At 45.1% G+C, this 230,686-nt stretch carries 193 protein-coding genes, 1 pseudogene, 3 riboswitches and 1 other annotated feature (1 of these 198 only partly in view); of the genes and pseudogenes, 36 read left to right on the top strand and 158 right to left on the bottom strand.

Annotated elements, in window-relative coordinates:
- Nucleotides 1–102 precede the first annotated feature (102 nt).
- The 9 genes from ASD40_RS19760 to ASD40_RS38725 form a co-directional block, all read right to left on the bottom strand.
- Nucleotides 103–4,509, bottom strand: a complete 4,407-nt coding sequence (locus ASD40_RS19760) for a lamin tail domain-containing protein (RefSeq protein ID WP_057304863.1) — start codon at nucleotides 4,507–4,509, stop codon at nucleotides 103–105.
- Between the two features lie 42 nt (nucleotides 4,510–4,551).
- Nucleotides 4,552–5,367 (bottom strand): HAD-IIA family hydrolase, encoded by an 816-nt coding sequence (locus ASD40_RS19755; RefSeq protein ID WP_057304862.1) that lies wholly within the window; start codon nucleotides 5,365–5,367, stop codon nucleotides 4,552–4,554.
- A 123-nt stretch (nucleotides 5,368–5,490) separates the two neighbouring features.
- Nucleotides 5,491–6,240 (bottom strand): MBL fold metallo-hydrolase, encoded by a 750-nt coding sequence (locus tag ASD40_RS19750; RefSeq protein WP_057304861.1) that lies wholly within the window; start codon nucleotides 6,238–6,240, stop codon nucleotides 5,491–5,493.
- Nucleotides 6,241–6,418: 178 nt separating this feature from the next.
- Nucleotides 6,419–6,976: a glycerol-3-phosphate responsive antiterminator gene (locus tag ASD40_RS19745; RefSeq protein WP_057304860.1), complete on the bottom strand. Its 558-nt coding sequence runs from the start codon at nucleotides 6,974–6,976 to the stop codon at nucleotides 6,419–6,421.
- Between the two features lie 212 nt (nucleotides 6,977–7,188).
- Nucleotides 7,189–8,175, bottom strand: a complete 987-nt coding sequence (gene nrdF / locus ASD40_RS19740) for a class 1b ribonucleoside-diphosphate reductase subunit beta (protein ID WP_057304859.1) — start codon at nucleotides 8,173–8,175, stop codon at nucleotides 7,189–7,191.
- A 22-nt stretch (nucleotides 8,176–8,197) separates the two neighbouring features.
- On the bottom strand, nucleotides 8,198–10,282 hold the full coding sequence (nrdE, locus tag ASD40_RS19735) for a class 1b ribonucleoside-diphosphate reductase subunit alpha (protein WP_057304858.1): 2,085 nt from the start codon (nucleotides 10,280–10,282) through the stop codon (nucleotides 8,198–8,200).
- The gene (gene nrdI / locus ASD40_RS19730) at nucleotides 10,269–10,628 is read right to left on the bottom strand and encodes a class Ib ribonucleoside-diphosphate reductase assembly flavoprotein NrdI (RefSeq protein ID WP_047677314.1); all 360 of its coding nucleotides are present in this window, start codon (nucleotides 10,626–10,628) and stop codon (nucleotides 10,269–10,271) included. The genes nrdE and nrdI overlap by 14 nt, the downstream gene beginning before the upstream one ends.
- A gap of 591 nt (nucleotides 10,629–11,219) precedes the next feature.
- Entirely contained in the window at nucleotides 11,220–12,308 is a 1,089-nt protein-coding gene (gene serC / locus ASD40_RS19725) for a 3-phosphoserine/phosphohydroxythreonine transaminase (RefSeq protein ID WP_057304857.1), read from the bottom strand.
- A gap of 171 nt (nucleotides 12,309–12,479) precedes the next feature.
- Entirely contained in the window at nucleotides 12,480–12,707 is a 228-nt protein-coding gene (locus tag ASD40_RS38725) for a hypothetical protein (protein ID WP_235549314.1), read from the bottom strand.
- On the opposite strand from ASD40_RS38725, the gene thpR reads away from it, so the two are divergent.
- Together thpR and ASD40_RS19710 are read left to right on the top strand one after the other, a co-directional pair.
- Nucleotides 12,685–13,260: an RNA 2',3'-cyclic phosphodiesterase gene (thpR, locus tag ASD40_RS38720; RefSeq protein ID WP_057304855.1), complete on the top strand. Its 576-nt coding sequence runs from the start codon at nucleotides 12,685–12,687 to the stop codon at nucleotides 13,258–13,260. The two genes, ASD40_RS38725 and thpR, sit on opposite strands and share 23 nt — an antisense overlap.
- Nucleotides 13,261–13,375: 115 nt before the next feature.
- The gene (locus tag ASD40_RS19710; protein WP_057304854.1) at nucleotides 13,376–14,230 is read left to right on the top strand and encodes a DUF421 domain-containing protein; all 855 of its coding nucleotides are present in this window, start codon (nucleotides 13,376–13,378) and stop codon (nucleotides 14,228–14,230) included.
- 17 nt (nucleotides 14,231–14,247) lie between these two features.
- Here ASD40_RS19710 and ASD40_RS19705 read toward each other — a convergent pair whose 3' ends face one another.
- From ASD40_RS19705 to liaF, 16 genes are all read right to left on the bottom strand, one after another.
- Nucleotides 14,248–14,868, bottom strand: coding sequence for an NUDIX hydrolase (locus ASD40_RS19705; protein WP_057304853.1), 621 nt, complete (start codon nucleotides 14,866–14,868; stop codon nucleotides 14,248–14,250).
- Nucleotides 14,865–15,386, bottom strand: coding sequence for a mismatch-specific DNA-glycosylase (locus ASD40_RS19700; protein ID WP_057305110.1), 522 nt, complete (start codon nucleotides 15,384–15,386; stop codon nucleotides 14,865–14,867). Before ASD40_RS19700 ends, ASD40_RS19705 begins: the two co-directional genes overlap by 4 nt.
- Before the next feature lie 107 nt (nucleotides 15,387–15,493).
- The gene (locus ASD40_RS19695; protein WP_057304852.1) at nucleotides 15,494–16,723 is read right to left on the bottom strand and encodes a DUF1501 domain-containing protein; all 1,230 of its coding nucleotides are present in this window, start codon (nucleotides 16,721–16,723) and stop codon (nucleotides 15,494–15,496) included.
- Between the two features lie 15 nt (nucleotides 16,724–16,738).
- Entirely contained in the window at nucleotides 16,739–18,058 is a 1,320-nt protein-coding gene (locus ASD40_RS19690; protein ID WP_057304851.1) for a DUF1800 domain-containing protein, read from the bottom strand.
- 110 nt (nucleotides 18,059–18,168) lie between these two features.
- Nucleotides 18,169–18,720, bottom strand: coding sequence for an NADPH-dependent FMN reductase (locus tag ASD40_RS19685; RefSeq protein WP_057304850.1), 552 nt, complete (start codon nucleotides 18,718–18,720; stop codon nucleotides 18,169–18,171).
- Between the two features lie 181 nt (nucleotides 18,721–18,901).
- Nucleotides 18,902–20,326, bottom strand: a complete 1,425-nt coding sequence (glnA, locus tag ASD40_RS19680) for a type I glutamate--ammonia ligase (RefSeq protein WP_057304849.1) — start codon at nucleotides 20,324–20,326, stop codon at nucleotides 18,902–18,904.
- A 239-nt stretch (nucleotides 20,327–20,565) separates the two neighbouring features.
- A complete protein-coding gene (gene aroF, locus ASD40_RS19675; RefSeq protein ID WP_057304848.1) occupies nucleotides 20,566–21,609 on the bottom strand; it encodes a 3-deoxy-7-phosphoheptulonate synthase in 1,044 nt (347 codons plus the stop codon).
- A 129-nt stretch (nucleotides 21,610–21,738) separates the two neighbouring features.
- Nucleotides 21,739–22,260, bottom strand: a complete 522-nt coding sequence (locus tag ASD40_RS19670) for a DUF2062 domain-containing protein (protein ID WP_321166603.1) — start codon at nucleotides 22,258–22,260, stop codon at nucleotides 21,739–21,741.
- Between the two features lie 60 nt (nucleotides 22,261–22,320).
- On the bottom strand, nucleotides 22,321–23,277 hold the full coding sequence (locus tag ASD40_RS19665; protein WP_057304846.1) for a 4-hydroxy-3-methylbut-2-enyl diphosphate reductase: 957 nt from the start codon (nucleotides 23,275–23,277) through the stop codon (nucleotides 22,321–22,323).
- A 47-nt stretch (nucleotides 23,278–23,324) separates the two neighbouring features.
- Nucleotides 23,325–24,797 (bottom strand): sensor histidine kinase, encoded by a 1,473-nt coding sequence (locus ASD40_RS19660; protein WP_057304845.1) that lies wholly within the window; start codon nucleotides 24,795–24,797, stop codon nucleotides 23,325–23,327.
- A 1-nt stretch (nucleotide 24,798) separates the two neighbouring features.
- Nucleotides 24,799–25,488 (bottom strand): response regulator transcription factor, encoded by a 690-nt coding sequence (locus ASD40_RS19655; protein ID WP_057304844.1) that lies wholly within the window; start codon nucleotides 25,486–25,488, stop codon nucleotides 24,799–24,801.
- A 145-nt stretch (nucleotides 25,489–25,633) separates the two neighbouring features.
- Nucleotides 25,634–27,238, bottom strand: a complete 1,605-nt coding sequence (locus tag ASD40_RS19650) for a S1C family serine protease (RefSeq protein ID WP_057304843.1) — start codon at nucleotides 27,236–27,238, stop codon at nucleotides 25,634–25,636.
- A gap of 142 nt (nucleotides 27,239–27,380) precedes the next feature.
- Entirely contained in the window at nucleotides 27,381–27,794 is a 414-nt protein-coding gene (locus ASD40_RS19645; protein WP_057304842.1) for a YugN family protein, read from the bottom strand.
- An 87-nt stretch (nucleotides 27,795–27,881) separates the two neighbouring features.
- Nucleotides 27,882–28,532: a response regulator transcription factor gene (locus ASD40_RS19640; protein ID WP_057304841.1), complete on the bottom strand. Its 651-nt coding sequence runs from the start codon at nucleotides 28,530–28,532 to the stop codon at nucleotides 27,882–27,884.
- Nucleotides 28,522–29,589: a HAMP domain-containing sensor histidine kinase gene (locus tag ASD40_RS19635; RefSeq protein ID WP_057304840.1), complete on the bottom strand. Its 1,068-nt coding sequence runs from the start codon at nucleotides 29,587–29,589 to the stop codon at nucleotides 28,522–28,524. The genes ASD40_RS19640 and ASD40_RS19635 overlap by 11 nt, the downstream gene beginning before the upstream one ends.
- Before the next feature lie 9 nt (nucleotides 29,590–29,598).
- The gene (gene liaF, locus ASD40_RS19630) at nucleotides 29,599–30,714 is read right to left on the bottom strand and encodes a cell wall-active antibiotics response protein LiaF (RefSeq protein ID WP_057304839.1); all 1,116 of its coding nucleotides are present in this window, start codon (nucleotides 30,712–30,714) and stop codon (nucleotides 29,599–29,601) included.
- Nucleotides 30,715–30,982: 268 nt separating this feature from the next.
- Here liaF and ASD40_RS19625 point away from each other — a divergent pair, with 268 nt between their 5' ends.
- The gene (locus ASD40_RS19625) at nucleotides 30,983–32,272 is read left to right on the top strand and encodes an ammonium transporter (protein WP_057304838.1); all 1,290 of its coding nucleotides are present in this window, start codon (nucleotides 30,983–30,985) and stop codon (nucleotides 32,270–32,272) included.
- 43 nt (nucleotides 32,273–32,315) lie between these two features.
- Here ASD40_RS19625 and ASD40_RS19620 read toward each other — a convergent pair whose 3' ends face one another.
- The 10 genes from ASD40_RS19620 to metA all read right to left on the bottom strand — a co-directional run bounded on the left by ASD40_RS19620 (nucleotide 32,316) and on the right by metA (nucleotide 43,942).
- The gene (locus tag ASD40_RS19620) at nucleotides 32,316–32,693 is read right to left on the bottom strand and encodes a hypothetical protein (RefSeq protein ID WP_057305109.1); all 378 of its coding nucleotides are present in this window, start codon (nucleotides 32,691–32,693) and stop codon (nucleotides 32,316–32,318) included.
- 78 nt (nucleotides 32,694–32,771) lie between these two features.
- Nucleotides 32,772–34,295 carry a methyl-accepting chemotaxis protein gene (locus ASD40_RS19615; protein WP_057304837.1) on the bottom strand — a complete coding sequence of 508 codons (1,524 nt, stop codon included), beginning with the start codon at nucleotides 34,293–34,295 and terminating at the stop codon, nucleotides 32,772–32,774.
- A gap of 156 nt (nucleotides 34,296–34,451) precedes the next feature.
- Entirely contained in the window at nucleotides 34,452–34,580 is a 129-nt protein-coding gene (locus tag ASD40_RS39125; RefSeq protein WP_268795912.1) for a hypothetical protein, read from the bottom strand.
- An 86-nt stretch (nucleotides 34,581–34,666) separates the two neighbouring features.
- Nucleotides 34,667–35,320 (bottom strand): 3D domain-containing protein, encoded by a 654-nt coding sequence (locus ASD40_RS39245; RefSeq protein WP_057304836.1) that lies wholly within the window; start codon nucleotides 35,318–35,320, stop codon nucleotides 34,667–34,669.
- A gap of 188 nt (nucleotides 35,321–35,508) precedes the next feature.
- Nucleotides 35,509–37,443 (bottom strand): threonine--tRNA ligase, encoded by a 1,935-nt coding sequence (gene thrS, locus ASD40_RS19605; RefSeq protein WP_057304835.1) that lies wholly within the window; start codon nucleotides 37,441–37,443, stop codon nucleotides 35,509–35,511.
- 460 nt (nucleotides 37,444–37,903) lie between these two features.
- Entirely contained in the window at nucleotides 37,904–38,845 is a 942-nt protein-coding gene (ytxC, locus tag ASD40_RS19600) for a putative sporulation protein YtxC (RefSeq protein ID WP_057304834.1), read from the bottom strand.
- A 504-nt stretch (nucleotides 38,846–39,349) separates the two neighbouring features.
- Nucleotides 39,350–40,486: a cyclic dehypoxanthinyl futalosine synthase gene (gene mqnC, locus ASD40_RS19595; RefSeq protein WP_057304833.1), complete on the bottom strand. Its 1,137-nt coding sequence runs from the start codon at nucleotides 40,484–40,486 to the stop codon at nucleotides 39,350–39,352.
- A gap of 137 nt (nucleotides 40,487–40,623) precedes the next feature.
- Nucleotides 40,624–41,796 carry a trans-sulfuration enzyme family protein gene (locus ASD40_RS19590; protein ID WP_057304832.1) on the bottom strand — a complete coding sequence of 391 codons (1,173 nt, stop codon included), beginning with the start codon at nucleotides 41,794–41,796 and terminating at the stop codon, nucleotides 40,624–40,626.
- On the bottom strand, nucleotides 41,793–42,962 hold the full coding sequence (locus tag ASD40_RS19585; protein WP_057305108.1) for an aminotransferase class I/II-fold pyridoxal phosphate-dependent enzyme: 1,170 nt from the start codon (nucleotides 42,960–42,962) through the stop codon (nucleotides 41,793–41,795). The genes ASD40_RS19590 and ASD40_RS19585 overlap by 4 nt, the downstream gene beginning before the upstream one ends.
- Before the next feature lie 35 nt (nucleotides 42,963–42,997).
- Entirely contained in the window at nucleotides 42,998–43,942 is a 945-nt protein-coding gene (gene metA / locus ASD40_RS19580; RefSeq protein ID WP_057304831.1) for a homoserine O-acetyltransferase MetA, read from the bottom strand.
- Between the two features lie 111 nt (nucleotides 43,943–44,053).
- A riboswitch (SAM riboswitch) is annotated at nucleotides 44,054–44,182 on the bottom strand.
- A 245-nt stretch (nucleotides 44,183–44,427) separates the two neighbouring features.
- Here metA and ASD40_RS19575 point away from each other — a divergent pair.
- Both ASD40_RS19575 and corA read left to right on the top strand, forming a co-directional pair.
- Nucleotides 44,428–44,655, top strand: coding sequence for a hypothetical protein (locus ASD40_RS19575; protein WP_057304830.1), 228 nt, complete (start codon nucleotides 44,428–44,430; stop codon nucleotides 44,653–44,655).
- A gap of 302 nt (nucleotides 44,656–44,957) precedes the next feature.
- Complete coding sequence (corA, locus tag ASD40_RS19570) at nucleotides 44,958–45,893, top strand: magnesium/cobalt transporter CorA (RefSeq protein ID WP_057304829.1); 936 nt, start codon at nucleotides 44,958–44,960, stop codon at nucleotides 45,891–45,893.
- Nucleotides 45,894–45,968: 75 nt separating this feature from the next.
- Here corA and tyrS read toward each other — a convergent pair whose 3' ends face one another.
- Both tyrS and ASD40_RS19560 read right to left on the bottom strand, forming a co-directional pair.
- Nucleotides 45,969–47,228, bottom strand: coding sequence for a tyrosine--tRNA ligase (gene tyrS, locus ASD40_RS19565; protein ID WP_442952680.1), 1,260 nt, complete (start codon nucleotides 47,226–47,228; stop codon nucleotides 45,969–45,971).
- Nucleotides 47,229–47,280: 52 nt separating this feature from the next.
- Nucleotides 47,281–47,549, bottom strand: a binding site (T-box leader).
- Between the two features lie 52 nt (nucleotides 47,550–47,601).
- Nucleotides 47,602–48,615: an HRDC domain-containing protein gene (locus tag ASD40_RS19560; protein WP_057304828.1), complete on the bottom strand. Its 1,014-nt coding sequence runs from the start codon at nucleotides 48,613–48,615 to the stop codon at nucleotides 47,602–47,604.
- A gap of 200 nt (nucleotides 48,616–48,815) precedes the next feature.
- Here ASD40_RS19560 and ASD40_RS19555 point away from each other — a divergent pair, with 200 nt between their 5' ends.
- The gene (locus ASD40_RS19555) at nucleotides 48,816–49,109 is read left to right on the top strand and encodes a DUF3055 domain-containing protein (RefSeq protein ID WP_029194108.1); all 294 of its coding nucleotides are present in this window, start codon (nucleotides 48,816–48,818) and stop codon (nucleotides 49,107–49,109) included.
- 56 nt (nucleotides 49,110–49,165) lie between these two features.
- A complete protein-coding gene (locus ASD40_RS19550) occupies nucleotides 49,166–49,474 on the top strand; it encodes a hypothetical protein (protein WP_235549312.1) in 309 nt (102 codons plus the stop codon).
- 209 nt (nucleotides 49,475–49,683) lie between these two features.
- On the opposite strand, the gene ASD40_RS38710 is transcribed toward ASD40_RS19550, so the two are convergent.
- The 5 genes from ASD40_RS38710 to ASD40_RS19525 form a co-directional block, all read right to left on the bottom strand.
- Nucleotides 49,684–56,064, bottom strand: a complete 6,381-nt coding sequence (locus ASD40_RS38710; RefSeq protein ID WP_082562300.1) for an S-layer homology domain-containing protein — start codon at nucleotides 56,062–56,064, stop codon at nucleotides 49,684–49,686.
- Between the two features lie 24 nt (nucleotides 56,065–56,088).
- On the bottom strand, nucleotides 56,089–57,648 hold the full coding sequence (locus ASD40_RS19540; protein ID WP_057304827.1) for an extracellular solute-binding protein: 1,560 nt from the start codon (nucleotides 57,646–57,648) through the stop codon (nucleotides 56,089–56,091).
- A gap of 12 nt (nucleotides 57,649–57,660) precedes the next feature.
- Nucleotides 57,661–58,722, bottom strand: a complete 1,062-nt coding sequence (locus ASD40_RS19535; protein WP_057304826.1) for an SGNH/GDSL hydrolase family protein — start codon at nucleotides 58,720–58,722, stop codon at nucleotides 57,661–57,663.
- A gap of 186 nt (nucleotides 58,723–58,908) precedes the next feature.
- Nucleotides 58,909–60,309 carry an extracellular solute-binding protein gene (locus ASD40_RS19530; protein WP_057304825.1) on the bottom strand — a complete coding sequence of 467 codons (1,401 nt, stop codon included), beginning with the start codon at nucleotides 60,307–60,309 and terminating at the stop codon, nucleotides 58,909–58,911.
- A 166-nt stretch (nucleotides 60,310–60,475) separates the two neighbouring features.
- Nucleotides 60,476–61,960, bottom strand: coding sequence for a tagaturonate epimerase family protein (locus ASD40_RS19525; RefSeq protein WP_057304824.1), 1,485 nt, complete (start codon nucleotides 61,958–61,960; stop codon nucleotides 60,476–60,478).
- 176 nt (nucleotides 61,961–62,136) lie between these two features.
- On the opposite strand from ASD40_RS19525, the gene ASD40_RS19520 reads away from it, so the two are divergent.
- Both ASD40_RS19520 and ASD40_RS19515 read left to right on the top strand, forming a co-directional pair.
- Nucleotides 62,137–62,988, top strand: coding sequence for an AraC family transcriptional regulator (locus ASD40_RS19520; protein WP_057304823.1), 852 nt, complete (start codon nucleotides 62,137–62,139; stop codon nucleotides 62,986–62,988).
- A 102-nt stretch (nucleotides 62,989–63,090) separates the two neighbouring features.
- The gene (locus tag ASD40_RS19515; RefSeq protein WP_057304822.1) at nucleotides 63,091–64,065 is read left to right on the top strand and encodes an aldo/keto reductase family protein; all 975 of its coding nucleotides are present in this window, start codon (nucleotides 63,091–63,093) and stop codon (nucleotides 64,063–64,065) included.
- Between the two features lie 49 nt (nucleotides 64,066–64,114).
- Here ASD40_RS19515 and ASD40_RS19510 read toward each other — a convergent pair whose 3' ends face one another.
- From ASD40_RS19510 to ASD40_RS19350, 33 genes are all read right to left on the bottom strand, one after another.
- The gene (locus tag ASD40_RS19510) at nucleotides 64,115–64,948 is read right to left on the bottom strand and encodes a 5'-3' exonuclease (RefSeq protein WP_414858793.1); all 834 of its coding nucleotides are present in this window, start codon (nucleotides 64,946–64,948) and stop codon (nucleotides 64,115–64,117) included.
- Nucleotides 64,949–65,125: 177 nt separating this feature from the next.
- The gene (gene ssuE / locus ASD40_RS19505) at nucleotides 65,126–65,668 is read right to left on the bottom strand and encodes an NADPH-dependent FMN reductase (RefSeq protein WP_057304820.1); all 543 of its coding nucleotides are present in this window, start codon (nucleotides 65,666–65,668) and stop codon (nucleotides 65,126–65,128) included.
- Between the two features lie 161 nt (nucleotides 65,669–65,829).
- The gene (locus ASD40_RS19500) at nucleotides 65,830–68,994 is read right to left on the bottom strand and encodes a glycosyltransferase family 39 protein (RefSeq protein ID WP_057304819.1); all 3,165 of its coding nucleotides are present in this window, start codon (nucleotides 68,992–68,994) and stop codon (nucleotides 65,830–65,832) included.
- 83 nt (nucleotides 68,995–69,077) lie between these two features.
- Nucleotides 69,078–69,305 carry a DUF7667 family protein gene (locus ASD40_RS19495; protein WP_029194101.1) on the bottom strand — a complete coding sequence of 76 codons (228 nt, stop codon included), beginning with the start codon at nucleotides 69,303–69,305 and terminating at the stop codon, nucleotides 69,078–69,080.
- 79 nt (nucleotides 69,306–69,384) lie between these two features.
- Nucleotides 69,385–69,735, bottom strand: a complete 351-nt coding sequence (locus ASD40_RS19490) for a spore coat protein (RefSeq protein WP_057304818.1) — start codon at nucleotides 69,733–69,735, stop codon at nucleotides 69,385–69,387.
- Nucleotides 69,736–69,748: 13 nt separating this feature from the next.
- Nucleotides 69,749–70,027 (bottom strand): hypothetical protein, encoded by a 279-nt coding sequence (locus tag ASD40_RS19485; protein ID WP_057304817.1) that lies wholly within the window; start codon nucleotides 70,025–70,027, stop codon nucleotides 69,749–69,751.
- Between the two features lie 1,022 nt (nucleotides 70,028–71,049).
- On the bottom strand, nucleotides 71,050–72,234 hold the full coding sequence (locus tag ASD40_RS19480) for a DNA sulfur modification protein DndB (protein ID WP_057304816.1): 1,185 nt from the start codon (nucleotides 72,232–72,234) through the stop codon (nucleotides 71,050–71,052).
- Nucleotides 72,234–73,388 carry a DNA sulfur modification protein DndB gene (locus ASD40_RS19475; protein WP_057304815.1) on the bottom strand — a complete coding sequence of 385 codons (1,155 nt, stop codon included), beginning with the start codon at nucleotides 73,386–73,388 and terminating at the stop codon, nucleotides 72,234–72,236. The genes ASD40_RS19480 and ASD40_RS19475 overlap by 1 nt, the downstream gene beginning before the upstream one ends.
- 91 nt (nucleotides 73,389–73,479) lie before the next feature.
- Complete coding sequence (locus ASD40_RS19470) at nucleotides 73,480–74,655, bottom strand: aminotransferase class I/II-fold pyridoxal phosphate-dependent enzyme (protein WP_057304814.1); 1,176 nt, start codon at nucleotides 74,653–74,655, stop codon at nucleotides 73,480–73,482.
- Between the two features lie 67 nt (nucleotides 74,656–74,722).
- Nucleotides 74,723–75,820 (bottom strand): site-2 protease family protein, encoded by a 1,098-nt coding sequence (locus tag ASD40_RS19465; RefSeq protein ID WP_057304813.1) that lies wholly within the window; start codon nucleotides 75,818–75,820, stop codon nucleotides 74,723–74,725.
- 7 nt (nucleotides 75,821–75,827) lie between these two features.
- The gene (locus tag ASD40_RS19460) at nucleotides 75,828–76,193 is read right to left on the bottom strand and encodes an arsenate reductase family protein (RefSeq protein WP_057304812.1); all 366 of its coding nucleotides are present in this window, start codon (nucleotides 76,191–76,193) and stop codon (nucleotides 75,828–75,830) included.
- A gap of 127 nt (nucleotides 76,194–76,320) precedes the next feature.
- Entirely contained in the window at nucleotides 76,321–77,262 is a 942-nt protein-coding gene (locus ASD40_RS19455; protein WP_057304811.1) for an RluA family pseudouridine synthase, read from the bottom strand.
- Entirely contained in the window at nucleotides 77,259–77,828 is a 570-nt protein-coding gene (locus tag ASD40_RS19450; RefSeq protein WP_057304810.1) for a cob(I)yrinic acid a,c-diamide adenosyltransferase, read from the bottom strand. Before ASD40_RS19450 ends, ASD40_RS19455 begins: the two co-directional genes overlap by 4 nt.
- A 2-nt stretch (nucleotides 77,829–77,830) precedes the next feature.
- Nucleotides 77,831–79,435 (bottom strand): cobyric acid synthase, encoded by a 1,605-nt coding sequence (locus tag ASD40_RS19445; RefSeq protein ID WP_057304809.1) that lies wholly within the window; start codon nucleotides 79,433–79,435, stop codon nucleotides 77,831–77,833.
- 4 nt (nucleotides 79,436–79,439) lie between these two features.
- Nucleotides 79,440–80,534, bottom strand: coding sequence for a threonine-phosphate decarboxylase CobD (gene cobD / locus ASD40_RS19440; RefSeq protein WP_057304808.1), 1,095 nt, complete (start codon nucleotides 80,532–80,534; stop codon nucleotides 79,440–79,442).
- 523 nt (nucleotides 80,535–81,057) lie between these two features.
- The gene (gene cobS, locus ASD40_RS19435; RefSeq protein WP_057304807.1) at nucleotides 81,058–81,909 is read right to left on the bottom strand and encodes an adenosylcobinamide-GDP ribazoletransferase; all 852 of its coding nucleotides are present in this window, start codon (nucleotides 81,907–81,909) and stop codon (nucleotides 81,058–81,060) included.
- The gene (gene cbiB, locus ASD40_RS19430) at nucleotides 81,882–82,871 is read right to left on the bottom strand and encodes an adenosylcobinamide-phosphate synthase CbiB (protein ID WP_057304806.1); all 990 of its coding nucleotides are present in this window, start codon (nucleotides 82,869–82,871) and stop codon (nucleotides 81,882–81,884) included. Before cbiB ends, cobS begins: the two co-directional genes overlap by 28 nt.
- A 31-nt stretch (nucleotides 82,872–82,902) precedes the next feature.
- Entirely contained in the window at nucleotides 82,903–83,463 is a 561-nt protein-coding gene (gene cobU / locus ASD40_RS19425; RefSeq protein WP_057304805.1) for a bifunctional adenosylcobinamide kinase/adenosylcobinamide-phosphate guanylyltransferase, read from the bottom strand.
- A gap of 67 nt (nucleotides 83,464–83,530) precedes the next feature.
- Nucleotides 83,531–84,604 carry a nicotinate-nucleotide--dimethylbenzimidazole phosphoribosyltransferase gene (cobT, locus tag ASD40_RS19420; RefSeq protein WP_057304804.1) on the bottom strand — a complete coding sequence of 358 codons (1,074 nt, stop codon included), beginning with the start codon at nucleotides 84,602–84,604 and terminating at the stop codon, nucleotides 83,531–83,533.
- Nucleotides 84,605–84,627: 23 nt separating this feature from the next.
- Entirely contained in the window at nucleotides 84,628–85,404 is a 777-nt protein-coding gene (locus tag ASD40_RS19415) for an ABC transporter ATP-binding protein (protein ID WP_057304803.1), read from the bottom strand.
- A gap of 5 nt (nucleotides 85,405–85,409) precedes the next feature.
- On the bottom strand, nucleotides 85,410–86,447 hold the full coding sequence (locus ASD40_RS19410; RefSeq protein WP_057304802.1) for a FecCD family ABC transporter permease: 1,038 nt from the start codon (nucleotides 86,445–86,447) through the stop codon (nucleotides 85,410–85,412).
- A gap of 1 nt (nucleotide 86,448) precedes the next feature.
- Nucleotides 86,449–87,462, bottom strand: coding sequence for an ABC transporter substrate-binding protein (locus tag ASD40_RS19405; RefSeq protein ID WP_057305105.1), 1,014 nt, complete (start codon nucleotides 87,460–87,462; stop codon nucleotides 86,449–86,451).
- A 152-nt stretch (nucleotides 87,463–87,614) separates the two neighbouring features.
- Nucleotides 87,615–87,767: riboswitch (cobalamin riboswitch) on the bottom strand.
- Between the two features lie 32 nt (nucleotides 87,768–87,799).
- Nucleotides 87,800–88,327 carry a hypothetical protein gene (locus ASD40_RS19400; RefSeq protein WP_057304801.1) on the bottom strand — a complete coding sequence of 176 codons (528 nt, stop codon included), beginning with the start codon at nucleotides 88,325–88,327 and terminating at the stop codon, nucleotides 87,800–87,802.
- A 61-nt stretch (nucleotides 88,328–88,388) separates the two neighbouring features.
- Nucleotides 88,389–88,655 (bottom strand): aspartyl-phosphate phosphatase Spo0E family protein, encoded by a 267-nt coding sequence (locus ASD40_RS19395; protein WP_057304800.1) that lies wholly within the window; start codon nucleotides 88,653–88,655, stop codon nucleotides 88,389–88,391.
- 68 nt (nucleotides 88,656–88,723) lie between these two features.
- Nucleotides 88,724–89,929, bottom strand: a complete 1,206-nt coding sequence (locus ASD40_RS19390; RefSeq protein ID WP_057304799.1) for an aminotransferase class I/II-fold pyridoxal phosphate-dependent enzyme — start codon at nucleotides 89,927–89,929, stop codon at nucleotides 88,724–88,726.
- A 15-nt stretch (nucleotides 89,930–89,944) separates the two neighbouring features.
- Nucleotides 89,945–90,436: an Lrp/AsnC family transcriptional regulator gene (locus ASD40_RS19385; protein WP_057304798.1), complete on the bottom strand. Its 492-nt coding sequence runs from the start codon at nucleotides 90,434–90,436 to the stop codon at nucleotides 89,945–89,947.
- A 182-nt stretch (nucleotides 90,437–90,618) separates the two neighbouring features.
- On the bottom strand, nucleotides 90,619–90,915 hold the full coding sequence (locus ASD40_RS19380; protein WP_156390115.1) for a hypothetical protein: 297 nt from the start codon (nucleotides 90,913–90,915) through the stop codon (nucleotides 90,619–90,621).
- A gap of 168 nt (nucleotides 90,916–91,083) precedes the next feature.
- Nucleotides 91,084–91,995: a cysteine synthase A gene (gene cysK, locus ASD40_RS19375; protein WP_057305104.1), complete on the bottom strand. Its 912-nt coding sequence runs from the start codon at nucleotides 91,993–91,995 to the stop codon at nucleotides 91,084–91,086.
- An 83-nt stretch (nucleotides 91,996–92,078) separates the two neighbouring features.
- On the bottom strand, nucleotides 92,079–93,392 hold the full coding sequence (locus ASD40_RS19370) for an MFS transporter (RefSeq protein ID WP_057304796.1): 1,314 nt from the start codon (nucleotides 93,390–93,392) through the stop codon (nucleotides 92,079–92,081).
- A 118-nt stretch (nucleotides 93,393–93,510) separates the two neighbouring features.
- On the bottom strand, nucleotides 93,511–94,011 hold the full coding sequence (locus tag ASD40_RS19365; protein WP_057304795.1) for a hypothetical protein: 501 nt from the start codon (nucleotides 94,009–94,011) through the stop codon (nucleotides 93,511–93,513).
- A 138-nt stretch (nucleotides 94,012–94,149) separates the two neighbouring features.
- Nucleotides 94,150–94,569: a DUF350 domain-containing protein gene (locus tag ASD40_RS19360; RefSeq protein WP_057304794.1), complete on the bottom strand. Its 420-nt coding sequence runs from the start codon at nucleotides 94,567–94,569 to the stop codon at nucleotides 94,150–94,152.
- Between the two features lie 79 nt (nucleotides 94,570–94,648).
- Nucleotides 94,649–95,329 (bottom strand): PspA/IM30 family protein, encoded by a 681-nt coding sequence (locus tag ASD40_RS19355; RefSeq protein ID WP_057304793.1) that lies wholly within the window; start codon nucleotides 95,327–95,329, stop codon nucleotides 94,649–94,651.
- Between the two features lie 143 nt (nucleotides 95,330–95,472).
- Nucleotides 95,473–97,833, bottom strand: coding sequence for an endonuclease MutS2 (locus ASD40_RS19350; protein ID WP_057304792.1), 2,361 nt, complete (start codon nucleotides 97,831–97,833; stop codon nucleotides 95,473–95,475).
- A 246-nt stretch (nucleotides 97,834–98,079) separates the two neighbouring features.
- Here ASD40_RS19350 and ASD40_RS19345 point away from each other — a divergent pair, with 246 nt between their 5' ends.
- Nucleotides 98,080–98,448: a phage holin family protein gene (locus tag ASD40_RS19345; protein ID WP_057304791.1), complete on the top strand. Its 369-nt coding sequence runs from the start codon at nucleotides 98,080–98,082 to the stop codon at nucleotides 98,446–98,448.
- Between the two features lie 182 nt (nucleotides 98,449–98,630).
- Nucleotides 98,631–99,017 (top strand): cupredoxin domain-containing protein, encoded by a 387-nt coding sequence (locus ASD40_RS19340; RefSeq protein WP_057304790.1) that lies wholly within the window; start codon nucleotides 98,631–98,633, stop codon nucleotides 99,015–99,017.
- A gap of 167 nt (nucleotides 99,018–99,184) precedes the next feature.
- Here the strand turns inward: ASD40_RS19340 and ASD40_RS19335 are convergent, their stop codons facing one another.
- Both ASD40_RS19335 and ASD40_RS39425 read right to left on the bottom strand, forming a co-directional pair.
- On the bottom strand, nucleotides 99,185–99,625 hold the full coding sequence (locus ASD40_RS19335) for a hypothetical protein (RefSeq protein WP_057304789.1): 441 nt from the start codon (nucleotides 99,623–99,625) through the stop codon (nucleotides 99,185–99,187).
- Nucleotides 99,604–99,789 carry a transposase gene (locus tag ASD40_RS39425; protein ID WP_082562299.1) on the bottom strand — a complete coding sequence of 62 codons (186 nt, stop codon included), beginning with the start codon at nucleotides 99,787–99,789 and terminating at the stop codon, nucleotides 99,604–99,606. Before ASD40_RS39425 ends, ASD40_RS19335 begins: the two co-directional genes overlap by 22 nt.
- A gap of 521 nt (nucleotides 99,790–100,310) precedes the next feature.
- Here ASD40_RS39425 and ASD40_RS19330 point away from each other — a divergent pair.
- On the top strand, nucleotides 100,311–100,604 hold the full coding sequence (locus ASD40_RS19330) for a hypothetical protein (protein ID WP_156390113.1): 294 nt from the start codon (nucleotides 100,311–100,313) through the stop codon (nucleotides 100,602–100,604).
- A 98-nt stretch (nucleotides 100,605–100,702) separates the two neighbouring features.
- On the opposite strand, the gene ASD40_RS19325 is transcribed toward ASD40_RS19330, so the two are convergent.
- The 4 genes from ASD40_RS19325 to pheS form a co-directional block, all read right to left on the bottom strand.
- A complete protein-coding gene (locus ASD40_RS19325) occupies nucleotides 100,703–101,257 on the bottom strand; it encodes a CvpA family protein (RefSeq protein ID WP_235549311.1) in 555 nt (184 codons plus the stop codon).
- Nucleotides 101,258–101,263: 6 nt separating this feature from the next.
- Complete coding sequence (locus tag ASD40_RS37310) at nucleotides 101,264–102,889, bottom strand: cell division protein ZapA (RefSeq protein WP_057304787.1); 1,626 nt, start codon at nucleotides 102,887–102,889, stop codon at nucleotides 101,264–101,266.
- A 94-nt stretch (nucleotides 102,890–102,983) separates the two neighbouring features.
- Nucleotides 102,984–105,437: a phenylalanine--tRNA ligase subunit beta gene (gene pheT, locus ASD40_RS19315; protein WP_057304786.1), complete on the bottom strand. Its 2,454-nt coding sequence runs from the start codon at nucleotides 105,435–105,437 to the stop codon at nucleotides 102,984–102,986.
- A 25-nt stretch (nucleotides 105,438–105,462) separates the two neighbouring features.
- The gene (pheS, locus tag ASD40_RS19310) at nucleotides 105,463–106,497 is read right to left on the bottom strand and encodes a phenylalanine--tRNA ligase subunit alpha (RefSeq protein WP_057304785.1); all 1,035 of its coding nucleotides are present in this window, start codon (nucleotides 106,495–106,497) and stop codon (nucleotides 105,463–105,465) included.
- A gap of 522 nt (nucleotides 106,498–107,019) precedes the next feature.
- Here pheS and ASD40_RS19305 point away from each other — a divergent pair.
- From ASD40_RS19305 to glsA, 4 genes are all read left to right on the top strand, one after another.
- A complete protein-coding gene (locus ASD40_RS19305; protein ID WP_057304784.1) occupies nucleotides 107,020–107,448 on the top strand; it encodes a MarR family winged helix-turn-helix transcriptional regulator in 429 nt (142 codons plus the stop codon).
- Between the two features lie 63 nt (nucleotides 107,449–107,511).
- Entirely contained in the window at nucleotides 107,512–109,128 is a 1,617-nt protein-coding gene (locus tag ASD40_RS19300; RefSeq protein WP_082562331.1) for an MDR family MFS transporter, read from the top strand.
- Nucleotides 109,129–109,237: 109 nt separating this feature from the next.
- Nucleotides 109,238–110,158, top strand: a complete 921-nt coding sequence (locus ASD40_RS19295; protein WP_057304783.1) for an aldo/keto reductase — start codon at nucleotides 109,238–109,240, stop codon at nucleotides 110,156–110,158.
- A gap of 26 nt (nucleotides 110,159–110,184) precedes the next feature.
- Entirely contained in the window at nucleotides 110,185–111,138 is a 954-nt protein-coding gene (gene glsA, locus ASD40_RS19290; RefSeq protein ID WP_057304782.1) for a glutaminase A, read from the top strand.
- 257 nt (nucleotides 111,139–111,395) lie between these two features.
- Here the strand turns inward: glsA and ASD40_RS19285 are convergent, their stop codons facing one another.
- The 11 genes from ASD40_RS19285 to ASD40_RS19240 all read right to left on the bottom strand — a co-directional run bounded on the left by ASD40_RS19285 (nucleotide 111,396) and on the right by ASD40_RS19240 (nucleotide 122,761).
- Nucleotides 111,396–111,644, bottom strand: a complete 249-nt coding sequence (locus ASD40_RS19285; RefSeq protein WP_057304781.1) for a hypothetical protein — start codon at nucleotides 111,642–111,644, stop codon at nucleotides 111,396–111,398.
- Nucleotides 111,645–111,661: 17 nt separating this feature from the next.
- Nucleotides 111,662–112,693, bottom strand: coding sequence for an RICIN domain-containing protein (locus ASD40_RS19280; protein ID WP_057304780.1), 1,032 nt, complete (start codon nucleotides 112,691–112,693; stop codon nucleotides 111,662–111,664).
- On the bottom strand, nucleotides 112,648–112,884 hold the full coding sequence (locus tag ASD40_RS37305; RefSeq protein ID WP_156390111.1) for a hypothetical protein: 237 nt from the start codon (nucleotides 112,882–112,884) through the stop codon (nucleotides 112,648–112,650). The genes ASD40_RS19280 and ASD40_RS37305 overlap by 46 nt, the downstream gene beginning before the upstream one ends.
- 31 nt (nucleotides 112,885–112,915) lie before the next feature.
- A complete protein-coding gene (locus tag ASD40_RS19275; RefSeq protein WP_156390109.1) occupies nucleotides 112,916–114,478 on the bottom strand; it encodes a glycoside hydrolase family 76 protein in 1,563 nt (520 codons plus the stop codon).
- A gap of 96 nt (nucleotides 114,479–114,574) precedes the next feature.
- Complete coding sequence (locus tag ASD40_RS19270) at nucleotides 114,575–115,606, bottom strand: glycoside hydrolase family 76 protein (RefSeq protein ID WP_057304778.1); 1,032 nt, start codon at nucleotides 115,604–115,606, stop codon at nucleotides 114,575–114,577.
- A gap of 67 nt (nucleotides 115,607–115,673) precedes the next feature.
- A complete protein-coding gene (locus ASD40_RS19265; protein WP_235549310.1) occupies nucleotides 115,674–116,852 on the bottom strand; it encodes a glycoside hydrolase family 76 protein in 1,179 nt (392 codons plus the stop codon).
- Between the two features lie 30 nt (nucleotides 116,853–116,882).
- Nucleotides 116,883–117,752: a carbohydrate ABC transporter permease gene (locus tag ASD40_RS19260; RefSeq protein ID WP_057304777.1), complete on the bottom strand. Its 870-nt coding sequence runs from the start codon at nucleotides 117,750–117,752 to the stop codon at nucleotides 116,883–116,885.
- Nucleotides 117,753–117,764: 12 nt separating this feature from the next.
- Nucleotides 117,765–118,610 (bottom strand): carbohydrate ABC transporter permease, encoded by an 846-nt coding sequence (locus ASD40_RS19255; protein WP_082562328.1) that lies wholly within the window; start codon nucleotides 118,608–118,610, stop codon nucleotides 117,765–117,767.
- Between the two features lie 92 nt (nucleotides 118,611–118,702).
- On the bottom strand, nucleotides 118,703–120,031 hold the full coding sequence (locus ASD40_RS19250) for an ABC transporter substrate-binding protein (protein ID WP_057304775.1): 1,329 nt from the start codon (nucleotides 120,029–120,031) through the stop codon (nucleotides 118,703–118,705).
- Nucleotides 120,032–120,106: 75 nt separating this feature from the next.
- Entirely contained in the window at nucleotides 120,107–121,441 is a 1,335-nt protein-coding gene (locus ASD40_RS19245; RefSeq protein ID WP_057304774.1) for a glycoside hydrolase family 125 protein, read from the bottom strand.
- Between the two features lie 189 nt (nucleotides 121,442–121,630).
- On the bottom strand, nucleotides 121,631–122,761 hold the full coding sequence (locus tag ASD40_RS19240) for a GntR family transcriptional regulator (RefSeq protein WP_057304773.1): 1,131 nt from the start codon (nucleotides 122,759–122,761) through the stop codon (nucleotides 121,631–121,633).
- Between the two features lie 279 nt (nucleotides 122,762–123,040).
- On the opposite strand from ASD40_RS19240, the gene ASD40_RS19235 reads away from it, so the two are divergent.
- Complete coding sequence (locus ASD40_RS19235; RefSeq protein ID WP_057304772.1) at nucleotides 123,041–123,784, top strand: SDR family oxidoreductase; 744 nt, start codon at nucleotides 123,041–123,043, stop codon at nucleotides 123,782–123,784.
- A gap of 53 nt (nucleotides 123,785–123,837) precedes the next feature.
- Here the strand turns inward: ASD40_RS19235 and ASD40_RS19230 are convergent, their stop codons facing one another.
- From ASD40_RS19230 to nikR, 4 genes are read right to left on the bottom strand one after another with little or no spacing between them, the layout of a single operon-like run.
- Nucleotides 123,838–124,023 (bottom strand): hypothetical protein, encoded by a 186-nt coding sequence (locus ASD40_RS19230; RefSeq protein WP_057304771.1) that lies wholly within the window; start codon nucleotides 124,021–124,023, stop codon nucleotides 123,838–123,840.
- 33 nt (nucleotides 124,024–124,056) lie between these two features.
- On the bottom strand, nucleotides 124,057–125,709 hold the full coding sequence (locus ASD40_RS19225; protein ID WP_057304770.1) for a copper resistance CopC/CopD family protein: 1,653 nt from the start codon (nucleotides 125,707–125,709) through the stop codon (nucleotides 124,057–124,059).
- A gap of 11 nt (nucleotides 125,710–125,720) precedes the next feature.
- On the bottom strand, nucleotides 125,721–126,125 hold the full coding sequence (locus ASD40_RS19220) for a DUF2203 domain-containing protein (RefSeq protein ID WP_057304769.1): 405 nt from the start codon (nucleotides 126,123–126,125) through the stop codon (nucleotides 125,721–125,723).
- A 51-nt stretch (nucleotides 126,126–126,176) separates the two neighbouring features.
- Nucleotides 126,177–126,632 carry a nickel-responsive transcriptional regulator NikR gene (gene nikR, locus ASD40_RS19215; RefSeq protein ID WP_057304768.1) on the bottom strand — a complete coding sequence of 152 codons (456 nt, stop codon included), beginning with the start codon at nucleotides 126,630–126,632 and terminating at the stop codon, nucleotides 126,177–126,179.
- A gap of 160 nt (nucleotides 126,633–126,792) precedes the next feature.
- Here nikR and ASD40_RS19210 point away from each other — a divergent pair, with 160 nt between their 5' ends.
- Entirely contained in the window at nucleotides 126,793–127,674 is an 882-nt protein-coding gene (locus ASD40_RS19210) for a PhzF family phenazine biosynthesis protein (RefSeq protein ID WP_156390126.1), read from the top strand.
- Nucleotides 127,675–127,773: 99 nt separating this feature from the next.
- Here the strand turns inward: ASD40_RS19210 and ASD40_RS19205 are convergent, their stop codons facing one another.
- The 10 genes from ASD40_RS19205 to ASD40_RS19160 form a co-directional block, all read right to left on the bottom strand.
- Nucleotides 127,774–128,112 (bottom strand): DoxX family protein, encoded by a 339-nt coding sequence (locus ASD40_RS19205; RefSeq protein ID WP_063860368.1) that lies wholly within the window; start codon nucleotides 128,110–128,112, stop codon nucleotides 127,774–127,776.
- 174 nt (nucleotides 128,113–128,286) lie between these two features.
- Complete coding sequence (locus ASD40_RS19200; protein WP_057304766.1) at nucleotides 128,287–128,745, bottom strand: MarR family winged helix-turn-helix transcriptional regulator; 459 nt, start codon at nucleotides 128,743–128,745, stop codon at nucleotides 128,287–128,289.
- Nucleotides 128,746–128,900: 155 nt separating this feature from the next.
- On the bottom strand, nucleotides 128,901–130,529 hold the full coding sequence (locus ASD40_RS19195) for a PAS domain-containing sensor histidine kinase (RefSeq protein ID WP_057304765.1): 1,629 nt from the start codon (nucleotides 130,527–130,529) through the stop codon (nucleotides 128,901–128,903).
- 220 nt (nucleotides 130,530–130,749) lie between these two features.
- Complete coding sequence (locus ASD40_RS19190; protein ID WP_057304764.1) at nucleotides 130,750–132,150, bottom strand: M56 family metallopeptidase; 1,401 nt, start codon at nucleotides 132,148–132,150, stop codon at nucleotides 130,750–130,752.
- A 62-nt stretch (nucleotides 132,151–132,212) separates the two neighbouring features.
- Nucleotides 132,213–132,545, bottom strand: a complete 333-nt coding sequence (locus ASD40_RS19185) for a BlaI/MecI/CopY family transcriptional regulator (protein WP_063870815.1) — start codon at nucleotides 132,543–132,545, stop codon at nucleotides 132,213–132,215.
- 198 nt (nucleotides 132,546–132,743) lie between these two features.
- Nucleotides 132,744–134,501: a diguanylate cyclase gene (locus ASD40_RS19180; RefSeq protein WP_057304762.1), complete on the bottom strand. Its 1,758-nt coding sequence runs from the start codon at nucleotides 134,499–134,501 to the stop codon at nucleotides 132,744–132,746.
- A gap of 57 nt (nucleotides 134,502–134,558) precedes the next feature.
- Nucleotides 134,559–134,933 (bottom strand): response regulator, encoded by a 375-nt coding sequence (locus ASD40_RS19175; protein ID WP_057304761.1) that lies wholly within the window; start codon nucleotides 134,931–134,933, stop codon nucleotides 134,559–134,561.
- Nucleotides 134,934–135,021: 88 nt separating this feature from the next.
- Nucleotides 135,022–135,402, bottom strand: coding sequence for a gamma-glutamylcyclotransferase family protein (locus ASD40_RS19170; protein ID WP_057304760.1), 381 nt, complete (start codon nucleotides 135,400–135,402; stop codon nucleotides 135,022–135,024).
- A gap of 203 nt (nucleotides 135,403–135,605) precedes the next feature.
- Nucleotides 135,606–136,166: an SRPBCC family protein gene (locus ASD40_RS19165; protein WP_200957437.1), complete on the bottom strand. Its 561-nt coding sequence runs from the start codon at nucleotides 136,164–136,166 to the stop codon at nucleotides 135,606–135,608.
- A gap of 35 nt (nucleotides 136,167–136,201) precedes the next feature.
- Complete coding sequence (locus ASD40_RS19160) at nucleotides 136,202–137,176, bottom strand: SDR family NAD(P)-dependent oxidoreductase (protein WP_200957436.1); 975 nt, start codon at nucleotides 137,174–137,176, stop codon at nucleotides 136,202–136,204.
- 294 nt (nucleotides 137,177–137,470) lie between these two features.
- Here ASD40_RS19160 and ASD40_RS19155 point away from each other — a divergent pair, with 294 nt between their 5' ends.
- Nucleotides 137,471–137,824, top strand: coding sequence for a hypothetical protein (locus ASD40_RS19155; RefSeq protein WP_057304758.1), 354 nt, complete (start codon nucleotides 137,471–137,473; stop codon nucleotides 137,822–137,824).
- Nucleotides 137,825–137,898: 74 nt separating this feature from the next.
- Here the strand turns inward: ASD40_RS19155 and ASD40_RS19150 are convergent, their stop codons facing one another.
- The 9 genes from ASD40_RS19150 to ASD40_RS19110 form a co-directional block, all read right to left on the bottom strand.
- The gene (locus ASD40_RS19150; protein WP_057304757.1) at nucleotides 137,899–138,729 is read right to left on the bottom strand and encodes a sugar phosphate isomerase/epimerase family protein; all 831 of its coding nucleotides are present in this window, start codon (nucleotides 138,727–138,729) and stop codon (nucleotides 137,899–137,901) included.
- Nucleotides 138,730–138,774: 45 nt separating this feature from the next.
- Nucleotides 138,775–139,752: a Gfo/Idh/MocA family protein gene (locus ASD40_RS19145; protein WP_057304756.1), complete on the bottom strand. Its 978-nt coding sequence runs from the start codon at nucleotides 139,750–139,752 to the stop codon at nucleotides 138,775–138,777.
- A gap of 102 nt (nucleotides 139,753–139,854) precedes the next feature.
- Entirely contained in the window at nucleotides 139,855–140,685 is an 831-nt protein-coding gene (locus ASD40_RS19140) for an AraC family transcriptional regulator (protein ID WP_057304755.1), read from the bottom strand.
- Nucleotides 140,686–140,744: 59 nt separating this feature from the next.
- Nucleotides 140,745–140,960 carry a hypothetical protein gene (locus ASD40_RS19135; protein ID WP_156390107.1) on the bottom strand — a complete coding sequence of 72 codons (216 nt, stop codon included), beginning with the start codon at nucleotides 140,958–140,960 and terminating at the stop codon, nucleotides 140,745–140,747.
- Between the two features lie 561 nt (nucleotides 140,961–141,521).
- The gene (locus tag ASD40_RS19130; RefSeq protein ID WP_047681764.1) at nucleotides 141,522–141,809 is read right to left on the bottom strand and encodes a CD3324 family protein; all 288 of its coding nucleotides are present in this window, start codon (nucleotides 141,807–141,809) and stop codon (nucleotides 141,522–141,524) included.
- Between the two features lie 911 nt (nucleotides 141,810–142,720).
- Nucleotides 142,721–143,482 carry a LamB/YcsF family protein gene (locus ASD40_RS19125; RefSeq protein ID WP_057305098.1) on the bottom strand — a complete coding sequence of 254 codons (762 nt, stop codon included), beginning with the start codon at nucleotides 143,480–143,482 and terminating at the stop codon, nucleotides 142,721–142,723.
- Nucleotides 143,483–143,852: 370 nt separating this feature from the next.
- The gene (locus tag ASD40_RS19120; protein WP_057304753.1) at nucleotides 143,853–144,836 is read right to left on the bottom strand and encodes a biotin-dependent carboxyltransferase family protein; all 984 of its coding nucleotides are present in this window, start codon (nucleotides 144,834–144,836) and stop codon (nucleotides 143,853–143,855) included.
- The gene (pxpB, locus tag ASD40_RS19115) at nucleotides 144,826–145,614 is read right to left on the bottom strand and encodes a 5-oxoprolinase subunit PxpB (RefSeq protein ID WP_057305097.1); all 789 of its coding nucleotides are present in this window, start codon (nucleotides 145,612–145,614) and stop codon (nucleotides 144,826–144,828) included. Before pxpB ends, ASD40_RS19120 begins: the two co-directional genes overlap by 11 nt.
- Nucleotides 145,611–146,411: an alpha/beta hydrolase gene (locus ASD40_RS19110; protein ID WP_057304752.1), complete on the bottom strand. Its 801-nt coding sequence runs from the start codon at nucleotides 146,409–146,411 to the stop codon at nucleotides 145,611–145,613. Before ASD40_RS19110 ends, pxpB begins: the two co-directional genes overlap by 4 nt.
- 103 nt (nucleotides 146,412–146,514) lie before the next feature.
- Here ASD40_RS19110 and ASD40_RS19105 point away from each other — a divergent pair, with 103 nt between their 5' ends.
- On the top strand, nucleotides 146,515–146,835 hold the full coding sequence (locus ASD40_RS19105) for a heavy metal-binding domain-containing protein (RefSeq protein WP_029194039.1): 321 nt from the start codon (nucleotides 146,515–146,517) through the stop codon (nucleotides 146,833–146,835).
- Nucleotides 146,832–147,077 carry a hypothetical protein gene (locus ASD40_RS19100; protein WP_057304751.1) on the top strand — a complete coding sequence of 82 codons (246 nt, stop codon included), beginning with the start codon at nucleotides 146,832–146,834 and terminating at the stop codon, nucleotides 147,075–147,077. Before ASD40_RS19105 ends, ASD40_RS19100 begins: the two co-directional genes overlap by 4 nt.
- An 81-nt stretch (nucleotides 147,078–147,158) precedes the next feature.
- Here the strand turns inward: ASD40_RS19100 and ASD40_RS19095 are convergent, their stop codons facing one another.
- Entirely contained in the window at nucleotides 147,159–148,754 is a 1,596-nt protein-coding gene (locus ASD40_RS19095; protein ID WP_268795909.1) for a bifunctional metallophosphatase/5'-nucleotidase, read from the bottom strand.
- A 148-nt stretch (nucleotides 148,755–148,902) separates the two neighbouring features.
- Here ASD40_RS19095 and ASD40_RS19090 point away from each other — a divergent pair, with 148 nt between their 5' ends.
- Nucleotides 148,903–149,871 carry a phosphate/phosphite/phosphonate ABC transporter substrate-binding protein gene (locus ASD40_RS19090; protein ID WP_057304750.1) on the top strand — a complete coding sequence of 323 codons (969 nt, stop codon included), beginning with the start codon at nucleotides 148,903–148,905 and terminating at the stop codon, nucleotides 149,869–149,871.
- 191 nt (nucleotides 149,872–150,062) lie between these two features.
- Entirely contained in the window at nucleotides 150,063–150,311 is a 249-nt protein-coding gene (locus ASD40_RS19085) for a hypothetical protein (protein WP_057304749.1), read from the top strand.
- Nucleotides 150,312–150,865: 554 nt separating this feature from the next.
- On the opposite strand, the gene phnE is transcribed toward ASD40_RS19085, so the two are convergent.
- The 3 genes from phnE to ASD40_RS19070 form a co-directional block, all read right to left on the bottom strand.
- Complete coding sequence (gene phnE, locus ASD40_RS39420; protein WP_082562297.1) at nucleotides 150,866–152,440, bottom strand: phosphonate ABC transporter, permease protein PhnE; 1,575 nt, start codon at nucleotides 152,438–152,440, stop codon at nucleotides 150,866–150,868.
- The gene (gene phnC / locus ASD40_RS19075) at nucleotides 152,437–153,210 is read right to left on the bottom strand and encodes a phosphonate ABC transporter ATP-binding protein (RefSeq protein ID WP_057304748.1); all 774 of its coding nucleotides are present in this window, start codon (nucleotides 153,208–153,210) and stop codon (nucleotides 152,437–152,439) included. The genes phnE and phnC overlap by 4 nt, the downstream gene beginning before the upstream one ends.
- A gap of 173 nt (nucleotides 153,211–153,383) precedes the next feature.
- Complete coding sequence (locus ASD40_RS19070; protein WP_057304747.1) at nucleotides 153,384–154,409, bottom strand: HoxN/HupN/NixA family nickel/cobalt transporter; 1,026 nt, start codon at nucleotides 154,407–154,409, stop codon at nucleotides 153,384–153,386.
- Between the two features lie 168 nt (nucleotides 154,410–154,577).
- Here ASD40_RS19070 and ASD40_RS19065 point away from each other — a divergent pair, with 168 nt between their 5' ends.
- The 3 genes from ASD40_RS19065 to ASD40_RS19055 all read left to right on the top strand — a co-directional run bounded on the left by ASD40_RS19065 (nucleotide 154,578) and on the right by ASD40_RS19055 (nucleotide 156,784).
- Nucleotides 154,578–155,390 carry a sensor histidine kinase gene (locus tag ASD40_RS19065; RefSeq protein WP_057304746.1) on the top strand — a complete coding sequence of 271 codons (813 nt, stop codon included), beginning with the start codon at nucleotides 154,578–154,580 and terminating at the stop codon, nucleotides 155,388–155,390.
- On the top strand, nucleotides 155,390–156,061 hold the full coding sequence (locus ASD40_RS19060) for a response regulator (protein WP_057304745.1): 672 nt from the start codon (nucleotides 155,390–155,392) through the stop codon (nucleotides 156,059–156,061). The genes ASD40_RS19065 and ASD40_RS19060 overlap by 1 nt, the downstream gene beginning before the upstream one ends.
- 96 nt (nucleotides 156,062–156,157) lie before the next feature.
- Nucleotides 156,158–156,784: a YcnI family copper-binding membrane protein gene (locus tag ASD40_RS19055; protein WP_057304744.1), complete on the top strand. Its 627-nt coding sequence runs from the start codon at nucleotides 156,158–156,160 to the stop codon at nucleotides 156,782–156,784.
- A gap of 60 nt (nucleotides 156,785–156,844) precedes the next feature.
- Here ASD40_RS19055 and ASD40_RS19050 read toward each other — a convergent pair whose 3' ends face one another.
- Together ASD40_RS19050 and ASD40_RS19045 are read right to left on the bottom strand one after the other, a co-directional pair.
- Nucleotides 156,845–157,333: a dihydrofolate reductase gene (locus tag ASD40_RS19050; protein WP_057304743.1), complete on the bottom strand. Its 489-nt coding sequence runs from the start codon at nucleotides 157,331–157,333 to the stop codon at nucleotides 156,845–156,847.
- A gap of 28 nt (nucleotides 157,334–157,361) precedes the next feature.
- Complete coding sequence (locus tag ASD40_RS19045; protein ID WP_057304742.1) at nucleotides 157,362–158,306, bottom strand: thymidylate synthase; 945 nt, start codon at nucleotides 158,304–158,306, stop codon at nucleotides 157,362–157,364.
- 245 nt (nucleotides 158,307–158,551) lie between these two features.
- Nucleotides 158,552–158,595: riboswitch (PreQ1 riboswitch) on the top strand.
- Nucleotides 158,596–158,606: 11 nt separating this feature from the next.
- Between ASD40_RS19045 and queF the strand changes: the two genes are divergently transcribed.
- The gene (queF, locus tag ASD40_RS19040) at nucleotides 158,607–159,107 is read left to right on the top strand and encodes a preQ(1) synthase (RefSeq protein WP_057304741.1); all 501 of its coding nucleotides are present in this window, start codon (nucleotides 158,607–158,609) and stop codon (nucleotides 159,105–159,107) included.
- A 70-nt stretch (nucleotides 159,108–159,177) separates the two neighbouring features.
- On the opposite strand, the gene ASD40_RS19035 is transcribed toward queF, so the two are convergent.
- From ASD40_RS19035 to ASD40_RS19005, 7 genes are all read right to left on the bottom strand, one after another.
- Nucleotides 159,178–159,864, bottom strand: coding sequence for a DUF421 domain-containing protein (locus ASD40_RS19035; RefSeq protein WP_200957435.1), 687 nt, complete (start codon nucleotides 159,862–159,864; stop codon nucleotides 159,178–159,180).
- Between the two features lie 37 nt (nucleotides 159,865–159,901).
- Nucleotides 159,902–161,146 (bottom strand): ATP-binding protein, encoded by a 1,245-nt coding sequence (locus ASD40_RS19030; RefSeq protein ID WP_057304740.1) that lies wholly within the window; start codon nucleotides 161,144–161,146, stop codon nucleotides 159,902–159,904.
- A 144-nt stretch (nucleotides 161,147–161,290) separates the two neighbouring features.
- Nucleotides 161,291–161,998, bottom strand: a complete 708-nt coding sequence (locus tag ASD40_RS19025) for a DNA alkylation repair protein (protein WP_057304739.1) — start codon at nucleotides 161,996–161,998, stop codon at nucleotides 161,291–161,293.
- A gap of 124 nt (nucleotides 161,999–162,122) precedes the next feature.
- Nucleotides 162,123–165,521 carry a cadherin-like beta sandwich domain-containing protein gene (locus ASD40_RS19020; RefSeq protein WP_057304738.1) on the bottom strand — a complete coding sequence of 1,133 codons (3,399 nt, stop codon included), beginning with the start codon at nucleotides 165,519–165,521 and terminating at the stop codon, nucleotides 162,123–162,125.
- A 430-nt stretch (nucleotides 165,522–165,951) separates the two neighbouring features.
- Nucleotides 165,952–166,197, bottom strand: a complete 246-nt coding sequence (locus ASD40_RS19015) for a hypothetical protein (RefSeq protein WP_057304737.1) — start codon at nucleotides 166,195–166,197, stop codon at nucleotides 165,952–165,954.
- Nucleotides 166,198–166,244: 47 nt separating this feature from the next.
- Complete coding sequence (locus tag ASD40_RS19010; RefSeq protein ID WP_057304736.1) at nucleotides 166,245–168,296, bottom strand: molybdopterin oxidoreductase family protein; 2,052 nt, start codon at nucleotides 168,294–168,296, stop codon at nucleotides 166,245–166,247.
- A gap of 74 nt (nucleotides 168,297–168,370) precedes the next feature.
- Complete coding sequence (locus ASD40_RS19005) at nucleotides 168,371–169,558, bottom strand: helix-turn-helix domain-containing protein (protein ID WP_057304735.1); 1,188 nt, start codon at nucleotides 169,556–169,558, stop codon at nucleotides 168,371–168,373.
- Between the two features lie 218 nt (nucleotides 169,559–169,776).
- Here ASD40_RS19005 and ASD40_RS19000 point away from each other — a divergent pair, with 218 nt between their 5' ends.
- From ASD40_RS19000 to ASD40_RS18980, 5 genes are read left to right on the top strand one after another with little or no spacing between them, the layout of a single operon-like run.
- Complete coding sequence (locus ASD40_RS19000; RefSeq protein ID WP_057304734.1) at nucleotides 169,777–170,817, top strand: ABC transporter substrate-binding protein; 1,041 nt, start codon at nucleotides 169,777–169,779, stop codon at nucleotides 170,815–170,817.
- Between the two features lie 50 nt (nucleotides 170,818–170,867).
- On the top strand, nucleotides 170,868–171,746 hold the full coding sequence (locus tag ASD40_RS18995) for an ABC transporter ATP-binding protein (protein ID WP_057304733.1): 879 nt from the start codon (nucleotides 170,868–170,870) through the stop codon (nucleotides 171,744–171,746).
- Entirely contained in the window at nucleotides 171,739–172,575 is an 837-nt protein-coding gene (locus ASD40_RS18990) for an ABC transporter permease (protein ID WP_057304732.1), read from the top strand. Before ASD40_RS18995 ends, ASD40_RS18990 begins: the two co-directional genes overlap by 8 nt.
- 25 nt (nucleotides 172,576–172,600) lie before the next feature.
- Complete coding sequence (locus ASD40_RS18985) at nucleotides 172,601–173,944, top strand: LLM class flavin-dependent oxidoreductase (protein ID WP_057304731.1); 1,344 nt, start codon at nucleotides 172,601–172,603, stop codon at nucleotides 173,942–173,944.
- Nucleotides 173,945–173,970: 26 nt separating this feature from the next.
- Nucleotides 173,971–174,903 (top strand): TauD/TfdA dioxygenase family protein, encoded by a 933-nt coding sequence (locus ASD40_RS18980; RefSeq protein WP_057304730.1) that lies wholly within the window; start codon nucleotides 173,971–173,973, stop codon nucleotides 174,901–174,903.
- A gap of 55 nt (nucleotides 174,904–174,958) precedes the next feature.
- Here the strand turns inward: ASD40_RS18980 and ASD40_RS18975 are convergent, their stop codons facing one another.
- The 5 genes from ASD40_RS18975 to ASD40_RS18955 all read right to left on the bottom strand — a co-directional run bounded on the left by ASD40_RS18975 (nucleotide 174,959) and on the right by ASD40_RS18955 (nucleotide 180,987).
- The gene (locus ASD40_RS18975; protein WP_235549309.1) at nucleotides 174,959–175,744 is read right to left on the bottom strand and encodes an NlpC/P60 family protein; all 786 of its coding nucleotides are present in this window, start codon (nucleotides 175,742–175,744) and stop codon (nucleotides 174,959–174,961) included.
- 792 nt (nucleotides 175,745–176,536) lie between these two features.
- Nucleotides 176,537–177,424, bottom strand: a complete 888-nt coding sequence (sdaAA, locus tag ASD40_RS18970; RefSeq protein WP_057304729.1) for an L-serine ammonia-lyase, iron-sulfur-dependent, subunit alpha — start codon at nucleotides 177,422–177,424, stop codon at nucleotides 176,537–176,539.
- Nucleotides 177,425–178,102 (bottom strand): L-serine ammonia-lyase, iron-sulfur-dependent subunit beta, encoded by a 678-nt coding sequence (gene sdaAB / locus ASD40_RS18965; RefSeq protein WP_057304728.1) that lies wholly within the window; start codon nucleotides 178,100–178,102, stop codon nucleotides 177,425–177,427.
- A gap of 110 nt (nucleotides 178,103–178,212) precedes the next feature.
- The gene (locus tag ASD40_RS18960; protein WP_057304727.1) at nucleotides 178,213–179,955 is read right to left on the bottom strand and encodes a protein kinase domain-containing protein; all 1,743 of its coding nucleotides are present in this window, start codon (nucleotides 179,953–179,955) and stop codon (nucleotides 178,213–178,215) included.
- A 141-nt stretch (nucleotides 179,956–180,096) separates the two neighbouring features.
- Entirely contained in the window at nucleotides 180,097–180,987 is an 891-nt protein-coding gene (locus ASD40_RS18955; RefSeq protein ID WP_057304726.1) for a helix-turn-helix domain-containing protein, read from the bottom strand.
- 140 nt (nucleotides 180,988–181,127) lie between these two features.
- Between ASD40_RS18955 and ASD40_RS18950 the strand changes: the two genes are divergently transcribed.
- Nucleotides 181,128–182,138 (top strand): Gfo/Idh/MocA family protein, encoded by a 1,011-nt coding sequence (locus ASD40_RS18950; protein ID WP_057304725.1) that lies wholly within the window; start codon nucleotides 181,128–181,130, stop codon nucleotides 182,136–182,138.
- Nucleotides 182,135–183,121: a Gfo/Idh/MocA family protein gene (locus ASD40_RS18945; RefSeq protein WP_057304724.1), complete on the top strand. Its 987-nt coding sequence runs from the start codon at nucleotides 182,135–182,137 to the stop codon at nucleotides 183,119–183,121. Before ASD40_RS18950 ends, ASD40_RS18945 begins: the two co-directional genes overlap by 4 nt.
- Before the next feature lie 164 nt (nucleotides 183,122–183,285).
- On the opposite strand, the gene ASD40_RS18940 is transcribed toward ASD40_RS18945, so the two are convergent.
- The 19 genes from ASD40_RS18940 to ASD40_RS18850 form a co-directional block, all read right to left on the bottom strand.
- Nucleotides 183,286–188,892: a golvesin C-terminal-like domain-containing protein gene (locus ASD40_RS18940; protein WP_057304723.1), complete on the bottom strand. Its 5,607-nt coding sequence runs from the start codon at nucleotides 188,890–188,892 to the stop codon at nucleotides 183,286–183,288.
- Between the two features lie 273 nt (nucleotides 188,893–189,165).
- Complete coding sequence (locus tag ASD40_RS18935) at nucleotides 189,166–190,377, bottom strand: GDSL-type esterase/lipase family protein (protein WP_057304722.1); 1,212 nt, start codon at nucleotides 190,375–190,377, stop codon at nucleotides 189,166–189,168.
- Between the two features lie 17 nt (nucleotides 190,378–190,394).
- The gene (locus ASD40_RS18930; protein ID WP_235549308.1) at nucleotides 190,395–192,611 is read right to left on the bottom strand and encodes an FAD-dependent oxidoreductase; all 2,217 of its coding nucleotides are present in this window, start codon (nucleotides 192,609–192,611) and stop codon (nucleotides 190,395–190,397) included.
- Nucleotides 192,612–192,710: 99 nt separating this feature from the next.
- Entirely contained in the window at nucleotides 192,711–194,336 is a 1,626-nt protein-coding gene (locus ASD40_RS18925; protein ID WP_235549307.1) for a response regulator transcription factor, read from the bottom strand.
- Nucleotides 194,333–196,072: a sensor histidine kinase gene (locus ASD40_RS18920; RefSeq protein ID WP_057304720.1), complete on the bottom strand. Its 1,740-nt coding sequence runs from the start codon at nucleotides 196,070–196,072 to the stop codon at nucleotides 194,333–194,335. Before ASD40_RS18920 ends, ASD40_RS18925 begins: the two co-directional genes overlap by 4 nt.
- An 89-nt stretch (nucleotides 196,073–196,161) precedes the next feature.
- Entirely contained in the window at nucleotides 196,162–197,748 is a 1,587-nt protein-coding gene (locus tag ASD40_RS18915) for an extracellular solute-binding protein (RefSeq protein WP_057304719.1), read from the bottom strand.
- Between the two features lie 71 nt (nucleotides 197,749–197,819).
- Entirely contained in the window at nucleotides 197,820–198,689 is an 870-nt protein-coding gene (locus ASD40_RS18910) for a carbohydrate ABC transporter permease (protein ID WP_057304718.1), read from the bottom strand.
- A gap of 13 nt (nucleotides 198,690–198,702) precedes the next feature.
- Nucleotides 198,703–199,650, bottom strand: coding sequence for an ABC transporter permease (locus ASD40_RS18905; RefSeq protein ID WP_057304717.1), 948 nt, complete (start codon nucleotides 199,648–199,650; stop codon nucleotides 198,703–198,705).
- A 221-nt stretch (nucleotides 199,651–199,871) separates the two neighbouring features.
- Nucleotides 199,872–205,571: an S-layer homology domain-containing protein gene (locus tag ASD40_RS18900; protein ID WP_057304716.1), complete on the bottom strand. Its 5,700-nt coding sequence runs from the start codon at nucleotides 205,569–205,571 to the stop codon at nucleotides 199,872–199,874.
- Nucleotides 205,552–206,250, bottom strand: a complete 699-nt coding sequence (locus tag ASD40_RS37905; protein WP_057304715.1) for a hypothetical protein — start codon at nucleotides 206,248–206,250, stop codon at nucleotides 205,552–205,554. The genes ASD40_RS18900 and ASD40_RS37905 overlap by 20 nt, the downstream gene beginning before the upstream one ends.
- 64 nt (nucleotides 206,251–206,314) lie before the next feature.
- A complete protein-coding gene (locus tag ASD40_RS18890; protein WP_057304714.1) occupies nucleotides 206,315–211,408 on the bottom strand; it encodes an Ig-like domain repeat protein in 5,094 nt (1,697 codons plus the stop codon).
- Nucleotides 211,409–211,624: 216 nt separating this feature from the next.
- Nucleotides 211,625–212,959 carry a redoxin domain-containing protein gene (locus ASD40_RS36150; protein ID WP_156390105.1) on the bottom strand — a complete coding sequence of 445 codons (1,335 nt, stop codon included), beginning with the start codon at nucleotides 212,957–212,959 and terminating at the stop codon, nucleotides 211,625–211,627.
- A gap of 249 nt (nucleotides 212,960–213,208) precedes the next feature.
- Nucleotides 213,209–216,259 (bottom strand): glycosyl hydrolase, encoded by a 3,051-nt coding sequence (locus tag ASD40_RS18880; RefSeq protein ID WP_057304713.1) that lies wholly within the window; start codon nucleotides 216,257–216,259, stop codon nucleotides 213,209–213,211.
- Between the two features lie 12 nt (nucleotides 216,260–216,271).
- Nucleotides 216,272–217,273, bottom strand: a complete 1,002-nt coding sequence (locus ASD40_RS18875; protein ID WP_082562294.1) for a glycoside hydrolase family 130 protein — start codon at nucleotides 217,271–217,273, stop codon at nucleotides 216,272–216,274.
- A 49-nt stretch (nucleotides 217,274–217,322) separates the two neighbouring features.
- The gene (locus ASD40_RS18870) at nucleotides 217,323–218,213 is read right to left on the bottom strand and encodes a carbohydrate ABC transporter permease (RefSeq protein ID WP_082562293.1); all 891 of its coding nucleotides are present in this window, start codon (nucleotides 218,211–218,213) and stop codon (nucleotides 217,323–217,325) included.
- Nucleotides 218,214–218,230: 17 nt separating this feature from the next.
- On the bottom strand, nucleotides 218,231–219,127 hold the full coding sequence (locus tag ASD40_RS18865) for a carbohydrate ABC transporter permease (protein ID WP_057304711.1): 897 nt from the start codon (nucleotides 219,125–219,127) through the stop codon (nucleotides 218,231–218,233).
- A gap of 77 nt (nucleotides 219,128–219,204) precedes the next feature.
- Nucleotides 219,205–220,596, bottom strand: a complete 1,392-nt coding sequence (locus ASD40_RS18860) for an ABC transporter substrate-binding protein (protein ID WP_057304710.1) — start codon at nucleotides 220,594–220,596, stop codon at nucleotides 219,205–219,207.
- Between the two features lie 428 nt (nucleotides 220,597–221,024).
- Nucleotides 221,025–222,656 (bottom strand): response regulator, encoded by a 1,632-nt coding sequence (locus tag ASD40_RS18855; protein ID WP_063870809.1) that lies wholly within the window; start codon nucleotides 222,654–222,656, stop codon nucleotides 221,025–221,027.
- A complete protein-coding gene (locus tag ASD40_RS18850) occupies nucleotides 222,634–224,460 on the bottom strand; it encodes a sensor histidine kinase (RefSeq protein WP_057304708.1) in 1,827 nt (608 codons plus the stop codon). The genes ASD40_RS18855 and ASD40_RS18850 overlap by 23 nt, the downstream gene beginning before the upstream one ends.
- Before the next feature lie 234 nt (nucleotides 224,461–224,694).
- Here ASD40_RS18850 and ASD40_RS18845 point away from each other — a divergent pair.
- Nucleotides 224,695–225,125: pseudogene (locus ASD40_RS18845) on the top strand (VOC family protein).
- A 55-nt stretch (nucleotides 225,126–225,180) separates the two neighbouring features.
- Here ASD40_RS18845 and ASD40_RS18840 read toward each other — a convergent pair.
- The 3 genes from ASD40_RS18840 to ASD40_RS18835 all read right to left on the bottom strand — a co-directional run bounded on the left by ASD40_RS18840 (nucleotide 225,181) and on the right by ASD40_RS18835 (nucleotide 226,403).
- Nucleotides 225,181–225,681, bottom strand: coding sequence for a DinB family protein (locus ASD40_RS18840; RefSeq protein ID WP_057304707.1), 501 nt, complete (start codon nucleotides 225,679–225,681; stop codon nucleotides 225,181–225,183).
- Nucleotides 225,682–225,836: 155 nt separating this feature from the next.
- A complete protein-coding gene (locus tag ASD40_RS37290) occupies nucleotides 225,837–226,046 on the bottom strand; it encodes a hypothetical protein (protein WP_156390104.1) in 210 nt (69 codons plus the stop codon).
- Between the two features lie 129 nt (nucleotides 226,047–226,175).
- On the bottom strand, nucleotides 226,176–226,403 hold the full coding sequence (locus tag ASD40_RS18835) for a spore germination protein (protein ID WP_056835022.1): 228 nt from the start codon (nucleotides 226,401–226,403) through the stop codon (nucleotides 226,176–226,178).
- 304 nt (nucleotides 226,404–226,707) lie between these two features.
- Between ASD40_RS18835 and ASD40_RS18830 the strand changes: the two genes are divergently transcribed.
- Nucleotides 226,708–228,606, top strand: coding sequence for a carboxypeptidase-like regulatory domain-containing protein (locus tag ASD40_RS18830; RefSeq protein WP_057304706.1), 1,899 nt, complete (start codon nucleotides 226,708–226,710; stop codon nucleotides 228,604–228,606).
- 102 nt (nucleotides 228,607–228,708) lie between these two features.
- On the opposite strand, the gene ASD40_RS18825 is transcribed toward ASD40_RS18830, so the two are convergent.
- From ASD40_RS18825 to ASD40_RS18815, 3 genes are all read right to left on the bottom strand, one after another.
- Nucleotides 228,709–229,236 carry a TetR/AcrR family transcriptional regulator gene (locus ASD40_RS18825; RefSeq protein ID WP_057304705.1) on the bottom strand — a complete coding sequence of 176 codons (528 nt, stop codon included), beginning with the start codon at nucleotides 229,234–229,236 and terminating at the stop codon, nucleotides 228,709–228,711.
- Nucleotides 229,237–229,503: 267 nt separating this feature from the next.
- Nucleotides 229,504–229,860: a YmaF family protein gene (locus tag ASD40_RS18820; protein ID WP_057304704.1), complete on the bottom strand. Its 357-nt coding sequence runs from the start codon at nucleotides 229,858–229,860 to the stop codon at nucleotides 229,504–229,506.
- Between the two features lie 402 nt (nucleotides 229,861–230,262).
- On the bottom strand, nucleotides 230,263–230,686 hold the 3' portion of the coding sequence (locus ASD40_RS18815; RefSeq protein ID WP_057304703.1) for a sulfite oxidase-like oxidoreductase. 170 nt of this gene lie beyond the right edge of the window; the window shows 424 of its 594 coding nt (coding positions 171–594); its start codon lies off the right edge, out of view; the stop codon is at nucleotides 230,263–230,265.

The following is a 230,686-nucleotide window of genomic DNA, read 5'->3' as shown; positions in this document are numbered from 1 at the left end:
TAAAATATAAAAACCCCCTTAGAAAAAATGCGCAAACAAACCGCATCTCTTCCAAAGAGGTTCTCCTTCATCTCTACCGCTTGGAATTAATTCGTCTTTTGCTCAACGGGACTGGTGTTTCCTTCCCCCGGCCTCTTCTGGGCTAACAATTACTTTCAATTCAAACGTTTTTCCCTCGAATACGATCGAAATCATTTCCATACCCGGTTTAATGGCCCGGACTAACCCCAATCGGCTTACCTCGAGAGCCCCGGAACTACCTTTGAGCGTGTAAGCAGCCAATGAAGTTATATCACTTTCCGACCCGTCCGCATAAACAGCTTTGACCGCAAGCTGGAACTCCGTACCTTCGGTCATCCGTCCGCTCGAAGGAAAATCTGCGCGAATTGAGTCCGGAGAGGTTACCCGAACGGAAGCCTTGAGCACACTCTCGCCGGCCGTACCGGTAATCGTTACTGTACCCGGTTTTATGGCGCGAATATAGCCTTCCGCTGTGACCTCGATAATTGAAGGCTCGCTGCTCGTCCATATATAGCTGCCTGTTACGTTCTCTGCATTGCGTTTACCTCGGTCTGCAAGTACGATCGCCTGCGCTTGAGCGCCGATCTTCATTTCCTGGGGAATACCTGCTAATGTCCGATTGTCATATGCGCGCAGCTGATCAAGATTCAGCTTAAGCAATCGATCCATCGAATAGGACGACATGAACCGCATATGGTTCGCACCCGATTCGAAGTTCACATACAGATTGTCAGCACCATCCTCATTGCGGATGAACATATTCTCCGCACCGGTTGGAACATTGATCGAACCCGTTTTATTCACGCTGTCCAACAACCATAACGGAACTGTAACGCCGCCGATGGACGTTTCCGCATATTTCGTGGACAGGTCAGAAACGTTCGGCATTGCATAGCGAACAATCGAGTTGTAAGGCCGCCCCTGATTATAAGTGAGCAGCACTTCTCCCTTGTTAAACGCAACGCCCTGGATTTTATCACCGATACTTATCACATATTTAGGCACAAATTTGTCCATGCTCTCTTCTCGAAAGCTGGGTGTATCCGATGGAAGTCTGTCGTTTAAATCGAGCTCATAACCAACGATCCACGACAAGTGAGACTCCCCGTTTCGGTTTTGGATCTGATGCGACGGACTTGTCGTATAAGAAGGCGGGTTGCTGTATTCTCCAACCCACAGTATCCCATCCTCATACGACGCGAATGAGGCATTCGTCACAACGCCGAACGAATCCGCAAATTGTGCGAAGCCTTGGTCCGGCGTATCGATCAGCGTCTGAATCGGCATCCGGTACATCTTCTTGCCGGATGATAGCCATATGTTATCCCGGCTTACCGCAACACCGCCCGCATGCCCGGTGTAAATGGAACCGTCGGGATTTTTGAGGTTAACATATTTCTCCAAAGTGCCTGTCTTTGCATCGACGAGCGCTAAAGTGCTGGGATCCCCCGTATAGTGATACGCAGCCATCAGTATCCATTCATGCTGGTTATCTGCAAAATATGACATCCCCTGAGGAACGTGACCTTGTAGAAGACCCGGTATGATCGGACCCTTCCCCCCGACATCCCATGCCGCCATGTACCGAGATTCAGTAAGTGCATTCGCAGGGCTCGGCTCTCGTTCTACCTGAGTCATTAACGGGTAGGTTGGCTTAGCCGTAGCCGATACGCGCGCGGATTCGTTGCCGGTGTTATCTATCGCGCTCAACTCGAACGTCACCGCAACCTGACCCGGAAGTGCCGGTATCGTGTACGACGTTACCGATGTCGGCAATGTCACCTCAAGCTGTCCACCCATGTACAACTGATACCCTGCCAAGTCCGATTCCGCATTTGGCTCCCAGCTGACGGTCACTTCACCTCGGTTTGGCTCCGCTTGAAACCCTGTAGGTGCTACAGGTGCAATTTGGTCATGCGTCGACTCACGAGGAATTTGCGTAGAGTTAACTACACCAGGCGTCCCGGTTTGCTGAATGCCGACGGTCCGCATGTCAGTGCCGCCGAACATCGGATACGCATAGGTAATCCCTTTTTTCTCGAGAAATTGACCGGCTGTATACGTTGCCGAAACGAGAACAGTACCGTCCGGCTCGACGATATCGATGATACCGCCATTGTTGGATAACCCGCCTGCGCCGTCGCCATACACGAAAGCCGAATGTGGAACATATTTTGCTTCTTGGAAGCCGTAATAGAAAAAGTTAAATCCGTCCGGCTTTAAATAGCTGAGCCCATTCGGACGCACCCAAAATTGAATGCTTTTTTTCGGCTCGATGGGGGTCGGCTGATCGAACGTCCAAGACCAGCTTTTCGCAGCATCATCTGGCTGCGTAAACCGCACTGTTTTCCCGTTCAGATCGAACGGCTGCAAATGCGGATTGTACAGCTCGATGAACTCATACGCATCGTAGACATCGCGCGATTCGAGCGGCTCTGTGTTCCATGTGTCGGGAACAATTTCCGTTATCATTACCCCCGGCATTGTATCAGCCGTCGGTGTTGCAACGATCGGAGCGGTCAAATCGGATTCTCTGCCAGCCGTATCGATCGTGCTCACCTGCAAGGAAACCGCCGTCCCGTTTTCCAGTCCCTCAATAATCGCCTTATTCTCCGGCATGAGCAGCTTATTTAGCACCACGCCATTCACATATACGTTCACATAGGCAACATCTGGCTCGAGCTTATCGCTCCAGGTCATCTTCACTCCACCGACACCAGCCGCTACCTGTATGTCAGTAGGGGCAGCTGGTCGCACCATATCAGCTGGATCGGCTACCTTTTGCACCGGATACAGAAAACCCGGATTGGCCTGCATGGAAAATCTGTCGGCCGAGACAACCCCATTGCCGCGATCCGGAATGAAGTTGGCACTGATGCTTTCGCCGATATCTTCAACCTTGTAGGTCGTATCAGTAAGCACGATATTGTCGGGATCTAGAAATTGTACACGGCGCGACGCCGAATTCGACATGCCGCCGTTTACGACTACGATCATCTGATCCTCCACAATCGAGCTGCCGTAAGCCAGATTGAATTCGGGCAGTCCAACCTGCTGTACGTTGGTGTTTTTGAACCAAATAAGGAATGTCCCTTGCGGCGCGATCATTTTGTTTTCCGTGATGAGATAATCAAAAACGGTTGCACCTGCTATGTATTTTAAAATAAATCCTTTGACGTTAATGGGCGTAGAGGTAGAATTGTACAGCTCAATAAACTCGAACGCATCTGTCCCACCTGTTTTGTAGTCGATATTTTTCGTGTTTGGCGCCATTTCCGTAACTACAAACGAGGGGGCGGCCTGCGGTTTTTGTGCAACCACTGCAGGCTGCGCAGACATTAACCCTGACTGATTGACGGTATAGACAGCGAACGTGACGCTTTGGCCATTCGTTAAACCTGTTGCCACATAGGAGGAGCCTATCACCAAATCCGGCAGCTGCACGCCGTTCTTATAAATACGGTAACCAGCAACATCCCCCTCAGTAGAAGCATCCCAGCTCAAACGAATCGCCTTATCACGAGGAAGCGCTTGTAAGCCAGTCGCAACAGCAGGAATAACTGGAATGCCCGCCTTTCCGCGTACCGGGAGCGAAGCTGGGGATACGCCTCCGTCAGCATAGACGGACGATAACGTAAACGTATAATCGGATCCATTAGTCAGTCCGGTATACGTATAGGTCACATCAGTAACCGACGCCATTGAAAGACCGTTTCGGGAATGAATCCGGTAGCCGATCACATTCGAATCGCTGCTCGGCGTCCACGACAGCGTCAAGCTGCCGTCTCCCCCAGCTGCGATCACGTCACTCGGCGCCACTCCTGGCACTTCATCGGAGGCGATACGTCCCGGCGTTGCTATCTTATTTCCGCCGTTATACACCATAGCAATCCCAGAGGAAGGCTGCTTAAATGAAATGCCTTTGTTTTCGAACGTATCGTCGTTATCAGAATTCACGAAATATGTGGCGACAACGATTTCCGAACCGAGCAGGTCGACTAGGGAAATGCTTATATTTTTCTGTGAAGAGCTTCCGTTGTACAAGCCAGAAACGTTTTGCAGAACATGTATACGGTCATTCGGCAGTTCGGACTCAGCGATACCATAATTGCTTCTGAACTGGTCACGTGTCAATTGTGGTGTGTTTCCACTGATCACACTATTTTGAGTCCAAATCAGCACCGTTTCACGAGGGGGAATTCGTACGTTACTACCAAGTGTTCCTTCCCATTTAAAAACACCGTCAATTTTCCCCTGAAGCTTGTAACCCGTCAAGTCAATCAGTTCATCTGAAGCGTTGTAAAGCTCGACGTATTCGTAGCCATCATTTGAATTTACATTTACCGTGTCCGGAACCAGCTCCGTAATAAATACGGCCGAAACAGCAGATGCCGATACAGCCGGGATATCGATCCCGGTCACGACCGAAGCGGCGAACAGTGACAGAGCAACCGAGCAAACGACTATTTGTTTGAACTTACGATTCATAGCTCTCCTCCTCTTATTAACCCATGATCTCGCCGTCTCATTTCAATCCAATTCTAATGTACTTGCAGTCTCTTCGATAACCTCCTCTAACAAGAGGTCATATACAGAATTAAGAATATAATCCGGTTGACAGTCTGATTTGGAAATATCCTCCTTTTGTGTAATTCCCGTCAAAACCAATGCCGTATGCAAACCCGCTAGTTTACCCATCAAAATATCCGTTTCAAGCCGATCACCTGTCATTAGACATTGATCTGCGTTTAGCTTCAAACTTTCCAATGCCGCTTTGGCCATATAAATGGACGGTTTACCGGTAATAAGTTCAATTTTCTTTCCTGTTGCTCCTTCAATAGCTCCGATCATCCCCCCGCAATCCGGAACATCACCTCCCTCCGTCGGACAAGTTCTATCCGGATTTGTGGCAAGGACCATAGCTCCTTTCTTAATCGCTTGATAGGCAAAATCCAGATGAGAGTAGTGAAACTCACGATCCCATGAGGTGATGATTACATCTGTTTCTTCAGGTGATTCTGCGAATGTAAACCCCGCCTGCTTGAATTCTTCTTTGATCAATGGTTCCCCGATCACGTATATTTTACAGTCTTCGTATTTTTCTTTTAAAAACCGAATGGTAACCAGCGTCGGACTCAAGATTTGGTCAATCCCGACTTTTATGCCCAAACCGTTTAGTTTGGTGACGTATTTGTCTCGGGATTCAATCGTTTTATTCGTTAAAAACAAGATTTTTTTATGTCTCGATTGAAGGGATTCGATCACCTCAGCTGCGCCGTCAATCAAGCGCCCCCCCAAATAAATAGTACCGTCCAAATCAAATATATATCCTGCAAAATCTTTCATCTGTTCCCACTCCTATATCTATAAATTCAAAAAAAATCCCAAACCTTAAGACAGACTTCACCTTCCGGCTAAAGTCAGTCTGATAGGTTTGGGATTCTACTCGTCTCTTTCCCTTACACATCATCATAGATTAATTTTCATGAAATCAAAGCCAATGATTATTTTATCCTTAATAGCTATAACCTGACTGTCGAGAACGCGATCATAAGGCTCTGTATCGGTTAAATGAACGGCTACCACCTGATCAATACGTTCCAATGGATAGTAATTAATTATTTCCTGTAAGCTCGTATGGTTAACCCGTGGACGTTCGGCAGTTGTCGCTTCATGAATCATTATGTCAATCTGCTTTTGTTCTTTGATCCAGCTATTGGGCTCCGTGTCTGCCGAATAAACCAAAACCTTGTCTTTATATTGGATTTTTAATCCAACGGTCGGACCTAGATGCAGACTTGGAAAGGTCGTTATCATTAACTCCTCTTCTTTTATCAACAGTGATTCCGTTCTCCACGCATACTTATGGATCTGAACTTCAAATAACACAGGCCATTGATGAATATCAATCACTTCTAGCCATTTCTTTAGTTGGACCTCATTCTCAGAGGAACAATAAATGATCAGGGGCTTCGTTCGACCTGCTAGCCACATTCCCCATAGTAGGGATGGTAATCCGTACACATGATCGATATGAAAATGGGTGAAAATGATCTCCTTCACTTGATGGACGCTAATTCCCAATTTAGCAAGCTTGCTCAAAGGACTTCCCCCAACGTCTACCATCGTGCAATCTTCCCTGTTTTGGATGAGGAAATAGGTGTTATCCCTATCCATCCCGCCAACAGCGCAGGCTGTCCCTAGTAAGGTAATTTCCATTTTGTGCAATTGTCCCCCTAAAAAGATAAAGAACCCGCAACTACACATGAACTCACTTTCCCATTAGAAAGTGAATTACAGTGTAATCAGGGGTTCTCATTAGTCTCTACCCAAGATACAAAATAATCTAATATTGCTACTATATAATAAAAATAATGAAAGCGCAATCAATTAATCGCTATTGCCATAACTCAGATTTCCCGGTAGAGACTGCCAACGCCCCAGCGTGCAAAGCCTCGTCTATTTCCCTCTGATTGTCAACCAGTCCCCCGGCAATAATGGGGTAGGGAGTCATTGAAGTTAGCCCCTCGATAATGTGGGGCATAATGCCAGGCATGACCTCAATCGCATCCGGCTGGCTTTGCTCCGCCGCTTTGATCCCTCTTAGCACGGCGCTGTGATCAATTAGGAAAATACGTTGAATGGCCATCAAATTCATGTCTTTCGCAATCCGAATGAGGTTACCTTTTGTAGAAATAATACCGGTAGGCTTTACATTTTTCGCTAAATAAGATATTCCGGTCCGATCAGCCACTATTCCTTCTATGAATTCTACATGAATAAAGACTTGCTTACCTGCGCCCTTTATCTTATCCACCAATTCCTGAACATTGAAGATGGAGCCTATTAGCAGAAAAATAATATTGGCCTGACTCTTTATAGCAAGCTCTAGTTCTTCTTCTTTTTGTACGGTGGCAATGGTTTGATGCTCTACAAGATCGATTATTGGATACATATAAACTCTCCTTTCAAACAGATAAACAAAAACCCTGACCACAATGAAACATACCCCTCCAGTTGAAGGATATGATCACGGGAAAGGGTTTCTCTCTATATTCGAACCTGACCGTATTCAATGGATATGATTTAGTTTGTATTATAAAATCGGTATCGACTTTTGTCAACACAATCTCACTCCGTTAAATCCGCAGCTAACCATGTTAATATTCAATCCCCAAAAAGGAAATCATCATCCGTCAACGCTTCAACGTGAATCGTGCGGACATAACCATTCCCTTTTTTCGAGAAAAAGTCATGCTGCTTCGTCTTCGTGCTCAGACCGTTAAGAACAATCGGATTAATATCCTCTTCTTCGAAAATGGGGTCTACGCCCAGATTCATGAACGCTTTATTCGCGTTGTAGCGTAAGAAAGCTTTCACTTCTTCTGCCAAGCCCAAAGTCCCATAGAGACTTTCTGTATAGCTTTCCTCATTGGCATGAAGCTCCTTAAGCAAGGCACACAATGTTGCATACGCCTCATCCTGCTCAGCAGGACTTAACTCCGCATAAACCTCTTGTGCCAACACACCGATATACAGGCCATGAATGCTCTCATCGCGTAAAATCAAATCGATGATTTCGCCGCTGCTCGTCATTTTACCTTGTCCAGCCAAGTAAAGCGGATAATAGAAGCCGCTATAGAACAAGTAGCTCTCCAGCAGGACAGATGCTGCCATAGCCAAATACAGCTCTTTAGGAGTTCCAATGTTTTCGTAGAAATGGGAAATCTTGTTTGCCTTGAACTGCAAGTAAGGATTGCGTTCCACCCAAAGGAACAGCTCATTGATTTCCTCCGTTGTAGACAACGTGGTGAAAATACTGCTGTAAGACTTCGCATGAATCTGCTCCATCATCCCCATGAAGCTCAGCACAGCTTTGCGCTGGAGTCCATCGACATGCTCAAGAATCTTCGGCATGCCAACGCCGCCTTGCATGGTATCGAGCAGCGTAAGGCCGCCGAGTACTTTCATGTATAGCTCACGTTCTGCACCGCTTAACGTGATCCATGACATTTTATCATCAGATAATGGGATTTCCTCATCTGTCCAGAACTGCATAATATTTTGATTCCAGAAAGTGATCGTAAAATCATCATCGGGACGATTCCAGTTCACAGCTTTCTTGGCATTATTTAGGGTAGTGGCCGTACTCATTTATATTCAATCCCCTTCCAAATTACACCGAGCAGCTGACGCATTCCTCAACGGATAGCTGATTTGTTCGCGTGTAGTAGAGCGATTTAAGTCCTTTGTGTGCCGCATAGAGGTATAGTTTAGCAAGTTGTCTCGTCGAAACATCGCTATTTACATGTAAAATGGTTGAAATCCCTTGATCCACATGTGTTTGAATCTCAGCAATAAGATCAAGAATCTTAAACTGATCCATTTGATAAGCAGATTTATAGTAAAAGAAATTATCACGTGCCATAAAAGGCATCGGATAGTACGTTGTTGAGTTCGCGTAAGTTCGAGTCTCGATAGGTTCAACAATCGGCATGACACTCGAAGTTGCATTTTGAATATAAGAAATACTTTGTGTTGGAGCAACGGCCAATCGGTAAGCATGATAAAGACCATTGGTTTTTACATCTTCTTTTAGCTTAGCCCAATCGCTTGGTGATGGAATCGGCATTCCCTCAAACAAGGACTTCACTTTATCCGTAAGCGGACTGTAATCCGTCTCCGTATACCGGCTGAAGTAGGCACCATTCGCATATTCGGATTGCTCAAAACCTTCAAAGGTTTGCCCTGAAGATTTAGCAATTTCCATACTTTTCTCAATGGAATAATAGTTCATAGCCATGAAGAACGTGCGGACGAAATCTTTGGCTTCATCACTCTCATAGCTAATTTTGTTCTTAGACAAGTAGCCATGAAGATTCATGACACCAAGACCAACGGAGTGCAGCTCACGGTTCGCTTTGGCAACCCCCGGCGCATTGCAGATCGTCGTCATATCACTAACAGAAGTCAATGCAATCATGCCCTCGTGAACAGTTTCGCGCAGCTTCTTACGATCCATTACATTTGCAATGTTCATGGAAGCAAGGTTACAGCTGATATCTCTAAGAATGAGATCATCTTGGCCGTAATCGTTGATTTCCGAAGTTTCTTGCAGTTGGAAAATCTCTGTACAGAGATTAGACATTTTAATCGTACCGATACCTTTCAGGGCATGATCCCTGTTAGCATTCGTACGGTTCATCATATATGGATAACCGGATTCCAGTTGGGTAGTCGCAATTTTAACTAGCATGTCACGCGCACTCATGACAACCTTTTTCTTCACCTTCGGGTTAGCCAGCAGTTCGTCGTACATTTCATCGAGATCGATATCATCCAAATGCTTTCCATAAGCTTGCAGTACCGTGTAAGGAGCAAATACATGCAACGGCTGGTTCTCTTCAGCCAACTTGTAAAACCTATTCGGTACAATGAGACCGATGGACAGTGTCTTCAGGCGCGATTTCTCATCCGCATTAATTTTCTTACTATCTAGGAACTCCATAACGTCCCAGCCGAAAATGTTGTAGTAAGCAGCTCCTGAACCCTTACGCTGACCCATTTGATCTGCATAGGAGAACGCATCCTCCATAAGCTTAAGTACCGGCATAATACCTTTTGCTGCGTTTTCCACACCTTTAATCGTTTCACCGCGTCCACGAAGCTTGGACAAGTTAACGGCTACACCGCCGCCAATTTTGGAAAGCTGCATGCAAGTAGCAAGCACGTAGTTAATCGAGTTAAGTGAGTCGTCCATCTCCAATAGGAAGCAGGATACCATTTCGCCTCGGCGGCTCTTACCTGCATTAAGGAATGTCGGTGTCGCTGGTTGCAAGCGTTGTTCCATCATCGAGACAGCAAGAACACGCGCTGTTTCCACGTTCCCACGTCCCAAGTACAAAGCAACAATAGCAACGCGATCCGGGAAATGTTCCAAATATAAGGACTTGTCATCACTGCGTAAAGCGTAATCCGTATAAAATTTCGAAGCTGCCATGTAGGAGGCGAACTCGAATTGATTATCGTGGGCCACTTGATAAACATCGTTAACTTCATCTTGCGTATATTTCTCATATACGTTCTCGTAATAGTTATGATCGATCATATAACGTACTTTAGAAGAAGTATCGGGGAAAGTCAGGCTTTTACTGTGGACTTCCTTCATAAAAACTTCAACAGCTTCTTTATCCTTCTCTAGTTGGAAAAAGCCATCCGCTCCGCGTTGCATTAATAAATTATTCAGCTCAATGTGCCGCAATTGCATGTACCCCCTGAACAAATCGTTCTACGTCATTTTTGGTGCCGGATAACTCAAACTTGGTTAACACAGGCACATCGTACTGCTGTGAGATCGTATCTGCGCTTTTGGCAAATCCGTCTCCCCAGTTGCGGTTACCACTCGCTGCTACTCCGATAAGACGAGAGGCATTGCTTTCTAGGAAAGAAGCTACCTTAGGAGGCACTTGACCAAAACCGGTTGTATAGGTAACGAGCACGAAGGGCTCGTCCATCTTCATCGCTTCCTCAATTTGAATCGCTGGCATTTTGAGCTTAGCAATAAATCGGCGAACATTTCCCGTCTTCGAATCGTAAGCAATCAGCATGGGCTTCCTTCTCCTAACACTCTCTTATTCTCTATCTAGTACCGCTTATGTAAGTAACCCTATATGTAGTAAACAAATGAATCATTCCGTGAAATCCAAGCTGGAATCCGTCATTGTCCTTTCGACAAAATATGCGAATTTCAGAATCTCTTAACCAAGGAAAAAGGCGGTAATCACGGGGTTTATAACGGAATTTGATTCTATTTTTTCACAAATTCTAGCAGTTGTGTGTTTCGCTTTTTTCACGATATCTAGTTGATAGATTCAAATTTATATCAATATATTGTGTTTGTCAACGAGTAAAAAGGATCATTTTGACTATCAAAATACGTAAACCTAGACAGGACGTGGCTCGGAAGGCTTTGAAAATATTTTTTCAATTTCGACTTGAAATTTTCGAAATTGTCGAAAGCAAGATTAGGGCTTTAAGCTCACTAGATATAGATCCATCCCGTCCCAAATACAGGCTCACCAAACCGCCCCAGAGTCCGTCTAAGGTCGTTCATAGCGATGATGCAACATTCCTATCCTGAAACAAAAAAAGCTATTCACACGCACACGAGGGTGCCGTGAATAGCTTAATCTTATTTCTTAACCGTTACGTTTTTGGAAATCACTCATGAACTCAGCAAGCGCTTTGCAGGATGCATAAGGAACAGCATTATACGTAGATGCTCTCAAACCGCCTACACTGCGATGACCCTTCAACCCAACAAATCCGTTCTGCTCGGTTTCCTTGATGAACTTCTTCTCCAACTCTTCATCCTGCAAACGGAACGTGATATTCATTGCGGAACGACTGCCCGCATCAACAGGACCGCGATAGAAACCACCGCTTTGGTCGATTGCGCTATAAATTAAACCTGATTTCTCAAGGTTGTTTTTCTGGATGACAGCTAGTCCACCTTGTTCCTGAATCCATTTCAATACTAGGTTCATCATATAAATGGAATAAACCGGTGGTGTATTGTATAGGGAATTGTTTTTGCTATGAATTTCGTAGCGAAGCATAGTTGGAATCTTTTTAGGCAGATCCTGTAATAAATCTTCCTTTACAATAACCACAGTTACACCAGAAGGACCTAGGTTCTTTTGCGCTCCTGCATAAATCATGCCGAATTTCGAAACATCAACAGGACGGCTCAAGATATCACTGGACATGTCCCCAATTAACGGCACATTTCCTGTATCCGGGAAGCTTTGGAACTGAGCGCCTTCAATTGTTTCATTCGAAGTCAGATGCAGATAAGAGGAATCCGGATGAATATTGATTTCACTCAAGTCGGGAATTTTCATAAATTTCTGTTCTTTCGAGCTTGCCGCGATGGCAACTTCTCCGAACAAGCTTGCTTCCTGAATAGCTTTCTCCGCCCATGCACCTGTAAGCACATAGCTGCCAACTTTACCTGGCTTTAGAAAATTAAGCGGAATCATAGCGAATTGTGTACTCGCACCACCTTGCAGAAACTGCACTTGGTACCCATCAGGGATGCTAAAAATTTGTTTCAACAATTGCTGAGTTTCATTATGTACTTGCTCGAACTCCGCGCTGCGGTGAGATATTTCCATAATGGACATGCCGATGCCTTTAAATTCGACAAGCTCTTCTTGTGCTTTCTGCAGTACCTCGAGAGGTAATGCCGCAGGCCCCGCGTTAAAGTTATAAGCCCTATTTCCCATGAATGACCACACCTTTGCTTTTTTGTATTATCGCTATGATAGCAATATTCTCTTCATGCATCAAGTAAAACCTCAGTTGGCAATGCTAGGAGAAGTACGAAGAAGAAAACAGATTTGGATACTAAAGGAGCCTAATTTACTTATGACATTGCTTGATAAAATAGGAGAAAGTTATACAAACACTGCGAATTCTGAAAACTCCAACACCTCAAGTTCCACGAATGCTACAAGTTCCACGAATGCTACAAGTTCAACGAATGCCTCAAGTTCCATAAACAACTCAAGTTCCACGAACAAACCAAGTTCAACGAACGCCACAAGTTCAACAAATACACAAAGTTCCACAAACGCACAAAGAGCCACAAACGCCTCCGAGATGTATCGGCTGTTTGTAGGCATTAAGCTCCCGCAAGACGTCCAGCGGGAGCTCGACATATGGAAAGACAGCATCCAAAAGGTGCTGCCTTTCCAAAAGTGGACACATCCGCAGGATGTCCACGTCACGTTAAGCTTCCTCGGCGACGCATCCGCCGAGACAGCCGAAGCGCTAGCGGCCGACCTGCGCCAGCTTGCTGCAGCTGCGCTGCCGCTGACCCTGCACGCCGAGGGACTCGGCGTGTTCGGACCTCCGGCGGCGCCGTCGATCCTCTGGGCGGGCCTCGCCGGCGACCTAGACGCGCTGGCTGCGCTGCAGCGCGAGGTCGCGGGCGTCTGCGCCCGCCACGGCTTCCCGGCCGAGGCTCGCGCCTATCGGCCGCACCTTACACTAGCCCGCCGCTTCCGCGCAGCGGCGGGGCCTTTCAAGCGCTCCGCCCTAGCAGCGGTAGGAGCGCCTGCCGGCGGCTGGCCCGTGTGGCAGGTAGAGGACATCGTCCTCTACCGCAGCCACTTGGGCCGCCAACCGTCGTACGAGCCGCTAGCCGTGTTCCCATTTGAGGAACAATCTACTTAATACATTCCACATAATTTCCGCACTGGGATTTATATCTTGTTTTTGTATAACTTTCAAGAAATCTACAAACAATTGAACCGATTGGATTAGATTTAATAAAAGAGGAGGAACCGGTGTGTCCGATTGGATTGAAATTTTTTTACGTACCTTATTGGCGGTTGTCGTGCTTTTCATAATGACAAAGTTGTTGGGTAAAAGACAAGTATCTCAACTTTCCTTGTTCGAATACATAACGGGAATTACAATTGGTAATCTCGCGGCTTACATCTCATTAGAGGATAATTGGTATTTAGGTTTGGTATCCTTAATCGCTTGGGTCGCATGTTCTTTAGGAATTGAATTTATGCAGTTAAAAAGTAAAAAAATGCGGGATTTTATTGATGGTAAAGGAACCGTGCTCATTCGAGACGGTAAAATTTTGGAAGATAATTTAAAGAAAGAACGCCTCACCACCGATGAACTTATGGAGCAATTAAGAAAGAGATCGGCATTTAAAATGGCTGATGTTGAATTTGCGATCATGGAACCAAGCGGTGATATAAATGTCCTACTAGCTCGAAAAAACCAACCTTTGACTGCCAAACATTTGGGCATCAAAGTTGCGCCCGAAGAGGAACCCCAAGCGGTTATCATGGATGGTGAAATCTTGGATGAATCATTAGCCACCATCGGTTTTAGCCGGGGATGGCTGAAAACCGAATTAGATAAATTGGGTGTGACGATTGAAAATGTATTTCTAGGTCAAGTCGATTCTTACGGACAATTATATGTGGATCTATTTGACGACAAGATCATGGTACCTGTGCCACAGGAGAAGGCATCCCTCTTTGCTACATTAAAAAAGTGCGAAAGCGACCTGATGCTGTTTGGGCTTACTACGAATAATAAAGATGCCAAAGAGATGTACGAACAATGCTCGAAGCAAATGGAGGAAATCATCGCACAATTGAAACCCGTACTTAAGCGGTAAAGTCTTTACGCGCTTGGCTAATCGAGCAGCGTCTGCGCTGTATGGTCGCGGGCTAGCTCGAACATCCGCATCAGCTGCTCAGCGGTGTTTCGCTCCACCGAAAGCGGCGGCAGCTCGCTCTCGCCGAAGAACTGGGCGCCGGTCGTTTCCAGACCGGCTTCAAGCGCTTCCCCGCCTACAAGCTCGCACAAGATGAACATCTTGTACACGTGGTTAGCCGAGGGTGGGTGCGCGTGGCGCTTCTTGTCGAAGACCGCCAGCAATCGCACCGGCTTGACCTCATAGCCGGCCTCCTCGCGGGTCTCTTTGACGGCGACCTCCGATGGTGTCAGGCCGATGTCCGCCCAGCCTCCAGGCAAAGCCCAAGCACCGTCCGCTCTTTCCTTCACAAGCAGCAGCTTGTTCTCTCTCAAGACGACGGCCCGAATATCCACTTTCGGCGTCTGATACCCCGTGTCGCTCGCGAATAAAGCCGTCACCGTATCGATCGGTGTCTCTGAGAAATAACTCATCATCTCCACGCTGATCTTGCGCAGCGCCTCGTACCGCTCCAAATCATAGCCATTCTCTCCGTAGGTTAGCCCTGCTTGACTAATAGCCTGAATCTCTTTAGCCCACTCCAACCATGGAATATTCATCCGTTCCCCAACTCCGTTTCGATATATTTCTTGATGCCGCTATAAATATCAACCATCTCCTCCAGCTTCATCCGAACAAGCCCGCTAGAAGAGGGACATACATAGTCGATCATACCTTCAACCACCGGATCCTGTTGACTCCGCCAACTCATCCCCCTGCGGCCGCTATACTGTTCATATACCCCTTTACCTACAAAACAGGCAACACGTGGTCGAATGGCCTGAATCTTTTGTTTCAAAATAAGTCGACCTTCTCGGTATTCCTCAGGCGTAATTTCTGCAGCCGTTAACGAAGGGCGAGCCACGATATTCGTAAATCCATACCCGAGTTTCAGCAAATCCCCATCCTCTTGAGGTACATACAACCGAGGTGTTAATCCCGCTTGGAATAGGATCCGATAAAAGCGATTATTCGGATTCGCATAATGATGACCCGTCTCTCCGGATCGTATACTAGGGTTATACCCCACAAAAAGTATCCTTAAATGCTCCTGCAGATGATCCGAAATAGGCTCTATGCTCAACGTTATGACACCTCCACCGGCACGACGATTTTTTTGTCTTTTCAATAGGTTACCATGAACGACCAAAAACCAAAAGCCGAGGCACAGGACCCCGGCTTTCATTATAAAAACTTTAAAGACTCATAGGACTTGCCTAGCACAGCGGTCGTATCACCTTTTAACCATTTATCAATAAGCGTGCTGTAAACGGACCGGAAATCGACCTCATACTTCAAATCGCCATTGTCCAAATTACTCAGGCTCGGGTACGCGCCATAAAGGCCGCCATTCACCTTGCCTCCAATCACAAACATCGGAGCTGCCGTTCCATGATCTGTTCCGCCGCTACCGTTCTCTTTCACCCTTCGCCCAAACTCCGAAAACATCATCACCACAACACGGTCCTGCAAGCCTTGCGCCTCCAAGTCTTTATAGAACGCTGTCAGACCCTCGTCGACTTGAGTCAGCACTTTGGCATGCTGTACTTTCTCATTCGCATGATCATCGAAACCGCCAATCTGTACATGGAATATTCTTGTGCCCGATTTGCCGGCCAGCAGCTTGGATACTAATTGGAGATCCCTTGCAAAATTAGTTTTCGGGTACTCCACTTTATTCGCATAGGTAGCCGTTAAAGCTTGAATCGCTTCAACACTCTTGAAGGCATCATAGCCGCGCCCAGATACGACACGAAGCTGTTCCCTCTGATTCTGTTCACCATACATCTCCAAGAATGCTTTGGTGATCCGATTTTTGTCCATCATCGCAGTTTTCGGATCAATCAGATGATACGTTTCTAGAGATTGGATCACGGGAAAGCTCATTTTCTCCGAAGCAAAAGCCTTGCCGCCTGCGCCAATCTGTATAGCTTTGAGCGGATTGCTGCTATCCCGCAAAGAAGACTCTGCATAGCGTGCAAGCCAACCGCTCCGACTCATCTTCGCTGGCTCGGCCGTCTGCCAAATTTCCATAGAGCGGAAATGAGAGTGATCGGGTCCTGGATATCCAACTCCTTGTGCGACTGCCATTTTCCCAAGTTTATAAAGTGCAGCGAGACCAATTAAACTCGGATGCAAGCCTACTTGATTATCTAACGGAAGAACATCCTTCTGCTGGTAAGCCAGCGTTGGCCGCGCATCATAGTATATCCCTTGCCCATAAGGAATTAGCGTATTAATGCCATCATTCCCGCCACTTAACTGAACAACAATAAGCACAGGTTCATCCACACCATCATCAAAACCGCCTGCAAAAATCGATTTTCCCGTTTCCGTAAATAAAGCCCCGCCTAGGCCTAAAGTCGCAAACATGGCTGTTCCTTTTAACAGAAAATCCCTTCTCGATAATTTCACTTTTCTCACCCCCTGCTATTTCATTTGAGCTTCTGGGCTAATCAGTACTAATTGAAGCAAGCCTCTCAAACCTGCATTTTTTTGCTTTGTATGTATAAGGGTATCATTTGCGTATGCGCTTAACCCCTGTAAAGTCTTATCCGATAAATCAGTGATTCCTATACGCTGACTCCACAATTTCACCCATTCTTCCGGACGGTCCTGTTGTTCAGGTGTATACTCTGCCGAGGAGAGCACCTTGCCGTTAAGCTGCTTGGCGATGGACTCGGCAAACTGGTACCTTGATAATAGGGAGTTTGTGTTCAGCCATGAGGCTCCTCCTCTCCAACCCGCAACATCTGGCGGAGAATATAGCTCCTGTCCCATCTTCCTCATTGCTTGTGCATGCCCCTTAGAAACAGTTAGCTTACAGCATTTGAGAATACCTGCAACATAGTCTGCCGGTGTTTTGATGAGAGATAACCGCAATTTCTCCTCATAAAATTCGTCGGATAGGAATAGTTCTTGCAGCACTTCCCCCACAGTAGCCTTAACAGATATAAGTTCGGCAACTTTTTGAATCCAACTTTCGGAAGGACTGTCCGTAGCAAAATATTTGAGCAGCTTTGTAGCAAGAAAGATCGGCAGCGTTTTTTGATGAAAAATAATATCAATTACATCATCCGAATCCAACTTTCCTGTTTCTTCAAGCAGCGTTTTCGAATCATTGTCGTGTTGTTTGGGATTAAAATCTACTTTATTACCCTTCTTATCATAGGTCCATCCCGTGAAAGCGCGCGCTGCTTCCTTCACATCCGTCTCTGTATAGTGACCGATACCTAGCGTGAATAGCTCCATGGCTTCGCGGGCATAATTCTCATTCGGTTTACCTTTTTTATTCCGATTCACATCCAGCCAGATCATCATGGCAGGATCTTTGCCAATTGCGAGTACGAGCTCTTTGAAATTTCCTAAAGCATGTTTGCGAAATAGTGTATTTTGCTGAACCATTAGTGTGACATCGTTAACCTTATAATTCGCCGTTGCAAAATGGCCATGCCAGAACAACGTCATCTTCTCAATGAGCGGAGCACTAGAATATACCATTCGATATAACCAGTACATTTGTTGATCGGCTAATTGCAGCGGATCTAATGATTTCTTACCATCAGCGGTTAATTGATCAAATGGGGTTAGTGATGGCGCTTGATCGATCAAGGCTTCTCCTGCAATAAGCCGTCGCACCGTTTCCTCACGTCCAAGTGCAATACATGCAGTAACTTCTTCCCCAGTGGAACCAAATCCGGCTCGATGTAATAAATGAACGACTTCCTTGTTAGTCCATGGTGCTCCCATGATCTCCCCCCTCGCCCTATTTTCCAAACTGTACCACAGAAATGTGTCAAAAGTGTGTGGAAATAAAAACAAACCAAGACAACTGTCCTTGGTTTGTTTTATTCGGATTACTATACTTTTGCAGCTAACTGTTTGGTTAAATCGAGGAATGAACCAACAACACGACGAACACGTTTTTCAACATCTGGATGGATATCTTGATAGGTTACACCCGTTTGGAAGCTCTTCCGCTGATCGCCTCCAATAGATAGCCAATCTGGACAGTTAATGCCATGCAGATTACGTACAATGGTTTGCATCTGCGTCAGAGAGCTTACAGCAACTGCCCCGCCTGCTGAACTAACAGATAAGACGACCTTGTTATTGAAATGATCTTGTCCTAAATGATCAAGCGCATTTTTCAAAACGCCGGAAATTCCACTATGATATTCCGGTGTTGCCAGTACGATCCCATCTGCTTCAAGCATGGCTTCTTTTAATTTTTCTAGAGCTTCATGTCCCTCGTTTGCATCATCTGGTGTATAGAAAGGGAGCGGTGTTCGATACAAGTCAATCAACGTCACCTCGTGGCCCTCTAAGGTCGCTAGATGCTTGATATATTCAGCAAGTCTTGTACTTGTCGCTGATCTCTGATTACTTCCTGCTATCATAGTAATTTTCATAATGATCTTCCTTCCACATCTGATTCATGCATTCATTATACCTCAATTTCCATCAAATAACAGTACTAATTATAATGATTATCAAAAGAGTTTTAGTATCGATAAATGAAAAAGCTGCTTCCTCCATAGAAAACTATGAAAGAAGCAGCTCGTATGTTATTCATGTATAAGTGCTAAGGAATTAGCAATCGAAGTACAGGTTGTACTCGTGCGGGTGAATACGGATTGCTACAGCTTTCGCTTCGCCACGTTTCAATTCGATATAGTTATCGATGAAATCTTGTGTGAACACGCCGCCTTCGATCAAGAAGTCGGAATCAGCTGCAAGAGCATCCAAAGCTTCATCTAATGTACCAGGAACGCTGCGGATCTCAGCTTTCTCAGCATCGGACATTTCATAGATGTTAGTATCGAAAGGACCGTATCCAAGAGCGCGCGGATCGATTTTCTTTTTGATACCGTCAAGACCTGCCATCAGCATTGCTGCGAAAGCGAGGTATGGGTTAGCCGTGCTATCCGGTGTGCGGAATTCAATACGACAACCTTTAGGTGTCACAGCTGCGATTGGAATACGAACTGCTGCGGAACGGTTACCTTTGGAGAATACAAGGTTAACCGGCGCTTCGTAACCAGGAACCAGACGTTTGAAAGAGTTTGTACTTGGGTTTGTCAAAGCGATCAATGCTGGTGCGTGGTAAAGAATACCACCGATATAGTTGATTGCCATTTCACTCAGGTTTGCATATGCTCCTTTTTCATAGAACAAAGGCTCGCCTTCATTGAAGATGGACATGTGTACGTGCATACCGCTACCATTGTCACCAAACAGTGGTTTAGGCATGAAAGTAGCAACTTTACCATATTCTCTAGCCGTGTTAGCAACGATATATTTGTATTTGAGCAGGTTATCTGCTGTTTTAGTCAATGTGTCAAAACGGAAGTTAATTTCAGCTTGACCAGCTGTAGCCACTTCGTGATGGTGACGCTCAATGCGAAGACCTGCATCAGCAAGCTTGTTGCACATTTCGGAACGAATGTCTTGTTGGGAATCCATTGGAGCTACCGGAACGTAACCGCCTTTAACTGGAACTTTATAACCAAGGTTTCCGCCTTCTTCTTTACGGCCTGTGTTCCAGCCTGCTTCTTCGGAGTCAACTTCGAAGTAAGACTTATTCATGCCATTTTCGAAACGAACATCATCAAAAATGAAGAATTCGGACTCAGGTGCGAAGAATGCTGTTGTACCTACACCAGTTGTTTGCAGATACTCTTCTGCTTTTTGAGCGATGCTGCGTGGATCGCGATCATAACGCTCGCCTTCAGGTGTGTGGATGTTGCTCATGATAATCAAAGTTGGATGAGCTGTGAAAGGATCTACGTATGCAGTCTCTGTATCTGGCATCATTACCATGTCAGATTGTTCAATACCACGGAATCCTGGGATGGATGAACCGTCAAAAGCTACTCCGTTTACGAATGTTTCTTCATCTACTTCAGTAGCAGGCAAAGAAATATGCTGTGCTTTACCGGAAAGACCTACGAAACGAAAATCTACCCACTCGATGTTTTTTTCCTTGATAAGGTTCAACACGTTTTGAACTGACATTTAAAAAACCCTCCCATTTCCGTACATTCAACGTACTTTACATGATTAATGTTCAACTTTTGCTTGTTATCTTGCACATATTATATAGCGATTAAGCTTACACAGTCAATACTTATGTCAGGTATTTTTTATCGATGTGTAAGCTATGCTCACACAATTTCACATATTTGTCCCATATCCAGAAATAGGAAAACTGGCTTCCTCTCTCGAGGAAACCAGTCATCTTAGAACTATTCCCATTACGCCAAGATAACTTCTTTATGTGTATCAAACTTTTTACCAAGCAGCGGAGCAAGTTTCTCAAGATCAACAAGCAAATTAGCGAATTGATCAGGGAACAAGGATTGAACACCATCACCAGTCATTGAATTGTCTGGATCTGTATGCATTTCGATGATCAAACCATCTGCTCCTGCCGCTACGGATGCCTTTGTCATAGGAACAACAAGCTCTCTACGGCCAGTACCGTGACTCGGATCAGAGATTACCGGAAGATGGCTCAATTGTTTAAGAACCGGAATTGCCGATAAATCCAGTGTATTCCGCGTGTACGTTTCGAATGTTCGGATTCCGCGTTCACAAAGCATAACATTCGGGTTACCGCCAGCAAGAATGTATTCAGCAGCATTCAAGAATTCATCATATGTTGAGCTAAAACCACGTTTGAGTAATACTGGCGTTTGAATGGTTCCCAGCTTGCGGAGCAAGTCAAAGTTTTGCATATTGCGTGTACCTACTTGCAGGATATCCGCGTATTGTGCACATACATCAACATACTCAGGTGTCATAACTTCTGTAATTGTAAGAAGACCATGCTTCTTACCCGCTTCAGCCATCATGATTAAGCCTTCAACGCCAACACCTTGGAAGCTGTAAGGACCTGTTCTTGGTTTAAATGCGCCACCGCGGAGAACTTGACCTCCCGCTGCTTTCACTAAACGTGCAATCTCATCGATTTGCTCTGGTGTTTCCACGGCACAAGGGCCACCCATAACAACAAGCTGCTCCCCACCGATTTCAACACCTTTAATTTTGATAACCGTGTCAGCCGGATGAAAGTCACGACTTGCTAATTTATAAGATTTGGAAATTTTCACGACTTGCTCAACTCCTGACATTTGACGCAGCTGTTCTGCTAATTTAGGATCAGCTTGACCGATAATTCCGATTACTGTGCGATCCTCACCTTTGGAGACGTGTGCTTGAACACCTTGCTTTTCTATGAATTGTACAATTTCCTGAATACGCTCATCTGACGTTTTGTTGGATGTAATGGCGATCATCTTCAACACGCTCCTTATTATATGGGTTGGAACACTTGTATACTTCAACGCTTGTTCGCTTCTACGCTTTTAACCGCTAAAGTAAATATACAACGCTCGACGAGTTTTCGTCAAGCGTTAAATTATTTGCTATTCTTTTGTATTCGAAGGGGCTAGTTGATCTTTACGGATTCTACGTTTTTCTTTGCGACGATTCGTATGGTATTTAAGTAAGAGCACCACTGGGAAGTAGGCAATAACCCCAAGTATCAACCCAACCACCATACCGCCTACAATTAAATCCAAACCACCTCTAATAATATTAGAAAGCATGTGCGGTAAATGATGTATCAGATAAATCTTAAAGTGTTTCGGTACCAACCAATCCCCCACTTGCTTATTGAGTATCGAGAATGGAATATAAATCACTTTTCCAAACACAAAACCAATTAACGCTCCAGGTAAATTAGCTCTTAATAAATAAACCAACGGAAAGATAAGAACGAATGCAAAACCAGCTGTAGGTAACGTAAACATCTCTACAAACAATCCAATGGAAAACCCGCGTGCTACTTTGGAAGGACCGCCTTTGGCACGTAATAGAAGTAAATATTTATATTTAAACCAGCGCTTCGTGCTTTTCCAATCGTAGCGAGCCTTCACTTTCATCATTTTCACCTTCTGAGTGCTTTGCATGCTGGTCTCAATCCCGCCCTGTGGAATAAATAAGGATCACTCACTACTAGCTGCTTTGGATTTAACAGCCGGAATGAGCTTCTTCATATTAATAGTACGTGTAATTCCCCAACTGGTTTCATCTTTCGCATCATAGCCTTCCAAGTAGGAAATGACCTCTTTGGTTATAGGTGTAGGTGTTGAAGCACCAGATGTAACACCGACCTTGCGTACATTGGTTAACCACGTGCGATTAAGCTCCGTGATATCCGATATTCTATACGCTCTAACTCCTGCAATTTCCTCTGAAACTTGCGCTAAGCGGTTCGAATTATTACTTTTCGGATCTCCAACTACGATAACTAAATCGACTTCCTTCGCTTGTTCAGCAACCGCTTCTTGTCTAACCTGCGTGGCTAGACAGATCTCATTATGAATCTCAGCTTTTGGGAATAGTTCAAGTAAACGATTCATAATATGCTTAATGTCCCATTGGCTCATTGTTGTTTGGTTCGTAATAATAATACGTTCGGCTTTAATGTTTAGTTGGTCAGCTTCTTCAAGCTTCTCGATGAGGTGCACTTGATCCGGAGCTACACCTACTGCGCCTTCCGGCTCAGGATGAGCTTTCTTCCCGATATAGATAACTTCATAGCCGTCGGCAACTTTTTCTCGAATTAAATCGTGTGTCTTCGTTACATCTGGGCAGGTTGCATCCACAACGGTTAAGCCCTTGTCTCGGGCTCGGCGCCTTACCTCAGGTGATACCCCGTGAGCAGTGAAAATGACCGTCCCTGTTTCGATTTGTTCTAATATTTCAAGCCGGTTCTCGCCATCTAATGTGATGACACCTTCTTCTTTGAAGAAATCAGTGACATGCGCATTATGAACAATCATGCCTAATATATAAATAGGTCTGGGAAGATTTAAGTTTTTAGCAGTTTGCATAGCAAGTGCCATAGCATCTACAACGCCATAACAATAGCCTCTGGGTGATATTCGGACTACTTCCATTTCTTCCACCTGCCTAAGAAAACATTATTTTCTTTCATTATAGCTGATTATACGGAGAGAGGAAAGTTTGCTGGGAGCCAAATCATAAAGGTACTTCCCTCGTCTTTGCGCGTTGTCACTTCAATAGACCCGCCGTGTTCATCAATAATCCATTTGGCGATCGATAAACCAAGTCCAGTTCCTGACGTCAGTCCCCTGGATAAATCTGCGCGATAAAATCGGTCGAAAATATGAGGAATATCCTCTTTATCCATGCCAATTCCCGTATCGGTAATCCGAATACCAATAAAACTATCCGTTCGCGACGCCTCGAACCGCACGGTTCCAGCAGGTGTATACTTGAATGCATTTTCGATGAAAATAAACAACAATTGCTGCAAATAATCCCGGTTCCCTTGCACGACCGCATGTTCTAGTGCATCTAGATCACCCACTTGCCAATCAGCAGTATGCTCTAGCAATTGAGCCCGCCTTACCACTTCTTGAACGAGCGGCATGATCTCAACTGGCTTCTTCTCCATAAGAACGCCGGCATCTGCTCTCGCCAGAGCCAGAAGATCATTGACTAGTCTGCTCATTCGCTGTGCTTCACCTGCAATATCATGCATGGCCTCAAGTGACATCTGCATTTGATCAGGCGTAGCAAGTTCTGTACTCCCCGAAGTTTGCTTCCACATCTTTTCTAACAAGTCGACATTTCCTCGAATCGTTGTAAGCGGTGTTCTCAGCTCATGAGAAGCGTCCGATACGAACCGGCGCTGAGCGCGGTACGCTTCATCTAATTCCAGATAGGTGATCTCAATGCGAGAGAGCATCCCATTGATCGTCTCCGTCAAGCGCCCAATCTCATCAAGTGGACCGTCATAGTGGATACGCTTCTCCAGATCATCGCTGCTTCCTATTTGATTCGCGGCGTCAATGACGCGTTCGATCGGCTTGAGCGCTTTGCGCGCCAAGAACCAACCAAGTGAAGCTGCCACAATAATCGTGAGTAATGCCCAAATCATCAGCGTATACCCAAGGGTAACGGACGTTTTTTCATAACTGCTAATCGGTACAGCCGCTTGAAGAACCCCGATGAGCTGGTTCTGATCATCTGACCTGATCGCTTGATTATAAATGAGGAAATCTTGCCCTAGTACTTTTGTCTTTTCGAAAAAACCATCCTCAGAGCTTAATTTATCAATCGTATTCTTGGCTAAAGGCAAAGAAACATCATAGATTTGTAAGTTAGCCGAGCGATTAAATTTTTTGAGTGCAACATTATATAATTGCAGAAACGTATTCGTAGAGTAGAAATCTCTGCTTTCTAGTTCCAAATCAACGACGAGTCCCTTCTGCGAAAGGGCAAAGCTCTTCTGAATACGCAACGAAGTGTTCTGTGCTTCCCTTTTCACATCTTGGCGAATTTGATCGTATAGGAAGTAATTCAAGAAAAAATAAAGGACAATGCCAAAGAGCAGCATGGTTAGTGCCAATATACCTGAATACCAAAGCGTTAGCCGCAAGCGAAGAGACATATTAAGTTTCCCCTCTCAATACGTAGCCTGCCCCCCGAACCGTTTGAATCAATCGTTTATGGCCAAATTCTTCGGTCTTTTGGCGCAGCAGCGCGATATAAACCTCCAGAACATTGGATTCACCGCTATAATCGTAGCCCCATATTTTTTCCATAATAATATCCCGTGAAAGGACACGCTTCGGATTCTGCATAAACAAGTGAAGTAAATCAAACTCCTTGGTTGTTAACTCAATCAGTTTCTCACCGCGGAACACCTCACGTGTATCCAAATCCAAAATTGTATCCTCATAACTCAATCTATTCGTTTGCTGCTCTGGACGCTCTGTTCTCCTCCTAAGAAGTACACGCACTCTTGCGAGCAGCTCTTCAAGCGCAAACGGCTTGACCAAATAATCGTCTGCCCCAAGATCCAAGCCTTTCACGCGATCGCTGACTTCATCTTTTGCTGTAAGCATAAGAATCGGTACCTCGCTGCCGCTTTCACGCACTCGACGAACGACCTCCCAGCCATCAATATGCGGCATCATGACGTCCAAGATCACCAGATGTGGTTCCGATGTTAACATTTGCTTGAGGCCATCCGCACCATTGGTCGCTGTGACGACGGAATATCCTTCAAAAGCCAAACCTCGTCTCAACATAGATGTAATTTTCTCATCATCATCAATAACCATTATGTTCTCTCTCATCGACTGGACCACCCTTCTTTCAACCATTGTAACAAATTCCGCTATCCAAGCAAAAAGAAGCAGAGCCTGCAAGCTTGCGGCCGCGGGACTCCACTTCCTTTTATTCCGAACTAACCTTCATTTATCTCTCTAATTTTTCTTTTTATTATTGGGCAGGTGTCTCGGCTAGCGCATTTTTATCCCCAACTGTAATAGGTACTTCCATACGCTTGCCGTCTCGAATAAGTCCCAAAGTGACCTTGTCGCCAACTTTCGCTGCCTGAACTTTGGTAATCAATTCCTGCGAATTTTTCACCTTGGCTCCGTTAACATCTACAATGACATCGTATTGACGCAGACCAGCTTGGAAAGCAGGACTTTTACGTTGAACGCTGCCAACTAATGCCCCGTCTGTGTTCGAAAGCTTCAATTCACTTACCCAGTCTTTACCAATATCTTGTAGGCCTACACCTAAGTAAGGAACCGGTTCTTTAGGAATTTTAACATTGTTTTTAAGATTTTCAAGAACGGAAGAAATTGTGCTAGTAGGAATGGCGAAACCAATTCCTTGCGCTTGAGAACTAACGGCCGTATTAATACCAATAACTTCACCATTCAAGTTCAGTAAAGGTCCTCCGGAGTTACCTGGGTTAATGGATGCGTCCGTTTGCAATAAGTGCTTATACTCGCGAGTTCCTTTCGCATCTGGAATGCTGATAGGACGCTCCTTCGCACTAAGCACACCTACAGTAACCGTATGGTCGAAGCCGTATGGATTACCGATGGCTACAACCCAATCCCCAACATTCACATCTTCAGCTTTACCAAGTGGGAGGATTGGAAACTCTTTATCGCCCTCGATTTTGAGTACAGCCAAATCCAAATCGTAGCTGTTACCTAATAATTTAGCTTTAAATGGCTTATCATAACCTTCTACCGTAACTTGAATTTCATCAGCGCCGTCCACAACGTGCTCATTGGTTAAAATATATCCGGTTTTTTCGAAAATAAACCCTGTTCCCATACCTGCCGGCTGCAGTTCGCCATTGCCCGAATTATTCTGATTATTGTTAGGCGTTGTATTACCGCCGCCGTTATCCCCAAAGAATTGACGGAAGAACGGATCATCAAAGAGGGAATTACCGCCACGGCTTGATTGCTTTGGTTTCACGAGAGATTCAACCTTAACAATTGCAGGCCCAGCATTCTGTGCAATAGCTGAAATGTTCCCTGGACGAACAACATCCAGCCCAACATTTTTCACTTCGCCTCCATTACTGCTCCCGCTCTTCGTCGCAGCTGCTGTGGAGCTGCCCGAAGCTAAAGGCTGATTGCCAGTAAACAAATTCATTTTATCAGCGCTGAACATAAGTGCACCTACGACCAAAGCGCCTGCCATGAAAGCTGCGAAAACGCTTTTCACAGATGAACGCTTTCTTGCGTTTGGATCCCAAGGACCTGAGCCTTGTGGAACGCCTGCTTCAGGTCCAAAACTGAAAGGACGCAAGTTCTTAGGCGGAGTAACTTCAACACTGGAGGTTCCCTCAGTTCCAGAAGAAGAAGTTGTAAGCGAATGCCCTTCGTTTTCTTCGTTAAAAGCCGACTTGTAAGGGCCATACGAATAATAGTAGGAAGGTCTTGCTTTGTTAGGATCTTGTGGATCTTGCGGGTCTTGATGATTAGAATCATTTCGATTAACGCGATCATTGTTACTGCTATTGTCGTTCTGCGGCTTAAAGAAGTCGCTATAGTCTTTCTTATTGTCTTCCATAGTTCTTACCTCCATTTGATTAATAAAGTTATAAGTGCATGTTCTTGAAGGGTTATGTCTTGCTCTCTGTAGTTCTATCATGCACCTACAACCTTAAACGAATATTAAAAAACAATAAAATGGAGGTAAAAAAAGGGCTAACTCATTGTATCCAAGCTTGTTCCACTTTATGGAGCAATCCAGCTGCTTCTTTCACCCATTTATCTTCGATTTTGGCATCGGGATCAAGCGGGGTTTGGAATTGATCGATCAATGCGCCATAGGTTTCAGCTTCCGCATCCTGGCTAAGTCCTTCATTATAAACATGCTTCAGTACGAAAGGAGTTCCCACTTCGACGATCGCATCCGTCGATTCGGCGTCGCCATCAATCCTTCCTGTCACAACTTGAAAAGGAATACGCAGCCAAACTAGATGATCTTCATCTAAGTAGTGGTCAAAATAGCCATGATCGTAATCCCAATTACCGCCCAGAGCAAAATCGAATTCATGCAGGTGCTCACGGACACTGTCGAAAGATTCTTGAACCTGCTCCAATGATGATGATATTGTTTTCATTCAGACACTCCTTAAGCGCTCATATTATTTTACTTACGCATAGAATGTGTCAAAATCTTGATTTTATGTGTGTTACGTTCCTTATTATCAAACCAAACCTTTGCGGTGAGCGAAGATAGCAAGCTGAGTCCGATCCTCTAATTCACACTTCATTAGAAGGTTGCTGACGTGTGTTTTGACCGTTTTGATACTAATAAAAAGCTCTTCTGAAATATCTTTATTACTTTTTCCCTCTGCAATCAAAAGTAATACTTCCCTCTCGCGCGAAGTCAATCCTTCTTCCTCGGGTGTACTATTACGCTGCCTAATCCCTCTTGTAAGCGCCAAGGACACTTCTGAGTTCATAACCGGCATACCGCGGTAAGCGCTTAGAATCGCATGAATCAATTGGTCGGAGGAAACCGTCTTCAGCATATAACTGATGGCACCCGATTCGACAGCTTCAAGAACCTTCGCTTCCTCCAAGAAGCTGGTCAGCATAATAACCTTAACCTGTGGAAATTTCCCGCAAATCAACTTGGTGGCGCCTATACCATCCAGAACCGGCATGGTTAGATCCATCAAAATGACATCCGGCAAATGATGAGAGAGTTCTTGATTTAACTTATCGAACGCATCCTGGCCATTGCTTGCTTCCCCTACAACTTCCAAACCGGGTTCTAGTGAGATGTAGGTTCGAAGCCCCACCCGAACCATGTCGTGATCATCAACGATCATCACTTTAATATTACTGCTCATTTATTTCCCCACCTCTTTCCTTCATTAGAAAGCTCGACTGTCCCGTAAAACGCGGAATGCGTACTCTAACTCGAGTTCCAGATCCTAACTTGCTGTCTATCTCCACTTCCCCACCAAGCTTTTGCGCTCGTTCTCTCATTGTTGATAAACCATGTGAAGCCGATGGAATGTCTCTACGTTCAAAGCCTTGACCGTCATCCTGCAGCTGAAGTACATACTGATGCTCTCTTTCATATATAGCTAGGCGAACTTGCTTGGCAGAAGCATGCTTAACTACGTTCGCAAGACCTTCTTGTATAATGAGGAAAAATTGATGTTCAATCGCTTCAGATATCGTTTCATGCAGAGAAACATCAAGCATGCCCTGCAGTTCATGGTTTCGGCAATATTCCGGAAACCATTTCTCTAGGGCTTCTTGTAAGCTCATATCTCCCAATTCGATGGGTCTTAATTGCGAAATGAGTCCGCGCATTTGCTTCTGGGCATGGTGAGACATTTGAATAAGCTGATTCATAACGCCCGGCGCCGCATCCGGGTTTCTCTCCAAAATTTTGGGTAATGAGGATGCTGACATATGAATGGCGAATAGCTCTTGACTAACCGTATCGTGCAAATCTCGCGCCAGTCGGCGTCTCTCCTCAAGCACAGCATTTTCGGTGAGCTCCTGATCCCGAATCGCCTCGGCCTCACCCAATTTTTGCAGCAGCTGAATGCGCTCTTCAACGGCAGAGGCCATGTTATTAAAAGCATCATACAAATACAAGAATGGTTCTACGGGTTCCATTTCAATCCGGCTGGAGAAATTCCCCTTGGACAATTCGAGCATGGCCACATGCAGCTCATCCACTTTACGCTGCCATCTTTTGGTCGCAACATAACCCACCGTTAGACAGACCAAGAGAATGGCTATGACGAACCACATTCGGAACTGCCAAGAAACAAGCTCCTCCTTATAATATTCAAGCACAATATATATGCTAGATACCGTAAGTAAACTCGAGATAAGAAAGTAATTCAGCAGCTGCCACTTCATATTGAACATTCGCAATTTGTACATGCTCCATCCTTAACCTATCTTTTTGATTGTAATGTCACCAATAAACATGCTCGTGGTTACAATTATTTTCCGGTCAGCCTCTTCATAGTGCGAGGTCTGCGTTCTCACGCTGCGCAGAAACCCACTCTCACGCCGATCAAGCACTTTCATATCCCCGATAAAAGAACTTGCCATTACGCGAACCTCAACATCAATATCATTAGGTATGAATATTTTCACATCCCCAATAAATGCTGAAACATGAATGGTTGTCTCTCCCAAAGGAATGGCTGCGCGAGTAAGATCTATGACAGAATCACCAATGAAATGTGAGATCTGAATCGGCTTCAGTTCCCAAGCTTCTTGTCCCAGATGCACATCTCCGATAAAACCATGCCGATGAAGCACATCACCAGAGTTGAAGTTACGTACGAAATCATCGTACTTGTGCCCATGATGGTTAAAAGCATGCGTTTGCGGCTGTTGCAGCGGCTGAGGTTGTCTACTTGGATTTGGTTCCCCCGGCGCGTCTGGCACATCCCACATATGCTTATCATGAAACTCGCCATGAATATCCTTAAGTACGGCTTTTTCTTCGTCGCTGAGCTCATGCTTTACTTCATTAAAAGTAGATTTACTATCGCGCTCCTTTTCATTTGTACGCGATGGCGCTCCATCACTCCATTTAGGTTGATCCCATGGATTTCTATGTTTTTGATGCTGCAATCTTCTAGCCTCACGTCTTGCCTGTCTAACTTGATCCTTCGCCTCTTTAATAGAAGGCCAATCCGGTGACTCTTTCTTGCTAGGTTTAAAAATCACATTTAATCCAAATAGGATTAAGGCAATAGGTCCCAAAATCTGAAACATCTCTCCTACCGATCGATCAGTCAGCTTTAAATTCTTCAGAAGAAAGATCGTTCCCATACAGCACACGAGTAAACTCCATATTGAGCCTCCCCAATGATACCTACGCTGCCAAACAAATCCAACGAGACCGTAGAAAATAAGAATGACAGGCCAATAAGTGGAAAACATATAAGCAAGATCAATATCAATAAACCCTAATTGGTTAAGTAAGTAAAGGACACCTGCCGTTACGAGGACAAGCCCCCAAATTATTCTTTGAAACATATGCGGATTCATACTTCTTCCTCCATTTGTGTACAACGTCGTTAAGATACCTCTAGTTTATAAGATACTGCCATGAATGAAAAGAGACGAGAGATTGAAGGTTTCCTCGGTCTAGAGACTGAGTTTTCGCAGAAATAAATGAATAACTGACATCAACTATTTCAAAAACGAACAATAGCCGTCATATGTTATGTATTCTTACGCATTTCGTTGACATGCTTATCATCAGAACCGTATAATTGGTGCAAACAATTCCTCAAACATAAGGAGAGATCAGATTATGGATGCAATCCAACAGCTTTCTAGCGGCCTAGATACCATATGGGTGGTTCTGACAGCTGCCATGATTCTATTGATGGAAGGCGGCTTCGCTTTATTGGAGGCTGGTTTCGTCAGACAAAAAAATGCGGTAAGTATCATCATGAAAGTATTTGTTGATATCTCTTTCGGAGCACTTATTTTTTACTTATTCGGCTTCGCTCTTATGTACGGGAAAGATGTTTCCGGACTATTTGGAACTACCGGCTTCTTCATGGGAGGAGATTTAACACATATCGTTTTAAATATCTCACATGAAACTTATTGGCTATTCCAGTGCGCTTTTGTTATCGCTGTGATCTCGATCGTATCTGGGGCAGTAGCCGAACGCATCAACTTCCGTGCTTACATTCTATACACCATCGCAATGACTGGTTTAATTTACCCGATTGCTGGCCACTGGGTCTGGGCCGTCAATGGATGGCTCGGCAAATTAGGCATGGTTGATTTCGCAGGTTCAGCTGTCATTCACGCACTTGGCGGCTTCTCTGCTCTTGCCGCAGCTATGATCATTGGTCCGCGGATTGGCAAATTTTCCGCTAGCGGCACGGCTAACATTGTACCGCCGTCTAATTTGCCGCTTGCCTCAGTAGGCGCATTTATCCTTTGGTTCGGTTGGTTCGGCTTTAACTCTGGAAGCACACTAAGTGCCACCAACACTTCGATCGGCCACATTGCAGTAACCACCATGCTGGCGGCAGCAGCGGGCAGCGCAACGTGCATCCTATTCACCATGATGCGTTACCGTAAAGCCGATCCCCCTATGGTTATCAACGGCGCTCTTGCAGGGCTCGTTGGTATTACCGCAGGCTGTGCTTTCGTTAGTGATGCTGCGGCCATTTTGATCGGAGCTATTTGCGGAATCGCCATGGTTTATGCAACAGAAATGCTAGAAGCTAGACGGATTGATGATCCAGTCGGTGCCTTTCCAGTTCATGGTATCAGCGGCAGCATCGGGACTCTCGCTGTAGGATTATTCGCGCAGCCTAACGCCATCCGGGAAGGTACCGCTGGTTTATTCTATGGCGGCGGCTTCAGCCTACTAGGTGTTCAAGCTTTAGGGCTTGTTACCGTCTGTATATGGGGATTCGTTATTACATGGGGTTGTATGAAGCTAATTCAACTTATCGTTCCGCTTCGAGTTAGTAGGGATGAGGAATTAGTCGGATTAGACGTCGGTATCCACGGTGTTCCGGCTTACAGCCAAGAGGATGGATTTCTGGACTTAGAACAACTAAAGAAAGGTCAATGACAACAATAAAAAACCTTCCTAATGGAAGGTTTTTTTGTTTGTATTAAGAAAGCAGCTCTTCAATCTCATCCGGTACTGAGATCACATCGCCTGGTTTGGATTCATTCATAATTTGTCTCGCATGGGCAATTTCAGCTCTAAGCTTCCTAACTTGCTCCATGGGTTTCTTCACATAGTGGATATATTCGACTGCAAGATGATGATCAGGTTTCTTACCAGAAAACATGCGGCGAAATGATGACATGGTCTGATAAGCGCGCTCTTCTTTCATTCTTTTGATTTCGTAGCGCTCTACTACCTGCTCAATATCCAGGACCTGCTGTTCCTTGCGGACAATGTAAGCTTCCAAGAAAGGAAGTACCTCTGCAGCTTTCCTTGGTGTTTTTTGAGGTTTTCCGTCCAATCGCAAAGCATTCAGCATGACCACTCACCTATCTCCCCGTGTCAAGATTTATAACAGTAATCTTATTTTACACCAAAACAGTCGATTTGAGAACCTTTATTTCAATATTAAATCGATTCCTACAACACCAACAGGGGTTCCCGTGTCATCTATTATTGCTTTTGACATTGTGATACATGGTTTTTTGGTAATAGCTGACACGTATTCCGGAGAAACGAACAGTTCTCCCCCCATTGCACGCTTCCACCACTCTCGGCCCTTTGCATTAACTAGCCCTGCCTCAGGCATCGAATAGATGAAGGTTCCATCCGCGCGGTTAGACCAGATGGCTTCAATTCCGGCCGTTTTCTGCAAAATAGTGCCTAAATGGGAAGCATGCTTAGTATCATGCAATGAAGTTATGTCAGGTATTAGCACAAGTGAGCTAAGCACTTGCTTCATTTCTTGGATATTTACATGAATCGTACCTTCTTTATTTTGCATACCTACTGCTTGTATCGCCTGTATCAGTTCCTTAGAGGAACGATCTAGATTTTGGTTGATATGCTGCAGCATCGAAACTTCATGGCGCTGCTTTTTCATTTGATCCAAGGTAATCTCCACACTAGACATCGTCTCATTCATCAAATCAACAACTTGACCCAGGGATGTTCTTGTACCTGAGACAAGCGAGGACTGAGTTTGAGTGGAGCTTGTTGTACTCGATACAAGACTATTCACATTCAGAATCAACGCAAAGATCGTATCGATCTTGTCTTTTATTATTTTCATCTCAGCTATCCCATGAGCGACGGATGCTTTCTCTTCAGCAACTGCTGTCACGACTTGTGAAACACCGCTCTCGATAGATGCCAATAGTTCGGAAGACTTCGTAACCGCTTCGTGACTTTGTGTGGCCAACTTCTTAATTTCCTGTGCGACCACAGAAAAACCTCGTCCATGCTCACCCGCTCTGGCCGCTTCAATGGATGCATTAAGCGCGAGCAGCGAGGTTTGAGAAACTACTTCTGCAATAAATGTATTGATCTCTTCAATTTTTGAAGTATGTCCTGTCAAATCTTGAATCTTCTTCTGCATGGTATCATTATTAATATGTAGATCATTCATAACTTCATCCGTGGCATTCAGTGACCGACATACATCAACTACCGTATCTTTGGTTTGCTCACTCTCTTGATGCATATGTAAGGACGAATCTAGAATTTGATCTGCTGCAGCCGCTACCTGCTGAATCGCAGCGAATGCTTCCTGCAGCTGTCCAACGGCTTGATTACTTCGAATCTTCAGATCCTCTTCCCCTTGAATTGAAGCATCGGCTATATGCAAAAGATGTCCGATCGACCGATTCACTTCTTCAACAGCAGCTGCTAATCTATCCGCTACAACCTGAGATTCTTGTATAAACGTTCGGAATTGCTCTTGTTGGCCCTTATTATCGAGGCTATTGGATGACCTTGATGATCTGGAACTAAGCCAAGAAACTATACCTATAAACAAAAAAACAGCCAAACTTACAGCCGTAAACCATCGAGAGGAAGTAAATAACTCGATTACACTTACTGTAATACCAATGAGAATAAGAGCATATAACCAAGCTTTGTGTTTCATTTCTGCGCGCATAAGCAATGGAACTCCTCCCAAAAGGAACCTAATGTTAGTTTTTGTTACATTATATCGAAAATAGGAGATGTTGAAAAGAAATAAAAAACAGAAATAAAAAACAGAGACCTTTTCAGATCTCTGTTCTTCCAACACTTTAAGCTTATTGATATTTCATTATTTGTTTTGGTTTTGAGTATTCGTTTGTTGCTGTTTGTTGGTTGCTGATGTTTCCGCAGCAAATTCTACGTCTTGAGCTACATTCGAACTCAAATTTCTATTCTTGTTATTCTTGTTCTTAGCCATGTTCAATCACCTCCTGTAAGATTAGGATTTCCCAAACAGGAGATTTTATGATGGAAATGTCCGGCTTATTGAAAAGCTAATTTTCGTTATAGCGATTTGGTAGGTGCGATGATCTCATCCTTTAGTTGATTCCAGATGAGTTCAGTCACTTTCCCATGTCCTTCTTTGACAATAAATACTTTAACCGTCTTCTTGCCCCATTCTTTATAAACCTGATCCTTTGTGTCGAAATACAGATCAATTTTCTTACCTTTAATTGCGCTGCCTGTATCTGCAACAACACCATAGCCATAACCGGGAATAAACAAGACAGTTCCAAGCGGAAAAACGTTCGTGTCTGCTGCGATCGTTGATAAAGATTTATCATCCCGCTTTACCTTAATACCTGAATACGTGATCCCGTACTCAGGATGATCCGGATTTTTCCCTGTTGATTCCTTCCCTGCAAAATAACCGGTGGCTATCACTTCGACTGCCTTGAGCTTGGACAAATCTGAGTCTAACTTTGGAACATAACGATAATTGATTTGTTGCAGGTTTTCTTGCGCAACCGGCAGTGAAGCAGGTGCCGTTTTAGCCGGAATAACCTTTTGCTGCTGATCTTGTATATGGGTGACGGAGTTTGCCGTCGTGTAGCTTTGGTCACTTTTGCCCGTCGTCTCTTGTCCGAAAAGTGCCATCAGAACAACGATGATCGACGCACTAAACCATTTAGACTGAGTCAAAAAATTGGTTAACATTACTATTTTTTAATACCTCCCCTACTATTGCAGGTTGTCCAATACCTACCACCTTTAAACCTCCGGTTGCAGACTCACTGTTTAAGGTGTCCTATTCACGCTCCCCTATACATACCCAATTAACTGAATTTGAAAACAAAAAAAGCAGAGAAGAATATCTTCTCTGCTTTTTTTATAGGTTATGAGTCTTAAAGCTTCTTGCTTATTTCCTCATTAATCATGCCAATCACCTGTTCAATCGGATGGGTTCCTAGATCCCCTTGACCACGTTTACGAATCGATAAGCTCTCGCTCTTCACTTCGTTTTCACCGACGACTAGCATATAAGGAATCTTCTCCAGCTGCGCTTCTCTAATCTTATATCCCAGCTTCTCATTACGATTATCTGCCTCAACTCGAATACCAGCTTCTCGTAGACGTTCAGTCACGAGATTCGAGAATTCTTCGAATGCCGGAGATACCGGAATGACTTTGGCTTGGATGGGCATTAACCAAGTTGGCAGCGCACCAGCGAAATTCTCAAGCAAGAAGGCTGTCATACGCTCCATAGTACTAATAATCCCTCTGTGAATAACGACTGGGCGATGCTTTTGACCATCTTCACCTGTGTATTCAAGCTGGAAGCGCTCAGGGAGCAAGAAATCAATTTGCGCTGTTGAAAGTGTTTCTTCTTTCTTGAGCGCTGTTTTGATTTGAACGTCTAGTTTAGGACCATAGAAGGCAGCTTCACCTTCAGCCTCGTAGAAATCAAGTCCTAGCTCTTCAACAACCTCACGCAGCATGCGTTGGGAAGTTTCCCACATTTGATCATCTTGGAAATACTTTTCTGTATCCTTAGGATCCCGATAGGAAAGACGGAAACGGTACTCTGTAATTCCGAAATCCGCATAAACCTGACGAATCAAGTTCACAACGCGGGAGAACTCTTCTTTAATTTGATCCAAACGGCAGAAGATATGAGCATCATTCAGTGTCATGGCACGAACACGGTGTAGACCTGTTAAAGCACCTGACATTTCATAACGGTGCATAGTTCCAAGCTCAGCAATCCGAATCGGCAGATCGCGGTAGCTGCGCATATCGCTTTTATAAACCATCATGTGATGTGGACAGTTCATTGGACGTAGGACAAGCTCCTCGTTGTCCATCACCATTTTCGGGAACATATCCTCGCTGTAATGATCCCAGTGGCCAGATGTTTTGTACAACTCAACATTAGCGAGAACTGGCGTATAAACGTGTTGGTAACCCAAACGTTCTTCCAGGTCGACAATATAACGTTCCATTGTACGTCTCAATTTAGCACCGTTTGGCAACCAAAGCGGTAACCCTTGCCCAACCTCACGTGAAAAAGCAAACATTTTAAGCTCTCTGCCCAGCTTACGGTGATCACGTTTCTTAGCCTCTTCCAAAAGATGCAAATGCTCATCCAGCTGCGCTTTTTTAGGGAAAGCAGTGCCGTAAATACGCTGCAGCATTTTGTTTTTCGCATCTCCACGCCAGTAAGCACCAGCAACGCTCAATAATTTGAACGCTTTGATTCGGCCAGTTGATGGCAGATGCGGTCCGCGGCATAAATCAAAGAATTCACCTTGGTCATAGATCGTGAGTACCGAGTCTTCCGGCAGATCACGAATCAATTCCAACTTAAACGGATCTTCCATTTCAGTGAAAATGCGAATCGCTTCCTCACGGGAAACAACGCGGCGAGTAATCGCCAGGTTCTCACCGGAAATACGTTCCATTTCCTTCTCGATTTTCACCAAATCTTCGGGATTAAGCGGTGTGTCCAAATCGATATCATAGTAAAATCCGTCTTCAATGACAGGTCCAATCCCTAATTTAACCGCTTTTTCACCATAAATACGTTTAATCGCCTGAGCCATCAAATGCGCTGTGCTGTGACGATACATCTCTAATCCCGCTTCGCTGTCGAGCGTTAGAATTTCTACGTCTGCATCATTTTCCAAAGAGAACGACAGATCCACAGATTTCCCGTTAACTTTGCCGCCAATCGCATTTTTCTTCAGTCCGGATGAAATGGATTCCGCCACTTGCTCAATGGTCGTTCCAACTGCGTACTCTCTAACCGCGCCATCTGGTAATTTCACTTGTACAACCATTTTTGTTCCTCCTAATATAGGGATCTTTGGGCGTAGCTCAAAGTCTCTCCGCTTTGGGATCTTTGGGCGTAGCCCAAAGTCTCTCCGCTTTGGGATCTTTGAGCGTAGCTCAAAGTCTCTCCGCTTTTGTTTCATTTTTTGAACGCAAAAAAGCACACTGCATCCCAAAAGGGACGAGTGCGCTCAGCTCGTGGTTCCACCCTAGTTCGATTCGCTGCATGCCCACAGGGGTAAGGCGAATCCTCATCAGCATTCGGTAACGGGAATGACTCCGGTATTGTATACTAACGATCCTGCAAGTCAGGTCGAATTCCACAATACGGCTACAAAGGGGTAAACGATCTGAATAGCTGAAGGAGATTGCAGCCTAGTCTCCTCTCTCTGAGCAGTTCTTGCAGAAAGTTCATGTCTTTGATATTAACGCCTTCGATCACTATTATAATTGCCTCTTCGGTCAAGGTCAAGGGGACAGTTGATCTTGTTTCTTGGCTTCGCCCAAGAAGATGTCACAAGTTCGACAATAGGAGCAAACCGTTGTTCGATCTTCAAATATTTGTCTAATCGTCTTGATGATCGTTAATTCGGGATCTCGTGTATGGATGTAGATATTTGCCGGAGATACCGTAATGAGTGTGCTAACAATCATGTCCTCGAAATTAATATCTTTTTCAAGTACTTCCAGCTTAAAGGTTGTATCGAATTCATTCGCGTCTATGAGTTCAAGCTGATCATTCAGGATGACAAACTCATGCCCGCCTTTATGTATAAGATGAGCAACTGGGATCTTGGCTTCCTGAATATAAACGAAGTACTGCAACAGAGAAATAAATTCTTGATACTGGCGATCCATCATGAATTCATCAATGGCATACTCAGCTATCTCTCGCAGCTCCTCCGTATAATCCTGTAAGCGAAATTTAAGGAAGCCATCTAAGCTTAACCGAGGAGTTTCCTCCAGAGTTTGCACGAGCTGCTCCGATAACATTTGTTTGCGGCGTTGTCTTGCTGAGCTGCCATTCAAAATAGGCAATTCCTCAATGACCGCCTCCGCACACATGGATTGCTTGCAGTACCCTTCAATGGCTTCCAAATCATCTATGGCTTCATATTTAAATTCTTTAACAATCAAATCACGCAAGATAAGCGATTCCTTCTCTGCGATGATATGATCAGCCAAAACGACAGCCAGTCCTTCTCTTAGTTCTTTGTGAACAGAAGATATTTCTCTTTCATTCATCCTCACTTCTATTCGAATGTACGCATGTGTTTCATGTAGATCAAATGGGGCAGTTACTCCACTTTCAGCGATATGTAAAAGCTGCAGCTCACGTTCTATCTGAGCGCTTAGCGAACGTACATAGGCCTCATCGGCATTCATTACAACAATGGCAAACAGTTCCATAGGCTAACTCCCTTCATCAATACGTCCTCCTCCTAAGAGTATATGGTCGATAGGAATCAGATATACAACGAACAATTTGCCATTTCCAATCATCTATTTTTCGTCAAATCTTGAGTGAATATATTACAATCTCGCAAGTAAAAAAAAAAAAAAAACGCATCCAAGTTGGAGGCATTTTTTTGTATTTATTAGCTAGTTTTGCATTACGACATCTTAATCGCCTTCTGCCATTATCCTAAGTATGATTCAAAAATACTCTTTACAAGCAAGAACGGAAGTGCACCAATTGAGACAAAAGCATAAAAAAATCCTTGAAGAAAATTTTTGAATAGTTTCACAAGAATCACTCCTATCATTTTTGTCTAAATTGTGAACTACCTCGATTATACTCCTTTTTCAGAAACAAACATGAAAATAACATTAATTTTTTCATAACTTGTCCAAGTAAATGCATGTGCATTTAAAACGAAAAGAGAGCAGCCGCAGCTGCTCTCCAAATTATTATTAGTTTTGCATCACGAAATCTTTATCAATAACAAGCGACTCATCATCAAACACACGCAATGTTTGGTATTTCGTATTCCGTTGAGCTGGAATTTTACCTGCTTCGCGAATGATTCGCAGCGTGGAGTTAACGTTGACCTTGTGGGTTGTACCCGCCGCGGAGACTACGTTCTCCTCAATCATCGTACTTCCAAAGTCGTTGCAGCCGTAGCTCAGCGTTTGTTTGCCCACTTCAGGTCCCATCGTCACCCATGACGATTGGAAGTTAGGAATGTTGTCGAGCATAATTCGGCTAATCGCCAACGTCTTCAAATACTCCTCAGGCGTTACTTTCTCTGCCTTCATATTCGTATTATCCGGTTGGAATGTCCACGGAATAAAAGCTAGGAAGCCTGGTGTATTGAGCTTCTGGAACAGAACATCATCTTGCGCATCCCGGATGCGCAGCATATGAAGCGCGCGCTCTTCCATAGATTCGCCAAAACCAATAACCATAGTACCCGTTGTATGCATACCAATTTTGTGAGCGGTTTGCATAACGTCCATCCAATCACGCCATGACCCTTTTAGCTTACTAATTTTGCGTCTAGTGCGATCATCCAGAATTTCTGCTCCGCCACCCGGCAAAGAATCGAGTCCTGCTTCGTGCAATTGACGAACGACTTCCTCTAAAGATAAACCATCTGAAACATCTTTCATTTTCATAATTTCAGCTGGCGAGAAAGAATGCATCGTAATATCAAAACGCTTCTTAATTTCTCGAAGGATATTCGTGTAATAGCTGAATGGAAGATTCGGATTCGTGCCGCCCTGCATGAGGATTTCGGTTCCATCTACATCCAGAGTCTCTTGGATCTTCTGGAAAATGGTTTCATCCGGCAATACGTAACCTTCTGATGAACCGGGTGGACGGTAAAATGCGCAAAATCTGCAATAAACATCACAAATATTCGTATAATTAATATTCCGCCCAATGACGAATGTCGTTATGGGATCGGGATGCCATTTCTTCATAATCTGGTTGGCGGTGTCGCCAATCTTTTCTATTTGATCGGACTCGAACAGCGTAATGCATTCCTCTACATCAATTCGTCCGCCTGACTGTGCTTTATTTAAAATGCGATCAATCGGTTTCATAGGCTACTCACTCCTTTACTTTCTGAAGGCTTGTATCCACTCATCGTACCATATTCATACCAAAAAAGCAGCAATATGCTGCTTTTACCAAGGCGTATTCCATTTCAAATATGACTATTTTTCGAATTCATGGAGGTCTAACCGCGGAGGGCTTGTTCCAAATCTTCAATAATGTCTTCGATATCTTCAAGGCCTACCGAATACCGCACAAGACCGTCCGTAATGCCGCGCTGTAAGCGAACTTCCTTCGGCATCGAGGCATGCGACATCATAGCCGGATAGGACAAGATGCTCTCCACTGCGCCCAGGCTTACTGCAACGAGAGGAATACGCACTTTGCTTAATAGCTTTTTCGCTTTCTCTCCGGAACCAACATCGAACGAAACAACCGCTCCATAGCCTAAAGACTGCTTTTCATGAACGTCTCTACGAGGGTGGTTCGGAAGTCCCGGGTAGTAAACAACATCAATATCAGGCTGCTCTGAAAGCCAATTTGCCAGTCTACGGGCACTAGTTTCGGACATTTCCATACGAGCCTGCAAGGTTTTCATCCCACGGATCAACAGCCAAGAATCTTGAATGCCTAGTACGTTCCCCATGCCATTTTGAATTTGTTTCATTCTGCGCCCTAGACTGTCGTTAGCAACTACAGCCAGCCCAGCCAGAACGTCACTGTGTCCGCCCAGGAACTTCGTTGCGCTATGCAGCACAATATCAATACCCAGCTCGATTGGCCGCTGATGGTAAGGGGTCATGAACGTATTATCCAGCATCGTAAGCAAATCATGCTCTTTAGCAAAAGCAGCGACTTCGGCGATGTCTGTAATTCGGAGTGTCGGATTCGAAGGTGTCTCGATAAATACGGCTCTTGTGTTAGATCGCAGTGCTGCACGTACTTGAGCGATATCAGTCATATCAACGAATGTCGACTCAACGCCCATACGATTCATAATCGTTGTCAGCAGGCGATAAGTGCCACCATAAACATCTTCGGTACAAATGACATGATCACCCTGCGATAACAGCATGAAGGCTGATGAAATAGCTGCCATACCCGAGGCAAAGGCAAATCCGCGTGTACCGCCTTCGACTAATGCAATATAGTCTTCCAAAGCTTGACGGGTTGGATTGCCGGAACGGGTATAGTCATACTCCGGTGAGACTTCTAAGTCGGCTTGATGAAAGGTTGAGGCTTGATACAGAGGCACACTGGATGCCCCTGTTGCTTCATCAATCTCTCCACCGAAATGAATGAGTTTCGTTGCAAATTTGCCATGTGGCTTACGTTTATTATCTTGTGGATGGCTCATGATAGCGAATCTCCTTCCAATTCGGCTTGCGCCTTACTGAGAGCATTCGAAAGATCCGCAATCAGATCATCAATATGCTCTATGCCCACAGAGAAGCGTAAAAGACGGTCATCTACACCGATTTGCTGACGAATTTCAAGCGGAATATCCGCATGTGTTTGTATAGCCGGATAGGTCATAAGTGATTCGACACCGCCTAAGCTTTCGGCGAAAGCAATGAGCTCGATATGACGAAGAATCGGTTCTATCAGTCTCGCATCCGTTACTTTAAAGGAGAAAATACCTGTGTTTCCACTCGACTGCTTGTTCTGAATCGCATAACCAGGGTGCGTTTCAAGTGCTGGGTAGTAAACTTCACCGATGAGCGGGTGTTCCAATAAGAACTTAGCGATTGCGGTTGCATTCTGCTCATGACGCTCCATGCGCAGCGCAAGCGTCTTCATTCCCCTCATAAGTAGCCAGCTGTCTTGCGGTCCAAGCACGGCACCAATGGAGTTGTGCAGGAAAGCCATCTGCTCGGAGAGCTCTTTGCCCTTGGTCACGATGAGTCCAGCGAGCACGTCATTATGACCGCCGAGGTACTTGGTGGCGCTATGAATGACGATATCAGCACCAAGCTCAATAGGACGTTGCAGATACGGTGTTAACAAGGTGTTATCGACAATTGATACGATGCCCTTTTTACGAGCCCATGTACATACAAGCTCAAGGTCTGTAATCATCATCAGCGGATTCGTCGGTGTCTCAATGACAAGCCCTTTGGTATTTGATTGATAAGCCGCTTCCAATCCATCTAAATCATTCGTGTCAACATACGTAGCGGTCACACCAAAGCGCGACATGATTTTCTCAAGCAGACGGTAGGTACCGCCATATAAATCCAAGGAAACAATCAGATGATCTCCTTGACTGAAATAAGCAAAAATAGTCTGCAACGCAGCCATTCCTGAGGAACAAGCAAAGCCCGCATCTCCTGACTCCAGCTGAGCAATTGCATCTTCGAGCACCTTGCGTGTCGGGCTTTTCGTACGTGCATAGTCGAATCCTGTACTTTGCCCAAGCTTCGGATGACGGAACGCAGTAGCTTGGTAGACTGGGAAGCTGATAGCTCCAGTAACGGGTTCTTCAATAGAGCCAATTTGGGCGAGACGACTTTCGATTTTCAACAAAGGGAGTTCCTCCTCAGGGGTATGGGTTCGAATTACAATTGCGAGCTTGCCAAGCTTTCGTTGATGTTAGCATTCAGTTCAAATGGTGTTTCTTGATATACGTAGTAGTTCAACCAATTGGAAAATAGAAGATTCGCGTGCGCTCTCCAAGTGTTATATGGCAGTCTACTCGGGTCGTTATTCGGGTAATAATTTTTGGGGATATCAATTGAAAGCCCTTTACTCACATCCCGATCGTACTCCCATTTTAATGAACAAGCATCATATTCCGAATGTCCTGTTACGAAAATATGCTTCCCATCTCTCGTTGCGGCGATATAAACACCGGACTCCTCAGATTCCGATAAAATCTCCAAATCCGGACATTGTTCAATGTCTTCACGACGAATATCCGTATGACGCGATTGCGGTACATGAAAGACTTCATCAAAGCCGCGCAGCAGCTTGGTATTCGGTACCTGGACCGTATGAGGAAATACGCCGAACATCTTATTCTCGAGCGCAAACTTTCGCACACCGAAATGGTGATATAAGCCAGCTTGAGCGGCCCAGCAAATATGCAAGGTAGAAGTGACGTTGTGCTTGCTCCAATTCAGGATTTGCGTCAATTCCTCCCAGTAATTCACATCTTCGAATTCCATCTGTTCGACAGGAGCACCCGTGATAATCATGCCATCCAGCTTTTCATCTTTAATATCGTCAAATGTTTTATAAAACATTTCCAAGTGCTCGACGGAAGTGTTCTTAGAAGTATGAGTTTTCGGATGCAGAAGCACGAATTCCACCTGCAATGGCGTATTCCCGATTAAGCGCAGCAGCTGCGTCTCCGTCGTTTCTTTTGTTGGCATCAGATTCAATAGAGCAATTCGAAGTGGACGTATATCCTGGTGATACGCGACGGATTCGTCCATGGTGAAGATGTTCTCTTGGTTTAAAATTTCTTTGGCAGGCAGGTTGTCAGGAATCTTGATCGGCATCCTGTTCACTCCTCTTCATTAGTTTTAAATGGGTGAAAATGGGTAATAAATGCAAAAATGACCTTCTCTGGAATCAGAGAAAGGCCAAGGAAAATCAAAGTCAATGTCCTTCTCTTATCTCCCAGATTCGCTTTAAACAGCGTTTCCGCAAGAATTAGCACCGTGCGTCCCTTTGCTTGCAAAGGTTTGTCGGTTGCCGGGTGTCATAGGGCTAGTCCCTCCACCTACTCTTGATAAGAAAATGTAACGTATGCGATTAAAATTATCATACTATAAATTCATCCAAAGTCAAGGCGTGAAACACTTGTCAAGCGAAATTAGGGCAAAGAATTTGCAGCGGTTTGTCCCCTTAGGATACGGTTGATACAAAATGTCTCAAATAATAATGTTTAAGCCATCTAAAAAACGGGTTATATGATATTAAAACACTAATATATATAACAACACTCTACTAATAAATCATATCTCATGAAAAGAGGTCACCTATGTCAACCCAAACGATCGATAACTTTTCCGCTTTTGCTTCATTAAACCGATTTTTCACTCTGATTGAAACCACAAAACCAACCATTCAGCAAGCAGAGGATGCTGCGGCCCTGTTATGCCGTATCTACGGTGCAAACAGTGAAGAAGAATTGCTGCAGCGCGGTGATCCTGAATTAATTGAGATTTACAAAGAAATTAAAAATAAAATTTTAAATGCCGCCATGTGAGTCATGGCGGCTATTTTTTTGACACCGACTGACCGTTATTCCCATACTTTATCTTAACAACACTTTACCAGTTTCTGCAAACTTTTATGGCTTGAAACGTGATATATGAAGGGTTATACTAGACAAGTATTCGACACGGACGAAAAAGGAGGGCATACGTTTGGACGGAGAACCGAGGAGTAGAACCTGCAAGGATCTTAAACAATTTAATAGTGTAGGAATGCAGTCGGTTATTCCTTCATCCGGAGCCTTGCTCTAAATGATGAACTAACCGGCTGATTCCATTCAAAGGGGTGGATCAGATGAAAACACGGTGGGTTCAGAATGGCATTTTTACGTTGGTTGATGACGTGACTGTCGCCCTAACACCTCCAGAAAGAGGCTTTTATTGGATTGATGCAGGGGTAGAGGACTTAGAGATCCTTCAACCTTTGTTCCATCTCCATGATTTGGCCGTGGAGGATTGCTTAAGCGAAGAGGAACAACGTCCCAAAATTGAGTTCTACGATTCCCATTATTTTATTGTTATTAATAGTATTCGATTTGATGATGAAGAAATTTTCCTTCGCGCACTTAATCTATTTCTAAGCAAACATGTCATTATTACCGTTACTAGACAAAAAATCAATGAACTTCGAGCTTTGAAACCTTTTCTCTGGGAAGAGGAAGTAAACAGCGCCGATCGTTTCCTATACCATCTGGTCGATCTTGTCGTCGATAATTATGTGGCGGTCGGTGACCGTATCGAGGCCAAGATTGAAAAGCTGGAAGAAGACATCCTGGTGGCAACGAAGAAGTCGCATTTGAATGAAATTATCGGTCTTCGATCAGAGATTCTATGGCTCAAAAAAGTGCTGGTTCCTCAGCGAGATGTCATTGGAACACTTGGCAAGAAAGAGCTTAGACTGATTGACCATCAGCTGCAAAAATATTTCGGAGACATTTATGAAAATGCCGTAAAGATCGTGGATACGTTTGATACGCTGCGCGATCTCATGGGCAACTTACGAGAAGCCTATCAGTCTAGCGTCGCTAACCGCGCGAATGAAATCATGCGCGTTTTCACAGCAACATCGACGATTTTCATGCCTTTGACATTCATTACCGGCGTGTTCGGAATGAATTTTGATAACATTCTCGGGCTTCATGTGGCTCATGGCGATGAAATTGTGTTGGCATTCATGGGTGCATTGGGCATAGGCATGTATGTATTATTTCGTAAAAAAGAATGGCTATAGGTACTTTTTGATCGTAGAAAGAGTGAGGGCTTCTTGGAGCAGAATGCTGCTATCAAGGAGCCCTTTCTGTCCTGCTTAAATCAACTTAATTTTAACAAACTTCCGTTTCCCCACCTGAATAATATCCCCATCCTTTGGGGTTATTTGTTCATGAATATGGGTGATCTTCTGTTCATTGATCTTCACTGCCCCTTGTTCCACACTGCGTCTTGCTTCCCCGTTGGAAGCTTGCAGTTCTAGTAAAACGAGAAGCTTAATGATGGAGATTTGGCCTTCTTCCAGCTGGCTGATACTTAGAGTCATTTCTTCGATGTCTTCGGGCAAAGCTCGCTTTTGGAACACGGTTATAAAATGCTGTTCAGCTTCTTCTGCTGCCTGCGTACCATGATACATTTGCACATATTCCTTAGCCAGCTTCATCTTGGCATCTCTCGGATGGATGGCACCTGCTTCTAGCCCTCGTTTGAGATCATGCAGGGATTCATTTGAGATGGTCGTTGTTAACTCGTAGTATTTGGTCATGAGCGAATCCGGAATCGACATCGTTTTGCCGAAAATTTCGTTAGGAAGCTCATCGATACCAATGTAATTCCGTAAACTTTTGCTCATTTTTTGAACACCGTCCAAGCCTTCGAGCAGCGGCATCAGAATCGCTACCTGACCATCTTTAATCTCATAAGCACTTTGGAGCGTTCGGCCCATCAAAATATTGAAGGTTTGATCCGTTCCGCCTAGCTCAATATCACTTTCAAGAGAAACCGAGTCATAGCCCTGCATCAAAGGATAGAAAAACTCATGAACATGAATCGGCTGATTAGCCGCGTATCTTTTGGCAAAATCGTCCCGCTCCAGCATGCGCGCAACCGTTACTTTACCTGCTAGCTTCAGCACATCTTCGAATCTAAGCGCTCCAAGCCAAGATGAATTGTAGTAAAAAGTGGTCTTGGTCAAATCTAATATTTTGGACAATTGCGTCTGATACGTTTGCGCATTGTGCTTAACATCTTCCTCTGACAGCTGTTTGCGCGTCTCTGACTTTCCGGTAGGATCCCCGATGCGTCCTGTGAAATCTCCGATAATGAGTTGAACCTCGTGTCCCAAATCTTGAAATTGACGCAGCTTCTGCAAAACAACAGTGTGACCAATATGAATATCGGGTGCAGATGGATCTAAGCCAAGCTTTACTCTTAACGGCTTTCCTGTAACCACAGCGTGCATGATCTTTTGCTTGAGTGCTTCCTCAGGTACGATTTCGGCAGCACCCCGCCCAATGATAAGCAATTGACGTTCCACTTCCTGCTGCTGTATTTCGGTAAGCTGATCCCATATCAACATCGTATTATCCTCCTCATCATGTTAAATACAAAAAAGACAACCTGCGCGTCCACAAAGGGACGAGAAGGTTGTCTCGCGGTACCACCCTAATTAAAGAGAAGGGTTCGCGCTCTCATTCGCAAATTTCTCTTTCACTTAGATACATAACGACAAATGAATGCCGGGTAAAAGCTACTGATGCCCTAACGAGCATGTTCCCTTAACCAACTCAGAACTGTAATTCGGAGCCATACTTGCATCGGTTTGCACCCTACACCGACTCTCTGCAGCAGCGGCATTTCTCCTACTTCGGGCATAGCCCATGTTCGTCATCGCTTTAATTGATATTTAGATTATTGACCATTTAATCATATACTCCTAAGCAATGTCAATACTAGCTTGCAGCTTGAGAAGCAAACCTTTCCTTCTCCCTGCGGAAGCGCAAACGAAGCAAGCGCAGCCACTCATAGGCGCGGTCAAGTTCTTTGCCTTTGAGCTCCTCCGTGCCGATGATGCGCTGCAGCACCGGCTTCAGGTAGCGGTCACCTTCCGATTCGAAGGCGTTCCAGGCTTTGATTTGCTCTTCTTCCGGGATCGAAGCAAGCTCCGCTTCCACAAGCGGATCCATATCGTATCCCTCTCGCTCCAAATCCTCCACCCAAAGCAGCAGTTCCCTGCGTGGCATCGTTAGCACTGCTTGCAAATCCGCCAAGCTTCCTCCGCCAGCAACAATCTCAAGAAGTTTGCGCTTGCTAACCTCACGGTCAAGCTCCGTACGCAGCTTTTGCTCCTTCTGTGCGTGGAGCCAAGCCTCAAACTTCACTGTGTCTACGCTTTTAGCCACCCAATCTAATGGGAAGCCATTCGAACGAGTATACTCAGCGGTGAGATTGAGCACATCTGCCGCGTACATGGTCGTCTTCTGCTCACCGAAGCCAGGAATTTGCTGCAGCTCTTCCTTACTCTGAGGCAGGAAGACGGAGATCATGCGAAGGACTCGGTTCGTGGCAAGAATATACGGTGCTTTCCCCTCGCGGGCAGCTTGTTCGCGCCTCCAAGCACGGAGCGTTTCGTACACTTCCTCACTTGGATTTTCTTCGCAGTAGTAGGTCAGCATCTGTGTCATTCTAGCTTTGCCTGACAGTCCTTGCGCTGATTCCAAATCCGTACTAACAAGCGGACGGTAACCAGAACGAACTTTATCCCTCAGTCCCTGGCGGAAAGCACTCAGCATCTCATCCCAGCTTACCCCCTGATACCACTGATCTTGCTGAATTTTGCCAGCACTATCAGGCTCATTCCAATAGACATTCCAAATGCCTTGTTCTTCCCCAATCGACACCTGGGCCGATGTAACGCGATGATCCCCCGCTTCTTTCTCCAATGTGTTCAGAAATACAATGTTCATGCCTTCTCCTCCAAACGGTAGCTAAAAATAGGTTCAGAAAAACGAAAAAGCACCTCTTCAGCAGTTAGCTGAAAAGGTGCTTCCCTTTTTCTAATATCCAAATCATACCATGTTTGTCAGATGGGCGCAAGATATGTTTTGTTGACGAGCTTTTTTCGGTTATAATGGGGTACATACTAGAAAGAGAATGGAGGGCCTTCATGTCTGATTATGACTTTTTATACGACCATCAGGAAGAAACAACAACACGGTTCGTTTGCTTCGTTGGCAACGCATTGCACCGATTTGATCTCGCAATTATGACGACGTCCCGTTATTTCGGCAAAAAGCTTGTTATTGACTTGCAATCCGGACGCAGCGCTGTTATTGGCCCAGATGATCTAGCTGAAGAAGGATATTTGGAGCATGTGTATAAACTGAATGAGGAACAAGCGCAAGAACTTAATGAATTCCTGTCACAAATTATTGGTTCCATTCATTTCACGGATATTTAAGCTGTCTGCGGGGGAAACTGGAAAAAGCATAGCAACCTGATAAGGAGGCTTTATCCATGATTGACGAATCCCCCCAATTAGCTAAGAAAACTGAAGCGAAAGGCTTCATCCCTGAATACCGCGATGACTTCACTGATCTAGAGACGGTTGAGTCGCAGCGTAATGACCTAATTCCAGAGGAATTCCCAGAAGGTCCATACGGCACTAGCCTAAATACAGAATCGCTGGGAAAGAGCTCACCATGGCGTAAGGATCAACGCCCGCCTAATCAATTTTCTTACGAAAATCACGAGCTGCATGAAGGCATTAAGCGGGACTATCCAGGTGAAGACGATTATCGAAATGAACCTACAAATGAAGAATAAACTCTTATAAAAACAAGCGAGCCAAACGTTGATATTACAAACGTTTGGCTCTTTGTTTGTTTGTTTGTTTGTTTCGAGATTTGAAATCATCGGCAGTAAAACGCTACTTTTATAGAAAAAAGAAAACTTGCTTACGATAAGCCACAAGTGTCAGCATTAAAGGTTTGCCAATATGAAAGCGGAGAACCTACTGCGAAGGTGACTCTTCCCTACCGTGTAAAAGAAAGTACAGGCAGCATTTTGGATAACATAACCGCACTTTGTGCACGGGTCGTAACATCCGAAGGTGCAAAGCTACCGTTCGAAATGCCTTCCATTAGGTTCATTCCGGTCAAGCGGTTAACTGCCTCTTGCGCCCAGTCTGCTATTTTGTCTTGATCCATAAATATGGGCTGTTGGTTGGCTGGCTCTTGATCTTTGCTGCCTGCGAATTGTATGGCTCGATAGATCATAAGCGCCATCTCCTGCCGACTAATGGTTCCATCAGGACGGAATGCGTTATTTTCATAACCGCTCACAATTCCCGATCCTACAGCCGCTGCAAGGGAATCACGATACCAAGCATCGCTCGGGATATCTTCAAAGCTGATCTTGCCTGATAATCCTGCGGTATTCTCCAAACCTAGAAAACGGGTAAGGAGCACAGCGAATTCAGCACGTGTAACAGGTACATCCGGATGAAATTCCTCCGAAGACACTCCTTGAACAATTCGTCTATTGGCCATTTTCTCAATGTCATCCTTGGCCCAATGCCTCTGGGTATCCTTGAATGAAAGATGATGGTCTATCAGCATGTAAGTACTGTTCGTTCTACTGTAAATCATCACTTCATTGCCCTTTACAGAAAAAGGTACCGGCTCGTAGCTAACTTTGCCATTGCGATCAGTCGAAACGCGGACAGCAGCCAGATTCCCATCTTGTACTGGGATTTCCGTTTTGATTACCCTAGCTACATATTGGGTATATGAATCGATATTTATCATTTTCCCATCCAACCCAGACACTTGTACTGTAAAATCGATGACACCAAGTACCTTTAATCCGGATGATTCAGCGTGCTGCTCAGCGCTATCATTCCCGCTGATGATGATCTCAAGCTGCATGTTCTCCAGATTCGTGTTCAATTGTGCAGCCCACTGGATGATGTTAATTTGATCACTCGGCAGCAGATACGTTCCCAGCTTGGTATTAACAGAAATCGTCTGAATCGATTTGATGGCGATAATTTTTTGCAGTGATTTACTGTTCAGCTTTACATTTACCTGTTCGACTTCACCGCTATCAACCGTGATGGCAAGCAAACTTGAGTCTGTGTTTTGCAATGCATTATCAATCTGTTTTTCATTTACACTTGTAAACGCTATCCGTTTATCACCAACGGTTTTTATTTCCGTAACTCCTATATCAGCGTGGCTGCCGGTTGGCGGCTCGGAAGAGGAGGTTCTCCCCAGGTTCTGATCGCTTGGGTCAGCGTCGGAGGAAGGTTCTTCTTTAATTGGCGGTTCATCTTCCTCCACAGCCGTCACACTTGGAGCTTTCAGGTAGTTCGTACCGCTGTTTTCTAGTATATTTCCTCTGAGCACAATATTAGTCCCCGCTTGAAGATGAATGCCATTTGCGTTCCCAGTAATCGTATTATTCAAAATCTGCACGTTCAGCGGATCGCCTTCACCGATATAGTTCGCTTTTTCATCCCCTTTGTCATGCTCTAAGAGGATAGCCCAATAATTGGGCGCCGTATTATTGCGAATTATGTTATTTCTAATCATCGTTCCTGGCCCGTTCAAGACATTAATACCTGAAGCCCCATCTATATTCGTCGTGTTTTCAATGATATTGTTCGCAATGATCGTATCCGGTGTACCCATCGTAATCACAATACCTTCTCGAGAATTTCGGATGATATTGTCATGGATATGGTTTTTGGGACCGGACTTACTATGATTACTTGGCGCTGTACCCCCTGTATTACCAAGACCAACAGCTCCACCCGTGATAATATCGGTAATCAAATTTCCGTATATGTCATTTAAATATTCCAGTTCTCCATGAAGATCAATCGCATCCAGCTTGGTCCTAGTAAACTGATTGTTGCGTATGGTGTTGTTATGCGCGACAAATTGAACGAGCGCTCCATGTCTTAAGTAAGGCCCCTCAAAAGACGAATTTTCCACCAAGTTCCATTTTGTATCATTGTCATACCCTAGCCGATTTACCTTCGCCATACCTTGGATTGCGACTCCATACCCTGACCCGCCTGGCCCTACATCAGTGGCATTGCGGAAGGTGCTGTTTCTTACAACGACATCATGACTGTTATCAATGCGAATTCCCATACGAGTAAATTTTTCAACCTTTACGTGATCTATGGTGATGTTGTAGGAAGGATATTCGCCATAGTTCGAAATAGCGATCATGCTGTCCGGTCCGCCATTTGCCGGATTGTTTACCGTATGATCTGTTGTATAAGCGCCCGCCCAAGTGGAGGTTAGTGTTAGATTGGAAATAACCAGCTCATGCTGATTGGCTGCTTTTAATACCGTGCTGTTTTTAACTTTGTTAAGAGCCGTTTTCAACACTGTACTGGATTCACTTTCACCACGGAGGTTGACCCCCGTTTTCAATAATAGATTTGTAGTTCCGTCAGGAGCTGCATTCAAATTGTACGTTCCATTCGGCAGATAGACTTCGTCACCTTCAACAGCTGCGTTGATAGCCGCCTGAATGGCAGAACGGTCGTCAGCAGCGTTGTCTGCAGGACCCGCACCATAATCCAACACATTTATAACCCTGCCTGATGTTACATGGGGCATATGAATAGGATGGTTCGTGCCATCCGCATTTGTCATCCCCGGCTCGGTAAAGGGCACAGCCCCCGGCGGCGGTCCGGGTACCACATAAGGAATATGGGCAACCGGCGTATCCCCGTTAGCGAATGGAGGATACACATGAACGTCCGTTATGCTTGTGAATGTGCTGCCATCCGAATTGCCATGGCCTGTAATTCGCACGTATCTGGCATCCGTATCAGGAATATCAAAGGCTTGCATAGTCGTAGTAGTGCCCTTACTGGAGCCGCTGAATCGCTGTGTCCAAGTTGTTCCGTCTTCAGAGGTCTCGATTTCGAAATTCGTTGATCGCACATCCCCCTTATAAAATCCAATACCAACATATCCGACGCGTTTGATGTCGTCCAAGTCGTACATAATCCATTGCCCATCACCCGATGAAGACCAACGTGTGTACGAATTGCTGTCCATCGTGTTAATCTCAATGTTTCCATCGCTTCCGCTCGCGGTTACACCGATAACCGGTAGGGGTGTCAGCGGTGCCGAAAGCGTTGCTCTGCTAAAAGTCAGCGGAGACGTACTGATATTCCCTGCTGCGTCTACTGCTTCAACTTTGAACGTATACACTGCTCCTGGACTCAACCCAACAGCGTTATAAGAAGTGCTTCCATTTACCGCTGCCAGCAGTGTATTATTTTGGTAAATCCGATATTCAATAACTTTCATATTATCTACTGCAGCTGGCCAATACAAGTTGATGAAATCAGTCCCAAGGTTAGACACTGCTAAATGACTGGCGCTCAGCCATGAGGGCGGTGTGTTATCGTTCGAGATATCGACGATCTCCTTAACAACTAATCGAGGTCTTGGATTACTCGTACCGTTAGCTTCCTTCGAATAGAGGTTTAAGGAAATACCCGTGTTTTCCGCATCTCCCACTACAAAGGCAACCTTGCCTTGGGTCAAATGGCTTCTGACATAATCGGATACATCCACACTGTACAATTCCGGGCTGGATCCTTTATCGGTCGACACCGTGAATTTGCCAATAAAAGCGGCATCAGCCAGATTATTGACCGGCGAGTTGCCCCATGTTAGACCTGTTTCCATCCATTCCGTATTCTCGATCCCATAAAGTGAAAGCTCCACATTGGTGTTGGAGCTGCCTCTTTTCCCGGCCACTTGAAATATATATTTGTAATCAGGATCGCTCAAGCCGGACAAATCATATTTAAAATAAACGTATTTTTTATTTGTGCTTCCTGAGGAAACACTAAATAGTCCGGCGCTTGTGCCCGTGGCTGAATTAAAATTCATACCTGCTTTGCTGCTGTCAATGAGTGCATCATCCGTTGGTAGTGGACTGCCTATTTCATTTTCAACCACCGTTCCAGGTCCAGAAGGTCGCTGTGGTACCACTGTTATTTCACTATCCGTATATACCTGCTGATTGACGGAGGTTGTCACGTTTGCCCGTATTTTCGTTGTACCCGGACCTACAGCTGACACCAATGCGCTTGTCAAGCCTGACGAGGATACGGTTGCAACACTACTGTCATACGTTATCCATGTCACCGTTTGTGTTACGGTATCATTCGGCGTAAGCGATACAGTCAATTCCTTTGACCCGTTAACCTCCATTGTGAAAATGGAAGGATCCAAAACAGCTGAAACATTCGGTCCAGTCGGAGCAGGAGGATTAGGATTTGTTGGATTGCTGGGTGCATGGCCGTCTTTGTATAAAATGTGATCTGTCACGGTCCTGTTCTTAACATACTGATCCATGAATGCCCATGCTTCCGCATTGGCTGTTTCTGATGCTGTTCCTGTGAACCCGTGGCCCTGCCCAGGGACAACTTTGAAGTCAACAACAGGAACACCCGCGGCTGTTAGTTGATTGGCAAATGTAACGCTATCTGTATAGGGAATCGTAGAATCCGCGTCCCCGTGCCGGATCCAGAATGGCGGATCATCCGGAGATGCATACGTACCGGGCATCGCAAGTCTCGCTTGATCTGGCACAGTGAAGGCTTTGTTCCCGCCTAGAAGCGCCGTTACTGAGCTATAGTTATTCGCAAAAGCAGTTGTGAAATCAGCAGGCCCAAACCAGTCAGCCACTGCTTGCACTTTATCTGAATATTCCTGCCAGCCTCCTGAGCCTTCCAGATCTGGCACATTTACCGTATTTCCATTATCGAGAACCACCTGATCACTCGTTAAGAGATCCCCTGAAGTACCGAGCAGCGAAGCAAGATGGCCTCCCGCTGAAGAGCCCCATACACCGATACGGTCAGGATCAATATGGTACTCAGCGGCATGTGCTCGCAAATAACGAATGGCCAGTTTCACATCCTGAATTTGGGCCGGATAAGGCGCTTCAGGAGTGAGGCGGTAGTCTAGCGAAACGCCGATATATCCTCTCTTGGTCACATATCCGCATATGTTAGCTAGCGCTTGTTTCCTGTCCCCGTGATTCCAGCCTCCACCATGAATATAAACTACGACAGGCAATGGAGCAGCAGGCGAAGTTTCGGGCACTGCAATCGACGTATATAGGGGGCGGTTGCCCGCTGTTCCTATTTCAACATCTTCATACAAAGTAACACCATCTGGTACTGGAAAAGGTACCGGGTCCGTGGATGGCGGAGGTGTGGGCACTGGTGTAACAGCAGGCGGGATTCCCGGAATAGCTTGCCCTGTCATTGACACACTGTCCATGTACATATTCGCCTGCATGGGATCTCCCACTCTGAATCTTATCTTAAGGTTAGCGTTGTTGTTGGCATCCGCTCCTAATGTCCACGTTTTCAGTTTGTTGGATTCGCTGTTTTTTTGCTCAGCAGTGCCTTGTGCTAGCTTGAATTCTTCTAAAGTCGTCCAACTGCTTCCTCCGTTCCCCGACCACTCCACGACCATACTTCCGCTAATATAAGAGGATGCTCTTGTAAAATAGCTCAGCTTAATGTTTCCATATCCAGTCGTATTGAGCGGTAAAGCTAGTGCATCGTTAGAATCAATTTTGACAAAATTGGGTAGCGATGGAGCACTTGTTGAAGTTGATGTTTTGGCGGCGCTTCCCCCAGCGCCTTCCTGTAACCAAGGGGACGGTATGGATACACTGCCCTCTGAACCGTAATTATCAGGATCATCGAAATTGTCGGAGAAAAATTCGATTTCTGGTCCTTCGGGCTGTGGGGTTGAAGGTGCTTCCGGTGTACTGGAAATAGCTGTGCCACTAACTACCACATCATCGATATAGATGTTGCCTGTTAGTGCTGAGTCCACGCTGAATCTCACTCTAACATCCGGAAGATTATCAATAGGTGTGTACGTTGCTGCCGTAATGGTGTACGTTCTTTGTGCGAAAGAGCCCTGCGTTTTATTAATGGGATCCAAAGCAAACCAATCGGAACCTTCGTTTGCGGAATACTCCACTTTTACGCTGCCTGCTGTGACACTTGCTTTGTACCAGTAGCTCAACTGAATATTTTGGTATCCGAGCGTACTAAGCTGCAGGCTTAGCGAATCGGTAGCATCTACTTTTATCCCATAGGTACCTGTATGCATGCCGCTGGTTGTCGTCTTCACCAGACTTCCGTTCAGACCCTCTTGCGCCCACTTGGATGGCGATGATGTCGGGACAGCAACGCCGTTACCGTATTCAAAGCTGTCATAAAAGATTTGTGTGACTACCGGTTCAACTGAAAGCGATTTCATTTCAAACATTGGTGAAACAACGGTCATCAGCAGAATTACGCATAATGCTATACGTATCTCAATACTTCGCAGTAAGTACTTCATTTATCACCCTCGCTTTCCTAGTTATCAGTTCTTCGTTCTCGATAGATTAACGCCATCATTTTTGTTAAATCTTTCCGTAGCTTCTCTGATGACATCATTGCCGCCTTTTTGCTTCCACTCTTCTAAAACTTTCGGATAGTCCGAGATCGGTTCCTTTCCATAAACCATTTTCAAAACATGTGTGAGAATAACAGGCGGAAGCTTATCTCCCGTTGGCGAAAGATCAGGATTTTTCAAATATCCCTTCAGCTGCGGATCGAACTGGATACCGTCACGTCCTTCTTTGGCCAATACCGTATCATACATTTTCATCAGACCTTGCCCCTCAGGCGTAAGACTCAAAGTTCCTTTGTTATATGTCGTATCCTGAACTAACCAAAGTAAAATTTGTCTATAAGTCTCCTCATCTACATCCTTAGCATTCGTTGGCGCTTTATAATTGAGTTTGCCGTTCTCTTCCGTGTAATTCTCACCTTTAATACCAAAGGTAAAAAATTTCTCCGCCTCGTCACTAACCATCCAATCGAAAAATTTAATGATAGCCGCTGGATCCTTTGCACTTTTATTAATCAAATAAGCTCTAGTCACGTTACCGACAAGCCGCAATCCGCCCTTGCCGTCAGGTCCAGTTGGAGATGAAATCAATTTCATCTTCCCGGTTGCCACGTTTTCTCTCAACTGCTGATCCCATTGAATCAACAAGTTGGCATTCATGTTCCATATCCCTGCTTTTCCGGCTAAAATATCGTTTTTGAACTTGGTCGGATTGATGGTTTCAAACTCTTTATTCATCAAGCCTTCATCCACCATCGTTTTATAGGTTTGAATGGCCTTTTGCATATTTTCTACGTTAAAGAACTTAGGAACGATTTGATCACCCTGCTTCATAAAGAAGTTACCGAAAACATCATAAGCCCCGAAGAAAGCATCCGCATATACGAAATCTTCTCGTCCCATATATGGATTCTCAACACCTAGCTTCTTGAACGCACGCATAACGTTGAGGTAATCATCAACCGTTTTGGGCTCTGGCAGGCCTGTTTTTTCTAATAAATCTGTACGGATCCAAGTCGCTCTTCTGGACGGATTCGATAACCACTCTGGTATCGCGTAGATATTCCCTTTGGCGTCCGTTTCTTTTTCCCATGCTTCTTTTGGTATTTTTTTCAAAAGGTTCTTGCCGTGCTTTTCTAATAAATCGTTTAAAGGTAGAAATACACCAGCCTGCACCGACCCTGCCAATTGCGGATTCGTCAAGCCAGAGCTCGCCTGAACAACATCGGGTATATCATGAATGGCGAACATTTGGATCATCTTTTGATCGAATTCTTTGTGAGACATTAATCGGATGTCCAAATCTGTATTCGTTAGCTCCTCCAGCTTCTTTACCCATTTCTCTTCGTTAATGTTCGGATGATTTTCCGCGTACGAAATATTCCCGGACCGGAAGGATATCGAGAAGGCTGCCTTCCCACCCTCAGGCTTGCCTGTGGTTGCTGTTTCCTGCTTCCCTGCCTGCGAGCATCCTGCGGTTGCGGCAAGCAAAGATGCACTAATTATGGATAAAAGCCACTTCTTTCTCATATCAATCTCCTCCTATTTGGAAATGACTCCATGTTTCACTTGCGATTCTCGCAGCTTATTTACAGTTGGAAGCATGAAACCTGCCAACTTCTCTCCCATTCGAATATGGCCATAATCAGAAGGATGAATGAGATCGCTGGTCAACGAAGTAAAGTCATCCACGATCTCGCTCCCGTCCAACAGGTGTAGGAAAGGGTGGCTTCTATTTGCTGTATATTGCGCTAAGATTTCGTTATAGCGTCTTTCGGCCTCGCTGTAATCATGGTTATAATCACTGAAATACGTAGCCCGATTTGGAAAAATATGGGTCAGAAATACAGGCTTCTCCGGGTGCCTTTCAATGATACGGTCCAGTAAATAGGATGTACGTCTTTCAAATTCCTCCGTAGGAACTACCGCTCGCATGTTGACACCGATCTCAAGATAGACTATATCCCAGTCATTGCGTTCCGCAATATGATCGGACAACTCCTTTTCGCAAAAGCAGGATCCGCTAAGTCCCAAGTTACATGCATCCATTTCTAGACGTCGGGCAGCTTGCTGTATATAGCCGTTGTAATGGCTTAAAGCTCCTGCCCCTTGCGTTATCGATGAGCCATAAGCTAGAAGTGTCAACTGAGGCATCTCATGCTTATAAGGTGGCCTCACTTCAAACCCGAACGCGTCGATATCATAGAATACAGCACTAAACCGTTCAAAGAAAATGCGCCAAACATTAGAAGAGAACGCCCTATTGTTCAGTTTCTCCGGGATTACTTGAGCAAACCTTTCAGGCTCTTCCAACTGAATGGTTGTTGCAACCCCCGCCTCTAACTGATGAGAGGAATGGAAAAAGTCGCCTTTGAACACCAGCACTTTACCGTTCGTATCCTGCGAAGCCAGCACCACTTGTACATACTTCGCTTCTGTAACAAATCGAAGCTCGCAGCCGTTCGACTGCACCGCTTTCGTTCTGCCCTTCTCCGTTAAGCTGTGACGAACCTGCTTCGGAAAGCGGTGCAATCGAAGTCCCGGCAGGTATGGCAGCTGTTCAAGTTCAGTAACATTGTGAAAATAAACACCACTATGCTGCATTAGTTACCCCACCTATCATTTCACTTTATTTCTGACTCGTATCTAACTCATATATTTATGATATCATCAATGTAAGCGCAGCCAATATGGTTTTCTTTGGTTCGACTTGTGATTTTATGGGGTGGAAATAAAAAAAGTACAAGCTCTTTGGATGAGCCTGCACCTGTGTTTACCTATGAAAAACCCTTAGGAGGAATGAATGATGTTGCTTTCTTTAGCTTCGATCAACAATTGTTCCAATCTGGAGCTAAGCGCTGCACTATTTTGCAGACCCGATAAAAATAACATAATATCACGCTGGATGCTTTTTAATTGGTAATTGGTGAGGCCCAATTCCGTAATTAGCCGAAACGTCGGGACTATTTCCCTGTATAGAAAAAATCTAGACGGTCGATACCCCGACTCCTCTCCTTCCCATTCCATGGCACGTCGGTGAGCGGTAATATTCAACGTTTTGCGACGAAGCAGTAATTGAATCTCGTAGGAGGTCAAAAAATCGACCAGCAGCTTTGCTGCCTCTTTGTTAGAAGACCGGCTGTTAACAGCTAGTCCATTAATAATGAGCAGCGTACTTGAATCCTGCAAACCCGGCAATGGGGAGACCTCAAAGGAAATGTTAGAATTTCGCAGCTGATTTAAGAAAAAATAGGTTGTCATAATAACCGAAACTTTTTCTTCTAGAAAAAGTGCTTCCGCATCGGCATTGCTTTCCGAAAGAATTCTCGGAAATACATCCAGCAGATCTCTGCATGCTTCTAGGCTTTCTATGATCTTGCTTCCATGCAATCGGTAGTTTCCGTTATCGTCGGTCTGAAAGGTTGTTCCGCTCTGCAGCATAAAGATCGGCCAGCGGTTACGGGAGGGCAAATAAAAATAAAAGCCAAACCGTTCATTCTTCACAGATAATTGTTGACCATATGTAAAAAGATCACGCCATGCCCAATTACTATTCGGCAGTGGAACTTGAGACTGTTCGAAATGCTTTTTGTTATAGCACAAAACGACAGGCGAATAATTAAATGGCCGAACGAGCGTGTGACCTCCTTGTTGAAACGGTTCCGTTAAAAACGGATACAAATCATCCATTTGCTCAATCGGCTCCAATAAATGGGTACAGTCATTTTCCACGAAATCCTGAAAATTATTATTATTAATCATTACACAATCGAGGAGCTCCGCTTCCATATATTGCTTCAATGATTTGGAATAGCTGCCCGAAGGCAGTTCTATTGGATGTACAACAATATGCGGGTATTGATTAGCAAACACAGCCAGCATTTCTTCCATCTCGACAAGTCCGGCAAATGATTGGACATAACCAAATTTGATAACCGTCTTTTGTTCGGAAGAGGGACTTATTATCCTATTTCCTACCCTGGCAATTTTCTCAATAAATCCTTCCTCTACGAGAACTTTAAGACCGTTGCGAACGGATGCATTGCTGAGCTCGAATCGCTTTTCCAGATCACTTTCAGAAGGCAAGTAGCTGCCGATAGCCGCTTTGCCAGACAAGATTTCTTGACGAAGCGTAACAATCATATCTTCCAGCCGAACCCGAAAATGTTTGCGGCTTAATCTCTTTTGCATGCAGCAACCTCACTATCTGACTGTCTAACTCTCACTTGTTTAATCATACTTAAATCCTTACGGGTCTACAAGCGATGGACGAATATGCTCCTACCGAGAATCGGCTCCTCTCCGACTAGATACCTAATAAAAAGCCGACCTCCGCATCTGGAGATCGACTCTATAATTATTTACCCAGCAGCTCTAAATGTCTGCCAATATGATAACGAAGACCTTCAGCAAAGGCATCTTCTTGTTCCGCCAACGTCTGGAAGAATTCGTCAGCAAATTGTTTGCTGCCATCGGCATTCTTCGATTGAAGCAGCAAGCCGTACGTGATGTGCAGCAGTTGGCGAGCATTATTTTCTTCCATATAATCCGGCAGACCAGCATCCGTCACTTCACCCAGTGGAACGATAGCGTTAATATCAGTTGTCACATGATAGTAAGCTGTAGCCTCACTGAAATGATCAAGCGCATATTGATGCATGCGGCGGTATAGGGAAGGATTTACCTTCGCTACGACACGTACCGCTTCGAGCCAGTTCGTTCCTGCTGTTTTGATATGGAACAGGCCGTTCGTGTACTGCCCGATGAGTGGGAATACACTGAATTTATCGCTGCCGGAATGAATACTAAGCTTGTATTCGAAATGTACAGCAATCGCGGCATGGCTAGCTAATTCACGTTCAAACTGAGCGATATCGCCGATATAGTCAATTCCCTTCTGGAATTCCCCGCAGAAGCGCGGCGCCATGCTGAAGATCGTAACTCCACGGTCGCGAAGCTCGTTAGCTACCAAATAATGCGCTTCAGGAGATGTCGGCGTAGCCGTTTCATCAATAGAGATTTCAAAATCGACTGCGCGATCAAGCGTCGCGATATACTTACGGAAGATAGCTTCCATGAAATTAATTGCTGCGTCGTAAATCAGCACATCTTTCTGTAAAGCTTGACGTGTATAGTTAAGAGTCGCTCCAGGAACATTAGCTGCTGTTTCAAGGTAACGCTTTTCATAATGATTACGCAAACTAGCTGGCAGCTGTTCATATTTTGCTGCGATTTCCGCTTCAGACATAGATTCAATGGTATTGTCGATATTTTCCGAGCAATCAAGTGTCAGCATCGTAAAACCAAGACGCAGTGCGTACTCGATGTCTTCTTCCTTCTTCAAATGGTCACCGTCTGCACCATACCCATCTTTATAGCCCTCTTGGAAAACAGCATAAGCAGCCGCATCCAAAACATCCTCATAGGTTCGGCCTGTTAGCGCAAGTTCACGAATACTTTGCTGTGCTAGCACTGGGCGAATGTCTTTGCCGCGAATCGTTTGAATATGTCCAGGGCTTGCAATACCAAGTCGATCACCTAAACCCATTGTAGCTACTTGTGTACCAAATGCCTGCGGAGCCGTATATGGAAGGAATTGGTTAAGCGTAAGACGATTTTCGTGAGATAAAGAAGCTACTTTACCGCCATCCACGTTTTCCCCAATGAGTTGGTCGTATAGTTCTCCCTCGCCTGCAGCGATAAGCTTCTTACCTGCCGCTGTTCGCACCATTAAAAGGGAAGTATTACCTACTTGTGTAAAAGATGCTGCATACACTTTCACATCCGGTGAAGAAAATGTCGTTATATTTCCTGATTTAATAGCTTCGATAAGCTGTTTCATTGTGTAAATCCTCCCTTGTTATGCAAGCGTTTACTCATTTCTCATAGCTCAATCATATCGCAAGGTACGAAAATTTTCTCATCATCTCTTCTTATTTTTCGTTAAAACTATTCATATTTTTCACTAAAATCATGCTATACTTCAAATAATCATTGAGAACCAAAGGAGTCCTACCTATGTCTATGTCACGAACTGTCACCTTCGGCAATGAAGAAGAAGGCCCATTTTATATCCAACATATTCATCGTTCTGGTTCCTTCGAGAGGACTCAACACATGCATGACATGTACGAGCTTTACTATTTGTACGAAGGTGAGCGTATGTACTTCATTCGTGATCGCTCGTATCTCATCCTTCCTGGGGACCTAGTGCTTATAAATCGGCGTGAGCTTCATGCGACATCAGACTCGGACAACTTAGGACATGCGCGTGTAGTGATTAATTTCGATGATAGCTTTTTAGCGAGTGCCAAAGAGGATGCTCCATTTCTTCTCGATGCTTTCACACATGCTACTCCTGTTCTGCGATTAGATCTGCCTACTCGGCGTTTAGTCGAAGACATTCTGGGTAAATTGATTCATGAAGCGAAGGAGCCTCAGCTTGGGCAAACTTTCGCCTTGCGTCAATATTTGACTGAGCTTCTGCTGTTTACAGCACGCTTCGTCCTTATGCATCCGTCTACATCTCCCGAACACATTTCACCACTGCATCGGAAAATTTCCACCATCGTGAGATTTATCAATATTCATTATCCTGAACCTATCCGTCTGGAAGAGCTGGCTGAGCAATTCGAAATCAGCCCGGCTTATTTAAGCCGGATGTTCAAGGAAATTACCGGATTTTCGCTTATTGAATATGTGAATCTCGTTCGTGTGCAAGAAGCGCAGCGACTGCTGACAACTACGAAACTTAAAGTTATTTTGATCGCTGAGCAGGCAGGCTTCGGGTCACTTGTACAGTTCGGACGCGTCTTCCGTCAAATGACCAAAACGACACCTCTTCGCTATCGGCAATCGGCGGTTACTTAAGTTAAAGTAACTAAGTGAACAAATAGTGCGTCATTGTCAAGCTAACCTCTCCACTCTTATAATGACTTCAATGCAGCATAATGAGAGGATGGTAAACATTTCATGAAGTATAGAAACGTGGGTCGCAGCGGGTTAAAAGTAAGTGAAATTAGCTTGGGGAGCTGGCTTACCTACGGAACAGCCGCCGAACAAAAGGCAGCAGATGCTTGTATCGCGAAAGCTTTTGAAAGTGGCATTAATTTCTTCGATACAGCTAATGCTTACAATCGTGGCGAGGGCGAAAAAGCGATGGGGGCGGCGTTGAAGCCCTATGAGAGGTCAAGCTATGTGCTCTCGTCGAAGGTCTACTTCCCGATGGGTGATGGTCCGAATGATCGAGGTTTATCCCGTAAGCACATCTTCGAGCAGTGTGATGCGAGCTTAAAGAGATTAGGTGTCGACTACATTGATTTATACTTCTGCCATCGCTATGACATCCATACACCGCTGGAAGAGACGCTTCGCGCTTTGGACGACTTAGCTGCTCAAGGTAAAATTATGTACGCCGCTGTCAGTGAGTGGAGCGGTGCCCAAATTACCGAGGCAGCTGGTATTGCCGAGCGTTTGCGCCTAAGACCGCTGATCTCTAATCAGCCGATTTATAATATGTTTGAGCGCTATATCGAGCGAGAAGTATTGCCTGTGTCAGCGCAAAAAGGATTGGGTCAAGTTGTGTTCTCGCCGCTTGCTCAAGGCATTTTAACCGGTAAATACAAGCTGGGACAGCCGATTCCGACTGAGAGTCGTGCCGCTAACGACTCCGTAAATGGTGTCATTAACAGCTATTTGAATAACCAAGTGCTTCAAGTTGTTCATGAGCTGGAGCAGGTTGCTCAGCAGCTCCATATCTCTCTCGCACAGCTCGCTCTAGCATGGGTACTCCGTCAACCAGGAATAAGCTCTGCGCTCATCGGTGCGACTCGACCTGAACAGATCGAAGAGAATGTGAAAGCCGTTGATGTTGTTCTTGGAACCGAGACACTGGAACAAATCGAAGTCATCCTCAAACAAGTAGCTAATTTCTCACCTGCACGTTAAAAATAAAAAGGGACAGGACCATTAGCAGCCCTGTCCCTTCCATATGATTTTATCCAATTAATCTCATCAAGCCCTTGAATTCCAATTCCTCGAACTTGCTAATGACCTTTTCCCGCTCCATCGACCAGCCGCATTCCTCAAGCGCACAAGCGACAGGCGCATCCAAACGAATCGTAGCCAAATCGCGTGATAAATGCAGCATGTCGATCTCCGCCTCAATTTTGGCGCGAACACCTTTCGGCAGAGCCGCTAGATTTTCCAAAATCCCGGCGATGTCCTGATACTCCATGAGCAGTTTGGTCGCAGTTTTCTCACCAATTCCTTTTACCCCCGGATAGTTATCCGCCGTATCTCCTGTTAAACCCTTCAGATCGATAATTTGAGCAGGTGTTAGACTTTTCTCTTCCATCAAGGTTTCCAGCGTATACACCATATAGTTGGATTGACCTTTTTTCATAATAATAACTTCCGTATTCTCATTTACAAGCTGCAGCATATCGTGATCACCTGTGAGAATCTGCACCTTCGTAGATGGACTATATGTACTTGCCAATGTGCCTATGCAATCATCCGCCTCGTATCCGATAACACCCACGTTCGGTATGTTAAAGCTGGCCGTTACTTCCTTCACTAAATCAAATTGAGGGATCAGCTCTTCCGGAGCAGGTCCGCGATTCGCTTTGTAATTATCAAATTTCTCCGTACGAAACGTCTTACTTCCCATATCCCAGCAGCAAACAACATGTGTAGGTTTGAACGTCTGAATCGCATCTAGCAAATATTTAAGAAAACCATAAACCCCGTTAACCGGCATACCGGCACTTGTTCTCATAATGTAACCACTGGAAGAAGTGGCGTAATAACCACGAAATAATAAAGCCATGCCATCGACAAGCAGCACAGATTCAGATGATGTTTCGGACAAAATAATCGCTCCTATTCTATAAATCATAACGTATAAGTTCTACGACTAGTATAGCATGGGAAGGGTTGGTCCGAACACAAAAAACCACTACTAGTAAAAGGTACCAGAAGCGGTTTTCGATGATTTATTTGTTTTTTAACGGCTCGTATGCCATTTAATCTCTTGAATAAATTCAGTCACAGATTCTTGCAGTCGATCTGCAATTTCATCGTCTAATATAGCTTGTCCTTGATCGCCCCACGTTACTTGCTTATCAAGCACGTAAACCCCTTGCAGAATGTTCTGAGCACCTAATGCAGACAGCACCGGTTTTAAAGCATAATCGATAGCTAGCAAGTGAGATATCGTCCCTCCAACGGCTAGCGGAAGCACGACTTTGCGCTCGAGGCCTTTTTGCGGGAGAAGGTCAAGGAAAGCTTTTAGCACACCTGTGTAAGAGGCTTTATATACCGGCGTAGCAACGAATACGGCATCTGCCTCCGCAACATGCGCGTTCGCTTTCACAATGGCTTCGCTATCAAATTTGGCATATAACAAATCCTCTGCCGGAATGTCGCGTACTTTAATCCATTCCACTTCCAAGCCCGCTTTCAATAGTTCACTTTTGGCCACTTCGATAACGCCATGCAAACGGGATGTAGGTGTTGGACTTCCTGAAATAATTACAACTTTAGCCATGTGATTCACTCTCCATTAGGTTTGGGATGAAAAAAAGACTCCGCTGCCTTTGCTCTGTACAAAGTGGGAGTCTCCTGTTGATGGGTCGACTTTTTTTAATTCACAGTAATTTACTTGGGTTTATATTACCATTGCCTTTTAGGAACGTCAATACTTTTTGTCTAAAAGAAATTCCAACCCGGCAGCCACCGGAGGAAGAAGGAATATTTGGATGGAATGATCATCCCCGAAAGGATCGGATAGAAGAGAACAAACAGAACGAATACGGCAATTAAATATCCGTAAACCCATCTTCTTTTATAAAGCGGTCCTTCTTCTAAATACTCTTTGATGTAATAAGTTAAGATCAGTACAAGGAATGGTACCATCGCGAAATAGTGATAAATAAATGTGAGCCTTGGCACTAAGATCCATGGTAAATACTGCGAGCAGTATGCGATTAGCAGCATCCGCAGCAGCTTATCTTTACGTGTAACTGCTACATAAAACGAAAGGATAACGGCAATGAAGCCCGGCCACCATACTAACGGATTCCCGAACGAGACGATGCTCGAAAGCATGCCTTGCGGCATGAGCTTAGCTTGGTAATACCATATCGGACGGAGCATCATCGGCCACTCCCACCAAGGGGAAGAGAAAGGATGCGTCGCGACCAAATCTTTATGATATTTGTACATATGCACCTGGTAGGTGACCACATCCTTCAGATTGTGCCCCGGTCCGGGAACCATCATGAACGGAATATAGGATAACGTATAAACACCTAGAGGAATGATGACAAATGTGAGTATGCACCAGAGTAAAGTAAACAACGTGTTTCGTATGAAAAGCTTCTGCACAAGCTGCAGCCGGCTGCGCTCCGGTTCTGTAAGTGGAGATTCATTCTCCGCCTCGAGCAGCAAACTTCGTGCGAATCGATATTCCCCGAACCGCTCTAATAAAGACAAAAGCAGCAGCACGGCAAGACCTGCACCGCCATAGATAACGATCCACTTGGATGCAGCTCCAATTCCGAAGAAAAGACCTGATAGTCCTAAGGGAATTAACGTGGTCCAAAGCTTTTCTCTGTAAAAGCTAAGCGTTGTGTAGCGATACATGAAATAGAACATCAGCATGATGAAGAATACGCCGTAAACATCTATCGTCGCGATTCGCGTCTGCGCAAAGTGCATGAAATCAAAGGTAAGCAGGAAAGCAGCGATAAAGGCATATTCCGAACGGCCAAACATTCGCTTAGCGAACACGTACATAATAGGAATCATGCCGACGCCGAACAGTGTTCCGATGATTCTCCAGCCAAACGGATTCAATCCAAACACATAAATGCCAATAGACATTAGTACTTTACCAAGCGGTGGATGCGTGCTTTCATACGGCTCTATTTGATGAAGATGCTCATAAGCGGTTCTTGCATGGTAGATCTCATCAAAGTACGACCCATTCATATATGTAGGCGTATAAGGTACTGTCGCAGGTTCATCGAACAAATTAGCTGTCTTACCTTCATCAGCCGCGTTGACATCTTGTTCCGAAACCTTAGTAATTGGCAAAATAGCCGTGTTGCCATCTCCAAAAATACCAATTTCATGAAGATGAAGCGCCGCTCCTTCCTGCGCATCCATGACCATTTTAACGTAACGCGCATCTTTCTTAGGCTCAACTGTGTTCCAAGTGAATACCTTGGTGTGGTCGGATTTCACTGATATTTGATCCTGCCACTGCGTACCGTCCTGTGAAAACCAGAACGAATAAGCCCCTTCACCAACACCTGCAAAAGTGTTAATTCTCGTAATGTTATGCGAGCTTCCGAGGTCGGCAATGACCGTTTCGCCTGCGATTGTTGGCTTCCAGAACGTTGTAGGAGCCTTATGCCCACCTAGATGGAACAAAGCAATTATCGTATAGACCAACACTAAAGCGCCAAGATAAAGCGCATCCTTTTTTGTGAAAAAACGTCCCCTTGTGCTTCTTTCGACCTCATCCCTACTTGATTTGAAAATCGCATTCCACCGTTCGGATTCTGTGTGAATTTCTTGCTTTGTTGGCAGCAGAGCTGGCTCCTCCACCTTCTGTTCTTCTTGTGATTCCACGAAAAGCCTCCATCCCAATAAACATGCATAGGCAAACATCATAACATTGATGGCCGAAACGACCAACATCAAAGGATCATATCTCGGAATGTGATAATCCTGATGAAAACTGCGTAAAAGTACATCAGCTATATTTATAAAATGAGTGATGCTAAAACCGATAAAGAGCCCCAGGATCCGGCGATCCTTTATGTAAATAAAGCTGGTCAGCGCGAGCAATAACCCATAGTGCAAATAGCGCTCGTGCATTTTGGTCATACATATGAAAACAGCCGTGATAAATAAGAAAGCCACATATAGTAAGGCGCCACGCCGTCCTTTGCTGCGAATATATAGAAAGCAAACATACACGATGGATAGCGCCATAAGCACCCACCCAATCAATTGGTAAGAGATGTGCAGGATACTGCTATTCAAATCGATAAAATTGCCACCTAAGAGTGCCATAAGATTGAAAGCGTTCAAGGAGGCGTATGGATAAGAAGATAAAGTGCCAGAGTATAATGCGATCAACCAGCCATACCCTCTGCCAACGGCAAAAGGGAGTGAAATCACGGCCATCGTTGCAGCTCCGCTTAGAACACTCAACAACAATACCATCATGCTGCGCTTTCGTAAAACGTCGATAAGTAGAAAAATACCGAAAAGAAGTGCCTGTGGCTTAAGAAGAAGAGCTAATGCTATAAAAACCGCGGCTTGTGGGAGCTTCCCCCGCTGTTGCAGTAACAAAGTTGCAAGAATAAATAACATAAAAAAGGAGTCAACCTGTCCCCATATCGCGGAGTTCGACCAAATCGCCGGATTGAAGGCAAACAAAGCAGCAATTAAAATGGCTTGTATCCATGTTCGTGCCCCACCTCGTCGACTAACTGCTAGCAGATATAAGAGGTAAGCTGTGACTATGTCAGCCAGAATGGCAGGAAGCTTCAGAATGACCAGTGACCCTGCACTCTCCCAGGGAATCGACAGCTTGTGGTGCAGTAAGCCAATGAGGTATAGGACATACATATACCCAGGAGGATAATCAAGAAAGTAATCTTTGGCGTTCGTGTACAATCCGGATAAACCTACTGAATAGGCGCGATCCGCCCACGCTAGGAACGTTCGTACGTCAGTATCATAACCTACCCAGAGGGGAGCTAGATATAATCTTAATAATAACGCGGTTAAAAGCAGTAAACCCAGAAGAAAGAATTTATGGGGAGCCCCCCACAATTGCTTGAACCAGCTTACCATGTCACATCTCCTTAGATTTAGACTACTACCATTATACCTGTCCACTCTCTTGCAGAAAAGGAAAAAAGCACCGACTGGTTAGGTCAGTGCTTGGGTTCAAGCTTTTCGATGCGCTCGCAAATTTCATGCAGCCAATCATAGTCTCCGGTGAGCGAAGCACAGAGCGATAAATTTTCCAATTTCAAACGGTTCCATACATATGTCGCGTTAGCTTCCATACACAGCAGTAATTCATCTTGCTCTGCTCGTGTTAGCTCGCGCGCTCTGCGTAATGTCCATAACTCCGCCATACGTTGATGAACGGCCAACATGGTCTTGGATACCCTCCTGCTAGTTAAGTAGCTACATTAAGCAGTATGGTCAAAAATGGGAAGACTGAAACAATATGATCTACTGAATGGTTGTGCCTTGATATGGGAATTGCGTTGAATAGTTAGAAAACTGTTGAAAGGCTTGATCCAGTTTCGTTTGTTCTTCGGCCTCTAATTTGTAGTGCCCTTTTCTGAACATCATTTCAAATAGTTCATATTGACATTGATGTGTCTCGTTCAAAATCGTCATAATATCCTGGTGTAGGGAAGTGTGACTTGCTTCTCTGGCAGATACGTTAAAGCTATCCGTTAAGTATTTTTCCGTCGCCAAAATATCGTTTACCCGGTCACGATCATTCAACTCGGGACCTTTGACTTGCGGCTCACTGGCAGGTTTAGGATTTTTGATGACTTGTGGATTCTGATTCATATACGATCCTCCTTCATTGTTGTGGTTGAGGAACTTTTTTCATTTCCTCTGTATTATTGTTTTGCAGGTGTTTTAATAAGAGCATGTAATGTTTTTGATGCATTTGACCCGCCTTATCAATCAATTGTCTAATTTCTGAATCCGAGCATTCCTGTGCAAAATGACGGCATTTCTTCATGGCTAAGAGCTCCCACGATAATTGGTCCTTTAAATACTGAGAGTCCTTGGTTGTAATTACCTGAGGTGGTACCTGCATAATGGTGTTTTGTTGTTGTTCTTGTTGAGTTTGCATGTTGTCTCCTTTGTTTTTTCGAGAATACGTATAGCATGCACAAATTAATAAATTTTTATGACAAAGTTTGGATAATCAGGGACAGCCTTTTTCCAGTTCAAATTTTAAATCACTGTTGTGTAAACAGGCACAGTCAGCTTATTTCCGTCCATTCTTCAACCTTTTTAGGTGAACAGTTTCATGCGGGAACCCTTGGATTCTGACCACCTTGTGACTGGGAGCTAATTCTATACTATCTGAAGGTGATCAACTGGAGTGTACTACGAATCCAATCATCGAATTATTGTAAAATGCAAAGATACACAAAAGTAACAAGCGATGTTGTGTTTAGGAGACAGTCGATTGATTCATTATGCCTCCTCACAACTGGTATTCAAAACACCAAAATTTCGATTTTAGAATCATTCAGCTACCGTGAGGGCAAATAGACTATAGTAGTTACCAATGTTGTATTATCTACAACAATTCACACGCCCAAAGGCTATTTCGCAACTTGAAGTTGCATTCTGTACAACATTTTAAACCCAATTGTTGCGAAGTGGCCTGTATAGGACCAAATTGTTGTACATGATACAACAACGAAGGGAAAAAGGCGAGATTTAGGCTGCAATTGTTGTACTTTATACAACATCATTCAACCGCGAATAGGCTTTCATTCAATCCAGCAACCTCAATTGAGCTTATATATGAGGATTGAGCTCGATTTAAGACACCTTCATGACTACAAGATTGGATGAATGAATCGACGGTTTCTTTAGTACAACATTATTCAAGCTTCTCAGCTCTATCTGAGGAGAATGTTGCAGGAAATACGACAACTCCCCCAAAAATGAGCTGATTTGGATGAAAAATCATTTAATTCTTGTACAAAAATCTTCGATTTTCCGGGAAAATATCAAGAGAATTGTTGTACGCTGTACAACTCCCAGGCAAACAAGCAGGGAATAAGTCTCCCCCCGCGCCCCTTAAACAAAAAACAGACAAATGAGGTCAATCTCTCATTTGTCTGTTTATCTTTGTTTTTATGATGCAGACGAAGCCACATCATCCTCATCCGTACTTCCGCTATCCGTGCCTTCAAGGAAGAATTGAACAAGCTTCACATGCTTTTTCAGCGATTTCTCATGGATAAGATTGATCTTACCGTTATCCAACGCGCCAAATACGTAGATCAATTCCTCATTGTCATGTGACCAATCGAAGCCTTCCAGAATCTGCAAAGAGTTCGTCCATTCCTCGTTATACTCTCCGTTCGGGAATAAGAAGCGATTGGCATACAGCGCAATACTTTCTTGAATCACACGGTTTGCAGATGTATACTGCGCCAAGCCTGGTTGCTCTGGCATCATCGGCAGGAGCGTATTAAAAAATTGGTGCAATATTTCCACATACGTCGATGGATCGTGGCGAATTTTACGTTGAAGCTCATAGGATGGCTGCATTCTGCCTGAAAATAGCATCGTCGCCGTCGCATATAACCAGCTGAAACACGTAAAGTTACGATTGAACGAAGTCAAATTGTTGCGACGCTCAACACCGGCTGCTTTGAGATACACATTATGATCGACAACCTGTTGAATAACCAGATTTAACGGATCAATGGAGTCGAAGGAATGACCAAGCTCTTTGCTCACCAGTTGGACTTTGGAGTTAATGTCGCCGAACAACTGCTGCTCTTCTTCCTCAGTTAAGCCTATATAGATTTGCACAGCAAGCTGTGTTTCCATCAAATCTAGACGTCTTCCTTCAAGCTGATTAATTGTACCTTCTGTTTCCTCAACCTCTTGCCTAATTTCAGCATCCTCTGGGAACTTCCGTTGCTTGATCTTTAGCACAACTAATTTTTTCTCATACCGTCTAACTTCCTTTTGCATCTGATCATTCACATAGCCTAGCGCTAGAATACGATGCTGACCGTCCAAAATAGACAGCTTGGAGCCATGCTTCAGAAGGAATTCCTTCTCGCCCTTGGACAGTTGATTCACTTCACGCAATGACAGTGTAACAGGTCCGAAGAACACATGATCGAGCTCCCGCTCCTGCAAATAGGTGGAGATTTTGCGTCTTTGCATGTTGCTCAGCTTACGCTGCACCATAGGGTCAATCATCGTATAATTCAGCAGATCCTGAACGCGTAAAGCTACAGTTGAAAGTCCGAACTTATCGCAAAAAGGATGAATGGTCATCTTAAGGCGTAATCCTTCCATTAGCTCACGTCCTCCTTGGAATTGTAAGAATCGGCATCGCTGATAAGAAATGCATTCTGATCTTGATAAAAGTTTTTGATGTAGTTGTAGGCTTTCATAATGCGAGTCCGTCTCGGTAACCGATCCTTCTCTTCTCCCGCATAAATGTTGTTCCAATTTACATGAGGAAGTATTTTCAATACATGCTCAAGTGCATAGCGATTAAATTTACCTGGTTTGGTAGCTTCTTCATGCATAAACATGGCTAGTGCAATTTGGATATTCTCTGACCATACGATTTCACCCTTCGTTGGTTCGGGCAAGTAATTCAGTAAGCCATTGAAATAGGTTCCCGCCAAGGATACAAGATCCTGCAGCTCTTTATCCTCATATTGATAGCCATTATTGCGCGCTGCTGATTTCATTCTGCCTTCAAACAAAGCAATCAATATTTCGATCAACAAGTGATAGGAGAACAAATACTCAGGTGACTTACCGCGTTCAGAGAACATATCTACAGTCAGCTTCTGCATAGCTGGCGCTTTGGCTGCAAGCTCCGACGCAGCAACGTGATAGAATCTGCGCTGATCGCGAAGTACCGCCAGGTTGCCGCCAAGCTTACGCGGAAGCTTATTAATGTCAGAGAACAACTGACGCTCTTGACGAGCATTAATGTCCAAATAGGTCATAGTTGAGATAGGGAAAGCGTACAAACGGCGCAGCTTCTCCGTGATCTCTTCCATCTTGTCGTACTCACGACGATCCTTGGCACGAGCCATTTGACTTTGTAATGTCTCCATAATGCGTTGGAAAGCGGCCAAACGATGCTGACCATCTACGACATACAATTTCTCAATAGGCTGCAATCGAAGCGCTTGTTGGTCTTCGTCATAATGACCTGCACCTCTTGCCGAGAATATGATTCCCGGGAAATAAATAGGTTGGCGATCTTCTAAATACAAATTAACATAATCAATTAGTTTAGAAAGATTACGCGGAATAATCGCACGTTGAACTTCTAAATCAACTTCATAGATTGAAAATAGTTTGCTCATAGGCAGCGTAGCTGCAATTGTTGCTTGCCCAAATGTTTGCCCCAAAATTCCGGGAATTTCTACGAACGATGAAGGCTTCTGCTCTGCTAAGAGCTCCGATAATGAGGAAATGGCATCCATATGCTTACCCCTTTCAACAAATAAGTTTTATTTCATTACTTAAACATCTATATGTCTCTCATTCTCCTATTTTTACCAATATCTCTAATTTTCATTCTAATGTACGAAGCCAATCTCCTATTCGCTTTGCCGCCTCAAGTAATCGACCCACTTCTTGTACCAATGCGATTCGTACAAAGCCTTCTCCCTCGGCCCCGAAAGCGTCTCCAGGAATAACGACAACACCAGCATGATATAACATTTCCCGGGAAATTTGTCGAGATGTCCATCCTTTTGGAATTGGAGCCCAGATAAACATAGTTGCCTTGGGTGGCGGTATGATCCAACCCGCTTCCGCTAGTGCCGAGATCAACACATTTCGTCTTCTTTCATACACATGGGCAACAGAGTGATTATGCTCCATGTCTTCCTCTAATGCTGCAATTCCAGCTGCTTGAATGGCACTGAATACACCATAATCGATATTGGATTTCAGTGTTTTAAGAGCCTTTACTGCACTTGCATTTCCGGTTAAGAAAGCGATTCGGCAACCTGCCATATTAAAACTTTTTGACAGTGAATGAAACTCGACAGCAACCTCCTTAGCGCCTTCAATCTCCAAAATGCTAATCGGCCGGTAGCCGTCAAAAGCCATTTCGGAGTAGGCAAGATCGTGTACGACAAGCAAGTCATGCTTCTTGGCATAAGTAATCAAATGCTCAAAGAAAGCGCGATCTGCAACAGCAGACAATGGGTTGCTTGGATAGTTAAGCAGGATGAATTTAGCCTTAGCAGCCACGTCTACTGGAATGTCCTCTAATTGGGGTAAAAAGTTGTGTTCTGCGCGCAGCGGCAGCAAGTAAGGTTCGACTCCCGCCAGCACGAGACTTGCCGAATATATGGGGTAACCTGGATCAGGGACAATGGCAATGTCCCCAGGATCACAGAGTGAAAGCGCTAAGTGAGCAAGACCATCTTGTGAACCCATCAGAGTCAATATTTCACTTTCCGGACTCAGTTCTACACCGAATCTATAACTGTACCATCTGGCTACCGTTTCGCGAAACGCTAAACTTCCTTCAGATGTTGGATAACCGTAATGCGCCGGGTTCCGAACGGCTTCTGTAATCACTTCAATAATTCGATCAGAAGGAGGTAGATCAGGACTTCCTATACCTAAATCTATGACGTCTACCCCTTGGTTCATAACCTCTCTCTTCCAATCTGCTACTTCTGAAAAAATAGCCGATCCTAGCTGACTAAGTCTCTTTGATCCTGTAATTTTCATGGCTATTATCCTCTTTATGATGAATTCACTTCATTTCATTAATTAATAGGGCGAGAATTGCAAAGCGTTAGTCGATAATTCCCACTTGATGTACAAGTCTTATCATATAAAGCAAAAACAAAACGAGCGCAAGATAAGCGATTCCGAATTTCCAACGGGTTTTCGCAGGGACTTCATAGTAAAGCTCCTGAATCCCAAGAGGTGAATAATCCACTTTTACTTGTAACCCTAAATAAAACCCATTCTCTTTCTGCATACGTTCCACTTTGATTAACTGAACTCTTTTGATAATAGATTGCTGAGGCAATAAAGCATGACCCTCGAATCCGATCCCCTGCCAATACAACACAATGGTTTGTCTACCTTCCCCAGGACCCTGCAAATCCGAGTAAGTCGTATATTCTAAATCCCGCGTGTGATTTTCACCCGGAATGATATACCCCTGCTGGAGCAAATGGTCAGCCCCAAAATCAAACCGTGTGGAAACCGAAAGAAGCTCTTCTCGATTTCTGTATTTCACGTATTTTTTATACAAATCCCAGGCAAACATGGCCCAAATCACAAAGAAAATAAGTTGACTTACACGGCTATTTATATAGAAAATAAATACCAAACCACCGATTAAACCTAGAATCCATAACCAACGAGTTACTGCTGTAGAAATTCGCCCGCCATCTAAAGGATGAATAGGGAGTAAATTAATTAAATTTAAATAGAATGCGGCATAGGCAACCGAAACAATGACAGGAGAATCCGTATATACACCCAAACCAAAAGCGGCAACGCCACCAATGGTCCCAAGAATAGGCCCTCCTATGCCAATAAAGGCTTCTGTTGCTGCATCGGTAGGATTCTTTTTCATTGTAATCAGTGCTCCAAGAAAAGGAATAAATACGGGCGCTGACACGGGAAGCCCCTTTATCTTGGCAGCGAACACATGACCGAGTTCATGTATGAGAATCATCAGAACAATGCCTATTGCGAAGGGCAGCGGAGCGAGATAGGCATAAGCCCAAATAGTAATGAACATCGAGATGATGGCCCCGCCAGCCTTACCAAACTTAAGTAAGCCTAAGAGCAGCTTCCCTTGGGATAATAGAACAGCTATGAAACCGCCAATGGCTAATGGTGACTTTTTACCTGCTGGTTTCTTCTTCTCTTCCAACCTAAGATCACCCCTTCGCCCATACTTCGTCATACTCTGCTTCCTTGAAGCCCACTGTAACTTTATGGCCATCGGTTACGATTGGACGCTTAATCAACCTGCCGTTCGAGGCGAGCAATTCGAGCATTTGCTCTTGCGACATGCTGGGAAGCTTGTCTTTCAGGCTCATCTCCTTATATACTTCTCCGGAAGTATTAAAAAACTTTTTGATTTCCAGACCGCTATCACTAAGCAGCTTTGCCAATTCCTTGGCAGAGGGCGGCTTTTCGAATAAAGGAACACTTTCTGTGATATCTACATGATGCTCTTTCAACCACTTTACAGCACTACGGCATGTCCCGCATTTATCGTAACAAAATATTTTTACTCCCATGATGTTTAAAGCTCCTTTAAGTCTAAGATGAAATGAAACGGACTACTTAAAATTCTGATCTAATTGATAAGGAAAGTCAAGTTATAACAAAGAAAAACCATCCTCAAAAGGGATGGTTTCTGTTTATTTAGTTACTTTCCTCCAGCCATGCTTGCAAAACAGTTAAATCCGCAGGCAGAGGAGCATGAAACTCCGTCCATTCCCTTGTTCCTGGATGCACAAAGCCCAGTTTATAAGCGTGCAGAGCTTGGCGACCCAGCCTTCTACTTGCTTCAACTGCTGATAAACTTTGCTCAAACTCTGGAAGTGTGTACATTTTATCTCCAAGCAGCGGATGTCCCAAATGGCGCATATGCACACGAATTTGATGTGTCCGTCCGGTTTCAAGCCATATGCGTACTAAAGCAGCATGCGCGAATTGTTCCACGACCTCATAATGAGTTACTGCCGAATATCCGTCAGCGGTCACGATACGAACATGCGGTTGTTCAGGATCGCGATCAATGGGTTCATTGATCGTACCGCTTTTCGCTGTGACTACGCCCCATACAAAGGCCAGGTATTCTTTTTTCACCTGGTGTTGAATCATCTGCTCTGATATTTGCTGATGCACATAAGGCGTCTTTGCAATTGCCAGTACACCTGACGTTTCTTGGTCTAGCCTATGCACAGGGCGGAAACGGCACGTAATGCCCGCTTGCTGCCAGTGATACACAACGCCGTTGGCGATTGTGTTCAAATAATGCCCATGCGTCGGATGTACGATGATACCGGCATCCTTGGCTAGTATCAACAGATGCTCATCTTCATGCAGAATGTGCAGAGGAAGATCCTGAGGCAAAATATCCTCAGATTGCTCCTCTTCCATACGAATCTCTACACGATCGCCTGCCTTCACCTTAATGTTGATGTATTGTCTAACCCCATTCACCGTAATGCCCTGCTCGGTTAGTTTAATGCGGGATAGCAATTTGCGGGAGACCATCAATCTTTTTTGCAGCACCGTCTTGAGAATGAAGCCCTCTTCCTCCGGCGGTACGATGTATACTAACGGTTCATAATAACTCATGATTTACGTCTAAACACCTCAGCGCTGCGCACATACTCCACATCCGTAATACCTTCACGGTGATTCGCAGTGCGAGCAATAGTGAAGAACAAATCGGACAGTCGGTTCAAGTATCTGCGCACTTCTGGATTAATTGCCTGTGTTCGCGCTAGTGTTACCACCCGGCGTTCTGCTCTACGGCATACGGTACGGCAAACATGAAGTGTGGATGAAACGGTACCTCCGCCCGGCAAAATGAATCGTGTAATATCCGGTGTTTCGGCATCGTATTTATCAATCCAAGTCTCAAGCATATCAACCATTTCTGCCGTTACTTTATATGGGCGCAGCTCTTGCTTCAAGAGGGCCAGATCGGAACCGCAATCAAACAATTCATGCTGCACCTGCAGCAAATCCGGGAGTAAATCAGGATACTTCTCAGGATCCATAAAGCTCATCGCCTGACCTACATAACAATTCAGTTCATCCGTCGTGCCATAAGCCTCAACACGATCATCGTCTTTATCTACACGACCACCGATTACGCCAGTTTGCCCCGCATCTCCAGTTCGAGTATAAATTTTCATTTTCAAGCATCCTCCCTTTTCCAAGGCTTTGATATATCCATCATCTCATAAACACGGTTCATATCCAAGTGACATCTAACGTGGTCAGCCAATCTATCGAAAGCAGCTTCTCGGCGTTCCTTAAAACGAAGACCACCCTCGATTAGGGATAATCCTTTATGCTTGCGAATACGATTTAACCAGGCTCTGCGGAAGTCATCATTATGCAAAATCCCATGTAAATACGTCCCCCAAACACGTCCATGATCCGCAGCTGCCCCGTCTCCGTGCAGAACGTTATCAATGCTTTCATCATCGAGGTTGGTAAAAGCCTTAATCTGGAAAGGTGTTACTATATCTTGCAAATAACGTGTACGTCCCATGTGGATTTCATAGCCATCAATGACAATCTCAGAGTTATTTTCAGCAAAAAGTGTGCTGCTTCCCTGAACTTGAACCGTCCGTTTATCGGAAGTAAATACAGTCTCCGTTGGTAAAAGCCCTAGTCCCTCCAGCTCAGGATGATCTGATTCGTAGCCGTTTGGATCAAGAAGCTTGGCGCCCAACATCTGATAGCCTGCACAAATACCGGCGACCCAACCATTCTCTTTTTGCGCGAACATCTTCACACGCTCTCCCAGACCAGATTCGTTCAAATACCTTAAATCGTCCATGGTATTCTTGCTGCCTGGGAGCAAAACGACATCCGGTTCCCCCCATTCGGATAGGTGGGTAATATAGCGGAAATGGACATCTTTCTCCTCTTGCAGAGGATCGAAATCCGTAAAATTAGAGAGACGTGGCAAGCGAATGACCGCGATATCCAGCTGATCTGCCAGTTTCCCTTGAGAGCTCTCATTCCGCTTACTCTGCATGCGCTTGGAATCCAGTGAAGCTGAGTCCTCATCCTCAATGCCTAACTGAGGCAGATAAGGAATGACCCCAAGAACTGGCTTCCCCGTCCTCTCTTCTAGCCAATCCAAGCCCGGTTTCAGCAGACTAACATCTCCACGAAACTTATTAATAATAAAGCCTTTAACTCGGTCTCTTTCCTCCGGCGTCAAGATCTCCAAAGTGCCTACGATGGATGCAAATACACCTCCACGATCAATATCAGCAACAAGAAGCACAGGAGCGTCCGCCCAACCCGCCAAGCGCATATTTACAATATCACGATCCTTCAGATTAACCTCAGCTGGACTTCCCGCCCCCTCAAGCACCACTACATCATATTGACTGCGCAGTCGGATTAAAGCTTCCTTCACAATCACTTCAGCCTGTGGCAAATAGGTCTCTCTATAAGTCCTTGCATCTAGATCAGAGTAAGGCTTCCCGTGAACAACGACCTGAGCAACCATGTCTTGCTTCGGCTTAAGCAGGATCGGATTCATATCCGTTGTAGCTAAAATACGGCAGGCATCCGCCTGCACCCCTTGTGCTCGGCCAATCTCTTTGCCATCAAAAGTAACATAAGAATTAAGGGACATATTTTGCGACTTGAATGGCGCCGTCTGCCAGCCGTCTTGAACTAGAATACGGCACAGTGCTGCCGTTAGAATGCTTTTACCCACGTCGGAAGCTGTGCCTTGGACCATCAGTGTTGCAGCTTGCACAGTCTTATTCGTCATCAGCTTACCCCCGGTTCTGCGTTAATTCTGCCATCATGTGATGCAAGCCAGCTATTAAGCGTTGGTTGTCTTCGCGTAGGCGTATCGCAACCCGGCAATAGCGTTTATCGAGACCTTCAAAAAGGGAAGCATCTCGGATTAATATCCCTTGATGCCCCAAATGCTTCTGGGCCATCTTCACATCGATACCCGTCCGCTCGGGAAATGAAAAAAGCAAAAAATTCACATCACTAGGCACAACCTCAAGACCCAATTGCTCGAGCTGCTGGGTGAGCCATGGCTTCTCTTCCTTCAACCACTGCCAGCTGGACAGCTCAAAATCCACATCATCAAGCACGGCTGTTCCGATGCGCTGAGCTAAATAGTTTACGCTCCACTGCACCTGCAGATGTTGGATTTGCCGAATCCTATCGGGGTGAGCCACCATAAAGCCTAAGCGTATGCCCGGGATGGAATAAAATTTCGTCATCGAACGGATGACGACAAGCTGCTGACTTGTGGAAGCGAGCTTGAGTAAAGAATGTTCCTGCTCATTTGGTACAAAATCCATGAATGCCTCATCGAGCACCAACCTTCGGTTACTCTCCATAAGCATATCCAACACCTGACGAGGGACTAGCTTCCCTGTTGGATTATTCGGATGCCCTAGAAAGAACAAGTCCACAGCTGAAGTGGCGGCTTCGATTTCTTCCTGCTGCAATTCAAAATTGTGCATTTGCGATAGAGGGATGTTGTAAATACCGCCACCTGATTTATGAACCGCTTCCTCGTACTCACTAAAAGAAGGCCTCGCTAATCCGGTAACAGAGGGCTTTAACACTCGCGCAGTCAGATCGATCAGCTCCGCTGCCCCGTTTCCAACGAGAATGCTTTCCACCCCTATATCATATTTCAACGAAAGCTTGTTTCTCAGCTCACGCACAGCGGGGTCGGGATATTTGACCATATCGCGCAACCCGTCTCTGAGAATATGTTTAACAACCGAAGGAGGACCTAACGGATTCATATTCGAGCTGAAATCCAAGAATTGCTCCTTCGGACGGCCAAAGGCTTCTTCTGCCGTCCAGAGATCGCCTCCATGCCCATAGCGTTCTAGCATGATATTCACTCCTTCTTTTTGGTATGAGTTAGGATGAAACATAGTTTGTATTTTCGTGACCGTCGATTCGTTCGTCCAATCTGGTTCTTCATGGAGGTGTCTTAATCGGTGAAAAAATGAATCCTATGCTCTGTTGAATGATGTTGTAAAAAGTGCAACAATTACTGCCTAGATCGCGCCATTCTCCCTTCATTGTTGCATGTTGTACAACAATTTGGCCCTATTCAGGCAATTTCATAATAAATAAGTTCGAAATGTTGTACAAGCTGCAACTTCAACATGCGAAACAGCCTTCAGAAGTGTGAATTGTTGTAGAAATTACAACACTTGTAACTACAATAGTCATCTACCCTCACAAAGCCGCTGATCGAGTCAATAATCGAAATCCGTCACCCTAAAATGTCCATTGGAGATGTTCAGCCTTATTGATTTCATATGCACGGGCTCATAGAGACTCAACCAATCGAGCCTATTCTTCAATCCCAATTCCAAAGGCAACTCCCTTGTTCGGGATGTTACAAACCTACATGTGGGAAGCCGCGAAAATGCTAATGCCCAATAAAAGTAATGTCTCGAGGAGTTCATTCAAAGCACCATATGTATCTCCGGTTAAACCTCCTAATTTACGGCTTATATATGTGGCCAAAAGATAACCTGTTAAAATTGTGCCTATAGCAAAGCTAAAAGTGATAGTTAAACCATTGATGATGGAAAAAGATGTAACGCTATTCTCTGCTAGCCATGTGGGAAATATAGTAACTAAAAGAGTAGTGGCAAAAAGGGCTACTAATCCAGAAAAGGTCACATGCCATTTGGTAACTCCGCGAAAAAAACTCCCTAATCCTGAGTCTCGCCGGGCGTAGGGCCAACCTTGAATAGCTGCAACCATAAACCAACGACTCCAGATGGGAACAATGGCAAGTAAGAAGTACACACCGCCCATTCCACCAGTACTCAGCAAGGTATAAAGAAACGAAAATTTGAGGAGCAGATGGAGAACACAAACGATGACACCCATGGCGCCTACGCGACTGTCTTTCATGATTTCTAACATCTGTTCACGGGGTCTGTGACTAAGAATACCATCAGCGGTATCCATTAGCCCGTCTATATGAAGGCCCCCTGTTAAAACAACCCAGAACCCCAGCAGCAGAACGGCTGCGGGCATCGCAGGCAGGACGAGGCTTAACCCCTCGCCTGCAAGGAGTAAAAGAAGACCGATGACGAATCCCGCTAGCGGATAGAATATCACACTTCTTTGGAACACTCGGTCTGTATAGTCAATTTGCACAGGAATCGGCAAACGGGTTAAAAACTGAAAGGCTGCTATGCAAGCACGCAGCCAGTCTAGTAAAACAGTACGAGTAGTATGCACAGCAATCCTCCCATCACTACAAAGCTGACGCCGTAAAGCATCCTCACGGCGTAGACAATATCCTGCTGCGCTAGCTCCCGCAGCGGCCAGCCCAGGCGGGCGCGCTCACTCGCAGCGCCGCCATAGACGTTCAGCCCGCCAAGCTCAATTCCGAGTGCCCCGGCTACCGCCGACTCCGGAATTCCGCTATTCGGGCTGGGGTGCAGGTGCGCGAAGCGGCGAATCGCTGCCGCTGCGCGCTTCGCCGAGAGGCCCGGCTGCAGCAGGGCGACGAGGACTAACAGGAGGCCGGTCAGCCGAGCCGGGATCCAGTTCATAACGTCGTCCCAGCGGGCCGACGCCCAACCGAAATGACGGTATCTGTCATTTCGGTAGCCGACCATCGAATCCAGTGTATTCGATGCCCGGTACAGCATAGCGAGCGGTGCTCCGCCGATCAGCGCATAGAACAAGGGCGCGATGACCGCGTCCACGATGTTCTCCGCCACGGTCTCCACAACCGCGCGTGTCAGCTCTTCCTCGCCGAGCTTATCCGTATCGCGGCCTACGATGTAGCCCGTGTACTTGCGAGCATCTGCGAGATTACCTGTACGCAGCGGATGGTAAACTAGATAAGCAGCATCTTTTAATCCTTTAATAGCTATCGTTGTGGAAATGAACCACGTAGAGACCAAGTATCCGAGCCACTCATGGATCGAGCGAGCAGCAAGAATAAGCAGCAGCATCACGCAAAAGCTAAGCAATACAGTAGAAACAGTAAGCATGACACCCTTCGTTCGCACCCATCCAGACGATATAACTGACGTCTCGTTTCCTTTGTGTAATTTGCCTTCTACCCAGCGAATGAAGCGTCCGATGAGAATAACCGGGTGTGTCGGCCACTTCGGATCACCAATCAGCCAGTCCAACGCAATGGCAGCAGCCGTCATACTAACGATTTCCTGCCAAGAATATATCCACATATTGATCACCGTTCTATACCTTAAGACTTATTCATTCCAGTCGATAAGCTCTGCTTTTTAGCTCCATGGGTATGCCAACCGTGACAAGGAATACCTGCTCACATACCTCAGCTAAGCGTTGATTCATTCGTCCTGCCAGGTCTCGAAAACTGCGGCCAAGCGGATATTCCGGCACAATGCCGTCGCCTACTTCATTCGTAACCAAGATGAGGTTTCCACGGTAGGAAGACACTGCTTCTACGAGCTCGTCAATGCGTTTCATAACTCGAACAGAAGCATCTGCTTCTCCCTCATGATGGAGCAACCAGTTGGACAGCCAGAGTGTCAAACAGTCGACCAAGACCACAGCATCCTCCCCGCTCTCCTGCATATGGAGCAGCAGCTCCCGCAGCTGGAAAGGCTCCTCCCGGGTATCCCATGGATACCCCGAGTCAAGCCTCATCTGCTGATGCAGCTCAACCCGCTCCTTCATTTCCTCATCATAGATGTGGGAAGTCGCGATATAAACCCCTCGTTCGCTGCCATGCATGGCGAGCTTCTCCGCGAAAGAACTCTTGCCGCTGCGCGCGCCGCCCGTAACCAAAACTGCCATGGCGCCTTCGCCTCCTTATCAATGCTTACTGCGTAAGCTTGCCTTTTACCGGCATATCGCCACGAGGCTAACCCCGCGACACGCCTGCGCTTTCGAATGTCGCCATTTCCTTCATGATCTTGCCTGCGGCATCGATCAAGTTAAAGGCAAGCACCGCGCCCGTTCCTTCGCCCAGGCGCATATCCATCTGCAGCATCGCTGCGAGGCCAACCGCTTCGAGCAGCTTCGCATGTCCCTGCTCCTGCGATAAGTGCGAGGCGAGCATATAGGACGCGCTTAGCGGTGCTAATCGGCTCGCCACAAGTGCAGCTGCCGACGAGATGAAGCCGTCGACGACCACCGGACAGCGATTCTTCGCTGCGCCCAGAATCACGCCAACAAGTCCGGCGATCTCTAGTCCCCCGACCTTCATCAACACGTCGAGCGCATACTCAGCGCTTGATCTATTCACCTCACCTACACGAAGCTCATTCACATCCAGCGCCTTATTCACAACCGATTGCTTATGGAGCCACCTTTCATCATCAATGCCCGTTCCTCGGCCAACAGCAACGCTGGCATCCAAGCCCGTCAAAGCACACAGAATCGCTGCACTGGCCGTTGTATTGCCAATCCCCATCTCTCCCATAGCAAAGAGTCGATAGCCCTTTTCCACCAACTCATCTACAACTTCCACACCAGCTTGTATTGCCTGTACAGTCTCATCCAACGTTAATGCCGCTTCACGCGCCATATTACGTGTCCCTTTTCTTACTTTACGAGAGACGAGATTAGGATGCTCCAGATCAGCATTAACCCCCATATCGACACAGACAACTTCAGCGCCGGCATGTCTGGCAAGAACGTTGACAGCAGCTCCGCCATATAGGAAATTAAGCACCATTTGAGGCGTTACTTCCGCCGGATATGCACTAATCCCTTCTTCACATACGCCGTGATCTCCGGCCATTACGATGACCGCTTTTTTCTCAAAAATCGGCATCACTTCGCCCGTAATTCCAGCAACCTGACGCGCAATATCTTCCAGTTTCCCTAGACTTCCCTGCGGTTTCGTCAATTGATTCAAATGCTCATTCGCTTGGTTCACCACATCTTGATGAACAGGCTTAATGCTATCTATAATCGCTTGCAACTTATCCATGACTGTGTCCTCCGATAGCTCAACTATTTTCCTGGCTGTAATAAAATTTGCGGCGCATCGTTAACGGGGTGCTGCAGGACAATCGGTTCAGTTCCATACACTTCGCTGATTAATCTGCTGGTAATGATTTCATCAGGGGTTCCTATCGCTGCAAGCTCGCCATTATGTACAACCATTAATCGCGTGCAGTACTGCGCAGCCAAATTCAAGTCATGCAGGACAGCCACAACCGTCAACTCAGATTCTCTCTGCCATTCCTTAATGTAGTCCATCATCTGTACTTGATATCCGATATCCAGGAACGTTGTTGGTTCATCCAGCATAAGCAGCCGTGGCTGCTGCGCCATCACTTTAGCAAGCGCGACACGCTGCCGTTCACCGCCGCTGAGGCGCTCGATTGTTCGATCAATCAGCGGTTCTAAGTGCAGCTTCCGGACAATCCCATCAATTAAACCTTCCGCATCAGCCGACTCCTCACCAAGCCAATTCTGAAAAGGATATCTGCCCATTTCCACCACTTCACGGACCGTAAAGCCTACTGGAGGCAGCGCATCCTGCTGGAGGACAGCAAGCCATCTAGCCAGCTCTTTCCGTGAGTAAGAAGATACTAATCGGCCATCGAGGTCAACACTTCCGTTTTTAACAGGATCAATCCCTGATATTAAACGGAGTAGCGTCGACTTACCGCTGCCGTTTGGCCCAATAATGCCAAAAAATTCACCCTGCTTGATCTCAAAGCTGATGTTCTCCAGCACTTGTTGTTCCCGAAAGCTTTGGGAAAGGTGCTCCACTTTAATCATCTTGATCAACCTCTTAACGTTTTCTTATCCTTTTGGAGCAAATAAGCAAAAAATGGCGCACCCAAAAATGCCGTAATGACTCCAAGCGGAATTTCGGTTGGACTCAGCAGGGTACGGGCAAGTGTATCTGCCCAGAGGACATAAATGCCGCCACCAATTGCGGACAATGGAATAATCAACCGATAATCCGGACCTACTATTAGTCGGACTAAATGCGGCACGATGAGCCCGACAAAGCCGATTACACCTGCAACGGATACCGCAGCGGCAGTAAGGAATGTCGCCACAATAAGTACAATTAGCTTCGTACGCTCTACATTAACACCGAGATGTGACGCCTGACGTTCACCCAGAGCTAGTAAATTTAACGACCTTGCATAGCTAAGCAGCACGACAAAACCGATAATTAAATAGGGTGCAATGATATATGTATACGACCAGCCTCGCATGGCCAAGCTGCCCATTAGCCAGAAAATAATTTCATTAATGACTTGATTGGAAATAGACACCATGAAGGATACGATTGCCCCTAGAAAAGCCTGCATGACCACGCCAGATAAAATAAGCGTCTCCATCTTCAGCTTCCCTTCGATCTGAGCAAGCTTAAGAACCAGAAATAAAGAAATAAGTCCCGTTACGAAGGCAACAATAGGGATCGACCATTGCCCAAACCACGCCACTTGCAGTCCAAAATAGATTAAAAACGCAGCTCCTACAGAAGCCCCCGAGGATACACCGAGTGCATAAGGATCCGCAAGCGGATTGCGCAGCACACCTTGAAAGGCTGCTCCTGCGATTGAGAGGGATGCCCCTACTAGAATCCCTAGTAAAACACGGGGAAATCGTACTTTATTGATGATTTGTTCCGACGATTGCGGCCAGTTTGCATGGATGTGATCTCCCAGCCAAGGGATATGCTTGGCGAGAATACTGGCGATTTGCAGTACAGGTAGATTAGCGGTACCCAGTGACAAGCTCGCCACAATAGAAAGAAGAAGGAGTATAACCCCTACTCCTCCCCATAGCATTAATTTTCTTTTCATTTTATTTCACCAGTTCAGGATAAATGCCTTTCGCCATTTCAAGCAATCCATCGGTCAGTCTTGGACCCGGACGGCTTAGCATGTTTTGGTCGAGGCCAACTACCTGCTTATTCTTCACGGCATCAATAGCATCCCAACCGCTTCGTGTGCGGATAATTTCATCTAGTGATTTCTTGCTCTTACTATCGACTACTCCATTGGCGAACAGAATCACACCAGGGTTTTGTTGAATGATTTTCTCTTCACTGATTTCATACCAACCACTTTTGTCTCCCGCAACGTTAACACCGCCAGAAATCTTGATCAATTCATCCATAAACTCGCCACTGCCCACCGTCCATCCCGGGGCAAATTCAATGTATACCTTTTTCTTGTTCTCTTGTTTCACGTCTTTCACCGCATTAACAACCTTTTGACGGTCCGCTTTCATTTTATCGACAATTTTTTCCGCTTGTTCCTGATGATCGGTAATCAATCCGAAGGTTTGTATGTCAGCAATGGCATCATCTACCGTTTTGGGCTCCACTTTAAACACGTTGATATTTAAAGCACGCAGCTTTTCTACCGTATCAGGTTTCATCGAAACCCCCGTGAATACAACATTCGCGTTAGCTGCGATCACCGCTTCTTGGTTAGGTTTCGTTATGCTGCCTAATTTCGGTTTTGTTTTAGCCGCTTCTGGATAATCATCATAATCAGATACACCAACAATATTAGCCTCCAGCCCAATTGCAAAAAGAGCTTCAGTTTCCGCCGGGGACACGGATGCAATACGCTCAGGCGCTTTATCAAATGTAAACTCCTTGCCCGTAGCATCCTTTATTTTCAATGGATAGACCGTCTTTTTGGCTGCTGTTGTTGGTGTCGTCGTTGCAGCAGGAGCTTTCGTCCCCTCTCCGCCAAGCTTAGACGGATTAGAGATCTCCGTTTCCTTTTTACCGCAAGCTGCGAGACTGATTGCTGTTACTAAAGCTACTGTAAGAATAAATGCTTTTTTTACTGAATTCCTTTTCATCTTGTAAACCCTCTCTCTAAACAATTTATGTCGATTGACCCTAACAAAAAAGCCCCTTTGTTCTCGAAGGAACAAAGGGGACGATAAATCGCGGCGATCAGCAACCCTGGGATTGCTTCCTGATTTAACGCGATCCTTTTCCTCGAAGGATGTCGTAAACGGCACCATGGGCAGGTATCCTGACTCTCCTGGCGACCTATGCCTGGATTACAGTGGCGGGACCGCGCCGGACTTCAACCGGCTTCCCTTTTAAGTGGCAACCTCTTCATAATGAGCTTACCAGCACCTATGGCTGCATATTTTACTATCAATCTATTTGTCGATTATAGACTTCTTGTTACTTTTGTGCAATTACTTTGAGCACTTGCTTCGACTCACTCAGCTTCGGAGCATTTTGAGGAATGAAAGCCACCAAGCCTTTCCCTTCAAAACCTTGCTCTTTCATCCATTTGTTTCCTGCAAGAGGAATACCATATAGATGCTTTTCAGCTGGCTTGCCCTCTTCAGCTATTTGAATAACGCCATCCGGATAATCTTCCGGTTTGATCGTATCATCCAATGAAACAAAACCTGCTTGATTACTTAAAGATTTGAATTGATCTTCAGCAAGAATGAAGATGCCGTTGCCTCCTGCAGCCAGTTCCACAATCATTTTTTCCAACGAGAATATAGGCGATGTATTGACTTTGACTGTAGGAACCTCGCCCACCTTCGATTTCAAAGCACTCTCCAGCTTGTCCCCCGCTTCACTTGGAAAACCATTAGAACCCATAATAAATATAGATACATCCGGCTTCGGCCCGCCGCAACCCGTAAGCATTACCATAAGCCCCACCATCATAACCAACAGCCATTTCACTTTCATGTTGTGAGCGTACCTCCGTTTGTTATCTGAATCTATCGATAGTCGCGAGAAAAGTCGGTTTTCACCGACTTTTTTTCCCATTATGCATATATTCATTTATTTTTTGGTCTAGGATTGTGCTCAATTCAACAACGGAATCAGATGTCATTTCTTTCCCATCAAAAACCATCTGTTCTAACTTGCGTCGCAGAGAATGAATCTCTTCTTCTAATAAGGTAAGGGAGTTTTGCTTCTTCGCACGCTTGGTTAACCAACTTTGTCCGAAATCCTGTTCTCGAATTTGAAAATGTTTTTGATAGGTTGATAGTTGATATTCCATAAAAGCCATGCTCATCCCTCCTTACTACAAGAATACCAGTTTTCATCAATAATGAACATATTTATTTACGTTATTCATTACAATTTTCTCATAAAATTCCCAATTCTCTCTAATGCTTCATTTAGTTGAGAAACACTATAGGCATAGGAACAACGTAAGAAGCCTTCTCCGCCTAAACCAAACACATCTCCAGGCACAGCAGCAACCTTTGACTCAAATAATAGCCGCTGCGCAAACTCTTCTGACGTTAATCCTGTAGCAACAATACTTGGAAAAGCATAGAAAGCGCCTTGTGGCTCATGGCATTCGAGACCAATATCTCGGAACCCTTTAACGATCAAACGTCTGCGTTGGTTATAGGACTCGATCATCCGATCTTTCTCTTCCATGCCATTCGTCAACGCCTCGTGAGCAGCAACTTGACCCATAACTGGTGCGCACATCACCGTATATTGATGAATTTTGGTCATCGCCGAAATCAGCTCCTTGTGACCGCAGGCATATCCCATACGCCAGCCTGTCATGGCAAAAGCTTTGGAGAACCCGCTAACCAAAATTGTCCGGTCTCTCATGCCAGGAATAGCCGCGAAGCTCACGTGCTTCTGACCATAAGTCAGCTCGGCATATATTTCATCGGAAATGACAATAAGATCGTTCTCTTCAATGACTTTGGCAATCGGAAGCCAATCCTCATAGGTCATAATACCGCCTGTTGGATTACTAGGATAGCAGAGAATTAATATTTTGGAGCGTGGCGTAATCGCGTCGCGAAGTGCTTTCTCAGTCAGCTTAAACTGGTCCTTCGCGAAGGTCTCGATCCCAACAGCTACACCGCCGCTTATGCTCGTAATTGGGGAATACGAAATATAACAAGGCTCAGGTATAAGAATCTCGTCGCCCGGCGTTATCAAAGCTCGGAGAGCTAAGTCAATCGCTTCACTGCCGCCAACCGTAACAAGGACTTCATTCGATGGCTCATATTTCACTTTAAAGGACGTATGAAGATAATCGGCAATCGCTTCACGAAGCTCAGGTATACCTGAGTTTGGCGTGTATTTCGTTCTACCGCGTTCCAAGGAATGCACAGCTGCTTCGCGGACATGCCAAGGCGTTGAGAAATCCGGTTCCCCTACACCAAGCGAAATAATATCTTCCTTGCTGTTACTCACCAAATCAAAAAACTTCCGAATACCTGAAGGCTTCATTTCACGTACGGCAGGAGCGAGGTAGTCCTGCATCGATTTTACCTTATTCTGCTGTATCGTTATCTCATCCTTGATCATGGCGTTCCCTCTTCTTTACGGCGAAACGAGCATTCGGTGATCATTTTCCTGATCCTCGAATATAATGCCGTCTTGTTTGTATTTTTTTAATATAAAATTCGTCTTTGTTGAAAGTACACGATCAATCGGCGAAAGCTTGTTGGACACGAAAGAAGCAACTTGTTTGAGGGAACTGCCCTCAATTTCTACAAGTAAATCATAAGCGCCAGACATAAGATAAACCGATTTGACTTCTGGATATAAATAGATCCGTTCCGCGATAGCATCAAACCCGTGCCCGCGTTCCGGCGTAATTTGCACTTCAATTAGGGCGGTAACCTTTTCGTCATCCACTTTACTCCAGTTCACTACTGTCGCATATTTGACGATGACCTTATCCGCTTCCATCTCGCTTATCGCTCGCGCCACTTCGGCCTCCGCCGTTCCTAGCATAGTGGCGATCAAGTCCGCACTCCTGCGGGCATCTTCCTTCAGTAGTTCGAGAATTTTAAGCTTCAAAGCATCCATGGTTAAACCTACCTTTCTGAAATCTGATTCGTTCATCCTTTAATCTTACAATGAATTGCTGTCCTAATTCAATTACTGAGCTTGTTTTAGAGCGGAATATTTTTGTATAACCGAAATTTCCACCCACCTAATAGGAAAAAGGCCACCCGGATCTCCGAATAGCCTCATCTTATCTATAATCATCAGGATTGGCCGTGAACCAAACTAAACTTCGATTCGGCTTGCAACAATTTGTTCATCATGGTTTCAATTTCACGATGCTCATACGTAGGACGCACATGGACATGACATTCTTCCGTCATACACCCTATTCCTACAAGTTTATTCTCATCATAAACCGAAATAACATGCTCCGATTGGAAATCGTTCCAATTCACAATTGCTTGAGCTCCAAATGTTATGCATTCTTCTGTATATGTCTGTATAAATTCCTGGAATTGATCTTCTTCAGGAAGCGCATTAATATAGGCTAATTTCACTGTATTTCCACCTTTCATCCCAAACCATCTTATACTTATAATTATACTCAATTATGTATTTTTATTCAACATTCTTTCATTAATTTTTAATAAGAAATAATGAAGAACGGCCCATCCGAATCATTTGGATCCGGTGGGCCGCTCATATTAGTTAACTTTTTCATGAATTTAATCAAAAATGTCCATACTCAAATATCTTTCGCCCGTATCCGGAGCAATGCAGAGCACTCTCTTGCCCGCTCCTAGCTTACGGGCTATCTGCATACCTGTCCACACCGAGGCTCCGGCCGAAGGTCCTACTAGAATGCCTTCCTTGCTGGCCAGATCTTTCATGGTTCGGATTGCATCATCGTCAGTCACCTGCACGATCTGATCGTATATGCTGGTATTCAGAATAGCGGGTACGAACCCTGGACTTGTTCCAACAAGTTTATGCGGACCAGGGTTTCCCCCAGAAAGAACCGGTGAACCCTTCGGCTCTACCACGTAGATCTGGATATCCGGCAGCTTTTCCCGGAGCACCTCGCCTGTTCCAGTAATGGTTCCGCCCGTGCCTGATGTTGCTACGAATGCATCCAGACGCCCGTCCATTTGCTCCAGAATTTCCGGAGCCGTTGTCGTCCGATGAATGCTTGGATTCGCCGGATTCTCGAACTGTTGTGGGATATAACTGCCAGGTATCTGATCGCGCAGCTCCTTCGCTTTCTCAATCGCTCCCGGCATCCGCAGCGCGGCGGGAGTAAGTACAACCTCTGCGCCATAAGCCTTGAGCAGATTAATGCGTTCTTTGGTCATGTTGTCCGGCATGATCAGAATGGCCTTGTAGCCTCTGGCTGCCGCATTCATGGCAAGTCCAATGCCAGTATTACCGCTCGTCGGCTCGATAATCGTAGCGCCAGGACGAAGCAGCCCATCTTTCTCCGCCTGCTCGATTAAATTGAACGCAGCGCGGTCTTTTACACTGCCGCTTGGATTGAAATATTCAAGCTTCACATAGAGCTCCGCATCATTCGGACCTAACAACCGGTTAATCCGCACGGCCGGTGTATTACCTATCAGGTCTGTGATACTATTCACCATTTTTTTATGTGTCAAGGGTTACCCCCACCTCTTCCCAATAAAACAATCTATACCCACATTTTTATAGAGAAGCGTGAAAGATGTCAAGTTCTAATTACAGTTAACTGCTTCTTCATGAAGTACCAGCTGAACAGCGATGAACTGCCAATGATTAATAACAGTACGTTTATTACAAGCGGCGCCGTGCTCCACGAAATGACACAAATGAATAGGAGCACACCGCACACACGCCCCACATTAAGTGAAAGCTCACGAAGAACAACATATTCCTCCCGCTGCTTAGCGCTCACTTCATTTGAACCAATTAGATCGAATACAGCCGACACCATAGGCACCGAGTACATCGGAAAAAAGAGCGAAGCTCCTATGCCGAAAATAAGTAAAGTGCCATACCCCATTTTCCAAAAGAAAGGAATAATAACGGCTACAATCATAGCAGCGCCAATCAACATACTGATCTTGCGAAAACGCGGCTTAATAAATCGTCCCGCCGCCCAGAAACTCACTAATGATACCGCAGAAGTAATCAGTACAAAACTCCCTAAGCTCGCTTCACTTGATGTGGATATGTAGACGAGTAGTCCAATCATGAAACCAAAGACACCCTCTCGTACGCCTTGAAATACCAATGCTAAGCACACGCGCTTCCAAGGTGTCTCAGCTTGTCTTAGACAACGGAAGGGAAATAACCATTCGTAGGTACCTTGCACTTTCCGTTTTTTCAAAAAGAAACTGATAATCACGCCTAACAAATAGATACCTAACGAGATGGAAAAAATTAACCGATACCCAGCGCCATCTCCCAGACTCACTATTAGTAAACCTGAGATCCATGGTGCGATTATTCCTGCGCCAGAACCCAATAGCCCTACCCAACCATTGAACCGATCTCGATTATCAGGGTCCGTCACTTCAAAATAAACAACATTAAAAGCAACCCAGAATAAGCCAGCTGAAATCCCCTGTACCATCCCTAACCAGACAAAATAGTGAAAACTGCTTGCTCCAAGCCACAATACCAGCATATAAAAGCCCGCTGAAAATGCTACCCCGAGGCGTAAGCAGTTCATTTTATTGTGTTCCTTCACCCATTTCCCTGCCAACCAAAAAGTAAGCGCCATTGTTAAATGCGTTGTTAACGTAAACCAACCGATTAAAGCGTAGTCATTTTTGGCCTTCCACAAATACACACCAACGAAAGTACCCGACAAAGCATTTGCACTGCCAAATAACGAGTGAACAATCAGTAAAAGAATCGCCTGTGCATCTAGCCGACCTTTCTTTTGTGAACCTTTAATTTCGACGGTTCCTCTTCCACGGTTTTCAAAATAATTAGCTTTAGTGCCATCCTTTGCCCTGCCTTGTTGAACAAACGGCTTACTCTGATTCTTTTGCATACTCCTCCTCACCTTTCCCCACTGATCGAAATAGCTCTTGTTAAGCTTCCCCAATCGAGTGAAAATATGAGGCTAGGCATATAAAAAAACCGAATCCATAAAGGACTCGGTTCCACCGCTACTCCGATTTAATACGTTCAACCATGAGCAGTCGATCTGTATCAGATAAGATTTTCTCCACCTTAAAGCAAGACGGACATACAAAGACATTCGAAGTAAAGGGACCTGTTAGGAAAGCACTTCCTAACGTTTTGGGAATAACAGGAGTGAAAGAGGAGCCGCTCGTGACCTCAGTACCTGCAAACAACAACAGTTCATGACAGCTTGAGCACTCTGGCGCCTCTTCTTGTTCGTCAGTAATATGTTGAACTTTTTCTCCGTATTTATCGAGAGGTTCATCCGAATCATCCCAAGCTAATGACAAATCTTCATCCGAATCGGCATATTCTTGTTCATCAAAGCGGAGCGGTTGACCTGTTTGTTTCACCTTTAAATCGATGCTCCTATAATCATTCAGTTCATTAAAACAGTGCGGACATTCGTCCTCAGGTCCAATTTCCGGATCCCAAACGATCTCTGTTTGGCACCATGGACATACTATTTCTTCATTGCTGCTCATTACGTAATCCTCCAACCTAATGCATTCATGCATATTTCAATAAATAATAAACCCCTGCTGCCATAAATACAAATGCAATGGCAAACAAAGTGCCCCACAGGTATTTCATTGTTCATGCCTCCAAGATTATGTATGATTCTAAGTTACACAAGCTCCGACCACATAGGAAAGGGAGACAGATAGCGTCAAAGACAAGAAACCTACAGCGCGGTTATCTTTTTTGATTTCTTCATCGATTTTGAAATAAGGCGTCAAGAATTCAAAAATGAAGTAGGCAGCCAACAAAAGCAAGAATCCGTACCCTGCCCAGATGAGGGAATGAATCATCGTGTCATTGTTTAGGATAGCGAATCGGAACAGATTACAAATCCCAAAAATCTTCCCACCTGTAGCCATTGCTACAGATAAGTTGCCTTTTTTGATCTCAGCCCAGTCATCATATTTGGTGACCATTTCAAAAATCGTTAGAAATACAACAAGCGCGATTACAGCAACTGCAAAAAAGGCAAGCGTCGATAAATACGGGTTACTTAGCAATACATCCACCTCTTCGTTCATATCGTCTCCTGCCTTCCTTCGCGAAAGATAGAAGAGACTGAGTTTGACTCAGTCTCTCGCAGGTACTATTAGTATAGCATTAGGATTGTTTTTTTTCAGCAAGCTTTGCTCTCATAGCTGCTAATTCGTCATCAATTCCGCTGCTGCTTCCGCCCAGTTTGTCAAGCTCATCATCTAAGCTGCGGTTTTTAGCACGGATTTCACCGCTTGCTTGCGCTTCAGCTTCCATTTGAAGCACCTTCTCGCTCATACGGTCAAAACCTTTAGCTGCATTGTCCGTACCAAAACCAGACATCGCTTGATTGATTTGCTTTTGAGCTTTTGCTGTTTCAGCACGAGCAATCAACAAATCCTTCTTGTTTTTCATTTTGTTGAACTCGTCTTTCATTTCCGTCAATTGGCTGCGAAGTTGATCAGCATTCGTTTTCGCAAGATCATATTGGCGTTTCAATTCATCGTAACGGCCTTGGTGCTCTTTCTTGTCTTCCAGTGCGCGGCGAGCCAGGTCTTCATTGCCTGATTCAAGAGCTTTCATAGCTTGCTCAGTACGCTTAGTAACCATCTCTTCGGATTCTTCAAACTGAAGCTTGAATTTCTTCTCAATTGCGATCTGCTTAGCTACTGCAGCCTCAGCCTCCATGATATCTTCTTCCATGTCACGTAGAAACTGATTTAACATCTTAATAGGATCTTCTGCTTTGTCCAGCAAGTCATTTACCGAAGCCATTGTCATATCGCGAAGTCTTTTAAAAATTCCCATTTTTGAATTCCTCCTAAGGTTTAAAAACATGTATTTTAAAATTTGGGTATTACGAATGCTTATTTTTTTAATCACCGGTGCTTACACATATTACATACGCAGTCCCAAAGAATGAGTTTCAAAAAGATGAAAAAAATTAAAAGTTATTTCAATTCGACGATTGTAACTCCTGCTCCGCCTTCGTTGTAATTCCCCATTCGGTAACTCTTCACATGCTTATGACGGCGCAAGTATTCCTGCATGCCAGTGCGCAGCACACCTGTTCCTTTCCCATGAATTAAGTAGACTTGACCCAGGTTGCCCAAGAAAGATTCATCCAGGAATCGATCAGCCTCTATCAGGGCGTCCTCCATGTTGAGACCGCGCATATCCAGTTCCATCCGGATGTTGTCATCTCGTGTTCTTTTGACGGTTGTAGCTACCTGATGAGCTGGCTTTTTCTGAGCCGTGCTGCCGATCTTCTCGAGATTTGACAACTCGACCTTCATTTTCATAATTCCCAACTGCACCGTTGCTTCTGTGGCGCTAACAATCTCTACGACGTGACCCTTCTGACCCAGGGTCACGACACGTACTTCATCACCGGCCTCGATTCTCTCTGGCCGCTTCTTCGCCGCGCGAACCTGCTTCTCGCGCAGTTCTGGCGCCGCCTGATCGAGGCGGCGCTTCGCTTCTACCAACCGGTGATCCTTGACTCCACCGGCTTCCTCCTGCGCCATGCGCCGCAGCTCGGCGATGATTTCATCCGCCTCGCGGCGCGCCTTGGCGACAGCCTCACGCGCGTCGCGCTCGGCCTTCTCGAGCAGCTTATCTCGCTGCTCATCGAACTTGGCCTGCTGAGCCTCTAACGTTAGGCGCATCTCTTCCGCCTCTCGTCGCATCCTCTCAGCGCTTTGGCGCTCAGCTTCCGCGATCAGGCGGTTCTCTTCAAGTGACGCGATCATTGATTCGACGCGCTTATCTTCCTCGCCCACCTGTGTACGTGCATGCTCAATAATGCGCTTAGATAACCCCAGACGCTCTGCAATCGCAAACGCATTACTTCGACCAGGAACACCTACAAGTAAGCGATAAGTCGGACTTAGTGTTTGGATATCAAATTCCATACTTGCGTTAATGGTACCTTGCTTTTGATAGGCATAAGCCTTTAACTCCGAATAGTGCGTCGTTGCAATGATTCGGCAACCGATTTGATGAATATAATCCAAAATGGAAATCGCTAAAGCCGAACCCTCAGCAGGATCTGTACCCGCTCCAAGTTCATCAAGCAAAACCAAACTCTTTGGTGTCATATCTCTTAAAATGCTTATGATATTCGTCATATGACTCGAAAAAGTACTCAAATTCTGCTCGATGCTCTGCTCATCACCAATATCCGCATAAATCGCATCGAACACACATAACTGACTGCCTTCCTCAGCAGGTACGAAAAGCCCTGACATCGCCATTAAACTAAGGAGTCCCACTGTTTTGAGAGAGACAGTTTTACCTCCTGTATTAGGCCCGGTTACAATGATTTGTGAGAAATCATTGCCCAACTCCAAATCAAGCGGCACAACGGAATCTGCCGCGATAAGGGGATGCCTGCCTCGCTTTATTTTAATGAAGCCTCGATCATTTAACCTAGGCATTGTAGCTTTCAGTTCCCTAGCTAGACCAGCTTTAGCAAAAATAAAATCAAGCTCAGCCAACTGTTCCACATCCAGCACAAGCATCTCCACTTGTTCAGCAACGAGCTCACTCAGTGCGCGTAAAATTTTCTCAATCTCAACTTCTTCCTTAAACTTTAATTCACGAATTTTGTTATTTAATTGAACAATAGCATCTGGCTCAATATATAGCGTCGCACCCGAAGCTGACTGATCATGAATCATCCCGCCAAAGCTGGATCGATATTCCGATTTAACCGGGATTACAAAACGGTCATTTCGAATAGTGATCAATACGTCCTGTAACATTTTCTGAACAGATGAATTGCGAAGCATTTGCTCTAACCTCTCGCGGACTCTTGCTTCACCTGTGCGTAGTTCACTTCGCACACGTCCCAGTTCAGGGCTTGCACCGTCAACAACAACAGCGTTCTCATCAATACAACTATTAATTTTATCTTCTAATGGTTTATTTTCTGTGAGTAATTCAACCTGCCCTTTGAGCATAGGAATCGCGTATTCTTCATGAACCGCAAGAACAAATCTCTTCAACCTGCGAGTACCGAACATCGTCGTCGAAATATCGAGCAGCTCCATAGGATTTAACATCCCGCCAATTCTAACCCTGTGCAAAGAAGATCTAATATCACGAATCCCACCAAAAGGGGCATTCCCCTTCAATCGCTCTACATTAACAGCCTCATCAGTTGCTTGAAGCCGAAGCTTGACGAGTTCAAAATCACCCTTAGGTTCAAGCTTTTCCACGACATCCTTACCAAGCGAAGTAGACGCATGATGAGCTAGTTTATGTAAAATCTTCTGATAATCTAATGTTTTAATTATTTTCTTATTCAACTATCCCAACCTCATTTCTCTACCCTATATTATAAACCAAAACAAGCCTGATTAGCTACGGAGACAATCGTTATATGGAAGATGCTGCCTACCATAATATTCACCCCATTTGGATACACTAAGCTGTGCACCTATCCACCTGCCAAAAGGAATTTGTAAGACTTAGACACACCAAGCATTGTTTGCAAAAAATCACTTCTTGTGACGAGAACTTATTCTCATCACAAAAAGAAGGAGGTTCACGAGATGCATCTTCTCGGACATCTGGTAAGGTTTATTGTTTCTGCTTTGGTTTTAATGTTTGTCAGCTGGTTAGTTCCAGGGTTTAAAGTCGGCGGTTTCTGGAGCGCATTTTTTCTAGCTTTGGTTATTGCTGTTGCTGCTTGGATCATTGAAGGGATCTTCGGCAAACAAATCACTCCCTTTGGCAGGGGAATCGTAGGCTTTCTGGTGAGCGCTCTTGTCATTTGGGCCGCCCAGTTTGTAGTGAGTAATGTATCTACGAGCATAATAGGTGCCATTTTAGCTGCTTTAGTCATTGGAATCATCGACCTATTCATCCCTGTGAAAACTCCCTTTGAACAAGGGATCACAGGAAGAGAAGATCGTCGATAAAAACCTATCAGTTTCGATAACTGATATCCATGCTAAAGCCAAAAAAAGATCGGTCTGCCGCGTATTCACTCGCCGGACCGATCTTTTCTTTTAACTATTTCTTTCACGAGTTTGTCACTGTTTTTTTTGAAGAGGTCGTGTACAATGATGAGGGAAACCAATACAATTTCGGAGGGGTATACATGAAAAAATTACTTGTTCTTTTTATGGGAATAGTCTTAGTCATTGCGATAGCCGCATGCGGAAACAAAGATACGAAATCAGCACAATCCTCTACATCTCCCGCAGCTACTACACAAGCTGCTGGCCAGCAAGTTTTATTGAAAGCCACTAACTTCAAATTTGACCAATCCGAATATCGGGTCAAAAAAGGTGAGCCCGTTACAATTACGCTTGAAAATTCTCAAGGCGTTCATGGTGCATCCATTAAAGAATTCAAAATAAACCTCGATAACAGCAACAAAACAGTTACCTTTACGCCAGATAAAGCGGGTTCTTTCCCAATTAACTGTTCCGTCATGTGTGGCAGCGGTCACGCTAATATGAAAACAACCTTGATTGTTGAATAATTTAAGTCAATCATCTATTCATAAGACCTTATCGCGGCATTAATGCGGTAAGGCTTTTTTGTATGTGCATGATGATGTAACAGTTCCTCTGATTTCACTTCAAACTTTCACCGCGTGCTCGTTGAAGCAGTTCATTCATGCTTTTTATAAGTGATAATAACGTTACGTCAAAGAACTTGACAATACCTTAAATAGACAGGAAACAAATAAACGGATAAGAAAGCATCCATCCACTTTCTAAACAAAACATCCTCAACATACTTTATTTTCTTAGAATTTGTGAACATATACGTACAAAAGTTGGTGTTGATCTTTCGAGAGTTAAAAGTTGCATGCTTTCTTTTATTTTGGTTGGACTCTCCTTTTTGTTTGCGAATTCTGTCCGCACCCGAACCCATGCGTGAGTATTGCTTATATAAAGCTAGTTGCAGCTTCTCCAGCATCAACTTAGCAGTTCGATAATTTACTCCAAGCAAGCTCGCAAACGCTGCAATTGAATAAGTTTCGCCATCTTGGATCAATGCTCGTATAGCTTTGAACCAAAGCATCAAGGAAAGCTTAGATTTATGCATAACCGTTCCAGCCGTTAATGAAATTGCGTACGGCATTCTTTACACTCTAATAAATTGCGAGTTTTAATTATATAAAATAAATGATAACCACAACTCGGGCAACAAAACCCACCCGCCCACCGTCTTTTCGTCAAAAATCTTACACAATCTTCCTCCGTCTTGAAAGTGTCATCCAACGATTCAAATAAATATGCATCCATGAAGTGACCCCTTTCAATTATAATACCGTCCTGAATAACTTCCTATATTTGTATTATACAGAACATTTGTTTGTATGTAAAGAAGTTTATGCTTCTGATATTAATATCAATGAATATTCATTTTCTGTAGTATCTACAATGTATAAAATTAACTATCGACTCATCAATATCAATAATTTGAAGTTATCTTTTCGGAATTTTTGTAAGTAGTACCGCTCTCATCTCCGTCAGGGACAAGAATGGTTTAAGGCATCGGCAATGTTTTTTTGATGATTGTTGATACTACAGAAAACGTAAATTTAGAAGTTATCTGTTCGAATAGCCTCATTTCTAGAGTAATGCTTGCGATGCTCGTTAGAGATAGTGGTTGCGGTTGCGGTTGCGGTTGCGGTTGCGGTTGTTAATTTGGTCGTGGTTGTGGTGTCGCAGTCATTGTTGGTGTGGTTTTGGTGTTATTGTCGGGTTGTCGTTGCCGTTGTGGTTGTTGTGGTGGTGTCACAGTCATTGTCGGTGTGTTTTTGGTGTTAATGTCGGTTGTCGTTGTCGTTGTCGTTGTCGTTGTCGTTGTCGTTGTCGTTGTCGTTGCCGTTGTGATTGTGATTGCGATTGCGATTGCGATTGCGATTGTGGTGGTTGTGGTGGTGACGCTGTCATTTTCGGTGTGTTTTTGGTGTTATTGCCGGGTTGTCATTGTCGTTGTCGTTGTCGTTGTCGTTTATCGTTGTCCTGGTAGTGATGACGTTGTCCTTTATGGTTGTCGTTGTAGTGATGTTATTTTGTGGCTTTGTAGATACTACAGAATCTTATATGTTTAGTGGATGTATGTCGAGGAGTGCTGGTACTTGTAGTGGCATTGAGCTACGTGGTGAATTGATAAAAGCTGCCCTTTCTATGTTAGAAATGTAGACAGCTTTTATAGGGGGATTCCTTGTTTCCAGAGTTCTTGAAGTTTTCCTGCTATATTGGGCAATTCGTTAATTAAATATGGAGCTATGGTTGAGCTTGAGAGCAGCTTTTGAAGTCCATCTGAGGGCATGATGGTGATAACATTGACGGCTATAATGATGATCAAAAGTGCTTCTGCTAAGCCCAACAATGCGCCGCTCCAACGGTTGATGAAGTTCAGGCCTGGGGTTTTTGCTAGAATATTAAGCGCTCTGCCTACGATGACTAGTGCGAATTTTACGCCAAAAAACAATATAGCAAAGGCTAAAGCGTTCAAGATATAGGTTTCCAGATTAAGGCCTTTTACGATAAATTCATATTTTTGATAACTTTGATAGGTTGGCAGTGAAACTGCGTTTCTAAGCAGAGGGGCAAAATCCTTGTAAAAATAAAATGCAACGAGGTAGGCGAGAACAAAACCTGAGAGCGAAACAATCTGAGCAATAAACCCTCTAAAGTAACCTAGCAGCAGACCTAAAGCTACTATCGACAACATGACATAGTCTAATGTATTCAGTGTCACTGTGGATTACCTGCCAGGGCTGTCTGTTTCTACAAGTTCGATCCACTCATTGTATTCATTCTGCAGTTTAGCATATTCCTCGCGTAGTTCTTTATACTCTTCTTTGATGTTTTGAAGTTCTTTTTGCTGAGCTTCATCATTCAAGCTTTGGTGCATTAATTCTTCTTTTTCTCTACGGGCCTGGGCTAAAATCCGTTCTTTTTCTTCTTCAAAATGTTGAGAAAGGGCTCTTCGTTCTAGTTGCTGCTGCTCTAATAAGGCATCAATTTGAGCTTGATATTGTGTAATAATGGTTGACTTTTGGTCTTCAAGTTGTTGAATAATGTTTGTTTGCCGTTCTTGGAACTCCCCAACTAGGTTGCCTTTATCTTGCTCAAAACGCAGAATCTTGGCTTCTGCCTCGTCCTGATAAAGTGCGGTGAGTGTTTCTATTTCCTCTTGGTGCGCGGCTGTGAGAGTTTCTATTTCTTCTTGATGCTGATTTGTAATTACATTTATTTTTTCTTGAAGTTGGTTTGAAACTGTATTTATTTTCTCTTGAAGTTGGTTCGTAATGGTATCTATTCTCGCTTGTTGTTGGTTTTTGATGGTTTCAAGTTCTGTTTGATGTTGGTTTGTAATTGTTTCAAGTTCTGTTTGATGTTGACTTGTAATTGTTTCAAGTTCTGTTTGATGTTGGTTTGTGATGTTTTCTAGTTCCTCTTGATGTTGATTAACGAGTATTTCCTTTTCCGCTAGACGCTGATTCGAAAGCTTAATGATCTCTTCTTGATGTTGCATGTTGATGATTTCTTTATCCTGCAAATGTTGCTGCATTAGTGTTACTTTGTCTTGTTGATACTGTTGATTTAACATTTCTTTGTCTTGCAAGTGGATTTCTGAGAGAGACTGTTTTTCGACTCTGTGTTGTTCGTTGAGCTTTTGAAGCTGATGTGCCTTTTGTTGTTTCTCTTGTTCGAATTGTTGCTTTGTTTGTTGGTGTTGTTGTTTTTCTTGGTCTAGCTGTTGTCTTACTTGTATTTGTTGACGTTTTTCCTGCTCTAGTTGTTGTTTGACTTGTTCTAGTTGTTGCTTGACTTGCTCTTGCTGCTGTTTAGCTTGTTCTTGCTGTTGTTTAGCTTTCTGCTCTTGTTGTTGTTTAACTTGCTCTTCCTGTTGTTTATCTTGCTCTTGCTGTTGCTTAGCTTGTTGTAGTTGTTGCCTCAATTGCTCTTGTTCTTGTTTTGCTTTCTGCACTTCTTGTTTCATTTGCTCTTGCGCTTGGTTACTTTGTACTAGCTTAGCATTTTGTTCAGTAATGGATGTCTGTTGTTGCTCGTATTCTTGTTTCAATTCATTAAAGTTAACGATTAATTTGTCATAGGCAGCTTTGGTCGCTTCTTGGTTCTTTTGGGTTTTGGTCAGTTCTTCCATGATTTCGTTCATACGGAAGCACTCATCTGCCATGTTTACGGCAGCCAGAACGGCGATTTTCTGTGAATCTAGCCGCGGGTAGCCCTTTGCAATACGAAGCATCTGGTCGTTCACGTATTCAGCAACTCGCTTCATGTAATTGGTGCTGGTGCTTGCTTTTAATTTGTACTGGTGACCATATATATCAACGGTAATCCTCGTTTTATCTTCAGCGTTCACTTTTTTATATCCTCCCTTAGATGAAAGGCTGGCCCTATCGAGTGTAATTTCGATAAGACCAGCCTGTTTTCCTGCAACTTAAATGAAAGTTACACTATTTTCTTAACTCTGCCTCATATTGTTGTTCTAGGGTTTGAACTACTTTGGCATGGAGCTCTGTTACTTCTTCATCCAGCAGTGTTCTCTCCGCGTGACGGTATACTAAAGCAATCGCTACGCTCTTGCGGTTTGCGCCTAAACGTTCTCCTGTATAGATATCGAATACTTGAATCGATTCTAACAAGTCTCCGGCAACTTCGGTGATTGTTTGTTCCATTAGACCTACTGGTACACTAGCATTCACTACTACAGCCAGATCGCGCCCAATGGACGGATAACGCGGCAGCAATTTATATACAATTGCATCTCCAGCAGCTTCTAAGATTGGAGAAAGTTCGACCTCAAGGACGTAAGTGTCATCAAGATCACGTTGCTGTTGGACTGTAGGATGCAGTTGGCCGATTCGACCTAGTACCTGCTCACCTTCAGCTGTGTTTAATAGGAGCTCAGCTGTTCGGCCCGGATGGAATCCATCTGGTGAAGCAGATTTATAGGTGAGTCCTGTAACTCCTAGGTAGCTTACAAGGCGGTCAAAAACACCTTTGATATCATAAAAGTCGACAGCTTCAGACTTCTGCGCCCAATGTGCTTGACGGCGTTTGCCTGTCAATACAATGGAGAGGAGAAGCTTCTCTTGCGGCAAAGTTGTAAGTGAAGACTCATCTGTTATGAATACTTTGCCGATTTCGAAAATAGCCACGTCATCCATCGTACGGTTACGATTGTAACTAACAACGTCTAGCAGATGCGGCAGCAAGCTAGTACGCAGTTGGCTGCGATCCTCGCTCATTGGCATCGCGAGCGAGATCGGCTTCGCCGCTGGGTATAGACCCGGCAGAGAAACGGTTTGATCCGGCTGTGTGAAGGAATAAGTGATGACTTCATGCAGTCCGCTTTGAGTCAGGAGATTCCGAGTGATACGACGGATCGACTGCTCTTTGGTCAAGGAGCCGGGCGTCGTCACGCCGGTCATTAAAGTTGTAGGGATGTTGTCGTAGCCGAAAAGGCGAGCTACTTCTTCGATCAAATCGACATCCCGTGTGATGTCTCCGCGGCGGCTCGGCACATGCACGAGCAGCTTGCCTTCGCCTGCCTGCTCGAAAGTGAAGTGCAGGCGCTCTATGATTTGACCCATCTCGACCAAGGAAAGTTCAGTGCCAAGATAATTATTCACACGGTTAGCAGCAAGCTCGATGCTGACCGGCTTGTGTGAGCCTGCTATGGCTTGGACGATGCCGTCAGCGACTTGACCAGCTGCGTACTGAGCCATTAACGCAGCAGCACGGTTTAATGCCGGAATCACCGCTTCCGGGTTCACTTCTTTCTCGAAGCGAAGACTCGCTTCCGAGCGGAGCCCTAGCTGGCGCGACGTTCGGCGCACAGAGCTGCCTGCGAACCTGGCGGATTCAAGAAGAATCCGTGTTGTGCCTTCTGTCACTTCGGAGTTAGCGCCGCCCATAACACCAGCAATCCCTACCGGCTTCGTGCCGTCCGTAATGAGCAGCATGTGCGGCTCTAGCGTACGCTCCACATCGTCGAGCGTGACGAGCTTCTCGCCTGCCTCAGCGAGGCGAACATCGATGTGGCCATTGTTCAACTGCTCAGCATCGAAAGCGTGAAGCGGTTGGCCGTATTCAAGCATCACGAAATTCGTGATGTCTACGATATTGTTGATCGGGCGGATACCAGCCGCCATCAAACGGTTCTGCATCCATAGCGGAGAAGTGCCTACGCGTACGCCTTCGATAAGGCGAGCCGCGTAGTGCGTACACTGCTCCGTCGCTGTGATCTTCACACTGATGCGGTCAGCAGCTTTCACTGCGGCAGTTCCAGCAGCCCCGTGCGCTGCTTCCGCATCAGGCAGTTTGACGCCGCGCCCCAGGATCGCTGCGATCTCATACGCTGCTCCGAGCATGCTCAAGCAATCGGAGCGGTTCGGTGTCAGGTCAAGCTCTAATACCTTGTCGCTGATAGCAAGGACATCAAGAATCGAGCTGCCAACTTCGGTATCTTCAGGCAGAACCAGGATACCTTCTTGAATTTCCTTTGGCAGCAGCTTGTCGTTCAGACCAAGTTCTTTGGCTGAACAAATCATGCCTTGTGACTCTACGCCGCGCAGCTTAGCACGTTTGATTTGCAGTCCGCCTGGCAGCACGGCTCCAATCATGGCTACAGGAACCTTTTGTCCTGCATCTATATTTTTCGCCCCGCAAACAATTTGCAAGTCTTCGCCTTGTCCGGCATCAATGATACATACACTTAATTTATCTGCGTCTGGGTGTTTTTCGCGTGATTTTACAAATCCAACGACTACGTTCGTTACACCCTTATTGCGATCTTCCACGATATCCACTTCGATGCCGCTTCGGGTCAATTTTTCTGCTAATTCCTCGGCTGTGAAGCCTGATACATCTACATATTCCGATAACCATTGATAAGAAACCTTCATGCTTAACCCCTCCTTTTCCTGATGCTTACAAGTGTAAGAATTGCTTTAAGAACCGTAAATCGTTCGTGTAAAAATGACGAATATCTTCAATACCATATTTCAGCATCGCAATGCGCTCAACGCCCATTCCAAATGCAAATCCCGTGTATTCCTTCGGGTCATATCCACCCATCTCCAGAACGCGCGGATGTACCATGCCCGCTCCGAGGATTTCTAACCAACCCGTTTGTTTACAAGTACGGCAGCCAACGCCACCACACATTGCACAGCTCACATCAACTTCAACGCTAGGCTCTGTGAATGGGAAGAAGCTTGGACGCAAGCGAATTCTCGTCTCTTTGCCGTACATTTCTTGAACGAATTGAAGCAACGTGCCTTTCAGATCACTCATCCGTACGTTACGGTCGATGACCAGACCCTCGATTTGGGTAAACATATGGGAATGTGTTGCATCATCGTCATCGCGGCGATATACTTTGCCCGGACAAATGATTTTGATCGGAACTTCCCCTTTGCGTTTCTCCATTGTTCTAACTTGAACTGGGGAGGTTTGTGTACGCATTAGAATCTCATCCGTGATATAGAATGAGTCCTGCATATCGCGAGCTGGATGATCCTTCGGCAGATTAAGCGCCTCAAAATTGTAGTAGTCCTGCTCTACCTCCGGACCTTCAGCTACGGTGTACCCCATTCCAATGAAAATGTCTTCAATTTCTTGAATAACTTTGCTTAAAGGATGCACAGCGCCTTGCTGCGACGGGCGACCTGGCAGTGTTACGTCAATCATTTCCGCACGCAAACGGTTCTCGGTTTCTTGCTGTTGGTACGCTGCTTGCTTCTCTTCAATAACAGTTTCAATCGCTGCACGAACGTCGTTCGCTACTTGGCCGATAACTGGTCTCTCTTCTGCACTTAATGCGCCCATACCGCGTAATACCTCGGTTAATGGTCCTTTTTTACCTAAATACTTAATACGTAAATCGTTCAGCTCCTGCTGACTTTGTACGCCGCTTAGCTCCAGCAGCGCTTCCTGCTTTAAAGCTTCTAACCGCTCTTTCATCGAAATCCCTCCTGAATTAGGCCCCTGAATCACCCTAAATGAAAACACAAAAAAGACTTTCCGCTCCCTCACAAGGGACGAAAAGTCGTGGTACCACCCTAATTAGATTCGTTCACTGGCAAATAAGCCAAATAAACAATTCTCACTTCATTTCAGATAACGGACGATGTGTCCGGTTCCCTCTAATGAGAAGCTGATAATATGCTTCTGTTCAAAGGACTGCTCGGGAGCGAACTTCAGCAGCCTGATTCTCGGGGATAGCTCTCAATCATCGGCTTTCCCTCCCTGTCAAGAAGCACTGCGTACTCTTCTCCGTCAAAGCATTTCACATATATGTACCAGTTATTATATGCAAGATATGCCTGATATGCAAGTGAACTAGCCTCTTGTGCTGAATTTCCCTATTGACTTCGAATCATCATCGGCGTATATTTTATTTAAACAGTTTAAACATTAGTTTATATAAACATTTTATTGTTTAATGATTTGATACTTTAATTAAGTGGTAAGGAGGATGTCGATATGGAAGATGAATTGATAGCCTACACGAATCGTTTCCGAACAACATTTGAAACCGCACATCGAAAAATTAGCCACACCGTACTTACCCAGTTAGATTCGGAGTTAACAGGGCCACAATTATTTATGTTATTCATGATATCTAAAGAAGGCACGCCGAAACAAACCCATCTCTCTGAGAAACTGGGTGTTAAGCCAAGTGCTATTACCGTTATGATTGATCGGCTTGTCCAGAGTGGGCATGTTATTCGTAAACACCATGAGACAGATCGGCGGATTGTGCTGGTTGAAATAACCGAAACCGGTAAGGCCATACTCAAACAAGCGGAAGATGTCCAGAAAGAAGTGATTGCTCGTGGACTCTCACAGCTTCCCCCGGAAGAAATGCGCATTCTTGTGAGTGCCTTTGAAAAGCTTACTAATTTTTATTAATTTCATCTTATTCAAGGAGTGGTAATAGTGGAAAACATACAAAAAACAGCTTCAGAGAAATCCATAGAAGCAGAAGGACCAGAACTCAAAAATCGAGGTCTCCTGCTTACCGGCCTTATCATTGCTATGCTATTTGGCGCATTAGACGGCACAATTGTCGGAACTGCAATGCCGCGTATCGTTGGTGAATTTGGCGGTCTAGGCTTAATGGCTTGGTTGACTACTGCTTACATGTTGACATCAACGGTTGTCGTTCCTATAGCAGGTAAACTTGCCGATTTAATTGGTCGTCGTGTCATTTATGTAACAGGTTTAGTCATCTTTATCGCGGCTTCCGCCTTATGCGGGATGTCTCAGAACATGACCGAACTGATTCTGTTCCGCGGTTTGCAAGGTCTTGGCGGCGGTATTATGATGCCCATGGCGATGATTATTATCGGGGACTTATTTACCGGTAAACAACGTGCCAAATGGCAGGGCGTGTTCGGTGCGATCTTTGGTCTATCATCGGTTATTGGCCCCCAAATCGGCGGTTGGATCGTTGACGCATTAGACTGGCGCTGGGTATTCTACATCAACCTTCCTGTCGGTATCCTTGCTGTTGTCTTAATAGCAATTGCCTTACCTAAGCATAAAGCAAACGGCAAAGTAAAATTCGATATTCCGGGTATTGTCACCATGATTGTCGGGGTCGTCAGCTTACTGCTTGCATTAACTTTTGGCGGTAAAGATTTCGCTTGGTTCTCTTGGCAAATCATTGGGCTTTTTGCATTAGCTATTATATCGTTGGTTTCCTTCGTTATTATTGAAAGTAAAGCAGAAGAGCCGATCCTTCCTGTTCGGTTATTTAAAAATAGAACATTTACAACAATTAACGGTGTAGGGTTCCTTATGGCTGTCGGAATGTTCGGAGCTATTATGTTCGTTCCTCTCTTCATGCAGGGCATCGTCGGTATCAGTGCTTCAGCATCAGGTACAGTGATGACGCCGCTCATGATTACGATGATTGCTGCCAGCGTTGTTTCCGGTCAATTCATTCAGAAAATCGGCGTTCGTAAGCAAATGCTTGGTGGTATGATTATTATGGCTATCGGCTTCTATTTCCTTGGCACCATGGGCATCAGCACGACGAAGTTGATCGCTTCAAGTTATATGTTGATTCTTGGTTTAGGTATGGGGCTAGTTATGCCAATCCTTACACTTGCTTTGCAAGAGAGTTTTCCAAAGTCCGAGCTTGGTGTCGTAACGTCTTCTAGTCAATTCTTCCGTCAAATTGGCGGTACGTTCGGTATGACGATTCTCGGAGCCATTATGAACCACAAGTCAACTGTGCTTTTAGAACAAGATTTAACTCCTGTTGTTAATCAGCTTCCCGCGGAAGCAGGTGGGTTGGCTACACAAATGACGGATATGATTCATACCAATCCACAGGCTTTATATTCTTCCCTACTAAGTCCTGAAGCTTTGGCTAAAATGCCAAAAGAATTCGTGGAGCACATGCTGCCAATTCTAAAAAATGCCTTGGTTACATCGCTTCACCAAGTGTTTATTGTAGGCTTAGTATTCGTTTTACTTGGGGCTATTCTGACACTGTTTATCGGAAATATTAAAGTTTCTGACCGTAAATCCAAGAAATCTAATGACAAAAAGGGAAATGATCTTTCAGCAGAACTCGCTTAATACAAAAGGCTCTTTTCTCTTCAAGAGAGGAAAGAGCTTTTTCTTTTTGACACGGAGCAAGCTATAGCGTTTAATAAACTTGGATACCTTAAAAAGGAGAGTGCTCGCCATGAAATATCGCAGACTTGGTAAAACGGATTTGAAAGTTTCCATCGTAGGTGTAGGGACTTGGCAGTTCGGCGGAGAGTGGGGACTTACCTACACGCAAGCTGAAGCGGATGCTATTCTCGATCAAGCAGCTGAACTTGGTATAAATCTGATCGATACAGCAGAATGCTATGGTGACCATCTATCCGAATCTCTTATCGGTAATTACTTATCCCGCCGCAATCGCGAGAACTGGATCGTGGCTACGAAATTTGGCCACCATTTCCACGATCTGTTCACCCGAACAGATGATTTCAATTCCGAAGGCGTTGTCAAACAACTGGATGATTCTCTGAAAGCTTTGCAAACGGACTATATTGACTTATATCAATTCCATTCCGGACCTGATGACTTATTTGATAATGATGTGCTTTGGACAACTTTGGACAAACAAGTTCAAGCCGGGAAAATCCGCCATTTGGGAACATCCATTGGTAGTAATGCTAATATTCATCAAACAGAAGCCTCCAGCAAGGTCAATTCCAAAGCCATTCAAGTCGTGTACAATCGCTTGGATCGAGCACCAGAAGAGCTTGTTTTCCCTTCCTGTGTGAATCAAGATCTTGGTGTTCTGGCACGTGTCCCTTTGGCTAGCGGCTATTTGAGCGGTAAGTATAAGCCTGGTGCGGTGTTCAGCAACACAGACGTTCGCCATCGTCATGATGCCGAGAGTGTGAAACAGAAGCTTGAGGATGTGCAGCGCATCCAAAAAGAAGAAGTTCCTGAAGGAATGGATATGGCCAAATGGGCATTAGCTTGGTGTTTGAAGCATGATGCCGTTACAACGGTCATTCCAGGCTGCAAAAACCCAGAACAGGTTATTGCGAATGCAAGCGCAACGGAACTTATCAGCGATAACCACCCACAGGCTTGGAAAGCTTAAGAGAATGAGGAAGGAATGACTTCTGAATGAGTCATCTACAACACGAAGAAACCTGGAAGCAACTCAAAGAACACTTGCCTCAATGGGTTACGGAGAGCAAGGTACATACATCAGACGGACATGTTGCTTCCTACATTCCTGAACTTGCTAACGCTCCAGCCGATGTTCTAGGTATCTGCATTATGGATGCTGAAGGAAATATCTCTGTTGCCGGCGAATCTGATTTCCGATTTACTTTACAAAGTATTTCGAAAGTATTTACGCTCATTTTGGCGTTGATGGATAACGGTGAAGAGATTGTCTTCTCCAAGGTGGGGATGGAACCTACCGGTGACGATTTCAACTCCATGCTGAAGCTCGAACTCGTTGAGCCAGGTATTCCTTTCAACCCGCTTATCAATGCTGGTGCCATTGCGATCTCATCCTTGATTGCAGGCAGTGATACTAAGGAGCAAGTTGAACGAATTCTCCACTTTTTCCGCGACATTGCTCATAATCCTTCACTTGAAATTAATCAAAATGTACTCCGATCTGAGTCGGATACCGCACATCGTAATCGTTCGTTAGCTTACTTCTTGAAAGACAACGGTGTGCTGGATCGTGAGGTTGATGACGTCCTATACGTCTATTTCAGCCATTGCTCCGTTGAGGTGAATTGTACCGATTTGGCTAGAATGGCCCTCGTTTTAGCGCATAATGGCGTAGATCCGATTCGTAATCAACGCCTTATACCGCGGCGATTCGTACAGATCGCTAAGACGTTCATGTTTACCTGTGGGATGTACAACGCCTCTGGTGAATTCGCTATGAACGTTGGACTGCCTGCCAAAAGCGGCGTGTCTGGCAGCATTATGACTATGGTACCTGGACAATACGGGATCGGTTTGGTCGGCCCGGCGTTGAACCGCAAAGGCAACAGCACAGCTGGCGTTCACCTTTTGGGTACGCTGTCGCAGGAATTTGATTGGAGCTTATTTTAGATTTCGTTAAACCAAGTTGTAGCTCCTAAGCAATCACTTGTTATCCGTAAAATTGTTGTACGTTGTACAACTTTACGTGGGCTAATTTACATTTCCCTCGTGAATGTTGTAAAAAATGCAACAATTCCAGCCAAAAGTAGCTATATTGTCTATAAAAAGGCTAAATTGTTGTACAGAATACAACCTCCTTAGTATTTCAGGAAGAAATCAAGAAAATTGTTGTACGAAGTACAACTTGCTCATCTAGTCCATGCATGTTAATACGGGGTAACCCCCGGTTCAGCTTCGACTATAGCTATGGCTATAGCTATGGCTATGGCTATGGCTATAACTTTTGCTATTGCTTTTGGCTTACACAGCTTAAAAAGAACCTTCCCATTAGTCGGGAAGGTTCTTTTGCCTTTTTGGGTATTTTCGTGACACTTCTGGTACTTCTTGTACCTCCGGTACTTCTGGTACTTTCGGTACTTCCGGTACTTCCGGTACTTCTGGTACTTCGGAGGCATGTCAGAAAAACACTTGGTTAGTTCAAGGGAATCAACTGGAACGTCATATTATCCGCGGCGGAATACGGCCATTGAATCATTTTTCCGCCAGCGATGAGCGAGTTATCGGCTACATTCAATGACTTGCCGGATAGCCTGTTAATAATTTTGAAATAACCGCCGCCTACACCCTGAATTTCCCACTGATCATTCAAGGTTGAGCCGGAATCCCATTGGATCACGTCTTCACCGTCCATCAAGGAGGCATTTTTCACAGCTATAGCCTTACCGCTCTTCACATTGATAATTTTATTAAAGCCTCCCGTTGTCGATGTAATCACCCATTGATCATTTTGCGCTGTGCCGTAATCCCATTGGAATATTTTCGCTCCATTGTTTAAGGCAGCTGCTTCAACAACAACAGATAAGCCCGTCGATTTAGGTACGATTCGGTACGTTTTACCCGAAATAAAGAAGCTGCTCGTTGACTCTGATCCCGTCAATTTCACCATAACGGTCCCATGTGAAGGTACATTTACAGTGTAACTGTTGGTGAATGTTCCCTTCTCGGTCTTGGACCATAAATCCCTTACGCTAGCAGTAGCATTCAGGCCGATACTTGAGAAATTGACCGTCATGTTCGCAGCCGCGCCGGTACGATTAAACAACACAACCGCACGCGTTCCAGTAGTCTGCAGTTTTTTAGAGTACACCTGCAAACCTCCGAGATCGCTTACTAATATGCCTTGGCTGCCCAGCGCATCCTGATTTACAGCAATCACTTCAGAATTCATTAGGGTATCTTTCGTGAATTGACTCATCGTGTTCAAATTATTTCCCGCTATTAACGGCGAAGCCATAATCGTCCACATCGAGAAATGCGAACGGTATTCCGTATCCGTCATGCCTCCGCCGAAGACGGCGCCAGTTCCATAATTACCGACCATGAGCATATCTGCGTCATTCCAGCCTTTGGTAGGCCCCGCAAAATTGGCAAGCGGAGCGTTCTGATCAATGATCCAAGTTACTCGATCCCAGTAGTCGAAGATATCGTCCGTCGTCCTCCACATATTACCTGTAGCCGCACCCCACACCCATGGTTTGTTGATGCCCCAATTGGCGGAGTTGGCGATAAGCCATTATTTAAAGCAGTGGCTGTTTGCGGAGCAATGCTGCCGGACAGCACAATAGGCAATGCAAGCAGGAAGGCGAGCAGGAATTGCACGATAAACCGAATTTTTTTCCGAGCGAATTTCCCCATAAAAAACCTCCATACTAAAATAAATTTGGCTCTACAAGCCATATAGTTGGTCCATATTCAGCCAGTTATTGTTTCCTTTCGAGGTGTCATAACCAAGTTGAATCGTATTCGATCCTGCCTGAAGGGAAATGGTCAAAGAAACGGTGTTCCAGCTGCTCCAGCCGGAAGTTCCAGAAAAATTCAAATTGGCTGCCACGTCTACACCATTTACTTTGACGTATCGGCTCGCATTGCCGGCACCTGCTGCATATCGGAACGTAATCGTCTTCGTTCCCGCACTATTTTGATTCACATAGAAATTAAGCGATGTTCCATTGGTATTCCAGCCTGCGACATAGCCCCGGCCATTAAAGCCGGTCTGTGTGCTTTCGTTGATCATGCCAACACCGCCAACCAAGGTACGCTGTGCATTTTCTGCTTCATAAAGACCGTTCCCTGCTATATTACCCGTATAATTGTCCGAAGGAACGAACTGAAGAATAGATGCACCCGCAGCAGCAGTTAGGCTTTGGATATAGGCAGATCCGGTAGGAGCCGTCCAATCACTTCCGATGATACCGTCTGAAGTTCTTCGATGATTCCATGCCTGTGTAGCATTTTGCTGTAAAAAGGTTAGGTATTGCGATTGGCCTGCTTGTACGCGAAGCTGATTCAGATTGCGGGCAAAGATCATTTTAAATCCAGGAGCGTCGTTCTCCCCTTCGTATAGCAAGGTAGTAGCCGAAGTCATTTTGTCGATAACATATCCAGCTGCATGATTAGCATCCGTTAAATAGCTGCTTGTGCCAGTAGCCCCATATAAAGCGGTCGCCGCCCCAAGAAAAGTTCCGTAGTTGTATGTGAAATCCCAATCCTTGACGATGCCCGCTCCAGTGCCTTCCATGTGATCATTTACTTTGCTGCCACTAACCAGCTTCGTTTTGACCCAAGTGTACATTTGCTGGGCTTTCGTTAGATAAGTGTTGTTATTATAGGCATTTTTTAGTTTAATAGCCGTCATCACCATGGGAGCATTGGTAGCCATATTTTTCTGAGCATTACTGCTGATTGCTGGGTTGGTCGCATCCTTTCTCCACCAGATGCCTCCTCCGTAATAGGTCGTATCCCAATAAGCATAGACTTGATCGAAAAGAAAGGATCCTCGGTTCAAATATTCTTGCGTACCGGTAATTTCGTATGCACGCAGACAAGCAAGCGCCCACCAACCAAGGTCATCATTGAATTGGTTATCAATCATATTCGTATATTTTGCATTGAAACCGGTGTAAATATCATCGATCATAGTGCGGTAAGTGCTGTTTCCCGTCCGCTGATAAGCATCCATGACAGTCTCCCACATTTGAGCCTCCCACCAGAAATCGGTGTACAGTCCTCCGTCGGGTCCATAAGCATGAGCAGCATGTATGAGATGGTCGCTGTTCGTGTAGAAGTATTTGGCGTTAGCATCGTAGAACACGTTCACTAATGAATTCATTGCTGCATCAGCATTCGTTGCTGTGAAAGCAGATGCACGATTCGCACCTCCCCAAACGGATAGGAAAAGAGCCATTACCAAACTCACACTTAACCATTTGAAAGCTGATCTTCTTTGCATGATCACATAAAACAACTCCTTTTCTCCTTGAAATTTGTCATAATGAATACGCTTTCAATAATGTAAATTTCACCTCCCTTCAGCACCAATTTGTCTCTACTTCGTTTGAAGTGATGCATACGCCTCCAGTAACATAACGCCGCTTAGCATAACACTTAACTGAATTGAGCCTTCGGGGGGCATTCTCCAGTCTGTGCCAACACGTCCTGTGTCGTCTATCCCATGCTCCATAAGTGTGATTGCATTTTGTTCAATAAGCTCAGCCGGCAGCTCAAACTCTGGGTATATCTCCACCAGCTTCAGTAGGTACCTGATCAGTATCCCTTTGAATAAACCTGTATCGTCGATTCCTTCATCAGGCAGCATTCCAGTGGCACTGTCGCACAGTCGGTTCTTCACCGCAGCTGCCGTGCGGCAGGCATCCTTCAGGTAAACTGAATCCCCTGTGCAAGTGTAAAGTTCGAGACCAGCCCCCATGAAGACACCCTGACAATAAGTAAACTGCCAGTCCATATCTACCTTCTCGTCGCCCAGTCGATTGATGCCATCCCACACGAATCCGTCAACGGGATCGGTTAATGTCCTTTTGTTCCAATCATAGATTTCTTGTGCCCAAGCCAAATCCGCTTCATCGCCAAATCGTTGAAATAAGCGTGCAGCTAGGATAGCGGCTGGAGCGTTAGCTGGCGTGTTCTTGTAATCCAGCTGATTTTTTCGCCAAGCAATCCCTCCGCCCATATGCTGATTCCATCCTCCTCGGATGTCTTCCCACAAGTCGGCAACGCTTTCCCAGTACATCTGAGCACCTGTCATGTCATAAGCCCTTAGCCAAGCCAGCGCCATCCACTGCATGTCATCATAATATTGATGGCGAAACGTTCCTCCGTTAGAGCGAAGAATGCCGTGGAACAGCTGCTCTAATCGGTTCGAATATGCCACATTGCCCGTTCTTGCATAGCCGTCAAGGATGACATCCGCAGCATGCGCTTGCCACCAATAATAGTAATTTTCGCCAGGGCGATTGACCGTTAAACTATCGTCCCATTGATTCATAATCTGTGTATCCGGATTCCAATAAAGCTTGTGCAAAGTCGCTTGCAGTAGATCTGCCATCGCTGCCGCATTCATCTATCTCTCGACTCCTCTATGCCTAAAATAAAGGGGCAGATTTTCGGCTGCCCCTGTTCTTAATTCATTAGTTCTGTTTCAACAATCCTTGCTTCTCCAGCGCGGCCATACGCTCCAGCAGCATAACGCCACTCAGATTCACGCTTAAATCCTCAGCAGGCTCAGGTGTAGCCGCCCATGATTTACTGAACATGACACGCTGCTCATCTCTCCCATACTTCCAGAGACTGTCTGCATTCGTTACAAGAAGCTCAAGCGACTCCTTCTGACCAGGGTCCGCAAGTACAAGCTCCGCCAAATAACGGACATAAATCCCTTTGAATAAGCCGCCATCTCCATTGCTTTCACTTGGCAGCATGCCTGTTGCCGGACTTGTCAGCCTGAGCTTCGATGCTTGAGCAGTCCGAGCCGCATCCGCCAGATAGCTCTTGTCCCCAGTCGCCTGATAAAGCGCAACCCCTGCTCCGATGTAAACACCTTGGCAATAGGAGAATTCCCAGCTCTTATCAATTTTGCCGTCTCCCTCGCGGTTTTTCCCATCCCAGACGAAGCCCGTATCTGGATCAACGAGATTGGCCTTCTGCCAATCGTAAATCTTTTTCGCCCAAGCTAGATCCTCCGGCTTGCCGAACTGCTTATATAATCTAGCAGCTAAAATGACTGCTGGAGCATTCGCCGGCGTATTCTTATAATCAAGCTGCGGCTTACGCCATGCAATGCCTCCGCCTTGCTCTTCGTTCCAGCCCGTCTTAATATCTTCCCAAAGCTCAAGCGCGGCTTCCTTGTATTTCTCTTCCCCAGTAGCGTTATAAGCTCGGAGCCATGCTAGAGCCAACCATTCCATATCATCGTAGAAATCATTCGGCAATACGCCGCCATTGCGGTCCAAAATCCCTTGATACATGTTGGCGAGGTAGCCCTTATATGCCGTATCGCCGGTTCTCGCATAAGCATCCACCAGCGTATCTACACCATGAGCTTGCCACCAATAATGGAACTTCTCATTGCATAGATCGTTGCAAGGCGACAAATTATCGAATAAATTCAACTTTCCATTCCAATATTGCTTTAGCAGCCCAGCTTGTGCTAGATCTGCACGCTGCTCCCAGGTTTCTCTATTTGTGCTCACTTGCACATCGGTCATCTTATTGTTATTGTTCATTGTCTCCACTCCCCAGCTAGCAGCCACGATGATGCCTACCCCAACAATCATCAGGACTATGATCATTTTTAATCGAATTGTCAATTCGCTTCACCTATCTGTCCGACTTGCGTACTATCCTTTCGTTCCTGTAAAAGCGATTCCTTGCACAAAATACTTCTGCAGCAGCAGGAACAAGATCAGTATCGGCACTACCGCAATTAAAGCACCTGCCATCAACGGGCCGAAGTCGACCTGTTTGTTATAAGTAAAAGCAGCTAAACCTAGCTGAATCGTTTTCTTGGCAGGATCGTTAAGCATAATGAGCGGACCGAGAAAGCTGTTCCAGCCTGCTTGAAAGGTAAATATGCCGAGTGTAGCCAACGCCGGCTTCGCGAGCGGAATATAAATATTCCAAAAGATACGAAGCTCTCCACTGCCTTCAATTCGAGCCACTTCTTGCAAATCACTAGGTAAAGACACGAAAAATTGCCTCATAAAAAATACCGCAAAGGACCCCGATGCACCTGGCAAAATAATCGCCCAAAATGAATTGAGCAAGCCATTGCCGCCACCGCCCAGCCAATCATTTCCTCCCATGAAAGGAATGTGCTTCAGCACGAAAAATTGCGGGATCATCGTCACAACACCAGGTATCATCATGGCAGCGAGCAGAATTTTGAACATCGTATCTCTTCCGCGGAAATGAAGCTTAGCGAAGGCATAGCCGCTTAAAGAGCCAAAAAGCAAGTTGAAGAGCACGCCCATAAACGCAAGGTAAAATGAATTCCAGAAATACAGAGCAAATGGAACGAGCTCAAACGCCTTGCGATAATGCTCCAACGTTATGCTGGAGGGAATCCATTGAATCGGCAGCATGAAAATCTCTTCATCCGGACGAATGGAAGTGATAAGACTCCATACAAACGGGACGACCATGACGATGCAGACGGCGATGGAAATGATATACAGGATTGTCGTTTGCCAATAATATTGTTGTTTCACTTTCCATCCCTCCTAGATCACGGATTCCTCTTTGTTTAGTCTCATATTAATAAGCGAAAATACTAGAATAATGATAGACAGCGCAAACGCCATGGCATCGGCATAGCCCATCTGAAGCTGGTTGAAGCCCTGCTGATAAATGTGATACACGGTTGTTTTCGTCGAGTTGGCGGGACCGCCCTTGGTCAAGACGAACGCCTGGTCAAATAACTGCAGCGCGCCAATGATAGCCATTGTACTTACGAAAAAGGTGGTCGGCCTCAGCACTGGCCAAGTTATATAGCGAAAGGACTGCCAAGCATTAGCTCCGTCCAGCTTTGCGGATTCATACAGATGATCGGGAACCCCGTTAAGTCCCGCTAAATAAATGATCATGTTCGATCCAACGGATTGCCACAAGGTCACTAACACAATGGACAGCATGGCGTAAGGCATTTCAGCTAACCAGGAAGGTCCTGTGATTCCTAACTTGCTCAGGATATCGTTCACGAGTCCGAACTCAGGGTTTAACAGCCATATCCATACCGTGGCCGCAGCTACGCCAGAAGTTAACGTTGGCAAATACCCGGCTGTACGAAACAGCTTTACACCGAAGCGGCTGCGCATAAACAGCAAGGCCATCGATAAAGAGATGGCAATATTCAGCGGAATATAAAGGACGGAGTAAAACAAAACATTCTTCAGCGTCGTCCAAAAGATGTTATCCTCGGCCAAACGCTTATAGTTATCCAATCCAACGAAATCGTTTTTACTCACAATGTCATAATTCGTAAAGCTTAGATAGAACGCCATGATGACAGGAATAATCGTAAAAATAATAAATAGCAAAATCGTTGGCGTAATAAAGAGATAACCCATCCTAGCTTGATGTCGACCCAGCTTGGTTATCGATGCCAAGAGAATTCCCCCTTCCACAAAAAGGGAGGGATGACCCTCCCTCACATTTCTAGTTACTTCCCAGCTGCGTTCTGATCGAGCAGCTTATCACCTTGCTCTTGCCCCTTCTTGAGCGTCGCTGCCGCATCCTGCTTGCCTTGAATGAATAGCTCAATATTCGGCATCAGACCGTCGCCTTCCATAACCGAGTATCCCGGATGCTGCGGACGAATTTTCGCGAATTCGAGTGTATCCATGAATGGCTTCCAGTTCGGATCGTCCTTGAAGAACGGATCCTGCAGCGCCGGTTTGAAGCCCGGCAGGTTTAAGCTTGTTTTAGCCCATAGCAGCGTATTATCTTTATTCGCTAACCACCATTTCTCGAATTCCCATGCCTCGTCTTTATGCTTGGAGCCCGCTGGAATCACGAGACCGAAGCCGCCCATTACGCTTCCTTTGGCGCCGCCAGGTCCAGTTGGAGGAGGAACAACACCGAAATCAAGATCCTTGCCGTATTTCTTATACGTCGAGAGCATCCATGGACCTGTATAGGTCATAGCTACTTTTCCGGTCACGAAAGCATCCGTTCCTTCGCCGAGACCTTTTTCAAACCCAACCTTATATACCTTATCTTTATTGATCAGCTTATCCCAGAAATCCAATACTTGCTTGCCTTGATCGTTATTAAAACTCGTTTTCTTCAGATCGCTGGTCATCATAGAACCGCCTGCTTGCTGCAGCCACATATTGAACAGGCCATTATCCTGCATCGACATACCGGAGCGAACCAGCTTATCGCCTTCCCATACCGTTAACTGCTTAGCTGCGTTTTCCAGCTCATCCCAAGTTTTCGGAGGTTGTAGTCCTTTCTCAGCAAACAATTTCTTATTATAAAACAGTGCGCGCGCATCAACCGTCAAAGGAAGACCATACAATTTACCGCCAGAGGAAAGCTCCTTCAAGGCTTCATCGTAATAATCACCACGGTTAATGTTGTCTTTTTTCAAATAATCATCGATCGGGTGAAGCACGTTCTTGGATGCATACAGCGAAGTACGCCATCTGTCCCAGAACATAATATCTGGTGAGCCGCCTGAGGTAGCCGCAGTTAGAAACTTCGTGATCATATCTTCCTGCAAAACATATTTAACTTTAATCTTATCTTGCGATTTATTAAAAGCATCTGCCATCATTACAAACTGCTTTTCGCCTTCTCCGCCCCAATCTCCCCAGAACGTAATTTCTACCGGTGCTCCTTTGGTGGCAGCTGTTGATGCTGCCGGTGCTGTCGTGGCCTCAGGCTTCTTGCTTTCAGCCGGTTGATCCCCGCCAGTTTTTGTGCTGCATGCTGCCAAACTAAACGTGAGCGAGAGAGCAGTTAAAACGGTCATCCATTTTTTCATGTTTCTTCCTCCCTTTTTAAGTAAACGTTACAAGTGCAGTTGCTATGTTAAAAGGGGTTCCACCCCCTGTATAACCTAAGATGAGTGCGATGCGTTCACGCGATCATTCAGCAGCTTCTTAATCGATAGGCCACATGCGTCTAACACCAACTCGCTGAACATGGAGTTCGCCCAAGAAAACCATGGCCGCGTATATTGCGACGGATCGTCTACGTGGAAGCCCTCATGCATCAGTCCCGTTCCTGCATCGGTGTCGGCTAGTAAATCAAGGATACACAGCTTTTCTTCCCTGCTTGAAGCAGTAAGACCTTGAACCGCAAGGGAAATATGCCAAATGAAGCGATCCGGCGTATGCGGACTGCCGATTCCCTGAGCCGCTTTCCCTTTATAAAAGTAAGGATTTTCATCACTAAGTATAAAGCTGCGTGTATGCTGATAAACAGGATCGGAATCGGCGACATATCCCAAGTAAGGAATCGAGAGCAAGCTGGGCACGTTGGCATCATCCATCAGATTGAAGTTGCCAAGACCATCCGTTTCATAAGCAAACATCGTACCGAGCTTGGGATGCTCGATCGTTCCGAATGCTTCTATTCCCTGTTTAATCTCAGCGGCCAGCTTAAGCGATTCACGGCTAAGACTGGCATCCTGCCACACCTGCTCTGCAATTTCAGCGATATAACCCAGCACCACAACGGCAAACATGTTGGCTGGAATCAAATATCCGTATGAACAAGCATCGTCGCTAGGGCGGAAACCTGACCATGTCATTCCTGTATAGCCAACTGAACTGCCCTTTCCATCTCTCGTCAAAGTGTCTGTCGGAGGACAATTCAATCGTTGGAAGCGATAAGGAGACTTCGTCTCATGATCTTGTTCAACACGCCAAAGATTAAGAATTGTATGAACAGCGGATTTGTAGACATCATTGAAATGTGCGGTTCTCCCTGTTGCTCTCCAAAGTAAATAACTGAGCTGAATAGGATAACATAACGAATCAATTTCGTATTTACGCTCCCAGATCCAAGGGCTCATTTGGGTCAAGTCCTGCCCATGACCTGCGCTGGTTGGCTCCATATTAAAGGCATTGGCATACGGATCAAGTTGAATATATTGCATTTGCCGCTTAACCACACCTTCAATCATATCAGCCAAGCTGGGGTCCTCATTCGCCAGAAGCAGATAAGCTCGAACCTGAGCAGATGAGTCACGGAGCCACATGGCCGGTATATCACCGGTGATTACGAAAGTTGATCCGTCCTCTAGGCTTTGAATCGTTGTTTGATACGTGTTGGAGAAGCAATCGCGGAACATGGCAGCTAGCTTCGGCCGTTGTTCCTTCAGTAATTCGTTATTTACTTGCTCAATGAGTTTACTCATTGATGCAGGTAACTTAGCCTCATTCGTCATCGGGTTTGCTCCTCTCTCTTCCGATAAATAAACCGCTTACATTTACGATTATATTGGTATGTATACGGTATGTCAATATATATTTATCATACTATTTACATATCATTTAAATCATTTGATATATCAATCAAAAAGAGACTACTAGATTAGCAGTCTCAGATTCGATATCCATGATGATTTATTCACCGATCATTTGGAGGGTCCCGTTGACTCCCCGATGATAAGCTTTGCTTCCAGACTTATTTTATTGGCAACCTTCTCGCCTCGCTTCAGCTTTAGCACATTCTCTACAGCGAGCTTGCCGATTTCATCCTCCGCTTGGATCAGATGGGTAAAGCGATAGCCGCTGCCAAGCGTCGTAGGAGGGCTATCAAAACAAATAATTGAAATATCCTTGGGTATCTGAAGTCCCATTTGTTCCACGGCAGCCTTAGCTAATAGAGCAATATTATATTCCATAGCGAACAAGGCGGTAATTTGCGGATTGCTTCGCAGGTGCTCCTTAATCATATCGATATCTTTATCAATATTAGGTGAATAAAATGAATTGGGCAGCGTAGAGGTAATTTCATCTAACCAGAGTGACCGGTCAACCAGAACCCCGCGTTCCGCATGAGCTCGCACGAAGCCCTCAATACGGTCCTCAATAGCTGTTGTATCCATAGGCGGCGGCGTAAGTAAGCAAATCTGTTTATGCCCCAAATCAAGCAAATAATCAGCACCCGTGCGAGCAGCCGTTATATTATCTGTACTAATCGAAGCCGCGGCTACCCCTTTGAGATGACGGTCAACCAGAACTAAAGGAAATTGTTGTATGACCAACTTGAGAAGTTCATCATTATAGAACTCCCCTTGTGCAGGAAACACAATAATGCCATCCACGCCTAATTCAAGAAACGATCGAATAGCTTTTTCTTCATTCTCAGGCACACCAAACGATCTGCGCAGCACCAGGAAGCTATCATGCTCGGCGGATGCCTGCTCCATACCATAAATCATCTCCGTGCCGAAGGTATTCCCGAAATCCGTTATAACTAAGCCAATCAGCGTATGCTTGGTTCTCTCACCCGTAGATGGACCTTCAGACGGAATACCCCCTCCTTCCATGACAAAAGAGCCTCTGCCTGGCTTACGCACGATGAGACGTTCTTCTGCCAGCATCTCCAGCGCCTTTTTGCTCGTAATCCGGCTCACGTTATATTCATCCGCCAGTTCCTTCTCGGAAGGCACGCGGTCTCCAACATTATATTTACGTTGTATTATTTCTTCACGAAGCGTTTCGAATATTCGCTCATAAATGGGTCTCGAATCTGCTGACAATGCTACCTACCCCCTGCACCCAACCAAATGTTATATCATACGATAACATTAATATATCATGATATACAAGTTTTGGATAGAGTCAGAAAGAAAGCTACTATCTATTACATATCTTGATGGAAAACTATCATCCAATCCTATTTATGGGTAGTTCAATTAAATAAATGACAAAAATACAATATTGTCACTTGATTTTTGAGTTTTAACTGTTATAATCAAATCAATATCAACCATGTTTGAATCAACGAATCTAAGTAAGCCCTATGAGGAGGAATTACAATGGAGAAGAAATTAGAAGGTAAAGTAGCGTTAGTTACAGGAGCATCTAGAGGAATGGGTCGTGAGATCGCAGAGGAGTTGGCTCGAAACGGAGCCAAGGTTGTTGTAAACTATGCAAGCAATCCAGCGAAAGCTGCAGAGGTCGTTCATGGGATTGAACAGAACGGTGGAATAGCTACAGCTATTCACGCTGATATTAGCCGCGTATCGGACATTGAACAGATGTTCCAGAAAACGATTGAAGCCTATGGCAAGGTCGATATTCTTGTTAATAACGCAGGCCTCATGATCACTAAACCTATAGCTAACATCACAGAAGAAGATTTCGACAAGCAGTTTAATGTCAATGTCAAAGGTACCTTCTTTGCTTGCCAACAAGCAGCCAAATACTTGAGTGATAATGGCCGAATCATTAACTTCTCAACCTCTGTTCTCGGTAGTATGTTCCCGACCTACAGCGTTTATGCCGGTACCAAAGGAGCTGTTGAACAGTTCACTCGCCAACTAGCGAAGGAATTTGGCCCGAAAGGCATTACGATTAACGCAGTAGCTCCCGGTCCAGTTAATACAGAACTTTTTACTGCGGGTAAAACGGAAGAGCAAATTGAAGGTATGCGCAAAATGAACGCTTTCGGGCGTATAGGTGAACCAAATGATATATCAGGTGTTGTCTTATTTCTGGCAAGTGCAGAATCCCAATGGATAACGGGTCAAACGGTCCGCGTCAATGGCGGGTTTGTCTAATTATCAACGCAAAAAAGGGGCACAATGTGCCCCTTCTCCTACACAAGCCATCACTATTGAATGGCTTGTTTAATACGTTGTAAAGCCTCGATCAGATCATCAATCTCCGTTTCATTTAAACGAATGGTTACGTAATTAGGCGAGATGCCGCCATCGTTAATCTCCAGCAATGCCATCTCATCCTTGTCATCAAATTTGACCGACAAATTTTCTTTATCGAGCACTTGAATCCATGCCATTATCGCCACCTCTTTCGGCTATATTCAAAAGATTTAATACACCATGAATTCTTTGTTGTACACCGTTTCATTATCATCCGCATCCATAACACGCATCTCTAATTCCCAATTGCCTCGGAACGGCAGATATGCGCCTTGGGCTTTGTAGCTGAATTTCGCAAAGCCATAAGACTCTTCTTGCGTATTATCCTCGTACATGGTTACTGGCACAGAAATAGGCGCCATTTCTTTATCGTCTAAATAATGAAGCAGCATGAGCACTTGCTTCGGTTTCCCAGCTTTTTCTGGAAGAAATACTTTTGCAACGAAGGTATTGGTTCCCTGGATTTTAGGCGTAATATCAGCAGATACGTGAACCTTTTCACCCATCTGATGCCACTCTAGCGGCTCGTTGACAGGAATTGGCGCCATATATGTGATGAGCCCTACCAGCAGCACGATAATAACCATAAAGGTAAGATCAACCTTTATCCAGAGAACTGATTGTTTAACCTTCTGTTTACGCAAATAGATCCGAATAATAAAACCTATGAGTACAACAAGTGCAACAGCACCAATTTTCACAAGCAGCAATATGCCCCACGAAGTGTAAAGCAAGTAACGTAAGTTTGGCAGGAACAATAAGACAGATAAAGATCCGGATAGGGTAAGTACAAGGATGGAGATCAAAGCCATTCTCGAAAATTGTTTCATATAGGTACTGACATCATCACTTTTCTGACGCCATTTCGCATAGAGCAGTACTAAGCCCCCAACCCAACAGGCCGCGGCGACCAGGTGAATAAAATCCAGCCCGATTGTTGCCCATAAGGGAGTAAATGAAGCCGCGTGACCGCTAAAGCTTTTCACCCCTAGGAAACACAAAGGCCATAATAAATCCAGCCACTTTACCCTACCTACAAGTACAAATCCAAGGAAGGACAGTACTAGCATAAGCGCCCAGGAAATACCGATCGTAGTTGCACTAAATAGTTTCCATATCTCTTCTACCCCACCGCCACCAAGTAGAGCTTCGATGTGCGTGAAAATGAGCAGCAATAGGGCTACTAATTGTGCGCGCTGCAGATTGAGAGTCCAAGCTGATAGTGCTTTTCGGGTATCGCTCCCGCCTGCTCCCAACAATCTTAACCAGATAACCCAACCAGTTAACGTCAACAACATCAAATACCACAGTCCACGAGACGCATATTGCAGGATATCTTTCGTTGTTAACTGACCAGTTCCATGATTGTGACCACCATTTACGGAAGGTAGATCGAGAGCTTCTTCTTGCGGTGGATTGCCAATCGTTATCGGGTAACTCCCTGCAACAGGGTGTCCATCAGCCGAAATGACGTGATAGCTGATCAAATAAAAGCCCTCAGTTAATTTCGGCAGATCAAGAATTATTCCTGTCTGCTCTTTGTTCAAATAAGCTTTATTACTTGTAATTTCATCACCGTTATGATCCAATACTTTGATATAAAATAGTCCTGCATCTAACTGTTCATTAAATGTAACAGCTACTTGGGGAGGCGAGCTTTCAAGCTTGGTGCCCGCTTCAGGCTGTGCCTGTACTAATGACGCATGAGCAGAGACTGTCTGAGGGACAACTACTGTGCTCAAAAGAATTAAGGCGAACATGCATACGAGCAATGAAGGTATAAATAATAAGCGTTTGGCCATATAACGTAAAGATCTATGCATCGTCTATTCCTCTATTCCGAAATCGGTTTACGTCCAGCAAATCCATCCTGTTTGCCATGGTAATAACGAATTCTATCCTCTCCCTGTTTCCAACAAAGCAATACTTCTTGCCCTTCCATCAACGCGGGAAAATCGACAAGACCTGTATCTATATCCTTGAGCTCTACACCCGTAAGCTGAAAATTATGAATAAGCCCGCGCGCTTCGATTTGAAGGAATTCCAGCTCTGCTTCCATAACGAAAAACGGATCCTTCTCAGCGCCGGGTCTCTCAGCATGCTCATTTTTCTTTATTCGGAGCTCTGCATATTTTTCCTCAAAATTGTGCTTCAATGCTTGCATTTTCTTCAATTCCTGATCAACAAACGGCAGCATTTCATTTGCCTCTTCTAAACTGAACCATTTTTTTACTGACATATCGCACCTCCGTGCCCTAATTTTAACAAAAAAACATGACAACTACGAATTCTACAAATGAGAATGAGGATGCTCATGCGAGTGCCCATGCTCGTCCACATGAGTAACAGACAGCTCCGCATAACCTACACCTTTGAGTACTTGTATCCGCTGTTGAAGCTCTCTAAGCTTCTGCACCTTACCGCGAACAACTAATATTTCCAAGCATTGCTGATGGTTTAAATGGATATGCATCGTTGAAATAATCGCATGGTGGTAATCATGTTGAAGCTCCATCAAGGTAATCGGCAAATCGCGAATATGATGGTCATACACCATCACGATCGTTCCGGCAACGATTTCGTCGGGCTGCATGCTGCTAGACGTCAATAGCGCTTTGCGCGTAAGATCACGAATTGCTTCAGAGCGATTATCATAGCCCTGCAAGGCAATGAGCCGGTCATATTGCTCTATGAGAGATTGCGGCATGGAGATACCGAAGCGCACCAGATTTTCTTTGTCAGACATCCGCCCCACTCCTTTTCGTGTAACATTTCCTATACCCTTACTCTAGCAGAAAGCTGCTCTGCCGCAAACCTTACCCGGAGCGAATTCGCAAATTAAACACAATATGGTATGGTGTATTCATCTATCAATTCATTCATAGGAGTGGGATCCTGTCATGTCTATACAACCATTATCTTTTTCGATTGTTGATGTATTTGCCGAGCATAAATATGAAGGCAATCAGCTCGCCGTTTTCCGTCATACCGCCCACCTATCCACTGAGGAAATGCTGGCCATTACTCGCGAGATGAACTTCTCTGAAACAACGTTTATCCTGTCTGAAGAGCTTGTTAATGGCGGATATGATGTGCGTATCTTCACCCCGAAAGAAGAGGTAGAGTTCGCTGGACATCCGACTTTGGGAACAGCCTACATCATTCAAAAAGATATCATAGGACACCCTGTCCAGCAAATTGTACTTAACTTAAAAATTGGTCAAATACCGGTCACTTTTGATGAGGATAGCCCCAGTATGGCTTGGATGCACCAGAAGCCGCCGGTATTTGGAGAGATTATCGATCTAGATACGATCGCAGCTGTTTTAGGAATTCCAGCCTCGTCCATTGATCCGCGGTATCCCATTCAAGAGGTTTCTACTGGGCTGCCAGCCCTTATTGTCCCTCTAAAAAGCTTGAAAGACGTTCAGCGCTGTAAGGTGAATCGTGATCTATATTTCCAACTCATTGAGCCGCTTTCAGCTAAAATGATTTTAGTCTTTTGTCCAGAGACTTATCAAGCAGGCAACTCTTTAAATGCAAGGGTGTTCGGTGACTACTATGGTGCGCCTGAAGATCCGGCTACAGGTAGTGCCAATGGCGATTTGGCTGGATATTTGATCAAATATCGCTATTTCGGCAATGAGTCTATCGATATCAGCGTTGAGCAAGGCTTTGAAATCATGCGTCCTTCCATTCTGTATCATCGAGCATCTCAGAAGGAAGACCACATCTCTATTCAAATCGGCGGTAAAACGATTTACACAGCAAAAGGCGAGTGGGTATAAGCAAAATAACAATGAGAGGAAGTCTTATATGGTCAAAAAGCCGGGTCCTGCTGAACAGGACCCGGCTTTTTATTAGTTCGAACGTTATAGCAACGCTTCTCATTTTATAAACAAGACAACCAGAGTAAGGATAATTAAAATAATGGGCATGCCTATTTTAGATACAGGATCCTTAATACGTAGGTGCGTTATGACCGCTCCAACCATAATAACGGCCAATAGCCATCCGCCAATAGCAACAAGACTGTTGTTCCAAATTCCTGCAACCAGGAGTGCGGCACCGGCAATCTCGAGTAAGCCAGTGATGACCCTGAACCACTGAGGCATCCCGTAACGTGTAAATTCATCCACCATTTGCTTTGAACCGAGCTTCAGGGCTCCGAACATCAGAAACCCCAGTGCTAAAATGATTTGAATAATAATAGATACCGTATTCATCTAACTCTCCCCTTTTTTCACCTAATTACAGATAAACTATAATAAGATATCCTAATGTTATTATAATATACACTAACATTAGGATATTTATTTGTCAACCATTTTTAACAAGATATCTAAATAAAAAAAGCTATCCAGCAACGCCTGGATAGCTTGAATTTGATTCGTATAGTCTTATCTATCCTTACTGAGTTCTTCTGCTCCAAACCCCAGTTTCTTTAATAGATCGATCATCTGAAGTTTTTCCTCGTTGCTTATAAAGGATAAATTCTCAGAAATAACGCCTGCATGCTTCGGGAAAATCTCGTTAAATAAGGCATCACCCTTCTCAGTAAGGGCGACTATGGAGGTTCTTCTATCCGTAGGACTCGATTGCCGTTTTACATACTCTTTCTGTTCAAGCTTATCTACCACATAGGTAATACTCCCGCTTGGAATACTAAATATTTCACTAATCCTTTGAATAGGGTAAGGTCCTTTGTTGTAGAGAAGCTCTAGAATCATAAAATGGTCAGGACTGATTCCATGACTTTCGATATCTCGTTTGGTATTATCAGTAATAGCCTTGGAAGCTTTACTCCAGATTCGGAATAATCTTAAATCAAGCTGGCTTTGTTCGTCTCCCTGGTACATGATCGCTCCTCCTTTGGTGTAAATAATCCCCAATTTTTCTTTAATTCCAATCGTAATAACACTATGCTAACTTTAGGCTAATTTGTTTGTCAAGTTATCGACTTTTTTCAGAAAAAAATAAACTCCTCTTCAGAAGTTCATAAGCGCAAGCATCTCTATTTGAGATCTAAAGGTAAAATAAGATCAACCGTTGTTCCTATATCGATCTGACTCTTTATATGAAGGCTCCCTTGATGGGCTTCAATGATTTTTTGGCTCACCATTAGTCCTAATCCGGTCCCTTTTTCTTTTGTCGTATAAAAAGGTTCTCCTAGCATCGCTATCCGTTCTTCAGAAATTCCACACCCCTGATCAATAAACCGAATAACGAGTTTATTGTCGTCTACTTTCATAATAATTTCGATCATACCGCCTTCTGTCATCGCTTCAATCGCATTTTTAAGAATATTAATAACGACCTGTTTGATTTGATTTTCTTCACAATTGATTAACGGAATGTCCGAATCAAACGTCGTATGGATTTGCACATCGCTAAGAATGGCTTGTGAGTCAAGCAACGAGATCACATCATGAAGAATTTTACGAACATCCTTCATCTCAAAAGACACGGCCTGAGGCTTAGCAATGACCAAAAACTCGCTCACAATATAATTAATTCGGTCTAATTCAGTCAACATGATTTGAAAATACTCATCATAATTATCCGTTTTGGTTTGTAATAATTGAACAAATCCTTTAAGAGAAGTTAATGGATTTCGAATCTCGTGAGCAACTCCGGCGGCTAGCTGCCCCACTACCGACAGCTTTTCTGATTTAATCAGAAGCTCATCTGTCCTTTTACGTTCGGTGATATCTTTTGCAATGCCATAAACACCATCGATCTTATCATTTATGATAATAGGAACCGTCTTTAAATTTAATTCGACAGAGTAGCCACGTTTATTAGTAATGGTGACTTCGATGTTGTTTGACTCACCTTTTGCCGACGCTTCAAACACATTTGATGCCCTAAGTTGATCTTCGCCTGCCATCAAATGACAAAAGGATTGTTGCAGCAGCTCTTCCTGCTGATAGCCCGTAATCCTTTCCGTAGCTGTATTCATATTAAGTATTCTTCCATTTAGATCTAATTCAAATATAGCATCGGGGTTATTTTCAACAAGGGACTTATAACTCTGCTCTCTCTCTTCCAGCATACGCCTTGCTCGTTTACGCTCAGTGATATCCTTACATATAAGCTGTACGGACGGTTTACCTAAGTAGATAATAGGTACCGCTCTGACCTCCACATCAATAACTAGACGATCGACACGAAGAAATTTTTGCTCAATGGGAGCTGTCGGAACTCTCTCCTCTTCGATCAACCTAATTCGTTCCATCGCAATGTCTATATAATCGGGATGAACCAAATTCATTACGGGAAAATCAATAAGTTCCTCTGGGCTAGCTGCCCCAAATATTTCGGCACCGGCAGGATTGATATAGACTATTTTCCCTTTATTGTGAACAACTAACGGTTCTGGTGAGTGTTCTACAAGTATTCGGTACCGTTCATCGCTTTCTGTAAGGGCTTTCTTCAAACGTGTTACCCACCAGTATAGAACCAATGCCGTAAGTAATACATAAAATAGTCCCTTAGTTGAATGAATAGTGATTGCCCCTGATAAGTTAAGAATGTCCATAACTCTATCGGACAAGATAATCCATAGACTTCCTACAAGCATGTAGACCAAAGAGATTTTAAAAGGGGTTCTGAGATTTAGTGCCTTTGACCAATTATGCATATCATTCTTCCTTAACCTTCCTTTTTCACTCTAACTGAACACAAAGGATAATTAACTACCCGTTTTTATACACAGACGAATTTGATTATAACATTTATTATTCAAAATGATTATCGGTTTTTTATTCCATCGCATAATTCCTCTAGTAAACAAAAAAAGGAGCCGCCGATTAGCAACTCCTCTACTTCATGATAAATCTTCTATTCATATAAAAGGCAGTTTATTCAGCAGCCGCGGCCGTTGGTAGCGGACCTGCGGGAGCTGCTCTCGGTTTGTCTTCCAATGCTCTTGGTTCCCGACTCACGGGTGCCGTTCTCGGCTTGTTGTCCAACACTCTTGGTTCTGGACTTACTGGTGATGCCGCTCTCGGCTTGACTTCCAACACTCTTGGTTCTGGACTTACTGGTGCCGCTCTCGGCTTGTCATCCAACACCGTTGGTTGCACCCCTACGGAAGTCGCCGCTCTCGCCTTTTCCTCCGAAGGCGTTGCCTGCGGAACTACGGAATCGGCCACTTTGGGTGTCTCTTCGGGAGCCGTCGTATTTGATTTTAGAGAATCCTGCTGTTTTACTTTTTCTTCGGAAACTGCCGTACTTTGCAATGGTGTAGATGTCGAGCTGTCCTTAGGATTCGTTAACGCGCAACCACTTATGATGATGATGGCGGCTATCCCAAGAAACGACCAACGGTATGAATTTGTTTTAAATTGTTTGATCATTTTAATTCTCCTTTGCAGTTGTATTTTGCTTCCTGTTAGATTTACGTTTCCTACATTTTGAACAGGTCGCGAGAAATTTTCTAACAATTTGATCAGCGTATACCCATAGTCCTGTGTTTTATCAGGAGTTAGGTAGCTGAGAGCAAGGGCATCGCTTGCGATTTCCTGATCTTCCCGCATTCGGCGATAAGCATACCAAAGAACTGGATTAAACCAATGAATAATCAGCAAAGCATGCATGAACCAATTGACCCCAATATCATTACGTCTGCTATGAGCCAGTTCATGAAGGAACACATGCTGCAATTGATCGTCATTTAAGCTGTTTAAAATGGTTTTAGGCATAATCAATTGGGGTTTTATAAAACCGAATAGGGTTGGTGTTGCCAGATTGCAAGATTCAACGAGAGCAATTGATTTATGTATCGACATCATTTTTTTACATTGATTGAAAAGCTCCAGTATTCTTTCATCGGTTATCGTAACCGTCTCAATTTTCATTTTTCGGGCAAATTTCCCGTTGATCCGAATTGTATATATCCCAAAAAAACACACGCCTAACAGCCATACAACAACTACATTCCGATAAATAGAGTGGGCAGCAGATTCCGATACAACAGCTCTTGTAAGTAGTTCTTCCTGATTAACTTGTACGGTCGAATGAACGGCATCTGTGTAACCGATCCAATTATAAATACTGAATTCGCTCTCAGGTCCCCATGGCAACACTAATCGTATAATAACCAACAGCCACAACAAGTAATGCCATCTTGGTTTCAAACGATGCCTTAGTACGTGCTGCATCACTATAATCAACACAACCAATACACTTGCCATGGTCGAGACAGACCAAACCCAATCAAAGAGATCCATAAGGTGTTCCGTTAATCGTTTCACATTCACCCTGCCCTTTCCTTTATTGAGTCAAAGAGATAACAGCTGGCACGATGCAAACCACAAATCCTTCATTTTGTTTTGTCTTCAAGAATATTTTTCAATTCCTTAATATCTTCCGCTGATAGCTGTTCTTCCTTCAAAAAGTTAACTAGCAGCGGTTTAAAGGCACCACCATAAATTCTCTTCAGGAATGATTGCGTTTCTGATTTCACACATTCGTCTTCAGATACTAATGGAAAATAAGCATACACCCTGTTTTCTTGTGAATACGAAATGGCTTGTTTTTGTGCTAATCTGTTTAACAGCGTTCTTACTGTTTTCGGTTTCCAATCCGTTTGGGCTTCTAAAACTTCAATCACTTCATTTGCCGTACATGGGGCCTTAGCCCATAGCACTTTCATTACTTCCCATTCCGCATCGGATATATGGGGAACACTTTTCACAGGCTTACCTCCTGACTTTTATATGGATTACAGATGTAATACAATATAGTAATATTACATCTGTAATCCTTAGAAGTCAAATCCAAGTTCAATTGACAAAATAAAAAGCTGCTCGCCAATATGGCAGAAGCAGCTTTGTGTTTTATATGCAATTTATCACACTAAGTTCATTAACTTTCTCACGCGAACTTCCAACTCAACGAGTGAAAAAGGCTTCGTCATATAGTCGTCAGCCCCCATTTGAAAGCCTTTAGCTAGATCATCTTCCTTCTTTTTGCCTGAAAGCATAAGTACCTTCATGTCCCGAACAGTTAGACGCGGATCCTTCTTTATCTGTGACAACAATGAGAACCCATCCAGCTTCGGCATCATGCCATCGAGAATACAAGCATCATAGGTATTGTCGAGCAGCAAGCCGAGTGCGATTTCACCATCGGAAGCATGAGTAATAGTAATAGGTAAGTGCTCTAAATGTGAGGTGAGAATCGCTCGTAAAATCGGATCATCGTCCACGATGAGCAGATTTTTCTTGTCAATCTGAGAACTGGCAGCCAGCTTACGAAGCTCTTTTTCTTCATCCTCGACCAAAGCGCTAACAATCCTATCCCTGCCTTGTTGCTTAGCTTGATACATCGCATCGTCAGCCTTAGCCACCCATTCCGCAACCGTCATCCCCTCATGCCACTCTGCAACGCCTGCAGAGAAGGTGACAGAGAAGGTTTGGCCCTCATACTGTGCAACAGCATTTAAACGCACTTTATTAAGTATAGACTGCATGGTTGCAATTGCTTGTTCCGCCGTTGTATTCGGAAGAGCAATAACGAACTCTTCGCCGCCAAAACGTGCAAGCAGGTCTGTCGACCGCAAGTTCACTTGAAGCAAATGAGCTAAGCCTTGGAGCACCAAGTCTCCTACGTGATGCCCATAAGTATCATTGATCCGTTTAAAGCAATCAATATCTATAAAAACAAGTGAGATTGGTGCCGGGTAACGCTCAATACGCTGCAATTCCATACCAATCTGAAGATCAAAATAACGCCGGTTGAACACCCCGGTAAGCGGATCACGGAAGGCTAGCTGCTCGAAATTTTTGGTCCTTTTGAGCAGTCCATAGATTCTTGCGGCCAATTCCTCGTACTGAAATGGCTTCGTCACATAATCATCGGCTCCCAAGTGAAAACAGCGGACTTTATCATTCAAATCGTTACGTCCCGACAATACAATAAGCGGTAACCATTTCAATGTTGGATCCTCTTTGAGAAATTCAAAAAGCTCATAGCCAGACTGAGGATGCATCATAAGATCCAGCGTCACTAAATCATACGTATGTTCACGTAATAATTTCATGGCGCTCTCCACATCGGCTGCCTCATCAACAATACAATCATCGAGTTGAAGACGACGGGTCAAATAAGTGCGCAGCACCTCGTCATCATCCACAAGCAGCAATCGACTCTTCATGGATCCAAGCAAAGAACCGCCTCCAGGATCCTGCTGTTCATCCATCTGGATTTCCGTCATACCAATATCATATTCCATATTCATTTCACGAAGTGAAATGATACTGCGTTCTGCACTTTCAATAATCGGGTTGATCGCCAAGAGCAGCCCTTCTCCGTCATTATCCATGGATTGCGTCCATTCCCAGGCTCGAACCATATCCTCAGCCAGTTTACCGATCCGGACATAACCAAAAATAGGCGCACTGCCTTTAAGCGTATGTACAATGCGATAAAACTGTTTTAAATCATCGGCTGCAGCCGCCATCTGGATCGTATCAAGCAGCGAGTTAAGCTGTTTAAGCTGCTTTTCAAATTCACGAATAAACAGCTTTCTTCCTTGTCTAAGAATTCTTGCATCTCTATCCGATTCTGACTTGGAGTCCTTCAACCCCTCTAGGTTCGTATAACTCATGACAGCCAATCACCCTTTTTTATATATAAAATAATCTCAATCTCTATATAGTTCGAATTAACGTTGTAATAATTGTCCGACCGTATCTATTAATTGAAGAGGGCTGAATGGTTTAACAATATAGGTGGTTACGCCCGCTGCTTTGGCTTTTTCTTTGTCCTTATCCAAGGCTTTAGCCGTCAGCAAAATTACCGGTATATCCCGATTGGCATTATCGCTATGCCGCAGCCAATCACAGACTTCAACACCCGTCCGCTCCGGCATCATATAATCAAGTATGATCAGATCGTAGGTTTCTTTTTGCAATTGCTCCATCGCTTGTTGGCCATCTTCAACTTCCGAGATGGCATAACCTTCATCAGAAAGAGTTTCAGTAAGCAGAAAACGCAGCGCGATTTCGTCATCTGCAAGCAATATTTTATAAATAGACATGGTGTTCTCCTCGACCTTAATAAATTAACTTAATTATAGCATCATGCACTCTGGCAGGATAGAAATTTGTCGAAATAAACCGAACTTTTCACTTGTTTTTTTGGGCTGAATAGGCTCTCCATGAGGAGCTATTAATCTCTTTGAGCCCGCTAATGGTTTCCCAGATATAAACCCAGCCTTCACGCAAGCCATTAACATCGCTGACCCACACTCTTTCATACTCATTAGAGGCACCGGGACCGTTGTACCCCTCCAGAATATCCATTGCTTGCAGCCCTTCCTCTGTTACTTCGAACCACTCGCCAATCACTTTATGGTCCCCTTCCGTAAGAGTAAGAGCTGGATATGGGCCTACATCATATAGACGACCAAATATCGTACCCGGTTGTACGGAGATTAAAAAAGGTGCAGCAACATGATGATTACTCTCTCCCGCAAGCAATGTTCCGTAAACGAATACGGAAATCATAATGACTCCTCCTACCTAATCGATGAATTCAGATGTTTCACATTTAATTCCAATAATTCGCTGAGACATGAAAGCATCCCTTCTATCAAGCGCACAAAAGACATACTGCATGGCAGTATGTCTCATTAATGCTAGGTTTTTTGCCCAGAGCCAAGTAAGCACCTCCTATGTTTCGTATAAAACGGACCATCAGAATGCGGCTCTTACAGCGCGGAAGTCCCCGCCTCGGCAGTCGTCTTGAGGTCGGCAAGCCAAGCTTCGAGCGAGGACGTGAGTGCCGCGCGCATGCCGTCGGGGTCGGCTGCAACTGGCGGACCGTCCCAGGACTCCGTGGTGTGCACGACAACTCCTTCGAGGGTGGGAGTGATGGTCCAGACGTGGACGCCTTCGATGCCTTGTGCTGGCCCGCCCCAAACGATGCGCCGCAGGGGATCGACCTCGCGGATGGTGGAGACGATGGATAGCCCATGCGTCTCCCACTGAAAGGTACTCCCCACCGTGATTGGACCGGATAACCGTGCCTGTGAGACATTTTTCTGCCAAGTTGGCCACTGGTCGATGCCGGTCTGTATCCGCCATACGGTCTCTTGTGGAGCGTTGATTTCGATGGAAAGGTCGACGATGACCTGGGCGTTTCGGTCGACATCGATGGTGGCCCGTTGGGAATCATCAAAGGGTCTCGCTAAAATGATCCCACCAATCAGAATAGTTATCAGTAAAAGAAAGCTCATCGTAAATGTTTTTAAATTAAACGATCTAAACATCCTATTTCATCTCCTTAATGTAATTGATTGATCACTTATATTTGTGCGAAAGATGCCTTACTCTCCTGCAATGCCAAAACAGTCGAAGTAATCCCCTGCTGGAATGGCGTCGCGGTGATCGGTCCTATGAACCGTTTGTATTTTTCCCCGCTTAAAGTCAGCGGCTCTTCGGTTAAATAAAGCATCTCGACAATTTCTTTCATCACGGGCACGCTCATACCTATCAATGATAAACCTAATTTTTTCAGCGGAATCACCGGTTTAACATGGCCGCTTGCCGTTTGTGCAATCCGTACGATCTCTCGCCCCGATATAAGCCCAGCACCCGGTATATTCCAGTTCTGTCCATAGGCTAAGTCTTTGCCTGCCAGCTCAGCAACCATCGCAGCTGCATCCGGTAAATAAACGAATTCGCGGGGAACTTGCATGTTGCCGACGAAAAAAGCCATTTTGCCAGCAGCTATCGCTTCCAGGGTCGAACCTAAATACGAGGCTTCATTAGCTGTAGGGCCATAATAATCGGGCAAACGAACAATCATTACTTTTGCTTTAGTCCATCGATTACTGAACAACATCCGTTCATAGTCCAGGCGTACTTTTCCTTTTATCGTATGAGGCTCTTTTGGATGTTCTTCCGTGACAAGATCCATCTGTTTTTTCCCGTAAGGATAGATCCCGTCAATCGCTACTACTTTAATTGCAAGCCGTTCTGCCGCCTCCATCACGGATTCGCCTAGCGGAATCAGTTTGTTCACCATCTCGTTATAAGGTACGTTCGCGCAATGGAACAATACGTTAGCACCGCCTGCTTGGGCTACAATGTCGTCAGGATTCATTGCATCTCCAAAGGCAAGCGTTAAATGCTTAGGATTTCCAAGTTTTTCAGCAAGCTGTTCCAATTTCTGGCGTGATCGTCCAAAAGCAATGGTACATACCCCCCGTTTGATAAGTTCTTCCGTGATTGCTGCTCCTGTCCCGCCTGTTGCTCCAATTACAATCGCTTTTTCCATTTTCATCAGCCTCATTTCGTATTTTTATTTTTTGTAATTGATCAATTACTAACTTGAAATCATCTTATCATTTTGTTATTGATTGGTCAATCACTATAATTGAAAATTAAGAAATAAATAAACAGCTAATCTTGCATAAATCCACTTTTTTGTAGATGATCTACTTACGGGGCGAACTCCCTTTTCTTTCGTATCTTGTCATACGCTGATTCTTAACAATGAGCAAAGATAGCCGTGACGATCTATGATTCATAACATAAAATGTTCCATCTGAAGATGGAGGTGTATGAATCATTGGCAATGATAAAATATTCAACCGGTCCCTTAAATAACCTTGCTTTCCGCAACAAGATTGTTTCGAAAAATATTATTATTAATGCCGCACATCGTGGTCGGAACGATCAGGAAAAAGTTCACGTCAAAGTATTTGCCTTAAATGGAAGACGGCGATTGATTGCCTCTCTCTCCTTTGTAGTCGGTCCGTTGTCTTCTGCGATTAAAATCATTGATGTTTCCAAGGCGAAGGCATACGAGGTGCAATTTTCGTCGAGCGATAGGGATATACTGTTTGCTGTATTCGGTATCAGTCCTAAAAACAAGTATGTTGCAGCACATCGCGTCGTTCATTCAGAGCTGACACGTATATAAGAATGAGAAGACCCCGACACTTGATGTGCCGGGGTCTTCTTATGAAGCAGGAAGCGATTCTTCTGACTTCACTACTATCTCGCAGCTCCGCCAAGAATAATATCCAAGTGACGAGAAGTGTCATACACCGTCTGCAGTGGAGTTTCTGCGTACAAGCCGACTTCAGCCGTTACCGTATCGGTATACCCGATGTCCTCTAGTGCTGTGCGGACTGCCGTCCAATTGACATCTCCTGCGAGCAGCGGGACAAAGCCGTTGCCATTGCCTACGCATGGCCGGTAATCCTTCACATGTACTTTGAATATACGTGAACCAAGAATTTTGATCCACTGCTGCGGATAACCGTTATGCAAAATATTGCCTACATCAAAATAAACCCCGACATAAGAAGATTGAAGATCATCGACATATGCACGCATTTCGAGCGGCGAAAGCAAAAATTTGTTCCACACGTTTTCGATGCCAATGCGAACGCGCCGTCTTTCCGCTTCTTTCACCAGCAAAGCTAGTTCCGCACGGCTGCGGTCGTAGCACTCATCGTACGATGTCTCTTCGTTGACAGCTCCAGGCACGACAAGCACCGTATCGATACCTAGCAGCTCCGCTAGCTCCAACTGTTTCTCGACAACGCGACGCCCCTGCTCACGTACAGACGCGTCTGCCGAAGATAGCGGAGTGTGCCACAGTAGAGAGGTAGACAAGCTTCGCAGCTGAATACCGTACTCTTTGGCCATGCGGCCAATCTCCTCAGCCTCCATAGCAGTCGTCTCCATGGTCAAACCAACGCCGCCTAACGGATTGACATTCAGCTCAACCGCGTCATAACCAGCCTCACGGCTAATCGAGAATAACTGCTGAAGGGGCAGCCCTTCAGGAAAGCACCATTGATTGACTCCTTTTAACATGCCTTAACCTCCTTCGTGTATTTCAAAATGGAAACATTCGTACTCTTATTTGGAAGTGATCGTTATCGTTTGCTTCGCAACGGCCGAATCATTCGCCGCCAGTGTAACCTCAAGCGTCGCTGCCGCTTCGCTATAATCCCCAAGCACTAGCTCCTGCCGTCCTGTTTTCACAGCTGCGACAAACGCCCGATTCTGTTCGAGGTAAAAATCCATCTCCGACGTCAAAGTCACGTCTTGCGTATCATCTACAATCCGAACCGTCATACCGCTTATTGACACATAGAAGTCATGCCCGAAAAACTCCACATCCCCGCGTCCAATTTGACGGGACAATACCGTATTGCTGATCGTGCCTAGCGCCCCGCTGCGCAGGCCGAAAGATACGATACCCACATCATACACCGTTGCCTCTGGATAATTCCGATGGATGTGACGCTGCTCGTAGTTCGCTTGGACATAGTCAAACTCGCCGGCCAAATAACGAATCAAGTCCACTTGATGCGTCGATTGCTCTACAAGTTGGCCGCCTGAGCGATTCATGAGCCTCCACCAACCTACTTCTGGCATGCCGCCAATTCTGTATGCGAGTACCATATCTACTTGCTTATCAGCCAAGTACGTCTTTGCCTTCTGCACTGTGTCCAGATAACGCAGGCAATAGCCCGACGAATGGATGATGCCCGACTCACGAATGATCTGTTCTTTACGACGCACTTCCTCCATATGTAAACCGGTCGGTTTCTCCGATAACAGATGTATGCCCCGTGCTGCAGCCGCTTCTTCAATCCCTTCCCTAGCAAAAGGCGGCGTGCATATATAAAGCGCATCGATTACCCCCGCATCTAACATTTCTTCCAAAGTTTCGTACTTTTTTGCGCCGAATGTTTCAGCTATCTCCCTCGCCCGATCCGCGTTCATATCGCATACGGCCGTAATCACTGCGTCATCGATTTGCTGCAATGTTTTCATATGATACTCTGCCATGCCGCCTACACCGATAAATCCAATTCTTACTTTTTCCATCCGTCGTTGCCTCCCTATGTGTTTACCTTTACTCCACTAGCATATCGAATCAGAAAGCGCTTGTATTTAGGGAAACCGAACCGCAATTTACGCAAAACGCAACTAGTCCAGCACCGAACCGTGCTGCAACCTTTGACTTTTCCGCCAAACGGTAGGCGGGTGACCTTCTTGCTCCTTAAACCACTGTGAAAAGGAATGCAGCCTGAAAAAGCCAACTTGCTCGGCGATTTCACGTATGTCCTTATCTGTTGAGCTAAGCAGCCATTTTGCCTCCTGCAAACGGCACTGCTGCTGGTATTGCTTTGGGCTAACGCCATACATTTGTTCAAAGACACGGCGAAACGCAGGCTCCGTAAAACCGGTCATCTCTGCCAAATCAGAAATATGAACAGATTCCTGCACATTTTCACGAATGTAGTCAGCCGCTTTCGTCACCGTCATTCCCTGCAAATCCTGCTGCGAGTGTTCAAGTAAAAAAAGCAGCAGCACTTCCATCCATGCCGAATAATTAGCTTGCTTTTCCTTTAGGAACGACGATTTCATCCGAAGCCACTCCCGGAACAATCGCTCGAACCGCTCTTTGTCCAGTCGGGATAAAGCAAGGAATAAAGGAGATCTATCAGCGCCGCCCCCGTCGCCAGTAAATCCGCTGCCTCCGAGCTTCGCGACCAGCTCCATCGTACGAGCCGTTACGCCCTGCAGCAAAATAACCCCAAACCTCACATTCGTCACGGCTTCAAACCTGTGTGACAAGTCTGACGGGATAATAACGATATGGCCTGCTTCCATCCAGCTTCGCCTTGACCATTCGAACAAGCACCGTCCTTCTAGCACGATACTGACTTCAACGGCCGAATGACGGTGAAATCCATCATCATAAAAATCGGCATCATGTGTACCGATAAAACTGCGGATATCCAGCTCATCTTGCATTTGTCTTGCACCACCTCCAAAGCGATCGGACGCTCACTACGTTTTCTTTCCTTTTAATTTCAAGAAAGTAAAGGCATTTCCTTCAATTTGACGGCAATCAAATATGTTTTCCGATTGGCGCCGAAATGGATTATCGTTTTCTTTCCACGCTTCACGAATGGGAACGTCGATGCGCTATTTTTCCAATAAGTGGTTATAAAGCTAACGTTGCGGAACCTCGATTCGCTAATTCCCCTAAAAGCTCCGAACTTCACCCAGAAATGGTTACATAGCACACCTACGTTCCCCCTAACGCTCAAAAAGGTATTGTTTTCCACAAATAGCGCATCGTCATTCCCTTTGGAATATGCAGCAGTAGGCTTTTTCATCATAAGATGGCTTACGTGGTCTAAGGATAAACGACTCCGTCGTCCTTCTGGGACAAGCGCGTTTGCCAAGACTGATGACGCGAAGTGGAATAAAACTTATATTTTTTTCTACGAAAAAAACTACGACTGACCAATTAACTTACAGCTGGAGAGTAAGGAAGTGGGTGCGAAATCAGCTTCAGATTTATCTTCCACGGCTAAAGGACTGGAGCGACGTTAATACCCGAAAAAGATTGAGTTTGAAACTCTAATGAACTCGACAGCCCTTAATCGACTTCAAATGATGAAAATAAGAAAGATGGAAACCGAATAACGGCGCTGACGTCCGTAAGCTCGGAATCATTGCTCCAAATAGGCTGTTAACGGCATCCTGGTCCATTAACCGTCCATTTCCGATTGGTTTCATTAGCAATGTGCGTGAATTAGTCCGTCGTATAAAAAAAAGCAGCACCTCTAGGGATGCTGCCTCTACGCTTGATTAGTTGTTAGTTCGCGTGTTTTCACGATTATTTTACGGATGCTGTCCTCTGATAAGTGAAAGACTTTGATAAGTTCCATCACCGTGGAACCAGTTTGGTACAACCGAAATATTTCTCGATTTCTACGTTCAATGATAATACGTGTTCCGTTATTTTCTCCCCATCCAGCGCGCTTCTGCTCTTTCTTAGGGATGTATACAATTTCACCTTGGATATATTCTTGTAATTGTTTTAATAGGTTAGGGGGAAGAACGTCTTTCCCGTTCTTGTAACTCATGGATGAAAACCTCCTCAAATTGTCGAGCAAAGTTAAACTTTGTCTGATTTGCAGAGAGTATCTTCATCGCCCCATAACCTCCTACCATTCTCAAAAAATGGAATAAAAAAAACACGATCATAATCGTGCCTGTCGGTTGTATATGCAATTATACACTTCAGGTGAACGGTTATTCCACGAATGATATTCAGTTAGGAGACGAGTACCTCTGCGGCGGCCGCAACATTCATCGCTACTGTCATTGTGTTCATTAAAAAGCACTCCTTTCACCAGATAGTTTAATTTTTGAAATTGGGTTGGAGAGCAAAGTCTCTCCTAATTTATGGTGTTCACTATGTGTTCACATTCTCATTATATGTAAAAAGCATCTCGCTGTCTACTCATTCAGGAAAAATATGCGGGGGCCTAGCGACCCCCGTTTGGAACGATGGACTCTGCTTACGCAGAGACCACCTCTGCTTTTGTTGTAATCACTTTGATCACTCCTTTCCGAAGTAATTAGCCGGCCGGCTACCTCTATATTTACTCATATTTCCAGCTTGTTCTCAAGTGAAAGAATGGTTATAAAGATTCTTTCCTAGGTGCCAGTGATTGGGGTCTAATCGTAACTTGGGACCGGCGGTGAATCAGTTGATGTGATGGTGGCTGATTATCCAGGTCGCTACACTTTCTTGCGATGGTAGAAGGAAAAACTCCCTTTCATTTATTGGTTATTTCGTGTATTAGTCCTTTAACCCGAAAACCTACCGTTAATGTAGCAGAAATCAGATAAATGACGCATTAACAATGATTATTGCTGGAGGTTTTCCCGTTAGATACACGTTCATCGGTATCCTAGTGAAATTAACAGGAGGATTTCCAGTATCATCGGGCGACTTTATTTCCTATCGCAGTGCGGGGAAATAAGCTGACTATTGCCCGAGCGCCATCACCGCGATGCCGCTGCTGTTTAGCAGTGCGTGGATATCGCGCGCGAACTCCACCGCGTGCGCACCATCGCCGTGAATGCAGATCGTGTCCGCGCGCATGCTCAGGTCCTCTCCCTCCCGGGAGAGGACCTTCCCTTCGCGGACGAGCCTTACGACCTGCGCCGCAGCATCGGCGGCGCTGGGCAGCAGCGCCCCCGGCTCATCGCGGGGCGTCAGCGTGCCGTCCCGCTGGTAGCTGCGGTCCGCGAAGGCTTCGCTCGCGGTCCGCAGCCCCGCGGCGGCACCCGCCCGCAGCAGCTCGCTGCCGGGCGGGCCGAACAGCGTCAGCTCCGCGCTGACGCTAGCAGTCGCAGCCGCAATGGCCGCGGCGAGATCATGGCGCTTCGCAGCCATGTGATAGAGCGCGCCATGCGGCTTGACGTGCTGCAGGCGTCCGCCTTCGGCGTGGACGAACGCCTGCAGCGCCCCGAGCTGATATAACGTCAGCTCGTAAGCCTCCGCCGGCGTGATCGCGATCTCGCGCCGGCCGAAGCCCTGTAGATCGGGAAGGCCCGGATGGGCCCCGATCGCGACGCCCTTGCGCAAGCACAGCTGCACAGTGCTGCGCATGGTTGCGGGATCGCCTGCGTGGAATCCGCAGGCGATGTTTGCGGAGCTGACAAAGTCGAGCAGCTCCTCATCCCGGCCAAGGCGATAAGCGCCGAAGCCTTCGCCCATATCACAATTCAAGTCAATACGCAGAATTCTCACTCCCAATTCTTCAGTTTTTCCCTTCTTCTTTTAGTTCCACAGTTCTCCAGCACTTAAACTCTTCAGTTCTTCAGTTCCTCAGTTCTTCAGTCCTTCAATTCCTCAGTTCCTGAGTTCTTCAGTCCCTCAGTCCTTCAGTTCCTCAGTTCCTCAGTCCTTCAGTTCCTCAGTCCCTCAGTTCCTCAGTTCCTCAGTTCCTCAGTTCCTCAGTTCCTCAGTTCCTCAGTTCCTCAGTTCCTCAGTTCCTCAGTTCCTCAGTCCCTCAGTTCTTCATTCCTCAGTTCCTCAGTTCCTCAGTTCCTCAGTCCCTCAATCCCTCAGTTCCTCAGTTCCTCAGTCCCTCAGTCCCTCAGTTCTTCAGTCCTCAATTCCCCCCACGATCCCGCACCCAAGCCCGAACCCCAGCCTCAAGCAGCCGCAAATCCATCGCCTGCAGCAAGAACTGCTCCTGGGCTTCACGGTGGCTGACCTCCCGGAAACGAAGCTTTCCGCCTGGTTTCACCTGAGCTACTAAGGGAAGATCGGCCGTGATGACATGCGCGATGCGCGGGTAGCCTCCGGTTGTTTGGCAGTCCGCCATAAGCAAGATGGGCTGGCCACTTGGGGGTACTTGAATCGTCCCTTGGACGACCGCTTCTGAGATCATCTCACTCGGTACGCCATCAGAGAGTTCTAGCTTCTTCCCTTCCAAACGATAACCCATTCGATCCGATTGCGCGGTAACGATATAGCTTTGAGCCAAGAAGCTCCTTCTACTTGCGTCTGTGAAAAGGGCGGCTTCCCTACCTTGTATCACTCTTACAATAGGATTCTCTTCATAGTCCGGACGAATAAAAGAACTCACAGCCACTGGATGGTGAAGAAGATAATCACCTACCATGACTTTTCTTACTGGCAACTCATCTCCCGCTTGTAGTGCTCTTCCTTGGTGACCGCCTATACCCGCACGTAAATAGGTGCTTCTGCTGCCCATTACAGGTTTCACCTCAAAACCACCATACACGGCTAAGTAGGCTCTGCAGCCCTTAACTGCATAATGAACATTTAGCTGCTCTCCTTTACGGATCAGAAATGATCGCCACAATGGAACCGGAATACCGTCAACATCGGCTTCCATATCAGCACCGCATAGAGATAGCAGCATATCCTTCTGCGCAACCATGCTCGGTCCAAGCAGTGTCATTTCTAGAGCAGCTGCGCCCCAATCATTCCCAACGAGTATGTTGGCTGCTCGATGCGCAAAGAGGTCCATGGGGCCTGATGTAATGACGCCATATTTCCGCTGTCCATACCGTCCCTCATCCTGCAAGGTTGATAACAACCCTGGCTTGATGACCTCAAAGCCCATTTCGCATATTCCTCTCCTTTTCATATTGGAACTGCTCTGCCGTAATGGATACAAATCTTAAATGATCCCCTACCTTCAGTAGAGATGGCGGATCAGATTCTGGACGAAATAACGCCAGGGGAGTACGACCAATCAAATTCCAGCCGCCCGGCGTTTCAAAAGGGTAAATGCCTGTTTGGGCGCCGCCAATGCCTACAGAACCAACAGGTATACTCGTCCGAGGTACTGATTTCCTTGGTGTAGCTAGCTGGTCATCCAAGCCTCCCAAATAAGGAAATCCAGGTGCAAAACCAATCATATATACCGGATAGATCTGTGAGGTATGAAGGTGCACAATCTCTTCCTTGCTGACATGATGATAGGCCGCGACATCCTCAAGATCCGGACCATAATCCTCACCGTAACAAACAGGGATTTCAATCGTTCTCCCAGTCTCGTTACTATGAACCTCATTTGTATGTTCAAAGTTATCCAAGAGATGTTGAATATGTAATAAAACAATGTCATAGGGTAGTAACGTACTCGTCCAGCTGGCACGCCCATTTTTTCGGGTGGTACCCTTTTCTGAATAGTGATTGTGAACTTGGAAGCTATCATAATAAATCGTGATTGTTGTATACGCTGTTACTATTTCGATAAAACCTTCAAAACGATTATTCTCTAAGTAAGCTGTTAACTGACGCACACGATTTAGAATGGATAAATCAATGTCCGCGCCAAGCCTAATCACAATAGCCGAATCTCCAAGTATATGGCATGTGTAAGCAAGCTTGGTCATGCAAATTGTTGCTTTTTGAGCCAATTCGCACATAGTTCAGGCCAAATATAAGCTTCCTGATGATCATCAGCAATTCCGATACCATGACGTCCGCTCTCAAACACGTGCAGATCAAAAGGCACTTTATGTCGGCTAAGCGCCCCCGCAAATAGCAAACTGTTCTCGACGGCAACGGCCGCATCATCAGCTGTATGCCAGAGAAAAGTCGGTGGCGTATGCGCAGTTACTTGTTGGTCATTAGATAGCAGCGAGACCAACTTCTCATCCGGTGTTTTGCCCAGTAAATTATGCTTTGAACCTTCATGTCCATACTCTCCGGAGAATGTAATAACGGGATAACAAAGCACCATCACATCGGGACGACTGCTTTGTCTATCGATCGGATCAACGGACTCCTGATCCCCTGCATCGTAATGAGTACCGGCTGTAGAAGCTAGATGTCCACCTGCCGAGAAGCCGAGAATACCAATGCGGTTCGGATCAATTTGCCAATCTTCCGCATAATGTCTTACTGTTCGAATTGCCCGCTGTGCATCTTGGAGTGGAACCGGGTGTTCATAAGGAGCTACGCGATAATTCAAAACAAAAGCTGAAATCCCAAGTCCATTTAACCATTTGGCAATGGGCTCTCCCTCATGATCAGCACGCCTACCGTAGCCACCTCCGGGACATACTATAACTGCAGAGCTCAGCCCTTCCTTAGACACAGGGTATAAAGTCAAACTCGGACATCCTTGGTTATATTCACCTATGCTAATCTTGGATGCTCCGGGCCATAATTCAATCGTTTTTATCATACTCAATGTGAAACCCCCTATTTTCATTTTCGTACTAAGTTAATAATATCGAATCTCAATCAAGTAGCAAGAGTCTATTTTACAAAAAAAGGAGATGATCTTCATGATAGTAGCTACAACAGAAAACATCGCAGGCTATGAAGTCACGGAAGTGTTGGGCAGTACATTTGGGGTCGTTGTGCGAGCCAGAGGAATTGGCGGCGATATTCTTGCTTCGTTAAAAGGGCTTGTCGGCGGGGAAGTCACGCAGTACACCCAGATGGTAGAAGACGGGCGGAAGCAAGCTATGGACCGATTAGTCAAAAACGCCGCAGCTATGGGCGCTGATGCTATCGTAATGATGCGTTTCGATAGCGGCGACATCGGACAAAACATGAGTGAAATTGTCGCTTATGGCACCGCCGTCCGGACACGAAGGCTATGAGTGGACTCGGTCCGATTTTACTTATCTATGGAACATGGGTTATCGGATTTATCATTCTTCTTCTTCTGGGTTATCTCATTTATGACAAACGCTATAAAAACAACGGTTCAGCTACGCCTAGCAAGCCTTCAAACGGCTTTGTCTCAACCTCAGAGGTGTTTATTGATCCAAAAGATGGATTCACTTACCGCGTATATTACAATCCTAGATCAGGGGACCGGGAATACATTCGCGAATCCTAACGCCATTCAAACAAAAAAAGCCGTACACAAGAAAGAGTCTTCACTCTCTCTCTTATGTGCGGCTTTATTTACGGCCACAACCTATTCCCAGATAACTTCCCAATTTTCGTTCAAGGTAGCTTCAATGGTACCACGCTCCATGATGTATCCTGCCAATAGTTCAGCTACGTCCGTCGGGATATCCTTGATGACCGGTTTATTCTGGAACATCGCATAATTGCCACCACCTGCAGCTCGGTAGTTATTCATAACAACATCGAACGAAGCTTCGAGATCCAGCGGTTTTCCTTCATATTCCAGTTGTACAACACGCATGCCGATTGGACGGGATATGTTCAAAGTATAGGTAATCCCTTCCCACATATCATAGTTATAATGCGACGGCTTCGGCTCTCTAAACTTGCTGCTCACCTGAACTTCACCCGATAACGTTAATTCAAAGTATTCTGCTGACTGCTCTAACGCATCCTTGATGTCTTGTCCGGAAATCCGAATCACTTTCAGTGTATTCGGGTAAATGTAGTTGGACACGATATCCCTCATTGTAATATCGGCTGGAAATCCTGGCGATACGTTATCAAACAACGCTGTATTTGAAATGGCTGCTCCCGATAGCTCCATCTGAACACGATTGATAAACTCGATTAGCGCATTGTCCTTCAAGCGAATTTGCATGGGATCTTTGACCAGCATATCTCCGGACAGCTTACCAATTGGTTGGTCAAGCCACTCCTGAGTCTTCGCTTCATATGAGCTAACAAGCTCTATCAATTTCTGATCCGCTTCAATATTAGCCACCGAAAGAAGCTCCGATTTCTTGGCATCAATGCGCCATTTGCCTTCTATCTTCGAGAGCTCTAATTCCACTTTGCCAAGCGACACACCGGCAGTTCCTGGTTGAACAATAACGACACCGTTGATTTCTGCTCCTGCGATGCTTCGATGTTGATGCCCTGTAAGCAGAACATCTATACCTTCTACTTCCATACATAGTTGATAGCCCTGATTTTCTCCCGTTAATGGCTCTGTTGGCTCACCCGTCGTTAGATGTCTTTCAAAACCGCCATGGTAAGAGACAACAACGGCATCCACTTGCTCATTCTCCTTGAGGAACTTCACCCATTTTTTAGCTGACTCTAAAGCATCTTCGAACCGCAGACCCTCGATATGATCGGGGTTCTCCCAATTCGGAATATAGGGTGTTGTCAATCCTAGTATTCCTATACGAACGCCGTCAGGTAACTCTTTAATCAAATAGGGCTTTCCTAGGAACGGTTTTCCGCTCTCCGCATCCACAATGTTTGCACATAACCAAGGAAACATGGATTCCTGAACTGCTTTTCGCAGTACACGAAGTCCATAGTTAAATTCATGATTACCAATAACGGCCGCATCATAACCCGCATAGTTCAGACCTAGGACCATTGGATCTATCGGACCGTTATTCAATCTAGCATGATGATACGCAAGCGGCGTACCTTGAATCAGATCTCCATTATCGATCACAATTACATGAGCTTCTTTCTTTCGTTCTGCAGCAATAAGCGCAGCCACTTTGGATAGACCCACATCGTTAGGTTGATTGTTTGCATAGTGAATAGGCAGCATATTTCCATGCAGGTCACTAGTTTCTAATATGGTTACTCTACTTTTCTGCAGCTTACTAGGTTGAGTCAAATTACCCACTCCAAGCGTATTATTTTGTAACTCTTTACATGTCGATTGTCAGATTAACAAATACTTCACACTATCTTCCATATATTATATGATAATGTTATAGTACATCATAGATAAAAGTAAACAATTAAACGGAGGTCAAAAAAAGATGATGAAAAAATTTACTGTCATTAGCTTGTCCATGATTGTTGCTGCAGGTGTTCTTGCAGGCTGTGCAAAAAAAGAGGAAACAGCCCCTGCTGCATCCGCATCTACCAAAGCTTCTGCAACACCGGCCGCAGCTGCAGGCTTCGTACCTAAAGAGCTTAAAGTACAGTTCGTTCCTTCCCAAAATGCAGAGACGCTTGAAGCAAAAGCAAAGCCACTTGAAAAACTATTAGGAGACAAACTGGGCATCCCCGTTAAGGTTTCCGTTTCAACAGATTATAACGTTGTTATAGAAGCTATGGCATCCAAACAAGTTGATGTTGGCTTCTTGCCTCCAAGCAACTACGTTGTTGCCCATGACAATCGTAAAGCAGCAGACCTGCTTGTACAAGCTACACGTCTAGGCGTTGACGATGCAACAGGCCAACCAACGAAGGATCTTGTTGATTTCTATAAATCAGAAATTCTCGTTAAAGCAGATTCCCCAATCAAAACAGTTGCTGATCTGAAAGGCAAGAAAATGGGCTGGCAAGGTGTTACATCCGCAGCTGGTTACGTTTACCCAGGATTCGTTCTGAAAAAAGCTGGCGTAGATCCAGTAAAAGATGTAACAGGCGTTCAATTCCAAGGCCATGATAAAGCGGTTATCGCTCTTCTTAACGGACAAGTTGACGCTGTAGGCGTATTCCAAGACATTCGTGCAAACATGACTAAAGATTACCCAGATGTTTTCAAACAAACTCGTGTTCTTAGCTTCTCTGACAAAATTCCTAATGATACTATCGCTGTTCGTTCTGATATGGATGCAGCATGGAAAAAGAAAATTACGGATGCGTTTATCGCTATCGGTAACGACCCAGATGGTCAAAAAGTCATTTTCGATGTTTACTCACACAAAGGCTATGTAGCTTCTGATGATGCCAAATTCGACATCGTTCGCAGCGTAAACAAAGAAATGGGCTTGAAATAAGCTTAGCTCCCTGTAAATTGAAAATACCTCAACATGATCTCTTCAAATCATGTTGAGGTATTTTTTTTGCATTCTACTCCGAACCTCCCTTGCATACTATGAATGTGGCACGTCCGCGTAAATGTTTTTTTACTTTTGCATGACAAACGTTTATCTGGACCTGTCATATATCATAGTGAGGTGAAAATTGGATGTTCGAAATGCTTATTAGCTGCAAAAAAGAAGTCTCTATCCGATGCGGTAAAGACGAGATAAGGGGGATTATTACGAATTACTATCCTACTTTTCGACTTTTGAAATTGAATAACGTCTTGATTCCTATAGAGCTGATCGAACAAATCGAGGTGTTAGAACCTGTTTTGAGTTCAGTAGCCCGTTCACAGAACCACCGTGAAAATAGGTCACTTCGCTTGGTAGCCCAAGGAAGGCATTACAGCTAACGATTAAATAGAGATATCCCCTCAGGAAGTTGTAGTTTGTACTCCTTTAGGCCAGCCAATCGTTGGTATGGGGATATTAGAGTCGTTTAGCTTTTCGTGAGAGCTAATGGGCAATAGTGGTTACCAATGTTGTATTTTCTACAACATCTCGCACGCCTAAAGGCTTTTTAGCAAGTTGAAGTTGCAGTTTGTACAACATTTTTAGCCCATTTGTTAAGAAATGACCTCTATAGGAGCAAATTGTTGTACATTTTGCAACAACGAAGGGAAAAAGGCGTGATTTAAGCAGAATTGTTGTACGTTATACAACTTTCCAGCTCATAAGCGGATTAAAATCAATTTATTAGTAAATAATCTTCCTCCAAACCGATTTTTCACAATCCACGAAATCCTATAGACAGTTATCCATAAACAAACAACGGTTCTGCCCTTGAGGATCCATCCTTATAAATTCCCTCCTTTATGAACAAAAAAGCCCCCAAAACCACTGTGATAGCTGGAATTGGAGGCTTATTTTCAACTAAATTTCACTTATAAAAGTCTTCCCCATGTCCTCATACAATGCGTTTGCGAAGTGTCCCTGAGATGTAGTCAATGACGGAGACGGTGACAATAATACCAATGAGGATGATACCTACTCGAGGCCACTGCCTCGCGTTGAGCGCGAAGATGAGTGGCGTACCGATACCACCTGCACCAATAACACCTAGCAAGGTCGCTGAACGCACATTAATCTCAAACCGATATAAGGTATACGATATGAAATCGGGAATGACCTGCGGCACTACGGCAAACGCCATCCGCTGCCACATGTTTGCACCCACAGCTGTCATGGCTTCTGTAGGTCCCATATCCATATTCTCAATGGCCTCTGCATACAGTTTGCCGAGCATCCCTACGGAGTGAAGTCCTAAAGCCATAACCCCAGCAAAGGCATTAGGGCCTACAGCTTTAATAAAGATCAAAGCCATAATAATCTCCGGTATTGTTCGTACGATACTTAAGAACAATTTCCCTGTGCCTGAAACTGCGCGGAATCGACTCATATTCGCTGCTGCCCAGAAAGCAAACGGGATACAGACAATTGCTGAAACAAAGTTTCCTAAGTAGGAAATCGATAAGGTTTCAAGCAAGGATCGAAGTAAATCCTCTCCTTCTGGGATATACACATAAGCCCAGTCAGGATGTACTAAACCGGTTAACATAGACTTCGTGAGAATCCACGTCGTTGGTTGGAAGCCTGTCAACTCAAGGCCAGTTAGTGCCCATATGAACAAGGCAACAACGGCAACCCAACCGATTATCTTATACGTAATTGAACGCGAAGCTGACATCGGTTTTGCGCTGCCTTTTAGCAAATAGGAACGGAATCGTGTACTGACCAAATCAATTATAACAACAACTAATAAGGTATAAATAACAATGGCGCACGACTGATCGTAACGGAACAGATCCAGCGTGTTTTTGAGCAGCAAGCCAATACCTCCGGCTCCAACCAATCCGAGAATGGCTGAGGCACGAATACTAACTTCGAAGGTGTACAATAAATGAGCCAAGTACGTTGGAGCAACCTGAGGAATGACGCCGAATCGAATGAGTTTGAGTTTGTTAGCGCCTACAGCCGTCATGGCTTCAAGCGGTCCGGGGTCAATAGCTTCCGTTGATTCGTAAGAAAGCTTAGATATAATACCAAATGTGAAGAAGATTAGTGCAAGTGTACCGGCCGTAGGGCCAAAGCCTACTAGAACGGCAAACAGTGCTGCGTAGAGCAGATCTGGAATTGTTCGGAATAGATTCATGATGAGTCTAGCTGGATAGAACAACCATGGCGCCGTAGTAACATTACGAGCTGCAAGCAATGCCATCGGGAATGCAAACAGGGCTCCAATTGCTGTACCAATTATGGACATCTGCAGCGTTTGTGCCATTGGCTTCCATATATCAGCGAAAAACAGCCAATCCGGCGGAAACATCTCGGCTATGAATTTAAGAATCTCCGGAGTACCGGTAACGAGCTTCGTCAGCGTCGCATCTGTCTGATAAATACTCCCAATCAGGAAAAGCACCATGATCAGGGCAATGAGATAGATCTTCGTACGAGGAGGCCTCTTGACTGTCGTTACACTCATTCCTCCAGCACCCCCAAGAGCTCGTCTTTCTTAATCGCACGGCCATAAATCTCGGAGAATACATCATCCGTTGCTTCCGACACGGGTCCGTCGTATACGACTTTACCTGCGCGAAGCCCAATAATTCGAGTTGCATATTCACGTGCAAGGTCAATAAAGTGAAGGTTAACGACAGTCGTTATACCAAGCTCTGTATTGATTCGCTTCAAGTCGTCCATAACTTGTCTAGTCGTTAATGGATCAAGGGAGGCTACCGGTTCATCCGCTAAAATGATTTTCGCTTCTTGCGCCAGCGCTCTCGCGATAGAAACACGCTGCTGTTGACCGCCGGACAATTCATCGGCGCGTGAATAAGCTTTTTCCCTAATATTGACTCTCTCCAGCGCTTTCAAGGAAAGCTCGATATCGTGTTTGGGGAACAAACCGAGAACTGTACGTAGGGTGGAATGGTAGCCTACTCGTCCGGATAACACATTTCGAATCACGGTAGAACGCTTGACCAGGTTAAAGGTTTGGAAGATCATCCCGATATCTCTGCGCATGCGGCGTAATTCGGCACCGTTCGCCTTTGTTATGGATTTGCCATCGATTAATATTTCTCCATCGGTCGTCTCATGCAAACGGTTAATCGCACGCAGCAAGGTAGATTTACCTGCTCCTGATAGACCTACAATAACAACGAATTCTCCGGGGTGAATGGTTAAGTTAATGTCATTCAAACCAACAGTTCCATTAGGATATACTTTGGAAATATGCTTAAACTCAATCATATAAGTCCTACTTTCTTTTACAGAGTATCTGAAGTTCAGACAGACTACTTTCAACGTATTTCGGCAAAATCCTTTTTTCTAAGATAACCTTTAGAAAATATTCATATTCCATTGTTCACCACAACAAAAAAGTGGTCTCATAGGCTAACTGAGACCACTTTTATCACGATGATTTATACTTTGGCACGCCAGCGTTCTTCTATCTTCATCCCTTTCCAAACCGCAATGGAAATCGCCCACGCCACCACGAACAGAGCAACTAAGATATACCCTAAAGTCCCGAAATCAATCTCCTGCAGCCACGTCCAGAAGGTCCCTTCCAAGCTGAATTCTTCGGAGAGAACTTGACCTAGCTCGATCACGCCAATAATTAAAGCAGCAATGACGGCCAATGCGGTCACTGTTAAATTGTAATAAAGCTTACGTACCGGTGTATGAAATGCCCATTTGTATGCTTTGGTCATGAACATCCCGTCGGCTGTATCGAAGAGGCTCATCCCTGCCGCGAACAGCAGCGGAAGTGAAATGACGCCAATGAAAGGGATAGCCTCCTTCGCCGCATGGGCTGAGATCGCTAGCAGCGCGATTTCGCTCGCCGTATCAAAACCTAATCCAAAGAGAAAACCTAACGGGTATACATGCCAGCTTTTGCCTATGAAAGAGAAAAGTGGTTTGATCATTCGAGCAATGAATCCACGGGACTCTAGAAGCTCCTCGAACTCTTTATCATCATTGGTGCCGCCGCGAAATTTCAAGAACATTTTATATAGATTGATAAGAATGAGTAAATTTAAAATGCCAATAATGACAAGAAACAGACCGGAAACCGAAGCGCCGATAACACCGCCAAAACGCTGCATCCAAGGAAGCTCACGTTCTGCCCATTGTACGGAGAATGCAGTCACAATAGCCATGATGAAGACGACGGAAGAGTGCCCCAATGAGAAGTAGAAACCAACGCCTAATGGGTTCTTCTTCTGCTGAACGAGCTTGCGTACGGTATTGTCGATCGCCGCAATATGGTCAACGTCGAAAGCATGCCGCATCCCTAATGTGTAGGCAAGGAGCCCAATCCCCCAAAAGGCAGGCGTCATTTTCGCTACACTATATAATCCGATAAGCCCAAATATATGTAGGAGGACAATCACACCAACGTATCCAGCCCAGCTTCTTCTCTGCTGTAGAATTGATTTCCACATCTTTGACACCCTGCCTTTCAATTCGTGTTACGATTTAATAATAATGTAGCACACGTGTGCATGACTTGAGAAGTACCCACCTCATTTTTTTGTGAAGAAATCTAACACATATCTGATATAATAGTAACCGTTCCAAAGATGGACTACGGAAAGGAATGGATCTACCCTATGTCTCTTCGTATTTTCAAGCTTTTTACGATTCTAGTGCCTGTTTTCATCATCGGCGGCTTTGAGTATATTCGTCATGAATTTTTACTTAATTATTTAACCATGGAAGCTGGTAATTTCACGATTACCATCATTACACTGCTGCTTTCCTATCTCTTCGCTTCGTGGATGTTCCAAAGTATTGAGCGCAGCAATGAGAAAGTGACAATCGGTGAAGCCCGCAGAGCCGTGTATGAAGAACGCGAGCGTTTGGCCAGAGAGCTGCATGATGACTTGGCTCAAACCCTTTTCTTCCTCAATGTGAAGTTGAAGCAAGGAGATTTAGAAGAAGCCAAAGCGGCGGTTTCAGAAATCGATAACTCGTTGCGACAAGCCATTTTTAATCTAAGAACACCGCCGGAGGAAGGAGCTAACTTCCAGCAGCGCATCCATAAATTTCTGGAGAATTGGCAATTGGTGACGGGTATTGAGCTTCATGAGAAGTTAACTGTGGAAGAGAACAGCTTCTCTTCTGGAGAAGAAGTTCAGCTTTTCGGCATTATACAAGAAGCGTTCACCAATATACGCAAGCATTCCATGGCAACGCAAACTTCAATTGTTCTGGAAGCTCAACCTGAGGCATGGCGACTACAGATTACTGATAACGGAGATGGGTTGCATCCCGGTGCATCAAAGGGGAAGACCTATGGCATAGAATTGATGCAGAAGCGTGCTGCTGAGTTAGGTGCATCTTTTGAGTTTAAGATGAAAGAACCTGACGAGATGGCAACAGGAACTACACTTTTGGTACAAGCAGATAGGAGGAAGATCTAATGCTGAGCAATCAGCCGTTCCGAGTTCTCATCGTAGACGATCATCCGCTGGCTAGGAAAGCGATTCGCAGCATGCTGGAGCCTGTCTCCGACTTCTATATTGTGGGAGAAGCGAACAGCGGCGAAGAAGCTATCCTGCTTTGCGGAGAAGTCGCGCCAGATGTGGTTTTGATGGATATACATATGTCCCCTATGGATGGACTTGAAGCAACGCGGCGCATTAAGCAAGCATACGGGGCTATACGCATCGTCATGCTCACCGTGTCCGATGATGTAGCTGACCTTTTTACAGCGCTGCAATTCGGAGCTCAAGGCTATTTGTTAAAAAACATGGACCCTGACGAATGGCTCACTTACCTACGCGCGCTGCTCGACGATAATTCTGAAGCGGCCAGGGGGATGGCGGATAAGCTTTTCCAAAGGTTCCGCGCACCCATGGGTACGCATACGGAAGGCCCGACACCGAGCATGTTGACCTCTCGTGAACAGGAAATTACCGCCTATGTTGCCTTAGGGGATAACAACCGGCAGATTGCAGAAAAGCTGCTAATATCCGAACATACGGTTAAAAATCACATGAAAAATATATTAGTAAAGCTTGGACTCGAGAATCGTGTCCAGCTCACCGCATTCGCCATTAAGCACGGATTGACACGAAAAGGACAAAACTAGTCGAAAAAATAGCCCAGTCGAGTCATACTCTTATGCTTGTCGATCAGGTAATATGGACAACATGATAAGAGTTAACTTGAAGGGGGAACACGTTATATGTTTAAAAAGCTCATGTTAAATGCAAGTATTATGTTAATTGGCTCTATGCTTCTCGCGGGTATCGCCAGCGCCCACGTCACTGTATATCCGAAAGAATCCACACAAGGCAGCTACGAGAAATTTACGGTACGTGTGCCTTCAGAGAAAGACATTCCTACTGTGAAAGTAGAAGTGAAATTCCCTATGGATGCTGTAGCGGTTTCTCGCTTTGAGCCCAAAGCAGGTTGGACCTACGAGCTAGCCAAAGATACCGCTGGTAAAATTACAGGTGTTACTTGGAAAGCAACCGGAGATGGACTTGCTAGTACGGAATTCGGTGAATTCAATATGCAAGGCAAGGTAGCGGACGCTGCTACCGAGATCGTCTGGAAAGCCTATCAAACCTATAAAGATGGCAGCGTAGTTGAATGGGTCGGCGCTAATGGATCTGACAAGCCTGCTTCTGTAACGACAGTTAAAGCCAAAGCTGCAGGCGGTGCAACGACAGATAGCCACGGACAGGTAACGGCTGGCAGTGCTGCAGCGAGTGGCACATCATCCAACACTTCCCTCTACCTCTCCATTGCAGCGGTCGTACTTGGAGCTTTATCCCTGATCGTATCGCTCACAAAAAAGCGTAAATAATAAAAAGGCCTTGAGCTCTCTGTGAACACTACAGATAACTCAGGGCCTTTATTTATATCCTTAAACTTGTTTTCTTTGGTAGATTCGGAAGTAATACTCGTAAGGATTTTTCTCGTTCCTTTCGCCTTGTTCACTGGATACCAACGTCCATTCGGACAAGTCTAGTTCGGTCATAAACGTATCCGCTTCAAACTCATGCTCGATATGCGTAATGTACATGCGGTCCACGACAGAAGTAAACAGTCGGAAGATTTCCGCTCCGCCGATGACGAACAGTTCCTGATCACGGAAGCCGTCCACCGCTTCTTGCACGGAGTGTATGACTTCACAGCCCTCTGCATGGAACTGTGCATTTTGAGTGAGAATGATGTTGCGTCTGCCTGGTAACGGCTTGCCAATGGACTCATACGTCTTCCGCCCCATAAGAATAGGATGACCCATCGTCACGGTTTTGAAAAACTTCAGATCCCCTGGTAAATGCCAAGGCAGTTTATTATTCACACCGATGGCTCGGTTGCGATCCATTGCAAAAATAAATGAAATACTCATGCATAGCCCCCCTTTCGTCACATGTTGTTTATACAGCTACAGGTGCTTTAATCGTTGGATGCGGATTGTAATCCAGCATTTCAATGTCACTAACGTCGAAATCAAATACAGAAGCGACCTCCTTGTTCAGCTTGAGCGTTGGCAGTTCTCGCGGCTCGCGGCTGAGCAGGGTTTGAATTTGATCCGTATGATTCGTATAGATATGGGCATCTCCGATCGTATGGACGAATTCACCGACGCCTAACCCGCATTCATGGGCAATAAGATGCGTCAACAATGCGTAGCCAGCGATATTGAAAGGGACGCCGAGGAACGTATCTGCACTGCGTTGATATAATTGGCAGGACAGCTTGCCCTCTGCCACATAAAACTGGAACATGGTGTGACAAGGCGGAAGCGCCATGCTGGGTACGTCCTCCGGATTCCATGCAGATACGATGAGACGGCGGGAATCAGGGTTCGTTTTGATCATATGAATAACCTCTTTGAGCTGATCAATCGTGCCTCCCTGCGTTGTTGTCCAATCCCTCCATTGTTTGCCGTAGACATCCCCCAGCTCACCGTATTGCTTAGCAAACCCATCATCCTCGAGCACCTTTTTCACAAACTCATCCATCTGCTCATCGTATAGAAGCTTGAAGGTCTCGTCTTGCTGTGAGCGTAACCCGAAATTACTCATATCCGGTCCCGAATAATCCGCGCTCTCCACCCATTTCTTAAAAGCCCATTCATTCCATATGTGGTTATTATGTTGTAACAGATAACGAATATTCGTGTCGCCTTTAATAAACCACAACATTTCACTAGCGATTAAGCGGAAAGGCACCCTTTTTGTCGTCACCAAAGGAAATCCTTCTGCTAGATCGAAGCGCATCTGTCTGCCAAATACTGAAATTGTCCCTGTCCCTGTTCTATCTTCCTTTTTTGTACCATTGGTAAGAATATCTTGTAATAGTTCCTGATAGGCTTTCAAGCTTACGAACCTCCATCTCTATGTTACGCATGTATTTATCTATTTTACCCGTATGTAAGTACACGTACAATCCTAAGTTTGAAACTGCTCAGCCGAGAGTGAACTTTGTAATCTTGTCCATTCTGTCGTATCTACAATCAGGATCAATTTGAGACTTTAGTGTTGAAAAACCGGCCCTCTCCACGAAATTCCATTAGCGACGAGGATGCATTTTCCGTGCGTATATGGTACATTTCTAATGAAAAATACAAGAGGTTCGCAAACTCCCTCTCTAAAAAACTATGAAATGAGGAACCACCCATGTCAGCAGGTAGAAGCAATGAAGATTTGAAAGAGATTACCTTATTAGGCAATCAAGGAACCAAATATGTGTTCAACTATGATCCCACTTTATTAGAAGCATTCGATAACAAGCACCAGAACAGAGATTACTTTGTTAAGTTTAATTTCCCTGAATTCACTAGCTTGTGTCCAGTAACCGGGCAGCCGGATTTTGCTACACTTTACATCTCCTATATTCCGAATATCAAAATGGTGGAGAGCAAATCGCTTAAGCTGTACCTGTTCAGCTTCCGGAATCACGGTGACTTCCACGAGGACTGCGTCAATATTATTATGAATGATTTGATCGAGCTGATGGCGCCTCGTTATATCGAGGTTTGGGGCAAATTCACCCCGCGCGGCGGCATTTCTATCGATCCTTACTGTAACTGGGGTCAACCCGGCACGAAGTTCGAAGCGATGGCTGAACATCGATTGATGAACCATGACCTCTATCCTGAAAAAATTGATAATCGCTAATTGGCAGATTTATATGTATTAAGCTTAATCAGTCCCTTAGGTATTAGGGGGTTGATTAGGCTTTTTTTGATTATTTAAGCTGGTAGAAAAGTCCGTTTGAATCGGACCATTCGGCAAAAAGAACCCGTTCGTGATGGCTGATTCCACTCAGCTGCAGAAGCTGCTTCAGCCATTCCTGATCACGGCCGAGACGCTGTAGTGCTGCTTCATTGATACTTCCATTCTCAATAATACTCTCCGGCAGGCAGACCCTTTTCTTAGGCGAATCTGCCTCACCATCATTCTGGTTTCCCGGATCCTTTTGACGTAGAACGCTAATGCTGCCATTCGTCTCAAACAACGCATAAGCAACTTCCCTCATAGAGAACACATTATTTTCCCGCAGGAGCATACTTAGTTGAGCAAAGTCCAGATTGTTACGCTTCATCGCCTTGAAGTCGATAACCCCATCACGGATCAGTAAATCTGGTGTTCCCGATGCATATCGTGAAATCCAAGGGACAACCCATATAAATTTCTCGAGGCCAAGTGCAAGCAGTGTCCAGATCACAAGCGCGAAAACGAGATGGCTGAGATGAACATTGTCATCATAAATCGTATTTCCAACTAACTCACTGAGCATTAAGGAGGAGACAAAATCAAAAGCCGTAAGCTGAGAAATCTCTTTCTTTCCCAGAAGTCGTGTCATGATCAGTAATCCAACCAAAGCAACAGCTAACTTTACGGCTATGCTTACATACATGGTAATTTCCAACATATCACTCCCAGAACTGTCACTTAAAATGGTATGACCCTTACAAAGGCAAAGTGATTGTGACAGTCGTACCGACACCTTCTTCACTTTCGTAGTTCATTTCCCCATTCATCGTTTCTATAATCCGAATGCTAACCGCGGTCCCTAACCCCGTTCCAACATCTTTCGTTGAATAGAACAAATTACCGATACGAGAGAGCTGATCCTTCGTCATTCCCTTACCATTATCAATAACCTTGATTTCGGCTCGGCCAACCAATTTTTTCAAGCTTACTTGTACCTCTCCGTTGGCGGGCGTCGCTTCAATGGCATTTTTAATCACATTCACCAAGGCCTGCTGCAATTGTCCACGATCCGAAAAGATATAAATGTTGTCCTCAAGATTGACAGTAATCTCAACACCATTCTTCATCGCCATTGGCGTTAGAAGCACAATAATGTTGTTTAATACGTCAGAAAATGAAAAAGATTCTAATTTGGTTAGTTTCGGCTTGGAAAAATTTAAGTAATCATTAATAATCGATTCTGCTCTAGCAAGCTCTTCCATGGCAATATTCAGGTATTGTTGATTCTTCCCTTGCTCGTTCGGGCGCATAAGCTGCAGAAACCCTTGAACAACAGTTAAAGGGTTACGAACCTCATGTGCGATGGATGCAGCTAACTCGCCAAGCGTTTTCATTTTTTCAGCTTTTTGAATTTGAACTTTCATTTTAAATCGCTCTTCATGTATTTCTTGCAGCATGGATGATAACCAGGTTCCTAGAACTAGGAGTATGCCAAAAGAGATCATAGCAGGAATAGTAGCAAGATCAAACGATTCAAAACCTTTGTAAAGAGACACATAGCTTAATAAAATGAGCAGCATAACCAGTAACGGACTTAACGAAACCAATATAGCTACCTTTATTCGTGAGCTTCCTGTTAATTCTTTGATTTTGAAAGAAGCTATAAAAGGGATAATGAAACTCAGTGTTATACTGATGTACCCAAATATAAGCGCATCTCCACCAAGATACGTACGCATCAGCAATATCATCATATAATTAACAATACCTGCTAAAGGTCCCCAATAAATGCTTGAAATGACAAGGGGAACATAACGTAAGTCCCAATACAAATCAAGTTCATAATAAGAAAATAATAAGCAAAGTGAGGAGGCTGTGCCATAAAGTAAGCCCATCACGATCGGTGACTGATCATTGCGCCATCGATCTCCAAAGACACTTTGTAATAATACAGGAGCAAGAACGATAAGGATGTTCAAAAATAATTTTTCTATTAACATAGCTTACACTGCGCTCCCTTCTTTCCACACTTCAAATGTTTCTGCAAGGGTAAGCGTTATCCTTTTTCTAACAGGGAAATATGTTAAAAAAGGCTGCAACTGAAGCAGCATCTTACACTGCCATTCAGTTATAGCCATAACTTTTTAACAAATACACGTCTTTTTCTTCGTTCCTACTCGGCCCATCGATTCCACTTTATGAATATATTCCGTCGCGAGCGGTACTTTACAAGCCGTTTGACCGACGTCGACATGAACCTTGCCAATCTCACTAGCTACTTCCGTCGCAGCTTCAAATAGTGGAAAACAATACGCACCCACCGTAATAACGAAGGTGTTCATTGTATATCTAACGCGATTTCTTTCCGCATGAATCGTTGTTCTCACTTGCTCCAACAGCTGGGCAATTTCCTGAAGATCAAGCTTTTCATCTGGTGTGATGCTAATATAATTGGCATAAGTGCTCCATCCGCATGTGGCTATTCGTTCATCAGGTGACTGCAGCCACTCCCGTGCCAATTCAAGCGCGCTGCTGCTTTCTGCCGCAACGCCCGCTACCGTATATTCACTGAGCATATACCAATAGGCTTGCTTCGCCCAATTCTGTAGTTCTTGCTTCGTCATTGTTTTTGGATCAATGGAGAGTCCGGCCAAATACATCGCATCCGTATTGCCTGAATCATACAGAGCGAGGGCTAGCTCACGGTCTTTTTTGATCAATTTGACCAGCTTCTTCAGATCGCCTACTTTTACTCCGAAAAAAGGCTCCTGCGCGCCATGCCGAAGAAACGTTTTCTTCGTTTGCTCGCTTCCGAGCTCCTCTAGGTTATTCATTACCTCTTCAAATGTCATAGATTCACCACTCAACATTCATTTTTCCGTATTGTATCATAGGGCAGGTCTTCATGCGAAATTCTTTGGCCTTTGCAAACGTAAAAGAGTCGAGAGGAAAACCTCGCCGACTCTTTTACGTTTGTTATTTGTCCTTGTCTTTATCCTTTTCGCTGCCTCTCATCACAATGAGCCTGTATGTTTTAGTGGAGTTATCCTCAGCTGTCACCTGAATCTCAATCGCGTTCTCACCTTTTTTCAAGTGAATAACGTCAGATGCTGCTCCATTTACAATTAATGCTCCGTTTATCGTTACCATTGCCCGGCTATCTGCAACAGTTGGCGTGATGGAGATCTTACTGGTTCCATTTGACACCAAAGCCGTGTATGCTGTTACATTCGCTTCGAATCCCGGACTTAATGTTCCCGCACTAATCGTCAAGCTGCTTAGATTCGCATTGTTTGATAACAGCCGAGTTACTGTCAGCTGATATGTCTTTGTAGAATGATCTTCGGCCGTAACAACAATGTCGATCCTATTCTCGCCTACATTTAGCTGAATGTCACTGGAAGCCTCTCCGCTAACGACGAATGCCCCGTTCACCGATATCTTTGCTTGACTGTCTGCTGCCGTTGGATGGATGCTAATGTGAGCTATCTCATTAGGCACACTGGACGTATATTCGGTTACAGCTTCATCAAATGTAGGACTTAATGTACCTGCATTGATATTCAATGCGCTTAAGGAGTTGTCCGTCGAAGGCCATATTTCCGTAGCTGTTACACCAGCTGCCTTTTCATAATTGGTCCCGATATTGTTCAAGAAATTCTTACTGACCGTAATATTTAAGCCTGCCTGCAGCTGAATCCCATTCGTATTTCCTGTTAGCGTATTCCCTGTAATTTGTACGTTTTGAGGATCTCCCTGTCCCACACTATTGGCATTTTGGTCACCATTGTCGTGTTCGAGCAGAATTCCCCAGTAATTGTCCGCTGTATTATTACGAATAAGATTATTGATAATCCGAGTACCTGGTCCGTTTAAAATATTGATCCCAACGCCGTTATTGACTGTTGTCGTGTTTTCTATCGTGTTGTGCTCGATCAACGTATCCGGAGTACCCATCGAAACGACTATGCCTTCGCGTGAGTTTTGAATGACATTGTCATGAATGTAGTTATTTGGACCCGTTTTACTGTGGTTGCTTGGCGCCGTACCGCCTGTGTTTCCAAGCCCTATGCCACCGCCGGTAAATATGTTTTCAATCGTATTACCGTGAACTTCGTTCAAATATTCCAGCTCACCATGAAGATCTATAGCATCCAATTTGGTATTGGTATAGTGATTATTTCTCAGAACGTTATTGTGCGCTACATTTTGGATGAGGGAACCATGACGCAAATACGGCCCTTCAAACGTAGAATTTTCCACCACATTCCAATACGTATCATTATCAAAACCGAGCCTATCAACCTTAGGGATTCCTTGGATCGATGTTCCATAGCCTGCTCCGCCGCCACCGAGATCGGTTGCATTGCGGAATGTACTGCCGCGAACTACGACATCATGGCTGTTCTCAATCCGAATCGCCATTCGTCTAAATCGTTCAACAGTAACCTGATCGATGGTCACGTTATAGGACGGATTCTCGCCATAGTTCGCTATGGCAATCATGCTGTCGGGTCCCCCGGCCTCTGGATTATTCGTTGTATGCTCTAAGGAAAATGTACGATTCCAAGTTGAAGTCACTGTCAGGTTCGATACGACTATATCGTGTTGATTGGATGATTTCAAGACTGAACTATTCTTGACATCGTCAATACTTGATTTCAGAAGAGTGCCTGTTTGGCTTTCTCCTCTTACGTTCACGCCAGATTTGAGTTTTATGTTAATAAACCCGTCAGGCGATGTTTTCAAGTTATACACACCATTCGGTAAAAAGACTTCATCGCCGAAAGCGGCAGCATTGATCGCATTTTGAATAGCTACACGGTCATCTTGTTCATTATCCGCTGGGTCAGCGCCATAATCTACCACATTAATCGTATTTCCCGTTACAGCATTAGGTACATGCATGGGGTGATCGGAACCATCGGGTTTCGTCAAGCCAGCCTTCGTGAAAGGAACTGTCCCTGGGGGAGCCGTTGGTGTAATATTCGGAACAATAGCAACCGGTGTATCTCCGGATAAAAAAGGTGCATAAATCATCACTTCCGTTAAGCTGGTAAAAGTACTGCCATCCGAGTTACCGTGTCCTACTACTCTTAGGAAGCGAGCATTGGTATCTGGGAAATCAAATGCCTGCATATTAACCGTACTCGCGCTGCTGCTGCCACTAAATACACTCGTCCATGTTGTAGCGTCGTTTGAGGTTTGAATATCGATAAGGGTAGCACGTTGATCTCCTTTATAAAAAGCTATGCCCACGTACCCGATACTCTTCGTTTGCCCTAAGTCAAACATGACATATTGACCATCGCCAGAAGCTGACCAACGGCTGTATAAATTGTTATCCAGTGTATTGCTCTCTACATTTCCATCGCTGCTGCTAGCATTAACTTCTACAACCTGCAAGGGAGTAACAGGTGAAGTTAACGTTGTCGCGCTATAAGTCAAAGGGGTTGAGGAATAGTTCCCAGCCGCGTCTCCGGCGATGATTTTATAGGTATAACTCGTATTTGGTGTTAATCCTTCGACGTTATAATATGTACTGCCATAAACGGTAGAAAGAACGGAGTCATTTTGATAGACCAAGTAATTGGTTACTAAAGTATCATCTGAAGCTGCTGGCCAGGTTAATTGGACAAAGTTCGTTCCCAGATTGCTTGACTTTAAGACAGCGTTGGATGGCCAAGTAGGCGGTGTATTATCGCCTTGAACCACTCGTTTCACCACCAACTGCGGCTTAGGATTGGATGCCGTCGTTTCTTTGGAATACACATTAACCGATCTGCCTAAGCCTAGTGAATCACCGACAACAAAGGACACTGCGCCATCTGATAAATGCTGTCTTACATAATCAGTCACGTCTACCGTATATAGAGCCGGCTTAGATATGGTATTTGGCTGAGTGACCGTAATCTGCCCGAGTTGAGCTAATTGAGCCAAATCCGTTTGGGGCGCTGTATTCCAAGTAATTGCTGCTTCCTGCCATGTAATATCGTTTTGAGCGAACACCTGTAAGGCGGTGTCCACGTCATTTGCACCGCTCCCCCGTTTTGCGGATATCTGCAAATAATACTTGTATGCGCTGTCCGAAACCGCAGCCACGTTAAATTTATAGTAGGCCTGTCTTTTGACTGTGTTGCTGGACAAAATGTTGTATATACCAGTTGTTGAGCTCGTTTTGGTATCAAAGTTGGTATTGGCAATTGCTGCATTCGTAGTGTCCATAGCGATAGCCGCATCTGCTGTAGGCAGCAGGGCAGCTACATCCACCTCAACATCAGTCGCCTTTCCTGGCGAAGGGATGAGGAGTAATGAGAATACCATTGAAATCATTAACATCATGGCTAGCTTTCTTTGAATGAGATGAATTTTCATGTCAACAAGCTCCTTATTCTGTTTAATAGTTTGGACACATATGTAAGCGTATACAAATCACTTTTGACCCTCATCATACTCTCTTTCAATCTAATTTTATTGTCATTTATTTAGGTCTTAGAGGGGTATTATTGGGATTTGGCTGACATGGCGGTAAGCCTCGTGCAGCCTCGAACAAATAAGCACGAAAAACGCGCTTTCAGAGAGTATTCCGCGAGCCGAAGCTCATAGATAGTACATCAAGCTAACTACTCTAGTTAATATCTCAAGTTTATATAATCCTCTGCGTGTTACCTAATTGGACAATTATGGAACAGCGGGCTGAGTTATCGAGCAACTCAAACGACAGATTTACCTAGGCGGCAAAAAGCAAAAACCGATCCACGAGGATCGGCATTCGGAATCTTTATTAACTAACCTTCTTTTTAAACTAATAGATAGGTTTCGGTTGGTACACAGGCGGTTGAGGCTGAGGGCATTGCGGGAAAGGGAGAATATCTCGTATTTGATTGAAGGCATAATGTTTGGTAGCAAATTGGGTGTGGTATAAATATTCAATTATATAAATAGACCCACCTTGAATGCTGCACAGAATACCAGAAGCACCGGTGCCGTCCATTAGGGATACACCTACTGGGCTTCCGATCCAAGCATAGGCTTTATGCTGTAATGACATAGGCCATCACCTCCTGAATTACCTTATGCGGCGAGGCGCCCAAGGGTTCAGTTTACTTCACGCTTCTGCACTCGCACACGGCCCGAGAAGAATGTAGCGCCGCCGCCCATATCGGCTACTCGGTCTGGCGTAAGCGCGTTAACCAACGCTTTGTTCCCCGGCAAATCCGCCCAAAGTCCTTGGCTCACAACCACGCCCGGGAGCACATCCGTGCCAGCCGCTACGATTAATTCGCACTCTCCGCGATCATTCCAAACACGGGCAACATCACCACTGACCAAGCCTAATGCGGACGCATCCGCCTCATTCATATGAAGCTTAGGCGTTTTCTCCATTCGAATATGCTTCTCATTATGCGCAAAAGTCGAATTCAGGAAGTTATGATTCGGTGCTGGAACGAACAAGAATGGCAGGTCACCCTCATCCACTAGTGGCTTATATGTCGGAAGTGGCGGAAAGCCTTTACTCTCCATCTCATGAGAATACAGTTCGATCTTCCCGCTCGGTGTCTTTAATTCCCCAGGGAATAACGGCTTAACATCTGCCTTGATAAACTGTTTTTCGAGTAATGTTTCATACGATATGTTATTCAGAGCTGGGTTCCCGGGATGATCCAAAGCCTGGCGAATCAAAGCTTCATCGGTATCCCTCAAAGCTTCATCCTCATAGCCCATCTCCGCCGCCAACAAACGAAACACATCCACATTCGCTTTGCTTTCCCCATGAGGAGCCATGACGGGAAGCTGAAGGTGCACATATTGATGCCAATAGGAGCGGTAAAAGTCCGTGTTTTCAAATGAGGACGTTGCTGGAAGCACAATATCCGCGAACTTCGCTGTTTCGGTCAGAAACAGGTCATGAACAACGGTAAACAGGTCCTCCCGTTGAAGTCCCTCTCTCACCTTATTCGCATGAGGAGCAACTAACGCCGGATTGGAATTGTACACATAAAGCGATCGAATAGGCGGATCAAGCTCCAGCAAGGCGTTCCCGAGTAAATTCATATTGATTTGCCGAGCTTCCTTCTTCCGCAAGTCAGGTCGCTGTAAAGCTGGAATATTGTGCTCCAAGTAACTGCCATTACCTTTAATCGCGCCGCCGCCTTTATGCAGCCACTGTCCCGTTAACGCCGGCAAGCAGGCTATGGTCCGCACACACATACCGCCGTTATCATGGTGCTGAATGCCGTTTCCAATCCGAATGAAAGATGGTGAAGTCTGACCGTATAAGCGAGCTAATCGATAGAGGTCATTGACAGGTACGCCCGTTATTGTAGATACCACAGAAGGTTCATATTGACGCACATGTTCCCTTAGCTCCTCATGCCCAGCGGTATATTGCTGCATAAACGCTTCATCTACTAAATTCTCAGCGAACAAGATATGCATGATTCCAAGAGCAAGCGCAGCGTCTGTTCCTGGCAAAATCGGAATAAACCAGTCCGCCCAGCGGCCTGTTTGGTTCTTATGAGCGTCAATCACGATGATTTGCGCGCCATTCTTACGGGCTTTTTCAGCCAACATAACCTGATGCATATTCGTGCTGACCGCATTAATGCCCCACATGATGATCAGCTTGGCATGAACCGTATCCTCAGGATCCGTCCCGAAGCTGCCTCCCATCGTATACTTGTAGCCTTCTGTGCCTGCTGATTCGCAGATGGAATAAAGCAGTCGGCTTGCTCCCATCCGATTGAAAAAGCGGCGATCCATCCCTTCCGTCCCAATCCGTCCCATGTTGCCATAGAAGCTATAAGGCAGAATAGACTCGGCTCCCTCATCTGCGATTAGCTGCTTCCAGCGACTAGTAATGGTTTCGATTGCTTCTTCCCAGGTAATTCTTTCAAACTGGCTGCCTTCACCCTTAGGCCCCACGCGCTTCATGGGATACTGCAGCCTTTTATCATCATATATACGAGCCGTCATGTTGCGTACTTTATTGCAAATAGCCCCTTGTGTTACCGGGTGATTCGGGTCTCCCTCTATTTTAACGATCTTTCCAGCTTCTTTATGAAGCAGCAGGCCGCATTGATCTGGACAATCCAGTGAGCATACGGCTGGGAAAATACCATTTTGTTCATCACGCATCGTTGTAAGCATTTGGCACTCCTTTCAACACTTCAATTCTTTTTTACTATATACCGAAATGAAGCGAAGCGAAAGCCTCTTTACATTTAGTACAACTGCTCCACGGCCCAATCCCCTTCCAGTGGTTCGCAGCTCAGTTGGGGCAGCTTTAATGCCTTAATGGCTAGTTGCAAATATTCACCTTTGAAGCAGACTTCTTTGGATAATGGCAGTGATAGCTGCTGTAGAGCGTTCATATCCTTCGAATAAAAAGCAGCGTCCCATCGTACTTTAGCGATTATGCATGCTGTAATTTCTGGAGGTATTCCTTTGGCCCTGGAAATAAGCTCGGCAGCTGCATAAGGATTAGTGCGGATAAAGGCATGGACCCGTACATGTGCTTTTAAGTAGGCAACTGCGTCACCTTCATGATGTCGCGCCCAATTCTCATCAGCAACAATTCCCGTTAAATAATTCTCCCCCATTCCCTCTGGAAAAAGCACCTGACCTACGCCGTGGTATTGAGCCAAGCTAATATACGGCTCCCACATGACACTTCCGGCAAGCTTCCGCTTCACGATGCCCGCCATACATTCATCCATTTCTTTATGTTCAAAATGATTCTCATCACCTCCAAGCGATTGAAGCAGCTTCGATAAACGATAACCCGCACTCGATTGCGCTGCCGATGAAAGCGGCCACTGGCAGATCTCCGAAATATCGTTGATCTCCAGCCCTTTGCGCATAACAAGTGAAATCCCTTGCCCACCGGAGGTTTTGCCGTCAAAGGCTAGTAGAATAGGACGAAATGCAGGCAGCGTCTGACTGAGTGATTGACTAAGTACAATCGGATAGTCTCCCATGGAAGCAATCTGAACGCTGCCCCCAATCAATCCCTGCAGCAGCAACGTTCCGTTAGCTGCATCCAACCATTTTACATGCACAGGACGGCTAGGATTCGCTAAGATGAGCTCTTCCTCCAACCAGCCAAGCTCTTTCATGATGAGCGCTGTCCACATATGGGCCGTTCCGCTTTGATAACCAACTGTAATCGTGGGCTGATCCTTAGAAGCAACGGTTGTTGGTGCGCCCGAGGCAAGTGACGGATTCTGTATGCGAAAAGAGTGATGACGAACCCACTGCTCTAGCTCATTCTTATCAATTAAGATTTCTTTCCCTATTTTCACAAAAGGAAGCTGCTTTAATTTACGCCATCTGTCAAAGGTGGATCTGCTTACACCAAGCAAATCGATCGCATCATGCAAAGAAATGAGGTTGAATCGCTGGTTGGTCATGGTCATCGCGCCTCCTGCCGGGGTTAAGATGGTCATTCATCGTCATTCATGTTCATGTGTTTCCATTTCATTGACAGTTGGGTGGGCTGAGATTATATTTCATTATAGAAATATATTCATAGTAAGTCTATAGGAATTATACAATTTAAAACCGAGCCATTGGAGATAGCTTGGTCAGAAAGTCAACGAAAGCAAATTATCATTAGGGGGATATGAACATGACTCATTTCGCTAAAAAAGGTTGCATGACAGGCATCGTATTACTTCTTGCTTCCTCATTACTATTGACAGCCTGCGGCAAAAAAGAGGCGACTGCATCAGCGAGCGGCGGCGCACCTGAAGTAACTGAGCTTCGCTATCAAGGAGGTGTTGGCTCCGTTACTTTTCCAGAGTTAGCTGAGGACTTGGGATACCTTGCCCCTTTGAAACTGAAATTTATCGGTAACACGATTAGTGGTCCTCAAGATATTCAAGCCGTCGTTACGGGGGATACCGACTTTGGCGGAGCTTTTAATGGTGCCATCGTGAAATTGATATCTGCCAAAGCTCCTATTAAGCCAGTGATTGCTTATTATGGTGTCGATGAGAACACGTGGACGGGATATTACGTTTTAGATGGCAGTCCTATCAAGTCTGCAAAGGATTTGATTGGCAAAAAAATCGCGGTGAATACACTAGGTGCTCACCATGAATTCGTCATTAAGGAATATCTGCACAGAGCCGGCTTAACGACGGAGGAAATAAAGCAGGTAACGCTTGTTGTCGTACCGCCGGTCACAACGGAACAGACGCTGCGCGCGGAACAGATTGATGCAGCTGCACTAGGCGGTGTACTGCGTGACAAAGCGCTGGAGCGCGGCGGCATTCATCCTTTGTTTAAGGATATCGATCTGTTTGGCACCTTTAGTGCCGGCAGTTATGTCCTGACTGATAAATTCATCAAGGCGAATCCGAATGCCTCTCGAAAATTTGTTGAAGCAACCGCCAAAGCGATTGAGTGGGCTCGCACAACACCGCGGGATGAAGTCGTTGCTCGTTATGAGAAAATCATTAACGCACGAGGCAGAAAAGAAGATACTTCTACTGTGAAGTTTTGGAAAAGCACCGGTGTTGCCGGTAAAGGCGGTTTGATCTCCGACAAGGAATTCGATACTTGGATCCATTGGCTTGTGAACGAAGGCGTCATCAAAGAAGGGCAATTGAAGGTCAAAGATTTGTACACGAATGAATTCAATCCTTTTGTTAACGAGAAAAAGTAACTGCTTATAAAGCCAGTCCCACTGGCGAAACCATTAAGGAGGTGCTGTAAATGACAGCTAAAATAAGCATTCAGCATGTGCAGAAATCGTTTCGAATCCAAAGAAACCTGGGGCATTTGAAAGAGGATTCACAGCCTATTTCCGCCCTAAAGGATATCAATCTGGAGGTGAAGAAGGGCGAATTCATGGTTATCGTCGGCCCAAGCGGCTGCGGCAAATCAACCTTGCTAGACTTACTTGCGGGCTTAACAAAGCCAAACAGCGGGCAGATTTTGTTAGATGGCAAGGCCATTACAGGACCGAATCTGGATCGCGGTATTGTGTTTCAGCAGTATGCGCTTTTCCCTTGGAAGACGACGCTGGCGAATGTAGAGTTTGGCCTCGAAGCCAAAGGGGTGGGTCGCAAAGAACGCCGCAAAATTGCCCTAGAGTTTATTCATCTGGTTGGGCTTGCCGGCTTCGAAAACCGTTATCCCCATGAGATTTCAGGAGGCATGAAGCAGCGGGTTGCGATCGCCAGAAGCTTGGCCTACGATCCCGAAGTGCTGCTGATGGATGAACCCTTCGCTGCGCTGGATGCGCAAACACGTGAAACCCTGCAAAGCGAACTGCTGCGTATTTGGGAGGCTACGAAAAAAACGATTATTTTCATCACGCATGGCATTGAAGAAGCGGTTTACTTAGGCCAGCGTGTCGCTGTAATGACCTCTCGTCCAGGGAGAATCAAGAAAGTCATTGATATCCCTTTTGAATCACGAAGAAGTGAAGAAGATTTACGATCTCATCCTGACTTCGTCAAGCTGCGCCATGAGGTGTGGGATTTGCTTAAAGACGAAGTAACGAGAGCCCAGGAGCAAGAGATAGCCAAGAGCTTGGATGGCTTTGAGCACAATAAATCTGAATTAATAGGGGGCATTATGAATGGCTAGTGTGAATGCGGGGAAAGCCCTAGTTCTTCGTGAAAAAGAAAGCTTTGATGTCGTCAGTTGGTCCTTAGCAAAGCTAAGAAAACTGTTCAAAAATGCGATTGTCATCGTGGCCTTGCTTTTCGTATGGGAAGTGGCACCTCGCGCAGGGCTCGTTGATCGAACGTTCTTCCCTCCAATCTCCGAAATTGCGGCTGCTTGGTGGCAGTTGCTGCTGTCGGGAGATCTTATCGAGCATACGATAGCCAGTTTATCGCGTTCTTTGGGCGGATTTACACTAGCAATCGTCATCAGCATCCCTCTTGGTCTGGCCATCGGTTGGTGGAAGCCCGTATCGGAATATCTCAACCCACTGCTCGAGTTATTGCGAAATACGGCCGCACTTGCCATACTTCCGGTTTTCATCCTATTACTCGGACTTGGTGAAACTTCTAAGATTGCTATCGTGCTGTATGCCTGCACGTTCCCGCTTCTACTGAACACCATAAGCGGCGTCAAAAATGTCGATCCACTTTTGATCAAATCAGCTCGTTCCATGGGTTTATCGCCAGTCAGCTTGTTTCGCAAAGTGATTATTCCCGCTGCGACTCCGACTATCTTTGTAGGTATTCGGCAGGCTGGAGCCGGCTCTATTCTAGTGCTCGTTGCCGCTGAGATGGTTGGTGCGAAGTCGGGTCTCGGTTACTTAATTCAATACACACAGTTCAGCTTTCAAATCACGAATATGTACGCTGGCATTATCTCTATTTCGGTTATTGGTTTAATCATTAATTATCTGCTCGTTACGCTGGAGAAGAGATTAACGGGCTGGAAGCAAACCTATAGTGAATAAAAAAATAAAAGGTGCGTGAGTGATCATGAGTAAAGCGAAAAGACAACTGCATTTAAATGTATTCATCATGAATACGGGACATCATGAAGCATCATGGAGACACAAGAACACAGAGCCGGAGAATATTACGGATATTCGATATTTTCAACGGATTGCGCAAATTGCGGAACAGGCTAAATTCGACTCCCTCTTCTTGGCGGATGGGTTAGCGGTCAGTCAAAACATTAAACATGGCGCGTTTGTTGGGCTTGAACCCTTCACTTTGCTATCTGCCTTAGCGTCGGTGACCGATCATATCGGGCTTATCGGCACCGTCTCTACAACGTATAACGAACCCTTTCATGTTGCGCGCAAATTTGCCTCGTTGGATCACATAAGTAAGGGGCGCGCAGGCTGGAATATTGTCACATCCGGAAGCTCCTTCGAGGCTAGCAATTTCAGCAAAGATGACCATTTGGAGCACAGCAAGCGCTATGAACGGGCCAAAGAATTCTTAGACGTAACGACCAGTCTATGGGACAGCTGGGAAGATGAAGCCCTGATCATTGATCGAGAATCGGGCACCTTCGCAGATCGAAGTAAGGTCCGGGAAATCAATCATGTCGGCGATACCTTCAAAGTGCGCGGACCTCTGAATATTCCAAGGTCTCCGCAGGGATATCCTGTGCTTGTTCAAGCGGGCTCTTCCGAATCCGGCAAAGAATTCGCCGCTCAGTATGCAGAGGCCATATTCACTGCTCAACAAACACTGGTAGAGGCCCAACAGTTTTATTCCGATGTAAAATCAAGACTTGCCAAGTATGGTCGATCTCCTGACCAGTTGAAAATCTTACCGGGCATCTGCCCCATCATCGGTCGCACCGAATCGGAAGCCAAAGAAAAAGAGCAGGAATTAAACGAATTAACCGTTCCGGAATATGGGCTAAATCAGTTATCCAATATGTTGAACATTGATTTATTCTCCTATCCGTTAGATGGACCTCTGCCAGAGCTGCCAAGCTTGTCCGACATCAATGGGAATAAAAGCCGCTTCCAGCTGGTCGCTGATTTAGCGAAGCGCGACAATTTAACCATTCGCGGGCTGCTTCACCGTCTAGCTGGCGGACGCGGTCATCGTACGTTTGCTGGTACGCCTATCCAAATAGCTGATCAGCTGGAAGAGTGGTTCTTACACGGAGGCAGTGACGGCTTTAATGTGATGCCGCCTTATTTACCTGCCGGATTGGAAGAATTCGCACAGTTCGTCATACCCGAATTGCAGCGAAGAGGATTGTTCCGAACGGAATATTCAGGAACTACCCTGCGGGGACATTTGGGCTTATCTCGGCCTGCTAATCAGTATGCGACTGCTGCCGTTGGAGGCGCATAAATATAATTAAAATGGAGGTAATTCGTATGAGTACAAATGAACAAGTAAAGGTAACTCCCAGTCACATTGAGGTGCTTCCGGTTGCAGGCAGAATTGGCGCAGAAATAAAAGGGGTGAGCCTTAACGCTGATCTGGATACTCAGACGGTTAGGACGATCCGCGAAGCGTTATTGCAGCATAAAGTCATTTTCATTCGTGATCAGCATCAGCTGGATGACGCGGGACAGGAAGCTTTTGCTCGCCTGCTTGGTGACCCTGTTGCTCATCCGACGGTGCCAATTAAAACTGGAACTGATTACGTTCTTGAGCTTGATTCCGCTCATAGCGGGCGGGCCGATTCTTGGCATACCGATGTGACCTTCGTCGATGCTTACCCTCAGGCCTCTGTACTTCGTGCCGTTGTAGTTCCCGCTTCCGGCGGCGACACGGTTTGGGCAAATACGGCTGCAGCTTATGAGCACCTCCCCTCTGAGCTGCGTACCCTCGTGGACCAGCTATGGGCACTGCATAGCAATGACTACGATTACGCCGCGCAGCGTCCTGAAGTCTCTCCCGAGAAAGAACGTCATCATCGGGAAGTGTTTGCCTCCACGGTGTATGAAACCGAGCATCCGATCGTTCGCGTGCATCCCGAGACGGGTGAACGCACCCTTGTGCTTGGCCATTTTGCGAAGAAAATCCTGGGCCTTTCTTCCGCGGATTCTGCCCAACTATTGTCTCTACTTCAAAGCCATATTACCAAGCTGGAAAATACGGTACGTTGGCGCTGGTCTGCCGGAGATGTCGTGATCTGGGACAATCGCGCAACGCAGCATTACGCGATCAACGATTACGGTGACCAGCATCGGATTGTGCGCCGAGTCACGGTAGACGGTGATATTCCAGTGAGTATCGATGGCCGACAGAGTGTAACGAGCATCAAACAGCCATCCGATTCGTTAACCAAGACGAGTGCTTAAATAAATGACCCACTACAAGGTTGGCTAATTGTCCTTGTAGTGGGTCATTTATTTGCTAATCCAATATTCCGCCGCCCAGAATGAAGCGGTACTGCAAATGAAAATGATTTTTAATAATCTGATCGATCCGAACCCCGCCTGTTTTCTTCGAAGCCGAATGAATGATCTTCCCGTCTCCTAAATAAATTCCCATATGACTAATGGGCTTCTGTGAAGCATCCAGCCCTGCATAATCCGCTGCCCGATTACCTCGAAAACTCGTAAAGAACAATAAATCTCCCCGCCGTGCTTTGCTTATATCACGGTACTTGCGTTTAGACAAGGCATCTACATAGGCGGCCTGATTTTTGGCATCCCAAGGCAAATCCATCCCGAGTGCATACAAATACACCCAACGCGTAAAATCAGAGCAATCAAACGAAGAAGGCTCCAATCTGTCAGAGCCATACACATAAGGTGTCCCCAGATAACCGATGGCCGTATCTATCACGTTCTCTACATAGCTTCCTTGTTTGGGAACAATAGCGGGATTGGGGAAAGCCTGAATCAACGGGAAGCCGTTAGGTAAGAGCGCCTGTTTCGTACTTCCCGTCGCCATGCTCCTCACCTGGTTTGTCGTGAAGTGCTGTTCTACCCCCAAATCCCCTATATATAGCTCCGCATCACTGCTCGTTAAATTCCAGTCCGACATTCTGTTATCGGTCTCACGCTCCATTGCAAGGTTCGAATGCTCCTTAATACCCTGCTGCTCCATTTTTGATTTCTGGGAGCATCCGCTAAGCATAGAAAATGTGCAAGCCAGCAACAAACTAAAGACGATTTTTCGCATCATCAATGTCATCCAATAAACCCCTTGTCCAGTGATGCTGTTAGGATGCCAAAATTTTGTAAAAACAAACATGATGAAAACATCGTCTCAGCAGCATTCTGCGTTAGGATGAGCCGATTCCAGCGCCTTTAAAGATGTTTTTCATCGTTACGGAGCCAATTTCTTGCGCTCCCACCACTGTAACGATGAAAAACATCGTCTCAGCAGCATTCTGCGTCAGGTGGGATCGACCCCAGCGACTTTAAGGATGTTTTTCATCGTTACGGAGTCAATTTCTCGCGCTCCCACCATTGTAACGATGAAAAACATCGTCTCAGCAGCATTCTGCGTCAGGTGGGGTCGATCCCAGTGACTTTAAGGATGTTTTTCATCRTTACGGAGCCAATTTCTCGCGCYCCCACCACTGTAACGATGAAAAACATCGTCTCAGCAGCATTCTGCGCCTGATGGGGTCGACCCCAGCGACTTTAAGGATGTTTTTCATCGTTACGGAGCCAATTTCTCGCGCYCCCACCWYTGTAACGATGAAAAACAATGAAAAACATCGCCTCAGCAGCATTCTGCGTCAGGTGGGGTCGATCCCAGTGGCTTTAAGGATGTTTTTCATCGTTACGGAGTCAATTTCTCGCACTCCCACCACTGTATCGATGAAAAACATCGTCTCAGCAGCATTCTGCGTCAGGTGGGGCGAATCCCGTGAATTTCCTGGGAATATGATCACCAGACTGTCTTAAGAATAAAACATCCTTCGGATGACGAACAAAAAAAGCCCGCAGGCGAAAACCCCACCCACAGACTTGATTTCTAACGCTGCTTCTTACCCAGATTCAGCTCTTTCATGATTTGTTGGCCTGTCGGTGTCTGAGCTAAGCCGCCTTTGGCTGTCTCCCGGTGTTTCTCTGGCATTGCCGTGCCTACTTCATACATCACTTGAACGACTTCATCCGAAGGGATGACGGATCTGACACCGGCCAAAGCCATATCGGCTGCTGCCATCGCATTAACCGCACCGAATCCATTACGGACAATACAAGGAATTTCAACCAAACCGCCAACGGGGTCGCATATGAGCCCCAATGTGTTCTTCAGAGCAAGCCCCACTGCGTGCATCGCCTGTTCCGGCGTACCGCCGCGAAGCTCCACTAGCGCACCAGCCGCCATACCAATGGCGGACCCAACTTCAGCTTGGCATCCTCCTTCAGCACCGGAGACGAAGGAGTTGTTGGCGATGACATAACCGATGGCACCGGCGCTTAACAAGCCTTTTACCATATGGTCGTCATCCCATCCAAATCGCTGCTGACTGCTAATGAAAACACCTGGGATAATTCCGCAGGAGCCAGCCGTCGGCGTAGCGATAATACGTCCCATGGATGCGTTGACTTCTGATACGGCGAGTGCATAAGCCATCGCTTTGCAGGCCTCTTCGCCTAAGGACGCTTCTGTCGTTGTCATATAGCTCGCAACACGCTGCGCGTCTTTCCCTGTCAACCCACTCCGGGAGGTTGTATCTTCCGTCAATCCTTTGGCGACAGCTTCTTTCATGATTTGGTAATACGCCCGCATCTTCTCGAATACATACTCAGGTGATTTTCCCGATTCTTGGCTTTGGTCAGCAAGCATGACTTCTGCAATGGTTAATCCTTCGGAAGCACATACTTCCGTTAATTGTTTCAATGTCCGGAATCTCATTTATTCGCCTCTTTCTGCGAGGTCTACTTTTTTTATTTCGTGTATCATACTTAAATTCTTAAGCTCCCCTATAAGCGAATCCGGAATCGATACATCCGTTTCGATCACTGTCATCGCTTCCCGGTCGCGGCCTTTCCGATCCAAATCCATGAAACCGATATTGATTTCGCTGCGCCCCAATAAGGCAGTAATATCTGCAATCATTCCTGGACGGTCATGATGGGAAATAACTAAAGTAGGGTATACCGCTGTAAATTTCACATCAAATTGATTCACATTAACGATCTCAACATTGCCTCCGCCGATTGATGCTCCCGTCATACTCAATTCCCGTGTATCCGAAGAAAGTATGAATCGAACGGTGTTGGGATGATCAGCCTTATCTTTACTTGTAAGGAAGGCAATCTCCACACCAAGCGCTTCAGCCTCTTCGGCAGCAGCAGGAATACGCGGATCATCGGTTTCATAATCCAGTAGACCGCCAATGAGCGCCAAATCGGTGCCATGCCCCCGGTAAGTATCGGCGAAGGAACCGTATAGTATGATTTCAACCTTCTTCGGCTGTTCGCCAAGCAGTTGTCTGGCAACACGTCCTAGCCTGACCGCTCCCGCGGTATGAGAGCTTGATGGACCGATCATAGATGGTCCGATGATCGAAAACACATCTTTAAAACGCATCATGCAGCTCTCCTAACATATAGTGTTGTTACCTTTACTCCCATTGTATGAAGCCAATACAATAAAGACAAGTCTTCAATGCGTCCTTATATTCTCATATTATCACAATCTCATTCAGCAATTGGAGTGGCTTGGAGCAAATTCAATTGTGTGGCCACAGTGACTGCCCTCACGCGGTTATTGACGTGCAATTTACCGAAAAGATTTCGCATATGCACCTTGACTGTCCCCGCGGACATCACTAATCGCACAGCGATTTCTTTATTGGATAATCCTGCCGCCATCCACTGCAAGACTTCAATCTCCCGTTCTGTTAAAGGGACGATGGGAGACGTAAGTGCTCCTCCGATCTTAGGCTCTTGAATGCTCTGCGAACTGCCGTAATAACCTAGCAATCTTTGCACATAGTTGATTTGCGAAGCCAGCATGTGCAAGACACCTAACCGCTCTGCAGCAAAAACACCAGACGTCAAATTATTTTCCAAATAAAGCACTCCCTGCAGTTCCCCTTGTGCAATGATAGGCAGCCCTAATACGGATTTGGGTTTATGCAGTTGGACATAGGTGTCTTGTGTAAATAGTCCTTCCCTTGCTGCATCTTCCAGGATGACAAAATGACGCTTAATGGCTACATAACTGATTATGTTCTGGCAAACGTTCTCATACTGACTTAGCGGAATACCACCCCTTAAGGGTTGTTCTCTGCTTTCCGCTTCCACAATCTGCTCCACATAAAGTTCCGCTGAACGTATGGCTACAAAACAACCTCTCTGCGCCCCCGCAACCTCGATTAAAATACTCATTAATTTGGAGAGGAGATGATAGGAATCCGTCTCTTCTGAGAAAGCTTGAGAGGCTCGCATGACGGCCGCTAGTTCTAGCACCTGTGAGTATCCGTTGCTTGTCTCGCTTGTCTCAAATTCTGTTCTCTCTGATAACATGATAGGTTTATCCGAAGAATCACGATTTATCTCTAACAGCAGCGGCCCATCTTGCTGAGCAATCCTAAATCGCTCACAATCGCCGTTTTCCTCCCACTGCTGCAAGCAATTCTCTAAATCCATTCGCAATCCATACGCACTCTTATATCTGCGATCCATTGTTTTCTCAAGAAGTTTCATTATGATCTCATCGATAATCGCAGGTACTTGCGAATTGAATGTTAATAATGGAAGAGGCGTTTTGGCTAAGTGAGCATGAGCCCATTCTAGCGGATCCTTCGCATGAAAAGGAAGTTGACCTGCTAGCATTTCATAGAAAGTTACCCCTAAAGAGTAAAGATCGGTGCCTCCATCCACAACGCGGTTCAATTGCCCCGTACGCTCTGGTGCCATATAAGGGGGAGAGCCCTCAATAAGCGGCATGTTCCTTGCTTGTCTGCCCCCGTCCATCGATAACACAGAGTGTCCCATGCCCGTCAAACTAACTCGTAAAGAGGATGGCACTACGACAATCGTATCCGGTCTGATATTCATGTGTACGATATGTATTTTATGCAGTTGCTCCAGCACACGCGCTATTTGAATCGCAATCTTAAGAAAAACAGGAATAGATATCTGACCAGATTGAGCAAAATGACGCAGTGTCAATCCATGTACCCATTCAGTAGCCAAGACTAGGACATTTCCTTGTCTTAATAAGGCGATTGGTTTGATAACACCTTGTATATTTAAACTTCCGACTATTTCATATTCATTAATAAGCTTCGCATTTTCTATAATCGCTCTATGGCCTTCCTTAACAATCTTTAAAAGCACCTCGCAAGCATGTTCATCAGAGGTAGCGTGGCAAACGATAATCGTTGGGTCTTCAAAAATAACTTGATGAATTTGATAACCAGTTACGGTAATCATGATGTCGGCTCCTTTAATCAAAAAAGGTAGAGTCTTTCATCATAGTAACATATTCGACGACAATTCGCCCTTACATGTGAAAAAGCGATCCCTCCCTTGTGGAACTAGGGAAATGATCACTTTTCGAAAATATATGAACATTTATTTAATTTGGCTGTCCACACTCATTTTGCGAAGATATTGTTTAGGGGTACATCCGTTGAATCGTTTAAACAACTCGTAGAAATGAGCCATATTCTCTATCCCAACAGACTCGGCAATTTCGTTCACACTACGGTTTTCGGTAACAAGCCGCCGCTCCGCTTTGGAAATACGCTTTTGATTGACGTAATCGGTAAACGAGGATCCCATCTTTTTTTTGAAATATTTGGAGAAGTAAGTGTAACTCATACCAGCGATTTGGCTCACTGCTCCCATGTCTATTTTCTCTGTCAAATGGTCATCCACATAAGCAACAAGCGACCGAATGATATCAACATCGGCATCCACATTGACATGCGTCGTTAACAACTCCCGGTTGTCATTGCGAAACAGCATCAAGAGTAGATGCTTGATATGCATGCTGACTGCGATTTCATAGCCTTTATTTTTGCCCATAACCTCATTATGTGTATCTGTGATAATCATGCCAATTTCCTTCTTCACCTTTTCGTTTTCCTGAAAAATGTAATTCAGCTCTTCTAATGGATGAAATATTTCTAAAAAATGCCGGTAATACATCATCATAGCTGGATCGAAATAAGGTTGAAGGTCAATGTGCAGCACGATGTAGACGAGATCCTTATCGCCGATCTTTCGTCCTCTGTGCAATTGGGAAGAACCGATAACCACCACATCCCCGGCATTAAGCGAGTAGACATGATTAGGTGTCTGAATTTCGTGAGTCCCTTCTTCAACCAGTATCAACTCAACCTCTTTATGGTAGTGCCAGGGATTCAATTCTTTCTGTTCTTTTCCCGACTGGGTAAATCTCCACACCTTCATACATAACGACGCGTTTTGATAGGGGATCGGCTCTTTAAAAATTTCCATAGATTTCAATCACCGCACTTTCAATCAGCACTAATATGGATACAAAAAGAATAAATGTCCGCATATACGGTAACCTGTAATACGCATATGATAAAGATTAGTTAGAAATAATTATACATCAAAGTGAGGAGTGAGTTTGCATGAAAGTAGCCATTATCGGTTGCGGGGGGATGGGAAATGTACACGCCCTTAGTTACGTTAACATGCCCGATGTGCAGCTTGTTGGCGTCTGCGATACGGATTTCAAGCTAGCGCAAGAACTTTCCACGAAAACAGGGGCACGTGCATTTAATTCCTTTGAAACCATGTTGGAAGAGATTGATTTCGAAGTCATCAGTGTGACATTACCAAGCTTCTTACATAAAGAATATACGTTGAAAGCGGCAGAAGCCGGTAAACATGTGATTTGTGAAAAACCGCTTGCGCTTCAATTAGAAGATGCAGAAGCTATGATCCAATGCTGCGAACACAATGGCGTTCGCCTTTTTGTCGGACACGTTGTTCGTTTTTTCCCCGAATATGTACAAATGAAACAAGCCATCGATGAGGGGAAATTAGGCAGAGTCGGCGTAGTTCATGCCAAACGGATAGGCTCACATCCCGGGAATCTCAGACCTTGGTTCTACGAAGCGGATAAAAGCGGCGGCGTTATTGCCGATCTCATGATACATGATATTGACTTTTTACGTTGGGCGATCGGAGAAGTTAAGTCGGTATATGGCTTGAATCAACGTGTTAATGACATCGACTACGCTCTGGTCACTCTTCTTTTTGAAAACGGGGCAGTTGCCAATCTCGAAGCATTCTGGGGATATCACGGACCTTTCCAAACCGCCGTGGAAATTGCGGGCAGCAAAGGCATCATACGAAGCGACAGTCAAAAAAGCAGTTCTCTGCAAATCTGCAAGGCCCCTTCCGATTCAGAAGACAGACGTTTCGCAGAAGTTCCGCAAAGTCCAGGCTTCTCTAGCCCCTATGACTTGGAGTTATCTCATTTCATTCAATGCATTCGAGATGGGAGCGAATCCATCGTAACGGCTAACGATGCTTATAAGGCGCTAGAAATTACCATGGCTGCGCTGGAATCGGTACGGACAGGGAAGTCTGTGGGGCTGCAGCTTAGCTCAAAGCTCGGGGAGGAAACAGCATGAAGAAATTAAAAGTAGGTATGATCAGTTTTGCGCACGGCCATGCATACTCATATTTGAATTCGTTCAGGGCCATGCCAAATGTCGAAATCATCGGTATCGCGGACGAGATCAAAAGCCGCGTAGCAGAAGTAACGACCAATTATGGACTGCCCTATTATGAAAATTATGAGGATTTGCTCGCTACAGATTTTGACGCAGTCGTCATTTGCTCGGAAAATGCCCATCACGCAGAGTTAACAATAGCGGCTGCGAGATCCGGCAAGCATGTGCTTTGTGAAAAACCGCTTGGCATTTCCGTCTCCGAAATGGAAGCCATGATTACCGCTTGTAAGGAAAACGGCGTTCAGCTTATGACTGCGTTTCCATGCCGGTATTTGGCTTCGGTTATTAAAGCGAAGGAAGCGGTCGAACAGGGAGAAATTGGCGATATCATAGCCATTAAGGGCACAAATCGCGGATCGCTTCCCTCCGGTTGGTTCCTCCAATCAGAGTTATCCGGTGGCGGAGCTTTGTTGGATCATACCGTTCACGTCATGGACTTGATGAATTGGATTACCAAATCCGAAGTGAAAGAAGTCTACGCCTATTCAGCCACTTTATTTAATGATCATCTGGATATCGATGATGCTGGTATGATACATGTTAAGTTCGCCAATGGCGTGTTTGGCGTCTTGGACACAAGCTGGTCGCGGAACGCGTCATTCCCTACTTGGGGAGACGTGACAATGACGATCATCGGTACGAAAGGAACCATTGCGATCGATGGTTTTGCTCAGAAAAACGAGCTATATAGTATGGATAATGGAAAAGGCGTATGGAATTTCTGGGGTGACTCCATGGATGATTACTTGGTGAGGTCATTCGTTTATGCGCTGCTGAATGGCGAACAGGTACCGATCACCGGGGAAGATGGATTACGTTCAACCGTTGTCGCCTTAGCGGGTTACAAATCCGTAGAACTGGGGCAGCCCGTTTTGTTATAAGGTTACTTCCGTACAGGCATGGAAACAAGCGAGAGAAAAGCTTCTTCGCCACTCGAATGGGAACGTCGATGCTCAAGGAGTCCTCGGTACAGCATAGTTCAATACTAAATTCCCAAGAAATATAAGAGCCGAATGGATCGTTCTCATCCACTCAGCTCTTAGGGTTATTTTACAATAATTTGTATAACATCACTTACCGTTGTTCCACTTCCATTCATAAACTCGCCGCGATATTGATAAATGCCAGGAGCTTTTCCTGAAATTTGTGTAATGGCCGATTGGGCACTTGGTGTGTGTGAAGATAAAGATTGCGTTTCAATAAGATCGCCATTTTCATATAATCGATACTGTGTTGCGTTCGTGCCCCACCACATATTAGCTGTAATGGTATAGTTCCCATCTTGATCCCAGTTGTCGCTGGATAACACAGGTTTGCCAGGATTCGCATCAGCCACGGTGACGGTGTGTGGATCACATGAAGTCGTTCCATACAAATTCGATAACAAGCATGTATACACATAGGTTCCGTTTGGCTTACCTTGAATTGGAATAATGGAAGTCTGGGCTGCTGGCGATGCATCGGCCAGCGACTTCGTTTGGATCAATTGGCCATTCTCGTACAACTTATACAGTGAGCCATTGTTTCCCCACCACATATTCATCGTAACCTCATAATTGCCATCATGTAAGCCTGTCGCAACACCACTATTATTCGAAAGTGTCGGTTTACCTGGCATCCCGTTCGCAAGCAATGCCGGACTGACGGATTGCCGTTCGAACTTGACTGCATCAGCCCTCGTATAAATCATGTCCGCAGGAAGAGTTGGTGGATCTACCGTAGTCGGAGTCTCCCTGGTTAAACGAACATACTCGCTGCCGTCTCCTGTAAAGTCGAACGTTCCAAGATTAACCCAACCCGAAGACCCGGCTGTCGCATCGATATACGTGACCTCGGTAACCGATTGATGCTTCACTTCCACTTTGACATGATTATCGTTTGCCGTCGTATGAACGATTTTGTAGATGGAGACATTATATCTTCCCTCTGGAAACTGGGCCTTCCACGTTGCCGATGATCCTTGAACTGTAGAGTAACGGGACTTAACTCCAATTTTGTAGCCGGCTAAATTGCTTTGGCTCCATGACCCTTCTGTCGTGTATAACCCGGTCGTATTCGTACTGTCCACAATAACCGTCAGCTCCCTGATGGGTATTGTCAAAGACGGTGTTGTTAAGGTCACTCCGTCCATCGTTACCGTGGCCCACACCTCGATATGATCCGTGGCTCCATCAAGGCTTTGAAGGGTCAGCAAACCGTTACTGTCCACTGTGGCCAGATCAGTTTTATCAACGAAATACTGCACGTTTGCCTGGGTCAGATCACCGATCAGGCCGTTTTCTAAATAGCCGGTTACGCTCAGTTGAACAGCTTGAGTCATCTGCAGTTCGTCCCGATCCGACTTGATGGCCACCGACTCTAGTTGCGGCATCCGATTAGGGTCCACCCACATCATGGCATCGGCAACTACCCGTGACTTGTTGGCCTTATTGGTAAGTTCGACATACCCGCTATCCCCTGCCGCAAAAGGATAGGCTCCCAGGAACACCCACGTCCCATTGGCCGCTGACTCATCAACGGTAACCGTCTCGGAGCCCCCGCTATAATAAACGGTAAAAGAGGCATTGGTTGCCCAGTTTTCGCTTGAAGCTGTTATTTGCGGCAGCTTGTAATACACGCTGTAAGTGACACTTTCAGGAAGATCTGGTCGCCAGGCAATCTTGCTTGTCGCTGTACCGGCAGTCGATTTGGCATACACATAGTTATCGTAGTAATAGTCATTGGCTGTTGTATCTCGTATCCAGACGCCTTCTGTATCCGCCTCCATATTATCTACAATGATGGATGATCCATCGTGCCATACCGGTTGGACCGGCGTTGCCGCTACCTGATCAGGCAGGTATAGCGTCCGCTTGCGAGTCTGTTTGCCGTCCGATTCCACATAATAAGTGAAAGTTTGGGATAAATCATTTACCCGTATCGACCATTCCATTGGATAGATCGTATCTGGAACGGTCGTGTACGTGGCCCCGCCATCCAAGGAGTAATGGATCGTCGCTGGCTTTGTCGTTTTTGCCTCCACGTAAGCATCGTAGGACGTTTTGTCGGGCTTTACGATGAGCATGCCTTTAACAGCATCTATTGGACTGTGGACATCGAAGAAATAGCTTGCATCCGATGTATCGGCAGTTCTAGTCTGGTGCAGAGGTACATCAATATTGAGTCCCTCCACAATGATAGCTGTTATTCCCTTGCTTGATACTGTGGCCTGAATGATTCCACCACTCATAACCGCTTGCTCTGGTGTGCCATTATCGCGGATGATGGTTACGGTATAATCTTGTTCCGGGTCGAACCCAATGATTTGCGCATTCAATTCGATCGGAGTCTGTACCTCAGCAGTTGATTCGTTACTTAATCCGATGTAGAACTTATTCCCGCTCTCCCCTGTTATCCAGTTCAATTGCGGATGGTTGGTCTGGATAATCCCTTTGGGCATCCAGAGCCAAACGTTCGAATTGCCGTAGAATTGACCTGGTTTATTCCCGTAGAGGTGATATTTGAACCATAAAAAATTAGTTTCGAATACGGAAGGGAATGTAATACTCCCATTCGATTTCAGCGATTGTTCGCTGATCAGATAATCCATCGTTTGCCCGAGCTGCGCTGGCATATGGTGATAATAGATGGATGTAGCCCCGCTTGGACCTTCCAGAGGAAAATCCGGCTCCAACTGACTAACGGCGAAGCCTTTATAGTAATAACCTGGATAGCTGGAATATCGCCCGATGACCGCATTATGAGCGATATCCTGCAGCAGTTTATCGCCTGTGTAGAGCGACAATCTCATCATGAATGGCGCTTCCTGCGCGTTCATCCGATAATAGCCAGTTGTACTTCCTGCTTCAAACGTCAACCCATTAGGAGAAACAAGCCAACTGTCCGCTTGTACGCCACCAGCTACATCTTCAGGGAGCTTGCTCCTAGGATATGCGTATTTACCACTTTCCGGCCAGTGGAACGACTCCGCGTAATTATACGTCTCCGGTTGCGGAATCGTAACGGTGCCTTCAGGAACCGGACGAGCAACGAACATGGTCGCGTACTGTTTGGCTTCCTTGTACGCGGCATTCAAGTATTTGGGATCTTGCGTTTCCTCGTACAGCTCCAAGATCTCCATCCACAATTTGCTATAATAATAAATAAACTCATTTTTACTCACATTTACGGATGCAGGTGTATCGATATTTTGAGCGATATAGCTATCGGCTGCATCCTTGGCATCCTGTAAATACTGCGCATCACCGGTCATACGATACATCATAAGCGGCTGAATGACTGGCCCCCGATCCTTCTGATCCGGATCTCGCACAAGATACTCTTCCTGCCCCAGCGCCCCAATGCCTGCCGAAGTGCCCAGCATTTGATTGACAGCGGCAACGCTTGACACATCGAACGGCAAGGTTGCCATTTTCCATAACGACGGTACGCTATATACGGGCTTTTGTGTCGGTGACCAACCGATGCCATTTCGTGATACTCCGTACTGAATGGACGGCAACGCCCTCGTATCGTAAAGTTGGTCATCCCCGGTCAAATAATAAGCACCCAGAAGAGCCGCATTCGATGTTGTTCGCACACTATCCTCATTCTCGATATCAATGAAGCCCTTCGCCCGGTTCCACCAACCGCTAGGTGACGGAACATAATTAACAGAATCGTCCCCCTGTGGTTCTATCTTAAGCAGATCGATCATATTGAACATCGCGTCAGTAAGTGACTGATCTGCGACATTTTCCCGGTATGCTGAATAACCGTATTCATTGCGGAGAATATCCCCGTAGGCCTCATACAGACTACTGCTTTGAGCGATTAGCCCCATATGAAACTGATACGTGCTTTCCGCGGTCATTTGCGAATAAGTCCCTAGCTGAGGAGCATAAAGGATCGGCTGCACGCTGCCTTCGTTGTTGACAAGACTCATGCCCAGCCGCTGTTTGGTAACGCCTCCCGTCGGTTCAAACTCGACCGGAAGCTCTTCCGACGGTACAAATACGCCATACGTCAAAGCGTTCCCCGCACCGTCATTCTTTTCAACCAGACTCATCGGAGCGCTCAGCTCTCTTAAGCTTGTTGATTCCACCGAACCTACCATTTTGGCATGCGATCTGAAACCATTTAACACTTCATTGACGCCAGAGATTAGCTCAGTTGTGAAAGACTGATAACCGATCACATAATTGCCATCCCGGCGAGGAGTGAATGCGAAGGAAACATCAGGTTTGTCCCCTGACATGGACCAGTTCACTTGCAAATCGTAATCGCTTCCATGCAAAGAATCGGTTAACACCGCCGTGTGGCTGTCAGGGAAATGAATCCCGTCGAATGTAATCCAGCGTTTGTTCATCGTATCGTAGTAATTGGTTCGACTCCCCGCATTCCCATCCAATAAGACCCATTGTTCTTCAAGTCTTTCCGCCGTATTATTGATTGGCACCCAGTTCCCCGTATCCGTGTCCTTGTAGAACAGATCACGAACGATGGATTTGCCTCCATCCCAAGTTGCTTCATAAAAGGTCGCCTTATAGTTTGCGTTTTCGATGCTGCCTTTTTCCGTATAACTGAGATTCGCCAATGTGCGGCTGCGCAGCGGAGGCAACGGTGGAGCCTGCTGCTGGATATTTCCTTCGAACTTGACGCTATCTGCCCGTGTAATGATGGTGCCCGTCGTAGGTTGCGTTCGAGTTAGCCTGACAAATTCGGTATCATTACCACTGAAATAATACTCCCCCAAATCTACCCATCCGGCAGATGGGCCCGACGAAGGCCTGAGATCCATAAACATGACATCCGTAATCCCATTGTGCACAATTTCGATTTTGACATTACTATCTGCTTTATCCGCCCAATTAAGCTTGTAGAACGATATTCTCGCCGTTCCTGCTTCCAATCGCGGATTCCATGTGATGCTTCTTCCCACCGCATCCGTATAGTTGGAGCTGGAATTATTATACCCCTTCACTCCTGTACTTGTGCTCCAATAAGGAGCCGAGTATCCGTTATTCTTGTTATCCACATCCGTGGTGACGACATCATTAATCGTGATGCTTCCATCATCAATGATGATCGTCTTATGAGGCTCTTTCTGCTGAATATTCCCTTCGAACTTGACCGCGTCAGCACGCGTAAGTATCGTGCTGGCGCTGCCGGTAGACCGTGTCAATTTAACGAATTCTTCACCAACCCCGGAGAAATAGTACTCTCCCAAATCGACCCATCCCGCAGGCGCTCCGAATGAAGGCCTCAGATCCATAAATAGGACATCCGTCGTTCCATTATGAGCGATTTCGATTTTTACATTGCTATCCGCTTTGTCCTCCCAGTTAAGCTTGTAGAACGATATTCTCGCTGTTCCTGCTTCCAAACGCGGATTCCACGATATGGTTTTCCCTACTGTACTCGTATATTTGGAACTGGAATTATTATACCCCTTCACCCCTGTACTTGTGGTCCAATTCGGTGCCGAATAACCGTTATTCACGTTATCCGCATCTGGGGTCACGACACCATCGATCGTGATGCTCCCGTCATCGATGATGATCGTCTTATACGGTATGGTCTCCGCATTAGCGGCCCTTATTCCGAATAAGCTTAAAGGAACTATCATCGTCATGATGAGAACAATCAAGAAAAACAGCTTCCTTTTTATCATACAACTCACATCCTCTCTTATTTTGATAGCGCTTTCAAAACAATAATAACCTCCTTTGTTCGAATGATCGTAAAGAAGCAATTATCCGTATCCTACTGGCTAATCCCCCCTCCGTCTTTGTTATCATAGCATCTCACATAACCATGAAATTTCTTTAATTTCAAGAATTTCTTATAAGATTTTAAGTAAAAAAAGAAACCTACACGGTATTAGACTGCTCAACTGCAATCAGATACGTTGTAGGTCTTACACTGGGAACAAAGACGGTTTTAACTATGATAATGGCGGCTGCACCAACAACAACTTCCCAAGCTGGATCACCGTTTGATCGTACCAATACGGATGCTGCCGAACATGCTCCCTACTTCGTTCATTGCCGCATGCCTCAAACACGGCCGCTTTATCTGTCTTCTCGGTATCGATTTCGAAGCGAACCGTATGTTTCCCATTCGGGAGCTCCGGCAAGAAAATATACTGATTCCGATTATGATCGTTGTAGGGTGTGAATCGATCCACAGGGAAAGGGGCCCCGCCATCCACCGTCACCTTCAATCTGCCGGAATCAGGCCCCCCGATATCGAACAGCCCGATGTGAGTGCCTTCGAACTGCACCGTGATAGCCTCCCCTGGATCGACCGCTCGCCATAGGCCGGGGAACAACCAATCATACTTGCGGGCCAGCTCAAAATCATCGGGAGTCACGTAAGACCATCCTGCCGATAAATGGGCATGGCCCTCTAGCGGCAGCATAGCAGCGTACTCCCAAGGATTGGACAGGACAAGAGGGTCATGAGGCAAGTTATGTTCAACACTTCCCGAACTAACCCCAAGTTCACGAATCCGCTCAAATGACCGAGTGATCGTATCCGTGTAAATCTGGTGTCCTTCGGGAATGATCGGATGGATTGAATCATGTGTAAAAACAATAGCCCCGGGAATGGACTCTCCTGCCTTTGAAGTGAAAACCAGTTTGCCCTCCGACACCAAATGACTGACCGCTACGCCCAGATGAATCGAAGGAATACCATAATAGTCAGCTACATCCTCTTGCATAAGAGCTCCCTTCTGGTATTCCCCGGACTGAAATCCTACCACATCTCGTTCTTTCAGCGTATAAACGAACAGGATATCGGTAAACCGGCTTCGCCTGCGTATTTGACGGACGATCCCTTCGATCCGTGCCTTGGACTCGGGGACTCCGCCATCGTTACCGACAAATTCAACAAACACGAGATCAGGCTGATGACGAAGCACATCCGTCTCCAAACGGGCACAGCCCAAATCCGATCCAGTTCCGTCAATGCCTGCATTCACACAGCGGATATCCGCCTTGGGATATTGCTCACGAAGCCATTCCGCCGTCATGACCCTGTATCCTTCAGAACGGGTATTACTGCCGCCAAAATAGACGATTGTCACTGTTTCCCCATTTTCCAACTTCTGAATGACATTAGGGAGCCCTCTTCGAGGGAATAATTCCTTCATCGCAACTTCACCTGACCTCACTTATCGTTTTTAGGAGCAAACAATTTTACAGCAAATACTTCATGATAAGGCGAACCGTAAGTTGCGCAGAAATTAATCCGGATTCGGGTTACACATTTCGCATCCACCTTATGTTTATTCAACGTGAGATAATTGCCACGGATATTGATTTCCTTCTCGGTTCCATCTTCTAAGGTCAAGGTTACATCATAATCTTGGATAAGAGGCTCTATCGGATCATCGAAATGCTCCAAATCCAGCTGTGAATTGAAAACGAGATGAATTTCATCCAGGTTTTTAGGACTTGCCCAACAGAATTCCAACCACTCCTGTCCTTCCGTACGTTCGGAAATCCATCCGTTCGGCAGACCATAAGGTCTCGCGTAGCCGTTGACGACATTCTCGGGTTTATACATATTCTGCGATGGCAGGAGGTCCTTAAAGCAGATGCTCTTATTGAATTTCTTCAGCCTGGACGGCACTTCCGGCCTATAATGGAAGCTGACTGCTCCTGTTAGTTTCTCTTCATTGCCGTATACGGCAAGTCTCTCCGTACCTTCCAGTACGATGTAAATTTTATCGTCTGCCGGCTTCTCTAAGCCTAAGTCCAGCGTAATCCAGTCGTCATGACCAGCTGTAATAGCTAAGCTGTAGTCTTTCAACTGGCTGGTGGGAATGTAGTTTTCCTTTCGATCTCCGCCAAACAGCTTCACATACAGTGTTTCCGAATGCTCGGAAATATTTTTAATTTTGATCCGTACACTCTCCGCCACGGATGTCTGAATCGGCAAGACCAAACATAACCCTTTCTCCAAAGGAATCGCTTCGGTTGGATGAGGATTGGCATAGCTGCGCTGAGACGAGGCACGAATATGTAATCCGTCAGCGAAGTAAGGATCCAATTCCTCTTGAAGCCCTACAATCGTTTGCCCGTCTCGAAGCAGCAGCGCCTGCAGCTCCCCCATATGAGATTCGACTATGGCTGCGGGGTCTACCTCATATTTCAAGCATAACGAAGCTGCCGTTCCAACCGCCTGCCCCATACAACCGCAGGTAGCCATTACTCTTGTAGAACCGAAAGCAACATGGGTAGCACTTATATTGCGACCAGCGAACATAAGATTAGGAATATTGCGGGAAAATAAACTACGGAACGGAATATTGTACAAGCCAGGCACGAAATTCCAGGCTGTAGCCGGCCCCTCATCATAGATGCCCTTAGCAGCATGTAAATCCATATACCATCCCCCGACGGATACAGCATCTTCGAAATGCGGCTTTGCTGTAAGATCGTTCTGAGACAACATGTGATCCCCTATAAACCGCCTCGACTCCCGCTTTCCCGGAACCGGGCAGACATAATCCAAGATGAGATTGTCCACATCGTCAAATTCGCCGCTATTTTTGATATAATCCCATATCCCGTAAACCAATTTCCGCAGCTCCAAAGCGATGTCTTCATTGTTTGCGATAACATCCATATGTCCGCCGTATTCCAGCCACCACAATCCGCCGAGCCCGTTGATTTTTCTTGGAAAAGCCCGATGGTTCAAACCTTTTCTGATACTTTCAAAAAACGGCAACTTCGTAATATCATACGCAAAGCCCGGCCTCCTGTAAGGAACCGAATATTCTACGTTGCGTGCTTGGAAAAGGATTGTGTCTCCCATGGTGTAATGGTCAGCCACTTCTGGAGCCAAATCTTCCTTGTATTCATGTTTCGCTTCTCGCCCCCATCGGAAGAGAGCACCTGCCTGATATCCGACAACCCCGTCTCCGGAGCAATCGATGTAGGTTCGGCTTTCAAAACGGAATTTTCTTTCGGAAGCCAATTGAAGGCCCTCCACCCATTTGATTCTGCCGTTCTCCATGCCCGTTTCATGCACGCATGTATTCAGAAATAGAGAAATGTTAGGCTCATCATAGACCATATCAAACAAGACCGTATCCGAAAGCGAGAGCATAAGCTTCTTGTTATATAGCGGATTATATTGGAAAATCTTCAGCTTGAGTTCTTCCACCAACCCGCCCTCCCGCGCATAATAGGATGGACTGTTTCCAAGATAGGCCGACCCGTTGATATGAACCCTGACCTCGCTGCTGGCATTCCCCCCAAGAACCGGTCGATCATTAATAAGTGAAACTTGCAACCCTTGACGTGCGGCGGAAATGGCGGCGCATAGCCCAGCAATACCTCCGCCTACGACAGTTACATCCGCTTTAATAAGCTCCATTTGATAACCTCCATGATTAGATACATCTATCATGGTAATCCTTTTGAACCCCGTTTTTTTACATGATTTCGCGAAAAATTCATACATTTTTTTGCAACCTTATTTGGATTCATACCGTGTCATTTTTATCCGATATTGCTTAGGTGTATCACCTGTATATTCTTTGAATAATTTGCAAAAATACCCTTCATTTACAATGCCAACTTCCTCGCACAATTCCAATAAAGAGTAATCCTGAACATTTAACAGCTCGAGAGCCAATTGAATTTTTTTACGGTTGATGTAGCTGATAACGCCTTCGTTCATTGTTTTTTTGAATAGACTGCTAAAATACGATGGGGCTAAATTCACTTCCTCAGCAATAGCCTCCAACGTTAATCGCTGTTTCAGATTTTTCTCTATAAACCGCATGGCACTCATGATTTCTGCACGATGTAAAAGTTGGCCAGCGTGTACATATTCGAAAGTGAAGTCGCCAATATACGAAAGCTGCTCCCGAAATGCCATAAATTCTAGGGGAAACTCAGCTACATCTGTGGTCATCGTGTTCCCCGATTTAAATTTCACAGCAATGTCTCTGTACAAGTCTCGAAGCATAGGTGCCATGATGGACTTATGGATTTTATGATCCGTAACAAATTGGTTTAAATCAGCAAATTCTTTCTCCAGCTCTTCCTTGGAAACCTTTCTCTGCACCCATGCAAGAAAATCAGCCAGTTTCTGCTGAAATTCCTCCTTTCTGTCATTATGGTATTGGAACCGATGCGCGGGTGTTTTCACTACTTTCTCTGTATGATAATAGAAATCCTCACTCACATTTTGAGCTTCCGTGTAAGCTTGTTTGATGGATTCCCAGCCTCGGTGCGGACCGCCAAAAGCGACGGATACCCTTTGATTCAAATATTGATGCAAATGAGAGACGATCTGACTCCCCAATGTCTGGCAAGCATATTCCGTATCCATCTCACTGCGATTATTTTCCCAGGAAAGAAAGCCGATAAAACGATTATCGGAGAGATCCGTAGCTACACCCCTGCCACAATTCATCACCGTTTCTTCGATTACATTTGTAATCGCATATTTCAAGATGTTTTGGTCAACCGCTGTATATTCATTTCGGAAACTTTCATACAGATTCATTTCAACAATAAAGCAGCAATAGTTGGCTTGAAAGAAATGGAACTGCATGCGATTAGCGAAATCCGATGCCCGATGAGTTGGTATTTCGCCTCTGATCAGCTCGTTAAAAAATTGCTTGCGGACTCTATATTTATTTTCAAGAACGGATATGTTTAAAGATTGCAATTCCTCTTCTTTTTTCTTAACCTCATCCAGAATTCCGGCTGCCTTATCCAAAGCTCGATCCAAATCTGCTTCCCTGAGCGGAACCTTAACAATATACTCCAATACGTTGGCATGAATAGCTCGCTGTGCGTATTCAAAAGACGAATAGGCGGTCAAAAGAATGTATTGGGTATGGTGCAGCTCCGGCTTTAACTGCTCAATCATGGAAATCCCATCCATTCGCGGCATGACGATATCGGAGATTACGATATCTGGTTTAAGCTTTAAGATCTCCTCTATCCCCTTAAGCCCATTATTCGCTTTGCCCACTAAATGGAATCGCGTTTCCTTGTGGGAGAGCTCGCTAAAATATAATTCCAATCGTTGAATGATTAGATCTTCATCGTCAACAATGAAGCAGGTGTAGTCTCTCACCATCATGCATCTCCTTTAAACATACCTGCCGGGAATATTGCGCGGACACGGGTTATTTCCTTAGGTATGCTTGTGATTTGGAGCCCGAACTGTTCTCCATAGTGAAGTCTTATTCGACCATGAATATTGTTTAACCCGATTCTTTTCCTTTTTACTTCGTGATCACTCGGATCTGCGACTAAAATATGCTGTATGCGATCCGCTGGAATTCCTTCGCCTTGATCAATGACTTCGATCATGACATTGCAGCCCTTCCTGTACGCATGAATCGTAATCGAGCCTTCGATTCCACCACCGTTATAGCCATGGAAGATACTATTTTCCACAATGGGCTGCAGCAGCATTCGAAAAACCGGAAAATCCATTAACCCATCTTCGATATGTTCAATCAAGTGGAAGTGCCTGTTATAACGAATGTTCTGGATCGCGATATAATCCGATACATTCTGCAGCTCCTGACGTAGTGAAACCTTCTCCGAAGCGTCGGCGATCCCGTATTCCAATATTGAAATGAGAGACCCGATTACCACATCTACTTTCTCTATTTGTCCGAGACGTATGACATTGCTGATTGATCCAAGCGTATTATATAGAAAATGAGGGTTTATTTGAGATTGCAGCACTTGGATTTCCAGTTTCCGCTCCAGTTCATTATGAAGTTCTGCTCGCCGAATCAGTTCCACTATTTGCTGCAGCATACGGTCGAATGCTAGGGAAAGATCGCCGAATTCATCGTTTCGGTTCATCGTCATTGTCGTTGTCAGGTCGCCTTGCTCCACCCGCTTCATTTTTGTTTTGAGCGCATAGAGCGGATTCCTTATGTATTTGGCAATAAAAAAGGAAATGAACAGACTTAATAGAAGACCTGCGGCTAGAAGCCCGATATAATAGGCTTGCAATCTGGACAACGCAGCTTCCATGCGAGATTCATCGTTCATCGAGATGAGGAACCAATTGAATTTCTCCGTCGGTTTCTTCAAAATGGAGACCGGTAAGCCATCTTTGGTATGGAGCTGAAGGCTTGTTCCCGTCGTATCCAGAATTTGTTCCGCCGACGTTTCCCCGACTGAAAAAGTATGATCTTGAATACTGAGGGGTCCTCTATTTTCCGAAAATCCAGCAATGATTTTACCCGATGTGGTGATCAGAGCTAGATTCATTTGTTCTTTTTTATTAATCTTAAACAAGGTTTCTTCAATTGCATTGAGATCCAAATCTACGGCAATGGCCATAGGAGTCGGAGCGCCGTTCAGATATCGCACCATCGTAACGGTCCAGCCGGAATACTTCGATTTATAAGGATCACTAACAAATGTAGTCCGTTTGTTCTTGTCGGCCGCATCAAACAAAGGTTTTCTATCCGATAAAGGTTCATCGAAAATTCGCGTAGTCGTACTTCCGCCTAGAATAGATAAATCACTATTGATCAAGTAAATGTTACTCACGTAGTTACTATTGAGTTCATAGAGCTCTCTTAATTGCTTTTTAATCACTTCCGTATTGGCAATGTTTGCTTTCACCGAAGTTTCGACCGAGAACAAGATCGTCTGGAAGGAAGAAAAATTTACCGTTAGATACTGGTCAACTTTGTCCAATATTTGGTTTGTGTAATAAATGTCATTGGTTCTTATTTCCTTCTGGACATAGCGATAGGACAATTGGCTTATCAATATGATGCAGCTTAATACAAACGCAAACACAATCATAAATAGTTTTATAGGCAAGCTGATTCTTCTTCGCATCGGTCATCTTCCTTTTAAATCTGGATTAAACTAAGCATAGCATAGGACAACAAAGAGAGGGGCTATTTATCGCCACTCTCTTCGTCTTATTACTTGATTAGGCCTGCTTCTTTAAATTGTTTAACGGCTGTATCCTTATATTTCTGCATGTCGAACTTGGTATCCAATGTTTTGAGGAAATTGTCCCAGTTCGTAAGAGGGTCTTTGCCCGACATAAATTTGACTAAGCTTTCATTAATGAAACGTGTGCGATCTGCCGCCAAGGTGTCGCTCGGGTCTGCAGTCAACAAATTTCCAGGCAAAGTAGGACCCACATACTGTTGATTGTTCGTGAAAGCTTCTGCTGTCTTCGGATTCTGGAAGCTGAAGTACTCAGCATCATCGCCACGACGCGGCATTCTATAATGATCTACCCATAGGTACTTCTCTTTCATTTCCTTGGATAATTCAGAGGTTTTATTTTTGATCTTGCCGTCTACGACATCCCAATGAATCCCTTTAATTCCGTATGCGAAATTCGGGTAGGCTTCTTTGTCCGTAAATAGATATTCCAGCATGGACAGGATCCGAATGATTTTGTCCTTATCCGCTCTCTTGGAAATGGCCCATGAATTGCCTTGGAACGATTTTCTCTCTACGATTTGATCGCCGTAAGGCCCCTTCATTGGAGGAATGACGATCCATTCCGGTACCTCTCCGCCGATTTCTTTCATTTTCTGCTGATAATCCGGTTCCAGTCTGCGGGCATCTCTGATCATGAAGCCAACTTTACCTTTAAATAGCTTTTGGTCCAACAAATCAGGCGTATTCATCGTCACCCAGTCTGGGTCCACAACTTTTGCTGTCATCATTTTATTGATGTAAGCGAGCGCTTCCTTCATTTTAGGATCAATAAATAGGAATACTGGTTTATTGTCTTTCACTTCAATAGCTGAAGGAGGATTGACGCCAAACATCCACATCAAGCTATCGAAGCCGTAGGTTTGCAGATTACCTTCTTTATTCATACCGCCGATGAATCCGTACGTATCGTTCTTACCGTTGCCGTCTGGGTCTTTCTCCGTAAAGGCTTTCATCACTTCGAACAGCTCGTCAGGGGTTGTCGGTACTTTCAAGCCTAGCTTTTTTAACCAATCATTGCGGATGAAGAAGCTTCGACTGATACCGTTTACATTATCATAACCTGGAACTCCAATCGTTTTGCCCAGATATGACGTCGCCTCCCAGGAGTCTTTACCAAAACGCTTCTTCAATTCGGGAAATTGATCCAAGTACGGGGTCAAATCCGCAAGAACACCTTGGTCATAATATTGCGCGAGATCGGACCGGCTCTTCAAGAAGAGCAAATCTGGAATATCTCCGCCTGCAATCAACGTATTCAGTTTGGTTGTGGCCTGCCCAGCTTGAGGAATCGTCATATCCAAGTCGATGTTCATCGCCTTCTCCAACATTTGACGTTGAATATCTTCCTCACGTGGAGGTAGCGGAGCGGCAGCATTGAAAGTACCTTGGTTAAACATCGAGATCTTCATTTTGTTCGCAAACTTGTTAGCCTCGGATTGAGGGCTGCTCGAAGCTGTCTGCTTAACTTCTTCTTGGTTCCCACATGCTGACAATAGCGTTCCCAGCCCTACGATAGCAGCCAGAACAGTAAATGTAATCTTTTTACGTTCCATATTGACCTCTCCTTTTGCTTGTATATATATTATCACGGTGTCCCCGTAACAACCTAGGTAGGAATTGCCTTTTAACCTTTAATCGATCCCATGAGTACACCCTTCGTAAAATGCTTTTGCATAAATGGATAAACAATCAAAATCGGAACCGTCGTCACGACAATAGCAGCCATTTGCACAGCGAACTTGCTAACCGTTCCGGAATTGGCCATCGAATCAGCGCTTTGTGTTGCGACGTTAAGCAGAATGTTGCGCAAGACAACTTGCAGCGGCATTAAGTTCGCATCATTCAAGTAAACAATGGCATCGAAATAACTGTTCCAATGCCCCACGGCGTAAAACAAGGAAATCGTGGCAAGAACGGGCAAAGACAGGGGTAAAATAATTCTCCAAAGTGACTGAAGTTCACTTGCGCCGTCGACCCTCGCCGATTCCTCGATTTCAGCAGGTAATTGCTCGAAAAAGCCTTTAATAATGACCAGATTAAATGCACTAATGAGATGTGGAATAATCAATACCCACGGACTGTCTAACAATCCCAGTGAGCGGATTAACAAATACGTTGGAATTAATCCTCCGCTGAACATCATGGTAAATACAATGAATATCAGAAATGTGCTGCGCCCTGGCAAATATTTTTTGGACAACGGATAAGCGGCTAGGACCGTAAATAACACATTAAGCGCAGTGCCTACGATCGTTCGAAACAGAGTAATTTTATACGCCTGCCCTATACCATGAGAAATGAATACTTCTTTATAGGCTACGAACGTAAAGGTTTCTGGAATAATCACAATTCCCTTTCTTAACACTTCCGATTCTGGCGTCATGGAAACAGCAACAACATACAAAAAGGGAAGTAAACAAAGTAGGGCTAGTATGCTAAGAATAAAATATACGACTGCTTGCCATATTTTTTCCCCGAGTGTCATATTGATCATTTATAAAACCACCTCACCAAATTTGCCCATCGAATTTTTTGGCAATCTTGTTCGCAGCCAATACTAAAGCAAATCCGATGATAGCTTTAAACAATCCTACAGCAGTAGCCAAACCAATCTTAAGACGCTCTAACCCTTCTCGATATACCCATGTGTCGATAATATCGATCTTCTCCTGGTTAAAGCTGTTGGCAAACATAAATATCTGGTCAAAGCCAGCATCCAGAATATGACTTAATTTGAGGATCAGCATCAGAATAATGACGCCTCGAATGCCGGGTAATGTAACATGCCATAGCTGTCTCCACTTGGAAGCGCCGTCAATTCGAGCTGCTTCATATAAGCTAGGATCAATGCCTGCTAAAGCGGCAAGGTACAAGATCGCTCCCCAGCCAATATCCTTCCATATTTCCGATAAGATGATCAGCAGTCTGCCCCAAGCTGGTTCCGTTAGAAAGGAGATCGGGTCAACACCATTTTGCTTCAAAATCATATTAAAAAGGCCATCTCCCGGGGCTAATAATGCCACCATCAGTCCATAAACGATGACCCATGACAGAAAATGGGGCAAATAAGTGATCGTTTGTACAATTTTCTTAAACCATTGGGTATAAACTTCATTGAGCAGCAAAGCTAGTACGATGGGAGCGGAGAAACCGAACAATAGCTTATACAGCGATATGATAATCGTATTTCTCATAATGTCCCAGAAATAAACGCCATTGATAAAATCTTTGAAATTTTTCAATCCCACCCATGGGCTATCCCATAGTCCCAAAGCCAGGTTATAGTTTTTAAAAGCAATAATGATTCCCGCCATAGGAATATATTTGAATACGGCAAAGTACACTAATGCCGGAAATAAGAGAGCATACATTACTTTATATCTTTGTATCGTTCTTATCCATGAATCCCGCTTTTTGGGGGTGGGAATGGCGTCCGCTGCCAATTTTGCTTGCATATCATCACCTCATCTTTGTTTATATTTGTATAATAGCACCCCCCTATCGGATAAATTTCTGTGATTTCTTGAATTTCTTATAAGATATTAAGTAAGTACAGCCTTGGATAATTCCAATGCAATAGGCATGAAAAAAAACGGACAGAGTGAGCTCCACCGTTTCTAGGTGCTTTCACTTGTCCGTAAATTATTTCATATTCACTGCAATCCAGGCCATTGCTTTAATTCAATTTCGTATCGATCATTCTGCTAATCATTGCCACTGCTTCCTCGCGCGTAATCTCATTATTCGGCCTTAACGTACCATCCGGATATCCGCTAATAATCCCTTGCTCAACGAGCATTGGAACGTATTCGTTCGCCCAATTCGGGATTTGGCTTCCATCGAGGAATGAACTACCCGCTCCGGCTGCCTTGCTGTCTCCAGCTTTCAAGATGCGTCCGATAATCGCGATCGCTTCAGCTCTTGAAATGGGCACCGAAGGCGAGAGATAAAGCTCGTTTTGACTGGAAGTTCCCCCCAGCCATTGGTTCGTAAGTGCCGTAGACATATAAGGCACTGCCCATGGTGCTACATCGTCCCGATCCGCGTATTCCATCGGAAGGTTACTGGATGAAAGCACAGTGCCCATTGCCCCAACTACGATCTTGGCAAACTCTTGCCTTGTAATGGATCGCGTAGGTGCAAAGATAAGGCCATCCCCCTGATTAATGCCATTCACCGCACCAATCGATGCGAGACGATAGACCATATCGCGAGACCAGCGATTGTTCATATCTTTGAAATCCTGCATATCTGCGTTATACAGGAGAGCATACTTGCTAAAATGCGGAAGTGTCGCAGTTATCGTACCTGCTAGCGGATTCATCACGCCGCCGATATATTCCCACTTCTTCGTTCGCTCGTTATACCAATAAATACCAGCCTTACTTGGATCCTGAATCTCTTCTAAATTAAAGCGGATCGTAAGCTCCGCAGGCTCTTTCAGCTTAATCGGTTTATCAAACTTAAATTCATAGATATCGCCTATGACTTTCAAGCCTTCACTTTCATAGGCTTTCGGGTTCCGCACTACGCCAATCCCAAGACCTACGTTCTCTTGCATTGGCTGCGCTGCAAATCGAAGTGCCGCTCGATCACGAATTTTCACAATCGATTCTTGATTAGGCACAAGCTTAGCCGAGGTGACGAACTCCACATCCTGCTCCAGCTCGATGAGCCGTTTCAGGATATTTTGCAAGGTTTCCTCCACTACTTTATCAGCTTGCTGCTGCGAATCACTGGAAGAACCGTCTCCGTCAGGATTCGGGTTCGGATTCGAAGGCGTCGGCGGAATATACCAGTCATCATAGTTAGGTTTAGATGGCGGAGGTGCATCTGACTTCTTGCCGACTTTAACGATGAGCGTATCCTCAAATGCGTATTCTGTCGTCACGGCATAGGAGGCTTTGACAACCAGCTCGCCCTCATAGTCTGCTGCAACCTGCCCTTGCTCCGAAACGGAGCCGTTGGCGTCACCCAGAATCATACTCCAGCCTACTTGACTAGGATCAATAACTGTAGATACGCCGTTCTTATCCACACCTACGAGCTCTAACGATTGCTTGCTGCCTGCCGGAAGGCTGAGTTCTTCTCCATCAGCCGCTAGCTTTCCTGAGGCTTCAGCAACAGGTCGAAGCTCCACCTTCACGAATGCATCCACGGCTTGATTCATAACTTCGGAGCTGTATGTCGTCTCATTGTCGGCATCATCCTTTGCGGTGATGACAATAGCCTTCGACAAGTAACCCTCGATCGGCAAGGCATGTTCGAAAGCCCCATCCGTTTCAACGGTAATAGGCTGCCCATTGATGCTTACTTTGCTTCCCGGCTCTGCTACCCCTTTGACCAACACCGTTTTATCGGTAGAAATGGAGCCTAGTCGCTCAATCTTGAGGTCCGGTGCTGTTGTATCTGAGAATACCCTTGTGCCGCTGCGTGTTTGGTCCCCGCTCGCATTCGTGGATAGGAGTTCAATCAAATTGGTCCCTTCCTCTAAGGGAATAGTTTTCTTCCAATCAGCTCCCGAGAAAGTGCCTACGTTTTTATCATTCACACGAACGATTGTGGAAACCGATTGATCTGCATGCAGCTGCAATTGGAAGGATTTCTCATTCACGACATAGGTTTTCTGATCACTTTGTCCATTTTCTCCATACGAATTCGTAATAGGCTCGTTATTCATATTCAGTTGAGTTAGCTCAACCTTGGCTGGGTTAGGTACCGGTAAGTAAGCCCCAGCAGAAATAGCTGGTTCACTATAAACCTTGCCACCTTGGACCTTCTTGTACGCACCGATGGATACCTTATAGGTCGAGCCAGGAACGAGTCCAACCGTTGTGCCAGTGTCATCTTTGATCATTCCGCCAAGGGTTGTTTCCTTAGCGTCTCCTGGCACATCCACGGTGCCTATGCCTGTTACAGGTTTATTATTCTCATCCAGCAGTTGGATCGTGTAACCGTCTACCGCCTGCGGCGTTTTCCAAGATACGCCCAGCAAACCGCTGCCTGCGGGTACTGCTTTAACCTCTTGCGGTTGTACAGGCTGATGAGGATTTACAATTGTGATGGCTGCAACGCTATATCTGCTGTCCAGATTCGTGTCGCCTTGCGATAAAACGGCTTTGACGTAATAAGATCCGCTTGCTATCGTCTCAGGGAGTGTAATCTCCGTAGTCCCATCCTGAACAGAAATGTCTTTGACTAACAGGCGGCCTGGATCATTTTCGTTATTCGTGCTTAGGAAAAGAGACACTTTTTCATTCGTCGTATGATCCCCTTGCCAGTTCACCCTGACTTTATTGCCACCCTCAGGATCAACCGTTGCGTTTACATTCGACAAGGTTGCAGGTACGGTTACATCCATCAATGACCATTCAAGCGGTTGGTCGGACTTCACTTTCCAATTCCCCGCCATGTTACTTACAAGCTGCTTTTGGATTGAAACGTACACGCGCTTCTCTAGCGTTCCCGATTGCGAATCCTCTGGGGTAATTTCCTGTACCAAGTAGTTTTCGTCGATCGTAAGCGGATAATCCTGGCCGCTCGGATCTGTGACTTGTAGATTTGGCGGCGTTTCCCCCGTGTACTTGAGTTCAAACAACGCTGCTTCTTGATCAGCTGTGACCGGAATTTCATACTCGTTGGGGTTAGATAAAATACTTACACGATCAGCAGATTTCATCGATACTGCAGGTTTCTTCGAGCTTGCGACGCGTTTAATGTTCGTCCCGAAGGTCATCGCTGACACATTCCCGGAATCATCGATGTACTCCTTTTCCATCAGCCCTTCCGCTTCCGGCAGCATGTCTGCCGTTAACCGCGACGATGCGAGTGTCGGCCTGCGGCTTCCCCAAGCATATTGATAGCCAAACGGAATGCCAATAATTCTGACCTTCCCCCAAACCTTCTCGGAGCTGATCTCTCCTGATGCATGAGCGATTTCTTTGCCGCCAACGATCGGAACCGCTCTAGGGATTCTGACTGTTAATGAGCCTCCACCCGCCATGTAAACAGGACCTAACAAGCCATGCTTGGACGAATCATATTCGAAAAGAACATAGACTTCACCTATAATCGCATCGAAAATTTCAAGCCTTGCTCCAGCCTTAAGCGCAATACCGAAGTTGGTTAATGAATCTTGAAAGTCGACGCTTCCGTACACTTCTTTGAGAATCGGAAACTTCAGAATCTCAAATTCACCGAAAAATTCCATCCCCCGCATTGATAATCCCAGCGTCACATTATCTGCCGTTATAACCTTGGCAACACTTAGCCCCCCAATCATGACAACTTTCAGTGGAGGCAAAATATTAAAATTGCCTGTAACCGTGTCATACAGATTACGGAACCCGCCACCGCCTTTGGTGATAAAGGCCACAGGTGCTATCGGGATTAGCGGAATTCCAGGCTCCCCGCCAACGACGAAGACGAAGTTATCAGGGATTGACACACCGCTTTCCGTAAAGCGCAGCGTCAGCAAGCCATCCAATTCAACAACCTGGAATTGAACATGCCCCTCGATTTCGAATTTCTTATCAAAGGTATCCAGCATGACCCTGCCGCTTGCGCCAAAATCAAGCCCAGGCACCATGCCCTCCGGCAATCCGGCATAACCTTCCGCGCGGAGTCCCATGAAGCCGAAGGTGTTTGCCCGCCCGAACATATTCGTCTCTTTTCTCATCCCGAACTTCGCTTCATCCAGGGATAAGCCCACCTTAAGCATTTCATCGGTCTGGTCTTTCTCAGCCCCGTCTCCCTGCCCATTTCCTGGCGGCGGAGGCGGTGGATTCTGATTGTTATTCCCGTTCGGATCTTTCTCCTCTTCCTTTTTCTGTCCTGGGTTGAAGTTCATCGACACCGACCCGCCAAAAGAAACACTCTCATTCCCAATGACTGCATTCTTAATCTCCACTTGGAAGAAGGACATATGCTGCAATACCGACAAACCTTTCAGCACTTCCCAGTTAATTTCGATAGGCTTCTGCCCATCATCTTCGTTCGCATCCAGTGAATAGCGGCTTCCATCAACCAATTCGATACTAAACGGACCAAACGAAAACGGAAAACCAGGAATGGACAGCACGCCGTTCCCTTTCAACTCAATGTAGTTTCCTTCATGGGAAAGGTCCTGATCATTTTTTTGAATCACCATTTTTTGCGAGGCTTGCCCGAAAATCGCGCTCAATTCCTTCGATGTATCGTGGCGGATGACCGAATTAATGGTCGCTCCCGCTCCAATTTCAAAGTACGAATTGTCTCCAGCCAGCGAGCGAATCGGCCCTCGGAACTCAAGCAAGGCTTCTTTCGAGGCACTTGCATACTGATGCTTCAAATCAGCTAGCTTGGACTCATTTTCAACCGGAACCAGATTGTAAGTCTCATTTCCCTTCCCATCCATGTTCTCGCCAACGACGAGCAATATCCCGTAGTCTCTCGTTTTATAACGCTTGTCTCTTGTGAATTCGACCTTCTTCTCGAACGTACCGATCACGCCGGCATTAATTCGAATGATGTAAGTGCCTGGCTCTTCCTTAAGCGGAGGCCACAGCGTGTCTTTCAGCTGGACCGTGATTTGTTTATCATCCACAACAGTGACATCCGTACTCGGAACGAGCACTTGCGCCCCATCACGTTCACGGATCATCTGCACTTGCCATTCGTTTGAACCCTTTAGAACCTCGAACCCTTTGCCTTGCAGAGCTATCGTAGGATTCTCATCCAGCATATACAGTTTCTTAGGAAGCGCCTCTAGAACCTGCACTTCGGGAATTTTGCCTGATAAGGCTGGCAGGACGACAAAGGAAGCTTGTATGTTTTCTTCGCTGCCGGCTGCTTGTACAATAACTTGAAATTGTGCAGCTTTATACACTTTTTGCGGCTTTGGCCTCACTTTCCAAGTAACCGTCTTGACCTCGCCAACCTTCATGCCTCCTACCGCTTTCGTTGATCGTTCTCCTTGTACTAGCTCAAGCTCAGCAGGTAATCCAAGAACGGCCTGAACATTCTGCTGCTCTACGGAACGATCGATCGAATTGTCGATATCCACACGAACCTCGAACTCCGCTTCCTTATAACCAGTCCCATTTTCATTAACCTTTAATTGTTTCGGCGCCCCAATTTGCAGCCCGTAGGTCGCTTCCTTTTGAGAGGTAAAAAAGCTGCCTAACCCGTAGTAAGTTTCAAACACAGCTTCCTGACCAGGAGCAAGATTCGAAGGATCCCAGTACATGGCAACGGCACTGTCCGCCGAACCATAAGCATTTTGCGTACTTGTAAAATCCAGCTGCGGATTCACCGTGTAATCCCATTTGGTCTCGGAAATACCATTCCAATGGGCAAGAATCATCCGATTCGGCGATTTATTTCCCCAGCCCTGCATGAAGCCGTATGACATCACCTTTGGATTCAAAGGGTTGTCTGTCGCTCTCCAATAATACGGAAGTGACCCTTTCGATTTTCGTTTCATTTCGAATATACGTATTGCCGCCTGATAAGGAGATGGGAGAAGCATCCTGCGGTCCCAGCATCGTATCAAGCAGAATGCGAGACCCGACATTTTGATCTTGTTTCGTCGTGTTTTTAACCTTGTAAGAGACTTTTATGTTACCCGCATTCGGGTTCGTTTGGTCATCTACTAACGTTAGCGTCTGAATAATATCTAGACCCTCGATATGCCAGACGGATTGGTTCGAGAGGCCTTTATTCTCAGGCGAAAAAGTAAAATAACCATTCGTCCCTAGAAATCCGTAACCATTTCCATAAATAAAATCTTTGCCATTAATGCGGAATGTCGTAAACGATGTTTCTGGCAGTTTATCGCGGAACAGCAGCGGTTTGTTGTCGTCGCTTGTTTTGAGCGGAGACCCCATCTTCGTCATCACGCTGAAGCGTCCTGTTTGCTTATTGACACTTACATCCATGAAATCATTCGCAACCGTGAGCGGCTGAATTTCCGCATCGATCGCAAGCGCCAGCTCTCCACCGATAGGCAGACATAGTACAATTGTCATCATAATGAGTGCCATTTTCTTCCAAATCCTTGCTTGTACCGCCTTCATGATTCACTCTCCTCTACAAATGAGGAAAAGCATCAACCATCAAAGAAAAGTTGATGCTTCCTCGTTATTCTGAAGATTTCGTTGGTAAAATGTAGACATGAACGAGCTTCGTCTGACGTTCTTGGTCTTGGATAAAGAACGTATATAAGCCATATTCCTTAACCGGTAAATTGCCATTTGCTAGAGCTTGCCCAAAGGTCTTAAAATCGCCTTTATTTTTATATCCTCGGGCCCATTTCACTTGACTTGACCCTTGTTGTCCGAACAGCTTCAATTGAATCGCATCGCCATAGACCACTGCTTCCGTATCCTGAAGCTGCTTCGAATTGACAAACAGCGTGAAGGTCGTTGGCGCGATAACAATCGCTTTGCGCACAACAACCATTTGATTACCGGCGCGATCCGTCGCTTTGTAAGTAATCTCGTATTCCCCGGGTACCCCGGCTTGAATATTGTGGGACACACTGAGCTTTTCCTTCAAGTTGCCATCAAGATTGTCAGATACTTCAACATCGGAAGCTGGGTTAATAGCCGTTGTTCCAACATCGATTAGCAGCTGCTCTCCGCTTAAGAATCGAATCTTCGGCGCTTCTCGATCGATATTGTTCACATCGATTCGCAGACCATATTTGTTATTCAAAGCATCTGCCGCTTCTACCCAACGTGTTCCATTTTCCGTGAAGGTTACGACATTTCCTGTAATTCCTACATATGTCAGTGCCCTGTCAGCTGTTAATGTGACCGTGACGTTGTTTTTTGTAGGCATTGTTTCGCTGTAAGCATATGTAACCTTCGCCGTTGCTCTTGTGATATTACTTACCGTCGCTATGGCTTCAGCGGTGTTACCGGCTAAATCTTGAACGAGGAAAGTAAAAGTTCCATTCTCTTTGAAAACAATCTGGTTGGATCTGTTATTATTCAGCACTTGGATGGGCTCATTTGCTTCTACTGTTACAATAACATCATCCTTCGTTGGTGCTGTCTTGCTGTATGTAACGTTCAAAACGGGGCGCGTACGATCGATATTGTATACATTCGCCGTTACTGTCGCTTCATTGCCCGCACGGTCTGCTACACGGAATACATAGTTCCCATTTGCTGTGAAATCACGAGAAGTACTGCCATTATTGCCGATGATAGTGATCGGTTCATTGGCTTCAACGCTTGCGCGAACGTCTGTATTGGTCTTCGTCGTCATGGACGTTGAATATTGAACACTAGCCACAGGTGGCGTCTTATCAATCCGATCCACATTCGCATTAATCTCACGCTGATTGCCCGCTGCATCTTGGTAAACAAACTTAAATGCACCATTCTGCGTAAACGTATATGTCGTCAGTCCTTCGTTATTGACAACGGTTGGCAGTACTCCGGAATTATCCTGAGCCACTAACGTAGCGACCACATCATGATTCGTCCATCCCACTTCGCTGTAATTCACGATCGCCGTTGGGGGAGCTCGGTCGATTACGGTTACCTCCGCTGTTACTTGACCTTCATTTCCGGCTGCGTCTCGATAATAAAACACAAAACTTCCGTTTTCTTTGAATGTATACTGCGTACTTCCTTCATTGTTGATTACCGTTACAGGATCATCTTCACCCGTGAAGGAAAGGGATACCGTAACATCTTGCTTCGTCCATGTATTCTCGCTATACGTAAGCACTGGCACTGGTGATTGTTTATCAATAAAATTGACCGTTGCCGTCTTTTGAGAGATATTCCCAGCCTCGTCTTGAAAAATAAACGTATGCGAGCCGTTTTCCGTAAAGGTATACGTATCGCTTCCAGCTATCGTAACTACGCCATGATTGTCATCATAGGTAATTAAAGTCACGGTCACATCTTCATTCGTTTTACTCTGCGTGCTGTACATCAAATCTGCTGTAGGAGGCACCAGATCGATATTTTGGACCACGACCTCTCCCTCGCTAGTCAGTGAAGTGCCCCCATCCAGCAGCGAATATTGAAGTGTCCCATTCGTTTTAAAATCATAGACCGCCTGCTGAACCGTCTGTGAGACCAGAACTGCATCTTCAGGTACAACGATATGGCTTACTGACAGCGCAGGATTGCCAGACGCATCTACCGTCACACGAACGGGGCCGTTCGTCCAATCGCTAGGAGATAAGGTCACCGCTGCATAAGGCAAACTTCGATCAATTCCATTCACCGTCGCCACAGCCTTACCGACATTACCTGCGTCATCTACAAATTCAAACTCAAAAGAACCGTTATCCGTAAATAGGTACTCCTTGCTCCCACTGCTAGGTTTCGTCACCCTTACCGATTCGTTAGTAGCTAAGGTTGCTTTCACATCGCTAGCGGTGCGCCCTGCAGGACTATAGGAAACCACGCCTACCGGGTTCGTATTGTCGAGCTGGAACAGCGAGTTTGTGCGGCGGATAGCCTCATTCCCTGCTTTATCCGTTACCTTTGCCCACAAATACCAGAGGCCATTCGCCCCGCTCAATTCGGCCTTATGATCTGCACCTAGCGCGGTCCAGGCAGTCGGAGCCGTACCTGCATTCATCGACCAGGCATAGGCATAAGTAAGCTCGTTAGCCGCAGTCATATTATCCGTTGCTGAAATAACTGAGCTTGCCGCTTTCTTTTTGTCGGAAACTCCCTCTACACTGAACTGAATCTGTGGCTTCGTCTTATCGATCCAGGTCACGGTTGCGACTGCCGTATTCTCATTGCCTGCTTTATCGCGAAATACGAACGTGTACGTTCCGTTTGCTTGGAACACATAGCTGAATCCGCTGAGATTGACTACATCGATTTCACCTGAGGCTGTATTCGTATCCGTTGCTGTCAATGTCGCCGTAACGGACTGATTCGTGATTTGTGTTGTGTTGTAGGTTATTTTCACCGCAGTCGGTTTCGTTACATCATAGATAACCGTATCCGAATAGGTCGTACTGATGTTGCCAGCCGCATCACGGTATCGGACAGAGATCGTCCTTACACCTTCCGTTTCCGGGATGGTAACGAGCTTGGAAGCGGTAAATGCTTCCCAGCTCCCCCAAGTTGTGCCTCCGTTCGTCGACAGCTGCATATCAATGGGTCCATGCAAATCTGTCGCTGTGAGCTCTACCGCTACAGACTTGTTGTTCGTTTGTTCTACAGGGATATGTATCGTACCGGTGGGTGCGAGGTCATCCAGCAAATATGGACCGCCCCGCGCCAGCTGCCAGTTGCCGGCTTGATCATAAACCTTGGCATGAATGTAGTACGTACCCGATTTATTTTCAATTTTAAAGGTTCCGTTCGTCGAGCTGCTCCATGTCGCATCGTTTCCGTCGGATGTCGCTTGATTCGAGACGGCATACTTAATAACATAATTCCCAAGCGCTGTCGTGATATTATCTGACAAGCTAAGACTTGTCGTAACCGATTTACTGTACGTGCTCGTGCTTGGATTGCTAAAGGCAACTGTTGGTTTCGTATTATCCAGCACAAAGCCCTGTGTTGTACTTGCATAACCGATGTTCCCTGCGCTATCTGCAGTCTTGATATGTAAATATTGCGTGTTATTCGCATTCGCTGGGGAAGATAGTGTTGCGCTGTGAGACGTTTTGGAGCCTGTTCCATCATAAAATAGCTTCCATTCCGGAGCGCTAGGACTTGGGGCTGTTACACTGCTAGACCACAAATAGCTTGTCTGGCCGAGCGTTCCCCTAGCTTCCGCCAAGGATACAGTCACTTGTCGCACATTGGCAGGCGCGCTATTCCCTTGCTCAGAGAAGGTTATCGCCGGTGCTGTTTTATCGATGACATAATCCAGACTTTCCAGCGTCCTCACATTCGTCGCATTGTCCGTTGCCGTGATTTTCAGCTTATAATTGCCTTCCAGGCTGTTCGGAACGCTTAACGTTCCTAAAGCGCTGCTTACGGTACCTGTCGAGTAGGAAACCCCTTCCTTGAACCATTCGTAACTCCATTGTTTCAAGCCCGAGAAGGCGTCGAGAACTGAGTACGTCACGTTTTGACTTTTTTGGGCGGTACTTGATATAGGTCCGAGCGTAATTTTGGGCGGTTCATTGTCAAACATAATCGAGCCAGATGACCTGATGGTCGTATTGCCAGCAGCGTCCATTGCTTTGGCGTGTAAAAAATAGATGCCTGTGCCTGGCGGATCTAATGCGGCCGCTCCACTTAGAATGCCCGTTGAAATCTCCTCGTCTCGTGGCGGCAGCACTTTCTGAGTCCACGTATAATAAAGGTTGACATTCTCATTCACTGGCGTGTCATTTGCTGTTATAGTAACGCCATGGCTTTTCTTAATAATGCCAATCGCGTACTGCCCGAATGCTATCGTTGGCGGTTCATGATCATAATTGAACGGTCCAGCCGAGCTAATCGTTTCATGCCCGACCTTGTCTACAGCTCGTGCATGAAGATAGTAGGTCCCGTTACCTGTAGGGTCGGGAGCCGTCGTTCCGCTCACTATGCTGGTATTAATTTCCGCAGCAGCTGGCGGCGCAGCGCTTTGCGTCCACGTATAATAGAGTGACACACTCCCTTCAACGGGCAGATCAGTCGATGTTACCGTCACGCCATGGCTATTCTTATAGTCTGAATTGGATGATTGGCCAAATGTTATCGTAGGAGCGGTATTATCAATATAAACTTCGGTCTTGAACAAACTTTTGAAATACGTCACGTTATCCATGGAGGTTCCATCGCTAAAGTTCGTTTTGTAATTCGAGAAAGAATGCCAAGCATTTTCCAATTTGTTTGTATAGCATAATTCTGGCCCTTGCTTCATGATGAGTCGACCGGAGGCCATAGAAGCTCCGACCGTGTACTTAAATAAAGAGGGATAGCCCATATATTGGGGTGGTGTTTCAGGAATTCTAAAGATAGCCGGTGTTGTTTGGCTGCCTACCGTTTCCGTTATAACAATGCTGTCTTTGTGACAGGCAGCGCCACCATTCTCGAATTGCACATTCAAGTAAATGGTGTCCCCTGATTTGAGAAAGTACTTCCTCGTAAGTGGATCCAAACCCGGTGTTGCAATGACAGATATCCCGTCAGGCTGATGCATAGGGGCCGGCAATAAGGTGGCCGCCGCACTTACTTCACTCACATACGGTACAAGTCCCCCAATCAAGAGGATGAGCGCCAGTATGATTGAACTTATTTTTTTCATAGTACCTCCTATTTATCGATGCCATTTCCCTATACTAAATTATCAAATTACGACAATATTCCACGTTTTCACATACTAAAAATACCTGTAAATGCGACTAAAGCACCATACCCCAAATGGGGTATTATTGGTGTTTTTATTTAAAAAAGAAAAAACACCGTTCCACATACGCAATAAATGCATACATGAAAAGGTGTTTTAGGTTATTCGAGATCATTATTTCGACTTTTTCGTTCTCTCATCCAAAGCATTCAATTGATCTACATGATAATGCATATCCTGTAAGATTTCACTTACTTCATTATTTATCGTCGTTTCAACTTCCCCAACTTTACTCAAGTCAATTTGCGCTTGGTGCTGGCTATCCTTGATGTGGTTCAGTTCGGTACCTAGCTGCAGCGTTTCATTGGCGATCACTTTAACGCCATCCGATATCGTAAGGATATGGGCTGAGTTGACAGAAATTCGCTCTCTAACCGTATCCATCGTTTCTTCAAACGTAGAGAACGACGAAAAGCTTTCATTAATTTTCTCATCAATTGCTTGCAGCTGCGCTGTAATGTTACCTGCAGACTCCTCCGTTCCATGAGCCAGTTTGCTCACTTCCTGAGCGACAACGGCGAAGCCTTTACCATGCTCGCCTGCTCGGGCAGCTTCAATGGAAGCATTTAGCGCTAGAATTTTGGTCTGTCTGGAAATTCTGGAGATGACCTCACTCATCTCATTAACGACAAGGGTCATACTAATTAATTCATCCATCAATCCGCGTGTCGTTTGAATGTTATGACTTAATTGTTGATTCAACTGCTGAATATCCGTGAATTCATCGGATGTCATGTTCAGCTGATGACTATATTGGTTTAATTCCTCAGACTTTTTCTCATAAACGCTCACAAACTCCTCTAATTGCTCATAATTACCTAGAGAAGCTTTCTTAAGTCCTTCAATATTATGTAGATTGTCCTCTATACTCTTCGTCACATAGGCAGCAGAAGTATTCACGTGCTGTAGGGTGGATTTCATATTCGCTATGAAAACCGGAAGCTCCTCTTGAATCGAGTTGCCTTGGTCAGAGACAATAGAAAGGGTATCAATCACTTCTAAAATTTCCTTCGCAGATGGTCGGTCCGCTTGGTTCTCACCAATATAGGAATAACGAATCGTTTGATGTTCATCAATAATATACGTGCTTGGAATCGCAATTCGGAATGAATCCCATTTAATTGGCGTGAACACCTCATAAGACTTTATGACTTCTCTCGTTTCGTCCGAAAGAATGGGGAATTTGATGCCGTTCGCGTTAACATAATCTTTGATGTTGGCTAGCTTTTGTCCAGCGATGGCAATGAGATTTACGCCCTTTTCCAAAAATCGTTCGTAATACTCATTTAACTCTGGCATCTGTTTCTGGCAATTATGGCACCATGTTCCACGCAAGAAAATAATAACTAACGGCTTGCCCTTGAAATCTTCCAAACCCTTAATACCTTGTGTAGAATCTAGTCGAAATGGTGCTGCCTTTTTCCCTATAGATAAACCTTTCTTAGCCATGCTGCCACCCCAATTTAACATGATATTCGTAAATAGCTTCCTTCAGTCTAGCTGAAAACCAGTGGGAATGCTACCTTATTTCAGATAAAAAGTTTATATATTCGACAAAAAATGACCCGCTTTTAGGCCACAGCCTTAGCGGGTCATTTCATCGTTCTTTCAGTAGAGCTCCACCTCTGCAAAAGCCATCCGATACCGATTCGCATCACTTTCAGCATCATTTATAAGTTGTTACGCTCTATTCTTATTTTATTTCAATTCAATATACGGCGAATCATCTAAACCGAATCGAACGAACGTATATCGATCCGTATAAATTGGCGTATTCTTTTCTATGTCTTTATCCGTCCACCCAGGCTTATCCGTAAAGCTGTCAGGTCCTACCTTATAGAGCTCGCCTTTTATGTGATGATGCGGACCTAGCAAATTTCGGCAGCTGTTTGCCATTTCTACCTCGATTACATTTTCGCCTTTACGCAGGAAGGAAGTGATATCTGCCTCGTAAGGCTCCCAGAGAAACGTTCGAACCTCTTGACCGTTAATATACAATCGACTGACAATGGTATTTGGCGGTGTGGAAAAGCTCCATTTCGCCTCCAGCCAATCGTTTCTATCGATATATACCTTTTGTTCAATGTGAATTTTACCGCTATAGAAAGGAAATCCTTGACTAACGAGATCCCCCGTATGCACGGAAACAGGTAGTTCCGTAAGGACAAACGGACCCATCGTATGAACCGCTTGACGCTCTCCGCTCAGGTATGGCGAGCTTGACTCTACACCGAAGGACCCAATGATATAGATATTTTCGATTTCTGTTTCGAACGTCAGCTTATTTCCTTCCGATTCAAACTGTTTCGCATGCTCAATTGCTGCGTAAGTCTGAGAAGAGTTGTAGAAATAAGATTGAAGTCGAATTCGATTTACTCCTGGTACGATCCTTTCACTAATATTCACTTTCTGGAAAGAAATATCTCGCCACCAGCCAGAGCTTATTGATTCAATTGGTCGCCCGTTCAATTCGATTTTGACATCTTCCGGCTTCTCTAGGACCACATATACATCGCGCGAAGGATCAACATCAAACGCAACCTGGAATTCGAATTCTAGTTCGATATGAACAGGTCGTCCAAAAGCTAAAAGCAGTTCTTGAACGAAAACCACGGGCTGAGGGTCTGACCAAGCGCCGTAATCAACACGTAAACGACAAGTATCTAGCGTCAAACTGTTTTCCTCACGACTAGAAATCTGCCAAGTATGATCTAAAACGATTTTCGATTCTGGCTGCCAAGAAGTCGTTCTATTTGTATCAAACATCTCTTCACTTTGCGCTGCTTCTTCAGGTATGATCTTCACAACATAGGACTGTCCTGGATGAAAGGTCAATGAAATGCGTACGCCGCAATCTGTATCTTCCTGTTCGATAGGTATAACCCCGCCTGTCTCCAGGTCAATTAAGGATACTTTTCCTTTTCGGAACAGCTCTACCTGCACGGACTCATAACGTTCCTTACCGGAATTTACGATGTAGTACATGATCGCGCCGTCCAAAGCTAACGTCTGGACATTCATGGTATCCTCTGATACGTCTTTTCCGTCATGATCCAACATACGGATGGATGGAGATACTGTGCTGGACAAGGCGTTTAGCAGCGAACTAGAATGCCATTCGGGTTTCAGCGCTCTCTCAATTAGCTGATCTAACTCCTTATCCAGTTCTCCATTAATAAGCGTTGGAAATGGCGCAAATGCAACAAGGCAGCCGCCTTGAAGGACGAATTGCTTCAACAAATCAACCGTAACACGGTTCAAGGTTACACTTGGCGGAATGATCACAACTCGGTAGGATGCCTCGCCTACTATAAAGCTCCCGTTGCTGACACTACCGTGACGTTCAATAATGCTTTCACTGCCATAATCGTGCTCTACGAATGTTTGGCACATTTGGCGGGAAAGCTGGGTAAAAGCCTTATGGTAAGGCTCGATTTCTGAAGAATCCTCACCACATTGATGAACCCAAGCAGAGCGGATTGGGTGCAGAAGCAATACTTCGGGTTGACGTGTTCCTTCGGAAAGTAACATCGTCAGTCTCGCAAAGTAATCATTAAAACCTTTATAATCCTCCCACCAAGGCTGCTGATAAAATAGGGACGGCGGATAGTCACGTTTTCGTAGGCCTCTCAAGCTATATCCTTGCAAATGCTGACACATCAAATTAATCCCGTGGACAAATTGCCATTCGCCTATTCGCTTAAGATCCTCAAAGCTGACATTCCAGCCTGAACAACCGAAGCTTTCCGTAATGGTCATCTTTTTCCCAAGTTGATGGGCTGCTGAGCCTACCTGTTTCGGAACAATTGGCTCCTCGCTAATAAACCGACCTAACCAATCACAGCCCGGAATTTGCAAAAACTCATAAAATGCCATTGGATCCCCGACTGAAGTCACTTGTTGCATGAGCACTTGTTCATCTACAACGTGACCTGTTGCCGACCATCCCTTGCTATCACACCAATCCCCAATCTGTTTCGCATAGCTTTGACTGAACATCGCGGTTACGCATTCCCAATAATCATATCTTGCTTTACTGGAGCCCTCCACATTCATAAACAAAGCGGGTAGAGCTTCCTTCAAGTCATAGCCATATCTAGACTCAAATGCTTGCTCCAGATCAAACGACCAAGGCAAATGCCCGCGAGTGAACTGCGGTTCGTCCGTAAACACGCCTTTCAGATTGTCTCCAAACTCTTCGCCAAAGCGTTCCCAATAGGCTTCGTAGGTCGATTCAATGAACGCCCGTACGGTTTCCACACTTAGTGTATCAATATAATATGGATTTACTTCATAGAAAAACCTTAAATCTGCGCTGCTCTCTTCTGCTGCTGACAATAAACGATAGCCCTGCTCGGATTTGGCATAGAAACCGATCGTTCTCTCAGCCGGGTTCTGAAAGGGGGCCTGCTCATAGGCCAGTCTTTTTTGCTGATAAGCGACCCCCAGTGCTGGAACTTTTCCATCTGCGAAGCCACTGGGCCATCCGTTTTCATCATATAACCATGGGGTCATACCAAGTTCTTTGCTTTTCTCGATACAGGTCCGTACAGCCGACATCCACTCTTCACCCATATACGGAGTAAGGAGTCCTCCTCTGGCATGCATAAAAAATCCACCTATCCCGGCTTTATGCATCTCCTCAATCTGCCGTTCTAACTCCTCCGTTTCCAATTTATCATTCCATGACCATAACGGCACTGAGCGATATTGGACAGGAGGATTATGAAGTTGATCCCAAATCGTCATCTTACCTTCACCTCATGCTTTCAAGCATAACTGAACTAAATCATCCACATGTGCTGTAGCCAAACAGACCACCGCATCAGCAGCGCCATAATAGATTTTCACTTCACCCGATGGTTCCAAAATCATGCCTCCAGGGAAAATGACATCGTTGCGGAATCCGCCGTCGATCTCATAGCTGGCTTCCGGCGCAAGCAAGGGCTCTTGATACATGCCGATTACCTTTTTCGGATTGTGGAGATCGAGCAGCATGAGACCTGCTGTATACCTTTTTTTCCAAGTAGGTTCCCAGCCGTTCTTTCCTCTTGCAGGATCGATATCCACTGCATGAAACGTGGTCAGCCAGCCTATTTCTGTTTTTATAGGAGGAGCGGCAGGCCCGATTTTATCATTGGCGAAGGGAACGTGCTCAACCGCCAGCAGGAGATCGGAATTACCCCAATATTTCAAATCCGGAGAGTCGGAAATCCATGTGTCAAATCGGTCGGCCCCCCCACGGCTGTATACGGTAAAGGGCCTTTCCAAACGAACGTATTTGCCATCGATTTTCTCGGGAAACAGCACCATATTACGAAGATCCGGCGTCGATAAACTGAGCACTTCGAAGTTTTCAAAATCATCGGTAACCGCGATACCGCCTCGAATACCATGCTGCGTATCCACTGCAAAGCACATGTAGCATCGGCCATCCATAACCGTCAATCGAGGGTCATAGGCCCGAATGATTTCTCCATCATTCATCTTGAAGCAAGGCTTCGGCCCAGCCTCCCAATGGATCCCATCACGACTGTACGCAATCCCAAGATCCGTTGTGGAATGCGGCTCAAGTGTTTGTTCGCTTCTGGAACCATAATCATTGCGGAATACCATAACATATTGACCATTGAATTTGGTAACGCCCGCGTTAAATACAAGCGCAGTAGGGTAAGGAACCCTATCGGCATCCAAAATCGGATTAGCAGGATGACGACGAATGAAAGGACTCGACTTTAAAATTCCAGGTACAGGTAAGACCATAGAAACAACCTCCAGATTGATATTTGTATTAGGCAGGTGTCTGCCCCTCCTAGCCCTTCAGTGAACCAGCTGTCATTTGCATAAACGATTTATTCGCGATCATATACACGACCAGCAGCGGTAAGATCGATAAACAAGCCCCTGCCAGCATATAATGCGTTTGAACCGCAGCCGATGCCCCATAGCGAAGATAGGATAATCCGACAGTTAACGTTTGGAGTTTGGGATTGGTCATCGTAAACACTAACGGGCGTAAATATTCATTCCAAGCTCCGCAAAAAGAAAACAGTGCCCCTACACCCAATCCCGGACGCATCAAAGGTAAAATAATTCGCCAAAATATCCCGCCGTTGGAGCAGCCGTCAATTCGCGCAGCCTCATCTAATTCCCGGGAAATACCTTGTAAAAAGCTCAGCAAAATAAAGAAAATATACGCGTGACCACTCACCAGAATGAGGACAACCCCCCATAAATTCGTGTGCAGGTGGAGCTTAACCATAAGCTCAAATTGTGGCCGGATGACAACAGCACCTATCGATATGAACATGGTAGATGCCTGAATCGCGACGAAAATGGCTTTACCCGGAAATTTAATCCGGTCAACCACATAAGCGGCCATCGATGCTACGATCAGCGTTCCGATGGTTGTTGCTCCGCTCAGAAATAGACTGTTCCATGTAAAACGAGCGAAATTAGCTTGCACCCAGGCTTCTTTGTAATTCACGAGCTGCCAGGAGGATGGGAAAATCTTCCCGCCTTTCGTAATCTCGATATTGGACATGAAGGAGCCAAGAAAAGTCACAGCAATAGGAAACACAATCAGTAAGGCTGTTACCAGTAAAAAGATCCAGAGCAGTACTCTTCCGCCTATTTTCGCGAATGAAAATGGCTGGGTTTGTTTATTTATCCGTACATTCGATAACGTTTCAGTAACTTCCATTTTTCCAGCACCCTCCCTCATTGAAGCTTGTTCAGACGTCTAGACATCGCATGATAAGCTAGTGTGATGATGCCTACAATGACGGCTGTAACGAATCCAACGGCACTTCCGTAGCCGAATTGCTGGTCCACAAGTGTCCCTGACGGTGTCGGGAAGAAAAGTTTATACACGTACAAATACATCACTTCCGTCTTTCCTACCGGACCGCCTTCGGTCAACACCATAATGCTCTCGTACCCTTTAAGCGAATTAATGATTGCCAGCATGATCACGATTTGCAGCACTGGCCCCAACATTGGAATGGTTAAGTACCAGAATTGCTGCCATTTATTGGCGCCGTCCAGCGACGAGCTTTCATATACATCGTTCGGGATATTTTGAAGACCGGCAAGGAACAGCAGCATGTAATTGCCTACCGCACCCCATACAGCGATGAGGATCGTCGTAAACAGGGCGTGTTTGGGACCGAGCCAATCGATTCTTTCGGAGATGATGTGGAACTTCAGCAAATATTGATTGAGAATGCCGTTATAGGAGTTGAAAATAATGAAAAATACGACAGCCATGACAGCAGAACTAATAATCGTCGGCATGAAATAGATGGCTCTTAGCCAATTGCGGCCGCGCAGCTTTTGATTCAGAATAACGGCTAGAACTAAGCATAATGGCAAGGTAATAATTAACTTACCTCCTGCATAAATGAATGTATTCAAGACAGAATGCCAATACTCCGTGTCCTGCCAGAGCCTTCTGAAATTATCAAGTCCAATAAATGACGCTTCCCCGAAACCCTTGTATTCATAAAACATATATCGGATAGCCCAAGCAATCGGATAGACGCCCAGCACCATGGTCAGTAGAAAACTTGGAAATAAAAATAGATATGAAAACCCGATCTGGCGTGTCCTGTTCATCCCGTTCCCTCCTGTAATATCTATACTTAGAGAGCGAGAGTGGAGCTATTCACTCCACTCTCGCCTATTCATAGCTATTATTTCATCATCAGCTTCATCGGATCGAAGCCTGGATTCGGCTGCACCTTCACTGTACCTTTAGCTACCGCTTTATCGAGAGCGTCATTGTAGCGCTTATTCAGATCTTGAATAATTTGATCCAAATTCCCACCACTGATCATGTATTTGAAGAATGCATCATCTTTTTTCATGCCTTCAACAGTTACAGTAGGCTGCAGCGGCCAAGTGCCGTCGTTTCCAACTGGTAGGAAGCCGTCAATACCTTTGATTTCCGGTTTCTTCGCCACGGAAGAAACCGATGGCACCATGGAGAGACCGAAGCCTTTTTCATGATACGTTTTCAAAACTTCGTCCGCATACATGAACTGCATGAATTTCCATGCTTGGTCTGCATTTTTGGTTGTATTGCTTATGGCTAACCATTGCCCGCCTAAGAAGGAGGTAGCGCCTTTAATCGTGCCATCGATCGTTGGTACCGGTGCAGCTGCCCATTCGATTTTGGCCGGGAACTGATTCGCATACACGCCTGGTTCCGATGAGAATGAGATGTACATCCCGATTTTACCTTCTGCGAATTGCGCGCGCAGCGGGTCAATATCCAGTGATTCCATACCTGGCAGCGTACTGCCGTCATCTACCATTTGTTTGAACGCTTGAATGATGTCTTTGAATCCTGTGAAATCAAACTTCGCAGTTTTGAAATCAAAGCCAAGTCCGCCGTAACCGCTCGCTTCAGCGATAACCCTTGCCGAACGTCCTAGAGCGCTTTCAGGGCTTTTAAAGTTTTGAGCAAAACCATAAGAGCCAGAGGCTTTACCTACAGCTGTAATTTTCTTCGCATCCTCGACCATTTCTTTCAATGTTTTCGGAGGAGCAGCAATGCCCGCTTTGGCGAAAAGCTCTTTATTGTAAACAAGTCTCAGTGTTGAACCATAGTTCGGAAGGCTGTACATTTTCCCATCAATCCGGTTGAAATCATCAATGATCGGGAATTTCTTCTTGATCGCATCAGTAAGGTAAGAATCAATTGGCTTCAAATATCCTTTTTGGGCAAAAGGTTGGATCGTATTTTCCTTCACGCGGATAATATCAGGTGCCTGTCCGGAAGCGAAAGCCAAATCAATCGCTTGGTTGAAATCTTCCGTCTTCACAACCATTTCGACTTCAATGTTCTCACCGTTCGTTTCGTTAAACTTCTGTACAACGCCTTTAATGTAATCCATATCATGACGGTCACCCGTCCAATAAGTAAGCTTCGTCTTATCTTTCTTCACAGGCGCTACGCTAGCAGTTTGTTCAGATGGCTTGGTGGATGCTGCCGGGCTGGTTGCCGCATTGTTGCTACCGCATGCTGCCAAACTGCCTGCCAGTAAAACGCTTAAAGTGACCGTCCCAATTCTTTTTATCATTTGTAAGCCTCCCTTTTGTTTGCGAACACTTGTATCGTTCTGGAATTGATTTTGTTTACACTTTTATACTAAAAGAATTCGTTCATTCTGATAATGAGGTCAACTCATGAACAAGGGCAGATATTTCTACATTTTACCCCATCCAGTCAGGGATAAACGACACCGTCGTCCTTCAGGGACGAGCGCGTTTGTCAAGACTGATGACGCGAAGTGTAATAAAACTTGTACTCTCTTATCTACTAAAAAAACTACGATTGACCAATCAACATACAGCTGTTGAGTAAGGAAATTGGTGCGAAATCAACTTTAGATCGATTGGAAACGAATAACGGCGCTGAAGTCCGTAAGATCGGAATCATCGCTCTAAATAGGCATTTAACGGCATCCAGGTCCGTTAAACGTCTATTTAATTAAAAAAGAGCAAACCCTCATGACTTCGAGGACTTGCCCAGAGACATATCTTTAAATTCAGTCGGCGTCAGGCCCGTTTGTTTCTTGAATACTTCACTGAAATACCGCCTATGCTCATAGCCAAGCTGCTGCGCGATTTCCTGCACTTGGTAGTCTTCAATGAGCATGGATTTCGCCCGTTCTATCTTCGCTATAGTAACAAATTGCTGGAAGGCAGTTCCAGTTACCTTTTTGAACAAATTCGAATAATAACCCCAGCTTAGGTTTGCCTGCTTTGCGCAATGCTCCAAGGTTAAATCCAAATGAAGATTCGATTTGATGTACTCCGCAGAGCGATAAATGATTTTCTGCGACTCGCTTGCTCGCTCCTGATTAATCATACGACAGCCGATATCGCACAATTGAACGAACCATTCTCGATACTCTCGCAGATCCGCGCCGCTCTCGCCTCTAATTTCATGGACTTTCGACTCGAAATCGGTCATGTTTGACCTGGGGAACTTTTCCATCAAGACCCGCAGCATCCGTAACACGAGTCCTTGCAGCAACCGTTCGACAACACCCGGCTCAGGTAAGACAGACGCTTTGCCCATCTCGTTGAATATGCCCATCGCCCATTCCACACATTTATCCAAATTGCCTGAACGGAAAGCGAACAGAAACTCATTCTCGCTGTCCTCGGTATAAATCCACTCCACAGGGAGCTCTGGCGAGTCAGCGTTGTAACTGAACGCACCATTGCCGCCTGTATAGAAGTGATAAGACAACGCGCTTAACGACTGCTGATAACTCTTCGGGAGTTCCTGTACCACACTCACTATTTGACCGATACCAATTGAAATTGTGAACTTAGTATGTCTCGCGATATTTGCGCAGCAGTGATCCGCAATTTCAACCAAAGGCTCGTCAGACGCCATATTCAAAATGCAAATATATCGATTAAACGCTTCCCTGAACACGACAGCTGTCGTATAGAAGGAAATCGTTTCCTCAACGATATTTTGCAGAGAGAACCGTGCAAGCTCAAGCTCCTTAACAGGAACCTCGCCGTACTTGTCCGTGAACTGATCAATCTGAATCGTCATCACCGCAAAGGGAGGAGTCAGTTCATTAAGGTCCAGGAAGTCCGACAATCTAGCCAACTCCGCTTCACTGGTTTGATGATGGACGAGCAGAGATAAGTATTCCTGCCGCAAAGCTGGCATACTTTCTTTGATCTTCTGCTGAAGCCCAAGCACGTGCGTACGGCTAAGATTTTCCTGCTCCCATACTTCTTTGGCTTTCACAACGGCTTTCACGATTTGATCAACGGAGAAAGGTTTTTTCACATAATCAAGCGCGCCATATTGAATGGCTTTTTGAGCATATTCAAAATCGGTATAAGCACTTAAAATAATGACCTTACTGTTCGGCAGCACCTCTAATATACTGCGTGTCATCTCTAATCCGTCCATCTTAGGCATCCGAATATCGGTTAGAATAATATCTGGCAAGCTTTCACGAATGACAGACAACCCTTCCTCTCCATTGGTTGCGCTTCCCACGATTTCGATGCCGTGATCATGCCAAGGGATCTTCTTCGTAATCATGTCCACAACGCTTCGGATATCATCAACGACACATAATTTAACCAGTCGGTTCATGTTCATGGAAATCCTCCTCTCCTTCATAGCTTGGGATCCATAGTTCGATTCGTGCTCCCCCTAAGTCGTTATTGGTGATCTCCATTCGCTGCTGATCGCCAAAATACAGCTGTAAGCGGGTATAAATATTGCGCAGTGCGTACCCATGCTTGGACGTTGTCGGATGAACAATTCCCTGAAGGAGCTTTTCAGGTACAAGACCGTGCCCATTGTCTTCCACCGTTATATACAGCCAGTCCCCTTCGGTACGAACTCTAATCTGAATCTCCCCCCCTGAGGTCATATCTTTAAATCCGTGTAAAATACAGTTTTCAACAAGTGGTTGAATCATAATCTTAGGTACCAAGCATGTGAGCAGCTCCGGCTCCACCTCGAATTGGCATACGAACAAATTCTCATAAGACCTTTGCTGAATGGCCAAATATTGACGAACATGCTCCAATTCATCACCCAGTGTTATTAGATCGCGCCCGCCGCTAAGGCTTAATTGGAACATTTGCGACAGCGCCAGGATCATTTCGTTCACGTCGTCGTTTTCTCCCAAAACCGATTTGCAGTAAATGGTATTCAGCGTATTATAGAAAAAATGCGGGTCCATCTGAGCCGATAGCGCCTTAATTTCAGCCTTCCGCTTATCACGCTCACGGTTCTTCACATCTTCAATCAGCTGCTTAATTTCGTCCAGCATCCGGTTAAAACGGAATCCTACCTGGGATACTTCATCCTTATAAACGCTTTCAAAACGAACAGAAAGATCATTCTCTTCCACTCGCTTCATCAGCCTTTGCAGTCTGTACAACGGTTTTAAAAGCAGATAGGTTAAATTATTCGTTATAAATAGCGATAAAATAATAAACCCGATAATCACATAAGTCGTTGCTCTTTTTATCCCATTTAATTTGGCCAACAACTCATCCTTCGCCTGAACACTGACAATCATCCAATCGTCCTTTACATCCAAACGCGAATAATTAACTAAATAGTCCTTTTTATCATTCGTGTAGAAAAAAGAACCTTTCATTTGATCACTCAATTGCTCAAAAAATGCGGGCTTTTGAATGAAATGGTCTTTACTCGTCCTATCCGAGTAATTCACATCTTCACCTTTGGCATCAATGAAATAATATTGCTTGTTGGTTTTGGTCAAATTCTCCATAAAGAGATCACGCAGGTCATCTTCTTTCACATTGACTACGACATATACATTGGTCGGTTCATAAACCATAAAAGAGTCTTCGCCAACGCCTTCTGTAACTAGTGATATCACCCTTTGCTTACCTGTAAAAAATGGATCGACATGCCCTTTACTCCAGAAACCACGATTCAATTGCTTGAAATGCTCATACATCTCCGATTTATAAAATGAATTCGCCGTGTTACGCACACTGGAGGTCGGATAAAAATCCCCGAACGGTGTGGCGATCAGAATGCTATCAATCATCGAATCGTTGAATTTTACCTGGGAAAAGACATACTGCAATGAGGTCAATGACTTGTAGTAGCTAGATCTATCATTAGCTTGTACATCCTTCATTAATTGCTTAAAGGCATCACTGAACATCAATGCTCTTACGGCAATACCAATGTTCTTCAACCGTTCATTCACGATTTGCGCCGATTGATTAACGGTATCTTGACTAGACTGCAGAGCATTACGCTGAATTTCCTTGGAAGCTATCAAATATGCAATACTGCCCGTTGCCATAAGTCCTAAGGTGATTAGAACAACAAAGGTAAGCCATATTCTTTGCTTTAAAGAGAACGAATGGAATATTTTTTGAATGGGCGACCACATGCGAGACTTGTTCATTGGTGTCTCCATCACCTTTCGTGTTGTAAGAATACGGACTTCATCTATTTTATTATAGTATAGGACGCTTATTTTCGACATGAGGGAAAATAATGAAGGAGGGCAACTTTTTCAATATGCGGAAGAAATGATTAAGATTTCATAAATACGAACAAATGTTCTTTATTTTTTGATGTGTTTATGGTAATAATAAGAGGTAAACAATTTTAGTGTAAAACCAAGGAGGCATTTATAATGACAGTAAAATTAACAGCTTATTTAGTGATGGACGGCAATGCAGGGGAAGCTATTCAATTCTATGAAAAGGCATTGGATGCCCAAGTTCTTTTCACGCAATCTTTCGGCGAGATGCCGGCTAACCCAGATTTTCCTTTACCAGAGGATGCTAAGGGGCGTATTGGACATGCCATGTTGCAAGTTGGCGAGTCTAGTTTGATGTTTTCCGATACATTTCCAGGTCAGACTGTTCAAAAGGGCGATAACGTGACTGTCTGTATTACATCGGATGATAAGGAAAAATCACAACAGTTCTATAATGCCTGAAGGAAGGCGGCCAAGTCATTATGGAGCTCCAAGAGACTCATTTTAGCCCCGCATATGGACAGGTAAAAGACAAGTTCGGTGTTACCTTCCAAATATTCACTGAAGGCGCATCCATGAATTAAGGTATAAGCCACAAACGGCCCTGTTCGCATCCATTGCGACAGAGCCGTTTTATGTTTAGGAGTACCAATAAAGCGCATACTCGGTCATCACAGATGCATGCCCCATTTGACGCAGCATAGCCGTAATATTACCGCGGTGATAAGTTGCGTGATTAACGACCTGCAAAACCATTTCAGATAAGCTGGTATCACGCTGTCGCGTATAAGGATTATCAAGCATAATCCTTTTTTCCATATCTTCCTGTTGGTTCAAAAAAGTTTTAAACCGCTCTGATATCTGGACGTACAGCTTCTCCATCTCCTCGATCCCCTTGGACTCTACGTCAGCAGTCAATTGGGCTGAATCGGCCATGGCTTCCCTCATGCTTTTACCGGAGATAATGTCTAACCAGCACGCATCCATCAAGTAAATATGAGCGATCGCCTTCGATATCGTAGAAAAAACGCTTTTAATCTCCTTATTGTAAACGTCCTCTGGAAGTTCTTTTAATCGATTCAACATGGTTTGGTTCGCCCAGACGTGGTAATTGTACATTTCTAGTGCAGGATGAGTCATAGATACCATCTCCTCTTTTCACTTTTCTTGCGTCTTTTCAAGTGTTACCTTTATCATACAGCAAATACCCTGACAGCCTTATGTCAGGGTATAACTAACAAAAACCCCATATAGGGGTTTTTGTTCTCATACAGTCAAAGCGTTGGATCTATGGTTCACATTTGTTCGCGTTCGCGTTGTTCCTGAACCACTCGAAACCAATCCCAGCCACATACAAAAATGATAGTCAAAAAAAGAATAATGCCTAACACATTCCACCAACCGCTGTCCCGAATATCTGGAAAAGCACCAGTTCCAAGAATCAATACCGGGATGAGCCACACTACATTTCTCTTCTTTAAACGAATCGACTTTAGTCTAAGCAAGATGCACTATCCCCTATATGGTAAGTCATATGGTTTGATCCTCGTATAACCTTCGAACCCATATAACTCTTTAGGACCGTCTTCCTAGCCAGAACGACCCTCCAATATGTGGAAGTAATCTCATCTCATTTAAATATTCGTGTTCGGCGTATCGACAATATCCGGATCTATGGTATTGGTGCTGCCGTTTAGCACACTTTGGACACTTCCAAAGCTATCGCCTGGGGAAAAGGAGTTAGCTCCTGCGAAGATTTTCGAATTGCTTGATAGGTTAATAATGAAGGTATCTCCGATCTGGACATTTGAACCAGAGGTGACACTATTGATCTTGATAGCACCATTAACAATTGAAGGCATTCATCAGACACCCCTCTCAACCCTAAGACAGTGTATGTGCACTTCTGCCTAATTGTCACCTCAAGCTGCCAAATCACTCCGCTTTAGCCAAAAACCTCGGACTCCAGGAACGTCTATATAGCCTTCAATTTGTTCAAAGTACTTGCCTCCACTTCATTTCCCCATTTTTCTGGCTGTTAAAATTATTAACCTCCCCGAGTATACCCAAAAAATCAAATTCAAAAAAATACAGGAATTTGTCGATTTATAGCGAAATAAAATTTGGGGAATCGTACCTAATTATTTTTGGCAAGGATGTGGAGAATTGAAAAAGTTAAAATTAAGTCTCATTAGCTTAACTTTGTTAGGCGTATTATGGAGCTCGGCCGTCCAAGCTGCAGTACCCTTTGACTCTGACGGCGACGGAATTCACCTAGATGACATCGTTACGTACATCAACACTTACGGAGTTGCAGATATAAATGATGACGGTGTGATCAATAACTTGGATGTCAAGGCGATGGTTAGACAAATATCTCCTGTAAGTATTCCGAATTATGTATCCACAGGTACGGTTACGGGACTTGTTGTTGACCAAATCGGCGAACCGATGAACCTCGTTGCTGTGAATTTAAAAGAGTCTACTAAATCAGCATTAACTAATGAACATGGTCGTTTCACCATTTCCGATATAGAAGCATCCACCGGTAACACGGTTACCGCGGCAATATATGAGTCAGATTCAACACCATTTACTATTTTATCTGGAGAGGTGACAAACTTATCACAGCCGATTCAAGTCACCCTGCCTACGGGCACTGTGACAGGAACCGTATACGCCGCTAACATGGTTCCATTAGCAGGTGTCTCCGTTAAAATCAACACGGGAGGCGCTGCCTCTGAGGTGTTGCCTCCAACAGTGACGGATAATCAAGGACAATTTGTATTTCCGAATGTTCCAGTTGGAACCCGCAGCTTTTTTACGACTTCCTCCTATGGGATGAGCGGTTTTGTCGTCAACGTTAAGGAAGGAATAAATCAAGTAACGGATGTAATGGGTGTACAGTTTGTAACGGTTTCAGGGATTGCAACGGATTCTCGCTATAATCCTTTATCTGGGGCTGAGATTACGATGGAGATGAGCAACGGTCTGAGAACTACTGTCATCTCTGGAACGGATGGAAAGTTCATATTTACCAATGCCATACAGGATATGTATTTCACTTGGAAGATGAGTAAACCGGGTTATTTGGATGCCACCCTCAACAATTTAATGGATACAGCCTCAGCGCACGTAACGAACCGTTCATTCTTGACTTTAAGCACTGCCCCCGTGTCCTCCGATTCAGAACTAGCTTATGCGGTTGGCGCAAATGTCAATCAATTTAACGTTAACCTCGGCGGCTACTTCGGACCTGTTAAACGTTCGTATTCATCATACTCATTCTTTATTTCAGATAAAATGGATGAGCCTAATAACCAAGTTGCCTTTATTGGCGGTTCTGGACAGGCAGAGACAGGAAACGTGGAAAGACTTAATGCAGCACTACTAGATTCTACAGTCAGTACAATCTATATCTATAAGTCCATCATTGGTTTATCATCTCAATCGCTTGTAATTCCATCACGTCCGGTGACTATCATCAGCGACGCTGACGTGTTTATTCAAGCGGATGTTCCGAACAATCATACACTGACATGGACGAATGTGAAGCAGGTTAATTACGGAGACATTTTCGGATTTGTAAAAGGTGAGAATCATGCACCGGTATTCGGAGCTACAGTAACATTAAGCGGAGCTACTTCCGGAACCACAACAGCCGATATAAATGGATTCTACCATTTCAAAAATTTAAACGCGGGTTCGCATACACTGTCCGCTTATAGATCCAGTGACTACAGCACTCAAGTTTATCCGACCTTGGTGGATAACAGCTCACCTGCTTTCCGCGACTTCATGCTTGAGCGTTCTGCGCAGTACATTGCAGCTACAATGGTCATTACTAATCCGTCTATAGGACAGACGCTGTTGACTCTGCCAGTCATACCAGCAGGTTATACAGTTTCTATAGAGAGCAGCAATGATATTTTAAAAATTTCAAACTCCGGGATCATTACGTTGGGTGCAACATCACAGAGTGTAAACGTAATTTTCAAGGTCATGCACGGAGAATCTGATGTAGGCTATCGTTCGGCGACTCTTACAGTTCCTGGCCTATTGTAATAGAAACGTAAAATGAAGTGCCTACTGTTGCCAGTTTGCACTTCATTTTTTTTGTCACCGGAAATCGATTGATCACTTACTTTAAAATAAACCAGAATCAGCTTATTCATCCATAAGCATTAATTCCGGTAAAGACAGCGCCATTGAAATATTGCACAACATCCCTCTAGCAAGAAAAATCATGGTTCTCTCATGAGGTTTTTCGAAACCTGCCCGCTTAAAAGCTTCTAGCACCACTTGCTGAACATCCCGATATCCCTTTTGCATGACCTCTGCGATCATGTCCTCTTTAATCGTTTGAGCTTGCATTTGCAGCAGTGTTTCATTTTGGTAAGATTTCATAATATGAATATAAGCATCGACCAGTTCTTTCTCAAGCTGATCAGGAGCAACGGTCTCAATAACCGCGCGGAAAGCCTCAAGAATTCGTGTCCATGACACCTCGAGCGCTTCTTGCAGCAGTGCTTCTTTTGTTGAAAAAAACCGGAAAACATAAGGCTGAGAAATTTGTGCGCGTTCCGCAACTTTTGCTGTCGTAGCACGGTAATAACCAATTTCAGCAAAAACTTCGATGGCAGCGGATACAATATCTGCTCGTCGATTCACTGAAGTTGAAGAATTCTTTGTCATCATTCATTCCACCTTTAAAGTTACATACATTAGTTATTGATCAATTACTAATCTAATAGTAACTTATCAGAATATAATTTGCAATCTTTCATTTCAGGAGAGGCTAGCTACGTTTTACTTCATAGTAGAAATCGGAATTTTAAAAAAGATGATCAAAAACACAGTAGTCACAAAACAGAACAGCCATGCCCACAATGGTTTTGTATACAAAGAGGCAAGTTGCAATAGCAACCTGCCTCTAACCAGTTAGATACTTACAATTGTTCATTAAACAAGAGGCGCTTGAATCAATGTAGCAAAATTAAATTGGTGAACATGACCATCATTTAATGTAGTTTGGCCTGTAACAAAATGTACATGTTTGCCATTTCCGACTGAAATAGCCGGTCCAGTTCTAATCCTTTTCAGATTATGAAAATGATTTAAGAAATCAGTTTTCGTGAGATCAATTTCATGGACATGACTTGTTCCTACTCGAATCGCTTGCCCTGTAACACCAGCAAATCGATGGTTATGTCGATCAGAACCTTCTTCAGCTAGTTTTGTACTACCTTCAAATTCATGAACGTGCCTCTGTACTACTAAGTTTGTTTTTCTCTTTATTGTTAGCTTTTTCTTCTGCATCTGTTGCATGCCTCCTAATGATGTGATTTCATACATCCTATTACGGGAGACAGATATAAGTGCTGGGTAATAATTTATTTGTGGATTTCACCTTATTAAATAGATCATACAAGACTTCTTTCTCATGCAGTTAACAGCTATCTCTAATCGAAATCATACCTTTGCTCTCTAAAGGGATCGCCAACGCATCTCGCGCTGTTGACGTATATGAAAATAAAATAACCCCACTCAGGTTAGCGCCGTAGGGTAGGGGTTATTCATTTCCGGTATCTCACTCGGAGTGTCTCCACCCAAGTGTTGTGCAGGAGACGGACCGCGAATCCGTCTCTTTGTTATTTTTACTCTAACATATCCCAAACATACCCGCAAATTATTTTCGATCTATTCGATTTCTTTATTTCTTTAATCAAAATCATATCGCTCTTCGGCCCACGGGTTACCATACATATGATACCCATTCCGCTCCCAAAAGCCCGGCTTATCCTTCGGCATAAACTCGATGCCGCGCAGCCATTTCGCACTCTTCCAGAAGTAAAGATGCGGCACAACCATGCGAACAGGAGCCCCGTGGTCAGGTGTAAGCAGTTCGCCATTGTGCCTGATGCCCAGAAAAGACGTCTCACGGAGGAAGTCCTCGAGCGGAAGATTTGTCGTCCAGCCATGCTCCGCGTGCAGCATGACATGTGTGGCCTCAGGCTTCAGCTTCACTTTGCTCATAAGCTCAGAAACAGCAATGCCTTCCCACACATTGTCTAGCTTGGACCATGTGGTTACGCAGTGAATATCGTTTGCGAACTCTTTGCGTGGAAGAGCCATGAAGTCTTTG

Source organism: Paenibacillus sp. Root444D2 (assembly GCF_001426375.1).
Taxonomy (GTDB): domain Bacteria; phylum Bacillota; class Bacilli; order Paenibacillales; family NBRC-103111; genus Paenibacillus_E.
Note: the sequence above shows the minus strand (reverse complement) of the source record. Positions and strands in the feature narration are given on the sequence as shown.

What these genes read in the sequence shown, in the direction of transcription:
- ASD40_RS19225 (WP_057304770.1), bottom strand. Translation starts at nt 125,709, where the DNA reads ATGCATAGATCTTTACGTTATATGGCCAAACGCTTATTATTTATACCT.
- ASD40_RS19760 (WP_057304863.1), bottom strand. Translation starts at nt 4,509, where the DNA reads ATGAATCGTAAGTTCAAACAAATAGTCGTTTGCTCGGTTGCTCTGTCA.
- ASD40_RS19025 (WP_057304739.1), bottom strand. Translation starts at nt 161,998, where the DNA reads ATGACATTTGAAGAGGTAATGAATAACCTAGAGGAGCTCGGAAGCGAG.
- ASD40_RS19590 (WP_057304832.1), bottom strand. Translation starts at nt 41,796, where the DNA reads ATGAGCCATCCACAAGATAATAAACGTAAGCCACATGGCAAATTTGCA.
- ASD40_RS19120 (WP_057304753.1), bottom strand. Translation starts at nt 144,836, where the DNA reads ATGGGCTTTGAGGTCATCAAGCCAGGGTTGTTATCAACCTTGCAGGAT.
- cysK (WP_057305104.1), bottom strand. Translation starts at nt 91,995, where the DNA reads ATGGTGAATAGTATCACAGACCTGATAGGTAATACACCGGCCGTGCGG.
- ASD40_RS19515 (WP_057304822.1), top strand. Translation starts at nt 63,091, where the DNA reads ATGAAGTATAGAAACGTGGGTCGCAGCGGGTTAAAAGTAAGTGAAATT.
- ASD40_RS19560 (WP_057304828.1), bottom strand. Translation starts at nt 48,615, where the DNA reads ATGAACATTGTATTTCTGAACACATTGGAGAAAGAAGCGGGGGATCAT.
- ASD40_RS39245 (WP_057304836.1), bottom strand. Translation starts at nt 35,320, where the DNA reads ATGTTAACCAATTTTTTGACTCAGTCTAAATGGTTTAGTGCGTCGATC.
- ASD40_RS19345 (WP_057304791.1), top strand. Translation starts at nt 98,080, where the DNA reads ATGCATCTTCTCGGACATCTGGTAAGGTTTATTGTTTCTGCTTTGGTT.
- ASD40_RS19185 (WP_063870815.1), bottom strand. Translation starts at nt 132,545, where the DNA reads ATGAAAGTGCTATGGGCTAAGGCCCCATGTACGGCAAATGAAGTGATT.
- ssuE (WP_057304820.1), bottom strand. Translation starts at nt 65,668, where the DNA reads ATGGCTAAAGTTGTAATTATTTCAGGAAGTCCAACACCTACATCCCGT.
- cobD (WP_057304808.1), bottom strand. Translation starts at nt 80,534, where the DNA reads ATGCTAGAACGCTATGGGCATGGAGGCGATCTCTGGACGGCAGAAGAA.
- ASD40_RS18855 (WP_063870809.1), bottom strand. Translation starts at nt 222,656, where the DNA reads ATGAACATGAACCGACTGGTTAAATTATGTGTCGTTGATGATATCCGA.
- ASD40_RS18915 (WP_057304719.1), bottom strand. Translation starts at nt 197,748, where the DNA reads ATGGAACGTAAAAAGATTACATTTACTGTTCTGGCTGCTATCGTAGGG.
- glnA (WP_057304849.1), bottom strand. Translation starts at nt 20,326, where the DNA reads ATGTCAGTTCAAAACGTGTTGAACCTTATCAAGGAAAAAAACATCGAG.
- ASD40_RS19230 (WP_057304771.1), bottom strand. Translation starts at nt 124,023, where the DNA reads ATGGCATGGATTCAAGTGCTCGATAAAGAAAATTTGTCGGTCAAATTT.
- ASD40_RS18985 (WP_057304731.1), top strand. Translation starts at nt 172,601, where the DNA reads ATGAGTAAAGCGAAAAGACAACTGCATTTAAATGTATTCATCATGAAT.
- ASD40_RS19065 (WP_057304746.1), top strand. Translation starts at nt 154,578, where the DNA reads ATGTCTCTTCGTATTTTCAAGCTTTTTACGATTCTAGTGCCTGTTTTC.
- ASD40_RS18905 (WP_057304717.1), bottom strand. Translation starts at nt 199,650, where the DNA reads ATGCAAGCAAAATTGGCAGCGGACGCCATTCCCACCCCCAAAAAGCGG.
- ASD40_RS19635 (WP_057304840.1), bottom strand. Translation starts at nt 29,589, where the DNA reads ATGTACAAATTGCGAATGTTCAATATGAAGTGGCAGCTGCTGAATTAC.
- ASD40_RS18930 (WP_235549308.1), bottom strand. Translation starts at nt 192,611, where the DNA reads ATGGAGCTTATTAAAGCGGATGTAACTGTCGTAGGCGGAGGTATTGCT.
- ASD40_RS19295 (WP_057304783.1), top strand. Translation starts at nt 109,238, where the DNA reads ATGAAATATCGCAGACTTGGTAAAACGGATTTGAAAGTTTCCATCGTA.
- ASD40_RS19195 (WP_057304765.1), bottom strand. Translation starts at nt 130,529, where the DNA reads ATGCATAATTGGTCAAAGGCACTAAATCTCAGAACCCCTTTTAAAATC.
- ASD40_RS38725 (WP_235549314.1), bottom strand. Translation starts at nt 12,707, where the DNA reads ATGCCTACAAACAGCCGATACATCTCGGAGGCGTTTGTGGCTCTTTGT.
- ASD40_RS19250 (WP_057304775.1), bottom strand. Translation starts at nt 120,031, where the DNA reads ATGAAAAAATGGATGACCGTTTTAACTGCTCTCTCGCTCACGTTTAGT.
- ASD40_RS19400 (WP_057304801.1), bottom strand. Translation starts at nt 88,327, where the DNA reads ATGAAAGTGAAATGGCTGTTGGTTATGATGGTGGGGCTTATGGTAATG.
- ASD40_RS18935 (WP_057304722.1), bottom strand. Translation starts at nt 190,377, where the DNA reads ATGAAGGAATTATTCCCTCGAAGAGGGCTCCCTAATGTCATTCAGAAG.
- ASD40_RS18850 (WP_057304708.1), bottom strand. Translation starts at nt 224,460, where the DNA reads ATGAACAAGTCTCGCATGTGGTCGCCCATTCAAAAAATATTCCATTCG.
- ASD40_RS19275 (WP_156390109.1), bottom strand. Translation starts at nt 114,478, where the DNA reads ATGCAAAGAAGATCAGCTTTCAAATGGTTAAGTGTGAGTTTGGTAATG.
- ASD40_RS19655 (WP_057304844.1), bottom strand. Translation starts at nt 25,488, where the DNA reads ATGAGAGAGAACATAATGGTTATTGATGATGATGAGAAAATTACATCT.
- ASD40_RS19035 (WP_200957435.1), bottom strand. Translation starts at nt 159,864, where the DNA reads ATGTTGGAAATTACCATGTATGTAAGCATAGCCGTAAAGTTAGCTGTT.
- ASD40_RS19460 (WP_057304812.1), bottom strand. Translation starts at nt 76,193, where the DNA reads ATGGGAGTAAAAATATTTTGTTACGATAAATGCGGGACATGCCGTAGT.
- serC (WP_057304857.1), bottom strand. Translation starts at nt 12,308, where the DNA reads ATGGGAAATAGGGCTTATAACTTTAACGCGGGGCCTGCGGCATTACCT.
- ASD40_RS19110 (WP_057304752.1), bottom strand. Translation starts at nt 146,411, where the DNA reads ATGATAAAAACGATTGAATTATGGCCCGGAGCATCCAAGATTAGCATA.
- phnE (WP_082562297.1), bottom strand. Translation starts at nt 152,440, where the DNA reads ATGAGTGTAACGACAGTCAAGAGGCCTCCTCGTACGAAGATCTATCTC.
- ASD40_RS19495 (WP_029194101.1), bottom strand. Translation starts at nt 69,305, where the DNA reads ATGTTGGCCGTTCATCAACGTATGGCGGAGTTATGGACATTACGCAGA.
- ASD40_RS18825 (WP_057304705.1), bottom strand. Translation starts at nt 229,236, where the DNA reads ATGACAAAGAATTCTTCAACTTCAGTGAATCGACGAGCAGATATTGTA.
- thrS (WP_057304835.1), bottom strand. Translation starts at nt 37,443, where the DNA reads ATGGTTGTACAAGTGAAATTACCAGATGGCGCGGTTAGAGAGTACGCA.
- ASD40_RS19450 (WP_057304810.1), bottom strand. Translation starts at nt 77,828, where the DNA reads ATGAAAATTTATACTCGAACTGGAGATGCGGGGCAAACTGGCGTAATC.
- nrdI (WP_047677314.1), bottom strand. Translation starts at nt 10,628, where the DNA reads ATGCTGATTGCTTACGATTCGAAGACGGGAAATGTTCGCCGATTTATT.
- cbiB (WP_057304806.1), bottom strand. Translation starts at nt 82,871, where the DNA reads ATGTGGATATATTCTTGGCAGGAAATCGTTAGTATGACGGCTGCTGCC.
- ASD40_RS39425 (WP_082562299.1), bottom strand. Translation starts at nt 99,789, where the DNA reads ATGGATGCATATTTATTTGAATCGTTGGATGACACTTTCAAGACGGAG.
- phnC (WP_057304748.1), bottom strand. Translation starts at nt 153,210, where the DNA reads ATGATTGAGTTTAAGCATATTTCCAAAGTATATCCTAATGGAACTGTT.
- ASD40_RS37905 (WP_057304715.1), bottom strand. Translation starts at nt 206,250, where the DNA reads ATGAAGGCGGTACAAGCAAGGATTTGGAAGAAAATGGCACTCATTATG.
- cobT (WP_057304804.1), bottom strand. Translation starts at nt 84,604, where the DNA reads ATGGATAAGTTGCAAGCGATTATAGATAGCATTAAGCCTGTTCATCAA.
- ASD40_RS19670 (WP_321166603.1), bottom strand. Translation starts at nt 22,260, where the DNA reads ATGATGAAAGTGAAGGCTCGCTACGATTGGAAAAGCACGAAGCGCTGG.
- ASD40_RS19175 (WP_057304761.1), bottom strand. Translation starts at nt 134,933, where the DNA reads ATGTCTATTTATAAAATATTGCTTGCAGATGACGAAATCGCGCTGCGT.
- sdaAA (WP_057304729.1), bottom strand. Translation starts at nt 177,424, where the DNA reads ATGAGATTCCGGACATTGAAACAATTAACGGAAGTATGTGCTTCCGAA.
- ASD40_RS18910 (WP_057304718.1), bottom strand. Translation starts at nt 198,689, where the DNA reads ATGATCAATATGACACTCGGGGAAAAAATATGGCAAGCAGTCGTATAT.
- ASD40_RS37305 (WP_156390111.1), bottom strand. Translation starts at nt 112,884, where the DNA reads ATGGGGAAATTCGCTCGGAAAAAAATTCGGTTTATCGTGCAATTCCTG.
- ASD40_RS19550 (WP_235549312.1), top strand. Translation starts at nt 49,166, where the DNA reads ATGATTGACGAATCCCCCCAATTAGCTAAGAAAACTGAAGCGAAAGGC.
- liaF (WP_057304839.1), bottom strand. Translation starts at nt 30,714, where the DNA reads ATGAATCCGCATATGTTTCAAAGAATAATTTGGGGGCTTGTCCTCGTA.
- ASD40_RS19010 (WP_057304736.1), bottom strand. Translation starts at nt 168,296, where the DNA reads ATGCTTACAACGATGCGTGATGAACAAAATGGTATTTTCCCAGCCGTA.
- ASD40_RS19510 (WP_414858793.1), bottom strand. Translation starts at nt 64,948, where the DNA reads ATGGCTTTATTATTTCGTGGTTATTACGCCACTTCTTCCAGTGGTTAC.
- ASD40_RS19395 (WP_057304800.1), bottom strand. Translation starts at nt 88,655, where the DNA reads ATGGCTTTTATGGAATATCAACTATCAACCTATCAAAAACATTTTCAA.
- ASD40_RS19480 (WP_057304816.1), bottom strand. Translation starts at nt 72,234, where the DNA reads ATGGAAGGATTACGCCTTAAGATGACCATTCATCCTTTTTGCGATAAG.
- ASD40_RS18900 (WP_057304716.1), bottom strand. Translation starts at nt 205,571, where the DNA reads ATGCAGGGCTGGGGAAATAAATCGCCGAATCGGATGATTCTTGCCCAT.
- ASD40_RS19060 (WP_057304745.1), top strand. Translation starts at nt 155,390, where the DNA reads ATGCTGAGCAATCAGCCGTTCCGAGTTCTCATCGTAGACGATCATCCG.
- ASD40_RS18925 (WP_235549307.1), bottom strand. Translation starts at nt 194,336, where the DNA reads ATGATGGTGAGAGACTACACCTGCTTCATTGTTGACGATGAAGATCTA.
- ASD40_RS19205 (WP_063860368.1), bottom strand. Translation starts at nt 128,112, where the DNA reads ATGAATACGGTATCTATTATTATTCAAATCATTTTAGCACTGGGGTTT.
- ytxC (WP_057304834.1), bottom strand. Translation starts at nt 38,845, where the DNA reads ATGGAACTGTTTGCCATTGTTGTAATGAATGCCGATGAGGCCTATGTA.
- ASD40_RS19365 (WP_057304795.1), bottom strand. Translation starts at nt 94,011, where the DNA reads ATGAGCAGCAATGAAGAAATAGTATGTCCATGGTGCCAAACAGAGATC.
- ASD40_RS19530 (WP_057304825.1), bottom strand. Translation starts at nt 60,309, where the DNA reads ATGCAAAAGAGATTAAGCCGCAAACATTTTCGGGTTCGGCTGGAAGAT.
- ASD40_RS19180 (WP_057304762.1), bottom strand. Translation starts at nt 134,501, where the DNA reads ATGAGTTATACGAACCTAGAGGGGTTGAAGGACTCCAAGTCAGAATCG.
- ASD40_RS19245 (WP_057304774.1), bottom strand. Translation starts at nt 121,441, where the DNA reads ATGACGAATGAGGCTAAGTTACCTGCATCAATGAGTAAACTCATTGAG.
- ASD40_RS19755 (WP_057304862.1), bottom strand. Translation starts at nt 5,367, where the DNA reads ATGAAAGATTTTGCAGGATATATATTTGATTTGGACGGTACTATTTAT.
- ASD40_RS18835 (WP_056835022.1), bottom strand. Translation starts at nt 226,403, where the DNA reads ATGCCTTCAATTGTTAATGGTGCTATCAAGATCAATAGTGTCACCTCT.
- cobU (WP_057304805.1), bottom strand. Translation starts at nt 83,463, where the DNA reads ATGGCAGTTTTGGTTACGGGCGGCGCGCGCAGCGGCAAGAGTTCTTTC.
- ASD40_RS18975 (WP_235549309.1), bottom strand. Translation starts at nt 175,744, where the DNA reads ATGACATTGATGATGCGAAAAATCGTCTTTAGTTTGTTGCTGGCTTGC.
- ASD40_RS18945 (WP_057304724.1), top strand. Translation starts at nt 182,135, where the DNA reads ATGAAGAAATTAAAAGTAGGTATGATCAGTTTTGCGCACGGCCATGCA.
- ASD40_RS18980 (WP_057304730.1), top strand. Translation starts at nt 173,971, where the DNA reads ATGAGTACAAATGAACAAGTAAAGGTAACTCCCAGTCACATTGAGGTG.
- ASD40_RS19090 (WP_057304750.1), top strand. Translation starts at nt 148,903, where the DNA reads ATGATGAAAAAATTTACTGTCATTAGCTTGTCCATGATTGTTGCTGCA.
- pheS (WP_057304785.1), bottom strand. Translation starts at nt 106,497, where the DNA reads ATGAAAGAGCGGTTAGAAGCTTTAAAGCAGGAAGCGCTGCTGGAGCTA.
- ASD40_RS18990 (WP_057304732.1), top strand. Translation starts at nt 171,739, where the DNA reads ATGGCTAGTGTGAATGCGGGGAAAGCCCTAGTTCTTCGTGAAAAAGAA.
- ASD40_RS19390 (WP_057304799.1), bottom strand. Translation starts at nt 89,929, where the DNA reads ATGATCAAGGATGAGATAACGATACAGCAGAATAAGGTAAAATCGATG.
- ASD40_RS19640 (WP_057304841.1), bottom strand. Translation starts at nt 28,532, where the DNA reads ATGAGCAGTAATATTAAAGTGATGATCGTTGATGATCACGACATGGTT.
- ASD40_RS38710 (WP_082562300.1), bottom strand. Translation starts at nt 56,064, where the DNA reads ATGAAGTACTTACTGCGAAGTATTGAGATACGTATAGCATTATGCGTA.
- ASD40_RS19255 (WP_082562328.1), bottom strand. Translation starts at nt 118,610, where the DNA reads ATGGGTTATCTCTTTATTACGCCAACGATTTTGCTATTTATTATTTTT.
- ASD40_RS19685 (WP_057304850.1), bottom strand. Translation starts at nt 18,720, where the DNA reads ATGAAAATTACTATGATAGCAGGAAGTAATCAGAGATCAGCGACAAGT.
- ASD40_RS19490 (WP_057304818.1), bottom strand. Translation starts at nt 69,735, where the DNA reads ATGAATCAGAATCCACAAGTCATCAAAAATCCTAAACCTGCCAGTGAG.
- ASD40_RS19015 (WP_057304737.1), bottom strand. Translation starts at nt 166,197, where the DNA reads ATGTCATTACAGCATAAAGCCTATGCTTGGATCGGAAGCCCAGTAGGT.
- ASD40_RS19070 (WP_057304747.1), bottom strand. Translation starts at nt 154,409, where the DNA reads ATGTGGAAATCAATTCTACAGCAGAGAAGAAGCTGGGCTGGATACGTT.
- ASD40_RS19750 (WP_057304861.1), bottom strand. Translation starts at nt 6,240, where the DNA reads ATGGAAATTACCTTACTAGGGACAGCCTGCGCTGTTGGCGGGATGGAT.
- aroF (WP_057304848.1), bottom strand. Translation starts at nt 21,609, where the DNA reads ATGATCGCCATTACATCCAACAAAACGTCAGATGAGCGTATTCAGGAA.
- ASD40_RS18875 (WP_082562294.1), bottom strand. Translation starts at nt 217,273, where the DNA reads ATGGTCTTACCTGTACCTGGAATTTTAAAGTCGAGTCCTTTCATTCGT.
- ASD40_RS19575 (WP_057304830.1), top strand. Translation starts at nt 44,428, where the DNA reads ATGTCAACCCAAACGATCGATAACTTTTCCGCTTTTGCTTCATTAAAC.
- ASD40_RS19690 (WP_057304851.1), bottom strand. Translation starts at nt 18,058, where the DNA reads ATGGGAGCACCATGGACTAACAAGGAAGTCGTTCATTTATTACATCGA.
- metA (WP_057304831.1), bottom strand. Translation starts at nt 43,942, where the DNA reads ATGCCGATCAAGATTCCTGACAACCTGCCTGCCAAAGAAATTTTAAAC.
- ASD40_RS19485 (WP_057304817.1), bottom strand. Translation starts at nt 70,027, where the DNA reads ATGCAAACTCAACAAGAACAACAACAAAACACCATTATGCAGGTACCA.
- ASD40_RS19235 (WP_057304772.1), top strand. Translation starts at nt 123,041, where the DNA reads ATGGAGAAGAAATTAGAAGGTAAAGTAGCGTTAGTTACAGGAGCATCT.
- glsA (WP_057304782.1), top strand. Translation starts at nt 110,185, where the DNA reads ATGAGTCATCTACAACACGAAGAAACCTGGAAGCAACTCAAAGAACAC.
- ASD40_RS19270 (WP_057304778.1), bottom strand. Translation starts at nt 115,606, where the DNA reads ATGAATGCGGCAGCGATGGCAGATCTACTGCAAGCGACTTTGCACAAG.
- ASD40_RS19305 (WP_057304784.1), top strand. Translation starts at nt 107,020, where the DNA reads ATGGAAGATGAATTGATAGCCTACACGAATCGTTTCCGAACAACATTT.
- ASD40_RS19170 (WP_057304760.1), bottom strand. Translation starts at nt 135,402, where the DNA reads ATGATTTCCGTATTCGTTTACGGAACATTGCTTGCGGGAGAGAGTAAT.
- ASD40_RS19625 (WP_057304838.1), top strand. Translation starts at nt 30,983, where the DNA reads ATGGATGCAATCCAACAGCTTTCTAGCGGCCTAGATACCATATGGGTG.
- pheT (WP_057304786.1), bottom strand. Translation starts at nt 105,437, where the DNA reads ATGAAGGTTTCTTATCAATGGTTATCGGAATATGTAGATGTATCAGGC.
- ASD40_RS18920 (WP_057304720.1), bottom strand. Translation starts at nt 196,072, where the DNA reads ATGCGAAGAAGAATCAGCTTGCCTATAAAACTATTTATGATTGTGTTT.
- ASD40_RS19385 (WP_057304798.1), bottom strand. Translation starts at nt 90,436, where the DNA reads ATGGATGCTTTGAAGCTTAAAATTCTCGAACTACTGAAGGAAGATGCC.
- ASD40_RS19005 (WP_057304735.1), bottom strand. Translation starts at nt 169,558, where the DNA reads ATGACCAACCAGCGATTCAACCTCATTTCTTTGCATGATGCGATCGAT.
- ASD40_RS19130 (WP_047681764.1), bottom strand. Translation starts at nt 141,809, where the DNA reads ATGAGTTACAAGAACGGGAAAGACGTTCTTCCCCCTAACCTATTAAAA.
- pxpB (WP_057305097.1), bottom strand. Translation starts at nt 145,614, where the DNA reads ATGACCAAGCTTGCTTACACATGCCATATACTTGGAGATTCGGCTATT.
- ASD40_RS18955 (WP_057304726.1), bottom strand. Translation starts at nt 180,987, where the DNA reads ATGGAAATTTTTAAAGAGCCGATCCCCTATCAAAACGCGTCGTTATGT.
- ASD40_RS19280 (WP_057304780.1), bottom strand. Translation starts at nt 112,693, where the DNA reads ATGTGGAGGACGACGGACGATATCTTCGACTACTGGGATCGAGTAACT.
- ASD40_RS19340 (WP_057304790.1), top strand. Translation starts at nt 98,631, where the DNA reads ATGAAAAAATTACTTGTTCTTTTTATGGGAATAGTCTTAGTCATTGCG.
- ASD40_RS19645 (WP_057304842.1), bottom strand. Translation starts at nt 27,794, where the DNA reads ATGAAAACAATATCATCATCATTGGAGCAGGTTCAAGAATCTTTCGAC.
- ASD40_RS19415 (WP_057304803.1), bottom strand. Translation starts at nt 85,404, where the DNA reads ATGATTAAAGTGGAGCACCTTTCCCAAAGCTTTCGGGAACAACAAGTG.
- ASD40_RS19020 (WP_057304738.1), bottom strand. Translation starts at nt 165,521, where the DNA reads ATGAAAATTCATCTCATTCAAAGAAAGCTAGCCATGATGTTAATGATT.
- ASD40_RS19745 (WP_057304860.1), bottom strand. Translation starts at nt 6,976, where the DNA reads ATGTATCCAATAATCGATCTTGTAGAGCATCAAACCATTGCCACCGTA.
- ASD40_RS19030 (WP_057304740.1), bottom strand. Translation starts at nt 161,146, where the DNA reads ATGTTAATAGAAAAATTATTTTTGAACATCCTTATCGTTCTTGCTCCT.
- ASD40_RS18995 (WP_057304733.1), top strand. Translation starts at nt 170,868, where the DNA reads ATGACAGCTAAAATAAGCATTCAGCATGTGCAGAAATCGTTTCGAATC.
- ASD40_RS19475 (WP_057304815.1), bottom strand. Translation starts at nt 73,388, where the DNA reads ATGGATGCCATTTCCTCATTATCGGAGCTCTTAGCAGAGCAGAAGCCT.
- ASD40_RS19200 (WP_057304766.1), bottom strand. Translation starts at nt 128,745, where the DNA reads ATGTACCAGGGAGACGAACAAAGCCAGCTTGATTTAAGATTATTCCGA.
- ASD40_RS19500 (WP_057304819.1), bottom strand. Translation starts at nt 68,994, where the DNA reads ATGGTAAGCTGGTTCAAGCAATTGTGGGGGGCTCCCCATAAATTCTTT.
- ASD40_RS19355 (WP_057304793.1), bottom strand. Translation starts at nt 95,329, where the DNA reads ATGGGAATTTTTAAAAGACTTCGCGATATGACAATGGCTTCGGTAAAT.
- ASD40_RS19410 (WP_057304802.1), bottom strand. Translation starts at nt 86,447, where the DNA reads ATGAAAAGAAAATTAATGCTATGGGGAGGAGTAGGGGTTATACTCCTT.
- tyrS (WP_442952680.1), bottom strand. Translation starts at nt 47,228, where the DNA reads ATGTTGATATGGGATCAGCTTACCGAAATACAGCAGCAGGAAGTGGAA.
- sdaAB (WP_057304728.1), bottom strand. Translation starts at nt 178,102, where the DNA reads ATGCGTTTTAAAGATGTGTTTTCGATCATCGGACCATCTATGATCGGT.
- ASD40_RS39125 (WP_268795912.1), bottom strand. Translation starts at nt 34,580, where the DNA reads ATGGCTAAGAACAAGAATAACAAGAATAGAAATTTGAGTTCGAATGTA.
- ASD40_RS19705 (WP_057304853.1), bottom strand. Translation starts at nt 14,868, where the DNA reads ATGAATATTCCATGGTTGGAGTGGGCTAAAGAGATTCAGGCTATTAGT.
- queF (WP_057304741.1), top strand. Translation starts at nt 158,607, where the DNA reads ATGTCAGCAGGTAGAAGCAATGAAGATTTGAAAGAGATTACCTTATTA.
- ASD40_RS18860 (WP_057304710.1), bottom strand. Translation starts at nt 220,596, where the DNA reads ATGATAAAAAGAATTGGGACGGTCACTTTAAGCGTTTTACTGGCAGGC.
- ASD40_RS19405 (WP_057305105.1), bottom strand. Translation starts at nt 87,462, where the DNA reads ATGAAAAGGAATTCAGTAAAAAAAGCATTTATTCTTACAGTAGCTTTA.
- ASD40_RS19050 (WP_057304743.1), bottom strand. Translation starts at nt 157,333, where the DNA reads ATGAGTATTTCATTTATTTTTGCAATGGATCGCAACCGAGCCATCGGT.
- ASD40_RS18880 (WP_057304713.1), bottom strand. Translation starts at nt 216,259, where the DNA reads ATGACGATTTGGGATCAACTTCATAATCCTCCTGTCCAATATCGCTCA.
- ASD40_RS19370 (WP_057304796.1), bottom strand. Translation starts at nt 93,392, where the DNA reads ATGCAAAAGAATCAGAGTAAGCCGTTTGTTCAACAAGGCAGGGCAAAG.
- ASD40_RS19105 (WP_029194039.1), top strand. Translation starts at nt 146,515, where the DNA reads ATGATAGTAGCTACAACAGAAAACATCGCAGGCTATGAAGTCACGGAA.
- ASD40_RS19555 (WP_029194108.1), top strand. Translation starts at nt 48,816, where the DNA reads ATGTCTGATTATGACTTTTTATACGACCATCAGGAAGAAACAACAACA.
- ASD40_RS19520 (WP_057304823.1), top strand. Translation starts at nt 62,137, where the DNA reads ATGTCTATGTCACGAACTGTCACCTTCGGCAATGAAGAAGAAGGCCCA.
- ASD40_RS19165 (WP_200957437.1), bottom strand. Translation starts at nt 136,166, where the DNA reads ATGTTTAGATCGTTTAATTTAAAAACATTTACGATGAGCTTTCTTTTA.
- ASD40_RS18940 (WP_057304723.1), bottom strand. Translation starts at nt 188,892, where the DNA reads ATGATAAAAAGGAAGCTGTTTTTCTTGATTGTTCTCATCATGACGATG.
- ASD40_RS18870 (WP_082562293.1), bottom strand. Translation starts at nt 218,213, where the DNA reads ATGGAAGTTACTGAAACGTTATCGAATGTACGGATAAATAAACAAACC.
- ASD40_RS18820 (WP_057304704.1), bottom strand. Translation starts at nt 229,860, where the DNA reads ATGCAGAAGAAAAAGCTAACAATAAAGAGAAAAACAAACTTAGTAGTA.
- nrdF (WP_057304859.1), bottom strand. Translation starts at nt 8,175, where the DNA reads ATGAGTACGGCCACTACCCTAAATAATGCCAAGAAAGCTGTGAACTGG.
- corA (WP_057304829.1), top strand. Translation starts at nt 44,958, where the DNA reads ATGAAAACACGGTGGGTTCAGAATGGCATTTTTACGTTGGTTGATGAC.
- ASD40_RS19160 (WP_200957436.1), bottom strand. Translation starts at nt 137,176, where the DNA reads ATGGAAAAAGCGATTGTAATTGGAGCAACAGGCGGGACAGGAGCAGCA.
- ASD40_RS19140 (WP_057304755.1), bottom strand. Translation starts at nt 140,685, where the DNA reads ATGCAAGATGAGCTGGATATCCGCAGTTTTATCGGTACACATGATGCC.
- ASD40_RS19660 (WP_057304845.1), bottom strand. Translation starts at nt 24,797, where the DNA reads ATGTCTCTTCGCTTGCGGCTAACGCTTTGGTATTCAGGTATATTGGCA.
- ASD40_RS18950 (WP_057304725.1), top strand. Translation starts at nt 181,128, where the DNA reads ATGAAAGTAGCCATTATCGGTTGCGGGGGGATGGGAAATGTACACGCC.
- ASD40_RS19285 (WP_057304781.1), bottom strand. Translation starts at nt 111,644, where the DNA reads ATGCCTCCGAAGTACCAGAAGTACCGGAAGTACCGGAAGTACCGAAAG.
- ASD40_RS19445 (WP_057304809.1), bottom strand. Translation starts at nt 79,435, where the DNA reads ATGACGAATAAGACTGTGCAAGCTGCAACACTGATGGTCCAAGGCACA.
- ASD40_RS19470 (WP_057304814.1), bottom strand. Translation starts at nt 74,655, where the DNA reads ATGAAAATTACAGGATCAAAGAGACTTAGTCAGCTAGGATCGGCTATT.
- ASD40_RS19620 (WP_057305109.1), bottom strand. Translation starts at nt 32,693, where the DNA reads ATGCTGAATGCTTTGCGATTGGACGGAAAACCTCAAAAAACACCAAGG.
- ASD40_RS19100 (WP_057304751.1), top strand. Translation starts at nt 146,832, where the DNA reads ATGAGTGGACTCGGTCCGATTTTACTTATCTATGGAACATGGGTTATC.
- ASD40_RS19455 (WP_057304811.1), bottom strand. Translation starts at nt 77,262, where the DNA reads ATGAGTTATTATGAACCGTTAGTATACATCGTACCGCCGGAGGAAGAG.
- thpR (WP_057304855.1), top strand. Translation starts at nt 12,685, where the DNA reads ATGTATCGGCTGTTTGTAGGCATTAAGCTCCCGCAAGACGTCCAGCGG.
- ASD40_RS36150 (WP_156390105.1), bottom strand. Translation starts at nt 212,959, where the DNA reads ATGGCTAAGAAAGGTTTATCTATAGGGAAAAAGGCAGCACCATTTCGA.
- mqnC (WP_057304833.1), bottom strand. Translation starts at nt 40,486, where the DNA reads ATGAAACCGATTGATCGCATTTTAAATAAAGCACAGTCAGGCGGACGA.
- ASD40_RS19055 (WP_057304744.1), top strand. Translation starts at nt 156,158, where the DNA reads ATGTTTAAAAAGCTCATGTTAAATGCAAGTATTATGTTAATTGGCTCT.
- ASD40_RS19535 (WP_057304826.1), bottom strand. Translation starts at nt 58,722, where the DNA reads ATGCAGCATAGTGGTGTTTATTTTCACAATGTTACTGAACTTGAACAG.
- ASD40_RS19665 (WP_057304846.1), bottom strand. Translation starts at nt 23,277, where the DNA reads ATGGAAGTAGTCCGAATATCACCCAGAGGCTATTGTTATGGCGTTGTA.
- ASD40_RS19085 (WP_057304749.1), top strand. Translation starts at nt 150,063, where the DNA reads ATGTTCGAAATGCTTATTAGCTGCAAAAAAGAAGTCTCTATCCGATGC.
- ASD40_RS19150 (WP_057304757.1), bottom strand. Translation starts at nt 138,729, where the DNA reads ATGTTAAAAGGAGTCAATCAATGGTGCTTTCCTGAAGGGCTGCCCCTT.
- ASD40_RS19220 (WP_057304769.1), bottom strand. Translation starts at nt 126,125, where the DNA reads ATGTCAGTAAAAAAATGGTTCAGTTTAGAAGAGGCAAATGAAATGCTG.
- ASD40_RS19335 (WP_057304789.1), bottom strand. Translation starts at nt 99,625, where the DNA reads ATGCCGTACGCAATTTCATTAACGGCTGGAACGGTTATGCATAAATCT.
- ASD40_RS18960 (WP_057304727.1), bottom strand. Translation starts at nt 179,955, where the DNA reads ATGATTACCGTAACTGGTTATCAAATTCATCAAGTTATTTTTGAAGAC.
- ASD40_RS19000 (WP_057304734.1), top strand. Translation starts at nt 169,777, where the DNA reads ATGACTCATTTCGCTAAAAAAGGTTGCATGACAGGCATCGTATTACTT.
- ASD40_RS19540 (WP_057304827.1), bottom strand. Translation starts at nt 57,648, where the DNA reads ATGAGAAAGAAGTGGCTTTTATCCATAATTAGTGCATCTTTGCTTGCC.
- ASD40_RS18865 (WP_057304711.1), bottom strand. Translation starts at nt 219,127, where the DNA reads ATGAACAGGACACGCCAGATCGGGTTTTCATATCTATTTTTATTTCCA.
- ASD40_RS19145 (WP_057304756.1), bottom strand. Translation starts at nt 139,752, where the DNA reads ATGGAAAAAGTAAGAATTGGATTTATCGGTGTAGGCGGCATGGCAGAG.
- ASD40_RS19615 (WP_057304837.1), bottom strand. Translation starts at nt 34,295, where the DNA reads ATGCGCGCAGAAATGAAACACAAAGCTTGGTTATATGCTCTTATTCTC.
- ASD40_RS18890 (WP_057304714.1), bottom strand. Translation starts at nt 211,408, where the DNA reads ATGAAAAAAATAAGTTCAATCATACTGGCGCTCATCCTCTTGATTGGG.
- nikR (WP_057304768.1), bottom strand. Translation starts at nt 126,632, where the DNA reads ATGTCTGACAAAGAAAATCTGGTGCGCTTCGGTATCTCCATGCCGCAA.
- ASD40_RS19650 (WP_057304843.1), bottom strand. Translation starts at nt 27,238, where the DNA reads ATGGAAGACAATAAGAAAGACTATAGCGACTTCTTTAAGCCGCAGAAC.
- ASD40_RS19360 (WP_057304794.1), bottom strand. Translation starts at nt 94,569, where the DNA reads ATGAACGAAGAGGTGGATGTATTGCTAAGTAACCCGTATTTATCGACG.
- ASD40_RS19525 (WP_057304824.1), bottom strand. Translation starts at nt 61,960, where the DNA reads ATGAAACAGCTTATCGAAGCTATTAAATCAGGAAATATAACGACATTT.
- ASD40_RS18840 (WP_057304707.1), bottom strand. Translation starts at nt 225,681, where the DNA reads ATGACTCATCCTGCACTAGAAATGTACAATTACCACGTCTGGGCGAAC.